The sequence below is a fragment of the Ktedonobacter racemifer DSM 44963 genome (assembly GCF_000178855.1).
GTDB lineage: Bacteria > Chloroflexota > Ktedonobacteria > Ktedonobacterales > Ktedonobacteraceae > Ktedonobacter > Ktedonobacter racemifer.
The window spans coordinates 1,672,474-1,903,159 of the sequence record NZ_ADVG01000001.1 but is presented as its reverse complement, the minus strand read 5'-3'; the positions used below and the strand labels follow the sequence as shown (position 1 = coordinate 1,903,159).

Annotated in this window: 201 protein-coding genes, 1 other RNA gene, 9 pseudogenes and 1 riboswitch (2 of these 212 running past the window's edge); of the genes and pseudogenes, 108 read left to right on the top strand and 103 right to left on the bottom strand. The window is 54.2% G+C overall.

All coding sequences use genetic code 11. The features are described from left to right. Both thrC and KRAC_RS08370 read left to right on the top strand, forming a co-directional pair. Nucleotides 1-1,140 carry the 3' portion of a threonine synthase gene (gene thrC / locus KRAC_RS08375; protein WP_211221258.1) on the top strand. 360 nt of this gene lie to the left of the window's left edge, so only the last 1,140 of its 1,500 coding nucleotides appear in the window; its start codon lies off the left edge, out of view; its stop codon occupies nucleotides 1,138-1,140. 209 nt (nucleotides 1,141-1,349) lie between these two features. Beyond that, complete coding sequence (locus tag KRAC_RS08370) at nucleotides 1,350-1,823, top strand: hypothetical protein (RefSeq protein WP_007906039.1); 474 nt, start codon at nucleotides 1,350-1,352, stop codon at nucleotides 1,821-1,823. A 131-nt stretch (nucleotides 1,824-1,954) separates the two neighbouring features. Here KRAC_RS08370 and KRAC_RS08365 read toward each other — a convergent pair whose 3' ends face one another. The 4 genes from KRAC_RS08365 to KRAC_RS61090 form a co-directional block, all read right to left on the bottom strand. After that, nucleotides 1,955-3,001, bottom strand: coding sequence for a type I phosphomannose isomerase catalytic subunit (locus KRAC_RS08365; RefSeq protein WP_007906037.1), 1,047 nt, complete (start codon nucleotides 2,999-3,001; stop codon nucleotides 1,955-1,957). A gap of 83 nt (nucleotides 3,002-3,084) precedes the next feature. After that, nucleotides 3,085-3,426 carry a thioredoxin family protein gene (locus tag KRAC_RS08360; RefSeq protein WP_007906035.1) on the bottom strand — a complete coding sequence of 114 codons (342 nt, stop codon included), beginning with the start codon at nucleotides 3,424-3,426 and terminating at the stop codon, nucleotides 3,085-3,087. A 109-nt stretch (nucleotides 3,427-3,535) separates the two neighbouring features. Beyond that, nucleotides 3,536-5,251 carry a DNA repair helicase XPB gene (locus tag KRAC_RS08355; RefSeq protein WP_007906034.1) on the bottom strand — a complete coding sequence of 572 codons (1,716 nt, stop codon included), beginning with the start codon at nucleotides 5,249-5,251 and terminating at the stop codon, nucleotides 3,536-3,538. A gap of 3 nt (nucleotides 5,252-5,254) precedes the next feature. Then, nucleotides 5,255-5,929 carry an alpha/beta hydrolase gene (locus KRAC_RS61090; protein ID WP_007906033.1) on the bottom strand — a complete coding sequence of 225 codons (675 nt, stop codon included), beginning with the start codon at nucleotides 5,927-5,929 and terminating at the stop codon, nucleotides 5,255-5,257. 934 nt (nucleotides 5,930-6,863) lie between these two features. Between KRAC_RS61090 and KRAC_RS08340 the strand changes: the two genes are divergently transcribed. From KRAC_RS08340 to KRAC_RS08330, 4 genes and pseudogenes are all read left to right on the top strand, one after another. Continuing rightward, entirely contained in the window at nucleotides 6,864-7,883 is a 1,020-nt protein-coding gene (locus KRAC_RS08340; RefSeq protein ID WP_007906032.1) for a GGDEF domain-containing response regulator, read from the top strand. 326 nt (nucleotides 7,884-8,209) lie between these two features. Continuing rightward, a pseudogene (gene iscB / locus KRAC_RS79365) lies at nucleotides 8,210-9,535 on the top strand (RNA-guided endonuclease IscB). A 171-nt stretch (nucleotides 9,536-9,706) separates the two neighbouring features. Then, nucleotides 9,707-9,820: a transposase gene (locus KRAC_RS79360; RefSeq protein WP_157506355.1), complete on the top strand. Its 114-nt coding sequence runs from the start codon at nucleotides 9,707-9,709 to the stop codon at nucleotides 9,818-9,820. A 188-nt stretch (nucleotides 9,821-10,008) separates the two neighbouring features. Further along, a complete protein-coding gene (locus tag KRAC_RS08330) occupies nucleotides 10,009-10,413 on the top strand; it encodes a hypothetical protein (RefSeq protein ID WP_007906031.1) in 405 nt (134 codons plus the stop codon). 12 nt (nucleotides 10,414-10,425) lie between these two features. Here the strand turns inward: KRAC_RS08330 and KRAC_RS08325 are convergent, their stop codons facing one another. Continuing rightward, nucleotides 10,426-11,067 (bottom strand): hypothetical protein, encoded by a 642-nt coding sequence (locus KRAC_RS08325; RefSeq protein WP_007906030.1) that lies wholly within the window; start codon nucleotides 11,065-11,067, stop codon nucleotides 10,426-10,428. A gap of 29 nt (nucleotides 11,068-11,096) precedes the next feature. Next, the gene (gene iscB, locus KRAC_RS08320) at nucleotides 11,097-12,398 is read right to left on the bottom strand and encodes an RNA-guided endonuclease IscB (protein WP_007906029.1); all 1,302 of its coding nucleotides are present in this window, start codon (nucleotides 12,396-12,398) and stop codon (nucleotides 11,097-11,099) included. Between the two features lie 183 nt (nucleotides 12,399-12,581). Between iscB (KRAC_RS08320) and KRAC_RS70955 the strand changes: the two genes are divergently transcribed. Next, complete coding sequence (locus KRAC_RS70955) at nucleotides 12,582-12,743, top strand: hypothetical protein (RefSeq protein WP_157506354.1); 162 nt, start codon at nucleotides 12,582-12,584, stop codon at nucleotides 12,741-12,743. A 197-nt stretch (nucleotides 12,744-12,940) separates the two neighbouring features. On the opposite strand, the gene KRAC_RS08315 is transcribed toward KRAC_RS70955, so the two are convergent. Continuing rightward, nucleotides 12,941-13,744: a helix-turn-helix domain-containing protein gene (locus KRAC_RS08315; protein WP_007906028.1), complete on the bottom strand. Its 804-nt coding sequence runs from the start codon at nucleotides 13,742-13,744 to the stop codon at nucleotides 12,941-12,943. 303 nt (nucleotides 13,745-14,047) lie between these two features. On the opposite strand from KRAC_RS08315, the gene KRAC_RS08310 reads away from it, so the two are divergent. Then, nucleotides 14,048-14,542, top strand: coding sequence for a hypothetical protein (locus KRAC_RS08310; RefSeq protein ID WP_040442152.1), 495 nt, complete (start codon nucleotides 14,048-14,050; stop codon nucleotides 14,540-14,542). Between the two features lie 61 nt (nucleotides 14,543-14,603). Then, nucleotides 14,604-15,203 carry a hypothetical protein gene (locus KRAC_RS08305; RefSeq protein WP_007906025.1) on the top strand — a complete coding sequence of 200 codons (600 nt, stop codon included), beginning with the start codon at nucleotides 14,604-14,606 and terminating at the stop codon, nucleotides 15,201-15,203. Here KRAC_RS08305 and KRAC_RS79355 read toward each other — a convergent pair. Further along, nucleotides 15,173-16,296 (bottom strand): IS630 family transposase gene (locus KRAC_RS79355; protein ID WP_420795783.1). Its coding sequence is split into 2 segments (ribosomal slippage): nucleotides 15,173-15,882 and nucleotides 15,882-16,296, totalling 1,125 coding nucleotides; the frame shifts between segments, so codons are not numbered across the junction. The two genes, KRAC_RS08305 and KRAC_RS79355, sit on opposite strands and share 31 nt — an antisense overlap. A gap of 66 nt (nucleotides 16,297-16,362) precedes the next feature. Between KRAC_RS79355 and KRAC_RS65550 the strand changes: the two genes are divergently transcribed. Then, nucleotides 16,363-16,803, top strand: coding sequence for a hypothetical protein (locus tag KRAC_RS65550; protein ID WP_244421982.1), 441 nt, complete (start codon nucleotides 16,363-16,365; stop codon nucleotides 16,801-16,803). On the opposite strand, the gene KRAC_RS08290 is transcribed toward KRAC_RS65550, so the two are convergent. Together KRAC_RS08290 and KRAC_RS08285 are read right to left on the bottom strand one after the other, a co-directional pair. Continuing rightward, nucleotides 16,764-17,378 carry a transposase gene (locus KRAC_RS08290; protein WP_007906021.1) on the bottom strand — a complete coding sequence of 205 codons (615 nt, stop codon included), beginning with the start codon at nucleotides 17,376-17,378 and terminating at the stop codon, nucleotides 16,764-16,766. The genes KRAC_RS65550 and KRAC_RS08290 overlap by 40 nt on opposite strands. Beyond that, nucleotides 17,378-17,791 carry a helix-turn-helix domain-containing protein gene (locus KRAC_RS08285; RefSeq protein ID WP_244421981.1) on the bottom strand — a complete coding sequence of 138 codons (414 nt, stop codon included), beginning with the start codon at nucleotides 17,789-17,791 and terminating at the stop codon, nucleotides 17,378-17,380. Before KRAC_RS08285 ends, KRAC_RS08290 begins: the two co-directional genes overlap by 1 nt. 3 nt (nucleotides 17,792-17,794) lie before the next feature. Between KRAC_RS08285 and KRAC_RS75665 the strand changes: the two genes are divergently transcribed. From KRAC_RS75665 to KRAC_RS08245, 8 genes are all read left to right on the top strand, one after another. Beyond that, complete coding sequence (locus tag KRAC_RS75665; protein ID WP_244421980.1) at nucleotides 17,795-18,142, top strand: hypothetical protein; 348 nt, start codon at nucleotides 17,795-17,797, stop codon at nucleotides 18,140-18,142. Further along, nucleotides 18,142-18,570 (top strand): hypothetical protein, encoded by a 429-nt coding sequence (locus KRAC_RS08275; protein WP_007906019.1) that lies wholly within the window; start codon nucleotides 18,142-18,144, stop codon nucleotides 18,568-18,570. Before KRAC_RS75665 ends, KRAC_RS08275 begins: the two co-directional genes overlap by 1 nt. A 305-nt stretch (nucleotides 18,571-18,875) precedes the next feature. Next, nucleotides 18,876-20,015 carry a baseplate J/gp47 family protein gene (locus KRAC_RS08270; protein WP_007906017.1) on the top strand — a complete coding sequence of 380 codons (1,140 nt, stop codon included), beginning with the start codon at nucleotides 18,876-18,878 and terminating at the stop codon, nucleotides 20,013-20,015. 46 nt (nucleotides 20,016-20,061) lie between these two features. Continuing rightward, entirely contained in the window at nucleotides 20,062-20,577 is a 516-nt protein-coding gene (locus KRAC_RS70175) for a hypothetical protein (protein ID WP_040442144.1), read from the top strand. Nucleotides 20,578-20,592: 15 nt separating this feature from the next. After that, nucleotides 20,593-21,201 (top strand): IS607 family transposase, encoded by a 609-nt coding sequence (locus tag KRAC_RS08260; protein WP_007904553.1) that lies wholly within the window; start codon nucleotides 20,593-20,595, stop codon nucleotides 21,199-21,201. Next, on the top strand, nucleotides 21,170-22,621 hold the full coding sequence (locus KRAC_RS08255; RefSeq protein ID WP_040441717.1) for an RNA-guided endonuclease TnpB family protein: 1,452 nt from the start codon (nucleotides 21,170-21,172) through the stop codon (nucleotides 22,619-22,621). Before KRAC_RS08260 ends, KRAC_RS08255 begins: the two co-directional genes overlap by 32 nt. A gap of 133 nt (nucleotides 22,622-22,754) precedes the next feature. After that, the gene (locus KRAC_RS08250; protein WP_083814558.1) at nucleotides 22,755-23,573 is read left to right on the top strand and encodes an RNA-guided endonuclease TnpB family protein; all 819 of its coding nucleotides are present in this window, start codon (nucleotides 22,755-22,757) and stop codon (nucleotides 23,571-23,573) included. A gap of 139 nt (nucleotides 23,574-23,712) precedes the next feature. After that, complete coding sequence (locus KRAC_RS08245; RefSeq protein ID WP_007906016.1) at nucleotides 23,713-24,654, top strand: GNAT family N-acetyltransferase; 942 nt, start codon at nucleotides 23,713-23,715, stop codon at nucleotides 24,652-24,654. A 101-nt stretch (nucleotides 24,655-24,755) separates the two neighbouring features. Here the strand turns inward: KRAC_RS08245 and ruvA are convergent, their stop codons facing one another. From ruvA to KRAC_RS08225, 4 genes are all read right to left on the bottom strand, one after another. Further along, entirely contained in the window at nucleotides 24,756-25,346 is a 591-nt protein-coding gene (gene ruvA, locus KRAC_RS08240) for a Holliday junction branch migration protein RuvA (RefSeq protein WP_007906015.1), read from the bottom strand. Nucleotides 25,347-25,384: 38 nt separating this feature from the next. Continuing rightward, nucleotides 25,385-25,933 (bottom strand): crossover junction endodeoxyribonuclease RuvC, encoded by a 549-nt coding sequence (gene ruvC, locus KRAC_RS08235; protein ID WP_007906014.1) that lies wholly within the window; start codon nucleotides 25,931-25,933, stop codon nucleotides 25,385-25,387. Between the two features lie 29 nt (nucleotides 25,934-25,962). Beyond that, nucleotides 25,963-26,724, bottom strand: a complete 762-nt coding sequence (locus tag KRAC_RS08230; RefSeq protein ID WP_007906012.1) for a YebC/PmpR family DNA-binding transcriptional regulator — start codon at nucleotides 26,722-26,724, stop codon at nucleotides 25,963-25,965. 173 nt (nucleotides 26,725-26,897) lie between these two features. Then, nucleotides 26,898-27,638 carry an alpha/beta fold hydrolase gene (locus KRAC_RS08225; RefSeq protein WP_007906009.1) on the bottom strand — a complete coding sequence of 247 codons (741 nt, stop codon included), beginning with the start codon at nucleotides 27,636-27,638 and terminating at the stop codon, nucleotides 26,898-26,900. A 167-nt stretch (nucleotides 27,639-27,805) separates the two neighbouring features. On the opposite strand from KRAC_RS08225, the gene KRAC_RS08220 reads away from it, so the two are divergent. The 8 genes from KRAC_RS08220 to KRAC_RS08185 all read left to right on the top strand — a co-directional run bounded on the left by KRAC_RS08220 (nucleotide 27,806) and on the right by KRAC_RS08185 (nucleotide 34,211). Next, the gene (locus KRAC_RS08220; protein WP_007906008.1) at nucleotides 27,806-28,186 is read left to right on the top strand and encodes a YraN family protein; all 381 of its coding nucleotides are present in this window, start codon (nucleotides 27,806-27,808) and stop codon (nucleotides 28,184-28,186) included. A gap of 93 nt (nucleotides 28,187-28,279) precedes the next feature. After that, nucleotides 28,280-28,813, top strand: coding sequence for a zinc ribbon domain-containing protein (locus KRAC_RS08215; protein ID WP_007906006.1), 534 nt, complete (start codon nucleotides 28,280-28,282; stop codon nucleotides 28,811-28,813). A 248-nt stretch (nucleotides 28,814-29,061) separates the two neighbouring features. Continuing rightward, nucleotides 29,062-29,625 carry a tRNA (adenosine(37)-N6)-threonylcarbamoyltransferase complex ATPase subunit type 1 TsaE gene (tsaE, locus tag KRAC_RS08210; RefSeq protein WP_211221257.1) on the top strand — a complete coding sequence of 188 codons (564 nt, stop codon included), beginning with the start codon at nucleotides 29,062-29,064 and terminating at the stop codon, nucleotides 29,623-29,625. After that, nucleotides 29,606-30,409, top strand: a complete 804-nt coding sequence (gene tsaB / locus KRAC_RS08205; RefSeq protein ID WP_007906003.1) for a tRNA (adenosine(37)-N6)-threonylcarbamoyltransferase complex dimerization subunit type 1 TsaB — start codon at nucleotides 29,606-29,608, stop codon at nucleotides 30,407-30,409. Before tsaE ends, tsaB begins: the two co-directional genes overlap by 20 nt. Before the next feature lie 92 nt (nucleotides 30,410-30,501). Continuing rightward, a complete protein-coding gene (gene rimI, locus KRAC_RS08200) occupies nucleotides 30,502-31,146 on the top strand; it encodes a ribosomal protein S18-alanine N-acetyltransferase (RefSeq protein WP_007906001.1) in 645 nt (214 codons plus the stop codon). 147 nt (nucleotides 31,147-31,293) lie between these two features. After that, a complete protein-coding gene (gene tsaD / locus KRAC_RS08195) occupies nucleotides 31,294-32,460 on the top strand; it encodes a tRNA (adenosine(37)-N6)-threonylcarbamoyltransferase complex transferase subunit TsaD (protein ID WP_007905999.1) in 1,167 nt (388 codons plus the stop codon). Between the two features lie 8 nt (nucleotides 32,461-32,468). Further along, on the top strand, nucleotides 32,469-33,503 hold the full coding sequence (locus KRAC_RS08190) for an ROK family protein (RefSeq protein ID WP_007905998.1): 1,035 nt from the start codon (nucleotides 32,469-32,471) through the stop codon (nucleotides 33,501-33,503). A gap of 93 nt (nucleotides 33,504-33,596) precedes the next feature. Next, a complete protein-coding gene (locus KRAC_RS08185) occupies nucleotides 33,597-34,211 on the top strand; it encodes a GNAT family N-acetyltransferase (RefSeq protein WP_007905996.1) in 615 nt (204 codons plus the stop codon). A 55-nt stretch (nucleotides 34,212-34,266) separates the two neighbouring features. On the opposite strand, the gene metG is transcribed toward KRAC_RS08185, so the two are convergent. From metG to KRAC_RS08170, 3 genes are all read right to left on the bottom strand, one after another. Next, a complete protein-coding gene (metG, locus tag KRAC_RS08180) occupies nucleotides 34,267-35,943 on the bottom strand; it encodes a methionine--tRNA ligase (RefSeq protein ID WP_007905991.1) in 1,677 nt (558 codons plus the stop codon). Nucleotides 35,944-36,040: 97 nt separating this feature from the next. Next, on the bottom strand, nucleotides 36,041-37,300 hold the full coding sequence (gene iscB, locus KRAC_RS08175; RefSeq protein ID WP_007905989.1) for an RNA-guided endonuclease IscB: 1,260 nt from the start codon (nucleotides 37,298-37,300) through the stop codon (nucleotides 36,041-36,043). 460 nt (nucleotides 37,301-37,760) lie between these two features. Further along, complete coding sequence (locus tag KRAC_RS08170; RefSeq protein WP_040442137.1) at nucleotides 37,761-38,783, bottom strand: ThiF family adenylyltransferase; 1,023 nt, start codon at nucleotides 38,781-38,783, stop codon at nucleotides 37,761-37,763. Nucleotides 38,784-39,171: 388 nt separating this feature from the next. Here KRAC_RS08170 and KRAC_RS08165 point away from each other — a divergent pair, with 388 nt between their 5' ends. Both KRAC_RS08165 and KRAC_RS08160 read left to right on the top strand, forming a co-directional pair. Further along, the gene (locus KRAC_RS08165; RefSeq protein ID WP_157506351.1) at nucleotides 39,172-39,600 is read left to right on the top strand and encodes a response regulator transcription factor; all 429 of its coding nucleotides are present in this window, start codon (nucleotides 39,172-39,174) and stop codon (nucleotides 39,598-39,600) included. Nucleotides 39,601-39,767: 167 nt separating this feature from the next. Then, a complete protein-coding gene (locus KRAC_RS08160) occupies nucleotides 39,768-40,145 on the top strand; it encodes a response regulator transcription factor (protein ID WP_157506350.1) in 378 nt (125 codons plus the stop codon). Nucleotides 40,146-40,361: 216 nt separating this feature from the next. Here KRAC_RS08160 and KRAC_RS08155 read toward each other — a convergent pair whose 3' ends face one another. From KRAC_RS08155 to KRAC_RS75660, 8 genes are all read right to left on the bottom strand, one after another. Continuing rightward, the gene (locus KRAC_RS08155; protein WP_007905982.1) at nucleotides 40,362-41,369 is read right to left on the bottom strand and encodes an ABC transporter ATP-binding protein; all 1,008 of its coding nucleotides are present in this window, start codon (nucleotides 41,367-41,369) and stop codon (nucleotides 40,362-40,364) included. Between the two features lie 15 nt (nucleotides 41,370-41,384). Further along, nucleotides 41,385-42,362, bottom strand: coding sequence for an ABC transporter ATP-binding protein (locus tag KRAC_RS08150; protein WP_007905980.1), 978 nt, complete (start codon nucleotides 42,360-42,362; stop codon nucleotides 41,385-41,387). Between the two features lie 90 nt (nucleotides 42,363-42,452). Continuing rightward, entirely contained in the window at nucleotides 42,453-43,541 is a 1,089-nt protein-coding gene (locus KRAC_RS08145) for an ABC transporter permease (protein WP_007905978.1), read from the bottom strand. A 20-nt stretch (nucleotides 43,542-43,561) separates the two neighbouring features. Beyond that, nucleotides 43,562-44,521, bottom strand: a complete 960-nt coding sequence (locus KRAC_RS08140) for an ABC transporter permease (protein ID WP_007905977.1) — start codon at nucleotides 44,519-44,521, stop codon at nucleotides 43,562-43,564. A 970-nt stretch (nucleotides 44,522-45,491) separates the two neighbouring features. Continuing rightward, nucleotides 45,492-47,249 carry a peptide ABC transporter substrate-binding protein gene (locus KRAC_RS08130; protein WP_007905975.1) on the bottom strand — a complete coding sequence of 586 codons (1,758 nt, stop codon included), beginning with the start codon at nucleotides 47,247-47,249 and terminating at the stop codon, nucleotides 45,492-45,494. A gap of 448 nt (nucleotides 47,250-47,697) precedes the next feature. Further along, nucleotides 47,698-47,868 carry a hypothetical protein gene (locus tag KRAC_RS70945; RefSeq protein ID WP_007905971.1) on the bottom strand — a complete coding sequence of 57 codons (171 nt, stop codon included), beginning with the start codon at nucleotides 47,866-47,868 and terminating at the stop codon, nucleotides 47,698-47,700. 92 nt (nucleotides 47,869-47,960) lie between these two features. Continuing rightward, complete coding sequence (locus KRAC_RS08125) at nucleotides 47,961-49,718, bottom strand: peptide ABC transporter substrate-binding protein (protein WP_007905970.1); 1,758 nt, start codon at nucleotides 49,716-49,718, stop codon at nucleotides 47,961-47,963. 578 nt (nucleotides 49,719-50,296) lie between these two features. Beyond that, nucleotides 50,297-50,581: a hypothetical protein gene (locus KRAC_RS75660; RefSeq protein ID WP_052568085.1), complete on the bottom strand. Its 285-nt coding sequence runs from the start codon at nucleotides 50,579-50,581 to the stop codon at nucleotides 50,297-50,299. A 16-nt stretch (nucleotides 50,582-50,597) separates the two neighbouring features. On the opposite strand from KRAC_RS75660, the gene KRAC_RS75655 reads away from it, so the two are divergent. From KRAC_RS75655 to KRAC_RS08110, 3 genes are all read left to right on the top strand, one after another. Further along, nucleotides 50,598-51,044 (top strand): hypothetical protein, encoded by a 447-nt coding sequence (locus tag KRAC_RS75655; RefSeq protein WP_244421979.1) that lies wholly within the window; start codon nucleotides 50,598-50,600, stop codon nucleotides 51,042-51,044. A gap of 582 nt (nucleotides 51,045-51,626) precedes the next feature. Beyond that, nucleotides 51,627-53,423, top strand: coding sequence for a group II intron reverse transcriptase/maturase (gene ltrA / locus KRAC_RS08115; protein WP_007905969.1), 1,797 nt, complete (start codon nucleotides 51,627-51,629; stop codon nucleotides 53,421-53,423). After that, the gene (locus tag KRAC_RS08110; RefSeq protein WP_040442133.1) at nucleotides 53,416-53,958 is read left to right on the top strand and encodes an IS200/IS605 family accessory protein TnpB-related protein; all 543 of its coding nucleotides are present in this window, start codon (nucleotides 53,416-53,418) and stop codon (nucleotides 53,956-53,958) included. The genes ltrA and KRAC_RS08110 overlap by 8 nt, the downstream gene beginning before the upstream one ends. Nucleotides 53,959-54,135: 177 nt before the next feature. Here KRAC_RS08110 and KRAC_RS08105 read toward each other — a convergent pair whose 3' ends face one another. The 4 genes from KRAC_RS08105 to KRAC_RS08090 form a co-directional block, all read right to left on the bottom strand. Then, nucleotides 54,136-55,863, bottom strand: a complete 1,728-nt coding sequence (locus KRAC_RS08105) for a peptide ABC transporter substrate-binding protein (protein ID WP_007905967.1) — start codon at nucleotides 55,861-55,863, stop codon at nucleotides 54,136-54,138. Between the two features lie 266 nt (nucleotides 55,864-56,129). Next, nucleotides 56,130-57,566: a hypothetical protein gene (locus KRAC_RS08100; RefSeq protein ID WP_007905965.1), complete on the bottom strand. Its 1,437-nt coding sequence runs from the start codon at nucleotides 57,564-57,566 to the stop codon at nucleotides 56,130-56,132. A gap of 128 nt (nucleotides 57,567-57,694) precedes the next feature. Beyond that, on the bottom strand, nucleotides 57,695-58,462 hold the full coding sequence (locus tag KRAC_RS08095; protein WP_007905964.1) for a hypothetical protein: 768 nt from the start codon (nucleotides 58,460-58,462) through the stop codon (nucleotides 57,695-57,697). 151 nt (nucleotides 58,463-58,613) lie between these two features. Continuing rightward, nucleotides 58,614-60,857: a tetratricopeptide repeat protein gene (locus KRAC_RS08090; protein WP_007905961.1), complete on the bottom strand. Its 2,244-nt coding sequence runs from the start codon at nucleotides 60,855-60,857 to the stop codon at nucleotides 58,614-58,616. A gap of 238 nt (nucleotides 60,858-61,095) precedes the next feature. On the opposite strand from KRAC_RS08090, the gene KRAC_RS08085 reads away from it, so the two are divergent. After that, nucleotides 61,096-61,524, top strand: coding sequence for a Crp/Fnr family transcriptional regulator (locus KRAC_RS08085; RefSeq protein ID WP_007905959.1), 429 nt, complete (start codon nucleotides 61,096-61,098; stop codon nucleotides 61,522-61,524). Between the two features lie 97 nt (nucleotides 61,525-61,621). Here the strand turns inward: KRAC_RS08085 and nrdR are convergent, their stop codons facing one another. After that, nucleotides 61,622-62,113 (bottom strand): transcriptional regulator NrdR, encoded by a 492-nt coding sequence (gene nrdR, locus KRAC_RS08080; protein WP_007905955.1) that lies wholly within the window; start codon nucleotides 62,111-62,113, stop codon nucleotides 61,622-61,624. An 86-nt stretch (nucleotides 62,114-62,199) separates the two neighbouring features. Continuing rightward, entirely contained in the window at nucleotides 62,200-62,466 is a 267-nt protein-coding gene (locus KRAC_RS08075) for a DUF6788 family protein (RefSeq protein ID WP_007905953.1), read from the bottom strand. Nucleotides 62,467-63,044: 578 nt separating this feature from the next. On the opposite strand from KRAC_RS08075, the gene hpf reads away from it, so the two are divergent. Then, nucleotides 63,045-63,680, top strand: coding sequence for a ribosome hibernation-promoting factor, HPF/YfiA family (hpf, locus tag KRAC_RS08070; protein WP_007905950.1), 636 nt, complete (start codon nucleotides 63,045-63,047; stop codon nucleotides 63,678-63,680). Between the two features lie 164 nt (nucleotides 63,681-63,844). Here hpf and KRAC_RS08065 read toward each other — a convergent pair whose 3' ends face one another. Genes KRAC_RS08065 through KRAC_RS61075 form a run of 3 tightly spaced genes read right to left on the bottom strand, consistent with a single transcriptional unit; the run spans nucleotide 63,845 to nucleotide 67,266 of the window. Continuing rightward, nucleotides 63,845-64,492, bottom strand: a complete 648-nt coding sequence (locus KRAC_RS08065; protein WP_007905948.1) for a ClpX C4-type zinc finger protein — start codon at nucleotides 64,490-64,492, stop codon at nucleotides 63,845-63,847. Between the two features lie 30 nt (nucleotides 64,493-64,522). Next, nucleotides 64,523-65,458 carry a type 1 glutamine amidotransferase gene (locus KRAC_RS08060; protein WP_007905945.1) on the bottom strand — a complete coding sequence of 312 codons (936 nt, stop codon included), beginning with the start codon at nucleotides 65,456-65,458 and terminating at the stop codon, nucleotides 64,523-64,525. Next, complete coding sequence (locus tag KRAC_RS61075; RefSeq protein ID WP_007905943.1) at nucleotides 65,455-67,266, bottom strand: Mur ligase family protein; 1,812 nt, start codon at nucleotides 67,264-67,266, stop codon at nucleotides 65,455-65,457. Before KRAC_RS61075 ends, KRAC_RS08060 begins: the two co-directional genes overlap by 4 nt. 303 nt (nucleotides 67,267-67,569) lie before the next feature. Here KRAC_RS61075 and topA point away from each other — a divergent pair, with 303 nt between their 5' ends. Continuing rightward, the gene (gene topA / locus KRAC_RS08050) at nucleotides 67,570-70,005 is read left to right on the top strand and encodes a type I DNA topoisomerase (RefSeq protein WP_007905942.1); all 2,436 of its coding nucleotides are present in this window, start codon (nucleotides 67,570-67,572) and stop codon (nucleotides 70,003-70,005) included. A 256-nt stretch (nucleotides 70,006-70,261) separates the two neighbouring features. Beyond that, nucleotides 70,262-71,347, top strand: a complete 1,086-nt coding sequence (locus KRAC_RS08045) for an isocitrate/isopropylmalate dehydrogenase family protein (RefSeq protein ID WP_040443077.1) — start codon at nucleotides 70,262-70,264, stop codon at nucleotides 71,345-71,347. Nucleotides 71,348-71,413: 66 nt separating this feature from the next. Here KRAC_RS08045 and glpX read toward each other — a convergent pair whose 3' ends face one another. Further along, nucleotides 71,414-72,409, bottom strand: a complete 996-nt coding sequence (gene glpX / locus KRAC_RS08040) for a class II fructose-bisphosphatase (protein ID WP_007905936.1) — start codon at nucleotides 72,407-72,409, stop codon at nucleotides 71,414-71,416. Nucleotides 72,410-72,435: 26 nt separating this feature from the next. Then, the gene (gene gmk, locus KRAC_RS08035) at nucleotides 72,436-73,092 is read right to left on the bottom strand and encodes a guanylate kinase (RefSeq protein WP_007905935.1); all 657 of its coding nucleotides are present in this window, start codon (nucleotides 73,090-73,092) and stop codon (nucleotides 72,436-72,438) included. 346 nt (nucleotides 73,093-73,438) lie between these two features. On the opposite strand from gmk, the gene KRAC_RS08030 reads away from it, so the two are divergent. Then, complete coding sequence (locus KRAC_RS08030; RefSeq protein ID WP_007905934.1) at nucleotides 73,439-75,418, top strand: Rqc2 family fibronectin-binding protein; 1,980 nt, start codon at nucleotides 73,439-73,441, stop codon at nucleotides 75,416-75,418. A 39-nt stretch (nucleotides 75,419-75,457) separates the two neighbouring features. Here the strand turns inward: KRAC_RS08030 and rpoN are convergent, their stop codons facing one another. Both rpoN and rnc read right to left on the bottom strand, forming a co-directional pair. Continuing rightward, on the bottom strand, nucleotides 75,458-76,942 hold the full coding sequence (rpoN, locus tag KRAC_RS08025; RefSeq protein WP_007905932.1) for an RNA polymerase factor sigma-54: 1,485 nt from the start codon (nucleotides 76,940-76,942) through the stop codon (nucleotides 75,458-75,460). A 104-nt stretch (nucleotides 76,943-77,046) separates the two neighbouring features. Then, nucleotides 77,047-77,730 carry a ribonuclease III gene (gene rnc, locus KRAC_RS08020; RefSeq protein WP_007905931.1) on the bottom strand — a complete coding sequence of 228 codons (684 nt, stop codon included), beginning with the start codon at nucleotides 77,728-77,730 and terminating at the stop codon, nucleotides 77,047-77,049. A gap of 355 nt (nucleotides 77,731-78,085) precedes the next feature. Between rnc and KRAC_RS08015 the strand changes: the two are divergent. Together KRAC_RS08015 and KRAC_RS65525 are read left to right on the top strand one after the other, a co-directional pair. Beyond that, nucleotides 78,086-78,460: pseudogene (locus KRAC_RS08015) on the top strand (RNA-guided endonuclease InsQ/TnpB family protein); the annotation flags it as partial. Between the two features lie 1,312 nt (nucleotides 78,461-79,772). Further along, nucleotides 79,773-80,563 (top strand): annotated as a pseudogene (locus KRAC_RS65525) (RNA-guided endonuclease InsQ/TnpB family protein); the annotation flags it as partial. A 167-nt stretch (nucleotides 80,564-80,730) separates the two neighbouring features. Here the strand turns inward: KRAC_RS65525 and KRAC_RS78170 are convergent. Beyond that, entirely contained in the window at nucleotides 80,731-81,276 is a 546-nt protein-coding gene (locus tag KRAC_RS78170; protein ID WP_052568076.1) for an ISAs1 family transposase, read from the bottom strand. Then, nucleotides 81,215-81,931: an ISAs1 family transposase gene (locus tag KRAC_RS78165; RefSeq protein ID WP_040442128.1), complete on the bottom strand. Its 717-nt coding sequence runs from the start codon at nucleotides 81,929-81,931 to the stop codon at nucleotides 81,215-81,217. The genes KRAC_RS78170 and KRAC_RS78165 overlap by 62 nt, the downstream gene beginning before the upstream one ends. 160 nt (nucleotides 81,932-82,091) lie before the next feature. Between KRAC_RS78165 and rnpB the strand changes: the two genes are divergently transcribed. The 4 genes from rnpB to KRAC_RS07970 all read left to right on the top strand — a co-directional run bounded on the left by rnpB (nucleotide 82,092) and on the right by KRAC_RS07970 (nucleotide 85,262). Then, nucleotides 82,092-82,501, top strand: an RNA gene (gene rnpB / locus KRAC_RS61710) — RNase P RNA component class A. A gap of 634 nt (nucleotides 82,502-83,135) precedes the next feature. Further along, nucleotides 83,136-83,420 carry a hypothetical protein gene (locus KRAC_RS07980; protein ID WP_007905926.1) on the top strand — a complete coding sequence of 95 codons (285 nt, stop codon included), beginning with the start codon at nucleotides 83,136-83,138 and terminating at the stop codon, nucleotides 83,418-83,420. A gap of 299 nt (nucleotides 83,421-83,719) precedes the next feature. Beyond that, a complete protein-coding gene (locus tag KRAC_RS07975; RefSeq protein ID WP_169460871.1) occupies nucleotides 83,720-84,523 on the top strand; it encodes a hypothetical protein in 804 nt (267 codons plus the stop codon). A gap of 142 nt (nucleotides 84,524-84,665) precedes the next feature. Further along, complete coding sequence (locus KRAC_RS07970) at nucleotides 84,666-85,262, top strand: Uma2 family endonuclease (RefSeq protein ID WP_007905919.1); 597 nt, start codon at nucleotides 84,666-84,668, stop codon at nucleotides 85,260-85,262. Between the two features lie 67 nt (nucleotides 85,263-85,329). On the opposite strand, the gene KRAC_RS07965 is transcribed toward KRAC_RS07970, so the two are convergent. Next, nucleotides 85,330-86,139: a hypothetical protein gene (locus KRAC_RS07965; RefSeq protein ID WP_007905918.1), complete on the bottom strand. Its 810-nt coding sequence runs from the start codon at nucleotides 86,137-86,139 to the stop codon at nucleotides 85,330-85,332. A gap of 275 nt (nucleotides 86,140-86,414) precedes the next feature. Between KRAC_RS07965 and KRAC_RS78160 the strand changes: the two genes are divergently transcribed. From KRAC_RS78160 to KRAC_RS07930, 9 genes are all read left to right on the top strand, one after another. After that, the gene (locus KRAC_RS78160) at nucleotides 86,415-86,543 is read left to right on the top strand and encodes a hypothetical protein (protein WP_274532086.1); all 129 of its coding nucleotides are present in this window, start codon (nucleotides 86,415-86,417) and stop codon (nucleotides 86,541-86,543) included. Between the two features lie 387 nt (nucleotides 86,544-86,930). Further along, on the top strand, nucleotides 86,931-87,137 hold the full coding sequence (locus KRAC_RS07960; protein WP_007905917.1) for a hypothetical protein: 207 nt from the start codon (nucleotides 86,931-86,933) through the stop codon (nucleotides 87,135-87,137). Nucleotides 87,138-87,380: 243 nt separating this feature from the next. Then, nucleotides 87,381-87,545 carry a hypothetical protein gene (locus KRAC_RS73650; protein ID WP_007905912.1) on the top strand — a complete coding sequence of 55 codons (165 nt, stop codon included), beginning with the start codon at nucleotides 87,381-87,383 and terminating at the stop codon, nucleotides 87,543-87,545. 293 nt (nucleotides 87,546-87,838) lie between these two features. After that, nucleotides 87,839-88,162: a hypothetical protein gene (locus KRAC_RS07955; RefSeq protein WP_007905909.1), complete on the top strand. Its 324-nt coding sequence runs from the start codon at nucleotides 87,839-87,841 to the stop codon at nucleotides 88,160-88,162. Between the two features lie 20 nt (nucleotides 88,163-88,182). Further along, nucleotides 88,183-88,872 (top strand): hypothetical protein, encoded by a 690-nt coding sequence (locus tag KRAC_RS07950; RefSeq protein ID WP_007905907.1) that lies wholly within the window; start codon nucleotides 88,183-88,185, stop codon nucleotides 88,870-88,872. Between the two features lie 129 nt (nucleotides 88,873-89,001). Then, nucleotides 89,002-89,190 (top strand): hypothetical protein, encoded by a 189-nt coding sequence (locus KRAC_RS07945; RefSeq protein ID WP_007905905.1) that lies wholly within the window; start codon nucleotides 89,002-89,004, stop codon nucleotides 89,188-89,190. A 3-nt stretch (nucleotides 89,191-89,193) separates the two neighbouring features. Then, complete coding sequence (locus KRAC_RS07940; RefSeq protein WP_040442124.1) at nucleotides 89,194-89,796, top strand: hypothetical protein; 603 nt, start codon at nucleotides 89,194-89,196, stop codon at nucleotides 89,794-89,796. A 12-nt stretch (nucleotides 89,797-89,808) separates the two neighbouring features. Further along, nucleotides 89,809-90,147 carry a hypothetical protein gene (locus KRAC_RS07935; protein ID WP_007905899.1) on the top strand — a complete coding sequence of 113 codons (339 nt, stop codon included), beginning with the start codon at nucleotides 89,809-89,811 and terminating at the stop codon, nucleotides 90,145-90,147. After that, complete coding sequence (locus tag KRAC_RS07930) at nucleotides 90,131-90,448, top strand: hypothetical protein (protein ID WP_157506349.1); 318 nt, start codon at nucleotides 90,131-90,133, stop codon at nucleotides 90,446-90,448. Before KRAC_RS07935 ends, KRAC_RS07930 begins: the two co-directional genes overlap by 17 nt. 232 nt (nucleotides 90,449-90,680) lie before the next feature. Here the strand turns inward: KRAC_RS07930 and KRAC_RS07925 are convergent, their stop codons facing one another. Further along, nucleotides 90,681-90,992 (bottom strand): hypothetical protein, encoded by a 312-nt coding sequence (locus KRAC_RS07925; protein ID WP_007905895.1) that lies wholly within the window; start codon nucleotides 90,990-90,992, stop codon nucleotides 90,681-90,683. Nucleotides 90,993-91,493: 501 nt separating this feature from the next. On the opposite strand from KRAC_RS07925, the gene KRAC_RS07920 reads away from it, so the two are divergent. Beyond that, nucleotides 91,494-91,868, top strand: a complete 375-nt coding sequence (locus KRAC_RS07920) for a DUF488 domain-containing protein (protein ID WP_007905892.1) — start codon at nucleotides 91,494-91,496, stop codon at nucleotides 91,866-91,868. Between the two features lie 362 nt (nucleotides 91,869-92,230). Here the strand turns inward: KRAC_RS07920 and KRAC_RS07915 are convergent, their stop codons facing one another. Then, nucleotides 92,231-92,854: a hypothetical protein gene (locus KRAC_RS07915; RefSeq protein WP_007905887.1), complete on the bottom strand. Its 624-nt coding sequence runs from the start codon at nucleotides 92,852-92,854 to the stop codon at nucleotides 92,231-92,233. A 422-nt stretch (nucleotides 92,855-93,276) separates the two neighbouring features. Between KRAC_RS07915 and KRAC_RS07910 the strand changes: the two genes are divergently transcribed. From KRAC_RS07910 to KRAC_RS07885, 8 genes are all read left to right on the top strand, one after another. Next, the gene (locus KRAC_RS07910) at nucleotides 93,277-94,359 is read left to right on the top strand and encodes a rolling circle replication-associated protein (RefSeq protein WP_007905886.1); all 1,083 of its coding nucleotides are present in this window, start codon (nucleotides 93,277-93,279) and stop codon (nucleotides 94,357-94,359) included. 380 nt (nucleotides 94,360-94,739) lie between these two features. Next, nucleotides 94,740-95,066, top strand: coding sequence for a hypothetical protein (locus KRAC_RS70935; protein WP_007905885.1), 327 nt, complete (start codon nucleotides 94,740-94,742; stop codon nucleotides 95,064-95,066). A 155-nt stretch (nucleotides 95,067-95,221) separates the two neighbouring features. Then, complete coding sequence (locus KRAC_RS65510) at nucleotides 95,222-95,434, top strand: hypothetical protein (protein WP_007905878.1); 213 nt, start codon at nucleotides 95,222-95,224, stop codon at nucleotides 95,432-95,434. A gap of 20 nt (nucleotides 95,435-95,454) precedes the next feature. Beyond that, complete coding sequence (locus KRAC_RS07900; RefSeq protein WP_007905877.1) at nucleotides 95,455-95,742, top strand: hypothetical protein; 288 nt, start codon at nucleotides 95,455-95,457, stop codon at nucleotides 95,740-95,742. A 75-nt stretch (nucleotides 95,743-95,817) separates the two neighbouring features. Continuing rightward, complete coding sequence (locus KRAC_RS70930) at nucleotides 95,818-96,051, top strand: hypothetical protein (protein ID WP_007905874.1); 234 nt, start codon at nucleotides 95,818-95,820, stop codon at nucleotides 96,049-96,051. A 29-nt stretch (nucleotides 96,052-96,080) separates the two neighbouring features. Beyond that, nucleotides 96,081-96,284, top strand: a complete 204-nt coding sequence (locus KRAC_RS65505; RefSeq protein ID WP_007905873.1) for a helix-turn-helix domain-containing protein — start codon at nucleotides 96,081-96,083, stop codon at nucleotides 96,282-96,284. 299 nt (nucleotides 96,285-96,583) lie between these two features. Next, the gene (locus tag KRAC_RS07890; protein ID WP_007905872.1) at nucleotides 96,584-97,918 is read left to right on the top strand and encodes an IS4 family transposase; all 1,335 of its coding nucleotides are present in this window, start codon (nucleotides 96,584-96,586) and stop codon (nucleotides 97,916-97,918) included. Nucleotides 97,919-97,934: 16 nt separating this feature from the next. Beyond that, on the top strand, nucleotides 97,935-98,915 hold the full coding sequence (locus KRAC_RS07885; protein ID WP_274532113.1) for a tyrosine-type recombinase/integrase: 981 nt from the start codon (nucleotides 97,935-97,937) through the stop codon (nucleotides 98,913-98,915). A 282-nt stretch (nucleotides 98,916-99,197) separates the two neighbouring features. On the opposite strand, the gene KRAC_RS70925 is transcribed toward KRAC_RS07885, so the two are convergent. Then, complete coding sequence (locus KRAC_RS70925; RefSeq protein WP_007905871.1) at nucleotides 99,198-99,398, bottom strand: hypothetical protein; 201 nt, start codon at nucleotides 99,396-99,398, stop codon at nucleotides 99,198-99,200. 275 nt (nucleotides 99,399-99,673) lie between these two features. Beyond that, entirely contained in the window at nucleotides 99,674-100,822 is a 1,149-nt protein-coding gene (locus tag KRAC_RS07875) for a glycerate kinase (RefSeq protein WP_007905869.1), read from the bottom strand. A gap of 158 nt (nucleotides 100,823-100,980) precedes the next feature. Between KRAC_RS07875 and KRAC_RS07870 the strand changes: the two genes are divergently transcribed. The 3 genes from KRAC_RS07870 to KRAC_RS07860 all read left to right on the top strand — a co-directional run bounded on the left by KRAC_RS07870 (nucleotide 100,981) and on the right by KRAC_RS07860 (nucleotide 104,629). After that, nucleotides 100,981-101,883, top strand: a complete 903-nt coding sequence (locus KRAC_RS07870; protein WP_007905868.1) for a cytochrome c oxidase assembly protein — start codon at nucleotides 100,981-100,983, stop codon at nucleotides 101,881-101,883. A gap of 322 nt (nucleotides 101,884-102,205) precedes the next feature. Then, nucleotides 102,206-103,519: an RNA-guided endonuclease InsQ/TnpB family protein gene (locus KRAC_RS07865; protein ID WP_007905866.1), complete on the top strand. Its 1,314-nt coding sequence runs from the start codon at nucleotides 102,206-102,208 to the stop codon at nucleotides 103,517-103,519. 90 nt (nucleotides 103,520-103,609) lie between these two features. Beyond that, entirely contained in the window at nucleotides 103,610-104,629 is a 1,020-nt protein-coding gene (locus KRAC_RS07860) for a hypothetical protein (RefSeq protein WP_007905865.1), read from the top strand. A 64-nt stretch (nucleotides 104,630-104,693) separates the two neighbouring features. Here the strand turns inward: KRAC_RS07860 and KRAC_RS07855 are convergent, their stop codons facing one another. From KRAC_RS07855 to KRAC_RS07845, 3 genes are all read right to left on the bottom strand, one after another. Then, on the bottom strand, nucleotides 104,694-106,448 hold the full coding sequence (locus KRAC_RS07855) for an oligosaccharide flippase family protein (protein WP_040442114.1): 1,755 nt from the start codon (nucleotides 106,446-106,448) through the stop codon (nucleotides 104,694-104,696). An 83-nt stretch (nucleotides 106,449-106,531) separates the two neighbouring features. Further along, complete coding sequence (locus KRAC_RS07850; protein ID WP_007905863.1) at nucleotides 106,532-106,996, bottom strand: hypothetical protein; 465 nt, start codon at nucleotides 106,994-106,996, stop codon at nucleotides 106,532-106,534. A 168-nt stretch (nucleotides 106,997-107,164) separates the two neighbouring features. Beyond that, entirely contained in the window at nucleotides 107,165-108,733 is a 1,569-nt protein-coding gene (locus KRAC_RS07845) for a glycoside hydrolase family 3 protein (RefSeq protein ID WP_083814551.1), read from the bottom strand. A gap of 492 nt (nucleotides 108,734-109,225) precedes the next feature. Here KRAC_RS07845 and KRAC_RS07840 point away from each other — a divergent pair, with 492 nt between their 5' ends. The 4 genes from KRAC_RS07840 (at nucleotide 109,226) to KRAC_RS07825 (ending at nucleotide 119,348) form a co-directional block, all read left to right on the top strand. Further along, on the top strand, nucleotides 109,226-114,484 hold the full coding sequence (locus KRAC_RS07840; protein ID WP_007905860.1) for a HEAT repeat domain-containing protein: 5,259 nt from the start codon (nucleotides 109,226-109,228) through the stop codon (nucleotides 114,482-114,484). Nucleotides 114,485-114,565: 81 nt separating this feature from the next. After that, nucleotides 114,566-116,581 (top strand): WD40 repeat domain-containing serine/threonine protein kinase, encoded by a 2,016-nt coding sequence (locus KRAC_RS07835; protein ID WP_007905859.1) that lies wholly within the window; start codon nucleotides 114,566-114,568, stop codon nucleotides 116,579-116,581. A 124-nt stretch (nucleotides 116,582-116,705) separates the two neighbouring features. After that, nucleotides 116,706-117,203 carry a pyridoxamine 5'-phosphate oxidase family protein gene (locus tag KRAC_RS07830; protein WP_007905858.1) on the top strand — a complete coding sequence of 166 codons (498 nt, stop codon included), beginning with the start codon at nucleotides 116,706-116,708 and terminating at the stop codon, nucleotides 117,201-117,203. Between the two features lie 432 nt (nucleotides 117,204-117,635). Next, nucleotides 117,636-119,348: a sensor histidine kinase gene (locus KRAC_RS07825; RefSeq protein ID WP_211221255.1), complete on the top strand. Its 1,713-nt coding sequence runs from the start codon at nucleotides 117,636-117,638 to the stop codon at nucleotides 119,346-119,348. Between the two features lie 21 nt (nucleotides 119,349-119,369). On the opposite strand, the gene KRAC_RS61060 is transcribed toward KRAC_RS07825, so the two are convergent. Further along, the gene (locus KRAC_RS61060) at nucleotides 119,370-120,320 is read right to left on the bottom strand and encodes a heme NO-binding domain-containing protein (protein WP_007905856.1); all 951 of its coding nucleotides are present in this window, start codon (nucleotides 120,318-120,320) and stop codon (nucleotides 119,370-119,372) included. Nucleotides 120,321-121,118: 798 nt separating this feature from the next. Here KRAC_RS61060 and KRAC_RS07815 point away from each other — a divergent pair. From KRAC_RS07815 to KRAC_RS07805, 3 genes are read left to right on the top strand one after another with little or no spacing between them, the layout of a single operon-like run. After that, nucleotides 121,119-122,480 carry a PAS domain-containing protein gene (locus tag KRAC_RS07815; RefSeq protein WP_007905855.1) on the top strand — a complete coding sequence of 454 codons (1,362 nt, stop codon included), beginning with the start codon at nucleotides 121,119-121,121 and terminating at the stop codon, nucleotides 122,478-122,480. Beyond that, a complete protein-coding gene (locus tag KRAC_RS61055) occupies nucleotides 122,471-123,673 on the top strand; it encodes an ATP-binding protein (RefSeq protein WP_007905854.1) in 1,203 nt (400 codons plus the stop codon). The genes KRAC_RS07815 and KRAC_RS61055 overlap by 10 nt, the downstream gene beginning before the upstream one ends. A 4-nt stretch (nucleotides 123,674-123,677) precedes the next feature. Further along, the gene (locus tag KRAC_RS07805) at nucleotides 123,678-124,898 is read left to right on the top strand and encodes a hybrid sensor histidine kinase/response regulator (protein ID WP_007905853.1); all 1,221 of its coding nucleotides are present in this window, start codon (nucleotides 123,678-123,680) and stop codon (nucleotides 124,896-124,898) included. 18 nt (nucleotides 124,899-124,916) lie between these two features. On the opposite strand, the gene abc-f is transcribed toward KRAC_RS07805, so the two are convergent. Beyond that, nucleotides 124,917-126,587: a ribosomal protection-like ABC-F family protein gene (gene abc-f, locus KRAC_RS07800; protein WP_007905850.1), complete on the bottom strand. Its 1,671-nt coding sequence runs from the start codon at nucleotides 126,585-126,587 to the stop codon at nucleotides 124,917-124,919. An 845-nt stretch (nucleotides 126,588-127,432) separates the two neighbouring features. Between abc-f and iscB (KRAC_RS07795) the strand changes: the two genes are divergently transcribed. After that, nucleotides 127,433-128,722, top strand: coding sequence for an RNA-guided endonuclease IscB (iscB, locus tag KRAC_RS07795; RefSeq protein ID WP_007905848.1), 1,290 nt, complete (start codon nucleotides 127,433-127,435; stop codon nucleotides 128,720-128,722). Nucleotides 128,723-129,044: 322 nt separating this feature from the next. On the opposite strand, the gene KRAC_RS07790 is transcribed toward iscB (KRAC_RS07795), so the two are convergent. From KRAC_RS07790 to KRAC_RS07770, 7 genes and pseudogenes are all read right to left on the bottom strand, one after another. Continuing rightward, on the bottom strand, nucleotides 129,045-130,229 hold the full coding sequence (locus KRAC_RS07790) for a VWA domain-containing protein (protein WP_007905846.1): 1,185 nt from the start codon (nucleotides 130,227-130,229) through the stop codon (nucleotides 129,045-129,047). After that, nucleotides 130,216-132,543, bottom strand: a complete 2,328-nt coding sequence (locus KRAC_RS07785) for a DUF5682 family protein (RefSeq protein WP_007905844.1) — start codon at nucleotides 132,541-132,543, stop codon at nucleotides 130,216-130,218. The genes KRAC_RS07790 and KRAC_RS07785 overlap by 14 nt, the downstream gene beginning before the upstream one ends. Continuing rightward, nucleotides 132,540-133,355: pseudogene (locus KRAC_RS79350) on the bottom strand (ATP-binding protein); the annotation flags it as partial. The gene KRAC_RS07785 and the pseudogene KRAC_RS79350, both read right to left, overlap by 4 nt. A 3-nt stretch (nucleotides 133,356-133,358) precedes the next feature. Continuing rightward, nucleotides 133,359-134,567, bottom strand: a pseudogene (locus KRAC_RS79345) (LAGLIDADG family homing endonuclease); the annotation flags it as partial. A gap of 48 nt (nucleotides 134,568-134,615) precedes the next feature. Continuing rightward, nucleotides 134,616-134,930, bottom strand: a pseudogene (locus tag KRAC_RS79340) (ATPase); the annotation flags it as partial. A gap of 2 nt (nucleotides 134,931-134,932) precedes the next feature. Beyond that, nucleotides 134,933-136,486 carry a DUF5691 domain-containing protein gene (locus KRAC_RS07775; protein ID WP_007905840.1) on the bottom strand — a complete coding sequence of 518 codons (1,554 nt, stop codon included), beginning with the start codon at nucleotides 136,484-136,486 and terminating at the stop codon, nucleotides 134,933-134,935. 2 nt (nucleotides 136,487-136,488) lie between these two features. Then, a complete protein-coding gene (locus tag KRAC_RS07770) occupies nucleotides 136,489-137,805 on the bottom strand; it encodes an SWIM zinc finger family protein (RefSeq protein WP_007905838.1) in 1,317 nt (438 codons plus the stop codon). Between the two features lie 280 nt (nucleotides 137,806-138,085). On the opposite strand from KRAC_RS07770, the gene KRAC_RS07765 reads away from it, so the two are divergent. Beyond that, nucleotides 138,086-138,481 carry an Hsp20/alpha crystallin family protein gene (locus tag KRAC_RS07765; protein WP_007905836.1) on the top strand — a complete coding sequence of 132 codons (396 nt, stop codon included), beginning with the start codon at nucleotides 138,086-138,088 and terminating at the stop codon, nucleotides 138,479-138,481. A 113-nt stretch (nucleotides 138,482-138,594) separates the two neighbouring features. On the opposite strand, the gene KRAC_RS07760 is transcribed toward KRAC_RS07765, so the two are convergent. Together KRAC_RS07760 and crcB are read right to left on the bottom strand one after the other, a co-directional pair. Continuing rightward, a complete protein-coding gene (locus tag KRAC_RS07760; protein WP_007905834.1) occupies nucleotides 138,595-139,083 on the bottom strand; it encodes a fluoride efflux transporter FluC in 489 nt (162 codons plus the stop codon). Next, nucleotides 139,080-139,469 carry a fluoride efflux transporter CrcB gene (crcB, locus tag KRAC_RS07755; protein ID WP_007905832.1) on the bottom strand — a complete coding sequence of 130 codons (390 nt, stop codon included), beginning with the start codon at nucleotides 139,467-139,469 and terminating at the stop codon, nucleotides 139,080-139,082. The genes KRAC_RS07760 and crcB overlap by 4 nt, the downstream gene beginning before the upstream one ends. Nucleotides 139,470-140,099: 630 nt before the next feature. Between crcB and KRAC_RS74455 the strand changes: the two genes are divergently transcribed. Then, nucleotides 140,100-141,167 carry a hypothetical protein gene (locus KRAC_RS74455; RefSeq protein WP_211221254.1) on the top strand — a complete coding sequence of 356 codons (1,068 nt, stop codon included), beginning with the start codon at nucleotides 140,100-140,102 and terminating at the stop codon, nucleotides 141,165-141,167. A 235-nt stretch (nucleotides 141,168-141,402) separates the two neighbouring features. After that, entirely contained in the window at nucleotides 141,403-142,941 is a 1,539-nt protein-coding gene (gene xylB / locus KRAC_RS07745) for a xylulokinase (RefSeq protein WP_007905827.1), read from the top strand. 67 nt (nucleotides 142,942-143,008) lie between these two features. On the opposite strand, the gene KRAC_RS69005 is transcribed toward xylB, so the two are convergent. Beyond that, nucleotides 143,009-143,536: a DUF4190 domain-containing protein gene (locus KRAC_RS69005; protein WP_007905826.1), complete on the bottom strand. Its 528-nt coding sequence runs from the start codon at nucleotides 143,534-143,536 to the stop codon at nucleotides 143,009-143,011. A 309-nt stretch (nucleotides 143,537-143,845) separates the two neighbouring features. Here KRAC_RS69005 and KRAC_RS07730 point away from each other — a divergent pair, with 309 nt between their 5' ends. Continuing rightward, on the top strand, nucleotides 143,846-144,505 hold the full coding sequence (locus KRAC_RS07730) for an iron-containing redox enzyme family protein (RefSeq protein WP_007905824.1): 660 nt from the start codon (nucleotides 143,846-143,848) through the stop codon (nucleotides 144,503-144,505). 577 nt (nucleotides 144,506-145,082) lie between these two features. Next, the gene (locus KRAC_RS07720) at nucleotides 145,083-146,333 is read left to right on the top strand and encodes an MFS transporter (RefSeq protein WP_007905821.1); all 1,251 of its coding nucleotides are present in this window, start codon (nucleotides 145,083-145,085) and stop codon (nucleotides 146,331-146,333) included. Nucleotides 146,334-146,551: 218 nt separating this feature from the next. On the opposite strand, the gene KRAC_RS07715 is transcribed toward KRAC_RS07720, so the two are convergent. Further along, on the bottom strand, nucleotides 146,552-147,034 hold the full coding sequence (locus KRAC_RS07715) for a phosphotransferase (RefSeq protein WP_040442107.1): 483 nt from the start codon (nucleotides 147,032-147,034) through the stop codon (nucleotides 146,552-146,554). Nucleotides 147,035-147,226: 192 nt separating this feature from the next. On the opposite strand from KRAC_RS07715, the gene KRAC_RS07710 reads away from it, so the two are divergent. The 3 genes from KRAC_RS07710 (at nucleotide 147,227) to KRAC_RS07700 (ending at nucleotide 149,006) form a co-directional block, all read left to right on the top strand. After that, nucleotides 147,227-147,964, top strand: coding sequence for an endonuclease III domain-containing protein (locus tag KRAC_RS07710; RefSeq protein ID WP_007905820.1), 738 nt, complete (start codon nucleotides 147,227-147,229; stop codon nucleotides 147,962-147,964). A 419-nt stretch (nucleotides 147,965-148,383) separates the two neighbouring features. Continuing rightward, nucleotides 148,384-148,665: a hypothetical protein gene (locus tag KRAC_RS07705; RefSeq protein WP_007905818.1), complete on the top strand. Its 282-nt coding sequence runs from the start codon at nucleotides 148,384-148,386 to the stop codon at nucleotides 148,663-148,665. After that, on the top strand, nucleotides 148,662-149,006 hold the full coding sequence (locus KRAC_RS07700; RefSeq protein WP_040442105.1) for an ATP-binding protein: 345 nt from the start codon (nucleotides 148,662-148,664) through the stop codon (nucleotides 149,004-149,006). The genes KRAC_RS07705 and KRAC_RS07700 overlap by 4 nt, the downstream gene beginning before the upstream one ends. Before the next feature lie 444 nt (nucleotides 149,007-149,450). Here KRAC_RS07700 and KRAC_RS07695 read toward each other — a convergent pair whose 3' ends face one another. The 3 genes from KRAC_RS07695 to KRAC_RS70915 are packed head-to-tail and all read right to left on the bottom strand — an operon-like array spanning nucleotide 149,451 to nucleotide 152,433. Then, the gene (locus tag KRAC_RS07695) at nucleotides 149,451-150,638 is read right to left on the bottom strand and encodes an FAD-dependent oxidoreductase (RefSeq protein ID WP_007905816.1); all 1,188 of its coding nucleotides are present in this window, start codon (nucleotides 150,636-150,638) and stop codon (nucleotides 149,451-149,453) included. A 41-nt stretch (nucleotides 150,639-150,679) separates the two neighbouring features. After that, on the bottom strand, nucleotides 150,680-151,525 hold the full coding sequence (locus KRAC_RS70165) for a sensor histidine kinase (protein WP_040442104.1): 846 nt from the start codon (nucleotides 151,523-151,525) through the stop codon (nucleotides 150,680-150,682). Next, nucleotides 151,522-152,433: a nitrogen regulation protein NR(II) gene (locus tag KRAC_RS70915; RefSeq protein WP_157506343.1), complete on the bottom strand. Its 912-nt coding sequence runs from the start codon at nucleotides 152,431-152,433 to the stop codon at nucleotides 151,522-151,524. The genes KRAC_RS70165 and KRAC_RS70915 overlap by 4 nt, the downstream gene beginning before the upstream one ends. A gap of 792 nt (nucleotides 152,434-153,225) precedes the next feature. On the opposite strand from KRAC_RS70915, the gene KRAC_RS78155 reads away from it, so the two are divergent. From KRAC_RS78155 to KRAC_RS07660, 4 genes are all read left to right on the top strand, one after another. Beyond that, nucleotides 153,226-153,648: an SH3-like domain-containing protein gene (locus KRAC_RS78155; protein WP_007905809.1), complete on the top strand. Its 423-nt coding sequence runs from the start codon at nucleotides 153,226-153,228 to the stop codon at nucleotides 153,646-153,648. Further along, entirely contained in the window at nucleotides 153,645-153,941 is a 297-nt protein-coding gene (locus KRAC_RS78150) for an SH3-like domain-containing protein (RefSeq protein ID WP_007905806.1), read from the top strand. Before KRAC_RS78155 ends, KRAC_RS78150 begins: the two co-directional genes overlap by 4 nt. Then, nucleotides 153,938-154,615 (top strand): thiocyanate hydrolase subunit gamma, encoded by a 678-nt coding sequence (gene scnC, locus KRAC_RS07665; protein ID WP_007905804.1) that lies wholly within the window; start codon nucleotides 153,938-153,940, stop codon nucleotides 154,613-154,615. The genes KRAC_RS78150 and scnC overlap by 4 nt, the downstream gene beginning before the upstream one ends. A gap of 147 nt (nucleotides 154,616-154,762) precedes the next feature. Further along, nucleotides 154,763-155,098, top strand: coding sequence for an SH3-like domain-containing protein (locus KRAC_RS07660; RefSeq protein ID WP_007905802.1), 336 nt, complete (start codon nucleotides 154,763-154,765; stop codon nucleotides 155,096-155,098). A 415-nt stretch (nucleotides 155,099-155,513) separates the two neighbouring features. Here KRAC_RS07660 and KRAC_RS07650 read toward each other — a convergent pair whose 3' ends face one another. Continuing rightward, entirely contained in the window at nucleotides 155,514-156,614 is a 1,101-nt protein-coding gene (locus tag KRAC_RS07650) for a HoxN/HupN/NixA family nickel/cobalt transporter (RefSeq protein ID WP_007905800.1), read from the bottom strand. Between the two features lie 307 nt (nucleotides 156,615-156,921). Here KRAC_RS07650 and KRAC_RS07645 point away from each other — a divergent pair, with 307 nt between their 5' ends. Beyond that, complete coding sequence (locus KRAC_RS07645) at nucleotides 156,922-157,299, top strand: ArsR/SmtB family transcription factor (RefSeq protein ID WP_007905799.1); 378 nt, start codon at nucleotides 156,922-156,924, stop codon at nucleotides 157,297-157,299. Nucleotides 157,300-157,462: 163 nt separating this feature from the next. Here KRAC_RS07645 and KRAC_RS07640 read toward each other — a convergent pair whose 3' ends face one another. From KRAC_RS07640 to KRAC_RS70910, 3 genes are all read right to left on the bottom strand, one after another. Continuing rightward, nucleotides 157,463-158,551: a molybdopterin-dependent oxidoreductase gene (locus KRAC_RS07640; protein WP_007905797.1), complete on the bottom strand. Its 1,089-nt coding sequence runs from the start codon at nucleotides 158,549-158,551 to the stop codon at nucleotides 157,463-157,465. 159 nt (nucleotides 158,552-158,710) lie between these two features. Next, on the bottom strand, nucleotides 158,711-160,045 hold the full coding sequence (locus KRAC_RS65475; RefSeq protein WP_007905796.1) for a TSUP family transporter: 1,335 nt from the start codon (nucleotides 160,043-160,045) through the stop codon (nucleotides 158,711-158,713). A gap of 180 nt (nucleotides 160,046-160,225) precedes the next feature. After that, entirely contained in the window at nucleotides 160,226-160,693 is a 468-nt protein-coding gene (locus KRAC_RS70910; protein ID WP_007905792.1) for a tetratricopeptide repeat protein, read from the bottom strand. A gap of 132 nt (nucleotides 160,694-160,825) precedes the next feature. On the opposite strand from KRAC_RS70910, the gene KRAC_RS61045 reads away from it, so the two are divergent. The 3 genes from KRAC_RS61045 to KRAC_RS07615 all read left to right on the top strand — a co-directional run bounded on the left by KRAC_RS61045 (nucleotide 160,826) and on the right by KRAC_RS07615 (nucleotide 165,976). After that, the gene (locus KRAC_RS61045; RefSeq protein ID WP_007905790.1) at nucleotides 160,826-161,602 is read left to right on the top strand and encodes a DJ-1/PfpI family protein; all 777 of its coding nucleotides are present in this window, start codon (nucleotides 160,826-160,828) and stop codon (nucleotides 161,600-161,602) included. Nucleotides 161,603-161,898: 296 nt separating this feature from the next. Beyond that, on the top strand, nucleotides 161,899-162,984 hold the full coding sequence (locus KRAC_RS07620; RefSeq protein ID WP_007905788.1) for an enolase C-terminal domain-like protein: 1,086 nt from the start codon (nucleotides 161,899-161,901) through the stop codon (nucleotides 162,982-162,984). A gap of 733 nt (nucleotides 162,985-163,717) precedes the next feature. Then, nucleotides 163,718-165,976 carry an FUSC family protein gene (locus KRAC_RS07615; protein ID WP_007905786.1) on the top strand — a complete coding sequence of 753 codons (2,259 nt, stop codon included), beginning with the start codon at nucleotides 163,718-163,720 and terminating at the stop codon, nucleotides 165,974-165,976. A gap of 178 nt (nucleotides 165,977-166,154) precedes the next feature. Here KRAC_RS07615 and KRAC_RS07610 read toward each other — a convergent pair whose 3' ends face one another. Continuing rightward, on the bottom strand, nucleotides 166,155-166,343 hold the full coding sequence (locus KRAC_RS07610; protein ID WP_007905785.1) for a hypothetical protein: 189 nt from the start codon (nucleotides 166,341-166,343) through the stop codon (nucleotides 166,155-166,157). A gap of 33 nt (nucleotides 166,344-166,376) precedes the next feature. On the opposite strand from KRAC_RS07610, the pseudogene KRAC_RS79335 reads away from it, so the two are divergent. After that, nucleotides 166,377-166,739, top strand: a pseudogene (locus KRAC_RS79335) (DUF5946 family protein); the annotation flags it as partial. A 5-nt stretch (nucleotides 166,740-166,744) separates the two neighbouring features. On the opposite strand, the gene KRAC_RS70155 reads toward KRAC_RS79335, so the two are convergent. From KRAC_RS70155 to KRAC_RS07590, 4 genes are all read right to left on the bottom strand, one after another. Beyond that, on the bottom strand, nucleotides 166,745-167,245 hold the full coding sequence (locus KRAC_RS70155; protein ID WP_211221253.1) for an endonuclease III domain-containing protein: 501 nt from the start codon (nucleotides 167,243-167,245) through the stop codon (nucleotides 166,745-166,747). An 89-nt stretch (nucleotides 167,246-167,334) separates the two neighbouring features. After that, nucleotides 167,335-167,925, bottom strand: coding sequence for a hypothetical protein (locus tag KRAC_RS07600; protein ID WP_244421978.1), 591 nt, complete (start codon nucleotides 167,923-167,925; stop codon nucleotides 167,335-167,337). Next, the gene (locus KRAC_RS07595) at nucleotides 167,886-168,386 is read right to left on the bottom strand and encodes an IS1/IS1595 family N-terminal zinc-binding domain-containing protein (RefSeq protein WP_007905782.1); all 501 of its coding nucleotides are present in this window, start codon (nucleotides 168,384-168,386) and stop codon (nucleotides 167,886-167,888) included. The genes KRAC_RS07600 and KRAC_RS07595 overlap by 40 nt, the downstream gene beginning before the upstream one ends. Nucleotides 168,387-168,486: 100 nt before the next feature. Further along, on the bottom strand, nucleotides 168,487-168,957 hold the full coding sequence (locus KRAC_RS07590; RefSeq protein ID WP_007905781.1) for a methyltransferase family protein: 471 nt from the start codon (nucleotides 168,955-168,957) through the stop codon (nucleotides 168,487-168,489). 290 nt (nucleotides 168,958-169,247) lie between these two features. Between KRAC_RS07590 and KRAC_RS65470 the strand changes: the two are divergent. The 4 genes and pseudogenes from KRAC_RS65470 to KRAC_RS07565 all read left to right on the top strand — a co-directional run bounded on the left by KRAC_RS65470 (nucleotide 169,248) and on the right by KRAC_RS07565 (nucleotide 173,491). Beyond that, nucleotides 169,248-170,784, top strand: a pseudogene (locus KRAC_RS65470) (zinc ribbon domain-containing protein). Between the two features lie 195 nt (nucleotides 170,785-170,979). Then, nucleotides 170,980-171,786 carry a hypothetical protein gene (locus KRAC_RS07575; RefSeq protein WP_007905779.1) on the top strand — a complete coding sequence of 269 codons (807 nt, stop codon included), beginning with the start codon at nucleotides 170,980-170,982 and terminating at the stop codon, nucleotides 171,784-171,786. A gap of 117 nt (nucleotides 171,787-171,903) precedes the next feature. Next, a complete protein-coding gene (locus tag KRAC_RS07570; RefSeq protein WP_007905777.1) occupies nucleotides 171,904-173,289 on the top strand; it encodes an IS701 family transposase in 1,386 nt (461 codons plus the stop codon). Continuing rightward, complete coding sequence (locus KRAC_RS07565; protein WP_040442092.1) at nucleotides 173,273-173,491, top strand: hypothetical protein; 219 nt, start codon at nucleotides 173,273-173,275, stop codon at nucleotides 173,489-173,491. The genes KRAC_RS07570 and KRAC_RS07565 overlap by 17 nt, the downstream gene beginning before the upstream one ends. 46 nt (nucleotides 173,492-173,537) lie before the next feature. Here KRAC_RS07565 and KRAC_RS07560 read toward each other — a convergent pair whose 3' ends face one another. Beyond that, nucleotides 173,538-174,344, bottom strand: coding sequence for an ABC transporter ATP-binding protein (locus tag KRAC_RS07560; protein ID WP_007905769.1), 807 nt, complete (start codon nucleotides 174,342-174,344; stop codon nucleotides 173,538-173,540). A gap of 21 nt (nucleotides 174,345-174,365) precedes the next feature. Then, nucleotides 174,366-175,823, bottom strand: a complete 1,458-nt coding sequence (locus KRAC_RS07555; protein ID WP_007905765.1) for an ABC transporter permease — start codon at nucleotides 175,821-175,823, stop codon at nucleotides 174,366-174,368. 359 nt (nucleotides 175,824-176,182) lie between these two features. Here KRAC_RS07555 and KRAC_RS07550 point away from each other — a divergent pair, with 359 nt between their 5' ends. Then, nucleotides 176,183-176,935: a 2-phosphosulfolactate phosphatase gene (locus KRAC_RS07550; RefSeq protein WP_007905762.1), complete on the top strand. Its 753-nt coding sequence runs from the start codon at nucleotides 176,183-176,185 to the stop codon at nucleotides 176,933-176,935. Nucleotides 176,936-176,942: 7 nt separating this feature from the next. On the opposite strand, the gene KRAC_RS07545 is transcribed toward KRAC_RS07550, so the two are convergent. Continuing rightward, nucleotides 176,943-178,247, bottom strand: a complete 1,305-nt coding sequence (locus KRAC_RS07545) for a WD40 domain-containing protein (protein WP_007905761.1) — start codon at nucleotides 178,245-178,247, stop codon at nucleotides 176,943-176,945. Nucleotides 178,248-178,423: 176 nt separating this feature from the next. Here KRAC_RS07545 and KRAC_RS07540 point away from each other — a divergent pair, with 176 nt between their 5' ends. The 4 genes from KRAC_RS07540 (at nucleotide 178,424) to nadA (ending at nucleotide 182,968) form a co-directional block, all read left to right on the top strand. After that, a complete protein-coding gene (locus KRAC_RS07540) occupies nucleotides 178,424-178,837 on the top strand; it encodes a secondary thiamine-phosphate synthase enzyme YjbQ (protein WP_007905760.1) in 414 nt (137 codons plus the stop codon). Nucleotides 178,838-179,191: 354 nt separating this feature from the next. Then, on the top strand, nucleotides 179,192-180,886 hold the full coding sequence (nadB, locus tag KRAC_RS07535) for an L-aspartate oxidase (protein WP_007905759.1): 1,695 nt from the start codon (nucleotides 179,192-179,194) through the stop codon (nucleotides 180,884-180,886). Then, nucleotides 180,879-181,721 (top strand): carboxylating nicotinate-nucleotide diphosphorylase, encoded by an 843-nt coding sequence (nadC, locus tag KRAC_RS07530; protein ID WP_007905757.1) that lies wholly within the window; start codon nucleotides 180,879-180,881, stop codon nucleotides 181,719-181,721. The genes nadB and nadC overlap by 8 nt, the downstream gene beginning before the upstream one ends. A gap of 59 nt (nucleotides 181,722-181,780) precedes the next feature. Further along, the gene (gene nadA / locus KRAC_RS07525) at nucleotides 181,781-182,968 is read left to right on the top strand and encodes a quinolinate synthase NadA (protein WP_007905750.1); all 1,188 of its coding nucleotides are present in this window, start codon (nucleotides 181,781-181,783) and stop codon (nucleotides 182,966-182,968) included. 82 nt (nucleotides 182,969-183,050) lie between these two features. Here the strand turns inward: nadA and KRAC_RS07520 are convergent, their stop codons facing one another. Further along, the gene (locus KRAC_RS07520; protein WP_007905749.1) at nucleotides 183,051-183,344 is read right to left on the bottom strand and encodes a hypothetical protein; all 294 of its coding nucleotides are present in this window, start codon (nucleotides 183,342-183,344) and stop codon (nucleotides 183,051-183,053) included. A 150-nt stretch (nucleotides 183,345-183,494) separates the two neighbouring features. After that, nucleotides 183,495-184,763, bottom strand: coding sequence for a GAF domain-containing protein (locus tag KRAC_RS07515; protein ID WP_169460869.1), 1,269 nt, complete (start codon nucleotides 184,761-184,763; stop codon nucleotides 183,495-183,497). A 347-nt stretch (nucleotides 184,764-185,110) separates the two neighbouring features. Between KRAC_RS07515 and KRAC_RS61040 the strand changes: the two are divergent. After that, a pseudogene (locus tag KRAC_RS61040) lies at nucleotides 185,111-185,281 on the top strand (IS607 family transposase); the annotation flags it as partial. A 77-nt stretch (nucleotides 185,282-185,358) separates the two neighbouring features. Next, the gene (locus tag KRAC_RS07510) at nucleotides 185,359-186,654 is read left to right on the top strand and encodes an RNA-guided endonuclease InsQ/TnpB family protein (protein WP_007905747.1); all 1,296 of its coding nucleotides are present in this window, start codon (nucleotides 185,359-185,361) and stop codon (nucleotides 186,652-186,654) included. 179 nt (nucleotides 186,655-186,833) lie between these two features. Here the strand turns inward: KRAC_RS07510 and KRAC_RS07505 are convergent, their stop codons facing one another. Genes KRAC_RS07505 through KRAC_RS07495 form a run of 3 tightly spaced genes read right to left on the bottom strand, consistent with a single transcriptional unit; the run spans nucleotide 186,834 to nucleotide 190,428 of the window. After that, nucleotides 186,834-188,930 carry a xanthine dehydrogenase family protein molybdopterin-binding subunit gene (locus tag KRAC_RS07505; RefSeq protein ID WP_007905745.1) on the bottom strand — a complete coding sequence of 699 codons (2,097 nt, stop codon included), beginning with the start codon at nucleotides 188,928-188,930 and terminating at the stop codon, nucleotides 186,834-186,836. Then, complete coding sequence (locus tag KRAC_RS07500) at nucleotides 188,927-189,925, bottom strand: FAD binding domain-containing protein (RefSeq protein WP_007905739.1); 999 nt, start codon at nucleotides 189,923-189,925, stop codon at nucleotides 188,927-188,929. The genes KRAC_RS07505 and KRAC_RS07500 overlap by 4 nt, the downstream gene beginning before the upstream one ends. After that, the gene (locus KRAC_RS07495; RefSeq protein ID WP_007905737.1) at nucleotides 189,922-190,428 is read right to left on the bottom strand and encodes a 2Fe-2S iron-sulfur cluster-binding protein; all 507 of its coding nucleotides are present in this window, start codon (nucleotides 190,426-190,428) and stop codon (nucleotides 189,922-189,924) included. The genes KRAC_RS07500 and KRAC_RS07495 overlap by 4 nt, the downstream gene beginning before the upstream one ends. A 389-nt stretch (nucleotides 190,429-190,817) precedes the next feature. On the opposite strand from KRAC_RS07495, the gene bcp reads away from it, so the two are divergent. The 6 genes from bcp to KRAC_RS07465 all read left to right on the top strand — a co-directional run bounded on the left by bcp (nucleotide 190,818) and on the right by KRAC_RS07465 (nucleotide 196,612). Continuing rightward, nucleotides 190,818-191,315: a thioredoxin-dependent thiol peroxidase gene (bcp, locus tag KRAC_RS07490; RefSeq protein ID WP_007905733.1), complete on the top strand. Its 498-nt coding sequence runs from the start codon at nucleotides 190,818-190,820 to the stop codon at nucleotides 191,313-191,315. A gap of 197 nt (nucleotides 191,316-191,512) precedes the next feature. Further along, nucleotides 191,513-191,773 carry a glutaredoxin family protein gene (locus KRAC_RS07485; RefSeq protein ID WP_007905731.1) on the top strand — a complete coding sequence of 87 codons (261 nt, stop codon included), beginning with the start codon at nucleotides 191,513-191,515 and terminating at the stop codon, nucleotides 191,771-191,773. Nucleotides 191,774-191,809: 36 nt separating this feature from the next. Next, complete coding sequence (locus KRAC_RS61035; protein WP_007905727.1) at nucleotides 191,810-192,466, top strand: DUF2085 domain-containing protein; 657 nt, start codon at nucleotides 191,810-191,812, stop codon at nucleotides 192,464-192,466. Nucleotides 192,467-192,748: 282 nt separating this feature from the next. After that, nucleotides 192,749-194,236 carry a tRNA (N(6)-L-threonylcarbamoyladenosine(37)-C(2))-methylthiotransferase MtaB gene (mtaB, locus tag KRAC_RS61030; protein ID WP_007905725.1) on the top strand — a complete coding sequence of 496 codons (1,488 nt, stop codon included), beginning with the start codon at nucleotides 192,749-192,751 and terminating at the stop codon, nucleotides 194,234-194,236. Next, nucleotides 194,214-195,374 (top strand): Vgb family protein, encoded by a 1,161-nt coding sequence (locus tag KRAC_RS07470; protein ID WP_040442091.1) that lies wholly within the window; start codon nucleotides 194,214-194,216, stop codon nucleotides 195,372-195,374. Before mtaB ends, KRAC_RS07470 begins: the two co-directional genes overlap by 23 nt. 44 nt (nucleotides 195,375-195,418) lie before the next feature. Further along, nucleotides 195,419-196,612, top strand: a complete 1,194-nt coding sequence (locus tag KRAC_RS07465; protein ID WP_007905723.1) for an MFS transporter — start codon at nucleotides 195,419-195,421, stop codon at nucleotides 196,610-196,612. Nucleotides 196,613-196,689: 77 nt separating this feature from the next. On the opposite strand, the gene KRAC_RS07460 is transcribed toward KRAC_RS07465, so the two are convergent. The 4 genes from KRAC_RS07460 to KRAC_RS07445 form a co-directional block, all read right to left on the bottom strand. Then, a complete protein-coding gene (locus KRAC_RS07460) occupies nucleotides 196,690-198,738 on the bottom strand; it encodes a S9 family peptidase (protein WP_007905722.1) in 2,049 nt (682 codons plus the stop codon). A 100-nt stretch (nucleotides 198,739-198,838) separates the two neighbouring features. Further along, complete coding sequence (locus tag KRAC_RS07455) at nucleotides 198,839-200,554, bottom strand: M14 family metallopeptidase (RefSeq protein ID WP_007905721.1); 1,716 nt, start codon at nucleotides 200,552-200,554, stop codon at nucleotides 198,839-198,841. 159 nt (nucleotides 200,555-200,713) lie between these two features. Beyond that, nucleotides 200,714-201,541, bottom strand: a complete 828-nt coding sequence (locus tag KRAC_RS07450; RefSeq protein ID WP_007905720.1) for a hypothetical protein — start codon at nucleotides 201,539-201,541, stop codon at nucleotides 200,714-200,716. 624 nt (nucleotides 201,542-202,165) lie between these two features. Beyond that, nucleotides 202,166-207,283 (bottom strand): hypothetical protein, encoded by a 5,118-nt coding sequence (locus KRAC_RS07445; RefSeq protein WP_007905719.1) that lies wholly within the window; start codon nucleotides 207,281-207,283, stop codon nucleotides 202,166-202,168. A 305-nt stretch (nucleotides 207,284-207,588) separates the two neighbouring features. On the opposite strand from KRAC_RS07445, the gene KRAC_RS07440 reads away from it, so the two are divergent. Continuing rightward, a complete protein-coding gene (locus KRAC_RS07440; protein ID WP_007905715.1) occupies nucleotides 207,589-208,089 on the top strand; it encodes an HIT family protein in 501 nt (166 codons plus the stop codon). Between the two features lie 124 nt (nucleotides 208,090-208,213). On the opposite strand, the gene KRAC_RS07435 is transcribed toward KRAC_RS07440, so the two are convergent. The 5 genes from KRAC_RS07435 to KRAC_RS07415 form a co-directional block, all read right to left on the bottom strand. Then, a complete protein-coding gene (locus KRAC_RS07435; RefSeq protein ID WP_007905713.1) occupies nucleotides 208,214-209,446 on the bottom strand; it encodes an RNA-guided endonuclease InsQ/TnpB family protein in 1,233 nt (410 codons plus the stop codon). 324 nt (nucleotides 209,447-209,770) lie between these two features. Then, a complete protein-coding gene (locus KRAC_RS07430; protein WP_007905712.1) occupies nucleotides 209,771-210,316 on the bottom strand; it encodes an acyl-CoA thioesterase in 546 nt (181 codons plus the stop codon). 167 nt (nucleotides 210,317-210,483) lie between these two features. Continuing rightward, the gene (gene typA, locus KRAC_RS07425) at nucleotides 210,484-212,331 is read right to left on the bottom strand and encodes a translational GTPase TypA (protein ID WP_052568281.1); all 1,848 of its coding nucleotides are present in this window, start codon (nucleotides 212,329-212,331) and stop codon (nucleotides 210,484-210,486) included. A gap of 277 nt (nucleotides 212,332-212,608) precedes the next feature. Continuing rightward, nucleotides 212,609-214,495 (bottom strand): glycoside hydrolase family 15 protein, encoded by a 1,887-nt coding sequence (locus KRAC_RS07420; RefSeq protein WP_007905710.1) that lies wholly within the window; start codon nucleotides 214,493-214,495, stop codon nucleotides 212,609-212,611. 186 nt (nucleotides 214,496-214,681) lie between these two features. Continuing rightward, nucleotides 214,682-215,107, bottom strand: a complete 426-nt coding sequence (locus KRAC_RS07415) for a hypothetical protein (protein ID WP_040442088.1) — start codon at nucleotides 215,105-215,107, stop codon at nucleotides 214,682-214,684. A gap of 403 nt (nucleotides 215,108-215,510) precedes the next feature. Here KRAC_RS07415 and KRAC_RS07410 point away from each other — a divergent pair, with 403 nt between their 5' ends. Continuing rightward, the gene (locus KRAC_RS07410) at nucleotides 215,511-216,683 is read left to right on the top strand and encodes a DUF1786 domain-containing protein (protein ID WP_007905707.1); all 1,173 of its coding nucleotides are present in this window, start codon (nucleotides 215,511-215,513) and stop codon (nucleotides 216,681-216,683) included. A 160-nt stretch (nucleotides 216,684-216,843) separates the two neighbouring features. Here the strand turns inward: KRAC_RS07410 and KRAC_RS70905 are convergent, their stop codons facing one another. After that, entirely contained in the window at nucleotides 216,844-217,320 is a 477-nt protein-coding gene (locus KRAC_RS70905; RefSeq protein WP_007905702.1) for a helix-turn-helix domain-containing protein, read from the bottom strand. 285 nt (nucleotides 217,321-217,605) lie between these two features. Continuing rightward, nucleotides 217,606-217,929: an SCP2 sterol-binding domain-containing protein gene (locus KRAC_RS07400; protein WP_007905700.1), complete on the bottom strand. Its 324-nt coding sequence runs from the start codon at nucleotides 217,927-217,929 to the stop codon at nucleotides 217,606-217,608. Between the two features lie 279 nt (nucleotides 217,930-218,208). Between KRAC_RS07400 and KRAC_RS07395 the strand changes: the two genes are divergently transcribed. After that, nucleotides 218,209-218,709 carry a 6-pyruvoyl trahydropterin synthase family protein gene (locus KRAC_RS07395; RefSeq protein WP_007905699.1) on the top strand — a complete coding sequence of 167 codons (501 nt, stop codon included), beginning with the start codon at nucleotides 218,209-218,211 and terminating at the stop codon, nucleotides 218,707-218,709. Between the two features lie 63 nt (nucleotides 218,710-218,772). On the opposite strand, the gene KRAC_RS07390 is transcribed toward KRAC_RS07395, so the two are convergent. From KRAC_RS07390 to trpS, 11 genes are all read right to left on the bottom strand, one after another. Beyond that, nucleotides 218,773-219,957: a pyridoxal-phosphate-dependent aminotransferase family protein gene (locus KRAC_RS07390; RefSeq protein ID WP_007905697.1), complete on the bottom strand. Its 1,185-nt coding sequence runs from the start codon at nucleotides 219,955-219,957 to the stop codon at nucleotides 218,773-218,775. Nucleotides 219,958-220,005: 48 nt separating this feature from the next. Further along, nucleotides 220,006-220,099: riboswitch (ZMP/ZTP riboswitch) on the bottom strand. A gap of 120 nt (nucleotides 220,100-220,219) precedes the next feature. Then, nucleotides 220,220-221,299, bottom strand: a complete 1,080-nt coding sequence (gene aroF, locus KRAC_RS07385) for a 3-deoxy-7-phosphoheptulonate synthase (RefSeq protein ID WP_007905695.1) — start codon at nucleotides 221,297-221,299, stop codon at nucleotides 220,220-220,222. Between the two features lie 250 nt (nucleotides 221,300-221,549). Then, a complete protein-coding gene (gene aroH / locus KRAC_RS07380) occupies nucleotides 221,550-221,921 on the bottom strand; it encodes a chorismate mutase (RefSeq protein WP_007905693.1) in 372 nt (123 codons plus the stop codon). A gap of 321 nt (nucleotides 221,922-222,242) precedes the next feature. After that, nucleotides 222,243-223,097, bottom strand: coding sequence for a tryptophan synthase subunit alpha (trpA, locus tag KRAC_RS07375; protein ID WP_007905691.1), 855 nt, complete (start codon nucleotides 223,095-223,097; stop codon nucleotides 222,243-222,245). Nucleotides 223,098-223,110: 13 nt separating this feature from the next. Then, nucleotides 223,111-223,842: a B3/B4 domain-containing protein gene (locus KRAC_RS07370; protein WP_007905687.1), complete on the bottom strand. Its 732-nt coding sequence runs from the start codon at nucleotides 223,840-223,842 to the stop codon at nucleotides 223,111-223,113. A gap of 22 nt (nucleotides 223,843-223,864) precedes the next feature. Then, nucleotides 223,865-225,103 (bottom strand): tryptophan synthase subunit beta, encoded by a 1,239-nt coding sequence (gene trpB, locus KRAC_RS07365; protein ID WP_007905685.1) that lies wholly within the window; start codon nucleotides 225,101-225,103, stop codon nucleotides 223,865-223,867. Nucleotides 225,104-225,141: 38 nt separating this feature from the next. Continuing rightward, the gene (gene trpCF / locus KRAC_RS07360; protein ID WP_007905684.1) at nucleotides 225,142-226,593 is read right to left on the bottom strand and encodes a bifunctional indole-3-glycerol-phosphate synthase TrpC/phosphoribosylanthranilate isomerase TrpF; all 1,452 of its coding nucleotides are present in this window, start codon (nucleotides 226,591-226,593) and stop codon (nucleotides 225,142-225,144) included. Nucleotides 226,594-226,631: 38 nt separating this feature from the next. Further along, nucleotides 226,632-227,696, bottom strand: a complete 1,065-nt coding sequence (gene trpD, locus KRAC_RS07355) for an anthranilate phosphoribosyltransferase (protein ID WP_007905683.1) — start codon at nucleotides 227,694-227,696, stop codon at nucleotides 226,632-226,634. A gap of 51 nt (nucleotides 227,697-227,747) precedes the next feature. Then, nucleotides 227,748-228,311: an anthranilate synthase component II gene (locus KRAC_RS07350; protein ID WP_007905682.1), complete on the bottom strand. Its 564-nt coding sequence runs from the start codon at nucleotides 228,309-228,311 to the stop codon at nucleotides 227,748-227,750. 1 nt (nucleotide 228,312) lies between these two features. Next, on the bottom strand, nucleotides 228,313-229,923 hold the full coding sequence (gene trpE / locus KRAC_RS07345) for an anthranilate synthase component I (RefSeq protein WP_007905681.1): 1,611 nt from the start codon (nucleotides 229,921-229,923) through the stop codon (nucleotides 228,313-228,315). Nucleotides 229,924-229,995: 72 nt separating this feature from the next. After that, on the bottom strand, nucleotides 229,996-230,686 hold the 3' portion of the coding sequence (gene trpS / locus KRAC_RS07340) for a tryptophan--tRNA ligase (RefSeq protein WP_007905679.1). The gene runs 347 nt beyond the window's last position; 691 of the gene's 1,038 nt are visible here — the last part of the coding sequence; its start codon lies off the right edge, out of view — the gene reads right to left on this strand; it ends in the stop codon at nucleotides 229,996-229,998.

The window sequence follows — 230,686 nt, the reverse complement described above, 5'->3', positions numbered from 1 at the left end:
CCTATCTGGTCGATCAGTACAGATAAATTATTGCTTGACTATAGCGGTGTCTGGCGCTATCGCGAATTGATCTTGCCCGCGCCCGAACGCTATGTCATTACGCGCCCAGAGGGGAATACGAACCTCTATCCTGTGGGCATGGAGAACTGTCCCGTAGGGCGTATCGGCCATCGCCAGATCGGTACATATGCAGGTTTGGAACTGTTTTTCCTCAAGCACGAGGGTGAAAATCCAAGCGGCAGTTTTAAAGACCGCGGCATGACCGCCGGGATAACCATGGCCAATATGCTGGGGGCCAGCGCTGTGGCCTGTGCCTCTACCGGCAATACCTCGGCCTCGCTGGCGGCATACGCCGCGCAGGCTGGCATGCGTAGCATCGTGTTTCTGCCCGCGGGCAACGTGGCGGCTGGCAAACTTGCGCAAACGATGGCTTATGGCGCGACAACGGTCCAGATCGAGGGCGATTTTGATGCCGCGATGCAGCTGGTGGAGCAAGTCTGTAACGAGTTGGGGATCTACCTCTTAAACTCGCTGAATCCCTTCCGCGTTGAGGGGCAGAAGGCCATCGGCTTCGAACTCTTACAGCAGCTCGACTGGCAAGCCCCCGATTGGCTGATTCTGCCCGCAGGAAACCTCGGCAATATTTCAGCGATTGGGAAGGCCTTCCGCCAGGCATATGACCTCTCCCTCATTACGCAAATCCCACGCATCGCCGCGATTCAGGCCGCGGGTGCCAATCCCTTTTATCAGAGCTATCAACAGCAATTCCAGAAGCGGGTCAGTGTGAAGGCCGATACTGTGGCCTCAGCCATCAAGATTGGCAATCCCGTGAGCTATGCACGCGCCCGCGCCGTCATTGAGGCCTGCGATGGCATTGTCGCCCAGGTCACAGACGAGGAGATTCTGGCTGCTAAAGAGATTATTGATCGCTCGGGGATTGGCTGCGAGCCTGCCTCCGCCGCTACCCTGGCCGGCGCGCATAAACTGGTGGCCGAAGGCGTCATCAAGCGCGATGAGCGTGTCGTTGGTATTCTTACGGGCAACCTGCTCAAAGATAACGTGACTGGCATTCCTCAGCAGCGCAATAGCGCAGTTGTGAAGCCTAACCTTGATGCTGTGCGAGCTATGCTCGCGCAGTAACGCATACCCCTTACACTCCCTACTGCTCCACCGGTAGAGCCGTGCCGGCGAGAGTGGTTGCGAGAGGTCGCGCGGTGACGAGGTCCGCGCGGCCTCTTTTTATTATTCGTGTCCCTGGCAAAACGAGAGCGGTACTGCTACAATAGAACGAAAGAATGTACATCTCATCGTGTCTCTCGTGAGGGAGTGCTGTGCCAAAGAGGGCTACCGTGAACACGTCAAAACGTTTTAAGCTCAAATCCGTGCGCGACCTTGTCCCACCCTGGAACATGCCTTCAGATCCGGTCAAAGCCGTTTTGTGGTTTTTGCACTGGTTTCTGCGTGTGCTCGTCCATTTCTTCTGGCTGCCCATTGGAGTGATGTGTGTCTATGAGCTGGTGGCGAACTGGATGGCAGGGGGAGCCTGGAATGGTATTGTGAGCGCCTTTGTAACCCTGTTTGTAGGAATGCTTGTCTGGGGAATTTTGTACGCCATTACCCTGGCTGTCAACTTCGCCACGCGTGTCTCGCAAGTCATAGCCAATGTCTCGCGCTTGCAGGATCAGATGCCTGGCATGTCTGGCTTTAGCCCGTTTGATACTCCCTTTGGTCAGACTCAGCAAGATCCGCCCAGAACGCGCATTGTCGAAGGGACAATTACAGATTTAGAAGAGGAGCGACGCAGGCGCCGCTCTGAATCATGACGTTGCATTGGCCGACGCGTGCTTATGCTCTTTTAAGAAAATAAGAAAAAACTCGGGAATGTCTGTGGCGCCGCGCGTGCTTTAGCAGCGTGGCGCCACCGCAGCGTCAATCCCACTACTACATAGCTCAATTAGAGGCTGCTCTCTGGGTTTTCCTGGTTCCAGAGGCGCCACGCCGCATCCTCTGCGGAGGGGACATATGAGCGCAGCAGGAGGCCTTGGCCTTGTAGGCGATACTCGCCCAGGGAGGCGGGCAAAATCATGGTCTCACCACGTTTGAGCGTTTCATGCTCCACGAAATCAGCTCCGTAGGCAATCGCCAGTGTGGCGCCTAGCGAGGTGAGAATGACGCAGCTGTCAGTAGTGCGATCTTCTACAACGCCCTGAGCCTGCAATTTAAGCTCGCGCGAGACAAAGTATTTGCAAGCGACCAGGCAGCGTTCCTCGTATTGCTCGCTACTATGGAGGACGACCGGGCGCATCTTGATTTGCGGGGAGACTGTATAGTGTGAGACATCGAGCGAGCGGTCAATATGCAGCTCACGTGGCTTCCCCGCGGCTGTCAGACGTCCATAATCATACATGCGATAGGTAACGTCTGAGTATTCCTGTAATTCATAGAGCAAAATGCCTGCGCCAATCGCATGGACGGTTCCCGCTGGCACGAAGACGACATCTCCGGTTTGTACGGTTTCAGCGTGCATAAGCGATTCAAGGGTAACGTCCTGAATGGCCTGGCGCACCTCTTCGCTCGTGGTCTCAGCCTCAAAACCATGCACGATGCTGGCCCCTGGCTCGGCGGCCAGAATATACCAGTACTCCGTTTTGCCTAGCTTGCCATGCTCATGCCGTGCGGCATAGCCATCCTTGGGGTGAACCTGGACCGAGAGTTGGGCGTTGGCGTCAATAAATTTGGCAAGGAGAGGGAAGCGCTCACCGAATATTGCGACGGCCTGTGCTCCTAGCAAGGGCGTTCCCTGTTCGGCAACAAGGGCGCCCAGGGTCTTGCCCGCGTGGGGACCATTGAGTATGCGATTGCTGATCTCAGTCTCCCAGGACTCGCCGATGGCTGTATCGTCTTCTGGGAGTTGCTTCCAACTGTCGCGTTCCAGGCGGCGTCCACCCCAGATGGTTTCGTGTAGCGAAGACTCTAATCGAAGTGGGTATAGTAAACTCACAAAAAATCTCCCCCACATCCATACATTGTGTTCTGTATGGAGCGTGTTTGTTTGTGGTAATGGGTTGCAGCGTGCGGCGCTATTTACTCGCTCGCTACGAGTAGGACTCCTTCGAGCTGGCGACGAAGCTTATCACGCATCATAATGCCTTTGATGCGATAGATCTCGTTCCCCCCTTTGAAGAAGACGAGGGTCGGAATGCCATCGATTGTGTACTGGTTGGTCAGACCTTCCTCGTTTTCGACATTTACCTTCGCAAAGGTGACGCGATCCTGGTACGCTTTGCTGACCGCGACAAACTCGGGTTCCTGTATCTGGCAGGAATTACTCTTATCAGCAGCAAAGTAGACGACTACGAGCTGCGGAGCCTGGAGTACCTGCTCAGGAAAGTTTTCATTTGTAACAGAGATATACGTATCTGCCATACCATCCTCTTGGAAAATAGTAAAGAAGCGTTGTTCGTCTCTCAAGGTACCACTCCATTGATGGTACTGTCAAGAAGAGGTTTTTCCATGTACCTCCTCATACGTCCTATTACGCTTCTGGCAAGGATGAGAGGAGCACCTCTGCATCCTCGATGCTATAGCGATATCCCTGTTCGGTCAGGAAGAGCTGACGGTTGGTGGAGAAATCCTGGTCGCATGTATCGCGTGTCACGATGGTATAAAAGTGCGCGATCCCGCCATTACTTTTGGGGCGCAAGATGCGTCCAAGTCGCTGAGCCTCCTCCTGGCGTGAGCCAAAGGTGCCAGAGACCTGAATCGCCACATTCGCGTCGGGCAGGTCAATGGCAAAGTTCGCGACCTTGCTGACGACCAGGCGTTTGATTTGTCCCTGGCGAAACTGTTCATAGAGCTTTTCACGCTGGCTTGTCGAGGTGCGCCCGGTGAGGAGAGGCGCCTGTAGCTCCTGGGCAAGCGCTTTGAGCTGGTCGAGGTATTGGCCAATGATAAGCACCTGGTCGTCTCTATGCTGCTCGGACAGGAGGCGTGTCACCGTAAACTTGGCGGGATTTTCAGCGGCCAGGCGATATTTCTCCCGTGTCTGCGCCATGGCATAGGTCAGCTGACCCTCATCTGGAAGGCTGACGCGAATTTCATGACACTCGGCAGTGGCGATCCAGCCCTGGCGTTCAAGCTCGCGCCAGGGAACATCATACTTCTTGGGGCCGATCAGGCTGAAGACATCGGCCTCACGCCCATCTTCGCGCACCAGAGTGGCGGTCAGCCCCAGGCGCCGACGGGCCTGGATTTCGGCGGTGACACGAAAGACCGGGGCAGGCAGTAGGTGGACTTCATCATAGATAATCAGTCCCCAGTCATAGCTCGTCAAGAGCGAGATGTGTGGGTAGTCTGCTAGCGACTCTGCGCCTTCCTCCTCACCATTGGCGCGGCGGTAGGTCAACATCTGATAGGTGCTGACAGTCACTGGCGCGATATCCTTGCGTTCACCCGTATATTCTCCAATCATTTCAGGGGGAAGCGAGGTTTTCGCGCGAAGCTCGTGAATCCACTGGCGTACCGCGACGGTATTGGGCGTGAGAATCAAGGTTGCGCGCTGAATGTCGGCCATCGTGACCAGGCCAACGATGGTCTTGCCTGCGCCACAGGGAAGTACAACCACGCCGCTGCCCCCACCTGGTGCTCCACCTGCATAGAAGGCCGCGGACGCGGCCTGCTGATAGGTCCGAGGCATGAATGGCTCCCCTACCTCATCGTGCTCACGAAGTTTAAAGGGCAGGGGCGAGCCATCGGCGTAGCCTGCGAGATCCTCAGCCGGAAAACCGATATGGATCAGCGCTTGCTTGATATGCCCTCTTCGGCTGCCGTCTACCAGCAGGGTCGAGGCATCGCGTGGACGTAGCAGGTAGGGTTGTATAAGCCGGTGATGAAGAATTTCGGTGATAAGGCGGGAATCTTCGGAGGTGAGCAGCAACTGGTCGCCATCGCGTATGAGCTTAAGACGACCATAGCGGCTGATGTAGTCGTGGATATCGGTCAGAATATTTGGCGGAAGGGGGTATTTGCTATAGCGTTCAAGCAGGTCGACAATGGCTGGTGCCTGCATGCCCCCGGAGGCCGCGTTCCAGAGCGAAAGGGGCGAGAGACGATAGGTATGAATGTGCTCCGGTGATTTCTCAAGCTCTGCAAAGCGTGAGAGCGCGTCACGAGCCTCGGCATGGAGTGAGTGATCGACCTCAAGTAAGACAGTACGATCACTCTGGACGATCATTGGATTCTTGGGATTCATGGACTACACTCCAGGCATGCTCGCCCATTTATTAATATAATTCAGGATTGCGAGCACGGCAGGCTCTTCAAAGCCACGCATCAGGTGACGTGCGCCAGTAATAACTTTGATACCCTTGGGGCCGCTCTGTTGCTCCACAAAGGGTTCCAGCTTGTAGAGAGGACAGATCTCGTCGAACTCGCCCGTCACAAAGAGCTTGGGGCGTTCGAAGGGACGTGGAAAGCCACTTGTCGCGCGAAAGAGAGGGAGGCTCACAGAGACAAGCGTGCGTACCCGTTGATCAAATGGGGCATAGAGGAGTCCAATGTAAGCACCGAAGCCATGCCCCACAACGCAGAGCTTGGCTGGATTGGCTCCTGGGAGTGAGAGTGCCATGTCGATAGCGCCCGCCAGATCCAATGGTTCCAGGCGCCCATCGGTTTGTTGCCCCTGGCTGCGACCAACGCCACGGAAGTTGAAGCGCACAGCGTACATCCCTGCCAGTGCCAGGGCACGTGCCAGGACAACGAGCAAACTGTCGTTCATATTACTACTGGCAGGCTGTGGATGGCATAAAATAACGACAGGCGCGAGCTGCATCTTCTGGAGCGGTTCATGGACGACCCCCTCCAGGATAAATGCGGGTTGTCCCTTGCTATAGAAGGAGATTGCTCGCTCCGCAGGTGTTGATAAGGTCATGTTGTGCCTCTCTCCCCTGATCAAGAAGATATTTCTGGAACGTATCTTATCTCAGCCTGGGACTAGCGTCAACTTTTCACGAAAAATACCGGGGGCCAGTTCTCTTTTGTTATCTGCCTCGGCTCGCAAACTCGCCTTACCCCTGAGCGCCGCAGGCGCGAAGAGAGAAGGTGGCGCATTTGTACCGTTCCTGGCGCAATTATAAACGCAAGAAAATACAAAAGTGTGGATTATTATTAATTGCCCATCATTGTGTAGTACAAAAGTCACTGTGTTGTGAGATCCGCGAAATTTTCGACGAAATGGGCAAAATTGAGTGGCAAATACTTTGCATGGACCACGAAGGATGTTATACTGATTAAAGACATATGTATGCATATTTATAATTATGTTTGTTCGTATGTCAACTAGATGCATGATCTCGTTCCGCTACATGTTCTTTATTTTACGAGCCTTTCTGGTAATCCGTCACTGTGCTATGAGCGGCAAGAGGCAAGCGTACAGCGAGCATGTAAGTTCTATTTTGTGGGTCTATGGTGCAGTATTGCCTCTTGTGTATGAAGCCTTCCACCCCACATATATGTGCATTGGATGGTAAGTTCTTTAAGCTTGCAGGTTTTTTTGCCCTCGAGCACATTTTTGTTGAGCATAGAGGCGGTGGTGGTTGTCAGGGGGTTGGTAGAGGAAAGCGCATAGTACGCTTTACTAATGAGGACATGAGTACCTATACTATGCGGCATATTTCATGAGAACGAGTATGTGGAGAGTGGTGATAGCGGATGATGCTTACTGATGAGAGTGATATGTGATAGCGGGAGAGAGATTGCAATCTCACGGACAAAAAGCTTCCACAAATTGTTAGTGTTTCATGACAAGAGTGGTATACGTGAGGTATACACAATGTGTAAAATGAAACGTAGAGGCAGGAGTGCATATGTCCAGCATTTTAGTCATCGAGGATGAGGAATTGATCACTAAGCTGCTACGAGAGAAGCTAGCGTTCAAAGGTTATCAAACTGCGATGCACCTCAATGGCGATGCTGCGCTACAGTTTGCTTTACGTGACATTCCCCATGTGATTGTCATTGATTTTGCGACCAGTGGTCTCGATGGATATGCTTTGCTGCAGAGGTTGCGTGCTCATCCCAAGAGTATGCACATTCCTATTATCGTCGTCAGTTCTTCACAAGAAATAGATGACCGGGTGCGTGCCCTGGATATGGGGGCAGACGCCTACATCGCTACACCTGTCAACAATGATGAGCTTCTGGCCCATGTGCATAGACAACTCCGTCGTATCCAGCAATACTCCCTCTCCCCCTTGACCCTGCTTCCTGGTGGCTTGCAACTTGAATGGGCACTGGATAATAAGCTCAAGAGCGCAGAACCCTGGAGCATTCTCTATCTTGACCTCGATAACTTTAAGGCCTTTAACGATGTGTATGGCTTTCTGGCTGGCAATGACATGATCCTGCTCGTAAGCCATATCTGCCAGAGCGTCGTCTATGATTATGGGAACGCGGATGACTTTGTTGGCCATATCGGGGGCGATGATTTTATTATTTTAACGACCCCTGAGCGCGCTACCGTCCTCTATCAGCATATCCTCAATCGCTATAAACGCGAGAGCCTGCAACTGTATCGGCCAGACGATGTCGAGCGCGGCTCCATTAGTGGGGTAGACCGCAAAGGCCGCCCCTATCAATTCCCACTCGTTTCCCTCTCGATTGGGATTGTCAGCGATCAACGTCGTTATCTTCACGACGAGATAGGCACCCTAACCGCGACGGCCAAACGGCGCGCAAAGCAGTCTTCCGGGAATGTCTGCCATATCGACAAAATGCCTGCACACGACTGCGCCTATCCCTTCTCTCCCCCCTCGGGCAAGCGTATAAGCCTGGTTACCAGGCCGATAGCCTGCCTGAAGGAAGACGCTTTCGCGGAAAGTAAGTGATGTGAACTCCCGCTGAGCTGAAGACGCAGCGGCTTCTTCGGAAGTCGTCGGGTCTGAGGTTTGGTCGCTTTTACGGAAGCTCAAGTTCACCAGACTCAGCCCCAGAAATGGGAGCTCCGTTCGCTAGGTCATGACACCTGCGGTTGACGCATCAGACCGCTGCTCTGTCGCCTGGGTTTAAGTAGGATTGAGGGAAGGTCCGGTGATCCAGGCCCAACAAGCCTTTTGAACGTTGTCGAGATGAAGTCGGATTCCTCTGGTGGTCACAGCCAGAGGATACGCACCACCTCCCTTCGGGGAGAGCATTTTTCCGAAAGGAACACTGTATGGTTCTTGTTTCTGTTCTCAACTCGGATGGCCGGCCCTTGATGCCATGCCTCCCGCCCATCGCCCGGCTGCTGCTCAAAGCGGGCAAAGCCAAAGTGGTGCGGCGCACCCCCTTTACCATCAAACTGCTTGCGCCTCTAACGCACGATCATACCCAGCCCCTGACCCTGGGTATCGATACCGGGAGCACGGTGGTAGGCGCAGCCGTCGCCGATGAGCAGGGAAAGGTGGTCTACCTTTCTGAAGTGGAACTGCGCAACGATGTTGCTGCCACCATGAAAGAACGGGCAGCCAAACGGCGCAACCGACGCCAGCGGAAGACGCGCTATCGGAGAGAGAGCACGTTTCAACAATCGTCGCAACTCGACGAAGCAGGGAAGATTCTCCCCGACGATGCGCTGCAAAATCGAGGGACACCTGCGGGAAATTCGCTTTGTGCAAGCAATCTTCCCGATCACGCATATTGTGTTAGAAACGGGCACCTTTGACCCGCATGCCCTCAAACACCCGGAGGTCTTGCGCAAGAAGTGGTTGTATCAACAGGGGATCAACTATGGTTTTGCCAATACCAAAGCATTTGTGCTCACACGAGATGATTACACCTGCCAGCAGTGCAAAGGGAAATCAAAAGACCAACGACTGGAAGTTCATCACATCGTCTTCCGTAGCCAGGACGGAAGCGATGAGCCAGAGAACTTGCTCACGCTCTGCAAAACCTGTCATGATGGCCTGCATGCAGGAACGGTTACACTGAAACGCATTGGCAAGAAGAAGGGAACATTGCGACATGCCACGCAGATGAATAGCATCCGGGTGCAACTGCTCAAGCGTCTGAACGCGAAGAAACGTGGGGATTTGTCACTAAAGAGCATCGGATGCTGGTAGGTCTACCCAAAACCCATGCCCATGACGCCACCATCATTGCCACACGAGGAATCGCGCCGATCTTCTGCACTAAGCAGGTGCTCCAGAAGAAATGTATCTCGGATGGGGATTACCAGCAGACGAAAGGGGTGCGAAGTGAGCAGCCCATCACCACAGGCAAAATCCAGGGCTTTCGCAAGTTCGACAACGTTCGTTACCAGGGCCAGGAATACTTTATCAAGGGACGCATGTCGACCGGCTATGCGATCCTGATGGGACTGGACGGCAAGAAGGTCGATCTGAAGCCCATTCCCAAATTTGAGAGGATGAAGCGCGTAAGTGCACGATCCACATGGATGATCAGCCAAAAACCATACCACGTTTCTGATCCTCTCTTACCTCATATTCGTGTGGAAGGAGCGCAAAAAGCGGAGGGGTTCTCCGGAGATGAGGTGAAGTAGGCGCTTGAAGAAATGGCAACTCGCTCACATATTGCTTTTGAAGCGGTTGAAGTGGACCAAGACCATCTTCACGGTTTAGTGAAAAGCGACCATCGAATGTCACCGCTGGCTCTTGTCCCTCGATGAAAACGGAAATCGACCGTTCAGGGATGGCAAAGGCATGAAAAAGCGTTGAAAACGCAGTTCTGGAAAGAGCAAACATTTTGGAGTGATGGATACGTCTGCCGTACTCTTGGAAACATCAGTCAGGAGACTATCCGTCAGGATATCGGAAGTCAACGGTGAAGTGCGGCGTTCATCCACGAGGCTGAAGACCTCGTGGTTTTCTCGCCGCGCCTCTATGCCGCGCCTCTATAAAGTAAGTAACATCAGGTCTTGCCTTGGGTATGAAGCCTGTTCGTAGATAGGGATATCTGCTACAATCTGAGGGAGCCGCCGGCTCATAAACTCAAACATAGAGAGAGAATGGCTGTATGAATCAGGAACCCGAGACACTACCGAACGCCTCACCTCTGGAGGAACATAATCAGCAGCAGCGCGAGAACGCCAAGCGTATCTTTCGTGTCAGTGGCTTGCCAGAAATGCTTCAGTCAATCAACACGACCGAGTTGAAGGGGCGTGGTCACTTTGAAGAGTACGATACCATGGTGTTGTTTCGTTGGGGAACTGGCTACACGCGACGGCATATGTGGATTGAAGTCGTCGAGGAGAATATCCGTTTTCGCTTGCTTCCTCATCTTAAGCATAAGCATGAGGTCCCCATCTGTGATGGCGAGTATCATATCTTCACGCCACAGATGTGGCAGCAGCGTGATTTTCTCCTGGCGGAACTCAAAAAATATTATGACCGCCCGGTCCATGAGACGAGCGTCGATTAGGTAAAGGGCGCGCTAAAGAATTTCAAACGATAGCGTGTGTAGCTTCCCTAGCGACTGAAGGATATTCCCCAGAGCCTGGGTATGAGGGTGTTGAAAGAAGGCCTCGCTTTCCTCCGGACTACTCCAGCTAAAGAGGCCAAAGAGTGTGGTTTGTGGCTCATTGCTTGTGGAAGTGGGCTGGGTGAATTGAGAGGGACCATCAGAGACGCCATAGGCCAGGAAGGCGAAGGTCAGCGGGGCCTGGAGCGTTAATTGATGGAGGTAGCGCAGGCATTCCTGGTTGGCGCGCTTGAGTTGCTGTGGTGGGAGGGTGAGCAAGTGAACTGTCGCGAAGCCCGGTTGTCTCGTGGCACGGCTATATCCCCAGAGATAGTGCATATACCATTGCTGTGGAGGCCCTGCAAGCAGATCGGCCATACTACTACGCAGGAGGAACTGTGGATTATGACGTTCGCCCGCGCTTTTCCAACTAGTTTCATCGTCCCAGGTGGTCAGGAGCAGGTAATAGGGCTGCTTGCCTCGACCTTGATACAGGTTGGAGGAGATGACTCCTGGAGCATTGCGTGCCGTATCAAAGACCAGGCGTATGCGTGCTATGCTATCAATATCTTTCCCTGCCTGAAGCGAGGTCAGGGTGGCGACAAGTAATTCCATACTTCCGTCGACGCGGGTACCCCCATGTTTCAACTGGGGGAGGAAGCGCCGTCCTCCTTTTCAAGATTCTCAACGACGGGTTTTCGCGTGATCATCCACCCCTGCGTTGGACGCGCGACTCGTTCTAATTTGCTTGGCACGACTTCGAGCAGTTTCTTGCCACTGCTCACCTCTTTGATGATGAACGCTCCCTTCTCGCGTCGCCCCCCAATGTAGCCTACCACGCCTTTGGCCTTGACCACTTCATAGAGCTTGTAGCCTCGCACTTTGCGTGGTGCCCAACACTTGTGCTCACTGTGGCGCCCGTTGAAGCGCTGATATTGCCCCCGTGGCAGGCAGCGGATCTGATAAACCTCTTCCCGTGGCTTGACTCGCTCCCCCATCTCACAGGCAATAGCGACAGCATCGTTGGTGTGAGATTTAGGCAGGCCAAGCACCTGGATGCGCTTGTATTTCGTTTCGTAGCCATAGGTCACGCTCACCTGAGCGGTCCCAAAGAGACTCCGAAGCTGCTGGAGCACGCTGGTTTTTATCGCGGAGACATGGGCCGCATCTTTCAAGGGGACACGAGCCTGGGCCTGGATCTGGGGGAAACCAAACTCGGCGGCGGTTTGCTGCCCCTTGCGCTCGTTACACGGACGACAGGCCAGCGTCAAATTGCTCTCACGGCTGCCTCCTCCTCGGGAGCGCGGGACAATATGCTCCAATTCCAAAGGGACCCCACGTGCCTGGCAATAGGCGCAGGTTCGCTTCCACTTCTCCAGGACGTATTCGCGCACCAGGTAGCCCTGCAACGTTCCCTGCTGATAGTCGAGGCCGCTAATCTGTGGGTGTTGCATCCTTTGGGTGTCAAAGTTGCCCACCTCAACGTTCACCGTGCCCACTGGCAGCAAGGACGCGATCAAGCGCACCGCCTTGACGGTGGCCTCGGCTTTGGAGCGCAAGGAAGGAGGAAGCCACCCCGCCTGGCGACGACGATTGGCAAAGCGAGCAGCGCGGTAGCGCGTCTTACGAGCGCGACGATTGCGCCGGTACGTGCGGCGTTGGGTCATCTTCCCGCTGATATCGGTGCGCAGATGCACCTCAGCCTGGTAGACCACTTCGCCATTGGTGGTGGCAGCCACCCCGACGGTTTTCGAGCCGGTATCGACGCCCACGGCAACTGGCTGGGTATGGGTCGAGGTTTCAAAACACAATTGGATGGTGAATGGCTCTCGCCGCACCACCTTGGCCAGTCCCCGTCTCAGCCAGTACCAGACTTTATTGTGTCGTTTAGTGGGCATCAAGGGCTGGCCTGAGACACTCAGGACATAGATCATGGATGGCTCCATAAAACTTCCTTTCGGAGTATTCTCTTCCCCTCGACCATGATGCCTCTCGGTACTTTCGGCTTCTCACTGGGACTGACCTCATCACCTGTTTTAAAGAAGCCGTTGTAGGGTGGCAGGCTGGGGCAGCACCCGCCAGTACGATCTTGAACACTTGGAAGCATCGACGTTCTCTCAGCGGGAGCGGTGACGCAGAGAAGCTCGGCAACGCTCTCTCAAGAACCTGGTCTGGTCAATCGGCTTGCAAGAGCCAGGCTCTCCCAAGCCTCCGGTCTCCGACCGGCGGTCATTGACACAGTCAGCATCTATCTCTATCAACTAACGCTACGAACAACGTATTTCGAGTAGGAAGTTTTGTGTCTCTTTCCTGTTATCTTCTCGAAATCTAGATGTCTACTAGCTTCTTACCTTCAGACGTTGCAGCTACAACATATCACTTTTTGATGTCGTACTTGCCTATTTAATTAGATTGAGAAATTCATAACCTTGATACTCAACAATTCAATTGTTGGCTATTGTAGCATATCAAATTTCAAATGTCATTGTCATGCATTTTGTTTTTCTGGATTGGCTGATTTGTTTCCTTTGAGTAGAAGGCTAAAGAGCTTTACTGGTGTCTTCACATCCTCTAGGTAATATCCCTTTCGTTCGCCATTGTACAAAGAGCGTATTTCGGTAAAACCTAGACTCTCAAAAAGATGTTGCCCATCATTTGTTGCCCCTATGCCATACCAGTTTTTTATATCTGCTTGGCGATTTAAGGATAAGGCCCATTTCACAGTATGCCGGATAAGTAGCCCTCCTTTCTCTTTATCTCTCGCAAGATTTCCAGATGGCTTTACGGTGATGCTTGATACATAAACAGACAGTTGTGGATCTGTCCATTGTTTAATAGCCTCAAGAGGTATATCTTTTTCTCGAATTTTATCTTCGATAAGAGCAATGAGAACACTCTCTTCAAGAGGCATAAGCGAAGAGTAGCCGACTACCTTGCCACTATCCTTTAGGCTCATAAATATTTCATCATTCACTTCTCGCCATTCAAGAAGGCGCTTATAAGGTACAATATCGTCCTCTCCGTATAAGTTTCTGCCTATGGTTACCTCTGACCATAAATCATTGGGAGTTGAAGGTGAAAAAATAAGACGAGGTATTTGTTTGGCTTTGTCCTTCTTTTTTTGTATTTCCACTAGCGCATCTATTGCATCTTTAGGGTAAAGTCTACCTTTAGTTTTACCTTCTTCAAGTTCAGATGGAATTAATCCAGATTTTGCCTCTCTTAGAACCGTTGAACGAGATTTTTTGAGAAGTTTTTGAACTTCACCCAATGTATAATACTGATCACTCATTGAATCCCCCTACAAGTTTGTTTGCTCATTATAACACACATGATTGACACTTGACATTTGAAACATTTATCTGCTATGCTTAATGTGTCAAGTTTCAAGTGTCAATTATGATATTTTATGTGTCGAAAAAAGATTTCGGTCTCACTGTAAAGAAAGCAGGTGATCACGCACAAGAAAAACTGACTCCCGTATGTCAGACGAGAGCCAGTGAGTGAGAACACAAAAACCTTTGCTAAGTCCCGGAGTTCTCTCTGCTCAGCATAGCGCATCGAGGCTCCGCAGTCAAGAAAGAGATGATGTCATATGTCACAACGAGCCTCAATGGATTTACGCTCAGGCCACCCGATGGATGCGCCAGTCACCGTTTCGAATATTGCTTTCTTTCGTGGTGTGCAGGCAGGCTATCAGGCCTATCAAGATGCGCACGCCCCGTTGAACGAATATGACCTGTATGAACACATGGTCCACCGCCTGCTCGCCTTTCCCGATTCCACCAGCGAGAGTACTGGCTGGGTCATCGGATGGGTGAAGGCCTTGCTGGAAACCGCTTCTCCTCAACCTCCTCGCTCTGTCTCTCCTGGCAGACGTTGCGAAGAGCCCGCTACTTATGGGGAGAATTTCCTTCCGGTGATCTCCAATGACACCCAACGTCATAGAGTGACCAGCCCGTTTTGTTTTGTTCCATCGTGTCCCTGTCACGAGGATCAGGAGAACATCGCTGAAGTTACTCGCTACATCAACGACGGTCTTCTGACTCCACAAGAAGCAACTGATCACGTCGCAGGGAAGCATCTCTAGCTGGAAAAACGTTTCCTCTTGTTGCTCGTACGTAACAAGAGGAAGCCAGAGGAGCAAACGCATGAAGCAGAAGAGAACGGGCAACATCTCTCACCTCTCTGGAGAAACACCGCAGCAAAGTGCGTCACGCCAGCGCGTTGGTACCTCGTATGGTATCCACCCAGAAGACACTCCCAGGCTGACAGGCGAGACGAAACCAGCAGGCATTGATACCATCCTGATCTGTGCTGATCCCACCTTCCATCATGGCGTGCAATCAGGACGGTGCGAATTTATCGCCCTCTCGTTTGAAAAGCGCGAGATTGTCGCCCAGGATGTCGAGAAGATGTTGCAATGGGCGATGTACGATACTTGGCACTCGGCTCTCTGGCGCTATGGCTATGTGTGGCTGGAACGAGGAGTTGTATCAGTACGTCATGCGCAAGCGAGACGAGCAAGCCAACACCACCAAACTCGCACGCAACGAAAGGGAGGAACGCTAATGCCCCCTTCTCGCTATCGTCCAACTCTGGACACAGAGCACACACCCACACGTATCAAGCGTGTGACCAGGGTACCGACAGAGACAAGAGACACCCAGGACCAATTCGACGAAGACACCTTGGATGAGGCACGCACTCATACTAGTAGTCAGTCCAGTTTGTTATTGATGGCAGGATAGAGATCATGGAGCGTGTCCCGAGCATCGTTGCAGGTAAACCGCCACGAAATGGTACAACGCAGAGCATTGCGCTCTGCCTGCAATGTCGCGATGCGCTGGCGCAACTCCGTCAGACTTCGCACTCGACGCGAGAGGCAGCCACGAGCAAAGATACCGATCTCAATTTCTGCCATGTTGAGCCAACTTCCATGTTTGGGCGTGTAATGAAACTCCACCCGCTGCAAAATGCGCCTGGCCTCTGCGGGCTCAAAGGCTTCGTAGAGAGCCGCTGCGGTATGGGTATTAAGATTATCCTGCACGAGGCGAATGTACTCGGCGTGCGGATAGACCTCATCGACCAACCATCGGATGCAGTGCGCATAATCAATCTTCGTCCGCCGCTGGGTCATCTCGACGTGACGCCAGCCCGCAAGCGGCTCGACAAAGAAAAACAAATTGGCGGTGCCCAAACGCTCATACTCATAATCGATGCGTTCAACGTGCCCTGGTTCCATCGGCAGAGGAGGCCGCACGTCGGCCTCTGGGGCCACCAGTTTCTCGTCAAAACAAACGGTTGGATAGCGTGGATCGTAGTCTTCCTCGTACAGATCGAGGACGTCTTCCATGGCCGCGACAAACTCGGCTCCTACCGTTGGAATGCACCAGTGCTCGTGTTGCCAGGGTTTGAGTTCGTTTTTTTCAGGAGCTGGCGAATGGTTTCTGGCGAGATCGATTCGACAAAGCCCAGTTCAACGACTTTGCCTGCCAGCAAGCGCAGCGTCCAATGGTCATGTCCATCAGGAACTGGACTGCACGCAATGGCAATCAAATGGGCGGCTTGTCCTCCCGTGAGTGCCTGCCGATGGCGCTGCTGCCGCTTGTCGTGCAGAACCGCTTCGAGTCCTCCTTGTAGGTACAACTGTCGAACACGAATGGAGGTATTGCGGCTGATATCGAAGGCGTCACAGATCTGTTGGTCGGTCCAGCCTTCAGCAGCTTTGAGCAAGACGCGTGCCCGGGTAAACGTGCGAGCATTGGCTTTGCCTGCATGGATGAAGGTTTGCAGCGAGGCGCGATCGGATTCGGACAACGCGACGGGAATGGGATGCTTCATGGCGGGCTCCTTGCTTTTCCATCAGTATCTCACTCCTGTCAATTCCAATTTGGACTAATCACTAGTGTGGTACGCCAAAATAGCTATCAGCCAGACAGGACAGACGCGCAGGCACCGCGCCGGGTCCGTGTGCATGTTCATGACCAACCCAGGCAACAGCGCCCGCTCCATCAACCGTCGCCCTTGCCTGTTGGCACGTCTTGGCGGTTTGCCCTTCCCCGCTGGCCTGCCTATGTCGGACTGGCAGGCGTATTGATGGTTGGGGGATGGCTTGGCATTGGAGCCTTGAGTCAGGGCTGGCAGACCTGGCAAGATGATGTGCATTATGGCCGTCCCCGAACGTACCAAACTGACGCCGTAGTCGGCCACAACCACGATACGAGCGCGACCCCATCGCACTTCATCGTGCTCAATCTGCATGGTCAGATTACCGTCATTGAACTGCCAGCAGGTGACCTAGTGCATAATTACGAAACCTTTTCGGAAAGAACAAGATGTGGCTCATAGGAACATCCAAAGTAGGCACAGACTCGTGCGGCAAGCTGTTTGGCGGTAAGCAGCCCATCATGTTCGACTACATTGCGTTTGGCATGGACCCATTTGGGCTCAATGGGATTGAGCCAAGGGCTTTTCGTGGGCAGAAACAAAGGCAGAATACGCACGCCCTTGCCCTCGGCTTTGACCAGGCTGTTGTGCTCTCTGATCCAGGTCCGCACCATCTTGCTCACGTGAAAGGAGGCATTATCCCAGATCAGCAGCCAAGAAGTCTTGTTTTGAGCTTGCAGTCGAGTGCAACACCACTCCAGAAATTGGGTGGTGATGGCGCTGACGGGGCGTCCGGTCACGAAGCGCAGCGACATCTGTTTGCGAATCGGATCATCGATCGGTCCCTGTTGCCACAATACTCCATAACAGGCGAGAGCTTTGGGATCAGGATCACCTTTTTGCCACGTCTGTTCCACCAAGCGCACGGGTTGATCTTTCCCTTGCCAGGCGGACAGACGAGGAAGAGCGAACCTGCTCCACCACACCTCGTCCACAAACCCGATGACCCAGCCTGGTTGGGTGCTCGCCCAGGCCATCAGCCGATCGCGTGCGTTTTTTTTTGCTGGTACTGGGGGTCGGGGCTGGTAATCCAGTGTTTGGCACGCTTCCAATTGGTCCCTAAGCTTTGGAGCGCTCGGCGCACGCTCGCCACCGACGTTTTGTGGGGAATAATGCCCTGCTCGAAACTGATCTTGGCCGCCAGTTCCAAGGTCCACAGGCCACGGTCGAGTCCAAAGTCGTGGGGGCTGCGGTGCAAGAGCGCTTTCAACCGCTCGGCCGCTTCGATGGTGAAGGTCGTTCGGAGTCGATGGGGACGCGAAGACCCCTCTTTGAGCACGGTGAGTCCAGCTATATTGAAGCCTTTGATCGCATTGCGAACGGTCTGGTCGTCGCAGCCCAGATACTTGGCGATAGCGGGGGCGCGCTCCCCACGGGCAGACGCGAGCAATATTTGGCTGCGTCGCAACACGAAGGCATTGGACGAACGCAACCCCGCCTGGATCTGGCTGTGTTCGTCTTTGGTCAGTGGTCGAATAAAAATGGGGGCTTTCATGCCCTCTATGATACCACATTTCCTATGACCTTTCGTCAGAATGCACTAGGCAAGACCCATGTGTACAAGACCGGGATCGCGTTGGTGGGACAGGGGCAAGACCTAACCCCGGCACAAGTCACCTTCCAAGACCTGGATGGAGACGGCAAGCCCGACATGATCGTCACGCTCGGTGAGCAGAGCATCGCCTACAAGAACGACAACGATGTGTTTCGCCCCACCCCCATGAAAGAGGTGAAGCCGTGATGGTTCCATCAGCATACCCTCCCCAAGCCATGCAGCCACAGCGTCCGCAGGAGAGCGACCCCAGAGGACCATGCCGCACCCTGCGGATGCTCACCCAACGCGTCAACGACTTGCTGGGTGTCACCTTCAGCGGAGAGGATGAATACGTGGTGATCTGCTGCATCGAGATCATCACCGCTACTCTTGCTCTCAACTTTCAAACGAGGTTTCAAGCAGAACGCCCGATCCCAGCAGTGCTGGTTTCCTACGGCAAGATGAACACCTCCGGAGACGGCTATCTCGTCATCCGTTGGCGTGGCACCACCCCTGAAAGCTTCTTTGACCAGCTTGACCAACTCAACAAAGAGGTCCTGTTCTACGTCGCCTTTTGCGCTGGTCCCCTCGATACCTGTCGAGCGCCGTGGGAAAGCAGCACCAACGATGCGTAATGTTTTTGGGAAGAGTCCCATCATAGTCGACTCTTCCCGTTCCTGCCTGTTGGAGGGAATCCCTATGCAAGACGAACAGATGCACCACGACCTGGAACAGCTTCTCCGCGAGCTTGACCAGGAACAGCAGCAACAGACGCGCACAACGGACGACATCCCACCTATCGAAACCAACCAGCAGTATGATCACGAATGCCGTATGTATGACGTTGAGATCCACATATACCCCAAGGAGGAGCCAGAGGCAGAGCAGCCAGCCAACACTGTTGACAGTCTTCCATCCATCCATCGATCAGGAGGAACCAGTGCCACGAGAGACGTCACTGCGAGCGTGGGCAAGACAGCACATGCGCCCGCTCGCGTTTGTCAGCTTCGTGATCTGCGCGTGTGCGATGCTTGTTGGCATCCTGCTGTATGTGTTGCCACTTTGGACGGCGACCACGACGGTCACACTGGTTCCCGTCACACGCACAATAGAAACCCGCTTGATAGTAAACATAGGGAGCACGGACCAGAACCACCAGGTCCCAGGAAGGCTGCTTCCCACCGTGACCATGAGTCAGGCGCGCACTATTGCCACGACCGGGAAAGCCCATCAGGATGCCCAGGCAGCTCACGGATACGTCACGTTTTACAATAGCGCGACCTTTGCGCAGACCATCCCAGCAGGAACCCTTGTCAACGCTGCTAATGGAGTCCAGGTAGTCACAGACCAGGATGTGACCGTAAGCGCGGTCAAATATCCCACACTCGGACAGGCCAGCATCAGCGCGCACGCGACGATAGCAGGTCCAGCAGGCAACCTCAAGGCAGGCGCGATCTATGGCCCCTGTTGCCGTGTCAATATCTCCGCTGTGAATGGCGTCTTTGCTGGAGGACAGGATGCACGCGACTATCAGAGCGTGACCCAACACGATATAGATGCAGCAGGCGCAAGCCTGAAAGCTAGCCTTGAGCAGAGCACCACCGCAGCCTTACAAACGCAAGTCCAGAGCACCGAAACACTGATTACACCGTTGTACTGCCAACAGAAGACGAGCGCTGATCATAAGTCAGGAGAGGAAGCCGCAAGCGTGCAGATCACGCTTGACGAGACCTGTACAGGCATGGTCTATCAGACGCAAGCCATGCAAATTCTGCTCAAGTATGCACTTACCACCCAGGCGAGGCAGCAATTAGGAACTAGATACACACCGAGCGGAGAGGTCCACATCACCACCATTGCACAGGGGACGACAACCATCCAGGCGACTGGGACAAGTAGGTGGGTCTGTCAGTTCTCCCAGGCTGAGCAAGAGCACATGAAGGCCAACATTGCAGACAAAAGCCAGGCCCAGGCTAAGAGTCTCCTATTAGCACATGCAGGCGTGCAATCGGTGTCCTTCTCCAACATCGCTGCGCTTCCAGATGTTGAGCATATCCGTTTGTTGTTCATTGCTTATTGAGGGAAGAAACAAGTAGCAGAGAAACAAGGACAGCAGGGAGGTGAAAATGATGCGGCTTGTTGAGCAACATGTGATTGACAAGCGTGATCCACGGTATGCTATCATTGATGAAGCGGCGTTCAAGTCGAAGAACCTGTACAACGCGGCCTTGTACGAGATACGTCAATCCTTCATTCACGGAGGGGTGTACCTCCATTACGAAGAGGTGCAACGGAGAATGCAATCACATGAGGCGTACAAAGCCTTACCGGCAAAGGTCAGCCAACAAATCCTGATGGCGCTGGCTCGTAACTGGAAAAGCTTCTTTGAGGGTCTGGAAGCCTACAAGGAAGATTCTTCCAAGTTCTTGGGGCGTCCAAAGCTCCCGAAGTACAAACACAAGACGGAGGGTCGTAACATCCTGGTGTACACCATCCAGGCCATAAACAAAGGAGGCTTGCAACGTGGACTCGTGCAACCCTCCATGCTTCCCATCGAGGTGCAAACGAAACAAAAAGGTATCCATTTTGTACAAGCAACCATCACAAAGTATCATCATCTCTTGCATATCTCAAGCAGATAGAGTAAACTTGGATGTATGAAGTTATCGAGTTATGCCAAGAAGATTGGGATCAGTTATAACAGCGCCTGGCGTATGTGGAAACGCGGCCAGATTCCCGGCTATCAATTGCCCACCGGCACCGTGATCATTGATCCGCCAGAGCTTCGCTCGGTTCCGGTCCACGCCGTCGCTGTGTATGCTCGTGTTTCAAGCAGCGAAAACAAAGACAACCTGGAAAGGCAAGCCGAGCGGCTGGTGACCTGGTGCAATGCCCAAGGCTGGTCGGTCAGCAAAGTCGTCAAAGAGTGCGGCAGTGGCATCAACGATCAGCGGCCCAAGTTTCTGGCGCTGCTGGCAGATCCCAAAATCGGGCAGATCGTGGTTGAACACAAAGATCGCGCTTCTCGCTTTGGCGTGGCCTATATTCAGACCTTGTTGGCTATGCAAGGACGGAAACTGGTCATCGTCAACACCGCTGATACCGCCGAAGATGATCTCATGGGCGATTTTATCAGCATCATTCCCTCGTTTTGCGCTCGTCTTTATGGTCGCAGACAAGCCAAACGCAAGACGGAACAAGTGCTAGCGGCTTTGCAGCAGAATGGACCCGCCCGTGAGCAAGAAGCCCCAAAAAGCCTCGCTTGATGAGAAAAAAAAGCGCAAGCGCAAAAAGAAGACGAAGCAGACCATCACTCGAGCGGTGACCCATATCCGTCTCATTGAGGCCAATCCTGGCAAACTTGAGGCGCTCGATCAGCTTGTGGCGGTTTACTTGCCGCTGTGCCAACAGTACACCACCCTGTTTTGCGAGGCCGAGACAAGCCCGGACAAGTACCAAGAAACCGTCTTCAAAACCGATCTTTCCGACCGCTTGCATCGAGTGGCAATACAGCAAGCCGCAGGCATTGCCAAAAGCGTTCGCACGAATCGAGCGAACGCCTATCAGGCATACCTGGAAGATGTGGCTGATTACGCTCAGGCCAAGGCTCAGGCGGAAGGCCGGATGTCCGCCTTCAAACGCCGCGAACCGACCTGGACCGAATGGGATCTCCCTGTGCTGCGTGTGCCAGTCATCCAAGCCAATGTCAACGTGGTGGTGCTCGAGAAGTCGGAGGACTCCACGTTCGACTACTGGCTGCGCGTGTCCACCTTAGATGTCGGGAATCCGCTTCGAGTCCCAGTCAAACTCGCCTCCTATCACAAACGAGCACTCGAAGGCCGCACGCTCAATGCATCCACAACACTTCACAAGCGCAATGGAGTCTGGTGGCTGACGCTCTCCTTTGACGAGGACGTTCCTCTTCAAACCAAGCCTGACGCCCCTACAGTAGGCGTCGATGTGGGCATTGCCCATTTCCTCACGACCTCCACCAATAAAGCGTATGGCAGTTTTCATGGCAAGATGGCCCGACAGCACAAGCACGATCGGGAAAAGCGTCGCCGCAAGGCGAAACTGCGAGCCTGTCTGGAAAAGAAAGGCGTCCCAAAGGGCAAGCTTCCTTCGACAAGTTCTGAAACGTCGCAACGCTTGAGCCGTCACGTCAAGCAAGAGATCAACCGGGCGGTCAATGCGTTGGTCAAAGATCATCGAGATGCCAGACTCATTTATGAGGACCTCAATGTGGCCTCGATGCGCTTCAAAGCAAGGGTGATGAACAGTTATCTGTATGCTTCTCACCTGGGGCATATCCCAGAGCAGCTGGCCTGGGCCGCCGCCAAACAGGGCATGGCAGCCCACACGGTCCGAGCCGCCTATTCCTCTCAGGAATGCCCCCGCTGCCATTATGTCGATCGCGCTAATCGGCCGAACCAGAAAACCTTCAAGTGCCTGGTCTGTGGTTACGCAGACCAGGCCGACCGCAAAGCCGCACAGACGCTCGCGGGACGCTGGGGGGATCGGAAACTGGCGGCATGTCGCTCGACCTCGGAGGTCAAGGCGCTCCTCATGACGCGGCATGAAGCGTGGAAACAGCAGAATCAGCAGAGGATCCAGGATGCCGGGCCTCCCGTCCAGTTGAGCTTCTGGGATCCCCCAGAGATGTTCCTGGAATCATCTCACGAGTGAGCATCTCTCAGTAGAGAGAGGTGCATAGGATGCTCGTAGTGCATCCTCCCGCCTAGTCCGCTGTTTGGTAAACAGGCGTAGGTTAAAGTGAGAAGGATAATCAATGTAATAGATGGTTATGCTTTGATCAACTATCAATCAAGTCCGTATTGTTCCTCGCAACGGCTTTTATGTCGTTGAGGTCGTGTACAAGAAGGAAGTCAAGCAGGCTGATGTGAACCCTGCCTACTATGCTGGCATAGATATTGGCATCAATAATCTGGGAGCGCTAACTTCAAACAAACCTGGCTTTCGACCAGTCCTTGTTAACGGGCGTCCAGTGAAAAGCGTGAACCAATTCTATAACAAGCGCAAGGCAGACCTTCAGAGCAAGCTCGGTCATACAGGTACAACCAGGCGTATGGAGCGGATAGCGAACAAAAGGAACCGGCGTATCGACCACTACATACACACCACCAGTAAACGGATTATTGACCTACTCGTGAAAGAACAGATCGGGGTGTTGTGCATCGGCAAGAATGATGGCTGGAAGCAAGAGGCGAATATGGGCAAGCGGAACAATCAACACTTTGTTCAGATTCCGCATGCTCGCTTTATCGACATGTTGATCTACAAAGCGCGCCTGGTCGGTATTAGTGTTATAATCACGGAAGAATCTTACACGTCGAAAGCCAGTCTGCTTGACCTGGACCCGTTACCAGTTCATGATCCGAATAATAACAATGAAGAGCACACTTTTAGCGGCAAGCGTGTCAAGCGTGGACTCTATCGTGCGTCTGATGGACGTAGACTTAATGCTGACGTGAACGGCGCTGGCAATATCATACGAAAAGTAGCCCCTGACGCCTTCGGGTCAAAGGGGGTAGAGGATGGTAAAGGGATGTTTGCATCCCTGGTAGTCCATCCAGTGAGGATTGTCGTTCCCCTCACGAAGCCAAAGAGCAGAGGTTGAGTGACGAAAGTAAGCAGTCAATGGGACGCTCTCTTTTGATACAAAACGCTCTGTTATTTGGAACTATAACCTAAGCTTTTCAGATTGGCAAGAAAGGGGACCTGCTCTCCTATAGTTCCTCGCTGTTGGAGGTCTACCGATGCTTGATTCTGACGTGATGCGTAACTCTGTCGAATGGCGCCAGGCACTGCCACAAGATGCCGAGACCTGGGTGTCGGTTACCCGGCAGAGCGCGGACCAGCTGCACTTTGAAATGGAGGAGGCGCAAATCGAGCGGTATCGCAGTGAGCCGCCGAAAAAGCAGGCTCAGCGCTATCTCCTCTGGCAGGGCGAGAGGCCCATTGGTCGCTTACGCTTCTATGTGGCTGAAGACGAGGAGGAGAAGACCGCCGTTCTAGATGGTTTTGTCTTGCTCTTTGACGCGGGTGGGAGTGTTGCGGCCCAGGTGGTGGCTGAGGCGCAGGTGCGCGCGGCTGCCCTGGGCGTACGCTATATTAAGGCTACCTATCCCGCGGCTTATACCGCCTCCTTTGCCGCCGCCAATTTTCGTGAACTACGCCGGCGCACCGTGATGGTGGCCTCGACCCAGCTTACAATGCCCCTATTTCCCTTGCCTGCCTCCTTGCGTGTCCGTGAAATTACTCCGGGTGATGTGGAGCAGCTAGGCATCTTGTTGCAGCGTGCGTATGCGGGTGGCCCCGACAATGTCCATGCCGATCTGGGAGAGTGGCGCGCGGAGGCGCGAGCCCTACAAGAAGGCGCCTTTGGCCCATTTATGCCTGAGTGTTGTTTTGTCGTTGAGCATAGCCTGGACCGTTTTCACCTGGCGGGCGCCGTTCTGGTGCATCTAGAGCGGGGTGTGCCCCGCATCCGGCATATGGTGGTGGCTCCCGCCTTTCGGCACATCGGCCTGGGGCAGTACCTGGGCGTGCGATGTATTCGCCGCCTGCGCGAGATGGACTATGCAACGGTGCTGCTCAATATTACCCTCAACATTCCAGCGGTCAACCTCTACCATCGCCTGGGGTTTATCGAGGCAGGTCCAACCTATATCGAAGCTGAACGCATCTTAACGCGGTAAAAGTCCCTGGATGAATGCTGATTCACGGCGACCGTCTCTTTGCAAAGCGAATTGTGGAACCGATTGCGCGCCTGACGCGAGGCCTGTCAGGCGCTTTTGCCTCATGAGCGAGAGAAGGTGCGTAGGGCGTAGGTCACCTGCTGTTCGAGGGTCATGGCCTGCTCCTGAGGGATTTTCGCAATGGCTGCCTGGGCTTCCGCGCTTGAGAAGCCAAGTCCCATCAAGGCCTCCAGCACCTCGGTCTGAAGCTTGCCCGAAGGGACACCGCTGATCGTGCCAGCGGGGACAATAGATGGTAGCTTGCCCTTGAGCGCGAGTATGAGCTGCGCGGCGAGGCGTTTGCCAACGCCCTTGGCGAGTCCCAGGCGCTGCTGATCCTCATCGGCGATGGCTTTATAGAGAGCGGGCGCATCCATCACCGAGAGCAGCGAGAGGGCTACGCGTGGGCCAACCCCGTTGACGGCGATGAGTTGCTCAAAAGCGTCGCGATCCATCTCGGTCGCGAAGCCGTAGAGCGCGATCCCATCCTCGCGCATATGAAAATGCGTATGTAGCTCTACCTCGGTGCCAGTTTCACCCAGGCCACTAATGGTGGTGGCTGGCGCGAAGACCTGGATGCCAAAACCACCCACACGTACAGTGACGTGATCGGGGTGGCAAGTTTGCAATATTCCATGAATACTTGTAATCATTATTTTACTATTCCGTCTCACAAGCTAGAAAGCGGTTACTAGCGCTGGTAGCTCGTGTAGCTCGCAAAGTTTCTGGCCAGGGGCAGGGTATGCAGATGGCAAATAGCGATGGCGGCGGCGTCAGCGGCGTCATCGGGCTTGGGAACTGCGGTCAGCTTGAGTAAAATGCGCACCATTTCGCCTACCTGGTCCTTGTTGGCGTCCCCATAGCCGGTAACAGCCTGTTTGACTTGTTTGGGCTTATATTCAGCGACAGTGAGCCCACCATTCGCCAGAGCCAGCATGGCGACGCCGCGTGCATGCCCTACCGTCATCGCGGTCCGGGCATTTTTGGCGAAGAAGAGCTCTTCAATGGCGGCTTCCTGAGGCTTAAAGGTGGCAATAATGTTGCTGAGTTCGGCATAGATCGTCTGAAGGCGCTGTGCGAGCGGTGTTTTGGCCGGGGTAGTGATGACATCACAGGCCAGTAAGCTCAAGTTACTTCCCTGAGCCATCACTACCGCATACCCTACAATGGCGGTGCCCGGGTCGATACCCAGCGCGATGCGCGGACGAATTGCTGATGCTTGATCGCGTACGGTATCCATGAGGCTGCTTCCTTTTTCTTTTTGTGCGCCTACTGATACGAGGCCGCGAACTCCTCAGGGAAGTCAGCGTTCGTATGGACACCCTGGACATCGTCCAGGTCCTCGAGCTTATCAATCAGGCGCATTAACTGGTGAGCCTGTTTCTCGTCTGTGATCTCGGCCTTGGTCTTCGGCACCATCGAGGTCTCGGCCTTGACGATGGTGTAGCCCTTCTCCTCCAGCGCCTTCCGCATGCTCTCCAACTCAGAGGGGTCGGTATAGATGGTGAGTGTCTCACTATCGGCCGCGACCGGCTCTACATCATCGGCGCCCAGGTCGAGCGCTTCGAGCGAGAGTTCATCGGGGTCTTTGCCCGCCAGCTCAATCTCAATAATGCCTTTGAGCTCAAAGAGCCAGTCAACGCACCCATTTTCACCCATGTTGCCGGCGTTACGGTTAAAGGCGTTACGGACCTCGGCAACGGTGCGGTTGCGATTTTCGGTCATGGTCTGAACCAGGATGGCGGTGCCGCCAGGACCATACCCTTCGTAGGTGATCTCTTCCAGGCTGGGTCCCTCGGCGCCACCCAGCGCGCGCTTAATCGTGCGCTCAATATTATCGAGTGGCATATTGGCGTCGCGAGCACGCTGAACTGCCATGCGCAGGCGGAAGTTTGCTGCTGTATCACCGCTTCCACCCTCACGTACGGCAACAACGATTTCGCGTCCCAGGCGGGTGAAGAGTTGACCACGGCGTGCATCGTTGACGCCTTTTGAGCGGCGAATCTGCGCCCATTTAGAATGACCTGACATATCGTTGCTCCCTAATTTGATCTTATTATACGAGTGACATTGTTGTAAATATGCCTCAAGCATATGGTCACGCTCGTGTTTTAAGTGCTGCTCGATTATTGTAACACGAACAGCCGTAGAGCGTCGAGGGGGTGAGATGAGCTAGCGTATCTCCCTTGGGAGACAGCGCGTAGCTAGGCAGTACCTTCGATTTCTTGTAGCCACAATGAGAGCACCTGGTAGGTTGCCTCCGGTTGCTCACACATGACGTAGTGTCCTGCGGCGGGCAGAACCTGCAAAGATGCGTGCGCAAGTTGCTGCTGGAGATAACGACTATACTTAGGAGGCGTGAGCTGATCATCCTCGCCGCAGAGTAGGCAGGTTGGCAGCGTGATCTCGGGGATGTGTTCCATGACATCAAAGCTATTGCAGGCGACCAGGTCGCGGTAGAGCATCTGCATATCATTGGCGCCTTTCTGTTGTAAAAGGCGAGGGACCATACTGGCGCTACTGCTGGGTGCCAGGGCCAGCGCCGTTAGTCGCTCTGCGGCCCTGTCTGGCTGGTGTTGGGCCTCCTCTAACAAGGTAGGATGGACGCGTAGGCGCGCTCCACTGCCGATCAAGACCAGCCCTGAGAGCATCTGTGGATACTCTAACGCAAGCGTGAGCGCGATGGCCCCACCCAGGGAGTGCCCAATGATAATCGCCGAGGAGAGATGTCGCTCATTGCTCAGGATATGGGCGACCTCCCTGGCGTAGTCGGCAACGCTTGCCGTCGCGGTCAGTGTATCTGTCCGCTTGCCATGCCCGGGGAGATCGAGCGCGTAGGCGGGGTGTTGCCCCTGCTGCTGAAAATAGGGCAGTAGCGTATCCCATATCTGGGCGTTATCGCCTGAGCCATGGATGAAAACCAGGGGCCTGGGTACTGTCTGCATGTGGGTGAGTCCTCCTTGCCTTAATAGACGTCCTAATATCTCTATCATATCCTATGAGAGTGGGTTTATGGTGGCGTCAACCAGCACGCCACCATAAACCCGACACAACATTTCACTTGGTGCTTCGTACTAGCTTTGTAGAGCCATAAAGAGGATTGGGAGGAGTTGTGCCAGAGAAAAAGAGTGTGCAGCGAAGTCTGGGTATGCTTGGTGAAGACCTGGCCGTAGCCAGGTTACAGGAATGTGGCTATCGTATAGTGGCACGCAATTTTCGTTGTGTCTTTGGCGAGATTGATATTATCGCGGAAGAGGGGGAAGACCTCGTATTTGTAGAGGTTAAGGCGCGCCGGGGACGGAGCTATGGCTTGCCAGAAGAGGCTGTGCATAAGCGCAAACAGCACAAACTCATTCAGGTCGCGCAATACTACCTGGCTCATCACGGGCTTACTGAGCGTTCATGGCGCATAGACGTCGTCGCGATTGATCTGAATGAGCGGGGGGCGTCCAGAGAGATTCGGCTCTATCAGCACGCGGTAATAGAAGAGTAGGCGTGCAAAAATAGACAGATATCAAGAAAATACTATACAATGTAGCAGTTGTGCAGGCCAAAAGAACACCTGACACAGATTTTGGAGGCAGAGATGAGTGACTTTATTGAATCGGCAAAAAATTTCTTGAATACCGCTGTCAGTCGCACAGGTTGGGAAGCGCAGAAACAAATGCGTGTCCGTGGCAAGCAAGGCGAGATTGATAAACTGCTGGAGCAGCGCCAGCAGCTTTTGAACGACCTGACCGTTACAGCCATGAACTTGTATCAGCAGGGGGCTTTGACGGATTCCCAGCTCTCGCGTCTCTGCGCGAGCATTATCGAGCTTGATCATGATGTGAAGCGGCGCGAAGAGCAGTTAGATGAGGTAAAAAGAGAGCTCTACCCGGCCGATCAGTATGCCCCGGGTCAGACCACCAACTACACTCCCCCCTCTCCAAACCAGGGGAATCCAAACACCAATCCACAGCCTGGCACGCCTCCCCCAGCTTCAAGTGTTGCGCCAAACTATCAGCCAGTGACCGGCAATACTCCGACGGCGCAGGGGCAAACGATTTGTCCCAATTGTAAGAGCGTCGTGCGTCCCAATGCGCTCTATTGCCGCGCCTGTGGGGCCAAACTACGCTAAGTGTGGCGCTTACTTGTCCATCGATTGCTGCATTGCATCATTAACGCGTGAGCAGTTGCTGGCTGGTGAGGTCGCATAGTCGTCACGAAGGTATGCTATAATAAGTTCACCATTCTGCCCTATGCATGCGAGGAACGTATTTTCTGGCACGTAGCTGGCAATGGTCAAATGAAATTTTCCACGAGATAGAAGAGCAGCGCCTCTGTTCGTTGCTGGGGGCGTTGCGTTGTGGTGAAGGTTGTCTGGTTGTGACTGAACATTTGCCAAGAGAGACACTCGAACTTGTCAGCCGGAGCGCGCAGCAGACGCAGCAGATTGGTCGTACCCTGGGTACCTTATTGCGAGGTGGGGAGCTGCTCTTGTTTGAGGGGCAGCTAGGTGCCGGGAAAACGACCTTTACGCAGGGGCTGGCGAAGGGGCTGGGGATTACCACTACTATTAGTAGCCCCACATTTACGATTTTGAAAGAGTATCCGGGACAGCCACGTGCGCAGTCTGAGCGGATTGGTGGCTCGTGGTCTACGGCTTCCTCGCAGAGAGGACCGGCCCTCTATCACTTTGATCTGTACCGGCTGGAAGACCCCGATGAGATACTCGACCTGGGCTTTGAAGACTATTTTTCAGGCTCGGGCGTTTGTGTTATTGAATGGGCTGAGAATGCCGATATCTCCTGGTTACCAGAGCGCCTTGCAATCCACCTATCGGTTATCAATGAAACGGAGCGTCGCCTGCGGTTCATCGCAACTGGAACAGTCTATTGCGAGCTATTGCGACATTTACAGAAACAAATTTATGCTTCTACTGGCTTTTGATACTTCTACACGACAATCTAGCATCGCCCTTTGTACAGAAGAAGCGCTGCTTGGAGAATATACCTGGAACGCTGGCACTAATCACAGCGTGGAACTACTGGAAAATATGCAGCGCTTGCTTGCAGATTGTCAGTCCACGTTGGCACAGGTCGATGCGCTGATCGTCGCAGCCGGACCGGGTTCTTTTAATGGCGTACGCGTTGCTGTCTCGACAGCGAAGGCGCTGGCTTTTTCTCTGCAAAAGCCCCTGTTGGCCATTCCCACCCTTGATAGTGTCGCCGCGCAGCAATCTGCCTGGCAAGGGCCTCTCTGTGCCGTTCTAGAGGCTGGGCGCGGTGAATTGTATGCCGCGTGCTATCGCCCTCAGGAGGATCTTACGCCCGAGGGCGAGGTGCAGAGGCGCCTGGAGCGTGAGGGCGATTACCTCGTGTTGGAGCCTGCTGCTCTGGTAGCACACCTGCGCGAGAGCTTGCCAGGTGGGGCAGAGGCCACCGCAGAGACGCCACCATGGCTCTTCTGTGGCGAACTGAAACAGCCATCACGTGTCGCGCTTCAGGCGTTGCTGGGATCGCAGGGGCGTTTCGCCACAGCGCATGAGTCAGCGCGCCGGGCCTCTACACTGGCTATGCTGGGGCTACAGCGTTTACGCATGGGCCAGAGCGACGATCCATTCACGCTTGAACCATTGTATTTGCGGCGTCCATCTATCACGAAGAGCACACGCAAACAACCGTTGCTCGCAGGCGTGACGCCACCGGAGAGTGAAGCCACACAAGCTGGCTGACTTCTTATTCCGAAACCCAACGTCACTCTTGTGACTAGCGCTTCGCGCTCAGGGTTTCGGAGAAGTAGTAGCGAGAACAGAAAGGGAGAAGGGTGCGTTACGTCATTGACCGAATGACGATGGCAGACGTGCCGCGCGTCATTGAAATAGAGCGCCTGGCTTATCCATCGACCTGGCCACCAAGTGCCTATCGCAAAGAGCTTCAGGACAATCGTTGGGCGCATTATATTGTGTTGCGTGACAAACAATTACTAGATGGAGAGCCTACAACAACGGTTGTAGCCGCGGATCAGGAGAAACCACGCCGGAATCGCCTCTTCCCGCTCTCATTGTTGCCCAATCGCCCGGCGATATCTATGCCAGTGCCAGAGTTGGCGTCCATCCTGGGCTTCGCGGGTCTCTGGCTCATGGTTGATGAAGCACATGTGACAACCATCGCTATGCATCCCGATTTTCGCCGCCGGGGCCTGGGCGAACTGCTGCTGGCGAGCCTGATCGATATCGCCTACGAGATTGGTGCGAAGTGGGTGACCCTTGAGGTTCGTGTCTCAAATTATTCCGCGCAGAACCTCTATCGTAAATATGGCTTCCGAGAAGCAGGCGTACGCCATCGCTATTACAGTGATAATCAAGAAGATGCACTTATCATGTGGACAGATGAGATTCATTCAGACGCCTATCGTCAGCAGTTCCTGGCCTTAAAAGCAGATTTGTATCATAAGCTAGAGATGCAATAGTATTCGTGGAGGTGTTGTGGTATCTCCTGGCAGCTGAAGGTTGCCAGGAGATACCACACAAACACCTCCACTGACGAACACCGCAGGTGCGAGACGTCACGCCAACACATTGCACATCGGGTTATTTCATTTATTAGGACTGTATCTATGCTTGTACTGGGTATCGAAAGCTCCTGTGATGAGACAGGGGCTGCAATTGTTCAAGATGGGCGCTATCTGCTCTCAAATATCGTGGCCTCACAGATTGAGGTGCATAATCGCTATGGGGGAGTCGTGCCGGAAGTTGCCTCGCGTCAGCAACTCACGGCCATTATCCCCGTACTGGAGGCTGCGTTAGAGCAGGCACACTGTGGCTGGGATGATGTGGACGCGATTGCGGCTACCTATGGGCCGGGACTGGCAGGCTCGCTGCTGGTAGGCCTGACCGTAGGGAAATCACTGGCCCTGGCACGTACTAAACCCTTTGTGGGGGTGAACCACCTGGAGGCGCATATTTACGCGAACTGGTTGCGCCAGGGTGAGCAACCGCAGGCAGGAGTTGGGGCCATCAACGAGGGCGATCCAGAGTTTCCCTTGATCTGCCTGGTGGTTTCTGGCGCTCACAGCGAACTCGTGCTGGTACGCGAACATGGACACTATGAATTGCTGGGTCAGACGCGTGACGATGCGGCGGGCGAGGCCTTTGACAAGGTCGCGCGTATTCTAGGCCTGGGGTATCCAGGAGGGCCAGCTATCCAGCAGGCGGCACAGCGGGTCGAAGAGGAACTGCGCCAACAGAAGAAATCACTGAAGCAGGCTCGTAAAGCCTATCTCTTGCCACGGGCCTGGCTACGTGGTACCTATGACTTCAGCTTTAGCGGTTTGAAGACCGCCATGCTGCACCTGGCCGAGGGGGCAACTGGGGTCGCGCCTGAGCTACGCAGCACTGGCCAGGCCAAGCAGGGAAGCCGCTATGCTCGTATGGGCGAGCAGGCCGCGCAGGCGGGAGCGCCCGATGTGGCTCTGCTGGCCTCAAGCTTTCAAGAAGCCATTGTGGATGTACTGGCTGTCAAGACGCGCCAGGCCGCTCAAGAGTACAATGTTAAGCAAGTGGTGCTGGCAGGTGGAGTGGCCGCCAACGCGAGCCTTCGTGAGCGCCTACAGCGCGAATTGACGCCGCTCCATGTGCGACTGAGCTACCCGCCGATTGAGTTTTGTACAGACAATGCTGCGATGATTGCAAGCGCGGCCTTTTTCCACCTGAGCCGGGGAGAGCGGCATGGGCTTGATCTTGATGTGCAGCCAGGTCTTAGTTTGCCATTTGTTCAAAGGTGACGTGGAAAATGCCAAAACAAAAAACCTATGCTCTCGGTATTGACCTGGGAGGAACCAAAACACTTGCCGCTGTCGTGGATGTACAGACGGGCGAGGTCCTGGCCTCCGCGCGTAAGCGTACACGTGCTGAGCGTGGCGCCGATTTTGTCAGCCAGCGGACCATTGAGCTGGCCACGGCTGCCATTCAGAGCGCAAACCTGGACGCGAGTGATAACCTGGTGGCGATTGGGGTGGGGGCCGCGGGCATGATTGACCGCCAGAATGGAGTGATCATCGATGCCCCTAACCTGGGCGTACGCAATATGCAGCTGGGACAAATTCTACAGAAACAATTCAACGTACCAGTCGCGGTAGGCAACGATGTCGAGGTGGCGGCGCGTGGTGAGTTCCTCTATGGCTCCGGTCGTGGTTACAGCAACTTTATCTGCGTCTTTGTTGGGACAGGCATTGGCTCGGGTATCGTGCAGGAGGGGCATCTCTATACGGGGAGCACCGGGACCGCTGGCGAGATTGGGCACATGGTGATTCAGGCTGGTGGACGTATCTGTGGTTGCGGTGCTCGTGGCTGTCTGGAGGCCTATGCCTCGCGTACAGCGATCACCCGCGCCATTATGGCTGAAATCCATCATGGTCGCCAATCAGTTCTGGCGAGCGATGCACAGCGCCAGCTGAAACAGGGCGAGACGATTATCCGCTCGGGTATCCTTGCCGACGCCATTCGCCAGAAGGATGAACTGACAATTGAGGTGGTGGAGGAAGCGGCGAACTACCTCGGTATTGCTCTGGGCAGTATTATGAACGTCTACAATCCCGAGAGCATTATTCTGGGTGGCGGCGTGATTGAAGCCATCGACCTGCTCTTCGATACGGCTGAGCATCGGGCGCGTACCGCGGCTCTGGCAACACCGGCGCGTCGTACACCTATCCATAAGGCCAAGCTCGGCGACTTCTCCGGCGTGGTGGGAGCGGCCTGCATGGGAGCCATGGCCGCGGGCATTCAATTAGATGGCGAGGCCCAGGATAACGACAAGCAGAAAAAGTAGGCAGGCTGCTATGTAATGAACGTGGCGTCATCGCTCAAGGGCGGTGGCGCCGCCTATGGCCTCTAGGCCAGAAAGACTCTGGTGGCTGTTGTCATGGACGAAGAGACACCCCACATCGAAGTGCGCGCTGTGCAGGTCAATGACGCCCCGGACCTCTATAAATTAGAGCATGATTTCGAAACGGATCGTGTGTACACGTTGCATGTGCGCGATCACCTTCTCCCGCAGGCCGCGCCTGAAGAGCTGAGTCGCCTGGCGTTTGCCTTTGACTTGCTGGAGACCCAGGTCGATCCTCCTATTTACAAAGATTTCTTCGCGGGACGGACGCTGGAAGATGTCGCGCAACAACTACAAGCGATTGAAGGCGGTTATGTTGCCGTAGCGGAGGGGCATATTGCTGGCGCGATCCTGCTCAGTATCGATCCCCAGTATGCCGTGATGCGTATTCAAGATGTAATCGTCGGGCGACAGTACCGGCGCTACGGCGTCGGTTCGCTGTTACTGCGTTGCGCGGCGGATTGGGCACGAAAACGCGACTGCTGGGCAATGGTGCTGGAGACACAAAACATTGACTATCCCGCCATCCAGTTCTACCTGCACAATGGCCTGGAAATCTGGGGCATTCAGCAGCATTCCTATCCCCCTGGCTCCTCCGAGCACGAGATCGCGATCCTGATGGGCAAGCGTCTCGCCTCAAATGCTACATAGCCAGAAAGAGACAGAGAGAAGGGCGGTCACCGCCCTTCTCTCTGTCTCTTTCTGGCTAACTGACCGCGACCTCGGCCTGGTCGCTCTCTAGCTTGGGGAAGAGCGGCGCGGGCTTGGGTAGCGTCGCGTTGGCCGCCACGCCCTCCTGGCGCCATGCCTGCTTGCTTACATCGCCCGTAAAGCCCAGGTACTCATGCAGCTTCTGCGAGGAGAAGGGCAGGTAGGGGCAGAAGAGGATGCGCAGCGCGCTCAGCACCTGGAGCATCACATAGATGGTGGTGCCAGCGGCTTCACGGTCCACTTTAATCTGCTTCCAGGGGGCCTGTTCGTCCAGGTAGCGGTTCGCGGCGCGGGCGACCACCATGGCGGCCTGGAGACCATCTTTGAGGTGGCACTGCTCGATGCTATGCGCCACCTGCTTATAGCCGCGCTCAACTTCGGCCAGGATGGCGCGGTCAGCCTCATTGAGTTCGCGTGGCTCAGGCACGACGCCGCCGAATTTGCTCTGCAAGAAGGTGAGCGTACGATGGACAGCGTTGCCATAGGTGGCGACCAGCTCGTCGTTGTTACGGCGCAGCATTTCATCGAAGGTGAAGTCGGTATCGCGTCCCTCGGGCGCGGTCGCCGAGAGGTAGTAGCGCAAGGTATCCGCGCTGTAACGCTCAAGCACGTCACGCGTCCAGATGACGTTGCCGCGACTGCTGGAGGCCTTGGCTCCACTCATGGTCATAAACTCATTAGCTGGCACATCGTAGGGAAGGTTACGATTGCCATAGCCGAGCAGCATGGCGGGCCAGATAATGGTGTGGAAGGGAATATTATCCTTGCCAATGAAGTAGTAGGCCTTGACGGCTGGATCGGTCTGGCCTGGTACCCACCAGGTCTTCCAGGCCTCGGGCTTGCCCTGTTTCTCGGCCCATTCCACACTGGCGGAGAAGTAACCGATGACGGCATCGAACCAGACATAGATGCGTTTATCTTCGTAGCCCTCAATGGGAATGGGGACGCCCCAATCCAGGTCGCGTGTGATGGCGCGTGCGCGCAGGCCCTCTTTGATCCAGTTGAGCGCGAAGGCCAGGGTATTGGGTCGCCAGTGCTCCTTGCCCTGGTTGAGCCATTCTGCAAGTGGCTCCTGGAGTTTGGGGAGATCCAGGAAGAAGTGCTCGGTCTGGCGCATTTCGAGCGTGCTGGTCTTACTTCCGCAGAGGCGACAGCGTGGGCGAATCAGGTCCACTGGATCAAGCGTCTTGCCACAGTTGTCGCATTGGTCGCCACGCGCGGAATCGTAGCCACAGTGGGGGCAGGTCCCTTCAATATAGCGGTCGGGGAGGAAACGCCGGTCTGTGGGGCAGTATGGCGATTGCATGGTGTCTTTGAAGATGTAGCCTTTGTCATACAGGGTCAGGAAAAAATCTTGCGTAATCCGGTAGTGATTCTCTGTGCCGGTCTCGGTATAGAGATCCCAGGATATGCCCAGGCGTTCCCAGACCTCGCAAATTTGCTGATGATAGCGTGCGACAAACTCCCGGGGCGAAATGCCCTGGCGCTCGGCATCAACGAGAATGGGGGTGCCATGCTCATCGCTGCCCGATACCATCAGTACCTGGTTGCCTGCCATGCGGTGATAGCGTGCGAACGTGTCCGCAGGAAGATAGGCGCCAACAACCTGGCCTACATGGGTTGATGTCTTGGCATAGGGCCAGGCGACGCAAACGAGAATATGTTCATTCATGAGTTCCTTTAAAATCTCCCTTACATGATTCCGGTGGCGTGGTTACCCCCATGTTTCAACTGGGGGAGGAAGCGCCACCCTCCTTTTCAAGATGCTCTCAAGTAGGTTTTCGCATGATCATCCACCCCTGCGTCGGGCGCGCCACGCGTTCCAATTTGCTGGGTACGACCTGGATCAGTTTCTTGCCACTGCTCACCTCTTTGATGAGAAATGCTCCCTTCTCGCGTCGTCCCCTAATGTAGCCCACCATGCCTTTGGCCTTGACCACTTCAGAGAGCTTGAAGCCTCGCACCTTGCGTGGTGCCCAACACTTGTGCTCACTGTGGTGCCCATTGAAGCGCTGGTATTGCCCCCGTGGTAGGCAGCGGATCTGATAGACCTCCTCCCGTGGCGTGACCCGCTCCCCTATCTCACAGGCAATGGCGACAGCATCATTGGTGTGGGATTTAGGCAGACCAAGCACCTGGATGCGCTTGTATTTGGTTTCGTACCCATAGGTCACGCTCACCTGAGTGGCCCCAAAGAAACTTCGAAGTTGCTGGAGCACGCTGGTTTTTATCGCGGAGACATGGGCCGCATCTTTCAATGGGACCCGAGCCTGGGCCTGGATCTGGGGGAAACCAAACTCAGCTGCGGTTTTCTGCCCCTTGCGCTCGTTGCACGGGCGACAGGCCAGCGTCAGATTGCTGACACGATTACTGCCCCATCGGGATTTGGGAACGATATGCTCTAGTTCCAGAGGAACGCCTCGTACACCGCAGTATGCACAGGTGCGCTGCCACTTCTCCAGAACATACTCGCGCAGCAAATAGCCCTGTAACTCGCCCTGCTGATATTGCAGGTTGGTGATCTCGGGGTTTTGGAGTTTCTGCGTGTCGAAACTGCCCACCTCGACGTTTACTTTGCCCACTGGCAGCAAGGATGCGACCAGGCGCACCGCCTTGACGGTGGCCTCGGCTTTGGAGCGCAAGGACGGGGCAAGCCACCCCGCCTGGCGACGACGATTGGCAAAACGGGCAGCGCGGTAGCGCGTCTTGCGAGCGCGACGATTCCGTCGGTATATGCGGCGTTGGGTCATCTTCTCGCTGATATCGGTACGCAGATGTACCTCAGCCTGATAGACCACCTCGCCATTCGTGGTGGCTGCCACCCCCACGGTTTTCGAGCCGGTATCAACGCCCACACTCACGGGCTGGGTATGGATGGAGGTCTCAAAACACAATTGGATAGTAAATGGCTCTCGCCGTACCACCCTGGCCAGTCCCCGTCTGAGCCAGTACCAGACTTTGTTGTGTCGTGTGGTTGGCATCAAAGGTTGGCCTGAGATACTCAAGACATAGATGATGGATGATTCCATAAGACTTCCTTTCGGAGTTTTCTCTTCCCCTCGACCATGATGCCTCTCGGTACTTTCGGCTTCTCACGGGGACTGACCTCATCCCTGGTTAAAGAAGCCGTTGTAGGGTGGTAGGCTGGGGCAGCACCCGCCAGTACGATCTTGAACACTTGGAAGCATCGGGGTTCTCTCAGCGGGAGCGGTGACGCAGAGAAGCTCGGCACCGCTCTCTCAAGAACCGGGTCTGGTCAATCGGCTTGCAAAAGCTAGGCTCTCACAAGCCTCCGGTCTCTGACCGGAGGTCATTGACAGTGGTAAAAGTCGTGTGTGATGTTATGGTGACCCCACGTGCAAGTTATTTCGGGTAGTAGCCGCGTACGCAAGTAGCGGGCCCGCTACTTGCGTACGCGGCTACCCAGGCGAGCGCCGTAGGCGCGAGAAGTTACGCAAAAAAGTTGCACATCAGGTGAGTAGTTGAAGGTCACATGCCGATGAAACGCGCGTAGAGAGAGCGTGCGACCTGTTCATCATCTGTCCCTTTGATAATGGACCGCGCATCCGGAAAGATGGTGAGTTCATAGCCATCAATGACGCAGCGCAGCAGGAAATCGTTGTACTGCACCTCTCCTACTGAAGCGAGACGCTCCGCGAGCGCGGCAAAATCCAATCTTCCTCCACTCTTCCCAAAAGTACTGCGTACCTGTACCGCGTTTCGCCCGCACAGGGTCGTGGTGACGGACCCGACTTCCGCGTCAAGAAATTCATAGTGGTGTTCTCCACAGGCGGGGCAGTCGGGTTGCCGTGGGAGCGCGATGCGCTCAGCCGTGTTTTCCCACAGGTCCATCCAGACCAGGTCACGGCTGATTTTCTCACTCTGCAAAAGTATTTTGAGCGCCTCGGTTGAGGCGATTCCTGAGATTGCACCAACAATACCATTGAGCACGCCTGCCGTATCGCAGGTAGGCGTGGTACCGGGCAGGGGCATCTCGGGAAAGACACAGCGCAGACAGGGGGTCTCACCCGGGAGAATATTCATGGTGACGCCATACGATGCAATGACCCCGCTATAGATCCAGGGACGCTGGTGCTTGATACAGGCATCGTTGAGCAGATACCGTGTCTCAAAGTTATCGGTGGCATCGATGACCAGGTCGCTCTGGCGTACCAGTTCCTCGATGCTCTCGGCCTGGATATCCTCGACTCGAGCCTCAATAGTAATCTCGCTATTCACTTTGTGCAGTTTCTCAACGGCGGCGATGGCCTTGGGCAGGTGCCTGGCGACATCCTCTTCGTCGAAGAGAATCTGGCGTTGCAGGTTATTGAGCTCGATGTAGTCCCGGTCGGCAATAGTCAGGTGCCCAATGCCACTACGACACAGATTCGTTGCCAGAACGGTGCCCAGAGCACCACAGCCAATGATGGCGATTGTGGAGGCATGCAGTCGTTCCTGCCCCTCCTTGCCAATGGGTCCGAAGAGTGTCTGGCGTGAATAGCGTTCGAGCATTACAATGTTTCCCTTCGCTGTGCCTGCTGAAATTTCTTGTTTGCGAAAATGGTACGCATGTCCAGTGTATTCTAACATACATAGGCACATCTGGCATACTGGCTCTCCCCGGAGCTTTAAGGACTCATCCCAGCAGCCTGCATCAAAGGCATACTGTTTCAAGTTGCTCCTACTGGATATATGATGTACCATACTGATATAGCAGTGTCGTTGCCCATTCGTAAGGATGCATATAGTCGCCGGTGAGGCGTGCGCAAATCGGAAGAATGCAGGTTGGCAGTAGAAGAGAACTGTGTTACAATGCAAAAGAGTGATAACTCTGCGGAACCTGTAACCAGTACGATTGTGCTTTGTGATGGGGAACCTTTTTATGAATAGCGGGAATGCTATGAAAAAAGTATTGGTTATCGATGACAATCCGACCATCGTAGAACTCATCAAATATGCGGTGAACTTGCAGGGTGTCTATCAGGTTGCGGTTGCCTATGATGGTGTGCAAGGGCTGGAGCAGGTCTATGCCGAGCATCCAGATTGCGTGATTATAGATGTGAAGATGCCCCGTATGGGTGGCTATCAACTCGTGCGTTGTCTGCGTGGTGATGCTCGTACGGCTGATATTCCGCTGATTATTTTAAGCGCGATGACGCGTGAAGAAGATCAGATGACGGGTTTACTTTCAGGAGCCGATGAATACCTGACCAAACCGTTTAAGCCAACCGCCTTAAATGAGGCCATTGAGCGGGTCCTGCGCCTGACACCTCAGGAGCGCCAGAATCGTACTGATCACCTGGTGCGCACGCAGACGGATTGCGAATAGATTGTTCCTGTGCTGCTCGCGCACATATCGAAAGGCGGCAATAAATAGCCCTTCTCTCTTACTCTCATCTTGAGTAACAAATTTGTAGCTCGGCCTCCGGCGGCCATACCCTGGCCACGGCGTAATACAAAGCATGTAGGTTACAGGTATTGCGTAGGTTAAGTATTTTGCTCGTCGACAGTGAAGTGCTTGCATACGAGAAGCTACAACGCGTGGTTGGCGACCAGTTCACTGTTCAATCTGTAGCCTCTCTACGAGAGGCCAGGCAGGCGCTTGAAGCAGCCCCTCCCGATATCCTGGTGCTAGAAGTTCACCTGAGATCGGAAGATGGGCTAGAACTCTGTCGCTATGTGCGCGCCAGGTCCTCCCTCTCGTATCTTCCCATCTTGCTTCTCTCTTCTTTTTCAACGCTCCAGGACAAGGTCGCTGGCTTTGACGCGGGCGCGGATGACTATGTCGTCAAGCCATTTGATGGGCTACACCTGCTGGCCCGTATCCGTCTCCTCTTACGTATCAAGCGCCTCGAGCGCCGTACCCACGTTTAAGCCTTGCGGGGCGTTCTTTTTTTGTTCTTGTTGATTATCTCCCCTGTCATAAGCTATTCTCAGCGCCTGCGACGCTTCGCGGGGAGTTATATGTGCTTGGTGATATAGAGGTTTGAGTGAAACACAACAGGAGAGGGGCTCTCAATTTGAGAACCCCTCCCCTGTTGTGTTTCTGTCTCTGTGTGCTCGAGTTGAAAGGGAACGAGCAGGCAGTAGCTAGCCGGGGAAGTGGCAGGCCGCAAAGTGATTGGGCTGCTTCTCCTCCAACTGGGGGATCTGCTCGCGACAGATGGCCTGGGCTTTCCAGCAGCGGGGGTGGAAGTTACAGCCGCTGGGTGGATTGACCGGGCTGGGTACGTCACCCTCAAGGATGATACGCTTGCGGCGTGACTCAATGGTCGGATCAGGCACAGGGACCGCTGAGAGAAGCGCCTGGGTATAGGGGTGAAGTGGCGTTTCATAGAGCGCCTCGCTCTTAGCCAGCTCTACTACGCGCCCCAGGTACATCACGGCCACGCGGTCGCTGATATGCTTCACGACCGAGAGGTTGTGGGCGACGAAGAGGTAGGTCAGACCAAACTGTCCCTGCAGCTCCTGCAACAGGTTCAATACCTGCGCCTGAATCGAGACGTCAAGTGCCGAGACCGGCTCGTCGGCCACGATAAAGGATGGACGCAGTGCCAGGGCGCGAGCGATACCGATACGCTGACGCTGACCACCGCTAAACTCGTGCGCGAAGCGGTTGACGTAAGAGGGGTTGATACCTACTGTCTTGAGCAGACTGGCGACCTCTTCCTGGACCTGCTTGGCGTTGCCGCGATTGAAGTTCTCCAGAGGCTCAGACACGATCTGGCCAATGGTGAAGCGCGGGTCCAGCGAGGCATAGGGATCCTGGAAGACCATCTGCATCTGCGCACGCCTGCGTCGAACCTCAGCCGCTGGGAGCGTTGTGAGTTCGGCACCATCGACTTTGACGCTACCAGCGGTCGGTTTGATGAGCTGAAGGATCGCGCGACCCGTCGTACTCTTCCCGCAGCCGCTCTCTCCTACCAGGCCGAGCGTCTCACCACGGCGGATGTGCAGGTCGACACCATCTACGGCTTTGACCGAACCAACCTGGCGACCAAGGAGACCGCCCTTGATGGGGAAGTGAACCTTCAAGCCTTTTACATCGACGAGAGTGGTTCCAGTCTGCTTTGGAGTTTCTACTTGCTGTTGTACCATCGTCTTTTCTTCCCCTTAGTTTGGATAGAAACAGGCTGCTGCTTGTTCGCCGCGTCCGACTGGCTGCAATACCGGAAGTTCCTTCAAACAGCGGCTCTGCGCCCGAGGGCAGCGTGGAGCATATGGACACCCGACGGGCGGGTTCGAGAGGTCGGGTGGCTGACCGGCGATAGGTGTGAGTCGGGAGCCACGCCCCTCGTCGAGGCGGGGAATCGATCTGAGTAGGCCGATGGTATAGGGATGGGCAGGGCTTTCAAAGATCTGCTTGACCGGGGCTGACTCTACGACATGGCCCGCGTACATTACGTTCACATACTGGCAGGTGCCTGCGACCACACCCAGGTCATGGGTAATAAGCATGACGGCCGTGCCAAACTCCTGCGAGAGACCCTTCATCAGTTCCAGGACCTGGGCCTGAATGGTCACGTCAAGAGCGGTTGTCGGCTCGTCTGCGATGAGCAACTGGGGATTACAGGCGAGGGCGATAGCGATCATGACGCGTTGGCGCATGCCACCACTAAACTCGTGGGGATAGTTCTTCGCGCGGCGCTTCGCGTCAGGAATACGCACCAGGTCAAGCATCTCAACCGAACGCTTCCAGGCCTGGTCATTGGTGACATCTTTTCTATGGCGTTTGACCGTCTCAGCGATCTGGTAACCCACGGTGAAAACCGGGTTGAGAGAGGTCATGGGGTCCTGGAAGATCATGGAGATTTTGCTGCCGCGCAGGTCGGTCAACTCGCCCATGTCTTTGTCCAGAATATTTTCGCCATTAAAGTTGATCTCGCCACCCACGATCTTGCCAGGAGGGTTGGCGATCAGGCGCATGATAGAGAGCGCGGTGACACTCTTACCGCAGCCACTCTCGCCCACGACGCCGAGTGTCTGGCCTGGTTTGATAGAGAAGGACACATCGTCTACGGCCTTCACCACTCCACTGCGCGTAAAAAAGTAGGTTTTGAGGTTTTTTACATCCAACAAATTGGCTGTCATCGTTATGTTACTCCGCTAAGATCTTATTCCGAAACCCAACGTCGCTCTCGCGACTAGCGCTCCGCGCTCAGGTTTTCGGAGAAGTGGTAACTAGTCTTTAGATCGTGGATCGAAGGCGTCACGCAGGCCATCACCCAGGAACGAGAAGCTCAAGACGATAATCGTAAGCACAATTGAAGGCAACAGGACCTCCCAAGGATGAGTATCGACCAGGTTGGAGGCATCATTAATCATCAGACCAATGCTGGAGCCAGGAGGCTGTACACCCAGGCCCAGGTAGCTCAGACCGGCCTCGTTGATGATGATTGAACCCAGGTCGAGGGTGACCTGCACAATAACGATGCTAAACAGGTTGGGAACGATGTGCCGGACGATGATGTTCCAGTCAGTGGTACCCATGGTGCGCGCGGCTTCCACAAACTGCTGTTCGCGCAACTGGAGGGTCAGGCCACGAACCTGGCGGGCCATGAAGGGCCAGCCAACCAGGGCCAGGGCCATCGAGACCAGCACGAGGCGTGCATTGCCGTTTGCGCCCACGAGTGGGATATGGCTGAAGGTTGCATCTGCCGAAGAGCCGAAAATACCGGCGAGCAGGATGGTGAAGAGCAGGCCTGGGAAGGCGAACATAATATCGGTAAAGCGGGCCAAGAGCTGGTCAATCCACCCGCCATAGAAGCCAGCGAGGATACCTACGGTCAGGCCAAGCACGACCGTAATGATCTCAACGACGACAGCGACAGTGATGGAGATCAACATACCTGCCATCAAGCGTGCGAAGAGGTCGCGACCCACGCTATCGGTACCGAGCAAGTATTGCCCTGAAGGATTTTCATCCTGGCGATCCAATTCCTGGTGGAAGGGATCATGATACTGCTGGGGGCTGATATTGCCATAGGTGGTGCTGTTATAGGTACCCCCAACATGTTGGTAGATAACTGGACCAATAATGGGCAAGATAATAAAGAAGATGAGGAACGCCAGGCTGATCATGGCGCGCTTGTCACGGCGCAGGCGGCGCATGGAATCCTGTAAAGGAGTCGGCGACTTTTTTTGTTGCCGCATGTCGGGCTGGATTCCATCCTTGCCCGTTGTTTCGACCGCGTACTCGCTCTCCATTGGCATGGCTGTGTCAGGCGCTATCATACCAGGGGAGGCATTGTTCTTGTCTCTTGTTTCCATATTCTAGTGTCTCCTGTCTCCTACTCGGCTTTGATGCGGGGATCAACAAATGTATAGAAAATATCCGACAAAAGGTTGCCGGACACAACACAGGTCGCGAATAGGACGGTAGTAGCTTGAATGACCGGGTAATCACGGTCCGTCACCGCCTGCAAACCGGCAGAGCCGATTCCAGGAATGTTGAAGATCTGCTCAATGAAGAAGGCACCCGCCACAATGGTACCAATTGCCAGGCCAAGCACGGTCATGATTGGGATCAGTGTGTTGCGGAAGGCATGGCGGTACACAACCGCGCTCTCATGCAGGCCCTTGGCACGCGCAGTACGCACATAGTCCTGGCGTAGAACCTCTAGCATGGTGGTGCGAGTCAGGCGGGCATAGAAAGCAAAGCCAAGAGCTGAAAAGATGATCACAGGCACGATTTTGTACTGGATATCATTCCAACTGTAACTCCACACTGTTCCCCAGTTGGCCACGGGCCAGGGGTAGCCCGTTACCTTGTCGAGCCACACGATGAGAACCTGCGCAAAGATGGCAAGAATAAAGGCTGGAAGGGCCCAGAAAATCAATGACGTTCCCATGAGCAGGGTGTCGAGCCAGGAATTGGCTTTGAGAGCCGCGACAATTCCTGTCGGAATACCCAGGAGCAACGTCAGCGTCAATGCCCATATCCCCAGTTCGGTTGAGGCGGGGATTCCCTGGAGGATGATCTCCGAGACAGGGCGTCCTTGTGTATGGAATGAATAGCCAAAATCGAGATGGAACAGACCACTGAGGAAGTTCCAATACTGTTGATACCAGGGTAGATCAAGGCCATACTGATGCTTTAGCTGGGCATACAGCACAGGATCTTGGTGCTGGCCTAAAAGTGCTCTGATGGGATCGCCTGGAGCCAAATAGCCGAAAATGAATGTGATGAAAGTCACGGCGAGAATCACAAAAACGAGCCCTATTAGCCGCTTTACGAGGAATTGAACCATGTTGTACCCCTTACTCCCTACTCGAGGTTTGGTGTGCTAGGTTGACCACGATGGTCTTATGCGCAAATGCTAGATTTCTTGCTCATCGTACGATATCTATGAAACGGCACCTCTCCATAGACGATCTCCGATTATAACTACCCGTGCATGATCGTGGATAGATGCTGTCTATTGTAAGTTAGCCTGATGCGTATGTCAAGCGAGCCGTTTGAGATATGAGTGTAAGAAATGAGTAAGAGTGTAACCAGGGTGAGCGCGCTCGTACTGTAGTTGTAGCCCTCCTGCTCTATATGCAGTGCGTGCTACATTCCAGTGAAGAGGGATACCTCACTCTTTTTCTAGTCGATTTGCCTCAACTGCTCATTCGTTCCGCATTCAGTCCCGGATCCCGCGTCTTACCTCTGTCGCTTTTTTAGTGGCAACAAGGGCTTTTAGCGTATTGATAAAGTGCTTTATCATATTCTGAATGCAATTTATCAGGGTCCTGGTACTGTTCTTATTGTAAAAGACGCGTTAAAATGATCAGTTTCTATTGGTTTGAGTCGAGAGAAAAACTACTACCTACGGATGAGCCTCTCTTCTTGTGCTTTCACTTTACATTACGCCGGAAGATGTCGAATTCTCTCACAGAAGAAGATTATACAAGAGACAATCGGTAGAAAGACTTACAAGAACAGAACGCAGATGGCGGTCTACCAGCGTCTATTCTTGAGCTATTATATGTTATTGTATGCCATAGGAACGGCGTTTCCATGGGGAGAGAAGGTCATAATGAACGTTCGGATGGCCCTTATCGCGCCTCCCTTCCTAATAGGACGTTTGTCTTATGTTACAGGCATGGATGCTAGCTGAGAAATCCTCGTCATTTCAGTCATTATCCCATATCATTATCCCATAAAGAGGGAAACAGGCCAGTGAGTAGTATCTACCCACTGGCCTGTTTAAAGCGCTGCTTACTGTGTAGAGAAGACTACTTGTAAGCGTTGGTGTTGCCACAAGGAGAATCGCCGGTCTTGTAGATCTTAGACCAGTCCGCTGGTGGTACCAGACCCTGAGCGTTGTCGATAATACCCTTGACGCAGGGTTTGAGGACATAGGAGCTCTGGCGCTGCAACCTGGGGATCCAGGCGGCATCGTCGACGAGCTGCTGCTCAATCCTGTTGTACTGCGAGATGCGCTCAGTGCTGTTCTGGTTGGCATCCGCGGTCGTCATCAGGTCCTGGATTTGCTGCTCGGCGGTAGCGTTCTGCGACTGGTTCTGGCCAAAGTTGGTCTCATTGTAGGAGGAACCCTTACCAAAGAGGAGGGTGGTCCAGTCCTGAGGATCGGGATAGTCCGCGATCCAGGCAATGGCCCACATCTGAATACCCTTGGCATTACCAGTGGCCGCAGAGGTATCGTCCAGGAGTTTATTGAAGTCTTCGTCGTTAATGGTGACGCTGACGCCCAGAGTATCCTTCCACTGCTGCTGCACAAACTGGAATTCGTTCTTGGCTGTTTGCGAACCACCAGTGGCGACGGTCAGCGTAACCTGTGGGAAGTTAGCCGTGGTATAGTGCTCTTCCTGCATGCCTTGCTGGAAGAGCTGCTTGGCGAGAGTCTTGTCGCCCTTGGTGCTGGTCACACCACCAGGTCCCTTCAAATCAGGATTGTAACCGGGCATGCCCTGGGGAACAATATGGTTAGTCGGCAGGCGCGAACCCTTATAGATGTTCTGCGAAATGGTGTCTTTGTCGATGGCAAGGGCAAAGGCCTGGCGAATCTTGATGTTGTTAAAGGGCTTCACCAGGAAGTTCAAGGCGTAGTAGTCGATAGCCAACTCAGGCGCCTGGCGGAACTGCTTATTAGGCAGCGCACGTGCCTGGTCCAGGTTCGCAGTAGGAACACCAGCGGTATCGACCTGGTTGGACTGATAAGCCTTGTAAGCCGTCTGAGGATCTTTGTAGAAGGGGAAGACGACCTTTTTCAGTTGTGGCTTGAGACCCCAGTAGTTTTTATTAGGCGTGAAACTGACCTGCTGACCACTGACGTGCTTATCCAGGATGAAGGGACCCGAGCAGCCGCCCTCACCGAGGTGCTTCAGGAAATCGGTATCGCCATACTTCTGGACAAAGCTCTTCTCCACCACATAGGAGGTGGAGTAGGTCAGGGCATCGAGGAAGTACTGGGCTTTCTGCGTGGTAACGATCTTGACGGTTGAGGGATCAGGGGCGAAGAGGCTGTCATTGATCAGTGTCGGAACTTTACCAGCGAAGCGCTTGTCCGAGTCCTTGACCAGGGCCAGGTAGGCGGGAGCGACGGTGGATTTGAGCTCGGGCTTGAGGGCGCGGTCGATGCTGAAGATCACATCGTCAGCGGTGATGGGGTTGCCATCACTAAACTTCAGCCCCTGGCGCAGGGTGAAGGTCCAGGTCAGGCCATCGCTGGAGGTATTCCAGGTCTGCGCGAGTTCGCCGTATACCTTGAGGTTGTCGTCGAGCTGGACCAATCCCACAAACATCATATCCAATGCCGAGATAGATGCTGAGTCTGTAGAGAGGGCCGGGTCAAGTGTGGCGACATCGGAGATGCCGCTGTTGGGGGAGACATAGATCTGCTTGTCATCGGAAAGCTTGCTGCTCGTCGTGGTGCTGTTGCCAGAGCTGCCGCCACAAGCGACGATCAGCATAGCTAGTAGCATCAGGATTGCTGGTAAAAATTTACCAGCATGTTTCTTGCCAGGTTGCATGTAAATACTCCTTGTCCTAAGGATAGTACATACGAGCATTTCTATGAACTGAGAACAGCTTCTTCGAAATGCTTTTTATATAGGTAATGCCGGCTTGCTCCTGAAAGGGGTAAGAGAGCATATTACCTGCCTGGTGACGGGTATTCTGTTGAGATGACTGCTTTGGCACCCGAATTCCTGGATAAAGAACCCCTCTTCTGTTGTTGGCTGTGAGCTATGTTTGCGCGCAGCGCAGATAATTTTTTACTGTAAATAGAAATACGTGTGAAGCAATCGACTTATCTCTCTCTCTACTCGCTTTATCTTTAAAGAAAGGTGAACTCTCTAAGTCGTTTGCTTTTGGATGTGGCTTTTGTCTTCACAAACATAGCTCTTGTGTGTAATTACGTAAGCATAGTAGTTAAATCTCTCACGGATTTACCACAATTTTGAGTTTTTCCCTTAGTATCTACATTTCGATAAATATTGATGCTGGAGGAAAGACATAGATTTGCTGGTCGTCAGACGCTTTACTGCCATTGGCGCCACTTCCTGAGCTGCCACAGGCGACAACGAGCATGGCAAGCAGTACCATGACAGCAGGCAGGAACCAGCTAGCAAAAAGAGGGGAGTAAGCCATATATGGCCCGCTCCCCTCTTTTTGTGGGAAGAAGTGGTATGAGCGCCGCTCTTCCTCCCTTCGCTTACCAATTCTAACTTACAAGTCAGGACTTACTTGTAGGCGTTGGTGCTGGCACAAGGAGAGTCACTTGTCTTGTAGATGTTGGTCCAGTCCCTTGGCGGAGTCAGCAGTTGCGCATTGTCCACCACGCCCTTGACGCAGGGTTTAAGGACATAGGAGCTCTGGCGCTGAACGATGGGAATCCAGGCGACATCATCGACGAGCTGCTGCTCGATCTTGTTGTACTGCGAGAGGCGTTCCGCGCTGTTCTGGTTGGCGTCTGCGACTGGCATGAGGGCCTGGGTCTGCTGCTGGGTTGCGATATCAGAGGATTTACCCAGACCATAGTTGAAGTTGTTGTTCGAAGATCCCTTGCCGAAGAGCAAGCTGGTCCAGTCCTGGGCATCGGGATAGTCGGCGATCCAGTCGAGCGCCCACATTTGCAGGCCCTTGGGATTATTCACAGTATTGGAGGAATCGTCGAGAATCTTATTGAAGTCCTCGTCGTTGATGGTGACGTTGACGCCCAGGGTATCCTTCCACTGCTGCTGCACGAACTGGAACTCATTCTTAACGGTTTGTGAGCCGCTGGTCGCAACGGTGAAGGAGATCTGCGGGAAGGTAGAAGCCGTATAGCCCTCCTCCTGCATACCTTCCTGGAAGAGCTTCTTGGCCAGATCCTTGTCGCCCTTGGTGCTGTTTACACCGGCTGTTCCCTTTAGATCGGGATTGTAGCCAGGCATGCCCTGAGGGATGATATGGTTCGTAGCGAAACGTGCTCCCTTCCAGATGTTCTGCCCGATAGTGTCCTTGTCGATGGAGAGGGCGAAGGCCTGGCGGATCTTGATGTTGTCGAAGGGTTTTGCCATGTAATTCATCGTAATGTAGTCGATGGCAAGCTCAGGCGCCTGGCGGAACTGCTTATTGGGGAAGGCGCGTGCCTCGTCCAGGTTGGCAGTGGGGACACCAGCCTGGTCGACCTGGTTGGTCTTGTAGGCCTTGTAGGTCGTCTGGGGATCTTTGTAGAAGGCGATGACGAACTTCTTGAGCTGGGGTTTAGGACCATAGTAGTTGTCATTAGGTACGAAGCTAATGTACTGGCCCGGAAGGTGCTTATCCAGCTTAAAGGGACCTGAGCAACCACCCTCGCTCAGATGCTTGAAGTAGTCAGTATCGCCATACTTCTGCATCAGGCTCTTCTCGACCACATAAGAGGTCGAGTAGGTCAGAGCATCGAGGAAGTAGGCCGCTTTCTGGTTGGTGACAATCTTGACAGTGTTAGGATCGGGAGCGAAGAGGCTATCGTTGATCAGGGTCGGAACTTTACCGGCGAAGCGTTTATCCGAGTCCTTGACCAGGGCCAGGTAAGAGGGGGCGACGGTGGATTTGAGCGCGGGCTTGAGGGCGCGGTCAATGCTGAAGATCACATCGTCGGCGGTGATGGGGTTGCCATCGCTGAACTTCATTCCCGGGCGCAGGGTAAAGGTCCAGGTCAGGCCATCGCTGGAGGTACTCCATTTCTCAGCCAGTTCGCCATACACCTTGAGGTTGTCGTCGAGCTGGACCAGGCCGGTGAACATTGTGTCAATGGCGCTGATAGATTCCAGGTCGGTGGAAAGGGCCGGATCGAGTGTGGCGACATCGGAGATGCCACTGTAAGGGGTAACATAGATCTGCTTGTCGTCGGAAAGTTTGCTGCCTGTGCTACTGGTACCAGAGTTGCCGCCGCCACAGGCGACGATCAACATGGCGAGCATGATAAACATGCCGGGTAAAAATTTACCTAAAAGCTTTTTGTTCGGCTTCATGTACGAAATCTCCTTGAACTGAAAAGAGGAAAGAAGATACGCCACAGCGCTACATAATAGCATAACAAGCAAAATATTCAGCATTGAATATTTTGCACGCTACGCTATTTGCTCTTGAAAGATAGATTGCTAGTATACCTGCTTACAAGGTTAAAGCTAGAAAATATATCCTCTTCTACAAAAAGAGCGCAAAGAGGAGTTTAGCCCAGAAAACAAATCTTATAGAAAGAGTCATTTTCTGTGCAGGTTACTTCTACTTAAGAGCAGATTGTGATTATTGAATACATGTATATATACGCCGATGTTTTGCACAATCTCTCAGATTTCTTTAAGAAATTTCAAGCCCAAAAAGTTTGGCCTGATTTTTCCCTTTGATAAAGCGTTCAGAGCCGGAAAAGCGTAGAGGAGAGCAGTCCAGGCTCGCTCTTCTTTCTGAGTGTTGCTCGCGTTTTATGGCCGAGACGAGGTGTGGTAAACGTTTCCAAGGAATCATGCCAGCCAGATATTGACAAATGGAGACATCTCTGGTAGAGTTTTGCTAGAAAGAATGTTCTTGTATGAAACGCCAGGAGAGAGGTTCACCGACACGAAGGACGTGTTGTTGGAAAGGGAGAAGGCACCAGGTGCAGTTGGTCGAACGACATCTCATTCGTCATCAGGATGCACGCTTTGCCATCATTGATCGGGCAGCTTTTGCCTCCAAAAACCTCTATAACCAGGCCAATTACCACGTCCGGCAAGCCTTCATTCACGAGGGTACCTATCTCCCCTACGCTGCCATCTTTCATCGCTTGAAACATCACGAGGCCTATCAAGCCCTGCCTCGCAAAGTCAGTAATGCCATCCTGATTCAGCTCCACCACAATTGGAGCAGCTTTTTTGCGCGTGATGGAGGCCTATCGCGAAGACCCCTCTGCCTTCACGGGACGCCCCAAGATCCCTGGCTATCAAGACAAAACCAAAGGCCGTTTCCTGCTCATCTACGAGAAAAAAGCCCTGGGCAAGAGGGTATTCAAGCGCACGGGCAAGCTGGTCCCATCAGGATTGCCCATCGAGATCGCGACCCAGATCACCTGGGAAGCCATCAGGCAGGTTCGCATCGTTCCACGCGCTGATGGCTACATGCTGGAGGTCGTCTATGAGCAGGAGATCCAACCGGCTGCGGTCAACCCACAGCTTCGGGCAGCCGTGGATGTGGGTGTCAATGTGCTCGCAGCCATCACCAGCGACAAACCTGGTTTTGTGCCTCGCCTGGTGAGTGGCAAACCCCTTAAAAGCCTCAATCAGTGCTACGTGCGATCCGTTCAGCCGAAACTTGCTGGATAAGTAAGGGGAAGGCTGGCAAGACATTGATCAATGTCTTGATAACTGATTATCTGACGTGAGGTGCAATTCCTCACCTGTGAAGTGAGCACGGAAAGACGATGCCCTACGGTAGCGACTGGTCCTCAATCCGTAAAGCGGGTATCCAGGAGAGGAAACTGCTAGTCTGAAGCAGACCCATCTCCGAGTCAGGCGGCTATGGTTAGCAGTTCATTCAACAGAATGAATAACGCGAATGTGCAACGGAACCATCGTTAGGTTGAACAAGTCAAACAGGCTGATAGACTTGACCAAAAGGTAAGGTACCAATCTGCGAAACAATGGAGAAAGTGAAAGGGTAGTGTCGTGATACCCTGCCTCACTCACTAGCGTACCCGGTGGATAGCACAAACCTACGGCAGCGCAAAACAGATAATCGGAACGGAGTAACTCGAAGGTACGCTCTCATTGGAGGTCGATACGATGAGCAGGAAACCATCCGCAAGCTGCCTCCGAGAAGGATTGCCTAAAAAGCCAATGCCTGGGGTAATGCCCAGGATATGCTGACGTAGGCACGGTAACATGGAATGAAGAGAAACGAGTAGTATGGTGAAAACGAAGGCACCCAAGATCAAGCTACCACCTGACCCTGAGAGTGAAAGTTGGAACAAGCTGCCCTGGCGCAAGCTTGAGCAGCATGTTTACCGCCTACAAAAGCGCATCTTCAAAGCCGAGAGCCGTGGCAACACAAGAGCAGTCCACAAACTACAGAAACTTCTGATGAAATCCAGAGCGACAAGGCTTTTAGCGGTTCGACGAGTGACCCAAGACAACCAGGGAAAACGCACAGCAGGCATTGACGGAGTAAAATCAGTCAAACCGGCCCAGCGTTTCACTCTGGCTGAACAAATCCACCCCAAGCAATGGTCTCAATACAAACCCCAACCAGTGCGAAGGATCTATATTCCCAAGCCTGGAAAGGATGAGAAAAGACCCTTGGGGATTCCCATCATGCGAGATCGCTCGCACCAGTGCCTCGTAAAGTTCGCTTTAGAGCCACAATGGGAAGCCAAATTTGAACCCAATAGCTTTGGTTTCCGCCCTGGACGTTCCTGTCATGATGCAATTCAAACCATTCACACCAATATCTGCACACAGGCAAAGTATGTCCTGGATGCCGATATTAAAGGAGCATTTGATCATATTGATCATCAGGCACTTCTCGCCAAACTCGACACCTATCCCGCAGTAAGGCTGCTTGTGAAAGCTTGGCTCAAAGCGGGAATCATTGATAATGGCATATTTGACGAGACCCGGAAAGGAACCCCGCAGGGGGGAGTCATCTCACCATTACTTATGAATATCGCGCTTCATGGTATGGAAACGGACTTGATAGCGGCCTACCGGTGGAAGGAGGGACGACCCAAATTTGTCCGCTACGCCGATGATCTGGTGGTTTTCCATCCCAAGCTCGAAGGCGTCGAAAAAGCAAAAGAAATCCTTTCGGAATGGTTACAGCGCATTGGACTAGAACTCAAGCCGAGCAAGACACGGATCACGCACACCTTGATGGAATATCAGGGAAAAACGGGATTTGATTTCCTTGGTTTCACCATACGCCAGTATCCGATGGGGAAAACACACACCGGAAAGCGGCCTAATGGTCAACCACTTGGCTTCAAGACACTCATCAGACCCAGTAAGGAAGCGATTGCGCACCATGTGAAAGAAACGCATCGTCTGGTAGCAGAGCACCGGAGCATGAAACAGGAAAAGCTCATTAAAGAGTTGAACCCGGTCATTTACGGATGGGCAAACTACTACCGAAGCATCTGTGCAAGAAGGGCATTCAAGCACTGCGACATGGTACTTTTTCGACAATTGGAAAGATGGGCGAATCGCAGGCACCCAAACAAAAATCGACACTGGATTATGCAAAAGTATTGGAAAGTGGATGAAGGAAAGGGATGGATCTTCCGAACCCCCGACCTACAACTACGAAACCACCAACAAACATACATCCGGCGTCATGTAAAAGTGAAAGGAACTGCCAGCCCATATGACGGAAATCTTCTTTACTGGAGCCAGCGACTCAAGAAACACCCGCTTCTTAACGGAGTTAAAGCAAAACTTTTACAGAAGCAAGAGGGAAAATGCCGTTGGTGTGGACTGTACTTCAAAGATGAAGACCTCATAGAGATCGATCACATTACCCCGAAAAGTGAAGGAGGCGGAGAGGAATTGAGCAACAAGTTCGCTCTCCATCGTCATTGCCACGACGAGCGCCACTCGAAAAAGGCCAACGGTACCTACGACAAAGGCCATGTTACTGAGGAGCCGTGTGACGGGAAACTGTCAAGCACGGTTTTGAAGACGAGTAGGAGTGGTGACACTCATGCTTAGTTTTAACAACAAACAGCGCGCCAGGCAGCAGCAACGCCTCGCGCATGAGAACCGATACACCTCGCGCCAGCTGGATCGCGTGACGACGAAGCGCAATCGCCGTGTGGATGCGTATCTGCACACGGCCAGCCGTCGGATCATTGACCTGCTGGTCAGCGAGGGCATCGGAACGCTGGTGATTGGCAAGAATCCCTTCTGGAAACAAGGGGTGACCATGGGACGCAGGAACAACCAGCAGTTTGTGCAGCTTCCCCATGGCCGTTTCATTGAGCAGTTGACCTACAAAGCGCACCTGGTTGGGATCAGGGTTATCCTTCAAGAAGAAAGCTACACCAGCAAGGCCAGTTTTCTGGACGGCGACCCATCCCAACCTATGAAGCCAACACGGCTGAGAAGCCGGTGTTTTCAGGCAAGCGTGTTGCGCGCAGTTGGTATCGTGCCGGGGATGGACGCCTCCTTCATGCCGATATCAACGGATCGTACAACATCTTACGCAAAAGTAGCTCCGACCCTTTGCAAGTGGGGCGAGGAGTAGCGGGAGCCGCAGTTCTCCCCAGACGGCTGGCCGTCTGAACGGATGACGTATAGGCATATTTGTCATCATTTTAAGATACTGTGTACATAGAGGGAGAGACGCGGGGTCCAAAGCTAGAGGAGTCGGAACCATGGCCCCGACTCCTCTGAGGTATAATGTTTGCCTTGTAGGCTAAGATTAGCCTGCCTGTACGCGGTAAATCTTGGCCCAATCATCAGGCGGGGTGGTATTCTGCCCGTTATCAACGAGGCCGACGATATCGGTGGTACGCAGGAAGATGGCTGTTTCCTGCTCCATTGGTAGCCAGGCAACATCGTTCACAAGCTGTTGCTCGGCTTGCTGGTATGCCTGGAGTCGGCCACCTGCATTGGTGAGGCCATCGGCCCTGGTAAGCTGGTCCTGTAATGCCTGCTGTTTGGCGGCCGTCGGACCAAAGTTCTGGCCATAGTTCATATTGTTGTTGACTGTGCCCTTCCCAAACTGATAAGAGAGCCAGTCCTGTGGATCAGGATATTCACCAATCCAGGAGAGCGCCCAGAACTGTAGCTCCTGGTTATTCATGGATGAGGCCGTTATCTTGTCCAGGAGGGTATTGTAATCCATGGGGTTTGGTTTCACGGAAATATTGAGGACTTTCTGCCATTGCTGAATGGCTGCCTGGATCTCCTGTGTGATGGTAGGAACACCGGTTGCGTAGCTTAGCTCGATATCTGGTAGATCGGAGACGCTGGCAATATTCTCGTCTTTGAGTCCCTCTTTGAGCAAGGTTTGGGCCAGTTTGGGGTTGCCGATAAGGGCTTTCGTCTGGTCTGGGCCAGTGAGTTTCTCATTATATCCGGGCATACCCTGAGGGAGAATATGATTTGTCGGGAGTGCGGTCCCTTTCCAAACATTTTGCACAATGGCCTGTTTATCAATGGCCAGGGCAAAGGCCTGGCGAATTTTCACATTATCGAAGGGCTTGGCCAGGTAGTTCATGGTGTAGTAGTTGATCCAGAGCTGTGGAACCTGGTGAAAGTCCTTCTGTTTACGCACGTTCTGGTAGTTGGCCAGGGGCACGCTGGCGGTATCGACCTGGCGATTGGTATAGGCTTTATAGGCCTCTTGAGCGGTCTGGTAGAAGCGATAAGTAACTTTTTGTAGCTGGGGCCTGGCATTATAGTAGTGTGTATTGGGAGAGAAGGTAATGGATTGCCCATGTTTATAGTCTGCGACGCGAAATGGGCCAGAGGCCCCTCCCTGGCTTAAATGGTCAGTAAATTGGGCACCATACTTTGTGACCATACTTTTTTCAACCACATAGGCGCAATTCATGCTCAGGCGCGCAAGCAAATACGTGGCGGGCTGCTCTGTCGTAATCATGACGGTACTGGCATCTGGCGTCGTAACGCCTGTGCCGATGATGGATGCACTGCGGCCTGCGATGACCTGGCTTGCACCCTTGATAATATTGAGATATAACGGTGCGACCGTCGATTGGGTTGTGGGGAGCAGCGCTCGGTCGAGGCTGTAGGCGACGTCAGCAGAGGTGAGTGGTGTACCATCGCTAAACGTCAGGTGTGGCTTGAGTTTAAAGGTCCAGGTGAGTCCATCACTATCGGTTTGCCAGCTCTGGGCGAGCTGAGGGACAACTTCGAGTTTATCGTTGAGCTGTACCAGGCCCGTATAGAGCATCTGGACAGCATGAATTGAGGTATCATCATGCGCCAATGCCGGATCAAGGGTATCAAGATTGGTAATCCCAACCTGGGGAATGATATAGGTCTGCTTGTTCGCGGGAGCCTTGACCATGTGCGGTGAAGCATCCCCAAAGAGACTACACGCGCTGAGAAGAACGAGTAGTAGACAGAGCCCTGGTAGATAGAGGTATTGCCTGGTGAGATCGGTTTTCCTGGTAGGAAACATAAAGCGTGTCTCCTTTAACGCTTGTGATTGTGTGAAAGAGGCTGGACAGCGAAAATAAAGGCATGTGGTGCTGGATTGCACATAATGTGCACACAATACGAGAGGGGCACGGGTATTTAACGCGCGTGCCCCTTATACTCTAATAACGTCGCAGGCATGTCACTTCTCACATACCTGGTCGTAAATTGCTATTCGCTGCGAGAGAGGCTTGCCTCCTCTCCTCTATACAGGAGCTTCTTGGATGCAAGCTCTATGCCTCTACCCGGCTAGAAGCGCACGCTTATCTCGTCGAGATGTCCACCAACGATGGCGCGCAAGGCGACATGGAGGAAGGCATCGGCACTGGTTGTCGCCAGCGCTTTAGGCCAGGCCATATAGGATTCCGCCGCCGCCTGAACGATTTGCAGGGTGTGGCCCTGATCCCTGGTTGCGTCAATGTGCCCAGCGGCGATTGCAATAGCTCCAAAGAGTGCGCGAGGATCATGACCAACTTTCAGGTAGCGCTGGGAGGTCGCCAGGGCGCCAGCGAAGTCTTTATTTTTGAGCTGCTCCTGAAGGGTCTCAAGCTGAGAGCTGGCGATAAAACCGCCGCCAGGAATGGTGCTGGCCGCTGTCGGCTCGGTTTGCTTGAGTGGAGAGCTGGCGATCTCCTGGCGCAACGCGCTGACATAGGCTGCGGAGGTATAGAGCAAGGGCAGAGCCTCTACATCCTGCACGCGGCGCATAACCTGCTGGACGGCGGAGGCGAAGAGTAGGCCGTGGGCTACCTTGATATACTGCTCATGTTCGGCATTGTCGAGGGTACGCAGTAGCTCAGTGGCTGAGAGCGCGATGACCGCAGCTGTGGCGACAGGTGAGGCCTCGCTCTTGATTACTGTGTTGTAGACACCCTGGCACACCTGGATTGTATCCGAGGTGCTATTGACGAGCTTGTAAAGCTCCAGCGCATTCTCATCTTTGGGCGTGGAGAGGCGCGTGCGTACACTCTTCATGCTATTTTCGGGCTTGGAGGCAAAATCGCGTACGGTGCGAGCCCAGGCTGGCTCATCGCTGCCTGATTGGAGGGGCAGATGGGGCGCGAGCCAGTGCAAGATGTTGGGAACGCGGTCGCCCCACTCAACGGCATCAAGCAACTGAAAACCACGCACGGCGAAGATGAGTGGGTGACCACCGTGTTGGAAGGTGTCGGCGACGGCCTCAAATGCCCGGACCTCCATCGTGCGGTAATCCGCGCCAGTGCCGTAGAGCCCAAAGAGCAGGCGTTCTACGGCCAGGACATCGTTACTGTGTACTGCTTTGCGCAGGGCCTCGCCAACAGTCGTATTTTCGCCAAGATCGCTGGGGAAGAGTGGCTCAGGATAGTTAGGCTCAACGCCAGTGCCCACGCGCAAGGCGGTTCTGGCTAGCCTGGCTGCCTGGAAAAAGAGCGGCAAGGCACGCTCTTTGACGGGAACAGTCGAGTCCACTGGCTCTGGAAGAAAGGGAATCAGGCGGCTCAACATGGCCGCGGCAGCCAGCACGGTGGCGGGATGCCCATCGCTGTCCCCGTGAACGGCAATCATGCCCAGGCGTCCCAGGAGAACGTCGGGTGAGTTGGTGTCATGTAAAATGTCACGCACAGAGGCGATTAATTGTTCTGTATTGCCCTCAATCGCTGCGCTAAGCACGTTTGAGAGGTCTACCCTCATTTCAACTTGTGCCATGGATAAGCTCCTACAAGAAAATATATTTTGATAGGTATGATACCTTAGGTATGATACCTGCATCATAGCATAGCCCATGAGCAATGCTATGGGTATGAGTAGTGTGGCAGGAGGCGAGCTGCCAGAAGCTAGCCCGCGTCCTTTAATTCACGAATGTCTCGCTCAATGCCGGGAATATCTGCGTATTCCTCGTCGAGGAGTTTATATGCTCGACTGAGGTAGAGACCAGAGAGCCTGGCGCCACGCTCGTTTGGCGAGATAGCCGCAGTAACTAGCTCAGAGCCACGATACTTCTCGGCCAGGGTGCCCGCAATGCGTTGCATCTGTTGCTCTGTCTCGCGTAAGAGTTGCTGATCATGCCCCTCGATGGCGTACCGGGCTGTCCCAATGAGCTTGCCCAGCTCAGCCAACTTCTGCCTTTCAGGCATGGCATGAAAGACGAGGGAATCGGCATCCAGTTTCTCTACTGAAAACCGTTGCGCCTCGCGTTTCCTGGTCTGGATAGTGGCAATGTACGAGGTGTACATCTGCCCATATTCCTGACATGCCTCGGCCGCCAGGTTCATGCGCGCCATGTCATCCCTGGAGCTGACGCTACCAATGTCGCAGAGATCATCATCGCGGTGCTCCGCCAGGAGCTGCATATATTCCAGGGTCTGGCCCTCTTCCGGAATGGGAGGAATCGGCATGCCAGAAATTGTGTCACTGTCTTGCAACTCCTCAGTAGGGAGATGGGCCGCTAGCAACGGTGGAATATATTTCGCAATGGACATAGGGATAGGGGGTACGATGCAATAGGTGCAAAAGACATTGTTGGCATCGTTGCGATTGCGAACAACAAAGATGGCATGCCCCTTGGGTGCTTGTGAATTACCGCGTAGGAATTGGATTGCCATAACGATGATTTCCTCCAATACAGGGCAATCCGTCATGTCGATGCATGTTTCTTGCCCCCCTCTATATCAACTGTTCAACTTCCAGCGTCTGTTCTGTCGTGACAGGATGCCTCTCTATTTTCGCATGATCAGCCCTCTTTGTACAAACTTTTTATTTCTGGCCCTTATAAAGTTGCCCAATACGTCGTACCAGGTCTTTATTGGCCTGTATCTCCTCGTTGGTGAGATCCTCACCGCTGGTAGGAATAGCGCTTTCAAAGCCCTGGAGATGCTCGATGATCCCTTGACTGCCCGCGATACGCGCGAAGTTTTCGACGAGAATACGCGCCTGTTCGTCGTGATCCTGGCGCACATCAGTCAGCGCGGTCAGCGCGTACAGATCGACATATTGTCGCAGGAAGAGGCTCCAATGCTCTGGCTTGCTCAACGTATTCATGACTCGCTCAACCTGGGTGATCGCTTTACTCTCTTCATCGCGAGCACGGTCGAACTCGTTACGTCTAAAGTAGATGCTTGCGCGAGCCGAACGCGTGTCGACCACGCCTAGTGGCTGGCGTGTCTGGTGGTACAGGCGCAGGGCCTCTTCAAAGTCGCTGAGTGCTTCGTCTAGCTCGTCTTTTCCGCGCCTGGCGAGGCCGCGACTCAGGAGCGCATCGGCATGGCCTGGCGTGTGTCCCGCCTGCTTGAAGCGCGTGATCGCGGCCTCGCTATTTTCGCTGGCCTCATCCCAGGCGGATTTGGCGATGCTGACCTGGGCCAGGCCAAGGACCGCTGAGCCATCACCGACGAGGCTCTCCAGGAGCTGGAACTGATGACCAGCCGCGAGCAACGTCTCGGTCGCGGCATCCAGCTCAGCCTCTGCCAACTGTTTTTGCCCTAGACCAAGCAGGGACCGGGCTGCTACCAGCGGCTCCTGCACATGCTGAGCCTGAGTTTTGGTCTGCTCGAAAAGCACGCTGGCCTGGGCAAAGTCGCCGCTCGTCAGCGCATATTTCCCCTGAATCAATGTGACCTGAGGCTGAATACGCTGTGCCAGGAGATTTTGTTGTATGGCCTCCTGCGCCCTTTGCAGGCTACGCTCGACCTCGTGTAGATCACCACCATAGATCGCTATCTGGGCCTCTCCAACTGCGATCTGGGCACGCAGTGTTGCGCTGGCGACCGGATCGATCTCTTCGCAACGATTAGAGGCATCGGCATAGGCGCTCTGAGCCTGTTGAAGCTTCCCCATGTGCAGGTAGGTATTGGCGATACCAACAATGGCACGCCCCTCGACCAGCACATTCTGCAACTTATGGGCCTGCGCCCGTGCATCGTCGAAGGTGGTAAGCGCGCTTTCCGCGAAGCCACGACGATATTGCACCTCACCCAGGCTGGTGGTTGTTTCGGCCTGTCCCACACGGTACGCAATGGCTTTGTAGGTGCGGGCAGCGCGTTCGAGCAGGGAATTGGCGAATGTGAGCTGACCACGGCGGGTATTTACCTCGCCCAGTACACGATTGGCATTGGCGTTGCCCAGGGCGTTGTGCTGTTTGGTGTAGAGATCGAGCGCGGTCTGTGCGCCTGTTAAGGCCTGGTCAACCTCGTTGCGCAGGAGCATCGTCTCGGCCAGACCCAGGTCGGCGTCGGCCTCGCCCAGCTCATACTCAAGCGCGCTTGATGTTTTGTAGGCCTCAGCAAACAGGTTGGCGGCTGTCTCAAGCTCTTCGCGTTCCAGGTAGATGCGTGCCAGCCCGAGTTGAGCATCAATGGTACCAAAGATGTCATTGGTGCTCTGGTAGATGTTCAGCGCCTCTTGATAGCCCTTCAGTGCCTCATCAAATTTGCGCTGCATACGCTGGACATCCGCCAGGCTACGACTGGCATCTGCAAGATTGATGCGGTCGTTAGACTCTTTGTAATAGTGGACGGCATCCTGGTAGTGTTCAGCGGCATAGGCGCTATTGCCGCGCTGGAGCTCGATGTGTCCAAGGGCTAGCTCGGTGTTGCCCAGCCCCTGAGGGTATGTATGAGCGTGATAGATTTGTTGTGCCTTATGATAGGTGTCCTGAGCGCGATCCAGGTGTGCAAGCTGGCGTTCGAGGTGCCCGATAGCAAGTAGACCGCCAGCCTCGCTGAGCGGATGGCCTGAGTCGCGATAAAATTTGATTGCGCGCTGATAGCTGGTAATGGCCTGCTCCAGGGCATTGTTTTCGCGCTGTACCTCGGCGATGAGCATGCGGCTATCGCCTGCGCGTTTAAACTCTCCAAGGAGGCGAAAGCGTATCTCTGCGTCGCCAAAGGCGTCAGAGGCCTGGTCAAGTTTGCCTTCGTTATATGCTTCCAGCCCTGCTTGCAGACGTTTTTCTGCCTGTTGGCGATCCTTGAGTTGTTTCTCTGTATCCTGTGTAGACATTGTATATCTATTCCTCAGACGGTGAGTCAGTGGATGTAGTAAATTGAATAGGCTTATTTTTCTAGATTCATTGTAGTGCCTGAGGTCCAGAAAGTCAAAAAGTCAAAAAGCTATGAAGCAGGTGACCAGCGCGCGGGAATGTGATAGAATAGCGGCTACGATAGTAAAAGAATCAGGCAAGCATTGAGCCGTCTTTTATGTACCGGGTCAAATACGTTGCCGAAGGAGCCGTAAAACCATGAAAGAAGACATCCTCTCGCGTGTAGACCTTTTTTCCACTTTAAATAAGAAAGAGTTGCAAGAGATTGCAAAGAACTGCCAGGAGCGCACATTTAGCGCGGGTTCCACATTATTTTCGCAAGGTGATCCTGGGGTTGCCCTGTATGTACTGACGCAAGGCAATGTGCACATCAGCCAGGCAAACAATCCTGACCGCGCCGAAGAAGTTATTGGCAACGCAGGTGTCGGCGAAGTTCTGGGCGAGATGGCGCTTCTCGATGAATTGCCACGCTCGGCAACAGTTGTCGCGGCAGAGGATGTGACGGTGCTTGTATTGCCTGTGTGGGAGTTCCGAGGTATCTTACGCTCACATCCCGATATTGCCTTGAAGATGTTGGCTGTCCTCAGTCGGCGTCTGCGCAAGGCAGAGGCGCGCCAGCACGATTAAGTGACGCCATTGTGCCAAACTATTTCTTAGTAGGTGAAGTGATGCATCCAGGCAGCCTGTGGTTGCCTGGATGCATCACTTCACCTTACTCTATAACTTATTTTTGTCGAGATTGATCCTGCGTATCAGTCTGTGGGGTTGTGTCGCGATACAACAGCTTTTGCATCTCTTCAAACATTGTTTCCACATCGGTAAATGAGCGATAGACGCTGGCAAAGCGGATATATGCGATTTTATCGAGATGTTGCAGGTGCTCCATAACCAGTTCGCCGATAACGCTACTGGCAACCTCTTGTTTGCCGGAGCGATCAAGTTCCTGTTCAATTTCTTCGACCGCTTTCTCTATTTCGCTAGCTGGTAGCGGTCGTTTTTCACAGGCTTTGCGCAGACCTGCATAAAGTTTTTGCCGGTCGAATGCCTCACGTCGCTGATCGCGTTTGATGACCATCAAAGGTACTTTTTCAACCCGCTCATAGGTGCTGAAACGCCCTTTGCAGTGCTCGCATTCGCGGCGTCGATGAATTGCGTCACCGATGTCACGAGAGTCTTTTACGCGAGATTCACCACATCCGCAATAAGGACATTTCATGGTATGTCCTCCAATACTATTTTGTGTGTAATAGGCATATTTTATCACAACCTGGCGCATTGGAGGGTATTCTTAGGAGACATTCCTTAGCGAGAGCGGGCCGTAGCCAGTTTTTGCCGACGTGCGTCCGCATTTGGCACGCTTGACTCAGTCTGTTGAGCAGGCGACTGCTGTTGTAATTGAGGATGGACCTTCCCCACATAGCCTGAACGTAAGCGCGAGCCCTCACGCCAGTAGGCATACCAGTAGGGACCATGACCAGGGCCATTACGACAGGTGCTGCACGAAGCTTTGCCACATTTACGATACTGCAACTGATAGGTAATATGCTGATTGCTTGGTATATCTTTCATTGATCAACGCGGCGCTTCATCTCCTGCCACCGGCGCTCCCTCACACGTAAACGAGAGGCACCTCCTCTTGATTGTTGTCTATCAATCTGGCTGGGACGAGCGCCGCCTCTCCTTTCATGACACATAGACCATCGCTATGATGGCACACCTTTTGCCACGTTTCCGGAAAAAATCGCCAAATGTGTATGTAAGTCTTTAATATAATAACATTGTGCCCTGAACATTGTATGAATTCGTGCCGTGCAAATATGAAACATCGTTCATCAAATGTTCTGTGATGAAAACAAATTATAGCATGAGAAAAGTGAAAACATATTAAAAACCTATAGGTATTCGTTACATTTTTTTTAGCATTGCTCCAGGGGAGGGCGTGAGCGGAAGTTCTCGTGCTTGTGGGGCGCTCGGAATTGAGAAAAGCTACGTTTGGCTTTTTAAAAGGCTTCTTGGTGATTTTGCTGCAACATATTTCTTTTCTCTTTGGGAAATGATGTATAATATGTCTGTACATCTACCTTCGGCGAGAATCTTCTGTTCCGTTTGTTGTGTTGTGTTGTAGGATCGGAAAGAGGAAGGACACTATGCAGATCATCATCAAAGGCCGACAGATGCACGTCTCCTCACAGTTGCGCCAGCGTATTGAGCGCAAAATTCAGCGCCTCTCCCGCTTAATTGATGAGGACGTACTTGTGCAAGTTACGGTTGCGGAAGAGCAGACCAAAAGCGCACAGGATCGCTTCTCAGTACAAATCTCCCTTCCCGCACATGGACATGTGCATGCCGCACGTAGCGAGGAACGCGCCCCCAACCCAAATGCAGCGCTCGATATTGTTATAGATAAAATAGAGTATCAACTTGGTCGTGAAAAAGATCGCTTGACGCGACGTCGTCAGCACCAGACGCCGGGCATCAAGACGCTTGAACTTTCACGTACCGGGCAGCTCTCTTCGCTTGAAGAGGAGCTACACTCTCCTACAGAGGAACCTGCTATTGACCAGCGCATGATGGAGGAGCAAGAGAACGAGCAGATCTGGTCAAAAATTGTTGAGATCAAGAGCCTACCAACCAGGTCGATGACCGACAAAGAAGTAATTGCGCTGATGGAGAAGGATGGCGCTTCGTACTACCCGTTTTATAATGAGGAGACCAGTAGCGTTAATGTGATGTATCGCCTGGAGCAGGGCGGCTATGGCTTGTTAATCCCAGCTATGGAATAAGTGCTGGTCAGTGCCATATACAAGGGCTTTACAAAATCTACTTTCAACGTACGTTTTCGCGCCTATGGCGCTTACAAGAGCAAAGGATGTGGGTGTGGTGAGGGGCAATTGCCCCCTTACCACACCCACATCCTGTATTTAGCAGCGCATGACGTTTCGGGCCTCTAGGGAATGTGGACTTCAAATTCCCAGGGAGGCAGGATTGGCGTCTCGAATTGACCAAGGGGATCGGCTGCTCGCACAAGTAACTGCTTTACCTCTGGCTCTGGGAGCGGGCGGAAGCGCGCACTTCCCTGGTACACGGTATGCTCTGGATCATTGCCCAGGTCTGTGCGGGCCACGATCATGCCCCCACGATCTCCGGCCCACTGCGCGCCAGTGTCGGCATGCAGCGAGAAGATGATGCGTGGCACAAAGGCGAAGCCAGCAGGGAATGGAGGGCGAATCCAGAGATAATGGATTTCAAAGTGTTGCGCATAATAGCAGAGCTGCTGGAGGAGCAGCGTTATCCCCCGCTGCTTTTGCTCAACTTCGAGCGTGATGACGCGATGTGGCTTATGCTGGGGGGCAGGTGGAGCGCTCTCCTTATCAGGAGTGGGCATGGTTTGCGGGGCAGCAACGACTACTGGAGGGCGCGAGGCCAGTTCCAGGGCTTGAGGCGAGAATGGAGCAGGGTCTTTCAATATTTCATTACACAATTGTAGGCATTCATCGCAGATGTAGGCTGCTCCAGGTCCTGCGACAAGATGCTTTACCTCTGAGGCATGGCGTCCGCAAAATGAGCAACGCGCCAGAGATCGATCTGTGCTCATAACTCCATCCTTAGTGACGAGGAGAAGCACCTACTCCTGTATATGAGCGCGTATGGTGGCTGCGGCGGCATGATGCAGGCCAAGGCGCTCAAGAATATAGGCGTGGGCTTCCCACTCCAGTCTATCATCCAATGGTGCGAGTTGGAAGGAGGGAGGCGTGAGCGGTTCCTCCTCCATAACTGCCGTCACCATTATTGATTCTCCAGATGTTTCTCCAGACTTTTCAGGGAGAGTTGCCGACGAATAGCCATTGCTCGCGGGAGGAGCCTCGGCCAGAACGCGGTAATATTCGCCACCATATTTACGTTTGAGTGCCAGTGAGAGTAAATGGTCCGCGAAGTGCGGATTTTTGGGCAGGAGTGAGCCATGCAGATAGGTGCCATAAGCGTTGCGGTAAATGGCTCCCTCGGTATGATCCTCGGCGTTATTGCCGGAGCCTTTGAGTACTTTTCCCAGGGGTTTGGCCGTACCCAGGTAGGTGCGACCACCATGATTCTCAAAGCCCACCAGTGTGGAACCATTCCAGTTGAGAGCGATATCGCCAATACAGCGAGGGACGCGTTTCCCCTTGTGCAGGGTCCAGGCATCAAAAACGCCCAGCCCACGCATGTCTGGTCCCTCCGCGGGTCGATAGTAGTGCGCCAGCAGCTGAAAGCCGCCACATACCGCAAGAACAGGCATATCATCTTCTACGGCCGCCCATAAGCCGATGCCTTTGAGATCATAGAGATCCTGGGCAACGGGCGCCTGTTCTTTATCCTGCCCGCCCCCGATAAAGAGCATATCATACTCATCGGGAGCCAGGGCATCTCCAATGCCCAGGCCAACAACACGAAGTTCAATGCCGCGAGCCTGGCACCGGCGTTGAAGCGTCATAATATTGCCACGGTCACCATACAGATTCAATTGATCTGGATAGAGGTGCCCGAGGGTCAACGTGAGAGGCTTGACGGAAGCGTGCGTCATGCGTCTCTTCCTTCCCAGTAGCGGGGTGCGAGGCCCTGCTCTTCTAAAAGACGATGAATTTCTAATAACCCAGTATACGTTGGAACTACAAACAATGTCTCCCTCTCGGGTGTTTGCTCCAGGGCAATGCGTATCGCTTGTTGAACACCATAGACACGTGTGGAGGGGCCAGCAGGGTAACTCTCGCTCCCTTCTGCTTGTCCTTTCGCACGTGAGCGCCTGCGCCTGGACATATGTTTCTCCCGCTCCGCGCGTAGTGGCGTGGAGGGAATAAGCCGCATCTGCGTTTCGGCGATGCCAGCGTACTTGAGACGGAGCATCAGATCGCGTGCGCGCGTCCCTGAAATGGTGACTGAGGCAACATTGCCCACAGCCCTCTCAAAATCTACGTCCCAGATCCAGGAAATATCTCGCCCGTCCGCGGTGTTATCATTGAGCACAAAGAACACATGTCGCTTATCTGAAGTTGGTAAAGAAGTCACTTCGGTTGGCTTCTCTGGCTGGCTGGACTCAACAGTGATGCCCGTTGTTGTTTCGCCTGCGTGTGTGGCGTGGGTTATGCTTACCTCAGTAGTAAGTGCCGTATGCTCCTCTTCTCTTGTAGGACTAAAGAGGGTTCTCAGCACCTCATTGAAGCCAGTTGGATTTTTGGCAAGCAGCAAGCGAATGGTGCGTCCTTCGACATCAATGCTTTCACCCCGTCCAAAGACCGGCTTGAAGCGTTCAATACCCGTTTGCACAGGTATCCAGGGTAAGTTGATGGCCTCGGCAACTGCGATGGCGCCTAGCGTGTTATAGATATTGTAAATCCCAGGCAAGGGCACGACAAGTTCATGTTCTGTGTCGCCAATGGCGATATGTAAACGCTGGCGGTCGAAGCTTTCGGGCTGGATTTTTGTGACCCGTACCTGGGGCTGCGGACGCGACCAGTCCCCATTAGGGCAATGGTAGTGCCCAATATGGCTATAGAAACGCGCGTCATAGATATATTCCTTGCCACACAGGGGGCAGGTACGGCTATCAATGACCTGGTGTTGTTCATCCTCCTGCTTGTGGCTCAGGTCCAGAGAGCGATCATCAACGCCATAGTACACGACCTGTCCCGCGAAATCTCTTCCCAACTGCGCCGTGGTTGGGTCGTCGGCATTTAAGACCAGGATGGTACTTGTGGGCAGGTTTTGCAGCGTCTTCTGCCACTGACTGGAGATGCTGTCAACCTCGCCATAGCGGTCCAGTTGGTCGCGAAAGAGGTTGTTAAAGAGGAGTACACGCGGGGTGATGGACTGCGTGACCCGGGGGAGCGTGGCCTCATCGACCTCCAGGATGGAGATGGCCTTGCCAGAGCGTTTGAGCTTTCCGCTCGGGAGGGCGCGGATGACCAGGGAACTGGCGATGCCGCGCATCAGGTTGGAGCCTTCTTTATTATGCCAGACGCGCAGGCCCGCATCGCGGATGATGTTCGCGATGAAGCCACTCGTCGTTGTCTTACCATTAGTACCAGTGACGATGATACTGCCGTGTTCAAGCTGGGTTGCCAGGTGTTCTACAATACCTGGATACATGCGCTGAGCCACGATGCCAACAATGCTCGTGCCTCCACCAACATGGAGACGGCGACTGAGGGCGCCCGCGGTGCGGCCCGCGACCACGGCCAGTCCTGCGCGTAACTGCTTACCCTGAGACCTGGTTGATAGCTGACTCTGTAGGTTACGCCGGGTCCGGGTAAGCGATGTGTGACTCGCGGTCTCTTCTCTTTCCGATGTGTTCCGCTCCTGTTCCACTGGCTGAGACGATTTATTCTTTCGCATATTCTCCCTCCGAGTCAGCGCTGTGTATTGTATCTTATTTATAGTATGGCTGAATGCAGAATAGCATGTAAGTTCCGTGGGGGTCAAGAGATGGCCCTCTTGCCAGAGTGTGGTATGCTTCTTAAGAAAATTTTTGCGGTTACCCGACGATTTTGCTAGTATAGGGTAGCGACTTGTCAGACTATGCTATTCTATGCTTTGGAAATATTCATCAGGTATTTGCGTGTTTCGACTGAAGGAAGATTGTTGTGCATGGTTTATGGTAGTCAAGCTGAGAAATAACGAAGGTCGGGGATAAGGTCGATGGCAAAGAAATTAGTGATTGTAGAGTCGCCAGCCAAGGCAAAGACTATTGAAAAATTCTTGGGGCGAGACTTCGAGGTCCGGGCCTCAATGGGCCATATTGTTGATTTGCCGAAAAAGGGGTTGGGAGTTAATACGCGCAAAGACTTTACGCCCAAGTATGAGGTGATCGAGAAAAAAGACCGCCTGATCGATGAGCTTAAGGCGGCCTCCAAGCGCGCGGATGAAGTGTTCCTTGCGCCCGACCCGGATCGTGAAGGCGAGTTTATTGCCTGGTCACTCCAAAATGTATTGGGCTTGAAAAATCCTCATCGTGCGGTCTTCCATGAAATTACCAAGCGTGCTGTGCAAGAAGCTATCAAGCAGCCACGCCGCATTAATGAAGATCTGTTTAATGCCCAGCAGGCGCGACGCGTGCTGGATCGCCTGGTCGGGTATAAAATTAGTCCCCTGCTCTGGCGGCGTGTCCAGTCTGGTACCAGTGCTGGCCGTGTCCAGTCAGTCGCCCTGCGCTTGATCTGTGATCGCGAGGCCGAGATTCAGGCTTTCGTGCCTGACGAGTATTGGAGCATTATTGCGACGCTCAGTAAGCAGCAGCGTTCCGAGCGTTTCGAAGCGTCATTGATCGCGCGCTTAAATGACCTGGAGGCCTTGAATGCCTCTGAGTCGTCGGCTGAGGGCGAGGAGAGTCCCGCCGCTGCCAGTGGCAGCAAGGCCGGGAAGAAAGGCCGCATCAAGGTCTCTTCTAAAGAGGAGGCCGATACGATTCTCTCCGATCTCAAGGGTGCGACCTATAGTGTCCTGAAATATGAGGAGCGCGAGCAGCGTCGCCAGCCACCTTTCCCCTATACGACCAGTACCATGCAGCAGGATGCCTCTTCGCGCCTCTACTTTAAGCCGAAGCGGACTATGAGCCTGGCACAGCAGTTGTATGAGGGTATTGAACTGGGCGAGCGTGGGCACCAGGGTCTGATTACCTACATGCGTACCGACTCGACACGTATCTCTGACGAGGCTCAGAAGATGGTGAAGGGCTTTATCTCGCAGGAATACGGTCAGGAGTATATAGGTGGAGGGCGCACCAGCAAGGCCAAGGCCACAACGCAGGACGCGCACGAAGCTATTCGCCCAACCGATGTCTCGCTGACACCAAAGAGCGTGAAGTCCTACCTCTCGCCCGAGCAGTATAAGCTCTATACGCTGATCTGGAACCGCTTTGTCGCGAGCTTTATGGCTCCCGCCATCTTTGATACCGTGCGTGCGGATATTGGTGCCAGGCAGTACGTCTTCCGCGCGACGGGTTCGAACTTGAAATTCCCGGGCTTCTACGCCGTCTGGCCGCGCGAGGAGGACGAGAGACTCCTGCCAACTATGAAGGTTGGCGAGGACCTGGATTTTCATGGGCTCAAGCCGGAGCAGCACTTTACACAGCCCCCGCCCCGCTTTACCGAAGCTAGCCTGATTAAAGAGCTTGAGGAGCAAGGTATTGGGCGTCCAAGTACCTATGTCCCGATCATTAGTACGCTTCAGGATCGTGGCTATGCGGAACAAGAGCAGCGACGCTTCATGCCGACCTGGTTAGGTGCGACGGTCAATGAGGTGATGAATAAACACTTCCCCGACATTGTCGATACCAACTTTACCGCAGATATGGAGCGTAAACTCGACGATGTAGAGGAGGGACGCCGTTCCTGGATCGAGTTCCTGCGCAACTTCTATGGCGACTTCAAGGTCACTATGGAAAAGGCCGAAGCGGAGATGGACAGGGTGCAGGCCCCGGTTGAGGAGATGGACGAACTCTGTCCCGACTGTGGACGTCACCTCGTCATCCGGAATGGGCGCTTCGGGCGCTTCATCTCTTGCTCTGGTTTCCCTGAATGTCGCTATCGTCGCTCGTTTGTCAATAAGACGGGGGCGCTCTGTCCCCAGTGTGGTGGCGACATCGTGGAGCGCAAGACGAAGCAGCGCAAGCGGCTCTTCTACGGATGCAACAATTACCCAACCTGTAATTTTGCCATCTGGGAGAAGCCCGCGCCTAATCCCTGTCCCAACTGCGGTGGCCTGATGGTAATACCGAAGGTTGGCCAGGACCCTGTCTGCTATAACGAGGTCATCCTGCCCCAGCGGAAGACGGAGGAGCAGCCCACACCCGATGGCTCAGCCGCCAAAAAGACGACTGCGACGCGGAGTAAAAAATCGGCTGCCAGTGCGGCCTCGACTGAGGATGAGGCGCAGGCGAGCGCTAATGGCAAGACCGCCACGCGCAAAAAGACCTCGGCGACAACCACCAGGAAAGCCACCAGCACAAGCAAAAAGACGAGTACCACCAAAGCACCGGCTAAGAAAGCCACGACCAGGAAAACCGCTGCCAAGAGTGCTACGACCAAGCGTGCCACGGCGGCCAGCAAAAAAACAGCGACCCTCCCCACGGAGTAGCCAATGTATACCACGCCCCCAGGAGCAGGTGTCCGCCTGCTCCTGGGGGCGCTTTCTTTTTTATGGGTGTGTGGATGGCACTCGTCAGCCTTCCCCCGAGCAGGGTATGCATGACTTTTGTGGGGCCTTGATGGCCATTTTGCCTTTCATACCAGAGATCGCGTAAAAGTGATATAATCACAGAAAGTTGACATATTTTGTGGGATAAGATTCCACCTTTCAGGAATGGCATTTTTGTGGAGGACTATTCATGCCCATGCCGCACACCGTAACCTTGATACCGGGGGATGGCACTGGTCCGGAAATTACAACAGCTACAAGGCGCGTGCTCGAAGCCACCGGGATCGAATTTGAGTGGGATGTGCGTCAGGCTGGAAGCGAGATGCTGGAGAAGCAGGGGACGGTTCTGCCTGATGATGTGCTGGAATCGATTAAGCGGACGAAGGTGGGATTAAAGGGGCCAATCACTACCCCTGTAGGGCGCGGTCAACGCAGCGCGAATGTGACGTTGCGCAAGAAGCTAGATCTCTACGCGAACTTGCGACCCGCCAAAACCTATCCTGGCCTGCGCTCGCGCTATGAGAATATCGATCTCGTCATTGTACGCGAGAATACGGAGGACCTCTACGCGGGTATTGAGTTTCAGCGTGGGACATCGCACCAGGAAGAACTATTAGAGCTTATTGAGCGCACCACAGGTCAGAAACTCGATCCCCATTCCGCGTTGAGCATCAAGTATATCTCTGTGCTGGCGACGCGACGCATTGTGCGCTTCGCCTTCGACTATGCGCGTGCCAATGACCGGCGTAAGGTCACCATTGTGCATAAGGCGAACATTATGCGCCTCTCTGATGGCCTCTTTCTCGCGACGGCTCACGAGGTCGCGAAGGAGTATCCCGATATCCAGCACGAGGATCGCATCGTGGATAATATGTGCATGCAGTTGGTACAGAAGCCAGAGATGTACGATGTGCTTGTATTGCCTAACCTGTATGGTGATATTATTTCAGATCTCTCTGCGGGCTTGATTGGTGGCCTGGGAGTGGCTCCTGGGGCGAATATTGGGAGCCAGTACGCGGTGTTTGAGCCGGTACATGGGAGTGCGCCTAAGTACGCGGGTCAGAACAAGGTCAACCCGATGGCGATGATGTTTTCCGGGGTCATGATGTTGCGGCACCTGGGCGAGAAAGAAGCCGCTGTGCGCCTGGAAAAGGCCTTAATGCAGGTGATCGCGGAAGGGAAATATGTGACCTATGATCTCAAGCCGCGCCCAGACGATCCCACGGCGGTGGGGACATCACAGGTCGCCGACGCAGTCATTGAGCGTTTGCGCCGTTTATAGGGACTGTGGGTGTGATGCGGGTTGGCGGCCGAAGGCCGCCAACCCGCATCACACCCACAAACAACCCTACTGAGCCTGGCTGGATTTGCGCCACTTGTGGCGGGCCTGGATATAGCGAACCGTGCCAGAGCGGGAACGCATCATCACAGAGGAGGTACGTGCGCCCCAGCCGAAATACTGGACGCCATCGAGCAGTTCACCAGTGGTAATGCCAGTGGCCGCGAAGGCCACGTCGTTGCCCTTGACCAGGTCATCAGTGCGGTAGACCTGGCTGAGATCAATACCATCGGCCTTGAGCTTCTCGCGCTCCTGGTCGTTGCGTGGCCAGATCTTACACTGAATCTCGCCCCCGATACATTTAATAGCAGCCGCGGCGAGAACCGCTTCAGGCGCGCCACCAATACCCAGCAAGACATCGATACCGCGGTAATCTTCCATCGCGGCCTGGATGGCGGCGGCGACATCACCATCACCAATAAGGCGAATGCGTGCCCCCACTTCACGTACCTGGCGAATAATCTCAGAGTGACGTGGGCGGTCCAGGATGGCCACTGTCAGGTCGTCGATGCGTGCCTCTCTCGCGCGCGCGATCCTGTCCAGGTTGACCGCGACGGGTGCATTGATGTCGATAGCGTTGCGCATGGCGGGTCCGACCGCGATCTTCTCCATGTAGAAGACTCCAGGAGGGGCAGAGTACATCGTGCCACGTTCCGCTGTCGCGACCACGGCCAGGGCGCCAGGCAAACCGAGCGCCAGTAGGCGCGTGCCATCGACGGGATCAACGGCGACATCTACTTCAGGCTTATGTCCATTGCCGACGTGCTCGCCGATGTAGAGCATGGGGGCCTCGTCTTTTTCGCCCTCGCCAATGACGACGACGCCGTCCATATCGACGCCGTCGACGGCATGGCGCATGGCATCGACGGCCGCCTGGTCTACCATCTCTTTATTGCCTTTACCCATCCAGCGACCAGCGCTCAGGGCAGCGGCTTCAGTGACACGTATCAATTCCATGCCCAGGTTGCGTTCGCGTGTCCCGGACTGTTCAAAACGTTCTTCCAATGCAATCCTCCTTCTATTGTCAGGTGTTAAAGTGTGACATATCTGGGTTGTGTGCGACAGTGCTCAGCAAGTATAATAGCGCGTACTTGTTCGACAGCTTTGTCTAGATATCCCTGGCGGTTCTCTACGACATAGTCATAGTGATCGCGTTGTGCCAGTTCTGTTTGAGCATCAAGAAGACGACGTTGTCTCTCATCCTCTGTCTCTGTCTGCCGCCTGGTCAGGCGGTAGGCAAGCTCTTCAAATGAGCCGGGAACCAGAAATAGAAAGATTGCCTCAGAAAGCTTGTGGCGAATGGTTGCCGCTCCCTGAACATCTATCTTGAGCAGGACATCACGCCCTTGACTCAGATGGTCGCGAATCTGTTGCTTGGGTTGTCCGTACCAGTTACCATGTACGTTAGCATACTCAAGTAATTCATCATTGGCTACCAGTTGATCAAATGTGTCTTGGTTCACAAAGTGATAAGGGTTGCCCTCACTCTCCCCGACGCGGGGGGCACGTGTGGTAACGGACGCCACCACGTGAAAGTCCATCCCTTGCGCTTTGAGCGCTTGAATAACCGTATCTTTTCCTGTCCCTGAGGGGGCTGAAAGCACAAACAGAAGACCACGTTTATGAGAGGTATCGAGATGTGATTTATCAGATGGTTGAGGTACGGTAGAACCTGTCTCAATATGCATGTTTCTCTTCCCGGCAGATCTGGATGTTTTGAGGGTTGATGTACGAACAGCCAACACTTTGTTATACTGTGGTGCATCAGCGAGCGTATTTTGACAGTGGTGTCTCTACCCCTCTACAATAGCTATTCGGCAAGAGGCGATCACCACTAAAGTGCAACGCTCAATACTACTGATCCGAGACCCTGAGCGCAAAGCGCTAGTCACGTGAGTGACGTTGGGTATCGGAATAAGAGCTTAGTGATATTGTACAACACGAAGCAGGCTGCACCAAAGCAAAAATGTGCTTGCCTGCCCATTGCTGCTTGCTTGTTTTTACGCGCAGCAAAAGTCTAGATTGGAACGTCGTATGCATGTAGATGCCATGACCCTGGCGGCCGTCGCGGATGAGTGGCGTATGCTGCTGATGGGGGCGCGTATCGATACTATTATTCAGCCTACTGAGTATGCGTTGGCGTTGCAGTGCTATGCCCCCCGTCCCCAGGGGGAGGAGCAGGGAGGTGGACGCAACTATTGGGTCTATTTCTCTGCCCATCCCCAGCTGGCGCGTGCGCATATCACGGCGCGTAAACCCCCTCGTATCGCCAGCGAGCCGCCTGCGTTTGTGATGTTGCTACGCAAATACCTGGAAGGCGCACGTATTGAAGCGATCAAGCAGCCACGTGGCGAGCGCGTGATTGAGATTATTGCGGGCTATCGCAGCTCGCCTGAGAGCGAGGAGCGTACACGTTTCCGCCTGATCATTGAGATTATGGGGCGTATCAGTAACATTGTCTTCTGTGACGAGGGGGGGATGATCCTGGGTAGCCTCAAGCGTGTAAGCGCGGAGGTGAACCGCTATCGCGTGATCACGCCGAATGTCCCCTACGTCGCCCCACCACCCCAGCAGCGCACCCTGGCGGGCCAGACGTTGCCGCGCCTCGATCCTCTGACCGTGACGGCGGCCCAACTGGCGATCTGTGCCGCTGAACAGCCAGAAGAGGCGAGTACAGAGTCGCAGAAGAAGCGTAAGAAGGGGCCGGCGAAGGCTACACTCTGGCAATTGCTGACGCGCCACCTGGAGGGATGTAGCCCGCTGCTAGCCCGCGAAATGGTCTACCGGGCGACAGAGAACGCCGAGCTGCCGGTCGAAGAGGCCAGTGAGGCAACCTGGGAGGAACTGGCCTGGGTCATTCGTGATCTCTTCTCGCTCTATGAAAGCCATCAGTGGCAGCCGCAACTGGTGGTGCGTGAGAAGGCAGGCGAGGGGCTGGAGGCCCGCGAAGAGGTCCTGGCTTTTGCCGCCTATCAACTGGAGCAATACGCAGCCCGTGACGATGTCACCTTCCGCTCGTCGCCCTCGATCAATGTCGTACTGGACGACTATTTCGCGCGCGCCGAGTGGCGGGATGCCATGGACGGGGTTCGCTCACCGGTGCGCAAGATACTCCAGACGCAGCGTGATCGCTGTGTGCGTAAGGCCGAACTCCTACGCCAGGAGATGGCCTCCTCCGAAGAGGCGGCGCGCTATCGCCTCCAGGGTGAATTGTTGCTGGCGCACCAGCACGAGGTGGTGCAGGGCCAGGTGAATGTCGAGCTGGAGAACTATTTTGAAGAGGATGAGAGCGGGATTGTACCCAGGGTGAGTATGACCCTGGACCCCCGTTTTGATGCTGTAGGTAACGCCAACCGCCTCTTCAACAAGTATCACAAACTCCGACGCGCCCTGGAACTCCTGCCGGATCAGATCGAGCAGAACAACGCTGAGTTGGCGACCATCGAACAGCTTTTGCTGGATCTCTCGCTGGCTGAAACGCCCGCCGAGGTGGCCCTGGTGAAGGCAGTGGTCCAGGCGGCGGGCTACATCCGTGGAAAAGCTGCCCTGGACAAGAAGGCCTTGAAGGCGGCGAAGAAGGGCAAGACTGCCAAGGGAGGCAAAGGTGCCAAAGGAAAGGCGGCCGCGCCCGGTGGTGGTGTGCCGCTCTCCTTTCAGAGTCACGAAGGCTTTACGCTCCTGGTTGGGAAGAACAGCCGCCAGAACGAGGAGGTCACCTTCCACCAGGCGAGCGGCAATGATGTCTGGCTGCACGCGCGTGGTGTGCCGGGGGCGCACGTCATTGTCAAAGCGGCCGGGCGTGAGATTCCACGCAGCACGATTGACCAGGCCGCGAGCCTGGCGGCGTATTATAGCCAGGCGCGTGGTATTACCAATGCCCCGGTCGACTACACTTTGCAGCGCCACGTGCGCCATATGAAGGGTGGTGGCCCCGGCATGGTTGTCTATGAGCGTGAGCGAACGCTCTACGTCGATCCTGAAAGCGCTCAGGGATTGCTTGAACGCGCGAAGTAACGAGAGCGCCACATGCAAACGCCTTCAGGAACCCGGCATTCATAGGTTCTTCACGGGAGCACGATTGCGCTCTCGTGAGGAGCCTATACCCATCTCCTCGCGATACTTGGTTACGGTACGCCGGGCCATGGGAACACCCTGGGCGGTCATCAAGCGGGCTAGTTCATCGTCGCTATAGCGGTGGCGCGCCTCCTCAGAGAGAATCAGTTCGCGTAACATGTCCTTGACTCCAAGCGAGCCATCGAAAAAGTCTGCCATGGGGAGCAGACGCCCATTAGGGAGCAGGGCGTATTTATTAGCTGTCGCGCGGCTGACGGTGCCCTCATCAAGGCTTAAGCGCGTCGCGACCTCTGCGCGTGTGAGTGGCCGGAGGTAGCGCACCCCTTTCTCGATAAATTCGCGCTGGTAGTTGACGACCAGCTCGGAGACGCGACGCAACGTTTGCCAGCGGCGTTGGACGCAGTCAATAAAGAACTTTGCGCGGTCGTTATGGTAGTGTATGTAGCGTTGCACATCGCGTTGCACATCGTTGCTGGGGGCCTCGCTGGTTGGGAGGGGATAGCGTGAGCCAATCGAGAAGTGGTAGCGTCTCTCTTCCACCAGCTCTATTTCAAGACCGTTCTCTCCCTGGCGAATGATGATGTCGGGACGAATATAACTTGTGCCATGACCTGAGCGTCCATAGCTTTGGGTCACGCTATAGGTCTGTGCTGGATAGGGGTGGAGTGTGGTGCGGATATAGTGATAGGCCTCTTTGATACTCTCCTCGGGAACCTTGAGCTGACGCGCAATCTCGTGAAACTGGTTATGGGCCAGTTGGTCAAGATAGTGGGTGATCAGCGTCTGGGTCAGGGCGGGTGCATCATCGACCTCTGCCAGGGCCTCCAGTTGTAGGAGAAGGCATTCGCGTAGATCGCGGGCCCCAATTCCCAGCGGTTCAAGCATCTGGAGTTGTTTGAGGACATAACTCACGCGCGCTACAGGCACTTCGAGATAGGTCGCGATCTCCTCAATGGAGACCTCCAGGTAGCCTCGCTCATTCAGATTGCCAACAAGTTGCTCGGCGATTAAGGCATCCTCGGGCGCGATCAGCGCCTCTAGCTGTTGCAGGAGGGTCTCGCTCAGGGATTCATTGGTCGCGATCCTTGCCATGGGATCAAAGGCGTCCTCGTCATCAATGGCCACGAAGCCGTAGTTATCAATATCAAAGAAGGTATGTTGTTGATAATTCCAGTGGGCTCCCTCGGGCGAAAGGAGAGGTCCCTCGGTCGTGGTGGAGGGTTGCTCCTGTTGTATGAAGTTGCCACACGCTGCGCATACCTGCCCATACTGGCTATACAGGGGGGTGCCACAGGAGAGGCAGATGCGTTGTTCTTTCACCGAGAGTGCGGGATTCTCTGCCTGTTCCTGACTGACTGCATGTTCAAGCTCTTCAGAAGAGAAATGTAAAATTGTGCTGGATGTGATGAGCTTTGCGTTGACGCGGACGACCTGTTCTGGCCTGGGTGTCGGCTCTAGTCGCATACTCTGCCCTACTTCCCCTCTTGGTCCGGCGACGGACGGGACATAGCACGTACCTCTGCGCTTCATTGCGTCCTGGATGGGTAACGGACTGACTGGTTATTTCGCTATGAGATCCATCCCCGGCTGAGTAAAGCCTGGCGTGCGGCCTCTTGTTCCGCAGATTGCTTATTGCGCCCCTGGCCTCGTCCCGCGACCTGTTCACCAAGGAGTACCTCGATGGTAAACTCGCGGTTGTGGGAAGGGCCTTCCTGATTGACAAGGCGGTAGGATGGGGTAATACCGTCGTGAGCCTGCGCGAGTTCTTGAAAGAGCGACTTATTATCCTTAAAGAGGCGATTCCTGACGATAGTGTGAGCCAGAGGTTCAAGGCGTTTGAGGAGGAATGTCTGCACTGCATCCAATCCCTGATCGAGATAGATCGCGCCTAGTAGGGCCTCGAACGCTGAGGCAAGGACGCGTTGACCTCCACCGCTATGTTGCTCCCCTTTGCCCATAAGCAGGAAATTGCTCAGGTTAATATCGCGCGCAAAGTTCGCCAGCGTCTCGGTGCGCACCAGGACTGCACGGGCATCGGTCAATTCGCCCTCCGCCAGGTCGGGAAATGTGCGGTAGAGAAAGTCCGCACTAATGAGAGCGAGAATGGAGTCTCCCAGAAACTCCAGGCGTTCATTTGAGCTTCTCCCTTCGCCCGCTGCCTCATAAATATAGGAGCGGTGGGTGAGGGCAAGGGTGAGCAGATTGGGATTATGAAATTGTATATCGAGAATAGCTTCCAACTCTTCGTGCATTCATATACCTCTAGCAACACTTGAGCCTCATCATGCACTTTTGTATCAGTATCGCGACGATGTGCCAGAATGAAACTTTGGGGACCAGGGACAACGATATCCGGGCCCCTATATATAATAAGTTATTCACCGCTGACATTTTAGCGCGTTTTGTGCCAGTTCGCAATGCTGTTCAAGGCACGCTATCCCCATGGTCGTCATCTTAACTATACTTGTCGTAAGGCTTCTTTGCCTTCTGAAAAAAGGTTTCAACAGTATTGAAAAAGCGAGGAAAATAGGTTAAGATGTAGTTATGGAACATATGTTTTAAACAACAACCTTCTTCGAGCAGCGGTTCTGTGAAAGGATGTGAGGGATGATCAAGGCGCATAAGATCAGACTCCATCCCACAGCGGAACAGGCGGTGTACTTTGCCAAAGCCGCCGGGACCGCACGCTTTGTCTGGAACTGGGCATTGGCTGAGTGGAACCGCCAATATGAGGCCGGGGGAACCCCCACCGCCTTCAAGCTCAAGAAGCAGTTTAACGAGATCAGGCGGGAGCAATTCCCCTGGACCTGGGAGGTCACCAAGAACGCCTCTGATCAGCCCTTTCTCGATTTGGGCAAGGCGTTTACCGCGTTCTTTGAGGGCCGTGCACGCCGCCCGAAGTTCAAAAGCAAGAAGCGCAGTACGCCGAGTTTCTACCTCGCCAACGATCAATTCGAGTTGGGAGATCACCGCATGTGGATCGTGCGCCGTGTCGGTGCAGAGAGTAATACCTGTCACAGACAGGAGAGGTCGAGAGTGAAAACCTCTAGGACAAGAGCTAACCCGGAGGGGAAACCCAAAGGCAACTGTAGCATGCTCATAAAGCGAGAAATATCAGAAGGCATGTATGATAGAGTCTCGCAAGTCCTGTGTGCATGAAGCCCCACTAGGGGGAGAGGTGAAACTGGCCAATTGTTGAACCTACGTTTCCGTGTGATGAAATGCGCATCCATCCCACCATGCCCAAAGGGATGACACTGAGAATACATCATAGGGGATCCAGATGATGGAAACACTCTCTCCAGTGAGCAGCGGGTAATGAACCCGATAGGAAACAAACGGGCACCTAAACACACTCAACGTTCTCTTTGCGCAAAAGCGGGATCGCCTAAAAGACGCGAGTCTCATGGCGACGGAGTTGCCATAGTAGTGCGCCTTTGTGTCACAAATGTCTCTCTTACCCGTCGGGGTAAGCTCACTAGAGCAAGGTGAGTAACACAGCGACTTACTCGCTCTCTTACGAGAGCGGGGACACCTTCACCCGAAAGGCGTGAGGGGAAAATAGCATGTCGTGCAAAATGCTGGTGAAGCTCCAGTCCCAGGAGCCAGAGGGAAGTCAAGTGAAGCTGTATATGGTGAAGTCTTGATTGGCTGAATCCAAGTCACGGCGGAAATGCGGCAGCCCACAGGAACGGGATAATCGCCTGTGTCCAACGTGCAGGGGAACGGTACTATTTTCTCTGCAAGCTCTCGTTGGAGCCAGCCCTCACGGAGAGGGAAATGACGAAATGGGCACCTACGTACAGACTGAGACATTTGATGGAACTGAGGGATTGCCTAAACTCCGTAAGGAGCAGGGTAACGGAGCGGCCATAGGAGTTTCCCCATGTGGGAGACAAAGGGTCGCAGGAGGCCAGACTCAAAAGTGGCGGTTGACATGGATGTGTCATAAGACCGCTATGGGAGCGGTGTTGAAAAGACACGGGCCTCTGGAGAGCTTAATGCATCGAAAGGGTGCACGTTAAGTTCGGAGGGGAGGGGTTGATGCTCCCGAGTAATCGGGACTTGGCCTCTTACCCTACCTCAAAGGCTTGGAGTAATGTCCGAGACATGGGGAAGGGCAACAGGTTATATGGGAGCGGAAAGGCAAGGGACGCGAAATGCGAAGAGCCAAACCTGAAAACTCCCAGAAGCTGGAGAGCCGGATGCTACGGAAACGGGCATGTCCGGTTCGGTGGGGGGCCGAGGGAAAAGGGCTGCCACAAGGCAATACCTCGCCCGCGGCCTACCCAACCCCAAGCTCGGCTGGGTGAATATGGCCGAGAAGCTCCGGTTTGCGGGCCGCGTGAAGGGGGCACGCATCACCAAAACAGCCGAGTGGTGGTTTGTGTCCATCCAGGTCGAGATCCCTGATAGCATCGCGGTGAAGAAACCAGCCGCCGTGGGTATCGATGTGGGGCTGAACCGCCTAGCCACCTTGAGTACAGGAGAGGAAGTCGAAAACCAAGCCTTCCTCAAAACCACCCTCAAGAAATTGCGTCAGGCCAACAAACGGCTGCACCGCCGAAAACTGGGATCCCGCGAATCGGGAGAAAGCGCGCCGACAGGTCGCACGTCTGCATTATCGCATCACCTGCCTGTGCCAGGATGTCCTTCAGAAGCTCACAACCAAACTAGCCGACAGTTACGGGATCATCGGGGTGGAAGATCTCCACCTCAAGGGACTCCTCAAGAATCGCCGTCTCGCTCGCTCGTTCGCCGATGCCTCGCTCGGCACCCTCAGACGTCTGCTCGAGGCAAAAGTGGCGCAACGTGGGGGAGAGGTGATCAAGGTGGACCGTTTCTTTCCTGGAAGTCAAGACCTGTCATTGCTGCGGTTGGACGTGGGAAGCGATGACGCTCAAGGATCGCATCTTTGTGTGTCAGAATCCTGCTTGCCCGTATGATCAGTTTCCGCAGGATCGAGATCACAACGCAGGTCAGAATGTGTTACGGGAAGCCCTTCGCTTGATCGGGCTGATGGATCAAGCCGTCTCCGGTACTGGCTCGGACGAAGACGCAAACTTGCCTGCGGACGCGGGGTAAGACCAAAAGGCTTCGGCCCGGAGGCACCTACGGATGAAACAGGAACAACGAAATTCGGTGTGAATGTGTGCTTGCATACGTTTGCATATGAAAATCGGAGCAGCTTTGTATCCACCTGTCCATGTGACTGATATTCCCATGGCAAGCAAGTCGTGCTCCAGGGTTTCTCAAAAGTCCTGAAGCAACCAAGCAAGAGCCTCCTCTGGATGAGAGGCAAAACGACGAAGCTGGCGAGCGACGGTGGAAACCCGGTGCAGGTGCATGAGAGAAAGAACCACGTTATTGAGCACGGCCAGCATTTCCATCACCGGAATGAAGCGGACTCGGCAACGGTCCTCCCCAAGGGTGGCATCTCGATGCCAGTGGAGATGATTCTCCACCTTCCAGTGTGCTCGAAGGTAGTGCAGAAGACGTTCTGGAGGACAATGCCTCAGAGAAAGCGTTGTTAACCCGTAGCGAACCTCGCAACTGTGCTTCCCTTTGATCGTTCGTTCGCGCTGTAAGCGAAAGACCTGTCCAATCTCGCCCCAATCCTTGAAGAACAAGCCATTGAGATCGGGACTGCTCATAATCGAGCGACGTTCCAGACGACCATGGCCCTTGTCAAGCTGAGTATACGATTGCCAGGTGCTCTGATCTGCTTGCGGGTCTTCAAAAAACAGTTCGAGGTCCGCGCGAGCAACAGGTGTATTGTCCTTGATGATGAGAATCACCTCCCCTCCAGCTCGTGCGCACCAGCCGAGTCATCTCGTGATAGCTTTGCGCCGCATCAACGGTGATCACTCGCCCCTTACATGTCACCTCGGTCAGAAACGGTTTGAGCGCGCCAACCTCATTCGTCTTAGAGCCAATGGGGATCTGCTGGAGGACCACACCCGTTTCTGCTTCATAAATATGCAGAAGATGTTGTTGGGGATGCTCTCCTCCATATGCCTGCTCCCCAGTGCTTTTGAGCGCTTTGCCATCAATGGCCAGATGGACGTGCTGGTCGTCTGGCTCTCCTTCTCGCTGGTGGCTCATCTGGCGCACAAACCACGCGGCCAGATGAGCATTGACCTGTTGACTGTCTAAGCGTGCCAGGACGTAGCTGTAGGTATTGGCACAAGGCATCCGTTTCCAGGAAAGGTTCACATTCGCGCGGATGACCTTTTCCTGATCCTTTGCCCATTCACTTGCTGCTAGCAGGCTGCTCATCCCCGCCAATTTTGCCAGGACGACCACCAGCAGCACCCCCGCGAGGTCATATTGCCTTCCTCGTGCTTTTCTTCCGTCTCTCGGATGGTGACAAACCTGATACAGGGATTGCATCTGTCTCGACGAGCAGACGGGCTCCCCCTTGTTTTCTTCCAGCAATGTTGTATAGTCCATGCTGAGTCACTCCTTGAATGCTGTGTTTTTTGATGTCATGCATTCTACTGGATTGACTCTTCTTTTTCACCCCTCACCAGACTTTTGAGAAACCCTGAGTCGTGCTCCCTTACCCCTGGACGATCCAGGGCAGGTATGATACTCTGTATGGCAGTGGATTTGAGGAAGCCTGGCAATCGCGTGTAGCATACAGCTATGCGAGGAAAGTCCGAACTCCACAGAGCGGGATGCTGGCTAACGGCCAGTGGGGGTGACCTTAAGGAAAGTGCAACAGAAACATACCGCCTGTGCTCAGCGCATATGTGAGGGCACAGGTAAGGGCGAAATGGTGAGGTAAGAGCTCACCAGCAGCCGGGTGATCGGCTGGCTGGGCAAACCCCATCCGGAGCAAGACCGAGCAGAGGGGATAGTTTTCTCGCACGTCGAGGAGGCTAGCAGGCGGCTCGTCTGTCAACCCTCGGGTTGGTTGCTTGAGATGCTGAGTAATCAGTGTCCCAGATAGATGATTGCCACCCGTGTAGTCGAGAGGCTGCGCGGGAACAGAATTCGGCTTATGGCTTCTCTCAACTCCACACGCACAAAACAAGAAGGCAGCGGAGATCATGTCTCCGCTGCCTTTCTTTTCTTGCTGGCTCTATATTTACCTAGACAGTCTTTACAGGCTGCTTTATGCGATTTTGTTTGTTGAAGTTTGTCGAATAAAATTGTATGCTATTGATCGTCTTTGGTGTCTCAATTGGTGTCAGTTTCCGGCCAGTTTCTCAACCATTAGCGAGCCCCTCGCCGAGAAATTTATGCCCCAAGCCCTTATCCTCAATTGGCCTGTCTTCGCACTGATTTTTTTCTCCATTCCCAGTAGTAGACTCTAGTCATGCTGGTAAGTACTAATGATATATCTAAAAACGCTATTGTCTGAACTATCACATTCTTCGTTTTGCAATAGTGGTGAGAATCCATGCATCCACAGGTTGAGTACTACTTGATAATCCCGATAATCTCGTGTGTATTATAGGATCATGCATATAAGTTTAATGTATTGTTTATAGCTTTTTAATAGCTGTTCTTCTCTGGGATAAATTGATGGTTTGGCATAAATGGGGCATTTGCACCACTATGGCGGAGCTGAATATTGTTTATCCTTTGATCATTAGTTGTTGTCTTCCGCTGTCGCATAAACTTTGAGATGTGCAGAAAGGAATTGAACATGGAGCATCAACAAGATGTAAAGAAAGAGCTTTTACAAATAGGGGGCAAGGCAGTGGGTATAGGTGCCCTAGTAGGTTTGTGCGCTTTATTGCTTATCGGTATTCTCAATAACGGTATTCTCAATAACTGGACAGGAGGTGATACTGACTTAGCCTGGATCATAGGTTTTGGCGCACTTGCTCTAATAGGTCTTTTAGGTCTTTCTGTAATTACTCTTCTATATGGTGTGCTGGTGTTGCTTGCTGGTCTAGCGTATGTTGATGACAGTAAAAGAAGGAAGTAATATGAAGGTTAATTTGCTCTCAGTTGTTGTTCCGACAACTCGTGTAGCAAAACAAAACCGCTTGTGAAGATGGTTCACAAGCGGTTTTGTTGGTGGAGATGGGGGAGAGTTGAACTCCGCCTCGGCTTATTTCTCACTGGCTCTATTGCTGCTTTGAGAAGCCTGCAAAGCTGCCTTATGTAGTTAGGCTTGTCGAAGTTTGTCTAACACTATCGCATGTTATAAGTTGTCTTTGGTGTCTCAATTGGTGTCACGGTTGGAAGCGATTATTGAGGCTGGCAGTATGATACTTTGTCTTTATGGCTAAAGACGCTTTTATTATGATACTATCTGTGTATTCCATAGAAATGGAGCATGTGATGGTTCAAGCAAATCAACAAGACGATGATCGTTATAAACGCCTTTGTGAGCGTATTGTAGAGCGATGTCGCCAACAGAACTGGTATGGTCCGGATTATCATAGTTACACTAGTCATAGAGGTTACTTCTATATCGATGGAGAACTACAATCTCGTGAGCCAAGTCATGATCTGGAAACACACTTTGAGTTCCCATTGGCTACAGAAGAACAGCTCCGTCTGAGTGAAGCCGTGATGGGCTTTGAACATCCTCCTTTTCTGCGAGCGCTCTATCTTCAGGTTGCCAATGGTGGGTTTGGGCCAGGGAGCGGGCTGACTGGAGCATTGGGAGGCTTCTGCTATTGGATTCACCGAGATCCTCGCTACACTGCGATGCAGAAGGAGAAATTAGTCAAGAAATATGGAGAAGCATCTTGTCTGGATTGGTTTTCTGACTTCTTTGACCCTATACTATTTGATTTAGAGCAACATGAAGAGAGATATGATCACCCCAGAGATATCAGCCTTTCTCGACGGGAGTGGCCAACCTACTTTTTACACCTCTGTAAAGACGAGGGACAGGATGATGTTTATCTCCATGCAAAAAGCGGCCATCTGTATGCAGCCGTGAGGGGCTATGGTGGAGAAGCAACGTTGAGAGGGGATGAAATGTCTACCCGTCTCTTTCGTATCGATGGATCATTAGAAGATTGGTTTGAGCGCTGGCTTGATGGTATTCCGCCAGTTCAATGGTACCAGAAATAAGCCAATAGAGATCTATCACATTCGTTTGATGATGGGTGTCGAAAGGGAGGAAATGCCGGAGTAACAAAGAGCGTTCTGTTATGCAAGCGATGTGTTATGCTTATCTCTGAAACAGGTTTTTGACGAGAGAGGCAGGATCTATATGACGACAAGAGCAAAACTGTTTTCAGTAACACCTGCTGATTGGGTTCCAGGTCCAGGCCAGGGGCGGTGGACATATAAAGAATATGCAGCGATACCAGAGGACGGGCATCGTTATGAAGTGGTGAATGGAGTCTTATATATGTCACCTTCTCCTAATCCAAGGCATCAGCGTATTGTTCTTATGATCTCAAACCATTTGTTGGGTTTTGTTGAGGGCCAAGGATTAGGTATGGTCTTTGTCTCGCCTTTGGATGTTGAGCTGAACTATGGCAATATTGTTCAGCCCGATGTGTTTGTGTTGTTGAATGAGCATTTAGATCGCATTGCTTCTTCTCGTATCATTGGTGCTCCTGATCTGGCGATTGAAATAGCCTCTCCAAGCACAGCACGTCACGATTTGAATGAAAAACTTGATGCGTATGCTGCAGCTGGTGTTCCTGAATATTGGGTAGTAACTCCTGATGCTCATGTGGTGGAGGTATGGGTTCTGGATCGTGGGGTATATCGCTCTTTGGGGCTTTTCATTGCTGATGATGTACTCCCTTCTCAGGTGCTGCCTGGGTTGCCTGTGACTGCAGAGCAGTTCTTTATGTAGCAAGTAACAGTTGGATCGTTTGTGAGTAGCATAAGACATTTGGGAAAGTGTTATGCTACTCGCTTTTTTATTGGTGCTTTTCTTTCCAATCGCTGTAAGCTTTTTTGTATTGCAGTATGAATGGTATACCAGACTCTTTAACATCAATGATAAAAGTTCTACGCTCAGGTGTAAGAGGCTCGATTTCTGTGAAGCCTGCATGTTTCATGAGACGTATACCATCTGGCATATTGCTCCTGGCGGCGATGGCGCCAACTTCAATTCCTTTGCTTCCCATCTCTACGATGACACTCATGAGGCCGCTTACTAATTTTGCACCATAGGTGTGTTTTTCTGTTAAGCTGAAGCCGGGTTTAACTCCTATAGCATGGAGGTATAGGTCTATTGTTGTGGGCTGGTTGAAGCTCTCAATATCAGCAGGATCTATTTTAACTGGTATCGTTTGCTTTAACACTTTTTCTAATTTACCTGCTTTGAGAGGCATCATAGCTACATAGCCAATTATCTGATCTTCGTCCCTGATGAGGTGATACGCATCAGGATTTCGCTCTACTATTTTCATGCGCTCTTTTACGGTTTCTCTGCCTACGCCAAATAGAGCTTGGCTAATTTCCATGCATTCTTTCATTTCCTCTTCGGTGGTGACGCGCATGAATTTGGTGGCTTTGTTTTTTCTGTGAATGATGAATGCCTGTAGCTCTCGTGCGAGCTGGTCTACTTCGTTCTTGCGATAGACTCCTTGTTTTTTGCCAGGTGGAATGATGCGTTCTAATGTTCCATTGTTTACATAGTTATAGAGCATTCCATCTGTGATACCTAGTATTTCCTTCGTTCGAGCGGCTGTATAAAAATCTGTTAATTCCCTCTTTTTTGCCATTTATCCCTCTCCTTTGGCTTTTAAAGGCTTCTTGTAGCAATTATAAGCTAAGTTTGATAACTTTGCAAACTTCTGGGTTGACAAAGAGCTTTTTGGCCGTGTATAATCTTATTAAAGTTATCGAAGTTATCAAACTTATTGAGCTTAAGAGCGTCGATAACAAGAATTTTAACAACAGAATACCTTGTAGCTTCTGCTCTGATGTTGACTACGGGCTAGACAGCGGTTGGACAGTGCAACGATGCACTAGGACAGTCTAGAGGAGAATGCAAAGTGTGCAGGCTTTGGCTGAGGGACGGCGTGAGCTGTCAGTAGGTCAGGCTACGGGTCGTCTTGAGCGGCCTGGGCGTGGCTCGAACTGTGGAGAGCAGTTTGGGGGCGGTCTGGACTTCACATCATGTTGACGTGTCCGTGATGTGCGAGAAATGAGGAGTCGAGCTATGAGGGCCTGGTGAGACGGTGAAGAGCTTCTTGGATGACTTGTATTCTCTGAGAAGCTGCTAACGCTCTGCCAGGAACCTTTATTTTGAGTGCAGATCGCTGCGGCGGTTGGGAGTGTGGTTTGGGGCGTGGTCGTGGTTAGTGTGGGTGCGGTCTGCATGGTGGAATGGTGGAAAGTGGGCGTTTAAACGCGGGGCTTGTGTGGTAGTTGGCGTGCGGCTGTGGAAGGGTCTATGAAAAGTACGTGGCGAGGGTGGCGCTGGCGGTCTTGGGTGGATATGTGGTAAGGGTCTAGGTTCTCTTCTTGGATGTGTGGTTGTTTTGTTGAGGCATTGAGGAGGGATTCTTGGATGTGGCGGTATACCGTGTATGTGTGGATTGCCGTTGAGTCGGGTGAGGCGGATGTGGTGGAGCAGGTGCGAGCATGGAACCATCACGAGGCGATGTGGAAGGTGATGCGGCGGTATGGCTTAACCTTTGCCCATACGGCGTGGGTGGTGCCTGCCAACGACAAAAAGCCTGATGGGACGTATGCCGGGGTGCGTTACTGCTTCTAGGGGAGGTGCTGGTGGAAGAGCAGAAGAAGTACTCAACGTGGCGGCGTCCGTTTCGTTTGCAATTGTCGACTCAGGCGGCTGAGGGGTTTGATGCTCCTGCATCTCGTGGGTGGTGTCAATTTGAGGGTGGTTGTGATCGCTTTGAGTGGTGTAACGGAGCACGTTTTTGTAGGAGGCATTGGGCTCCTGACGTATGGGAAGACAGAGCTTCCTGAGCGTCCCTATGGGGTCTAGGAGGTGGATATGGCGGTACAACTGGCGGTGGTGGGTGCGCTGGCGGGTGGATTGGTGTTGATGCGGCGGCGTGGCGTTCAGAGGAGTGTAGGGCTGGTGCTGGTGGGTGTGGCCTGTGTGTGTGTGCTTGGGTTGTTTGCCTGGGCGTCGATGGCGGGTCAGGTGGTCGTGTAGTGCGGTTCCTGTAGGTGTGGCTGTGGAAAGTGACTGTTTAAACGACGTGTTGCTGTGTGGATGGAAAGGATTTCCGATGGGAAAGAAAGAATTATTGTGGTTGCTCGGACTCCTGGTGATGGTCATTCTTGTTGGGAGTACGGCGGGTTTTGGTTTCGTGGGCGATTTCCTGTATCGCGTTTTCTAGCTGGTAGGGGCGTACTACTTTGGCTCTTCTTAGTAGTATGCCCTCTTGTCCTGTTGACAGTTTAAACAAGTAGCAGTGATGATGGTTCTGAGGAGGAACAAGACAGATGCAACTGATGGGAAAAGTACAAACCGCGAAAATGAGTGATTTTTTCAATGGCATGGAACTGGTCGTGGTGGATCGTGAAGTGGTCAAGCCTGCTGGTGGGCGTCCACAATATAGTGTGCGTGTGGTGCGTGGCTGGCCGGGACTCAACGAACTGAAGGAACTGCGCAAGAAGAATGCTACTGAGCAGGATCTCGCGAACTTCGCGCAAGGTATTCCGCTTCCCCAGGAAGATCAAGTGATTCCGCTCATCGTGCTCGATATCACCGGCAAACAGGGCTTTAAGACGTTGATCTGCGAGGTCGCGCAACAAGCTGGCGCGTAGTGGATGAAAGGGTGTGATGCATGCAACTACAACAGATGCATGGACAGTCGCGAGCAGGGTGGTTAGATCGGACGATACAGAGCGCCGGGCATACCGTTTTTCGTATCGTCTCGATCATCTTCTCGCTGGCAAGTGCGCATGCCATTTATTGGTTCTTTAGTGCGCTCAATGGCGTGGATGCGCTGCAACAGTATGTCACGGTCACGATTTCACTGGGCTTTGTAGCGCTCGGCTACTTCGTGACGCGAGGGTTAGCACATCGGATGATGCAGAAGCAGAGCATCTGGTCGTACCTGCTGATTGGTATCCTGTATGTGTTCGTCGAAGTGGTCTGCAACTTCGGAGAGGCGGCGGCGCGTGGGCCTGATATCCAATGGGTGCATGCGTTGACGGGATGGCAATTCTCTGCCTTCGTCATCCTGCTGCCTTTGGTCCTCTCGATCATTCCGCTCTTCAATCTGGCTCTCGCTTGTATTGATGTGGATTTGATGCGCGAAAGGCTGGGGATGGCTCCAACCGTAGCAGTCAAGAATGCGACGATGGCGGGGGTGCCAACGGTCCAGATGCCACAGACGGCCTATCCTCCTATGCCCAAACCCACTCAGGGCAATGGTGGTGGGAACAATCTGGGGAACTTTTGGAACAAGGCGAGGGGTGGAAAGCCTCCGGTGGTGGCGATGAATGGCAATGGGTCACAGTCCAAGCCGTAGCGTGGGGTAGGTGATGGGATGATGGGCGGTGTGCTGCGCAGGTCATGTGTGGTATGCCGCCTTTTTTGTTGCTCGGTTGTGATGGGTGAAAGTGCCTGTTTAAACGGTGGAAAGTGAGGATGCGAAGGCATGAAGTGGTATGTGTGGACCATTCGTGAGATCAATGATGTGCTTCGCGCTGGCAAGGCGGTGTATGCGGATCTGGAAGGTGGGAATGTAGTGCGTATTCATCGTGCGAAAACCGTCAAGGGTGTGCTCCTGGTTCGCTGCCTGTCGAGCGGTGAATGGGTCCAGCCTGCGGCGGTCTGGTGGGGGTGAGTGATGTCAGTTGAGATGAGCGAGACAGAGCCGGAGGTCAGGCAGCTCCGTGAGTGGTGGCTGTTTGAGGCGACAAAGTTCCTGCTGGCGCTGATGGTCGAGCAGGAGCTTGAGACGGTGCCAGTGCGTGTGTCGTGTGGCTGGCCGTCGCGTGGTGGTATGGGCCAGGGCAAGCATGTGATTGGTCAGTGTTTTCCTCAAGAGATGTGTGCTGATGGTGTCCCACAGGTTTTCGTGTCTCCTCGGATTCATGAGAGTATTGAGGTACTTGGCACGCTCCTGCATGAATTGCTTCATGCTTCATTGGGCTGGCGAGTTGGGCATAAAAAGCCGTTTTCGCAAGCGGCGCGGAAAGTTGGCCTGATCGGTCCTCCTACTGCAACGTTGGTCGGGCCTGAGTTGCAGGTGGTGTTACAGTCCTATGTGGATCAGGTGGGGCCATATCCTCACGCGCCTATTCGCGTTGTGGCAAAGCAGAAACCGGGGAGTCGGCTGCGCTTGTTTGAGTGCCAGTGTGACCCACCGGTGAAGCTGCGAGCTGGCCGGGATGATCTGCGCGTGGTGTGCCTGGACTGTGAAGAGCCGTTCACATTAGTCGAGGGGTAAAGGGGGTTGGTGATGCTGGAAGCATTTGGTTTGTGGCCTGGGGTGGTGGCGATTGCTGCGGATGCGGAGATGTATTGTGTCCCGTGTGCAAAGATGTTGTATGGAGAGGAACCGATAGAGGCAGTCGTTGCTGGTGAGCCTGGATATGAGCAGTATACCGACCATGAGGGGAACCCGTTTACGGTGGTGCTGCGAGGCTCAGAAAGCTTGCATACGATGCATTGTGGTGCTGTCGCCTGTCGGATACCTCTCTGTGATGAGTGGTGTCCGTGTTACCTCGATCCCGAGCAATGGAACCAGTACGGAAGGCTGCCTGATGGGAGAAAGGGGGAATATGATGGGGTATCTTGAGCGGTTGCGACAACAACAAGAGCGAGAGATGGAAGAGCGTCGGGCCTGGGTGGAGCTGGCGCGTACACAGTGGCTCGGATGTACCGTGATGATTCATGCTCCTAGCCTTGGCATGTTGGCTGCGATGGAAGGAGCATGTGTGCAGATGCGTAGTGATGATTCCTCCTGGGTGTATGGCGAAGTGGTCGAGGTAAGCGATTATGGGGAGGTGCGTGTGGCGTATGCGGTGGGCCAACGTGGGGAGGTGTACTATAAGTCGTTGCGTCTGGAAGACTTGGGAACGACCTGTCTGGTTGCGTAGCGCTGGAGGTGATGTGAGACAGTAAAAAGTCAGCGTTTAAACGTGCTGTCGTCAGTACGTCGATACATAAGTAAAAGTATTGTATGGTAAATCGTGTAGAGCGGCTCTGTAGGCTGTTTGAGAGTGCATTTTTGAGACGGTCAAAAGGGGTTTTGGCGTGAAGTGGCTGAGTGATAGTCTCAGAAGGTGGAAGGGCCTTTCTATGACCGTCTCATACCAATCCCGTTCTAAACTATTCTTGTTTCTGCTGCGATAACATTCCTTTGATTGATAGAGGAACTATCCTGGCTATCACCCAAACGAACGTTATCACACATCCCCCCTCGGCTACCCAATAAAACAGTTTCAATGATATTATCATTGCTACAATGGCCGGAACTGCTGTGAAAGCAACAAACAGGATCAGGCCTATAGCCCACGCCTTAACGAAGGCATGATTCTTTTTATTCTTCTCTGCAACCCATACTTTAAGATCGGCATCTGCCTCTTTGCTGATCAGAGGCATGGCGAAGATTCTGATGATAATGTAGATGAAAATGTTCATGAGCGAACTTCCCTTCTCAATCTTGTAGTTGGCTCAACTTTTCACGTTATTGTTTGAGCCTGGTGCAGGCTTCTTGCCCATGTTTGTCAGGATCTTAGCCACACCTCAAAATCACGCGTCCCTAAATTCTACCATAGACCACGGATTGGTACAGTGCGTTCTCGAGCCTATTTTCTTCTCTGGCGTCAAAAATGGCTATTTGGCGGGTTGTAGTGTGTGCTTGGATGATGGATCGATCTGGATTGTGATGGATCGTGAAAGGATGTGTGATGCTGCAAGAGGCTGCTGTGTTTCGCTGTACATCGTGTCGAACTCCCTTGCGGTGGGAGAATTTGATGGCGTGTCAGGCATGTGGGGCCTATGTATGTGAGGGGTGCCTGCATCGGGTATCAGGGGTGTGGGTACAGGTGGGAAGCCGATGGTTCCTGGTGCGAGTGGTGGTGTGTGCGCTATGTTTAGGGTCAGAGGTTTGGGAGAAGATATGTCGAGAGGAGGTGTGATGTGAGCGGTCGTGTGTACCTACTTGGGTATGCGGCTCCTGGTGCTGCTGGGCAATTAGAGCAATGGATGGCTGATACCTCGGTGGTGCTGGTGGATATTCGCTTGGCGGCGCGTTCTCGTTGGATGCGGGAGTGGAATAAGGGCTGGTTGGTCAAGCGGTGGGGGGATCGGTATGTGCATGAGTCCAGGCTTGGCAATGTTAACTATCAGGATCGGCGTCAACCGATTGCGATATGCGATCTGCCGGGTGGGCTTGCGGTGGTGACAGACTTGCTGAGCCAGGATCGAAGTGTGGTGCTGTTGTGTGCGTGCGCTGATGAGTCACTCTGTCACCGTCGCGTGGTCGCCGAGGCGCTGGCGTCCCTGGAAACCTAACAGCCGTCGAAACGCACTGTTTAAACGCTCGGATGCTGCGGTACTCCCCCCTCTTTTTCCTTTCGGGCGCAAAACGGAATCCCCGGATGTGACGCGGTTGTCAAGGCGGGTTCCCTTTAGGGTGCCTTGACAAGCAAGAGGGGTGGTGTGCGGGTGGGGTGGGTCACATCCGATACACTCGACTACGCCCGAAAGGGAAGAGAGGGGGGGCTGGCTCCTGTGCGCGGGATGCAGCGGGAGCGTGCGGCGTGCTGCGGCGTAGCCGCGTCGCCGACAGCCCGCGCACCAGGGTCTTCACTTGACCCTAATAAGGATAATTCACACAACTAAAAGTTGGATGTGTTCGGGTATTTCTTCTTTGTTCAGGAACCGCGAGCTAACTTGCGCCAAAAGATATAGGCACTGGGTAGAATTACAAAGCCAATTACCAGCAAGCCTCCCCCAGTAAAACTTACAAAGGTGTTTCTATAGTAGTCTTTGGGGTGCTCTCTATACTCATTTGCTGAAAATACTACGAGTGATTGCGGATTCTCATTGAGCAGTTTTTTCTGTGTATCATATCCGATTGTTACCTGAACAATGCGATATCCAACACCTTTAATAGGAGAAGCAGGGCCCCCATAAGTAGGTTGTTCGGAATCTTTGGTTGTATCAATGTCTCTTGGTTTGCCAGAATCATACACAAGAGATATTGTGTCACCTTCATGTATCACTGGTGGCTTTTGCTCTGGTGAGAAATCATCTGGTTGTAGAAAGTAGATTGAGCCGTCAGCCATCTGTAGGTAATAAATGGGAGGACCACTACTTCCAAATGTAGATACTTCCCGTTCCTCAAGCGAAGTACGAACAACTTGTTTGTTCTCCTGCTTATAAGTCACATACCCTGACTGAGATGTAACGGTGCTCCCCACAATAAGCGAAACGAAACCTCCCAATATTAGGAATACCATGAGTATCAGTAAGAACATACGTAGATTTGAGCTCATAAATACGCCTCCAGGATTTCAGTAACTCTAAGAAGACAATTTGCTGGTAAGAAAAGGTGGTAAAGGCTTGATGTAAGATGTCTGAACACTCAAGAGGTGTTGTTTGAAGGGGGGCTTTTTAAGATTATCATCTGTTAACTCTCAGTCAGAAAATTCTTTATGTGCCGCTATAGCTGCTTTCGATAGTTCTGTGATTCTGGTCCTTCTCTACGCGTGAGATATGAGAATAGCATAACACAGAAGAGACGAACCATGTGTCTGATACATACTTCTAAAATCGATAAAAGTGTGGTGTTTCTATTTCTTAAAATGCCTATCACCAGTGATTTATAACGTGCATATAGCGTTATTTAACAGCTTGTTGCACATAAATAGAGAGCATGTTTTCCTGATAGCTGTGGTTGTGAGAGGAGTAGGGAACGATGAAACGATTGGATCGCGTATACACTCCCACGGTGGAGGAACGGGTGGACTGGCATTTGGAAGATGGAACCGATACGCTCTATGTGTGCCCTGACGCCTGGGCACTACGGCATCGTTTCATCAATCGAGAAACGGGCGAGGTGAGGCGTGCGCGGTGTGATCGCTGGACGTGCCTCTATTGTGGGCCAAGAAAGGTGGATATGTGGCGACAAGTGATAGCTGAAGCTGAACCGACTTTGCATATTGTCTTGACGAAGGCGGGTAACACGATGGAAGAGGCGGCGCGTGCGCTCACAACCTGGGTACAGGCGTTGCGTCGAGGGTCAAAGGGTCGTGGGCGTGGGCATGTGGGTGCTCGGCCTGCCTTCCATATTGAGTACCTGGGCGTCTCGGAGGAACATAAGAACTTTGAGGAAAACGGCTTCCACTGGCATCTGCTGGTCAAGGGAGCCGATTTTATTCCTCATGAGCATCTGGTAGCCTGTTGGAAGTCTGCGACAAAAGGGCGTGCCTCGGTGGTCTGGGTGAGTGCGATTAACAACACGCGTGCCATTGGTTATGTCACCAAGTATCTGACCAAGGATGTCACGCGAGAACGGAAGGGACAGAAGACGGTCGTGCGCGAGGGCCTTATCCTGCGCGTGGGTGAAGATGGGCAACTCGTCGAGGATCGTGAGCAGGTAGAGGCGCTGGTGGAAAGTAAGGCGCGTCGTATTCGCTACTCGCGTGGCTTCTTTCCTGAGACGACAAAGGCCATACGGGCGCGGTTGTTCACTCGGTCGGAGGAGAATGGGGATGCTGCGGTGGAAGAGCAGGCAGAAGGTGGAATGCTCTGGCCTGAGTTAGAGGGGAATGGCGTGGGCGGTGATGAGAATGGAGGTGTACCAGGAGAGATACAGGTGTCTGAGTGGAAGTTGGAAGAAGTTGGAGAGTTCACGAGGGAACTAGAGGTGTATCGTCAGCGTCGGCGTCGAGCCTTAGCAGAGGCGATACGTGAGCGTGATGGGAATGGGCGGTATGTGTCGAGGCGGGTACTGACGCTGTGGGAGTATCAACGCTCTCAACTGCGCTTGGCTGGTTAATCTTGTAGCGCATGCTCGTAACATATGGGTTCTAGATGGAAAAGTCACTGTTTAAACGGTGGCTTTTCTTTTGTGCTCTTTGTGAGGTTTGTGAATATGGATGTGTTAGCTGAGTTGGTAGAAAAGACGGGGCATCCTGGCACGGGTTTGGTGAAGCAGAGACCTATAGTTCCACCACCCCAGCGGTCGGGAGGGAGAGAGAGGAGAACCCGACCGCTGAATGAGGACGATACGGAGGAGTAGATGGGGATTGGGAGAGCATTTAGAATCTTTGTTCTACAAGCGGTATACTACCATAGCCTCGTTCCTCTGTCAAGCCCTTTCTTGAACACTTTTTCTTATTCCACCAGAACCTGAGTATGACCCTTGGTGAGGTACTGATGCGGTGGTTTGAAGTGGCATTGTGGCGTCGTTGGCCTTCGCTCTTTCCTGATTGCACAGCGAGAGTGTGGGCCTGGGATGCCTTCTCAGCGGTGGAATATACCATGCGTCGATATCGTTTGGCGCTGGTGGATTATGCATCGGTGTATGCAGAGGATCATGCATTGATCTATCGGGCGCATAAGATAGCGGTTCCTTTAGAAGAGGAGCTGCTTCTCACTGCCGCTGAGGAGATGGTATGTGTTGATGGCTTTGTGGTTGGCAATGTAGCGAGGTTGATGAAACGAGATGAGCGAATGGAGGAGGTCGAATGGGTGTCGGATTAACGGTCGTGATTTTCCTAGGATTGTGTGTTGCTGTGTGGTCAATGCGGCTGCGTGGGTGTGCGTATGGCTGTGCCTGGATGACGTTGGGGGCGCTGATGGTCGTGGCTGCATACCTCTTTAGCACTGGTGTCTTGCGCGTCTAGGGAGGTGGTTCTATGCGGAGAGGAACACGCGATGTCTACAAAAAGGAGAAGCCCTGCAAGGCGGGTCACGTCTTTACAGCGACGATGGTTCCTGGGTGGTTCCAGTGTACTCGTAGTGAGTGTAGTGCGGTCGCCGTGTGTCCTGGGTGTCTCGGTCATGCTTCACAGGGAAACGCGATCTACTGGTGCCAGGCGCATCGGGGTCATGCTGTGGCGTCGTCGTGAGAAGAGAGTGAGGTGAAGGTGTGGTTGGTGATGTTGTTTTCGAGGTAGGTCGTGAGGGCTTGGGAACAGGTTGGTATTGTGTGCTTTGTGCTCGTCATCTGCTTGGGGATGAGATTGTGGACGCCTATCTCATTGGCCCCTGTCGAGTGGGAAGTGTGTTTGTGCCTGAGCTGAGGAGCTGGCTGGATGTCACTGTTGTTGATGGATCTGCAAGTACGGATCTAAGCGGTCGGGGGTGCTGCCAGTGTCTCTATACGCAAGGCTGGCGGGTTGTGGATCGTGACGGCGCTCAGGTCGTTTTCTTCTAGGTCGTGTGTGTAGGTGTGAGTGAGAAAGTCACTGTTTCAACGGTGGCTTTCTCTTTTTCATAGGGAGGTGAAAACATGCTGAGAATCGTGGATTGTCGATGTCGTTGCCAGTGTCATGCATGTGATCGGCGGGAGGTGCGCTTGTTCACCTGTATCGGGTATGAGCATCGCTTCTGTTTTACCTGTGTGCATCGTCTTGATGAGCACTGGCTCTGCGTTGGATGCATGGCAAAGTGGTTAGGGGTCATGTGCAAGCTGGCGATTCCTCCCGAGGTGGAACGCTGGTTTAATGAGGTCACACGGCTGTAGTTGCTGAGCTAGTGGATGGGAGGTTCGTTGTGTCCAAACTGAAGCGAAAAGTCGCAGTTGTTGAGTCGGTGTTTTTGACAGTGAAGGATGTTGCCGACCTCTTTCAAGTGGATCGTTCGACGGTCTATAACTGGATGTATTATGCTGGGCTACCTTCAATGCGGGTTGGCCGTCGTTCTCGTCGTTTTGAGCGAAGCCAGATAGAAGCCTGGGCGAAGAGCCGGGAGGGATGAAGTAGGATATGGGAAAGCCGAAAGCTCGTGGCCATGGTGAAGGGACGATTTTTCAGCGGAGTGATGGGCGTTGGGTCGGTGCTGTCTCTCTTGGTCCTGGGCGAAAGAAAAAACAGTTTTATGGAAAGACAAAAAGAGAGGTTCAAGAGAAGGTCAAGCAGGCGTTTCGAGAATTGGAGCAAGGGGTTGCTATTGAGAAACCCCATAGGCATTAAGTTAAGAAAAGATGACAACAAAAAGCTCCTTGAAAGATGATGAAGATTGATCAAAACATCATACATCAAGCAAGGAGCTATCAGATGACCAGTGTATCACAACTTGAGCGCATATTGAAACACGTCTTGGAAGAGCGAGCCAATGCATTGGCAAAAGAAACTGGCTTCGTGAAACGAGAGCGCAAGCTCACAGGGGCCGATTTTGCCCAAATTTTGCTCTTTGGGCACTTGCACACCCCACAAGCAAGCCTGGATCAGTTGACCCAGGCAGCTCAGCTTCGTCAGGTGCAGATCAGCAGTTCGGGTCTGCATCAGCGTTGCACACAAGAGGCGGCAAGATTTTTGCAAGCGGTGCTTTCGGAATTGGTGGAACAGGTCGTGAGCGTGCAAGCGGCTCCCATTGCGCTCTTCAAGTCGTTCAAGCAGGTGATCGTTGAGGACAGTTCAACCATCATTCTGCCAGCCGCTCTCAAAGAGCTGTGGCCTGGATGTGGTGGAGGGGGTCAAGAAAGCAGTGAACGCACTCAGGCAGCGCTCAAACTACATGTGCGTTGGGATATCAAACACGGGCAACTCATGGGACCACGCTTGTCGGCAGGACGAGTACATGAATTACATGGTCCTTTGAGTCAAGAGCCGGTTCGCCCTGGCAGTTTGTACGTGGCAGACCGTGGCTACTGGAGCCTGGCTCACTTGCGTCAACTTCACGAGCAGAAGGTGCGCTTCTGCCAGCATCCAAAGGCCAACACGGTCTTTTGGGATCGAGAGGGCAAGCGGATTGAACTGGAGAGCATCTTGCCTCGCATGATTGGGCAGATCAAGGTGAAGCATGTCTACTTAGGAGCACAGAACCCCTTGCCCGTTCGCCTGCTGATGGTACGCGTTCCAGAAGAGGTGGTAGCACAACGACGCGAGCGCTTGGCGCAAGAGGCGACTGATAAAGGCCAGGCAGTGAGTCCTAAGCAATGGGAATTGGCTGCGTGGACACTCATTGTAACCAACGCTGCAGCCAAACATGTGGGACCAGCACAAGCCTTGGTGATCATGCGTGAACGCTGGGTGATCGAGCTGCTCTTCAAGCTTTGGAAAAGTCAGGGGCACATTGATGAGTGGCGATCGCAACATCCCTGGCGAGCGTTGTGTGAGCTGTATGCCAAACTGATGGCAGTTGTGGTCCAACATTGGCTCCTCTTGTTTGGGTGTTGGCAGGATCCTTGGCGCAGTTTGGTGAAAGCCTCCGCGGTGGTGCGATCTCTGGCCTTACAGGGATTGGAAGTGCTCGGTGGCTTCTGCCGTTTGCGCCTGCTGGTCGACCAACTCTCTCGAATGATGCAGTCGGGCTGTCGGGTCAATCCTCGCTCGACTGAACCCTGCTTGGCTCAGTTGCTTCTCGATGGTCTCGATTGGCTCTTAACTTAATGCCTATGGGGTTGCTATTGAGAAACCCGATCAAACGCTTGAAGCTTTTATGCGTAGTTGGTTTGAACATAAGCGTGATCTTCGTGTGAGTTCTCGTGCAAAGTACGAACAATTGATGAGAGTACATATTATTCCTGTCTTGGGTCGTCTTACATTAAAGAGCATGACACCTCAAGTCGTTCATGATTTCCTGAATGAAAAGTTAGACGATGGTCTTTCTACAAAGTCAGTGAATATGCTTCACGGGCTTCTTCATCAGGTTTTAGAGGAGGCATTAAATCTTGATCTTGTTGTGAGGAATGTGTGTGATCGGGTGAAGCCTCCGAAAATTGTCTCTAAGAAGTCGGTTGCTTTGAATGAAGAGCAATTATTGAGACTGTTGAGAACTGCTGAAGGCGAGCGTTTAGAGAAGTTTGTGATGCTGGCTATGGCAACTGGGATGCGTCGTGGTGAATTGTTGGCGCTGAAGTGGGATGATTTAAACTTAGAGAGTTGTGTGCTTCGTGTCCGTCGTACAGGGGGTTATGTCTATGGGTATGGGTATGTGGAGAACGGGCCGAAGACGGATCATGGTATTCGTGAGATTCTGCTCCCTGTTTTTATTGTGGAGATGTTGCTAGATCATCAAGAAGATCAGCGACAAGCCAGGGAAAAATATGGTCGTCGTTGGAATGAGATGGGGTATGTCTTCACAGGTATGAAAGGCGGTCGTTTAAACGCTGTACATGCTCTGAGGATGTATGATAGGCTGCTGCAAAAGGCTGGCCTCCCACATATCAGAATTCATGATCTTCGTCATAGCTATTCAACGTTGATGGCTGCAATGAAGGTAAATGCGAAAGTGGTGCAGGAGATACTTGGGCATAGTGATTATCGTTTGACGATGAACGTCTATACTCACGTTGATCTTGCGATGCAAGAGGAACCTGTACAGTTATTGGATGCGTTCTTTAGGAAAAATGACAATCCTCGTGTTGAGGATGACGGAAAAGGCTAATTGGTGTCTGGATTGGTGTTAATTCAGACGTGATAGCTAAGGGTGGTTAAATAAGGTCGCCTGCAAAGAGATTTTACAGGCGACTGTATTGGTTGAGGCTTAGGAGATCATGTCTCCGCTGCCTTTCTTTGCGTTCTAGGAACTACGTATCCGAAACCCAACCCCCGAATGGGGGGGCGCTAGTCACTCTCGTGACGCGCGCCCCCATTCGGGGGTTGGGTTTCGGAATAAGAAGGAAGCAAATTTATGATAAAAAGCCTTATCCTGATCATAACCAGGTCTTTAGCGGCTCATACGGTTGTGTTCGAGCAACCAGCGAATAAAATTAAGGCGCCGACTCTCTTCAAGCATCTCGCGGTACTCAATCTGCTCATCAACATGGTCACGCATGAAGAGGAGCTTACGGGCCTCGGCTTCACTGAAACCGGCAGACAATAGGCGCTGAATATCCGAAGCACGTGTGGTGTAGGACTGTTCTGGCATAACATGCTCCCTCAATTAATAAGAACAATGGGACAAACTACGATGGCGAACATTCCTGGATGGCATTGGCCTCTCTGTTCATATTACATTTCGTCGATCCCATCAAGAGATAGGTGGAACTTAGTGACGCTAATGGTAATAAAAAGAACGGTACAACTAGAAAATGTGTACGTATACGAGGGATACTTCATTGTACCACGATTTTGCTTTCTCGATAATAAGACGTCCACAGACCAGTATTTTAGTAATGGCAATTTTGAGATCCGGCTCTGGTATTATTTGTTCGTGGATTCTTGAGCGATTCGGAAGAGGCGGAGGGCACGTTCAGTTGCCTCCCGTGCCAACTTATAGGCATGCTGCATCGCATATTCAAGTGTCATGGGACCATCAGGGATGAGTATAAGGCCATCTATGCCAAGTTGATAAACCTCTTGATAATTTTCGCCCAGCCCCCCTGCCAGGACCAGCACTGGGAGGTGATAGCGTTTCGCCAGTTGGGCGACCGCACCTACGCTTTTTCCGTATGCTGTTTGTCCATCAAGGCGCCCTTCGGCGGAGATGACAAGGCTCGCCGAGGGAAGATGCTGCTCCAACGCTACTGCCTCCAGGACAATCTGTGCCCCCGGACGCAAGCGCGCACTTAGGAAGGCAACCAGTCCTGCGCCCATGCCGCCCGCCGCTCCTGCGCCGGGCAGATACTTCACTCCTATGCCCAGGTCGCGCTCGATGATCTCCGCGTAGTGAGCCAGGGCCTGGTCAAGCTCTTCAACCATAGCAGGACTGGCACCCTTCTGTGGGCCATAGATCGCTGAGGCCCCTTCTGGCCCACAGAGGGGATTGGTGACATCACAGGCCACATCAAAGGTACATTCCTGTAGGCGCGCATCCAGGTTCTCAATACTAATACGATGTAGCCGCCGAAGTGCAGCCCCTCCATAAGGAAGCTCTTGTCCTTGCCTATCCAGCAAGTGCACGCCCAGGGCCTGAAGCATGCCCGCACCTCCATCGTTGGTGGCGCTTCCCCCCAGACCAATAATAAAATGGCGGCAACCTGCATCGAGGGCCGCACGAACCAGCTCTCCCACGCCATAGGTCGTCGTGATGCGTGGATCGCGTGCCTCCGCCGCAACCAGGGGCAGGCCCGCGCTGGCAGCCATCTCTATTACCGCGGTCTCCCCATCGCCCAGTAACGCGTAAAAGGCCTTGACCGGAGCACCCAGCGGGCCAGTCACAGTGTGCTCTATGATGCGACCACCTGTTGCATCGACTAGCGCCTGGGTTGTGCCCTCGCCACCGTCCGCGATGGGAATAATCTCGATCCTGGCCTGGGGATAGATGGCTCTCGCGCCTTCTGCAATGGCTTGCCCGGCCTCAATAGCGCTCAGGCTCCCTTTAAGGGACTGTGGTGCGATTACAATATACATTATTTTCTTCCTCCTCTGGCGCCTATCTCGGCTCGTTGCGTGAGGCCTGGGGAATGTGTTCCCAGAATTTGCATGCACTATGTCTCTGCACTATACTACGAGGTGGTGCAGATACGTCGTTCTGTTGCCAGATGTTAGCTTTCTGGAGATTTCTCACAATGGTGCAAGCATGGTCCTGGAACATTCCTGCTCTCTGTATTCTGTTTCTTCTCACGGTATTCTATGTTGTAGGCGTGGTACGTCTACGACGTATACATACATCTGAAGCGCACGCATTTCCGGTGAAGGCGCGCCATATCATCTTTTTTGTGCTGGCGCTGGCCTGTTCAATCGGAGCGTTCTTTTCGCCCATAGATGCTATCGCACGCACGCAGCTCTTCTCGGTGCATATGACCCAGGTGGTGATTTTGATCACGCTCTGCGCGCCGCTTTTTATGGCGGCCTGCCCCGATGAGATGTTGCGTCTCCTGTTCGCATTGCCTCCTATGCGCGTGCTGGGGCGGGTTCTCTTGCGCCCGCTAACGGCTTCGATTCTCTTCAATCTGATCTTCTTATTATGGCATACGCCGCTCTTATATAGCAGGAGCGTGACCAGTGCTGGGGTTTATCATGGCTGGTTGACCCTGGTTTTTGTGGCCTCGTTCTTAAACTGGTGGCCCCTCATTGGTCCCATGGTGGGCCAGCGTGCTTTAAGCCTGCCTATGCAGATGTTGTACGTCTTCCTGGATGGGCAGCCAGTAGATATCCTGGCCTTTCTCCTGGTGGTGACCGAGGTCCCAATCTACTCTCACTATATCATTCCCTATCAGCTTGGACTCTCGCCCTTTTCGGACCAGGCCGTAGGCGGTTCAATCCTGCTCATTCCAGGCATTGTCGACTTAATTGTGATGTCGCCACTCTTTATCCGCTGGCTCAAGACGATCGAGCAGCGAACGCGCGAACGGGATCTGCAACGCCAGGCCGAAGAAGAAGAGTATGAATACGTGGAGGAGTGGGAGGAGGAGGACGAGGATGAAGCTGGAGACGTGGCGCATAGCCCATCACCACGCCTGGCAGAGTAAGCAGACTGGCTCAACGATTGTGCTTGCAACATGTCTATCCCTATCCGCGTATGTATGGAGGACACGGGAGATTCCTTTGAGGGCATGCGTGTGTCCCCATATTTCCACGGAGGGTTTACATGTACCAGGACCCAGCCGGCCAGTCATCGGCGCAAGACATAAACATTCACCGAAACCGCCGCAGGATGCCCCTGCCCTTTCAGGCATGGGGAGGAATGCGGCGTTCCTTTGTCGGTGGCTTGGGTGAGAGACACCGTAGACATTCTTTCATCTGCTCCTTTTCTATTGACAGGTAGATGAAAACCATGATATACTCCAAAGTATGAAAACGGTGTTAACAGCGAAACTCAAATTGAATACAACACCCGAGCAATTCAAGGCATTACGTGAGACACAACTGGCATATCGTGATGCTCTCAATTATGTCAGTACATATGCCTTTGAGAATGGCAAGATGAGTAATGCTGTTCGTCTGCAAGATGGCACGTATGATGAGATTCGCCTCCGTTTTCACCTTCCCTCACAAATGGCCTGTTCTGTTCCTCGCCAAGTTGGTGCCTCGTATAAAGCCCTCTGGACAAAGGTCAAGAACAATGCTGCTCATCGTAAGGCAAAGACGACCAAAAAGCGGTACAAAGGGCTTGATAAGGCTCCTACGTTTCTCTCTCCCACGCTGACCTACCAGTATAAGAAGGACTACACGTTCAAGAAAGAACAGCAGGTGAGTCTCCTCACGCTTGAGGGACGGGTCAAGGTTCCCTATACTGGCTATGATAAGCACGTGGCATTGATCCAGCGTGGTACGGAGATTGGTGCATCGAAACTTTGGTATGACAAGCCCAAGAAGCAGTTTTACCTGCTCGTCACCCTGGAAGTGGAGACGGCTGATCCTACCCCAGAAACGCACAAGCAGGTCGTTGGCGTGGATGTGGGGATGCGATACCTTGCCGTCACGGCGACGATGCAAGGCGATTGCACCTTCCATGCTGACATCTCTACTATTACCAAGTCTCACCACTACGCACGACTGAGAAAGCGTCTGCAAAAGAAAGGCACTCGTTCCGCGACGAGAAGGCTCGTCGCCATCAGTGGACGAGAGAGACGGTTGAAAGCAAACGCCAATCATGTCGTGAGTAAACGGATTGTTACCCAATATTCTCAAAGCTTGATTGGACTGGAGCATCTGACAGACATTCGAGAGCGGACCAAACGACGGAAAGGCAAAAAAGCCAGTGCAAAACAGCGAAAAGCCAATCGTACCTTCTCCAAATGGGCTTTTGGTGAGTTGCACAGTATGATCGCTTATAAAGCGCTCTTGCATCAAAGTATGGCAATCAAGGTCGATGCCAACTATACCTCGCAGTCTTGCCCCAAATGTGGGCACACCTGCAAAGAGAATCGCCCTCACAAGGGCTTGCTCTTTGTCTGTCAGAATTGTCAGTACACGCTCCATGCCGATCTGGTTGGCGCGAGGAATATTGCGATGCGAACGCTTCTTATCCGGCAAGACTGGAGAGGAACGGGCCTCTTGTCAGTACGCCCTGATGTGTCGGACGATGAAGCCAAAGCAGCACGCCTGAAAAGGTATGCTGAGTTGCGGTGGAGTTCAGACACAACTCCAAGCCCTCGGCTTTAGCCGTAGGGTACTGACTATAGCTTCTGTTATGAGACAGAAGGTAAAGAGTGGACGCATTCTCACGGCACTGTAGACGCTGCTGGTTTAGACATGATTGTTTTGGAGATGTTACGGGAACATCTGCGCAGTCCGGAGGCTGAAAAAGCCCATCAAGGCTTTATAAAGAGTAAGCCTGAGACTTTTGAGAAAGCCAGAGAAGAATTGAGGCTGGTTGAGCAGGATATAGAGACCGCAAAGGCCAATATGGGAAGGATTAAGGTACAAGTTGTATCGGGGAAATTAACTGATCCTGATTTGGTTCTGGCCGCTAACGAGAGCTACGAAGCAGTCAAAGAAGAATTGAAACGGCTTGAAAGCCAAAGAAAAGCCCTGGAGCAAGTGAATCAGGCGAGTGAGATACGTGAAGTCATCAAGGATATTGAGCGAGATATAGAGGCTACAAAGGCGAATATGGTGAGGATTAAAGCGCAGGTTGAATCAGGGAAATTAACTGATCCAGATTTAGCTCAGGCTGCAAATGAGAGATATAGAGCAGCCAAAGAGGAATTGAGACGGCTTGAAGAACGGAAGGTGGTAACTGAGCAAATAGTCCAGGAAGACAATGAGCGGCAAACATATAGAAAACTGATGCGCCGATCAGGCGCTGACCTGGACAAAGTCATTTCCCCCAAAGAACATTCCCGGCTTGTTTACCTGTTTATCGAATCCGTCATTTTGAACAGGATTTCTCCTAGTTTCTGTACTGTCAGGGTTGAATGGAAAGACCCAACGTGGGAAGCCTACGAAGAGATATTCTTCAAAGGTTCTTCAGCCTGGATGAAATGGCAAGATGAGGAGGTTGCCATTTTGGAAGAGCATTACCCTACAGCAAACTGGGAAAAGCTAGCGGAACTATTGCCTCTAAGAAGTCGCCGTGCAATGTATGGATACTATGACAATCAGGGAAAAGAAAACCCAAGACACGCTAATGGTCTTGCTAGTGGTCTATCTGACTTGAAAGGGCAGATACCTCACGACATTTGTCTGGCTGATTGGGAAATTGTGCAGGCAAATGGTATCTCAGCAGAGGTGTTTAGACAGTTTAATCACGCTAAATTAATATCTCGTTGAAGACCTCAAACGAGAGACCCTCAGAGAAGAAATACTCTGAGGGTCTCTCGTTTATATATATCATTTAGCGCGCAAAATGGCGTAGGTATTTGACCAGTCCCGGCTTGATGCTCTTGAGGAGCGTGATGTCTTGCTGATTGAGCGGCTTGAGGAGCCGTAGGATACCGATACAGCAGGCGAGGAAGAGCACACCCGAGATTCCCAGCGAGCCGAGCAGGACCAGGCGGTTACCGGGCTGCCAGAAGAGGGTGAGCCAGAGCGTGCTGGGAATGGCAGCCAGGACCAGCGAGGCCAGGAAGCGTAGCGTGAAGGCCAGGGGATACTTGCGTGGCAGTTCTTTGCGCAGAAAGAAGAGCATCAATAGACCTGTGGCGAGGCGTCCCACGCCATCGGCGATCAGCGCGCCAGCGGCTCCCATATGCAGGAGTCCGATAAGAACCGTGCCCACCACAATGACGATGCCTAGCCCTATCCACTGGCTGAGAACGGCCAGGGGGGCCTTTCCGACGACGTAGAGTGTGGGCTGGTGAATATACGTGCCCAGGACACGCATGAGCAGGTTGAAGAAGACAAAGATGCCGAGGAGCAGCCCCACATCACTATAGCGATGGGAGTAGAGCGCGGTGGCCAGGTTATTGGCGCTAAAGAGACAGAAGATGAGTCCTGGAGCGGCCAGGAGAGTCTCAATTTTAATCAAGGCCTGCCAGGAGAGGGAGAGGCGTTCGTGGTTCTTGCCGATGAAGGCCGCCGCCAGGGCTGAGCCTGCGACACCACCAAAACCGGCCACCAGCAAGAGGTTTGCGGCATCCGCAAGCTGGAAGGCCAGGTTAAAGTAGCCAATTTCGATTAACCCAACCGCGAAAATTTTCAGCAGATTGATGGAGACCTGCTTGAGAAGCGCGCCCGAAACCAGGTTAGTCAGCCAGGCATTCATCCCAAGGGTGAACAGGGGGCGCAGCGGTTGTTTATAAATGCTTTTAATGCTGTCAGTAGCGCCTCGCTGGAAGAGGAAGGGCGTCAACCAGATAAGATAGCCTACCATCTGGAGCAGCGAGACGATGCCCAGCATCCATAACACGCCATTGACTCCCCAGCCTAGTTGGAGCAGGATATAGCCAAAAATCAGCAGTGCGACCTGGACCAGGCTGCCAAGGATAAAGACAATACGCATGCGCATCAGGCCAGTACAGAGCGCCGTTAACAGGCTGGCGACGCTGCTACCAAAAATATAGATGGTCAAAGGAGCCAGGTTGGTGCGCAAATAGGGGTCGCGCAGGGCCGTGACTGTCCCCTGGCTGCCTGGAATGTGCAATTGATCGATGAACGCTGCCAGAACGGGCAGGCTGTAGAGCAAGAGCGCGCTCACCACAACCAGCACCAGGATACGCAGACCCACAAGACTGCGAATAAGCCAGCCAGCCGAAGCACGTCCATGCTCAGCAAAGACGCGAGGGATATAGGTATAGGTCGCATCCTCAAAGCCAAAAGCCACTATATACAAAATCGTGTTATAGGCCGTGGTAACATCCGCATAAATACCATACTGCTCTTTGGGAAGTTTACTCGTCAAAATAATAGTCAAGAGGAACCACGAAATATAGACCCATAAGCCATAAGCCTGGTTTAAGAGATAACTATTGGGTGTGCGTTGTAGCAAGCCCCTGGCCTCTGCCTCAGTTTGCGCCTGGTGGACGGATGCCAATGGCTGCTCATGTATGGGCGCCTGATCTATCTGAAGTTCTGCTTGTTCCTCCCGCTGATGAAATTCCTTTTTCGCTTCCTGTTCAGAGTGTGTTGCTATGTAGTTTTTTTCTTCCATTGATGCCAATAGCTCATGCTGCGATAAGGCGTTTAGACGTATGAGTCGTAAACGTTTGAACGTCGTCTTGTGCATGATCTATTTTATCTCAATTTAAAGATTTGTCTTGCTAACCAGCCCATACTTCCCAGTGCCGCAAAGAGTTCCAGCACGCTGACATTCTCAGTTACATGGTCGGTTGAGACAAGATAGAAGATTCCTACTTTTGAGGTCGCGGCAATCAGAAAAAGCCCCAGGCCGATCCAGGCGGGCAGGGTCGCGAAAAGCAAGGCCTTTTGCCAGTTGCGGCAGAGAAAACCAATGATCGCGGGAAGGAGATACAGGAGGGCTGTAATCAGAGGCGCGATGGAGGCAGGAAATGGACCATTGAGTGCCGCCCCACTCGATTGGGGGAGCAGGCGTGTCCATAACTGCGCCGGAATAAGCGCCAGCGTCACAATAATAGTTTCAAGGAGCACACAGGCAATAATGGCTGTGTCTATATATTTTTCTTTACTGATCTTTTGCGCTGCCCTTTTCTCTGGCGCCCTGGTACTGGTGCTAAGCATAAAAGGATCCCTTTCACAGGTGTATTCTGTAATCCGATGTGTGCATCTTTGGCATGGCTTCTCGCGCCTGTGGCGCTCGCCTGGGTAGTGGGTGTGGGGCGTGCTGGTGGCCTGCTGCCACCAGCACGCCCCACACCCACTACCCAAATAAATTACATAAGAGGTCAGTTAGTTTTTGGGTAAGGCAAGAAGCCCCATATGATATTTCATGAGCAAAATACGGCGCACAGAGTCATCGATGTGCTGCTGGGTAATGGTGCCATCATGGAGGGCTTGCTTGATACCTTCAATCATGGAGGCGACCTGGCTGGCACTGGAGGCACCCATCAGCAGGTCGCAGCCTGCTGCGATGGCCAGAGCGGCCGCCTGAGACTGAGAGACGTAGTTCGTGATGCCTTTCATTGTCAGGCTATCTGTCATAATAACGCCCTTGAAGCCGAATTCATCACGGAGAATATTCTTGATGACCTTGGGTGAGAGCGTCGAAGGCTGGGTTGGATCGATAGCGTCGAGAATCTCATGGGTGACCATGATGGACTGGACCTTGTTTTGCTTGATCAAGGCGCGGTAGGGTGCCCAATCGACCTGTTCGAGCTCACTCTTCGAGGCAGTAATTTGCGGGATAGCAAAATGAGGATCAGTTGCCGAGCGGCCCAAGCCGGGGAAATGCTTGAGGGTGCCGACGACCTTTCCCCCTGCCTGCAAACCGTCTAAATAAGCGCCAGCCATCTGCGTCACCTGTTCTGGCGTGGTGCCAAAGGTTCGCTGGTCAATGTGCATTTCAGAATAGGGCAGTGTATCAACGTCGACGACTGGAGCTAGATTCATATTGATGCCATAGGAGAGCAGATCCTGGGCGTCCTGCTGGCCCGCTGCTTTGGCCTTGGCTGGATCATTGGAGGCCCCAATGGTGGCGGCGGAGGGTCGCATCCCATCAAGTTGGGCTAAGCGGTCGACATAGCCACCTTCCTGATCGATGGAGACGGCCATGGGGATGGTACTATTGCTCTGCATCTGCTGAATGAGCCCCTTGAGTTGGCCTTTATCGATGATGTTGCCATTGGCGTAGAAGATCAGTACCGCTCCTACTCCATACTGGCTTACCATCGTGCTAATGTCTGATGAGTAGGTCGCACCCGTAAATTGCACCAGCATCATTTGACCAATTTTTTGCTCAATCGTCATGTTATGTAGAATTGTGTCAATATACTGCTGAGGCGTAATGCTTACATGCTGCTGGTTTTTCTGATTGGCCTGTAATTGCTTATTAATAGTGTGGAGTAGGTCAGGGTTATTGGCGCTGACGGGACCTCCGAGCAGTGAGGCCCAGCCCTGGGGACCCGCAAACTGTGCTCCACCCAGGGAGAACGCATGAAAAAGCACGATCAGTAGCAAAGGGAGGAGGATGGCCACTTTGCGCCAGGAGAGTGTCCCGCCAGATGGAGAGGAGGGAAGGGACGATGTTTTGATGGTTTCCCGGGTCGCGAGTTGCGCTTTATGTTGTGCAGCGGCTACTTTGTCTTTAAAGCGCGAAAGCGCACCGGGGCTTGCTGGGCGAGGAACAACAGGGTAGACATGCGTGTCAATTTCATCTGGACCCGGTGTTTGGTGTGCACTAGCCTGAAAAGTAGGCTGCATCTGTGAATAGCCTTTGTTTCTTGTTGGTAATGCCATCCCAGGGGGGGCATGCTTGCGTGACGGCTGTCCCTCTAATGGCCGGGAGTTTATATGAGGCATAAACGGGCGAGCCCTTTCGCTAAAATCTTTTTCTTCGTAAATAGTGGTATATAATACTATAAATATGAGAAGCCCGAAAAAGGTTGCTCTATTATCTCTAACGCGCCTATGCGTCTGATGGTCTCAGCAACATAGAGGACTTGCCCTGTAGACGTCGATGTCCAGCATGCGAGTTTAGTGCCATCCCTGAGATGCGCGAGAGATTGCGAAAAGGTAGCTCTTTGTCCCCTATTATAAAGATCGCTTCAGGCGGATATTTGTAACACTCTTTTCATGATAACGCTGGTGACAACGTGTACGTTTGACAAACTCAGGAAGTGCGACCGGGAGATGCTCGCACTGATGATGATACCACATGGCTGAGCCTCCCCGGCGTGTTTTACCGTAATGGTCTACATGCGTGCTTGTTCAGAATCAAAAACTAGGCTATACTGTTTTTACCATATTGCTACGAAAGGTTTCTGGGTCACTATGCTACAGGAGCAACCATTCGTGCAGCCTCCTTTGCCACGTGGGAGTCGCGAAGCACGTAAGCTCTCCAAGACACGCACGCTACCACAGCGGATATTGAGGAGCCTGCTCTTCGCTTTTGGAGTGTTGCTGGGGGCGGGGCTGGTCATGGTCCTGGCCCTCTTGCTGCTCAATACCCAGCATCGTCCGGGGGGAGCCAGCATCTCCTCTGCGCTAACATTGCTTCTGCACGCGCCTATCTTGCTGATCTTGTTGTGCCTCCTGTTTATAGCGACCTTTGGTAGCACGCTCTTTGGAACGCGTTTATATGCGCTCTGGCGCTATGCCCGCGCCGTAGAGCAGGTCCAGAAACGCTTTCAACTCCTTTACACGCCTCTGGAGGCTATGGCCAACATCCGCCCAACGGCCGAGCAGAACCATCATGAAGTGACGGCCCCAACGATTGCGGTGCAGAGTGAACACGTCTCCATTCTCGACCTCTTAGAGCAGAGCTATGCCCATCAATTGATTCTTGGGGTTCCGGGGGCTGGAAAAACGATGGCGCTGCGCGTCTATCAATATCGCGCGCTGACTCACCCCTGGCGCCTCATCTTTCGCCGAGGCTATATTCCCGTATTTGTACCTATGAAGAACTATAGCCTCTATCTCAAGCGCTATAGCGAGGTTCCGCAAGAAACCTGGGTCAATAGCAATATTGGCCTGCTCAGCTTTTTACAGGAGAGCGATCTACCGGGCATGGAGCACCTGGCTCCGTACTTACGCCAGCTCGCGCAGCAGGGACGCCTCCTGCTGCTGTGTGATGGACTTAATGAGGTGGATAGTAATTACCTGACCTACGTGAGCCACGAAATGGCTGAGCTGATGCTGCACTCAAACAACCGCCTGGTGATGACGTGTCGCGAGATTGATTATCGTGAGCAGCCTGAGTTTATGCGCCTGGTCGCGCGCGGTCAGGCGGCCTGTGCCACTATTTATCCTTTGCAACCGGAGCAGATCCAGCAATTTATTGAGCGCTATATCGTCGTTCAGGATCAACCCTGGCGCCATACTGCGGGGCAGATCATGCAGGTGATTGATCGTAGCCGCTTGCGCTACCACTGCACCAATCCAATGATGCTCTTTACCCTTATGGAGATCATTGATCAGATAGGCGTCGAGCGTGGGAAGCAGATTGACACGCGTGGTCGTCTCCTGCGCGAATCGGTTGTGCAGCTTGTCGCGCGTGAGCGGCGTCAGGGGCGTTGGCAAGGGAGCGAACTGCGCGAACAACTGGTGATCCGCTTTTTGAGTGTGGTGGCCTGCGCGGCGCGCTGGGCCAATGATCGCAACGCGATTCAGCTCTCGGTTTCGAGCGCCAGTGGGCGCTGGCGCGAGGCTGAACTGGAGGCCTTCGCTGACGAGCTTATTATCTGGCTCAACGAAAATCCTGCTCAGGGTCCCTATCCAGATATCGAGGAGCCTGATGCGCTGGAGGAGATGCGCGACGACTTGCCGCAGCTCTTACAATTCGCGATGACCGCGGACCTGATAGATATCAGCCCCAACGGCGTGTTGAGCTTTCGGCATGAACTGATCGCTGAGTATTTTGTCGCCGAATACTTCCAGGCGGCTGAGCAGCAGACTACAAAGCCAGAGATCCGCGAGGAACTCCTGGAAAACGTTGGGCGCTGGAGCGAGCCAGTCGCGATCTGGGCGGGCTTGCTAGATGATCCCCTGGTGCTGGCCGAGCAGCTTGGCTCGCGTGGCCTAGAGAATCGTGTCCACCTACTCCAGGCTTTGTCCCTGGCTCTGGTGTGTGTTGGCGTACTCTGGACGCCACCCCAGGCCGATGCCAAGCGCCTGGTGATGCTCCCGCCAAGCGTTGAGGAGGCGCTCTCCATCGCGGTACGCAATCGGGCCGCGCGCGAAGAGTTGGCCCGTATCTTCACGCGTTGCGCTGAGGAGGGAGGGCAGGAGGTCTATCGCTCGCTCCTACCACTGATTATGGTGGCGGGTGTTGATGACCTGTTGCTGCTGCTCGATAAGGCTGTGGTCCCAGCCTTGCTGTTTTCTTTCCTGGAAGATGTGGTGGATGATGTGGCCTACGAGGCGCAGGTGAAGCATTTGACCCAGGTGCTGGGTCGCTTTGGAGCCGTTGTGGTCGATCACACGGTTGAACTCAGTCGCCCCCATGCTGAGCGGAGTACGCGTATGCGCGCCTCCGCGGTCAATATTCTGGGTGGCACCTATCATCCACGCGCTGTTGAGCCGCTGATTGAGCGGCTTCAGGATACTGATATCTTTGTGATGCGGCGTGCGACCAATGCTCTCTATCGCCTTGGGCCAGAGTTGACGCTTAAACGTTTGCTCCAGGTGGTGGAGCAACGCGATGCAACCGTCGCAACGGTCTACATGCATTTAGCGGCCCTGGCCATTTTAGAACGCTTTATGAGCGGCCAGGATATGCAACGGCGTGTGACGCATATGCAGTACCTGCGCATCGTGGAAGCGATTGTGCCGATGCTGACCTCCAATTATCAGCAGGAGCCACAGACGCAGCAGCGGGCACGCGATATACTCGTCCGGCAGGCTCTCCAGGAGGAGGGGGCCAGTTCACGCGATGATCGTGGCGAAAAGGTGATTGATGCTTTGCTCCTGTACCTTCCCTCGCAAAATGAGGTGGCGGTGGGGAATGTGGTCCAGGCCTTGCGCGCGATAGGCCCGCTGACAACACCGAAACTGCTGCCGTTCTTGCGCCAGCCCTCTGAGGAGGTGCGCTTGCGTGTGTTGGACGTCTTGAAGGAGACACGCGACCTGGAGGCGCTACCTGATGTGCTGCAACTGCTCGCGGAAGCGGGACCAACTATGGTCCGGCGTGTCTCAGAGACACTCTATGCCTATGCTCCTGACAGCATTCCAGGTTTATTGGAAAGTATTCTGCACGCTACGCGTGAGGATAGCGCCGAGCGTGCGGCAAGTATTTTGAAGCGGATCGGTGAACCCGCCCTCGCGCCGATGATTGAGGCCCTCTCTCCCATCGTTCCAGGACGGACACGTATCCTGGTGCAGGTCCTGGCTGATATGCATGCGACACAGGCTGTCACGCGCTTTATTGAACTGGTGCAAACTCCCCCTGATGAGCCGTTGCTGACCATTGCGCTGGTACGAGCCCTGGGCCAATTTCGCGAGCCGCGTGTCGTTGCTCCCCTTTTGCAGATGCTGACGAGTACGCATCCGCAAATTCTGGAAGAGGTGATTGAAGCCTTGAGCCAGCTAGGCGAGGTGGCGTTGCCCGCGCTGATCGACGCGCTTGATACGTCTCATTCATCTCAGCAGGTGCAGCGTGTACAGCGGGCGATCCTGGGTATGAACCCCTTCCCTGGTGAAGAGCTTATCGAGGCCCTTGCGCTCAGCAGCGATAGCCAGGCAAGTGCCTTGCTCACGATCTTTCGTATGCGCGCAGACAAATCGGCGGATGTGCTGGTGCAACACCTGCTCTATCCCGATCAACGCGTTCAGTCCTATCTCTATCAGGCACTGGAGGAGCTACCAGGCGTGGCGGTCGTACCTGCACTAATCAATGGCCTGGCCCAGCCAGTATTGCGTGAGCCTCTCTCTCCCCTGCTGCTCAAACACCCCGATGTCGCCATTGCGCGCCTGGTCGAATTGCTAGGAGCGGAAGAGCTGGGGGAGGTGGCGGCAGAGCTTTTACCGCGCTTTGGTCCCGGAATTTTGCGGCCCTTAGTGGAAGGTCTGGACGATAGGCGCCAGGTGACGTGTACACGGGCACAGAAGGTGATCGTGGCTCTTGTGCATCAACATGGCGATACACAGACAATGCTGACCGCGCTGGTCAAGCTCTTTGCCCTTATTCTTCCTGATCGTGTACGCGAGGTGCTTTTTTATGTATTGACCAATGAGCTTGCTGATATCAGCCTGCCTGCTTTATTGGAGGGGCTGGAAACTGCCCAGTTGCTCGAAGGGGTCGCGGAAGCTCTCAAACGCCTGGTCTACCTTCAGGAATACCGCGAGCATGTACTTGATAGCCTGGTTGAAGCACTCAAGGATAACGAGCGCCGGCGAGGGGCTATGCTTACTCTTGTGCAGATTGGCGCACCGGCCGTTCCCAAAATGGGCGAGCTGATTATCTCGCATGACGCGATGCTGGTGCGCGCCTCAAAGGAGGTCTTGCGTGACCTGGGCGTTATCGCTTTGCCTTTTATCATGAGTGCCTTGAGTGATTATACCTCGCTGGAGCGGCGTGAGGCGGCGCTTGAGGTCTTCAATACCATGTCTCCTCAGAATATCAAGGAGCAACTGGTGACGCAGCTTTCGCATGATGATCCCTCTGACATGGGAATGGCTGTCACCCTCTTGTTACAGCGCATCATGGGAGAGTCCGGCACTTTCGGTGATCGGGCCATGGTCGCTGATCTGGTTGCGCATATCCAGACCCATACGGAGGAGACAACGAACCTGCGTCTACTGGCTCTGCTCCTGTTGCTGGGTGAGCCATTGATCGTTACGCCACTGCTCCAGGCGCTGGATAGCGACCCACGCCAGAGCAAGCTTCTGACGACCCTCTTTTTATTGCTAGGGAGGTCCGCCCAGGATGAAGCACTCCAGGTGTTTAAGCGAGGAGAGACGGCGCTGGAGCTGCGCGAGGAACTGGCAGCGGTGCTTGGGATGAGTACGATGTCGGGTGTTATTCAGGAATATGCCCAGAGCACACATCTCTATGGCCCTGGCGCTTCTCGTCCTGGGATGCAGCAAATGGAGCGGCTCTCAGTGGCTTTACGCGCCCTGGGCGGTTTGCTCGCGGGTGGCCAGTGGGATGTGCCGCGTTTACGAGAGTTGCGCGAGCGCATACCCGAGGGCGCGCCAGAGCATGAACTCTTCAGCATACTCCTGGGAGTACGCTATGGTCCCCAGATTCAGCAGCTCAAGCGCGCTTTGCGGGATGAGCAAGAGACGCACGAAAAGCAATTGGTTCTGGTTATTCAACAGGCACAAGCCGAAAAGGAGCGTGCTGATAAGCTTGATAGTCAACTGGAGGAGTTAAAACAGGAGCATACTGAGCGTGAGGGTGATCTGGAACGTGGCAAACGCGAGCGACAGAAAATGCAGGGAAATATTACGCAGTTGACGCGTGAGAATGACTCACTGTCCGCGCGCCTGGAGCAGATGACACGCGAGCGCGATAACTTGCAGCGTGAGCGCGATTCGTTGAGTGGGCAACTGCGAGCATTTACGGGTGAACCCTCCTCATCTGCGGATACCAGGCGCTCAAAGAGGCGTTAACATGTTCTTGACCAAAACGAACAACCGTAGGCGAGCTGGCATACGCCGTTTTTCGACACTAGAAGGTACGAGTGGATATCGATGCTAATGGCTGGCGAGCGCTATGAGCGCATAGATCTCCTCTATCCGGGGAATATGAGCGAGGTCTGGCTTGCACGCGATATGCGTACGCACCAGGAGGTCGCGCTAAAAATCCTCAAGCCGGTCGTTGAGGATGATCAGCTCAATCACAAGGCCCAGGAGCGTTTTCAGCGCGAAATTAAGATCGCCAGGAGCCTGAAACATCAACATATTCTGCCCTTGCTCGATTCGGGATGGACGCACTATAATCAGCGTAAAGTACCCTTCCTCATCTCTCCCTATATGCCTGAGCGCTCATTGGCGTCTATGGCGAAGAAGCAAGCGCCATGGCAATACTGGACACTAGTGCAGACGGGAGACGCGATTCTGCAGGCAGCCCAGAGCCTCTGGTATTTGCATGCACGTCAGCCTGCGATTATTCATGGTGACGTCAAACCCGGGAATTTTCTTGTGCGTGCGGTGAGGGATGCCCAACCGACGCAGCGCTGCGTCGAACTCTTCCTCTTCGACTTTGGGATCGCGCATCTCAAAGATGTGTCCGTGGAGTATATTGAAGTAAGCGATGTGATTGGTACCTATCAGTATATGGCGCCTGAGCAGGTGAATCAGCGAGCGTATTGCGCTTCAGACCAATATTCGCTGGCGATCATGGCTTGCTGGATGCTGACAGGACGCTTTCCCATCAATGTGGGTACTAATCCCCTGGCACATGTCGTAGATCCTCCCCTGGCGCCCAGTCAGTTGAATGCTGAACGTATCTTCTCATCCGCGATTGACGCCGTCATCCTTCGCGCGCTCGCGAAGGATCCCGAGCAGCGCTTCCCCACAGTGCTGGCATTTGCCCAATCCTTACAACAGGCGATTGAGCAGCAGGCAAGCGAGGAGAAGACGGCGCGAACGATCAGCGTTGACCTGGCACTAGATGTGCTCCCCGAGGAGCGCTCGCGAGCGCCAGAAGCCGCTATGCATCCACGCTATACCCTTCCTCCCGAGCAGATGCAGTTCTCACTTGATCCCATCGATATCAGGGAAGGGCTGGTGCTTGACGAGCCAATCGCACCTGCGCCTGTCAAGGCCGCCACCACTTCTGGACGGCGCGAGATCTCTGGTCGCTTATATACCCCACTGGCGCTTCAGACCCTGGCGCATTTTGATCTTCCGGCACGCCTGCGTATGTTGAGCTGGCAACCTCAGGGGGAGATACTGGCCTGCGCACTCTATGGCGAGCCACCATGTATCTTGAGTCGTAATGGGCTGGTAGAGCATCTGCCACGTGTCTCGCAGGTGGAAGATACGCATGAACTCTGCTGGTCACCAGATGGACGCATCCTGGCGTTAAGCAAAGGGGGAGAGGTACGCTTCTGGGATCGTGTCGAGCAACGTCTGCTACCCCTGGTGATGCGTTTTCAGGCGCGTTCGATTGTGGCCTTCTCCTGGTCATCGACCTGGAATATGGCCCTCTGGATAGGTGAGCGGGTGGTCTTGTATGCTTTGCCCCTGCACCAGTTACATATCCCCCAACCACCACTGCCCGTTACCCTCTCACGCGAGGAAATGAGTGGGAGTGGAGTGCTTTGCTGGTCTCCCGACGGCAAACGCCTTGTAGCCGGGACACGCAGCGGACGCCTCATGTGCTGGCGAATCGGGCAACGCATTGAATCTCTCTATGACCATGAGGATGGAGAAATTGTACGAGGCATAAGCTGGGCGCCTGATAGCTCGTTCTACGCCGTGGCCTTTCGTGATAACCGTGTGGAGGGCTGGGAGCGTTCAGGGCAGCAACGGATTTTCCAGTGGAGCAACCTTCCAAGTCTGCCACGTATGGTGAGCATTGCCCCTGATGGGCGCGTTGCTGTCGTATTGAACTCACAGCGAACGCTTTTTGGTTTCCCCGGTGAACTGGCGCCTCTCTATACCCTGCCCGTGTCCTTTCAGGCCACCTGGTCGCCGACGCGTATCGAGCTTGCCGCTCTGGATGAGGGGAATGATACACGATTGACCATCTGGGGCGGATAGGCTAAGCAAGGGCATCGCTTTTTGTAACACGCCTCGTGAACTACGCGTGTCACTAACGTGAAGTGAATACGTTATGAACTTCTATTGCCTGGTAAGGTGCGATACGAGAAAGGAAGACCCTCATATGGCTAGCCACGAGAAAAAGAGCGATGTGAAGCTTCTAGCTGAGAAGATTAAAGATATACGTATTGCTATGATGACCACGCAGGAAGCGGATGGCACGTTGCGTAGTCGCCCTATGGCGACCCAGGATGTCGAGTTTGATGGTGATCTCTGGTTTTTCACGTCGTCGGATGCCCCCAAGGTAAGCGAGGTGTCGCAGCATCACCAGGTCAATATCAGCTACTCCAAGCCAGATGATAACCTCTTTGTCTCTGTCTCGGGTGTCGCGGGGCTAGTGCGCGATCATGACACAATCAAGCACTACTGGCGACCTTTCTACAAGGCCTGGTTTCCCCAGGGCCTGGATGATCCTACTCTCGCGCTGCTCAAGGTACATGTTGAGAGTGCGGAATACTGGGATGTGCCCTCAGGGAAGATGACTCTGCTCTATAGGTTAACGAAAAAGGCGGCAGGCGCATGGGAAGATATCGGAGAGGATGTAAAGCTCGATATGCGCTAGCATGAGGCAAGGCGTATACAATGAGCCTTCGCGTGGAGGGGTGTGCGTGGAACATGGGCCAGATCCCATGTTCCACGCACACCCCTTAATGGTATTCTCTGCGCAGAAAGTGGTAGAAATGAGAAGAGGGCGTGGGTGTAGAGATGATGAGTTAAATAACGAAGGAGAATTTGCGAAAATCGCGGAATAAGTATATACTAGATGTATAGAATACTCTATAATGGGCATGCGTGCAGAAAATTGCCTTGCAAGAAATATGCAACATGAGCCTTTGAGTATAAGATTACTCTTTAGCAAGAGCAGATACGGCTCTTTCGTTTTTATTTGGGTCGTTTGTTGGCAGGGCGGGAGTCGGTGCCGGGCTATTTTTACTGGTCTCTGGCAACGACGACTCCACTGAGATCAGGACGTGGCGTTCTTTGACAGGTGGTTGTGGTGTTTATAACTCTCTTCTTGAAGACACTCTTTACGGCCTCGCCTTCCCTCCTGTTTGGTGGGTTAGTGCTTGTGCAGTATGGGATTGTGATTGCGGTAATATGCCTGTTTGTGCTCTATGTTCGCCGAATGCGCCTGCACGCGGACCAGGTACAGCGGCGCCTGGATGCTCTCCTGGAAGTGTCTCCTGAGGCAATTTCTGTCTATGATAGCACGGGGAGACTGGTACAGTGTAATCGTGCCACGCGTGCTCTATTGCGCTCAAGTCAGTTTGAGCATACTCCAGACGAAGCGTGTGATGAGTCAGATCCGCAGGTGACCGATTTTTCCCAGACCTACCATCCTCTGAGTCGTGCTTTAAGCGGTGAGGCCGTGGCTGACTACGAGGTACGTCTCCTGGATGGGCGCCGGCGCGGACAGGTGCTTTCAGTGGCTGGTATACCTATCTCTCAATGTGATGGGAAGATTGAAGGCGCTGTACTGATCGCACAGGATATCTCGGCCTTTCAGGCACTGCGGCGCGAGGCTGTGGCACAGGCGAAAAAGTGCCAGGCCTTGCTCAATGCTGTCACAGATGCTGCCTATGTATTGGATTGCGAAGGGCATATTATTCAGACGAATATGAGTGCACGCCTGGCTCTCCTGAAAATGGAGGGAGGAGCGTTGAGTAGCGCCTCGCTGGTAATGCCGAGCCTTGAGTGCCAGATCTTAGATCCTCAAGGTGGGTCTCTCTGGCCCGACGCCTTGCCTTTAAAACGGGTACTGCGGGGCGAGGAACTGGTGGATGAGCAAAAAGTTGAGATCCAGGTGCATGCGCATGGCGTGCCAGATCTCTGGCTCAGTGTGAGTGGTGTGCCCATTATTGGCGATGAAGGGTATACCTGTGGCGCGATTCTCATCGTGCGCGATATTACGCAAGAACGCTCGCCAGGGTTGCAGGTTGAGTCGTCTTCGCAAATGATCCAGCCAGGTCAGCCACCTCTGGACCAGTTCCTGAGTATTGTGAGCCATGAGTTGCGTACTCCCCTGACAACGATCAGTATGAGTCTGCAATATTCACGCTTACTGTTAAGCAACACGACGCAAACATTATTAGCCGATGATCCCTTGCGTGAGAAGCTCCAGGAAATTCACCACTTGTTGGGGAGGGCCGAGCGGCAAGTTGGAGTCCAGAACCGCATCATTAACGACTTGTTCGAGCTTTCTTCTATCCAATCTAGCCGCTTTCTTTTACAGCCAGTGGCATGTGAACTACAATCAACACTCTCTCTGCTGGTGAGCGACTATCAATCCTCTCATCCCGAGCGTGTCATCACGTTTGTTCCGCCGGTTTCTGCTCAGCCGATACCGACAGAGATTGATGTGGAACGGATCACGCAGGTGCTCAATAACTACATGAACAACGCGTGTAAGTATACGCCTCCAGTGACACCAATCGAGGTCTCTGTGGAGGTTGTACAGGAGGAGGCGCGTGTCCTGGTACGAGACGAGGGGCCGGGGCTAACCGCTGAGGAGCAAGAGCAGGTATGGAAATTGTTTTATCGCGTCCCAGGTGTTGAGGCCAACGAGGGGGCAAGCAAGGGGGCAGGGCTGGGCCTGTATATTTGCCAGGTGATCGTTGAGCAACATCAGGGGCGGGTTGGTGTTGAGAGTACCCCTGGTGTTGGCTCAATTTTCTGGTTTACCTTGCCGCTGAAGCGAGAGGCGTGACCTTTTCTGAAAACGTTTGCCCTACCTGCTCTGAGTTGTTGAGGAGTGGCCTCCGGCGCGTGTCCTGGAGATCCGGGGTTGTGGACCGGTGGCGGAGTGATACCCCTTGGAGTGCGCAGGGGTTGCCTGTGTCGAGGTGGGAGCGCGCCAGTAGCGTCGATGCATGGGGATCTCGCCAGGCTGATTTGCTGTACTTGCCACCAGGCCCACAAACTGCAGATGATTGATGGCCTCTTGCAGGGCGCTCAGGCGGGGCGCGCTCAACCCAAGGAGGGGGAGCTGGCGTTGCAGGTGCTGCTGAAGCTCGCCTAGCTCGATTCCATCGTGATCGGGGAGCACTTTGAGCACGACTTCGGCCAGCTGCTGTTTTTCGCGCCTCCTGGTAATTTGTTCTGGTGTCTCCTGCGTGTTTGCCTGGTACCTCGGGCGGAAACGAAGCTCAAAGCGACAGACGGGCGCCCCCTGTTTCATACACGTGGTTTCAATAATGCTGACATGTTCGTGAAAGCGCTCGGCTGCGCCCTCGATGGCTCCATGTAGCAATGGACAGAGCTGACGTGGACTATCATAGATGAGCGCAAACTCATTAGGGTGCGCGCCGGCCTCATAGCCAAAGAGCGGAGGTGTTAGCCCTTCGGGGATGCGTCGCATCTGTGCGTGTGCGGTGCGCATGACCAGGAGCAGGTCCTTTCCGCTATGGACACGCGTGAGGAGATAGGCACAGAGATGGTTGGTGAGACCATTCAAAATGAAGTAGCGGCCGTATTCGCGCAAGATGACCTGGGCAGAGAGTCCGGTCAATTCGCAGGCGGCAGCCACGCCCGCTAAGAGATGGGTATCTTCATAGACCTTACTGGCGAGGGGCGCATTAGCACTTGTTTCGCCAATCGCTTCTCTATAAGCTTTGAGGAGTGAGTTGCCAAAGCGGTCCACCAGATACTTCTCCCACGTAACAAAAACCAATCCATGCATGAGTACACCCTTCCAATAGTACAAAGCTAATGCTCTTTAAAAATGAGCTGGCTAACTATGAGCATGCTCGTTTTCAGATGTAATCTTTAAAAAGCATCAACTATCCAGAACGCCTACTCTCTTTGCTTATATCCATGCTTCCTGCATGCGAAATGCGAAATGTGAAATGCTATATAGTCAGCAGGTTGAGTACACAACCTACCTATTTTCTGCCTGTCCTGAGATCCGTCTGATACAGATTGCTGCTGATGACGTCATATGTTGCCTTCCTCCTGGCTGTGTATGCCAATATGCCGATTTAGAATCGTCTCCAGCCTGTGCTTACGCCCTACCTGATAAAGCCTGCTTGCCCAGAATGTTTTTCTTCGCCTCTGTCGTAAATTTCTTCATCAGTATAACATGTCTGTAATTGAAATAGATATATTGCCGTGATTAGGTGAATAACTTGTAATAAATTAATGTAGTCTTTATATATATATTTACATATTTTTAATTATCTTGTATAAGAAGAAGAGAAAAAGAAGAATTAACCTGGTAAAAGCCACTTCTGTCTAGGAGTTTTGTCTTATACCGATGCCTGGGAGGTGAACCAGGGGAAGTCGCGAGAAGTGCAGGCGCGAAAGTTTTTGTTGCATGCTACATGTGTCCATCCTTTGTTCAAAGGATCTAGTTGCTTGCCCTAAATAAAAAAGGTCTGTTATACTTTTAGAGAATTGCTAAACAACCTATGCTTTTGCCTTTTTTGTTCTGCGATTCGTGACAAAAATACTATAGTCTCTGGCCGGAGGTTGCTATTTTATGTTAGAGAATGTGGTTCCTAAAACTACCGCTGATGGTCATGTCAACACCATCGGAACCAAATCACACGGCTCATTGGATGCCGATATCATCATTAAAAATGCGCCAGACCCGGTCTTTGTCGCGGATCTGGATGGCAAGATTCTGCTGGCGAACGACGCCATCTACGAACTATTAGGCTTTCGCACCGATGAGGTCTTGGAGCAGTCGCTCTCGCGTTTTATCAACCAGGAGGAGACGCGCGAGTTCACCGCTGCATTGCGCGAAGTCATTGAGCGTGGTGTCACGCGTAATGTACGCCTCAATCCTCTGAGTGCCTCGGGCGAGATCATCTCGACCAGCTTGAATGCCTCGGCCTTGCGCGACGCAGATGGGAAAGTCATCGGTGCGATTGGTATCCTGCGCGATATGCGCGAACTGGAGCAGGCGCGTGTATATGCCGACAACCTGATCAAGAATGCGCCAGACCCGGTCTTTGTCTCGGATCTGGAGGGCAAAATTTTAACCGCTAATGACGCGGTATATGAGCTATTGGGGTTCCGCACCGACGAGGTGCTGGAGCAGTCGCTCTCACGTTTTATAAGTGCGGAGGAGACGCGTGAATTTACCGCTGCATTGCGCGAAGTTATTGAGCGTGGTGTGATACGTAACACGCGCCTCAATCCCCTGAGTGCCTCAGGCGAGGTTATCCCGACCAGCTTGAATGCCTCGGCCTTACGCGATGCAGATGGGAAAGTCATCGGCGCGATTGGTATCCTGCGTGATATGCGCGAACTGGATAAGGCCCTGGCCTATTCTGACAGCTTGATTAAGAACGCTCCGGACCCGATCTTTGTCTCGGATCCGGAAGGTAAGATTCAAAAGGCCAACGATGCTGTGTATGAGCTACTGGGTTTCCGCCCGGATGAGGTGCTGGAGCAGTCGCTCTCACGCTTTATAAGTGCGGAGGAGACGCGCGAATTTACCGCCGCCTTACGCGAAGTCATTGAGCGCGGCGTGACGCGTAATGCGCGCTTAAATCCCCGCAGTGCCTCCAATGAAGTCATCCCAACGACTCTAAATGCCTCTGCTCTGCGTGATACAGATGGGAATGTTATCGGCGCAATTGGTATCCTGCGCGATATGCGTGCCTATGAAAAGGTCTTGTTTGACTTACAGGAGTCTAAAGCCGAACTGCAAGAGAAAATCCTGGACCTGGAGAAGTTTGAGGAAGTGGTCGTTGGTCGCGAACTGAAGATGATCGCACTGGAGAAAGAGATAGAGAACTTGAAGCGCGAAGTAGAGGATCTGCGTCGGGGGCAGGTCGTCAAGCGCGAGCATGATAGCAGAGATAGTCGTAGTCAGGGGGGACGATGGACCTAGCACGGCGGCATGCTATGGACTATACCAACAAAACCGCAAGTTACCGAGAGCAAGAGGCTGAAGTTGAACAACTCAGAGCCGAACTCGCGCAACTTCGTAAAGAGCATGAGTGTGTGCTTCAGGAAAAGCAGATGCTGGAGATGCGGGTGCAGAGAAGCGAGGAGCGCCGCCGTGCTTTTGTGCATATTCTCAGTGATGTCAACACCCTCAATCGCAAGCTTGTGGATCAACGCAAGGCCATGATTCATATCCTTGCCGACTATGAGCAGGACCGTCGCCGCATGGTCAAGCAGACCGAGCGACTGGATAACTCACGTCGGGCGCTCCTGCATATTCTTCAGGATTCGCATCAATCAAACTTGCGCCTGGAGAATAGCCGCAAAGCCATGATTCACATCATGAACGACTTGAAAGTAACGACGGAAGCCGTCCAGCATAGTGAGCAGGAGCTACGCGCGAAGCAAGAGCAACTGGTGCAGGCTGGAAAACTGGCAACGCTGGGTGAGCTGACGACCGGGGTCGCGCATGAACTGAATAACCCTTTGAATAATATTGGCCTCTTCGTCGGCAATGCGATTGATCTCATCGAACTGGGCATGGCCGATACCGAGCCTGGACGCATTTTGCAAGAGCTATCGAATGCGATGCAGCAGGTGCGTAAGGCCACTGAGATTATCTCGCACCTGCGTACCTTTGGCCGGGCCGCTTCTGTAAGTCGCGAGACGATCAATGTGACTCAGGTCATCCAGCGCTCCATCTCGCTTATGGGCGAGCAGCTACGTCTGCGCCTGATCGAGGTAAAGATGCAATTCCCCGAGGAAGATATATTTGTGATGGGGAATGCTATTCAGATGGAGCAGGTCTTCATCAATCTCCTGACAAATGCTCGTGATGCCCTGACCAGCGCTCCAACGAAGATTATCTCTATTGAATGCATCAGGCGCGATGAGATGATCGAGATCAGCGTGGCTGATACAGGTCCTGGTATTCCCATTGAACTGGAGCAGCGTATCTTTGATCCTTTCTTTACCACCAAGGAAGTTGGCGCTGGAACGGGTTTAGGTTTGTCGATCACGTATGGTATTATAAAAGAACATAACGGAGCGATTACCGTACAGAGCCGTCTCGGAGAGGGGGCACGTTTTCTGATCCAGCTTCCACTTAAGCCTGATGACAATCCTGAAGAGGTGTAGTTCCTTGAAGCAATCTTGCATTCTTTTAGTCGATGATGACACTGCCCTGCTGCAGGCCTTGCCCCAGGCAATCTACCTGCGTATGAAGGATGTCACAGTCGATACCTGTGACTCGGCCCTCGATGCGATTGAGCGAATCTGCTCATGCGAATATGACGCGATTGTGAGTGATATTAAGATGCCGGGTATGGATGGCCTGGCCCTGCTGGGAAAGGTGCAGCAAGTCTCTCCCAATACGCCGGTCCTCTTGATTACGGGCCATGGTGATCATAACCTGGCGATTCAGGCCTTGCGCGGCGGAGCCTACGATTTTATTCAGAAGCCAATTGATCGTGATTATTTTGTCGCCGCGCTCGCACGGGCGATTCAAACACATCAGCTTCGTTACCAGGTGGAGGAACAACAACGCGCGCTAGAATTGCATGCTCGCTCGCTTGAGCAGGCGGTAGAGGAGCGCACTCGTGAACTCACGGTTGCAAACTCCGCCAAAGATGAATTCCTGAGCATGGCTTCGCATGAACTAAAGACCCCGCTCTCGAGCCTGAAGGGCATGACGCAGTTGCTGCGTCGTAAACTGGAGCGTACTGGCTCAAATGATGTCCCGAACTTGATTAGCATGGAGAACTCCATCCGGCGAATGGAGGTGCTGGTGAATGACCTGCTCAACATTTCCTTTATTGAGATGGGTGTCTTTGAGCTGCATACCATGCCGTGCAACCTGAATGCGTTGTGTCAGCGCCTGGTAGATGAGTATGTTATCGGTACCAATCCCCAACCTGTCGTAGAGCTCCATCTGCCATCTGAGCAGATTGAGGCCAATGTGGATGTGGAACGCCTGGGCCAGGTCGTGATTAACCTGCTTTCTAATGCGCGTAAATACTCGAGTGCATCTATTTATATGGCGCTTAGCTATGATGAGACCGAGTGCGCGATCACGGTGCGCGATACCGGGATTGGTATCTCGCCTGAACTCTTGCCCCATATCTTTGATCGCTTCTATCGCGTTCCAGGCGTGGAGGTACAGCGTGGCTCTAGTATTGGCCTGGGCCTAGGCCTCTACATCTCCAATCAGATTGTCGAGAGCCATGGTGGTCGGATTACGGTCGAGAGTATTCCCGATAGCGGGAGTCTATTCTCGGTCCATCTGCCATACCTTTCTGTACAGCCAACTGAAGCCAGCGCCGCCGCCGATGACGCATCGTTACCCTCTCAGCCCCATCCATAGCGACAGCGCTCTGCCATTTTAAGCCGAGGTAACTATTTCATGGTCCTCTTTCTTGACCAACTGGCCCTCTTGCAGCTCCCAGACTTCGCCACCGAATCGCTGGATAAACCAGCGGTCATGCGAGATAGCGATGACCGGACCCGGAAAATGCAGGACTGCTTGTTCAAAGGCTTCCAGTACATCGAGACTGATGTAGTTGGTTGGCTCGTCGAGTAGGAGCACATTAGGGTTCCTGGCCATCAAGCTGGCAATCTCCAATTTACGTCTCTGCCCGATACTTAATTGCCTGACCCTTTTCTGCATATCCTCCAGGCGGAAGAGTCCATACCCGATCAAGCGACCCATAAACTCCCCCTCGTAACCTATCTGCCCATAGCGATAGGTCTCGATGACCGTCTTCTCCAGGTCGGGAAGCGCCGGGTCCTGGGGGAGATAGCCTACACGTGCGCCAGGTGCAAGGGAGATCGTGCCACCATCAGGCTGCTCCTCTCCAAGTAGCAACCTGAGCAGCGTCGTTTTTCCCGCTCCATTGGGGCCAGTCAGCATGATGCGCGACTGAGGGGCCAGGTTGAGATGAACATGCTCAAAGACCTGGCGTTCGCCAAAGCCTTTGCGCACATCACTCATCTGTACCACGATTTGCGACTGAATGGACTCTGTGCGGAAGTAGGAGGTGACGCTGAGTAGTTCGGGTGGCTTGGGAATCGGATCCGCCTCAATGCGCTTCAGGCGCTCTTCCGTTTCATGAATGTCGCGTGCCACGGCGCTGTCAACGCGCTGTCCAAAGAAGTGCTTCGCGAACTTGTCGTTATCGCGTGGCGCACGATTGCTATGCCCAATATGTCTTCCTTTCTCCTTGATGCGTTTGCGCAGCTCTTTGATCTCTTCTTGCTGGCGCAGGTAATCCTCCTCCCATTGCTTGCGCTCCACCTCGCGTGCCGCGACATAGGCGTCATAATTGCCGGTATAAGCTTTGAGGTGATGAGAATTGTCATCGATCTCAAAGATGGCATTGACGGCGCGATTGAGAAACTGGCGATCATGCGAGACGATGAGCGCGGCCCCGTGATAGCTGGAGAGGTAGTTCTCCAGCCACTCCATGCTGGCGAAGTCGAGATGGTTAGTCGGTTCATCTAACAAGATGATATCTGGAGAACGTAGCAACAAGGTCGCCAGGCCGACACGAGCCTTCTCCCCTCCGGAGAGCGTCTCGACCTCCTGGGTGCGTGGCAGGTAGCTCAGACGCAGGCCCTCCAGGATGCTCTCTATCTTATAGTCAATTTCGTAGCCACCGCTATCTTGAAAGCGCGTTGAGACAAGGGCATATTCTTCCAGGAGCGAGGTGAGTTGCTCCTGGATGGCCGTGCTCATAACCTCTTCAAGCTCGTGCATACGTGCCTCGAGCTGGCGCAGATTTCCTACGGCCTCAAGAATTAAATCCTGTATGCTACGTCCATAGAAGGGGGGCGTGGTCTGGGGCAGATAGCCCACTTCAACGGAGGGAGCATAGGCAAAGCTGCCCTCGTCGGCCTCTTCGCTCCCGGTGAGGATACGTAAGAGTGTCGATTTGCCTGCGCCATTGGCACCAACGATGCCCACCCGGTCTCCAGCATTGACTACGCATGAGATTTCGCTGAGCACGGTAATCGCGCCATAGGTTTTAGTTAGATTGCGTATAGTTAATAACATAAAGATGCACCTCGTAATTCTGGTAGCGGTCGTTTCCAGACGAATGTGAGTATTGAAGTTGTATGCGAGGTGCCTGGTCGCGCTCAAGGGTACAAAGCTATTAGCTGGTTGCGGTTCACATCGTTGGCGGCTTCCAGGGAGGTGACGTTATCGCGTGTGTTGCATCAATGGGATGCGGATCTGGGAAGTGGTGGAGCACCTTGCGATGTACCATGAGCACGGCATCAGGCCAGAAGTAACCAGCAACGAGCGCGAGTAGATATGTGAATGCTATTAAGCATATTCTAAAAGCGTACGTGGGGTTACTGGTGGTAGATGTTGCTCATGTCTACAAGTGCGTCTCCTTTGAGAGAGGTTTTATTATGGTATAGACCTATCATACAGAATCCCACCAAAGAAGTCAAGCAGGTATTTAGGCATTTAGGCATCATCTGCTTGACAGTGATCCCTTTCTCTGGCACACTCGTTCCAACTTGCCAGAAGGCATGGCGCTCTCGTCGGTGGCTGTCATTCCCACCAGCGTCCGGATGCGGGCGTGAGTCGGACGAGAGAACATTCCCCATATGGGAACGCGATAGTCAGGTACCCCCTGCCTAAAGGCAGGGGCTTGTGAAAGCAAGCTCGGACCTGTCCAGACTTAGCCATGGGCCTTCTGCGCGAGGCAGGAGGTTATCAGACTACGATAGAGGAGAAGTGTTCAAGTTCCTACCTACAGGTGCGTGCCAGCCGGTAGCTCTAGAATCTCTGGGTTAAACAGCAAAGCGGGGTCTATGCAGTGCTCAGGGAAAAGTACCGCTCTCTATCATTGTCGAGGCAAACATTACCCTGGAAACAGGAGGCTCAACTTGAGCAATGTTTTTGTGATTGATAGTGACTATAAACCTTTAAATCCGGTGCATCCAGGACACGCGAGGCGCTTGCTCAGGCAAGGGAAAGCAGCCGTGTTTAGACGGTATCCGTTTACCATTGTGCTCAAACGGGTGGTAGAACAGCCAGAGATACAACCCTTGCACCTCAAGCTCGATCCAGGCAGTAAAACGACGGGAATTGCCCTGGTGAACGACACCAACGGTCACATTGTGTTCGCGGCTGAACTCTCACATCGAGGGCATGCAATTAAAGACAGTCTTGATAGTCGTCGTGCAAGTCGCCAGGGGCGTAGGCAGCGTAAAACACGCTACCGCAAGCCGCGATTTGACAATCGACGGAGGAAGAAGGGATGGTTGCCACCATCGTTAGAAAGTCGCCTTGCCAACATTCTGACGTGGGTAGCTCGCCTGTGTCGATATGCTCCCATTGCCACTCTCAGTCAGGAGCTTGTGAAGTTTGATATGCAATTGATGGAGAATCCCGACATTGCAGGCGTGCAATATCAACAAGGAACCTTGCAAGGCTATGAGGTCAGGGAATACTTGCTGGAAAAATGGGAACGCACGTGTGCCTATTGTGGCAAACAAGATGTCCCGCTTCAGGTAGAGCATATCCATCCACGTGCCCGTAGTGGTACGAACAGGATGAGCAATCTTACCTTGGCGTGCGAAGCATGCAATACTGCCAAAGGCACTCAGGAGATCGAAGTCTTCTTGAAAAAGAAACCTGACGTGCTCAAGCGTCTTCTCGCTCAGGTCAAAAAGCCACTCAAGGATGCCAGCGCTGTCAATAGCACACGATGTGCTTTGCTCGAACGGCTGAAAGCGATCGGCTTGCCTGTCGAGTGTGGGAGCGGTGGATTGACGAAGTTTAATCGTGCCACGCGAGGACTCCCCAAAACCCACTGGCTCGATGCAGCTTGCGTAGGCAAGAGCACGCCTGATGTGCTTTTGCAGAAGGGAGTCATCCCACTGCGCATCAAAGCGACAGGGCATGGGAGGAGGCAAATGTGTGTGCCTGACAAGTATGGATTCCCGAAGCAGCACAAAGAGCGCAAAAAGACATTTCTTGGGTATCAAACGGGTGATCTGGTCAAAGCCATCACGCCCAAAGGAACATTTGAAGGACGGATAGCCATTCGTCATCGGCCTTCATTCCGACTGGAGAAGGTCGATATTCACCCCAAATATATGCGTTGTGTGCAACGATCCGATGGCTATGAGTATACACAGAAAGGAGTGCGCCATGCTCCTCCCCATGGCTAAAGCCAGGGGTCCCCGCATGGCGCAATTTTTAGATGGACGAAAGAAGAGGCGTTTGCCTCCGAAGCCCACATGTGGATGAGGGCCAGAGTCCATCGGCACGCACGTCTGGTGGATCTTCCACGAGGCTCCATCGAAGGATGGTGAGAGTGGAAGCCAAGCCAGAACCTCCGCGCTTTTCATGCCGGGGAGCATCAGTAGCGGTAGATGTTGCTTATGTCTACAAGCGCAACTCCTTTGGGAGAAGTTTTTACAGGTTATAGCCCCTGGAGTGCTGGCCGCGCATCTGCGCGGCCAGCACTCCAGGGGCTATAACTTCTATTACTCAGCGGGTGCGCGTGGCGACGATGTCGTTGCGCGCGGCCCACATGTTGAGATCTTGCTGCTGAATGGCGGCGGCCATGAGATCCGGGAAGAGGTCAGGTGTACAGGCGAACGAGGGAATACCCATACCCGCCAGGTGTGTGGCATTCGTTTTATCGTAGCCTGGGGCGCCATCGTCACTGAGGGCCAGCAGGCAGATGACCTGGACTCCGCTGGCAACCAGTTCTGCGGCGCGGCGGAGCATCTCGCGCTGGTTTCCGCCCTCATAGAGATCGGTAATCAGGACGAGGATGGTCTGGCTGGGACGACTGATGATTTGCTGGCAATAGGCCAGGGCGCGATTGATATCGGTGCCGCCGCCCAGTTGTGTGCCAAAGAGCAGGTCGACCGGGTCTTGCAGGTCTTCGCTGAGATCGACAACGGCGGTGTCGAAGACGACCATGCGTGTGCTGACCGCGCGAATGGTTGCCAGGACAGCGCCAAAGATGCCTGAGTAAACGACGGAGGTTGCCATAGAGCCGCTCTGATCTACGCAGAGGACGATATCGCGCAGGGAAGAGCGCTTATGCCCATGCCCGATCAACTGTTCGGCGATGATGGTCTTCTTCTCCGGCAGGTAATTTTTCAGGTTGGCGCGAATGGTGCGATGCCAATTGATCTCATTGGCACGTGGTCGTCGGGTATAGGTGGAGCGATTGAGGCTACCCCGTACCGCCTGTTGCAAAGGATTGGCGAGTTTACGCTCCAGTTCTTCGACGACCTTGCGTACCACCTGTCGTGCCGTATCCTTGGTCTTCTCGGGAATGACGCGACTCAACGAGAGCAGGGAGGCTACGAGATGGACATCCGGCTCGACCTGCTCAAGCATCTCTGGTTCGAGCAGCATGCGTGTAAGGTTGAGGCGTTGAAGTGCGTCCTGCTGCATCACGCGTACGGTCGAGGAGGGGAAGTAGGTACGAATATCACCCAGCCAGCGGGCTACGTTGGGCGCGGACCCCCCCAGCCCGCCCGAACGCTGGGCGTCGTAGAGGGCTTCGAGCGTTTTATCCATGCCCAGGTCGCGGCCACTCAACATGCCCTGTCCATCTCCTGGCGCGCCTGCACCAGTACCCGCCATCCCTTTCTCAGCCTGCTTGCCTAAAACGAGGCGCCAGCGACGCAGGCGCTCCTGCTCAGTTATGGTCATTGAATCTTACCCCCATCAGTTGTGCCAGCACGGGCAGAACGCCCTCTGCTCGTTGCTGGTCGAAGCCCACGCCAGTAGGTGATGTCGTCATACCTGGTACCGCGCCGTTCTGGCCCGGCATTGTGCGCAGATATTTGACCTTTTCGCCCATGGCACGGCGCTCAGGTGGCTCAAACTCGCTGAAGGCGCGGCGTAGGATTGGCAGGAGAGCCTCGAAGGTCTCGCCCGAGAGATCGCTGAGCCAGCTATCCAGGGCGCTCCACAGCTCCTCCTGGTGGAGGACAATAAGCCCGCTGCCCATGAGGACGCCCTCGATCCAGCGCGCGGCTTGAGCCGCTGGTAACGCGGGCGTGAGGGCCAGGCGTGTCTGGCGTTGTAGCTCAGCTCCATCGATGACGTGCTGCTCTAGCAGTAAGCGACAGCTTCGCCCTCGCAGCAGGCCATGCAGATCCTCCTGTTCCATCAAGCGGCGCAGGAGCTTCTGCCAGTCTTGACGCTCCTCTTCCTGGTTGAGCAGGCTGAGGGCCTCCTGAACATGGTTGATGCTTGTGAGCATGCCCCGGGCGGCGTCATCGTCAAGCGAGGAGCAGGCACTGGGTAGACCAACCAGCACGCGCTCGAAGAGACGTGTGAGAATGGGCTGGACCAACTCGGCCTGGGCGCCGCGAACATTGCCGTAGCGTGCGATGCGCGCCAGGGGCGGCATGGCATCCATCAAATGGCGTATATCTGCCGATACCGCCGCGCGCTGCTGGATGACTGTAAGCAGGTGCGCAATCGCCTGGGGCAAGGCTGCCAGCATGGCCTGGTCGAGCAGGCTGGTGAGTTGCGGTAGCTCTTGAAGATCTTCGGCCTGGTGCGCGACGACGGCGCTTGCGGCCTCGAAGACGGTGTTCCCCCAGGCACTGGCTTCAATGAGCGTTACCACAAAATCGACCTGCCATTGTACCTGCCAGTATTCCCAGAAGGTTCCCTGCTTCTGGTTGCCGGTATGCAGAGTTTTGCCCCAGGGAATTTTGAGCAGGGCGAGGCGGTGTAGCAACTGGCTGCGCGCCAGAGCGCTCTCTTTGCGTAGGTCCAGCTCCAGGCGTGTGCTCTCGGGCGAGGGCGCCATGCGCAACTGGCGCTGTTGCTGCTCCAGGTCGCGCTGGAGCGGGATGGCTGGTGTCTCCTCCGGGACGTGCCCCAGGCGCTCGCCAATTTCGAGCTTTTCGCGAATCAACTGCATGGGTTCAGTATTGCCATGACAGAGAACTGTCTGGATGGCCTCGTGCAGTTCGGTGAGGCCAGGCATGGGAAGCTCGCGCAGGGCCGCCAGGGTCTCGCTCAGGCGTACCGCCTCAATGACGCTAGCCGAGGAGGCATCCAGGTCTTCCTTGCGTAGCAAGCGTGCGGCGCGCGTCACCCAGCGCACCACGGCCTGGTCTGGTGTCTTCCAGAGATGCTCGTACCAGCCAGGAGAGGTGATGCCAGCTCCATAGCCGCTGCGATAGGAGAGGCGTGAATTGGTCCAGGGAATCCAGGTGGCCTCAATCTTCAGTTTTTTTAGACCCTTCAGGCGTTTCTGATCCTCGCCAGGTGCGCCGGGATCGACCAGGACGGGGGCATGCCAGGCCCCACATACGACGGCGATGCGCTGAAAGCCCTCGCGCTGGGCCGTGCGGATGCATTGACGCATATAGGCCTCGCGAAGCGCGTCCTCTTCCCTGGTTTCTCGTCCCTCTCTGAGGGCCGACATGGCTTCAAGAATGGCTGCGAAAATGTCGCGGCTATCGACGCGCTGCTCAATCTGCTGCTCCCACCAGCTTTCATGATCGCTATAGCCTGCGGCCTCGGCAAGCATCCCGAGTGGGTCTTCACGCTCCTCCGTTTGAGGCGCAGGTGCGAGGGTCGCATTGCGTGTCTCCTGACCAGGCTCTGCCTCAGCTCCAGGATGATCAAGCGCTTGCGGTTCCTGCTGCTCCGTTTGTTCAGCCTGTTCCTCGTGTTCGAGGCGCAGCGCCATCTGCATGGCCTGGGGCAGGTCCATAAAGCGCGTTTCTATCCCCTGTTCAAAGCTATAACGCAGTGCCTGCCATTCTGGCGAGAAGGTGGTAAAGGGATAGAAGACGGCGCGCTTTGGATGCTCGGGTGCGTAGATGAGGATTGCGACGGGAGGCCGCATCTCCTGGTGCATACATAGCGGAAGTACTTGCTGGGCGTCGGGTGGCCCTTCGACCAGGACGATATCTGGCTGGTACTCTGTGAGCGCCTGGCGCAGGCTGCGTGCGCAGCCTGGCCCATGGTGGCGTATCCCAAAGACTGAAATGCTCATAGCACCTCGCGACAGGCACGATAGAGATCCTTCCAACCCTCACGCTCTTTGGCGACCGTTTGCAGGTATTCGAGCCAGACGACGCGATCCTGTACCGGGTCTTTGACAATGGCGCCCGTCAGGCCCGCGGCCAGGTCGGCGGCTTTTAGCTCGCCATCGCCGAAATAGCCTGCCATGGCGAGTCCGTTGTTGATGACGGAGATTGCCTCCGCGGTTGAGAGTGTGCCGCCCGGTGACTTCAGCTTGGTCTGCCCGTCTTCTGTGACGCCATTGCGCAGCTCGCGGAAGATGGTGACGACGCGGCGAATCTCCTCCAGCGCGGGCTTCTCGGCTGGCAGCTCCAGGGCGCGACCCAGGCTGGCGACGCGCCGTTCCACGATATTGATCTCGTCGTCCATGCTATCTGGCACGGGGAGGATCACGGTATTGAAGCGGCGCATGAGTGCGCTGGAGAGCTCGTTGACGCCCTTGTCGCGATTATTAGCGGTCGCGATGACGTTAAAGCCTTTGTGCGCCTGGACCTCGGTATTCAGCTCTGGCACGGGCAGCGTCTTCTCCGAGAGGATGGTAATCAGGGCATCCTGGACCTCGCTAGGGATGCGTGTGAGCTCTTCAATACGTGCGAGCTTGCCATCTTGCATGGCCTGCATCATGGGGCTGACGACCAGGGCCGCGGGCGAGGGGCCTTCGACCAGCAGGCGCGCGTAGTTCCAACCATAGCGAATGGCGTTCTCATCCGTGCCAGCCGTGCCTTGAATCAGGAGAGCCGAGTCGCCCATGATGGCGGCGCTTAGATGCTCGCTAACCCAGCTATTATGAATGATAAAGTCATTGGCAACAAAGTTATGGGTTTTGGCCATGCTTAAATCATATACTTCATGTTCTCCAACTGGCTCAATAGATGTAATTGTATCCCAATAGATGTCGCTTTGAGCTAAATTTTGCAATTCAGTATCGCCAACTAGCAATGCTAAGCGGGATAGGCGTTCCCTTGATATATTCTGGCCACGAAGTATCGATGCTCTCGACATTTTATAGGTGGCCGTCAAACGATCAGATTTTACTAGCGTTGTTATACTTGATCCTATCGTGATGGCAGTACTTTCGAGACGATCCCACACTTGATATGGAATAGTGTCAACATTTGGATTCGCTTTTATATCTGGGTTAGAAAGGTATTCGCGTGCTTCTTCGACATACTTGCGTCCTAAAAGTCCTATTTCTTCTAAAAAAGTGCGGCAAGGACCTGTACCATGAATGAATAATCTGTAGTGACCTGTGTTCAATTGGCGGAAACGCGCATTAATTCCGAAGCGAAGAAGAAGATGCTGTACATCTTTTATAAGTTGTTTTGACTTACTTGCGTAATCAATCGTAACCTGTTTTTTGGTTGTACGTAAATGAAGAAAGCCATCTCCGCTAAAAAGCCGATTGAGGAAAAGAGCGATCTGGGGTTTAGGCAACGAGAAGACAATATTTGGTACAAATTTGTTGTCGGATTTTGTCCCCATTAGGCCTATATCTTTTAACCAGTCCGTGCAAGGATTGCGGAATTTATTTCCACGCCGGCCGCCAGAAACACTGCACATTCTGCCATCCGGATACCAGTGAGCTTGAAGTTCTGGAAACGCTTCTTGTACTGCTTCGCTAAAATCGTGTTGCATATCAGGATGTACATTTGTATAGTATGGAACATCCTGAGAAAGACAACCCTCAGCGATTAGGTGAGCAAGAATCTTGACGTGAGCATCGCTAAGCATTGCATTACCAAAGAACGGCATAATGCGTGGCATTGCGATACTGTCTCCGATGTGCAAATTCTCTAATGGCTGCCATCCATCAATAGTAAGAAATGGGTGATTTATTGTAACTTCTATTTCGCGCCCCAGTTTGGTCGTAACTCTGTAGCAAGCTTTGATACCACTATTAATGTAATCTGTTGGCTCTTGTTGATGTAAACGATAGTTCGATTGTAATGATGCCAGTTCAATGCCGTGCTTGCGACAAGCCTCTGCAATTGTTACTCTTTGACCGGTTCTGGTATCAAGTACTAACGTATCGTGTTTGACGCATTTTGCTGTACCAGGAACACCATAGAGCAACAGGGCGCGGTCAGTGGCGAGTGTAGAGATGGCGATCTCCATCAGGCGGGGGTTGCCAATATACTTTGGCGAGATCTCAAAGCCATTGTCGAGCTTGCCGCCCATGAGGTAGGTGCGCACAGCCCAGGGAGAGAGCTGCCAGTTAGGTGGCCGCTGGCGCGTATCCACTTTAACCAGTTCAGCCAGTTCCTCCGCGTATTGCTGCTCGGCGTGCTGGCGTAAAACGCTATTGACCTCGGCGCCTGTGATATGTCCATTTTGTGCAGTATTTTGCGTGCTCGTCATAATTAGCCAATCTCCTCTACTATCGTTTTGCGCAGATGCAGTATTTCCAGAAATTGATTTATGCTATTTTTTGTTTGCTGATGTTCGTAGTAGGTGCTGTATTCATATTTTTCGGGTAGCTCGGGTAAGTCCCAATCCTGCAAGGCCAGTTGAAAGCAAGAGGGAGGAAGAGCCAGGGCCGCCCGAGCCAGAGAAGGGCGTAAGCGCTCGCTCCCTCCCCCCGCTTCTGTGGGAAAGTTGTGGGCTGCTTCTCTAGCCCAGTCCAGGTAGAACATGCCGATGTCGTGGCTCCAGGGGCAGGGCAGGATATGCAGACCCAGGGTGTAGGATGCGAAGTTCCGCTGAAACATCTCCCTGGCGATATCTTCTGCTTGTGGCTGGGGCAGACAGGAAATAAGCCGTGCGGCCTCTACACTTCGCTCCTCGCGTCGTTTGTCTGGCTCAGCCTCGCGCCAGAAGGTCAGAAGGCTGCTTATCCCGGTTATGTGTCGCTCTCGTGCTGCTTGCCTGCAAAGGACCGTAAAGAGTACATGTTGCCAGGTCTTATTCTCAATGGCCATTAGTAGCTGATCTGGTGAGAGCGAGAAGCGCTCCTCCCAATAGGCAAAAGGTAGGTGCTCCAGGGCGCGCTGGCAGGCATCGTTAATACCGGAGGCGTTTTCTACTTTATTGATCAGGCCATCACGCACCCAACTTTTATCAAGTGCATCAGGTCTGCGAATGGAGATTTTTCCGTTCTGATAGCGGAGCAAGGCATCGGCATGAGCATGCATGCGTTGCATAAAGGCCGAGCCTGGGAGCATAGCAAGCAGCCGTACCGCGACCATACGCACCTGTTCGCTGCGATCATCGAGCGCCTTCTCCAGAAAATCTTCATCTTCAGGCGAGAGCTTGAGCGCCAGGGCTTCGAGTAGTGGCGCGCGGGTATCGGCGCGCTCCTTCTTCCACCCTTGCTGGAGCCATTGTCGCGCACTAGCCGGGTCGAGGAGGCGCTGCTGGCGCAGGGCTTCTACGCGCTGCTTGAGTGTTCCCTCTTGCCATGTGGCTTCGAGCTGTTCAGGGGCGATCGCGCTAGCCTCAGTGGACAACTCGTTCACCCAGTTCCACTTTGGGTTGTACTGGCTCAGCCAGCGCCCGCGTTCACCCAGCAGGGGGAGCACTTGCTCTCGTAGCTCTTTCCCCTTGGTGACGGTCTCCAGAAACGCTGGCAGGAGATCATATGGCACCCGGCAGCGCCGCTCTTGCATATAGCCTAGCGCCTCCTGAAGGAGTGTAGTTTCTTTATGAGCCAGGAGCGTCTCAAGAATCTGCGGTCGCTGAAGTGGATGCCAGTTCTGGGGCTCAGGTTGCGCGGGAGAAGGCAATTCAGGCGCGGATTCAGCGAGGTGTCCCGCGTTTTGATAGGCACCCCAGGCAGCGGCTGTCAGCAGGAGCTGGCGTTCTTTTCCACCCTCACTGAGTTGACTACTCAGTTCATCAATTCTGGTACCGGTGGTGAGTGCTGTATCGCCGCTCTGCTCTGTGCCAACGATGGCGGCGGTGATAAAACGTTCCATGTCTACCTCCCCTCCGACAAACTGTAGTAGCGGCCCTCAACCAGGATACCAAGCGGGGTCAGCACCTCGCCGTTCCAGATTCCGGCGAAGTGGCTAGCATGCCCTCCTGAAAGTGCGAGCAGGCGCCAGTGCTCTCCTTTCGCCAGGGGCAAGGCCTGCCCGGCGCTGTCACACAGTAGCCAGCGATGCTGATCGAGAACAGGTACGACCCCTCGAAGAACACACAGGAAGGCGTCCTGCCAGGGATGGCGCGCGAGTGTCAGAGCGACTTGATTGAGAAAGGCATCTATCGTCTCTTCTCCCGGCAGCGTGCGCTCAAAGGGACGAAGTTCTCCCTGTTGCTCGACGATAAGCGCGCGCGAGGGTGCGGCACCTGGCCAGTACGCTAGCTCGGCCGCCCGGCGCATGCCAAAGGGATACACGCGAGCAAAAGAAGGATTCACTCGTGGCGCGAACTGCATCAGCATGGCTGTACGTTTGCTTTGTTCGCCATAGAGCCAGTTACGCTGTGTTGTGCCCTTATCGGTCTCCTCAAGCGTAGAGCCGAGGAAGAGCCAGGTATCGCGTACGTGTTCGCCGCGCGCGAGCACCTCGTCTTCGGTTAGCGCCCATCCCAGTTGCGTACGTACCTCATCTTGAAGATTGGGTTGAAGTGTATCGATATTGCGATATGCCTGGCTGAGCAGGGCCAATTGCCCGGATTGTACGAGCAATTTCTCGGTCCAGTCTGGCGAGGCATGAATGCTCTCGCCCAGGTGCCGGATGCGCGTCGCGACGCCTGGAAGCTGGTTATCGACCATCTGCTTCGCCATATCGCTCCAGTAGGCATCTGGGCGTGTCTCGGCGCTGGCCAGGCCGGTGCGTACCAGGTCGCTTAACCAGAGATCGAGACGCGCCAGACCCTGCTCGACCAGTTTCTGCCGTCGCGCAACGGTTTTCTCGGATGGGGCTGTATGTTCTTTAGTTTGCTTGCTTTCTTTGCGTTGTAACGACGCGGCCCGCTTCTCTAGCCAGGCGGTGACCCAATCTGGTGGATCGCCGCTTGTGATCTCTTCACCCATGGTGCTTACAAGCAGTAGTAGGCCCAGACAATGTTTACAGGGTTGTTTCCGACTGGGGCAACTGCATTGTGCTGTGAGGGTAGAGAGTTCAACCTTGACCTGGTAGAGCGCGCTCCCCTGGCATTCTCCCCAGAGGGCAAGCTCGTTATGACCAAGATTCGCCCAGTGCTTGCGATTACTGAGCTTTCTAGCGTTGGCGAGCGAGGCCGTGTCGGGAGCTATGGCTTTAACCTGTTCGGTGGTGAAATCAAATCCCACGTATTCTGCTCCCCCATCTAGTGGTTTTTTGTTCTCTGCCTAAGTATATATTCTGGCTGAGCCTGGAGAAAGCGGAAACGCCGCCTATGAGAATATATTCCTGTTTAGAAGGGGTGTTCTCAGCGTCTACGCAGCAGACGCTGAGGCTCATGACCTGTTGAGTTGAAACTTCATCCCATAGGAAGACGTGGCACTGGTGTAGCCACGCATCAGTGCGGCTTGTAAGGTATGATCTTGTGGTGTGCCTGTGAGTCGTCTGAGTTATTAAAAAGGAGTCGTGATGATGTCCGAGAAAGCTAAAATCCAACATATTCCGGTCAAAGTCTATCGCACACATGATCGCTTAATGGTAGCCGCGCCTATGCCTGGCTTACAGCCGGAGGATCTTGGCATCGAGGTCACGGAGGATAATCACTTGATATTGCAGGGTGAGATTCGTGGTTTGCTCAAGGACGTCAAAGAACTGGTCGTCGATGAGTGGAGCGTAGGTGCCTATCATCGCGAGATACAGCTTCCCGTGCCCGTTGACGCGGAGCGGGCCAACGTCTCATATGGAAATGGCGTGATCGTGGTGGCCTTTATAATCAGCTCGCAAACCGTGCCTGCGCGCCTGACTGTCCAACGTGTCGCGCCCGATCACGGACAGCGCGCAGGCTATACCGGGCATGCCACCTAAATCAAGTAGGGTCCATGCTGGCATGGACTCCGAGCGCAGCGACCTCCCGCCATCTGGGTGTCGGCCTGCGGGCCTCGGAGTCCATGCCAGCATGGACCCTACAAGCAGGACGCCTATACCCGATGCTCTTCTTCAAGCACCTGCTCGTCCGAGTGGGTGGTGTTATAAAGCCCCAGGCTACGCATGCGTTGGCGCTTTTTGAGCCAGTAGACTCCTCCTTGCCCCAGGCGTACGCCTAGCACAATGGCGAAAAGCCCACCAAGTAGGCTGGCCAGTAGATAGAGAAACGCGGGCAGTGTCGCGCCTCCATTGAGGAGATTGAGTGTGCCCAGTGCTAGGCTGCTAAAGGTGGTATACGCCCCCAGGAAGCCCGTAACGAGGAAGAGGCGTCGTGTGGGGCCAATCAGCATGGTGGTCTCGGCCAGGGTGCTAATCAAGGCGATCAGCAGGGCGCCAGTAATATTTATCAGGAGAATATCATAGGGCCAGCCTTTTCCCAGCGCCTGCTGGATCGCCAGGCTGAAAAGATAGCGTGTCATGGTCCCCAGGAAGCCACCTGTGAGTACGGCTACAAGCTGACGCAAAGTCACACGGTTTTTCATGCCAGCCAGCCCCCTATCCCTAATCCAAGGGCCGCCATCCCGAGGCCTAGAAGATAGGTACCTCCCAGGTAGCAGAGTGCGCGGATGCTCTCGCCGCGGCGTAGTAGCAGAAGCGTCTCCCAGTTGAGTGTACTAAAGGTCGTATAGCCACCCAAAAAACCGGTGGCGAGCATGGCTTGCAGTGACGTCGAAAGCGCTTTGTGACTTACGAGCGCGAAAATAAAACTGATCAAAAAAGCTCCACTCAGATTAATACAGAACGTCCCTAGGGGAAAACGCGTGGGGAGCCATGTGGTTACCAGATTACCAAGCAAATAACGCGTAACTGCGCCCAGAGCACCAGCCAGGCTGATGCCCCCGAGCAGGGCCAGCGCGGTCCATGTCATAATGCATTCCTATCTTTCTAATATATTTTTTGATACGCTCATCAACTCTTTGGGCATACACTCACCAGCTGCCTGGTTAGTAGTGTGATGTGGGTTGGCAGCCGCAGGCTGCCAACCCACATCACACTACTAACCAGGCGAGCGCCGTAGGTGCGAGAAGTCCAGTATTAAGCCCCCAGAAAGCACAAAAAAGACTCCTGATAACGCATACTCAACTGGTATGCGTTATCAGGAGTTATTAGCTTCTTTGCGGTTTCGTCAGGTATAGCCAATTCTTCTTAAGATAAAAAATCGGTCAGTGAACGTTTCTCTTGAAGAGGCATTATATGACGTGGTGAACCCCATCACCAGTTATTCTATTGCTCTGACTATAGCATAACCACGTGGACCAAACCAGTTTCTTAGGAGTTGTTGGTAGGAGGAAAAGCTGTGACCTGGTTCATTCACAAAATGTGAAATAGCCTCTAGCATATTCCCCTGCTTTGCGTTATAGTTGCTACAGTTGATTGCTAGCTACCGCGCCCGCCTCTCTGCTTTGACACAGTGGAATGGTGGACGGTTTGTTGGAGGACTTCGAGGACTTCATGGAAGGAGTTTACTTATATGTACTGTGGAAATTGTAGAGCTATCTTGCCGGCCGGAGCTGCAGTGTGCCCTTCTTGCGGTACGCCGGTTCCCTACAATGTGTCTGGAAACGTTGCGCCAACGGTACAGGCGCAGCCATCATATCCGCAAGAGACCGCGAATCCCCAGGTCGCGCCAACTGTCTTTGCTCAGCCACCTGCACAGGGTCCTGGTGGTCCTTCTGGGTCGTATTATAACCAGGGGAACTCAAATCCCAATAACGTGGCCCCACCACCACCTTATTACAATCCAGGGGCGGCGTCACAGCCTGGAATTTCGGGTGCTCAATATAACCAGGTGCCCGCGACTCCCAATGTATCGGGAGCTAATTACAATCCCTATGCTAATAGTGCCCCACCGCCACCAACGCCTTATCCAGCTGGTCCGCAGCCTGGTGCTTATCCACAGCCCGGCGCTTACCCACAGCCCGGTGGCTATGGGATGCCCCCACAACCGCCTAAAAAGAAGAGCAACCTTGGCCTAATTCTCGGTATTATTGGAGCCATCGTCCTGTTCGCCTGTATTGGTAGCGCTGTTCTGATTGGTTTGGCCGCCAATAAAGGCGTTAGCGATGTGAAAGCCACGGCGACCGCGATCTCAAAGGACACGACTCCTACTGACAACGCGACACCTACTACCGATGGTGCCACGCCAACAACCAGCACGGGTGATAATTCTCAATCGCCATCGGGGCGACCGTTCTCACCGCTTGCTCAACAGATTATCACTGATCCAGCGACCTCGAGCGCGGTCGATAGTAATAGCGCCAAACCAACGAATCCTACCAAGTCATTTAAGGCTGGTTCGTATGTCTATGTGACCTTCAATCTTAATCTGGCTTCATCTGGTTTGAACTTTAACAATGGCGACAAAGGTTATGTCGAAGGTCGTTTCTATGTAGATAACCAATTTGGGAAGAATACCATCCTTCCGATAGACCGGGATGCTCCTGGAGCGTATGTAGGTATTCAATACTTGGTAGCTACCCAGGGCGCGGCTGAACTCTACTGGTGCCGTCAGGCCGATTGTAGCGATCGCCAGCTCGCCCAGGTCGTCACGTTTACGGTCTCCTAACGCGTTCTCATCTGACTCGCCTGGCGAACCTTTAACCAAAGAGTGAGTGTGTAACAAATGTGGTGAGAGTGAGCGCACAACAAATAGGGTGAGAGTGAGTGCGTGGGAAACGGGCAAAGCCCGTTTCCCACGCACTCACTCTTTTTTCCCTGAGCGCCGCAGGCACGAAGGTTCTTCTGAGAAGGGAAACAGTGGTAAAATAGGGATACATATTTTTGTCAGCAAAGGAGCCTAAATGCAAGCCCTGCTTGGTATTGATCTTGGAACTACAGGCGTGAAAGCCGCTCTGTTCGCGGCTGAAGATGGCCGCGTTCTGACCGACGCCTTCATCGATTACCCTCTCTATCATCCTCAGCCCGGCTGGGCCGAACAGCAGCCCTCTGAGTGGTGGCAGGCGACGCTCACAGCCATTCAAGGATGTTTGGAGCGTGCGAGTAGCCTTGGGGTTCGCCCATCCGATATTCGTGGTGTTGGCCTCTCGGGCCAGATGCATGGAGTCGTCCTGCTAGATGAGCAGCAGCAGGTATTGCGCCCCTGCATCATCTGGGCGGATCAGCGCAGTGATGCTCAGTGTCGCTGGATGACCGAGCGTGTGGGCGCTGCCCAGTTGATCTCTTATGTCAGCAATCCCGCGCTCACAGGCTTTACCGCCCCCAAACTCCTCTGGGTACGCGACAACGAGCCAGAAATTTTCGCTCGTGCGCGTACACTGCTGCTGCCCAAGGATTATATCCGCTACCGCCTGACAGGCGTGCTGGCAATGGAGATCTCGGATGCCGCCGGGACATGTCTGCTGGATGTCAAACAGGGCACATGGTCGCGAGAGGTGTTGAGCGCCATCGAGCTTGATCCCTCTCTCCTGCCGCCTGTTGTCCCGGCTGATGCCGCCAGTGGCTCCATCACCGACGAGGTGCAAGCTCTGACGGGCCTGCCAGCGGGAATACCCGTGGCGGGTGGTGGCGCGGATAACGCCTGTGGTGCAGTCGGCAATGGTATTGTGGAACCCGGCCTGGCCCTGCTCTCAGTTGGAACCAGTGGCATCGTCCTGGCTCACGCGACCTCGCCCCGGGTAGATATCTCGGGTCCAGTGCCCCGTGTGCATACCTTTAACCATGCCGTTCCCGGCGCGTGGTACCTTATGGGGGTCACGCAGGGCGCGGGCCTCTCGCTGCGCTGGGTGCGTGACAACATCGGTCTGCCCGAGCGTGCGCTGGAGCGCTGGACGGGCGTAGATGCCTATGAGACACTGGCACGTGAAGCTGAATCTGTTCCCGCTGGAAGTGAGGGCCTGATCTTCCTTCCCTATCTGCAAGGTGAGCGTACGCCGCATCTGGATGCCTATGCGCGTGGTGGCTGGATTGGCCTGACCGCCAGCCATGATCGTCGCCATCTCGTGCGCTCAGTACTGGAGGGCGTCGCCTTTAGCCTGAAGGATTGCATGACGATCATCCGTGAGCAGGGTCTTCCCCTGGAACAGGTGCGCGCGACCGGTGGTGGTGCGAAGAGTCCGCTCTGGCGTCAGATTATCGCTGATATTCTCGAGACGGAATTAGTCACGACCAACGCAAGCGAGGGACCCGCGTTTGGTGCTGCCCTGTTGGCTGGCGTTGCCGGGGGTGTCTACGCCTCTGTTCCTGAGGCCTGTGCGCGGACCGTGCGCATCGTAGAGCGCACCGCGCCTAACGCAGCCCTGGCCCCAGCCTACAGGCAGGCCTATGAGACCTATCGCGCCCTCTATCCCGCGCTCAAGCCCGTGATCAGCAAGCCACTCTAGACGAAGCTTCTAATCACAAAAAGGCAGCCACGTGAAGAAAGCGGCTGCCTTTTTGTGATTCTTGGAGTTAGTGATAAAGGCTATATCTCAAGACAACACCAAGGACAGCATTACCTATGGAGAGCACAATACTAATAATTGAAAGTACAAGCCCCCAGGTTGCCATTGTTTTGCGCTGGGTGGACTTCATTCCGAGAGCCGAAAAGATAATACCAGGGATCGCGACAAGGAAGCCAATACACGGAATCAGCCATGCGAGCATGCTAATAATACCTAATACCAATCCAGCAATCGCCATGCCTCCACGTGAATCCGATGCCTGCTGGGGTGGATAGTAGCCCTGTACCGGTGGCTGCATATTGGGGTAGGCCCCTGGATATTGTGGCTGTGGATACTGAGGCTGGTAGTTAGCGCCCACTGGTTGCTGCGGATACTGAGGCGAATAGTTCTCCACAGGCTGCTGTGGGTACTGAGGCTGGTAACCAGGTTGGTAGTTCTCCGCAGGCGGCTGGTATTGGGTAGGCGGATACTGATTGGGATCACCAGCTGGATTGTTTTGCGATGGATATGGATTGTACGGATTTTGATCGCTCATAAGAATGAGATCCTCTCCCTGATTCAATGAGTGGCGGCAAAAGAGACCTGCTTGTAAACAACCTATGCAGTTTTACATTTCCCTTTAGCGCCAAATGATAAAGAGGTAAATAAAAATGCATTGATGTCTATGAATGTAGCAGAGATTCCTTGCAATGTAAAGTTTCTTTCTGCTATTCAATAAGACGGAAAAACTATCCCATAATACAAGCAAGCCAGAAATGAAGCGAGGGGGTGAGGAATATGGGCTACAATAAAGGCGCAAACAATAAAAAGAAAAAGTAGTCTTTGAGAAAGAAAAGAGGACGCTATGAGTTTCGCCGATAGTATCGTTTCCGCGGATATTCAGCAGTTGCGCGCGCATATTCTAGGGCATTCACTCTGGCGGCGTATCGAGGAGGGGACGCTGGAGCCTGAGCGTTTGCGTCTCTTCGCTTTGCAGGACTGGTGGCTGGTGCGCGAGGCCTATCGCCTCGATGCCTTGGCGATTGCCGCTCTCCCTGACCTGGAGATCCAGGATCTCTTGATTCGTAAGTTGACGCCCAAAGTGGGCGGCTACAAACTTTTGCTGCGCTTCGGAGAGGCTCTGGGTCTCTCACGCGCCGATTTTGATGCTGTAGAGCCGCTGGCAGGCTGTATGGCGCTGACCAACTTCTTCTACTGGATGCTGGCCTATGGCGCGCCCGCCGAGAAACTGGCCTCGGTAAGTGCCAGCGAGGATATCTTTGTGCAGATCTGCGCTCGCATCGCCCCCACCTTAATTCGTCACTATAACCTGACCGCCGAGCAGGTGGAGTTCTTTTCCGCTCATGACGCGATTGGCGAGCAGGTCACCCCCGTAGACGAAACCCTCCTGGCGCGCTATAACTCGCCCGAAGATCAGCAGCGTATCACCCGCGCTATTCGCCTCAGCCATGAGTACGAGATCATGTTTTATGACACTATTCTGACGGCGAAGATCGGTTCATAGCGAGTACTCGCGCTTCTTGGCGTACGTGCGCTGAGCGAGCGGCCTGCGTATATTGACGTTGAAGCCGCTCGCATGCTACTATGCTAGTGTGAAATTACCTTATATCAGACTGAAAAATCATCCACACGTCAAACGCGGGTGGATGATACATCGCAACCGTAACCGCGCTACAAGCACCCTCGCTGCGTAAGCCCGGCACGCGCTTACGTGGCTATTGAGGTTGTGCCGCCCGTTGTTATCACACAGTAGTCTTTGTTGGCTACCGTGATGGTATCATGTTTTCTGCGGGCGTCACCTTTCTTCTCTACTCACCTGCACATCTCCCCAGTTGCCGGGTATAACGCCCTTTCTCGCGTGGCGTTCTCGGCGCTATTCCTATAGCATGCTCTGTTTATGGCGTTTTTCTGCCTGGAAGCTGCCGCGAAGGGGCACTTTTCCTCCTTGCCCTTTATGGTATAGCTTTGCTCATTTTTGGAGTCCTTCTCTTGCTGACAACCAATGCTACTTCCATTGCCAGCGCTTCTACACTCATGTTTCTGGGTAGCAGTCAGCATGCTTTGATGAATGGAGTCATCGTATGACAATCTCTTCTAAGAATGCCAGGCAGCAATCTTCAATCCCACTCTGGAGAAATCGAGATTATGTTTTGCTTTGGAGTGGACAGACGATCTCAACTATTGGAGGGAGTGTTTCGCTATTGGCGTTTCCTCTGTTAGTACTGGCGGTGACTGGCTCAGCGTTACAATCGTCTATCGCTCTGGCCTTGCGCACACTTCCACGAACACTGAGCATGTTTTTTGCTGGAGCGTTAGTGGATCGCTGGGATCGCAAACGTGTTATGATCGCCTGCGATATCGGGCGCGCACTGAGCATTGCAAGTATTCCCCTGGCACTCGGCCTGGGCCACCTGACCTTCGCACAGCTTTGTTTTAACGCTTTTCTTGAAGGGACGCTACAGAGCTTTTTTGAAGTTGCCTATTCCTCTAGCCTGGGCCAGGTCGTGAGTGGCGAGCAGTTATCCGCAGCCATGGGCCAGGAGGAGGTTGTTGAAGGTATTACAGGCCTACTTGGCCCCTCGCTTGCAGGCCTGCTTTACGGCGTGGCGAGTTTGCTGCCCTTTCTCGCTGATGCCATTTCATATACCGCTTCATTTGTGACGCTGTTCTTGATTCGCACACCGTTTCAGCAAGTACGTACGGACGTACGACGCCACCTGATTCTTGAGATTCGGGAGGGCTTTGCCTGGATGTGGCGCCAACCGGTATTGCGTACCATGAATCTGGTGAATAGTGTCGGTGCTCTCATTATACCAGGCAGCACGCTGGTCTTAATCGTGCTGGCGAAGCAGCAGCACGCTTCTGACACTCTGCTTGGCGTTGTGGTGGCGTGTGGTGGTATTGGAGCGCTGATTAGCTCGCTGCTGTCGCCGCTTATCCAGCGAACTCTCCATGTAGGGCGCGCGATCCTCATCACACGTTGGGCCTTTGCCTTGCTCTGGCTTCTCTATATGCTCTTGCCGCATTTCTGGTTGCTGGGAGTTGTAGAGTTTCTGATTGGCTTTGCGGATCCGATAGAGGATGTCCCCTACTTTAGCTATCGCCTGGCGATTATCCCTGATCACTTGCGTGGTCGCGTGATTAGTGCCTGTCGCCTCTTCACTAGCGTAAGCAATCCCCTTGGCCTGCTCTTGACGGGCTGGTCTTTGGAGCACTGGGGGACAGCCCCCACCATCATTATTTCCAGTGTGGTGTTAGGGGCTACCGCCCTGGCCCTCTCTTGCTCCCGAGCAATCCGACAAGCCAGGCATCCACAACCTGGAACCGCGTAAAGCGCCGATATAAGAACGGTTTTTCAGCTCACCTGGTTCTTGAGTGATGGTCCTGGCAGCCGGACCATCACTCAAGAACCAGGTGCGAGCGCCGTAGGCGCGAGAGGTCAAGCAGGTAACGAGTGAGACGTGCGCGATCTTTTTGCCATCTCCTCTCATGAACATCTGCTAGTAGCATTTGTCATTTAGCATGAAATTGCATTGAACGAGGTATGTTTCTAGAGATAGCGATCCATTGCTTTCTCCAATTCACGTCCGCAGCGTAGTACCCATTCTCGGCACGCCACTCGCACCCGCACGTAATAGAAGAGCCACTTCCAAACCTGATAGAACCAGTAGCGGAGAGGAAAGCAAGCCCCAAGATCCATTGCTTCGCGATATCTGTTCAGCAACTCGAAGTGTAGCACCTGTCCATTGATGAGATTGACGAGATCCAGATCACGCTCACCCCATTCCGCATCCAGTGGGTCAATGAGACCAGAAATGCGCCAGGTGTGCGGATCAAACAAGAGATTACCGAAACAAAAGTCGCCATGAAGCAGGACTGGTCGGCCCTGACTGGTGCCAAGAATCTGCTTACCATGTTTGAGGGTACGATCCATCAAAGCAAGCACTTCTTGACCCAGATACAAGCGGGCCTCCTCAGAGCTTTTGGTTGAGTAATGGATCACAAAGAGGCAGGAGTGAGACAGCACTTTCATCTCTTCCTCGCCTCCGTTATTAGTGGACTCAGAGCCAGAGAGTAATTTCCGTTAGATCAAGGTGGCCTCATCCGTAAAAGCGAGATACTCGCGACGACGCGCTCGGCTTGTGACTTGCACGAGTTTGGAGCGGTTCGCGAAAACGATTCGTGTATACTACATATATCTGCTACAAGAGAAGGGGAAAGAGTCGTGAAACAATCGCCCCAGCGCGTTCGGAATCCTGCGGACTACGGGTACCCGTCTACCGATGTGATTGCCCTTTCAGCAAAAGCTCTCGAAGTGACGGCAAAACTGACCGAGCAGTTCGGGGAAGAGCCTTTTTCCAAAAAAGACCCAATGAGTATGTTGGTTGATATTCTCCTTTCACATCGGACGCGTGATGAGCAGACAGCGGCAGGCTACGCCAACCTCATAAAGCGCTTTGGCTCGTGGGAAGGGGTACGAGACGCACCAACCAAAGAGGTAGAAGAAACAATTGCCAACGTCAACTTTCCTGAAGTCAAAGCGCCGCGCATACAGGCGATTATGCGCCAGATCACCGAGGAGCGGGGTAACCTCAACCTTGACTTCCTCTGTTCGCTACCTGTTGAAGAAGCGGCAGCCTGGCTCAACCGTTTTCAAGGAATCGGGCCTAAAACCACTGCGTGTGTTCTACTGTTTAGCTGTAAAATGCCCATACTTCCTGTTGATATTCACGTCCACCGCACTTCGATTCGCATTGGACTGATTGGCAATAAAGTCACAGCAGATAATGCGCATACGCTATTGCAAGCCTTGTTGCCTAACGATGCAAGGACCATCTACAATTTCCATAAAGGACTGCTCCGGCTCGGTCAACGTATTTGCGTCTATGAACGTCCTCGCTGCAACCAATGCCCGCTCACTAAACTGTGCGATTACTATCGCACGGTGGTGAAACCAAATTAGAATTTGCGTTACCCTGCTTGATGTGCTAGGAAGTAGCACTTATTCAGGCTCTTTTAGTTTAAGTAAAGTAGCACGAGATACCCACGACGACGCGCCCGGCTTGTGACTTGCACAAGTTTGGACACTAGGACACATGTCAGAACCAGGGAGTATAAGCATTGCTCTCTGGTTCTGACATGTGTAAATGTTAATTTTGCACTGGACTAGATGCGGTGATGTTTTGGACTGACTGATCCTTATTCAGTTCTCAAGCCACTCTGCGATGAACTGTGGACTCGCGTGGATATCAATCTGCCGGAGCAGACTGGCCGTGACGAGCGCGGCGGAAGTGTATCTCGAAACAATGCAGCGAGAAATCACCGAGAAGCTTGCTGTCCTGGAGGAAAGTATTGGGAAGGTCGAAGGGAGTCTCTGTCTGGATGAAAAGGGCTGCCACCACTGGAAAAGAGATTCCAGCCGAGGTGGAACGTCTGTGTCCTCAGGTCTATAGCATGCTTCCCCAGATCACGCTTCCCGATCTGCTCTTAGAGTTGGACAATTGGGCGGCCTTTTTACGCCCTTTTACCCATCTCATAAGTGGTGATGCCCCGGTTGGCAACGACAGTCAACACCGACACGCACCATCGCGCTCAATCTCGTACCAGGAGAGCAAGCAATCCCAATTCTTGCCGATCCCGGGCGAATCAAACAGGTGCTTGTGAAATACCTGGAGATGGTTCTGGGGGCTTCGCCTCCGGATCAGCCGGTGACGGTCCACCTGACCGTCGAGGATGGGATAGCGCGTGTCTCGGTCCATGACGAGGGGGCACGCATCTCAATGGAAGAGCAAAAGCATCTCTGGGACCGCTTCTATCGAGCCAAGGGAAGCGCTGTCCAGCAGGAGTTAGACCTGAGCCTGGGCCTGGGCTTCTATCTGTGCAAGGTCTTCATTGAGCAGCATCAGGGCAGCGTTGGAGTGGTCAGTCTTCCGGGCCAGGGGGCCACCTTCTGGTTGACCTTACCAACAGATGCAGGGTCCGAAGAACGGCACATACGCGCATAGAAGAAGGCAGGTTTTAACAAAGTGGCTCTCGTGCCAATAGGAGGTAGGGCTAACTATTTTACCATACGCCGACTTTCACATGTGTAGCTCTCGCGTGGCCCATATTCTGTCCAAATGACGCATATCTTAGCCTATCAGTCCGCCTGGGACGAAAAGGAGATGTTGAAGGAACGCACCACAAAGGAGCGTGGAACTCACGGCTAGGATATGCGTCTCAATGGAACGGAGATCCAAGGCGCTGATCCAGTCTAGAAGCCGTTTCAAGCGTCTGCGCGGTCAGTATATTGGTCAGTGATATGGCCAAATATTACTTCGAGGTACATGCATTTATACGCATCAATACAGCTTATACCTGTGTCTCTCCACCCATAATGTGTGCCTCTCAGTCCATGCTAGCATGGGACCCTATACAGGTGTGCCCAATATGCCACTCACAACAGGTAATCAGGCGCCGGCATGGTGCGTGCTGAGGTGCTCGCGGATCGCGATGGCCGCCGCCGCGCCCTCACCCGCCGCGCTTACCAGTTGCTTGGTGCTCCCAGCGCGCACGTCGCCCGCGGCAAAAATGCCCTCGATATTCGTCTGAAAATCTGATCCCGTACATATAAAGCCCTGGGCGTTGGTGGCAACTGTTTCGCGGAATGGCTCGCTATTGGGCTGGAGACCAATAAAGATAAAGGCTGCGGCAGGATGGAGCACCTCTGGCTTCCCACTCTGCGTGTCCTTGACCACCAGCGTCGTAAAACGATTGTTCTCGCCCTTAAACTCTATAATCTCGGTGTTATACCGTATCTTGATCTCGGGTGTAGAGAGCGCTTTATCAACCGCGAGCTTGCTGGCGGAGAGTCGCGCTCCTCGCACAAGAATTGTCACCTGGGGGCTAAAACGCGTCAGGAAGACGGCCTCCTCTACGGCGCTACTGCCACTTCCAACCACCACGACATCACGCCCCTTATAGAAAGGTCCATCACAGGTGGCGCAGAAATGAATACCTGCGCCAATATACTCACCTTCGCCGGGCACATCCAGGCGCTTATAGCTTGAACCTGTAGCAAGCAACACAGCATTACAGCGATAGTGTGTTCCATCCTCGGTCTCAACGAAATGCGCATCGAGATCGTTGCCTACACGCACCACATTCTGTGCCGAAATCATCTCGACGTCGAAGCGCTTCGCCTGCTCAACCACGCGCTCGGCGAACTCACCGCCCCTCACCCCCTGGGGAAAGCCGGGATAGTTGTCCAGGCACTCTGTAATGCCCGCCTGCCCACCCAGGCTCGAACGCTCAATGACCAGCACATCATAACCATCGCGAGCAATGTAAATCGCGGCGGTAAGGGCTGTAGGGCCACCACCTATAACAATCAAATCATAGAAGGTACAACGAGCTTTGATATCCAGGCCCAGTTTCTCGGCAAGTTCCGCGTTCGACGGCTCTATGAGCACACTCTGGTTATCAAACACAATCGTTGGGATCGACATCCCACCCTTTTGCAGCTCACGCACATACGCTTGCGCTTGCTCATCCTCCTCGATGTCGATGTAGTCATAGCGCACACGCTGTTCTCCCAAAAACTTCTTGCTGCGCTTGCAATCACTACACCAGTTGGTGCCATATAGCTTAATGGTCATGCTTCGCCTTCTTCTCTCTGTTGTTATATCCTTCTTTATATTTACGCCGCAGATCTCGCTATCGGCAAGGTAAACCAGAACGTTGCGCCATGACCGGGCTCGCTCTCTACCCCAACGCTGCCATGATGACGCTCGATGAGCGCCTGGCTGAGATAGAAACTGAGTCCCAGGCTGAGATCCAATTCGTGCTGGACCGCGCTCCCTTTCCCACGGTAGAAGCGATCCCAAAGGCGCCCCTGCTCTTCCAGGGGGATGCCGGCTCCTTCGTCGTGCACAGAGACACGTACGAGGTCGTCCGAGCTTCTCACCTGGACAGTCACGGGCCGCTCGGCGGGGGAATAGTTGAGGGCATTCGCCAGGTAGAGAGTGAGCACCTGGGTGATGCGCCCGGCATCGGCGAGAACAGGCATCGTATGTTCGGTTGTCAGGTTTTCCAGTTCGATTGTGTGTTCGGGCACAGACGCTTGCTGCTTCATCACTGCTACGTTGATCAGGGCGAGCAGGTCGCAGGACTTGAGAGACAGACCGAGTTGATTGGCCTGGATGCGCGCATCATCGATCAGATCCCGCACCATGCGCTCCTGCAGCCGGGCGCTCTGCGCTGCCTGCGCCAGGGACTGCTGGGCGTGTTCAAGATGCGCACTTGCACGCTCGGGCTGCTCGGCAAGGTGGCGTTTCAAGGTCTCCAGGCGGCGCTGCGACAGTTGCAAATTGCCTTTGATCCCCGTCAGCGGGGTGCGCAGTTCATGGCTGGCCAGCGTCAGGAAGTCCCTGTTCAGGCGATCCACCTCGTGCAATACGAGTTCTCTCGCCTGTCTCCCAGTCTGCTTCTGCAAGTTGCCAAGACATTCAATAATTAGCCGGGCCTGTGCGGCGACGGCTTTCACGAGCTCGATCTCTTCCTGGCTGTAGCCACTGTCTCCCCTCTGTTTGGCAATGAGCAAGGACCCGGCCAGATGCTGATCCAGGAACAGGGGATGATCAGAAGGTTTGCCGCCCCAAAATCGGCAGGGTATCCTACCGGGAAGTGCAGGCGATCCGCCCTGAGAATGACCTCCTGGTTGGCATGCAAGAGAGCGCGCACCGTTACGTCAACAATCTCGGTGAACAAGAAGCGCCCGCGTATCTCCCGGAGCTGCTGTTCTTGCTCAGCGGTGAAGCCGCTTCCCACAGCATAAGAGAAGCGCTGAGTCTGAGATCCGAAAGCGATCAGGCTCACACGCCAGTACGCAAGAACCTGGCGGATTACATCCACCAGTTGTTGAGCCACAAAAAGCATAGGAGACGATAAGAGAGGCATATCATCAGAGAAGGCAAAGGCGAGATGCTCGGGGATCAGCGCGATGGCCTCGTTCAGTGCCGAGATTGCTTCAAAGACGCGCTGGAGATGCAGAGCCTTTTGATAACGGGGCGTCACCTCGTGGAAGAGCGAGACCATGCCGCTCATCTGCAGCTCGGCATCCAGCAGGGATGAACAGCGTAGTTCAAGCAGGGTCTTGCGTCCCGAAGGGAGGCTGAGCATCAAGGTCTGTTCATAGGTATGGGACGCTTCTGCTGCATTACTGTCCGGCTTCAACAGCCAGGGGGCAGGGAAAGTAGGGTGATGCAGCTCATTATACCACTCATAGCGCTGGAGAAACTCTCGATAAGGAGTCCCCAACCAGGGACGTGTAGAGGAGACCTCAAAGAGCTTGAGGGCGGCGCCATTCATGCAGGGCAGCTTGCCGTCTCGGTCGCAGGCAAGAGCCGCGTCAGGCAATGATGCAAAGACCGCTTCCAGTTGTGGTGATGGCACCCCCTCTTTTGGCGTTGTGTGAGATTGCGATCTGGGAGCGAGTCGTTTCGCAGGCGGGATGCTTGATTGTTGGTTTACTTTTTTTGTGTGATTGTGCGAAACAGATCGCTGGTTCTCCTCCATCTCGTTCATCCTTCAAGAAGCGCTCAAACACTCCCTGCATGAGGACACGGGCAATGTTCCTCTTCACAGAGAAAATGACAGTTTGCCTCTCTCAATGGGCTCTCCCGGCCATATTCATTATAGCATCAGGATAAAAGACGCCTTCGCCCTGCCTGCAGTGGTAAGAGAAAAGAGCAAGCCAATGGTGATGTCAAGCAGGGCTATTTAATTCTCTTCTGCTTCTTGCCTCGGTTCGCTACGCTCACCTCGGGGTAAGGGTATCTGGGTTGAAAAAGGCAGGGCCTTTTTCAACCCAGATACCCTTACCCCCTGAGCGCCGCAGGCGCGAAGGGTCTCCAAAGGGGAAGCCTGCCTCCCTTTATGAGAATTAAATAGCCCTGGATGTCAAGGCCGGTGAGATCGCCAAGACGTTTTCTTTCCTTATTGTATGCATAACAATACCGAACAATTTGTTGAAGGCTCTTATACTTACCTTAGTACCATCCTGTTGGTATGTGGCCTATCGTGAATGCACTCAATCAAATCATTTATGAAGTGGTCGGCTTGAAGTCCGTACCTTATTCATACTTCTGATAGAGATGCGTTCCTGGCAACTAACTCTACCCTTTGTGGCTGCTTGTAAGGAAACTGTCTACCTGAAATCGCATTTCTTGTATAGAGGAGGTTTCAATGAGTTCATCTAGTTTCGAAAAACGGCAGACCATAACTACAGCTATTGCTCCTACTGTGCACTATCCATTGGATTCACCACCCACCATTTCCAATGAGTTCCTTGATAACTTAACGCATGTTATACATGATGTAGGAGGACAACCGGATGTACCGGTGATATATCAAGATATACCAGAGGAAGAATGGGAAATGCGCACTTACATTACCTGTGAGTGCCTGGGGTGGCGTGGCGTGTGGAACTCCGAGGAGCGTCGTCGATGTGAGAATGACCTCGGTGAGACCATCTACTTCGGATTTCCCTATTATGGGAGATGGATCATGACCGCAGCCAGAACACTGATCAGTAAGGGGTATATCACCCCCGATGAATTGAATGCAAAGATTGATGAGGTGAGTAAACGCCTGGGGGTGAAGGAATGAGAAGGTTCCAGATCGGAGATCGCGTCACTGTTAAGGAAGGGACGTCTCTCTTCTATACCCGCGTTCAAACTTATACACGAGGCAAAATAGGAGTTATCGCGGAGTATCGGCCAGCGTGGGTTATCCCCGAAGATGAAGCCTGGGGGCGCGACGAGGGGCGGGCAGAGCCGTTTTATGTGGTCCGTTTTAACCAGCGTGACCTGTGGCCAGGATATCAAGGATATCCAAACGATACTCTGGAAACAGAGATCTATGAGCGCTGGCTTGAGCCGGCCAAAGAGGAGGCGAAATGAGTACGACACACGAACATTCACTCGCCCTGGAGCAGGGTGAGATTAGCAAATTTGAGGCCCTGGAGATCGCGGTGCGCGAATTGGCGATCTCCCACGGGCTATTCTCAGCCGAGGATCACCGTCGTTTCACAGAATGGTCCGAACAGGTCGGGCCTGCTGGGGGATCACGCCTGGTGGCCAAGGCCTGGGTTGATCCGGAATTTAAAGCGCGTCTGCTTGCCAACGGGATAGAGGCTTGCAAAGAGGTAGGAATTGATTGGGCTCAGCCAACCGGTCATGGCACACCGAGCGATTATACCTGGTTTTACGTGCTTGAAAACACTCCCCAGGTTCACAATGTGATTGTTTGTACATTGTGTTCCTGTTATCCCAGGCCCGTTCTCGGCATGTCTCCCAGCTGGTATCGGTCTGTAAACTACCGTCGCCGCATCGTTCGCTGGCCTCGCGAAGTCCTTTCTGAGTTCGGTCTGTACCTTCCTCCAGAGGTGGAGATTCGCGTCCATGACTCGAACGCGAAATCGCGCTTTATGGTTATGCCCATGCGCCCGAAGGGGACTGAAGGTTGGAGCGAGGAGCAGCTTGCTGCTATTGTCACGAGAGATACGATGATTGGTGTGGCTCTTCCCTCTGTTGATTGGACTGCAACCCAGCCGCCGTCGCGTGGAGCGTCCTAAGCGCACTTGTGAGGAAATAGAAAATGATCAAACCTGCGCGGGAAAGGCGAGTACCACGAACGCGTGGGGTAGGGAGATAGATGTGTCACGACGTGGGGAGTAATGATTTCAACAAAAATCTGCTCCCTCCATGCGAAGGAGATTTTGATGATTTCAACGAAACGCTATGATCTGCTGATGCACTTGCTTGATGACAACAGCATACAGAGAGAGACCACACTCCCAGAGATGGATCACAAGCCATTGCCCTGGGAAACGTATATGCAGGCTACCTGCGAATGCCTGGACTGGCGGGGCTCGTGGTGTAATAAGGATAGACGCGCTGCCGAGGATGAGCTAGGTGAAACCCTCTACTCTAAATTTCCCCATTACGCGCATCAAGCACTGGTTGCCGCTCACGTGCTTCTCGACAAAGGTCTCATTACCGTCGATGAGCTGAACAACAAAATGCAAGAGATACAGGCGCGGTTGGAGAGAGTATAAAGGAGAGATAATCTTTGTGTACAGTTAAAAATCAAAACCAGATCATGGTATGCGACGTTTCGAGGGACAACGTGACACAACTCGTCAGTGGTCAACTGGGCACTACCGTCACCTTTGAAACGATCCATGGTGAAGGTACGCTGGTATCTTGCCTGGAACCCTCGTGTACGTCCAAATTCCAGCAGTTGGTGAGCGAGGCCTTGGACTGGACAGAGGAAAGATGGCCTGCTTCTCCTGCAGGATAACAATGGCCATGACAAACACCTGTCAGGCTGTGCGTGTGCCTGACAAAAAGTTTGCCAGCAGCCAAAAGTGATGGGATTTCTATTTGATATGCCAGGGGGTTAGCGTAAGACAAACCTTACGCTAACCCCCTGGCGTATGATGCTGAACGAGCATAACGCAGAATTGCATTCTATTGGCTGTCGCCCCTGGCTGGTGCTGTTGTGATTACGAAATCATCATAGCGCTTGATCTTGTAAATTATGGTTGAGGCAACCCAACTTACGATAAACAGGCAAACAATGAGAATCCCAAGGAGGTTGAAGTTCTCATTCAGATCACTGACCTGATCCCAGAAAGGGCCGCTCAGATTCAATTCAGTTGCGATCACGTTAAATGCCTCAAGACTGCCAATAGCCAGGGCTATGATGGCCGAGATACAGGTGATACTCAGATTGTAGTAGAGCTTGCGCATCGGCTTCACGAAGGCCCAGCCATATGCGCCCAGCATCAAGATGCCATCGGTTGTGTCCAGCAAGGACATGCCAGCGGTAAACAAGAGTGGGAAGATCAGAATAGCTACAATTGGCACCCCCTGTGTGGCGGTCGTTGCTGCTATTGCGAGTAGTCCAACCTCAGTAGCCGTATCGAATCCCAGGCCAAAGAGAAAGCCGATAGGATACATCTTCCAACTTCGGTCAGTTACTTTGAGCACAGGACGAAAGATGCGTGCCATAAGCCCACGGTTGTTCAGCGACTCGTTTAAGGCGTGGTCATCGTAGTGTTGACCACGCCTCACTGCTTGAAACGTCTTGAATATATCCACCAGGATGACAATATTAATGGCAGCGATCAGCAGCAGGAAGAGAGCTGAGACTGAGGAGCTGATCAGTTCACCCATCGCTTTGAAGGTATTTATTTTGTCAAGGGCGAGAGCTGTAGCAGTAATAAACAGGGTCAAGAGGGTCACAACGGAGGAATGACCAAGCGAGAAGAAGAACCCGACACCTACAGGCTGTTGCTTCTCTTGCATCAACTTACGGGTGACATTGTCAATGGCTGAAATGTGATCTGCATCGAAGGCGTGACGCAGACCAAACGTATAAGCTGTAAGAGCAAGCAGGAGTAGCTTGGGATTGGTTCCGAACGCGATGAAGGCCAGTACCCAGGCCAGAATATTCAAACCTACGAGTAAGACATACATTCGGATGATCTTGCCGCGCACTTCGGATGAGCTTTGTTTGAAGACCCGGGAAAGCGCGGAGAGACTAAAACTACCCCTGTCCTTACTCAATGCTTGATCCTTTCCGCATAAGCTTATCTCGATGCCGTGAAAAAACTGCTTGAACACGCCATATCAAAACGAGTTTCTTGCAGAAGAGCAAGTTTAAACAGTTTTAGAGAATTATGTGGACAATTAAGTGTATTTGACATTGCAGATAAGAATAAGCTATATTTCTAAATGGTGGTTAATAAAATTATACCTGGGAAGAAACGATGTGTATAGGGGAAAACGCCTGGAATTCGATGTAAGATGTAAAATTGTAGTTCTTTTGCACATACTCTCGCGTATATGAACAGATACTCAGAGAGGAAAAAATATGCAAGAACCGAGAACTCCAGATGTCGAAACGACTATATCTGTGGAGGAGGAAGTCAGCAAACCATCGGAGCGCGTCATTGAAATAGTAACTGAGACATTCCAGGCGCTGGGAGATGTTACGAGAGTCAAAATACTTTACGCTTTGCAGCAGCGTACCATGTGTGTGCGCGAAATCGCCTACCAGGTGGGAATTTCGGAATCGGCAGTTTCTCATCAACTTCGCCTACTCCGCGATCGTCGTCTGGTACGTCGCAAGCGCCAGAGTAACAAGGTCTATTACTCTCTTGACGACCATCATCTCCCGGTGATGTTTCGCGAGGCAGAGTATCACGCGGATCATATTCTCAACGACCGGCCCAACCACCCATATCCTTGAGAGTATACCTTTTTATCGGATGCACTAAGCTAGACTTTATCCATATCAGGCTGCAAAGGAGAGCGCTTGGGTGAGGCGCTCGAAAAGATCCCGCGGAATTTCGACCATATCGTGTTTGGTAGGCGAGAAGGAAAGCCAACAGATCCTGCTCCCAAAACACGCCTCAGACCAGATGCAGCTGGACCTGATACCAGGCGTTATTGGCATACCCTTTGAAATTCCAGAGGGAGCGCGCATCCTCCGGCTGGGTCTTGCCTGTGGCATCCCAGGCGCGGACGATGATCTGGCATTCCCCGGCAGGCAGGTCCAGGGTGGCCTCCCAGAAACACCAGGCCCAACGATCGGTCTTTTCCCGGATCGTCGCGGGTATCCAGGTGGCCCCTCGATCGGTGGAAAGCTCGACGCGCTCGACTGGCGCCTCTTCTCCGGTGAGTGCGTACCCTTGCACCAGGACGGGGCCCGCCTGGTGCGTCTCTCCTGACTTCGGGGTACAGATGACCGCGTTCAAGGCAATCTCTTCCAGGGTCTTCCCCTGCTCCCAATCAGCGGTTTGCGCGGTCACGGTCGGAGGAAAGGTCTTGTAATCGCGAGCCTGGAAATAGTTGGTCGACGGCTGGCTCTGGAGTGTGATTTCCTGCAGCCACTTGACGCTTCTGACCCCGACATAGCCTGGAACGAGCACGCGTAAGGGAAAACCATGTTCACGAGGCAGAGGAGCATCGTTCATTTCGTGGGCCAGCAAGACTTCGGGCGTCAGAGCCTTTTCCAGGCGGATCGAACTGCCAAAATGGACCAGTTCGCCCGCGACCCGGGCCTGGTCGAGTCCGCGAAAGGCCACATAGTGGGCCTCTTCCTCGACTCCTGCCGCTCGCAGAACATCGCTGAGACGCACACCTCGCCACCTGGCGGTGCTGATCGGATCAGCCCCCCAAGGGATTTCGCCCGGCAGAGGATGAATGGCCGCTAGTTCGTCACGCCTGCTGCCGGCACAGATGAGCGTCGCTGTCAGGGTGTGCTGTGGAAATCGGGTGAGCAGATCCTCCAGAGAGAGCTCAAGGGGATGCTGAACCATCCCCTTGACCATGAGACGATAGGTCTCTGGCACAACCTGGGGGATCGTGCCGTGCCCACGGATGAAAAACAGGTCGGACGGAGTGACAAAAGCCTCCGGCAAGCATTCGAGTGGCATTCCTGCGTTCAACGGGTTTTCTTGATAGACCTTTAAGCGTGAAGTGGGCTTCGTAGTTGGCATCTTTCTTCTCCTTCTTCTCTTCTCACAACGTGGCATCCGTGAGATCGCAACACCTGATCTCTCCCGGCCACGGGCACGACTGGCCTGAGAAGAGGGTTTTGCCATGCGGGAAGCATGGGAAGGCCAGCCGGTTTTGCGGGGCACGTGTGGCCCGATTTTTTAGAAAGCTCCCCATCCTACTCCATGCAGAATCATCTCGATGGCGCTGACAAGCAACACCAGCAAGAAGATCAGACGTAACAGTTTGTTGCTGATACTCGCGAGCAGACGTGCTCCGACCAGCGCGCCGACGAGAATGCCCAGCGCGACCGGAGCCGCGACCAGCGGGGGAATGTCCCCACGCAAGAAATAGATGCCCGCGCTGGCCGCCGCCGTGACCCCAATCATAAAATTGGAGGTCGTCGTACTGACCTTGATCGGCAGCCGCATCAAGGTGTCCAGCGCGATGACCTTAAAGGTTCCGCTCCCGATGCCCAGGAGGCCGGAGATCAGGCCAGCAACGTACATCATGGCCAGTCCCCAGGGCGTGCGCGTTACCTGATACGCCACATCCTTCCCCAGTTTGTGGTCCGGGTAGGTACTGGAAAGATGCAACCAGGTTGCCAGGCGGTCGTTTTTCACCCCCTGAGGAGTGTCTTCGCCGATTTCGACTACCAACGGCGCGGCAGAAAGTAAGAGAATAACCCCAAAGATGATATTGAGCAGATGCGGAGCCAGCACCCCGGCGAGAAACGCCCCACTGATCGCTCCGATGGTGGTGGCAATCTCCAGAAACATGCCAATGCGCAGATTGGTGAGGCGATCGCGCACATAGGCTGCTGCCGCGCCGCTGGAGGTCGCGATGACCGAGATGATGCTCGCGCCAATGGCAAACGTGACGGGCAGTTTAAAGACCAGGGTGAGCAGCGGCACGATCAGCACGCCCCCACCGAGACCCACCAGCGAGCCGAGTAAACCCGCAGCGATCGACGCCAGGAAAATCAGCACGGCAACCAGCGCGGAGAACTGAATCCCTCTGGTCATCGCGGCGTGTTGCCCGGAACTCCAGGTGCCCACGCCAAAGATACTGAACAGCAAAATAGCCAGCACTAGGCAGGTAATGGCCACATAGGTGCGATCACGTTCTACCGCAAACGTCACGATCGAGACCGCTACGCGCAAAACAGGAGTGGCGATCAACAACAGTAAACCCAGCGTGATGATCCCCTGGGGATGCCCTTGAGCCAGGCTGGCTACCAGCGCGGACCAGGTGAACGGAAAGACCAGTAAGCGCTCTGGAGAAAGCCCTCCTGGTCGAGTGGGAAGCAGGATGATCCCGATCAGTATCACCGCAGCACTGAGCAATACGCCGCCTTGCAGAACCCAGCCAATCAGAGCAGTCGCCCAGGCATATGGGTAGGGTGCTGGCTCCTGCTGGTGTTCAGATGGGTCTGAACCTTTGTGAGGCCCACCAGAAACGTGGTGCGCAGAGAAAAAGGAACGCAGTCGTTGCATCCATCAAACCTCCTCAAAACCTTTCCGATCCTTCCACTCTTGACCAGGGGTGTTCTTGAAACACATTTACACATGACCTAGATAATCCTGTCCTTCTTTAGGATAGCACACCACCATGCATCATGAAAATTCATCATTTTCATGAGAAATCATAACCTGAGAGCTCCCCGCGCTAAAGCACTATAACTTACACACAATTTTATCGCAGCTTACGTAGCACTGGGCCTTCTCCGGCTGGGCCAGTTTCAGCGCATGCAGGAGGGGAGATCGGGCCGGTGGAAGCGAGCGAGCCGTAAAGTGGGCCAGGGCTTGTAGGATTAGCATTTCCAGCACGACATGCAGGTGTCCCTGAGCCTGCGCCTGCTCTTTCCAGGAGGCCAGTTCCTGGAGTGCTTCCTCCACCTTCTGTTGCGCGAGGTGCAGGCGCACCACCAGCAGCGCCTCCTCTTCCTGGAAAACAGAGGGAAGCTCCCTCTCCGATTCGCGAACTGGTAGACCGAAAAGTGCTCTCCTGTACAGGACCAGTGCTCGACCGCGTGGCTGAGAGTAATTCCTACCACTCTCAGCACGGCAATCACCTGAATCGTATGGAAGTGACCCTAGAAGAGCCAGGACCGACCTCGTATCCTGATGGAGATTGTCCTGCATCGCTGTCCTGCTTGCACTTGAGTGATGGACAGATTACACTTGGTGGTGTCGCGACCTGTCTGCAGAAGAATCACCACACGTATGCTGTTCTCGTAGTCATCTGTCCTTTTCAATTGCATGGAGGATGAGGAAATGGTTGCGAAGACATCTCGATCTGGCTGCATGGATGACCTGTCTATTGCCCTGCCCATCTTTGAGGGCGCAGAGGAGCAAGACGTCGTAGGTCCCTATGAAATGTTCTTTTGGATGTCCCTATTTGAGGCTCTTCCGCCTGATCGGCGGCCCATCGGGGAAACTGATTTCGCAGTTGACTTCATTCGGGAATCTGAATTCGCAGATTACTTCTATCCTAAAGTTGCCCCGAAGGCGAAAGTCTTCACTGTGGCTCCAACCATCAATACCTATGTTATGTCGTCTGGCATGCAATGGACTCCAGATTTCAGTTATGACAATGCCCCGGCTGCGAACATGATCGTTGCGCCTGGGGGGCGTGGCGCTCACGATATTCCTGCGCGCCACAAGGATGGAACCATTGATTACATCAAAAGGGTAGCAAATGCGCCAGGGAGCAAGTATGTGATGTCTGTGTGCACTGGAGCCTTCTTGCTGGGCGCAGCAGGACTCTTAGATGGAAGACACTGTCAGGTCAGTTCACATAACTATGACAGATTTGAACGAGAGGTACCAAAGGCCAAGCTGGTAAAGGATCCTTCACTCAGCTTCGTCCAAGAAGGCAATCTCTTCACTAGTAATGGCCCATGTTCAGGCCATGCTACTGCTTTACGCCTCGTGGAGGTTCATTGCGGAACGGGGTACAAAAACAACCTGCGGGAACTTATTGAGTATATCGTTCCTCCAGTGAAAGGCGCTCTGGTAGAGAACGGCAAAGTCACGACCATAGTGGTGTAGTTCCGTTTTCGACGCCGGACTTGCCCGAACTCGTCCGGTTAGCCGACGAACCAGGCATCTTGGATTCCTTCCGGTTTGCCCATCATCCGGAAGCTTGGGAGATTTCGGGCAGGGCCGGTTCTGAAAAGATCGGCATGATAAGTCACGATTAAGGACGGTTCGAATCGCCTCGACTCCTTGCGAGGCAGTCCGACGGTGACGTCAGACCACCGCACAGCGAGCGACGATGGTCTGCCCCTGATGCCTCAAGCGGCAGCGGCGAATTCAACTGGACCTGCGTACCTGGAGGTCGATCCATGCTTCACAGTCTCACCATCAACTCCATTGCGGCGCGCGCGGTGCTGGCGCCAATGCCAAGGCCGGTCCGCACCGCGTCCGGTGACATTCTCGCTGCGCCGCTTGTCCTCGTTGACATTCAGACAAACGAGGGGATTATCGGCCGCAGTTATGCCTTCGCCTACAACCCTCTCATGCTGCGTTCGCTCGTGCAGTTCCTCCGCGACGTTGCACCCGATCTCGTCGGCAAGGCGGTTTCACCGCGCGAGCGCATGCGACAGCTCGAGAAGCGGTTGACGCTTGTGGGGTGGCAGGGAGTAGCAGGCATGGCTGTCGGTACGCTCGACATGGCGCTCTGGGACGCGCTCGGGCGCGCGGCCAATCTCCCTGTAGCGGTGCTGCTCGGCGGAGAGGTGAAGCCGCTAGATGCCTATGACAGCTACGGCATTCTGGACATCAAGACCGACCTTGCCTGGATCGAGGCGTCGGTAGCAAGCGGTTTCGAGGCGATCAAGATTAAGCTCGGCGCCGGCGAGGTAGCCAATGACATCGCAGTTGTCGCTGCCGTACGGAAGCTGATCGGACCGAAGGTCAGGTTGATGATCGACTTCAATCAGTCGCAGACGACAGCCAGCGCTATCGAGCGAATCTTGCGCCTGCAAGAGTTTGATCTGACCTGGGTTGAAGAACCGGTCGCTGCCGATGATCTGCAAGGCCACCGTGCCGTTCGTGAGGCCGTTCACCCGGTTCTTATCCAAACCGGCGAGAACTGGTGGTTCCCCCGTGGTATGGCAAATGCCATTGCTGCCAGAGCGAGTGATCTCGCGATGATCGACATCATGAAGATAGGTGGGGTCACCGGTTGGATCTCCGCTGCAGGGCAGGCCGAGGCGGCGTCTCTGCCGTTGTCGAGTCATACCTTCATCGAGGCAAGCGCGCACACGATGGCGGCGTCACCAACCGCATCCTGGTTCGAGTATCTCGACCTCGCCGGGGCCGTCCTAACCGAGCGCTTGTTGCCGAACAAAGGCAAAGTCGTTCCTCGAGGACCTGGCCTTGGTCTCGAATGGGACGAGAAGGCGGTTCACAAACTCGCATTTGAGTGACGTCTCTGAGCAGTTTGCAGATTATCGAGACCAGCTTCTCTCCTAGGAAGAGTGCGAACCCAAACTGGCTGAGGAGTGTCAGCAGCTCGGTTTTCCTCTGGGCCTGTCGGTGCGAACTTGACGCGCAAGATCAGTCGTACCAGAGAACGACGGATCGTATGCTCGTACCACTGAGTTCTGGATAGATGAGCCTGTTTTTGAAAGTGCCTCGCGTTTTCGAGCACAAAGAATTGCTTCTCCTTGTTCTATTTATGTGCTTATCACCGAGAATGATACCACTGGCGAACCTTGGAGAGAGCCATACGACAGGCATGTGAGAAACGCATTGTGGATGTTCTCGAAGCGGCTAGCATTCATGAACCAAACAGATGCCCAATAAAAGATGTAATTGCTGACCTATGCTGCATCAAGTTGAAGACTCATAGGCCTTCAACTTGATTAAGATCCGGAGCCGCTCTTTACAATGCGATCCTGATGCTCCTGAGGAGGGTTCGCCAGCGGTATCGAGAATGTGTAAGAACCAAGAATTATGACAAACAACAATGAACCATTTCATAGCAGTTACAGATGAGCTTTTGAGCCATATTGTGGCACTGTTACCCATATTTGGCAGCGAAAGCGCAGGTAGAGAAAAAAAACGGACTTTATCTTTGGAGGTTTGGACGATTGACGACTCACTGCCACGATATGGTTTACCGTTCCCAAATGGGACAAACGATGAGGAAGCAGCGCAATGAGCAAGTCCTCGACGGAGGGAAGCGAAAGCAAGTGGAAGGAAAAGAGACCATCATCGCGAAATGTAGAGAGGGAGCCCGGATCGTGGCTTGCATCCCTTGGAACTTCCTGGCGAGCCGTCTGGCAGTTCGACCGCTCGCAGTTCACATCGTTCCAGGCCATTCGTTGTACGCTAGGCTTCATGCTCCCGCTGGCTCTTGGCGTGGCAACGGGCCAGGTCACTGCAAGCCTTGTCATCGCTGTCGGTGGCCTCTTGCTTGGCTTAGTTGGTCTGCGGGACCCCTCCCGGACGCGAGCGCGAGGCATGTTGTTAGACAGCCTGTTTATGGCGCTCTCAGCGCTGGTTGGAGGCATCACAGGGAGCGTTGGCTGGCTGCTCGTCCTGGTCACGGGCATGTGGGGTGTTGTCGCGGGCGTGTTTGCTTCAGTCAGTCCGATGGGTCTGATAGTTGGCCTGCACGCGTGCAGCGCGCTGGTCGTCTTTGCCCATTTCGCACTCACTCCAGTGCAGGCACTCCAGATCGCGGCACTGGTAGGTATTGGCGCCTTGTTCCAGACGCTGCTCACGATCATCCCTTCGCCATGGACCAACACGGCACCTGAGCGATCCGCGCTGGTGGCGATTTATCAGAAGCTAGCCGCGTATGCAGCCAACGTGTTCAGCGGACAGGATGTATTGCAACTCGCCGATGTCTTGATACAAGGGCAGACAACGCTCTTCCAGAGCGATACCAGAACAGAGCAAGGGAAACTGTTTGCCCGGCTCCTCGAGAAAGCAGAGCGTGTGCGCCTGACGCTCACCATCCTGGCAAGCAGCGCTCGGCAGTTGACCAGAGAGCAGCAGCGAGAGGGAGGCGCCAGCGATCATCTGTGCCGCATCATGCAGGCCAGTGCAGGTGAACTGCGAACCATCGCGCAGGCGTTACACCCGTCTCGTCACTTCATCGAAACGAGTGGCTCCGAGCCAGAAGAAGCCATTCAACAATCCCTGACTGAGCTGAGCATGTTGGCTCAAACGTCCGGCGGAAAGCCTGAGATAGAGCGGATCCTCCCCTATTGCACAGCCCTGCTCAGCGAACTGTATCTGGCCAGGAGACTGGCCGTCTCCTGGAGAGATGCACGGCAAGGTTGGTCTCTTCGCACCCATTTCCTCTATCCTCGACCGCCACGCCTGCATCTTGCAGATCCCTGGTCCAATCTTCGCGCCAATCTGACCTTGCAGTCAAGCGCATTCCGCCACGCACTGCGCTTGGGGATAGCGCTCTCCCTGGCAACCGCCCTCTACCTGGTGTTTCACTTGTCGGCAGACCGCGGCTACTGGATCCCCCTGACGGTGATGCTGGTCCTGAGATCCGACTTCATCACGACCTTCACGCGCGGCATCGCGCGCCTGCTTGGAACGATGCTCGGTGCTGTCCTGACAACTTTGCTGGTCGTCTTCCTTCAGCCATCGCAGCCGATGTTAGTGGCGATCATTACCATCGCGGCCTATTTGATGTATTCCACCTTGCCGGCCAATTACGCCATTTTTTCAGCTGCCGTTGCTATGGCTGTCGTTTTCCTGGACTCCTTCACAACCTCCCAGACGGTGATGACCGCAGCATATCGGGCGATCGATACGGCCATCGGAGGAGCACTCGCGCTGCTGATCTATGCCCTCTGGCCGACCTGGGAGCAATCCCAGGTGCCGGCTACGATCTCCAGGCGCATTGAGACGCTTGGGCACTATCTCGACGCCATCTTGCACCTCTACGCCGATCCCGGTGAGCTGCAAACAGTCACGCTTGACCAGCGGCACCTTGAAGAGCGCCTGGCACGTTCAAACGCCAGAGGCTCAGTCCGTCGGATGCTGCAGGAGCCGAAGGCTCACCGCGTTCCTGCTGAACTGGCAGAGGGACTGCTGGAAGCAGCTGATCCTCTTACGCGCCGTGGCCTGACACTGGAAGCATACCTGCGCGACCATGCGCAGCGCTCTGCCCTCCCCGCAATGGCCACATTCGGCCAGCAAGTCGATGAAGCCATGAGCAGGCTAGCAGCTGCGCTGCGTGAAGGAAGGCAGCCACCACCGTTGCCAGACCTGCCAGAAGCGCTCCGAGCCCTTCAAGCGGCTGCTAGAGCAGACAAACAGGCGCAGGATGAGGCGCGGGCGCAGTGGAATTTTCTCATAGCAGAAGCGAAACGGATCGTCAGGAATATTGAGGCCATCCGACAATTGCTTTTGCAGGATTCCGCGCCAGTCGATCATCTGCGCATCTAGAATGAGGCTGGGGAAGCCGGTTTCTGCTCATCAGTCTCATTCTAGATGCGCAGGTTCTTCTGTGGGCAGACTCCCTGCTCATGCTTTCCAGCCTCGTCAACAAAAGTGCGTTTGAGCCTTCAAACGGGGCTCACCCGCACTTTTGTTGACGGGCTCACCCGCACTTTTGTTGACGGGCTCACCCGCACTTTTGTTGATCAAGTGCGAGATGCATGGTCGGACCAAGTTTGATGTGCTCCACTTGGAAGTGATCCATGTCGCGTAAGTGCATCTGCCCACTGCCCACCTTTTCGCCTCTGGGGTTGCACCAACGTGCCAGAGCACCTATACTGCTTTTCAGGAACACTCTGGGAAGGATTTCCATCATCGGGGAACCTCCTGCTCAACCGAAGGTCATGAGATGTCAAAACCCTGTCTCCAATGTGGTGCTGTACTTCTCGAAGAGAGCACCTGTCAAACAATCCACGAGGAACTCTTGAGCTTTGAAGCGCTCAACGCTGTGGCTCATTCGATTCACTTTCTCCACGTCACTTGCTTCCTGATCCAACATGAACGCTACAGCGATGAGGCTCTGGTCTGGGCACAGTCAATGCTGCAGGTCCATCTAGATGCAAACCTGACAGAACAACAACTGCTTCGTTCTCTGCGCTCAGATAGGAAACAGCAGGCTTCTCATCCACGCACTTGGAAGTTCAATCGCTCGGCAGACGCGCGACCTCTCCCCAAGATCGCATGGCCTTTGACGATTGTCGACGTTGCTCAATACCTTCACAATGCGCAGATGTATAGCGAGCGAGTGAAGCAGTGGGCGCAGGCCGTCGTTTTCGGTCCCACTCCTTCAAAACGATTGAGCCATGCTGCGCTCTCTTCAAGAGGTAACTCGCATAAAAAGTCAAGGTTAAGGCTTCCTCTCTCCTGTGTAATTTGGCGGAGTACTGCTTGAATACGAGGCGCTTTCACTTCAGGAAAGTTGACATTCGCAATTGTCTCTTGGATTTCTGGTGTTGGTGCGTCTCGTACTGCTTCCCACGAGCCAAAGTGATTCAACAGATTCTCATATGCCACATCTGTTTGTGCGTCATAAGTACGGTGCGAAAGGAGGATTTCGACCAGCATACTCATCGGGTCTTTGCTGGAAAAAGGTAGCTCCCCGTAAAGCTGCGTTAACCGCCTTGTGACTTCGACAGCTTTCGCAGAAAGGACTGCAATGTCAGCAATCGGATAGCCATAATCTCTGGGATCGCGTGTAGATTGGCTGGTTCGTTTCACACATGTCTCCCCTCTTACTTGAGCACAACATACACTGTATATCACGAACCCCCATAAAGAAGGGTTCCAAATTGTGGGTAGTGACTCCTCTAAGAGGTGATAGGGAGTCGAGTAGTCAACAAGTCTTGGAAGGACCAGAGATGATCAGTCACGCCCAGAGCCATTGCTGGAGATCGATGGTGATAGCGATGAACGCCATCGACAATCTGAAGCGGCAGGCGTAGAGCGTAATGAGCCCGATGGAAATTGTGATCGAAGATCTGCAAGCCGACCAGCGCATCCCAGGTCGCGTCTCGTTTGGCAAAAGCATGCGTCTTGCGGGTCAGCGCATTCAACCGATCACGCAACGCACCATGAAGTCGCTCCACGTGCACGGTCCCGGCGGGTCCCTGGCTTGCTCCCATCGCCATGCGGATTGCTACTGACAGGAGGCGTCCATGCTCATCACGGTGTTTGACTGTTTGCGTCAACGACACGGTGTCAGGCACCACCAACTTGCGCCGTCCGGTTTTGCCCTGACGCGACTGGGGTTGGCGATAGGCACGATGGAGAATGGCCGCATAGCCATGCCAGCCATCACTAAACCAGCAGAGCGGGCGGCGATGGGTTCGCAGGACCGTCCTGCTGACGGCCCGCGTCATCAGGTTCTCGCCCAGCGGTCCGGTGGCACTGGCAACCACGAAGCGGCTCTCCCGATCTTGGACGAGGCAAGCCCAGCGTGCTCCTTCGTCGGACGCCCCTTCAGTCCCCTTTTTTTCTGGACAAACGACCAGAACTCATCGATTTCCACCTGGCTCACGTGCAGATCGCAAGCCATCACCTGCGTCAGGGCCTCGGCATGCTCTGCTGCTCGCTTGAGCCAGACACTGATCGTTTCGTATTTGTGCCCGGTGATCTCCTCGGCAGCCCGCAAGCTGCCGCGCCGCATCACCACCAAGAGCGCTTGCGCTACCTCGGGGGCAGGCGTCTTCAACCCATACATCGGCGTGCCTTGCGTTGCTCCAAAGTACGTCTTACAGGTGCGGCACAGATACCGTTGCCGTCCCCGGTGGCTGCCATTGCGCACAACGCGCGGCCCTGAGCATGCGGGATTGGGACACGTTGGCAGACTGCTCTGCTCCTCTGCTTCTCGCTTGTTCATCGTTCACCTCCTCCTCTCTATTCTATCACCCCCTTCCGGAGTCACTACCAAATTGTGAGGCAGGAGGCGAAAGATACAAGTAGAACTGAGTCGCTTTCCTTTAGAGCCAGCGAGGCACGCGCTCTTTGTAGCTGGTATATTCAGGGCCAAACTTGTCTTCCAGGTACTTTTCTTCCCGTTCAATCACACCGATACGTATAACACGTAGTAGGACTGGCAGCAGCAGCAATGGCCAGACGCGATTCATGATGAGCGCGAGTCCAGCATAGAGTAAGGTGAAGGCGCTATAGATAGGGTTGCGTGTGAGCCGATAGGGCCCATGTTGAACGATGGTTGTGGTGGGTCTGGTAGGCGGCAGCGCCGTACCCGCCTGGCGCATCTCACGTATGGCCATGATGCCTGTGGTCAGGCCAATACCAAGGAGGGCTCCGCCAACAAAGGAGCGTGCCGCGCGTGGAATCAGGCGCAGTGGAAGCCATGAATCCAGGTAAAGACCAAAAAGAAATGTTCCGGCGTAGAGCAGTGGTGGCGGGGCTATGACGTTGGCCTGGTCCTCGTTGTTGCGTTTCATATCCTCCATCTCCTTCTCCGATCACAAATTGTCCCGTTCTTGTGCACGGGGGTCAGTATCTCGCGAGATGTATCTCTTCTCGAGTATGGCACGTATCAAACCTCTACAACGTGACAGGATAGGGCTTTAGCCCGCCGCAAGCCACGGTTCTTTAGACCGTGGTGAGGCGTGTTCTTGGGCTTGAGCCCTTATCAAACCTAGTACGAATAGAACACATGTTTGATAATTTCAAATCAGCAGAGTATTCTCTAAGAGAAATACCATATATTTTGTGAGAGGAGGTACTGAACATGGCAAAAGCCACGAAAACCATCAGGCAGGCGTTGCACTATCCGCCGCAGTATGCTGCCTACTTCGCGGCAAACCAGGTCCTCTTCAATCGCGTCGTAGCCTTTTATTTCGACTGTATCCAGGCACACGAAGGTCTTCTTGCCCTCAAAAATAAGGAGGCCCTCACGGCCCTGGAGAAACTCACCCATGGAACGGGTGCGAACCCCCATCCGATCATGCCACTCACCGATCTCGCGCCAGATATCCCGGCGATGTTCAGACGTGCCGCCATCAATGCGGCCCTTGGTTCGGCCCGCGCATTTTCCTCCTCCCTCAAAACATGGCGAGCACGGAAGCAGAAACACGAAGCCAAACAGACGAGATCGGGAGGGAAGAAGAAGCCATTCAAGGAGCGACCACCAGTCCCGCCCCGATCATGGAACAAGTCAATTCCCTTCTATGCGGGAATCTTTCGTGAGCGCCATCATCACTCTCTCGTGCTCAAGGTCTGGACCGGTTCCTGCTGGTCCTGGCTCAAGGTTCACACGCTCTCACGCGATCTGCCCGAAGGATTCGAGATGGGGAGCCCTTCCCTGGTGCGCATCAGGGATCGCTGGTGGCTGCATACTCCCATCGAAAAGACCTTCGAGACTCCCGCCAAAGTCGTAGAGCAACTCACCACCGCCCAGACACGTATCTGTGCGGTGGACCTCAATCTCGATCATCACTTAGCTGTGTGCAGCGTCCAGGCAGGTGACGGCACCATCCTGGCTACTTCCTTCATCGGAAATGGCGCAGCGGTATCGGGCACAAGGCGCGCAACTACTTGGACGCATTGCACGCAACCGATCACAGACTGGCATCATTGCCGAGAACGAACAGGACAATGCCGACCTCTGGGCCAAAATCAGGCACGTGGACGAACAGATCGCGCATCTGGTGAGCGCTCGCATTGTCCAGTTCGCGAGCGAGCACAAGGCGAGCATCCTGGTTTTTGAACATCTGGGCAACCTGCAACCGGAGAAGGGCACGTATTCGCGCCGGAGCAATACCAAACGCGCCTACTGGATGAAAGGGCGCATGTTCCGCTACGCAACGTACAAAGCCTGGCAGGCGGGCGGCATCATCACCAGCCGTGTGAATCCGCGCAATACGAGCAGAGAATGCCATCGCTGTCACGCCGCTGTCATTCGCTATAACCAGGGACACCCTGTGGAAGGCTACACTCCCGGTGCCGCGCTCTGTCTCTGCCCACAATGCCAGATGCGCGATCATGCCGACAGAAATGCCAGTTTGAGAATCGGACAACGCTTGATCGAGCGTACGCAAGCACCTTTGAAGGAAAAGCCTCATGCTCGTTCGCAACGTGCGAAGAGGGAGTCGAAAGACTCAGGTGTTGGGATCTCCCAGGATGCCAAACGCCAGATGGGACCATCTCTCCCTGCGGCCAGGCGTGGAGATCATGCCAACGGGGATGGCACCTCCCAGGGGAGAAGGCGCCGGATGGGCGCGCCTCTCCCAGATATTGCGTCCCAACTACGGGTTCACTTTGAGTAGTGGCTACGCCACCTGTCTCACGAACCCGACTACGGCACAGTGTCAGAAGCTGCTCGGCTTTAGCCGATGCGGAGTGTCACAGGATAAATAGTTTTATGCGTGAGGGATCTTCGTAACGCTTCTTGTGGCTCATTCGTGATGAAGATGGTAGGTTCCGCATAAGAAGGATAGAGGTGTTTGCTAAAGGAGGCTGGTATGACTGATATGGCTTTGGGACAGGAGGTTGTGCGCCAGAAGTTGGCGGCATTTGAAGAGCTGCGGCCAGAGTTTGAGCAGTGTTTTCGCTTTGTGCAGGAGGCCCATGGCCAGAAACGCTTTGTCTCCTGCTCTGTCGGAGATATAGTGTACTATTTGCATGCACGCTGGATCTGTGATTGTAAGGGCTATCTTTTGAGTGTGCCTCATTCGCATAAAATATATGAGGGCCGACGTGGCCTGGAACTGTTGCGCGAGTGGCAAACCGATAGCAATAGCGCGAATGTGATCGCTTTCTTGCAGCGTAAGCTTGACACTCTCCCTTATGCCGCTCTGACGCGCCAGATTGAGCAAGGGCGTTTGCGGCATCAGAATGATGGCCTGGAGAGACGTCTATTGCATGGGCGCACGATTTTACTGAATCGTGGTTTCAATTTGTTGCTTGCACTGGATACGCTGTTCTCCCTCTCGCGTGAGGAGCTAGCTGCAGAGGTTCACGCAGCTTGCGAGCGGTATGGACATCTCCTGGAACAGATTGAGCTGCAACTGGCGCTTCTGGATACTCCCCTGTATAGTTATGTTCCTCATCAAGTGCTGGCTTGCTTGAACATGACGCTCATGAATAGGTTTGGAAGTGATGTGCTGGCTCAGGAGGGGAATGCTCCCGGTGAGCGCTCCTGGCGTGTGTTACCCGCGAAGGAGCCGTTGGCGCCGCCCGCTGAACATCTCTTTCCCGCCTACCAGGACCTGACCCAGACCGGGCATAACAACATCATGCACCACCGTTTTAATAGCCCAACATCCTAGCGAGTATGACTAGAGCCATGCTGGAAGGAATGAACTCTTTCCAGCATGGCTCTAGTATTACAACGAGACTTTTTGGGGGTATACTGAAAGGAGATCTGTACCTGGAGGTGAAATCCAATGTCTCTCATGGTCGATATCACCGCCGAGCAGCCGCCTCTTCCAGGTCAAATGACAGTACAGGACTTGACCTCAGAAGAGGTAGCTTCCCTGGCCGAAGAACTGCTGGCTTATCATCAGCACTTCGCCCCGTTGTTCTATCGGCGCGAACAGCGGGAATGGGCGGAGATCTATGTGCGCGGGCTGCTCACGGCTGATGTTCCCCGCAAAAATGTCGAAGCCATGGCTCTACGCCTGTTGGGGGTGGGACCACATGCAGAACGAGAGGTGCGTGCCCTCCAGCAGTTCATTGGGGAGGGCAAGTGGGACGATAACGCGCTGTTGGCCGAGCATCAGCGCTTGGTGAACGAGACGCTCGGCGAAGAGGATGGGGTGTTGATCGTAGATGGCTCCGATTTTCCCAAACATGGGGATCACTCGGCAGGCGTGGCGCCTCAATGGTGCGGCCACACGGGCAAAAAGGACAACTGTCAGGCTGGCGTCTTTGTGGGCTATGCCAGTCGCAAGGGGGCCACGTTACTTGACCGGCGGCTCTACCTGCCTGAGTCCTGGTTTGCTGAGGATCATCGGACGCTGTGGCAGGACTGCCAGATTCCCGACGAGACCCGCTTTCAGACCAAGCATGAACTGGCAGCCGAGTTGGTTGAGAAGATCATGGCTTCCGGTCGTCTCCAAGCCCGGTGGGTCGCCTGCGATGAAGGATTTGGTGACTCTCCTGCCTTCCTGCAACGGCTGGATGCGACAGGCTTGTGGTACTTAGCCGAGGTGCCGCGCGATACCAAGGTTTGGCCACTGCTAGAAGTCGATGGACAAACGCCACGGGATCGTCCAAGCAGTTGGATTCACCCGCAAGTTTCCTCACGCAAGGGGCCAGTTCCTCGACGAGAGCGTCTGCATCCCAGCAGTCCGGCGAAAGTGCCGCTGGAGGATCTCGCCAAGCAGTGGCCAGCTTCCGCCTGGCACCGCTTTCGCCTGCTGGAGGGACACAAAGGCCCCCTGGTGGCCGATTTTCTCGTGCTCCGTGCCATCTTGCCGCTTGATCGTTTGCCAGGCCCAGAGGTCTGGGTGGTGATCCGGCGCAAAGTCAGCGGTTCGCCAGAGGAGCCGGAGTGGAAATTTTACCTGAGTAATGCGCCCCTGGGGACACCGCTTGCCACCTTTGTGCGGGTGAGCGGGATGCGCTGGCCCATCGAGACGTGTTTTGCCGAGTGCAAAGGGGAACTCGGGATGGACCACTACGAGCTGCGTTTTTGGCGCGGCTGGCACCATCACATGACACTCGTCATTCTCGCCCATCACTTCTTGGTTCGATGGCAACAGCGCCTGAACCAGAGAGAGGGGGGTCCTACGACCAACAACCACACGCTCTTTGCCCACACCGGCTGAGGTGCCCAACCTGGACTCGCATCCCTCTCTGCCGCTCAGCATCGCTCAGGTGCGCTTGCTCTTGCAGGTTGCCTTGCCTCAGCCCGTGCTGGATCTGCCTGCAGCCCTGGCGTTGATCGCTTACCAGCAGCGCCACAACTACGCTGCCTATTGCTCTCATCGCAAGCGCCTACTTGCTCAGTTGCAAGGGCTACGTTGGTAAAAAGTCTCGTTGTAATACTAGATGCATATGACCAGAAGTGAAGCCGCTATCTTCTACGCTTCTTCTTGAGGGTTGGCTGAGGCGCAGGTACGACGACGCCACTGATCTCCTCGATCTTGCCATCTTCAATCTCGATGCGCACATCCGCCACCTTCGCTACGCTGCGATCATGACTGACTACGATGACCGTGCGCCCTTGATTCGCCAGACGCTTTAACAGGTCTATAATGCGCTTGCCATTCTGTGAGTCCAGGTTTCCAGTCGGCTCATCCGCCAGGATGACTTTGGGATCGTTGGCGAGTGCCCGCGCGATGGCGACGCGCTGCTTTTGTCCACCTGAGAGCCTGCCGGGGCGATGCCGGTGGCGATTCTCATCGATACCGACCTGGAGCAGAAGTGTCCGCGCTCGCTCGCGCATGTCGGCTCGCGACTTTCCTCCTGCCAGCTCCATTGGAAGCATGACATTCTCTAGCGCCGTCAGATTGGGAATCAGGTGAAACGATTGGAAAACGAAGCCCACGTTTTGACGCCTGAACGTGTGCTCCTTTGGTCCGGTCAGGCTCATCACATTAATACCATCGACGACCAGTTCGCCTCCAGACGGCTTATCCAGGCTTCCAAGAATATAGAGCAGGGTCGATTTGCCGCTGCCGCTGGGACCCATGATGGTGACAAATTGTCCCTCTGTAAAGACAAAGCTTGCGTCATCTACGGCCTTGATGACCTCACCATACAGCTTAAAGTGCTTGCTGAGATGCTCGGCGACAATCGTAACAACCGGCTCTTTCTGAACAGTTGAATCTTTCTCTAGAACTTCGGGCGTGGCCGCGTCGACAATAGTCTCTTCTCCCATGATTTTTCCTCGCTTCTCAGGCTAGTTGTTGCCTTTTCTCAACACGACCGCAGGTCGGATGCGCGCGACATAGAGCGCGGGAATGACGCTTGTTAAGATTGCCAAACCGATTCCCAACCCCATGATGATGAGCAATGTTTGCCCGTTAAGGGTCACTGTTGATAGGTGAATATCGCCAAGCTGCTGCGTTAATCCCTGGCGAAAGCCCTGGAAGCCACCCTGAAAGCCCTGGAACGATGGACCTCCCTGTGTGCCTTGTGTCGTTGGAGTTCCTCTCGTCATAAATGAGCCTCTGCCAGCTACAGAACCAATATCACTGGATGCAGTGGAGACATCAAACTTCTGTGAGATGATGGGGCCAAGTGTCACGAGAAGCACGGTCGCGACCGCCGATGCCAGGACACTGAGGGCCAAGACTTCCGTCCAGAACTGCCCTATTACCTGCCAGTGTGAGGCACCTATTGCCTTGAGCGTGCCGATTTCCGCGGTGCGTTCGCGAACGATAACGAAGACCGAGAAGATGATAATCGCGGCCGAGGTGGCTATGGCGACGATGAGCGCTAGCTTGATGCTGTTTTGTGCGGTACTGAGCGCACTAATCGCGCTTGAGTACATCCTGTTCTCAGTGACGACGTTGTATTTACTGCCCAGTGCTGTGCGGATAGTGGTTGCAACGGTGTCTACCTGGTCATAGGTCGTGGCATAGGCCGTAATACTGTCGACGCCACTGACAGCGTAGAGCTTTTGCATGGTTGCTAGAGGCAACGTAAGTGTATTATTGGCTATTGCTGCGTCTGAGGTGTAGAGTCCAATAACTGTGAGCTTGGTACCCTTGAGCGTAAAGGTTGAACCAACTTTAAGATTATTTGTGTCGGCCAGTGTCTTGCTCATGAGCGCGACGTTTGCCGTAGCATCGCTCGTCTGGAGGCCGCGTCCAGAGGTAATTGTAGGTGTGCCACCCTGGATAGTGAAATGCGTGGAGCCGCTTGAAATACCATAAATCGAGGCTGGAATAGTCCTGCTTTGTCCATTAGGCATCTGGACACTGGCGGTCTTCAATTCCTGATTGGTGTCATAGCGCCTCAGGCTCTCCTCGACACTGGTAACGCCAGAAACTTTTTTGACTTTATCGATAGCGTCAGATGGTATCGGCGTACTCGCGTTTTGTGATTGGAACAGATTGAAGCCGCCATTATTGCCATTCCCACCACTACCACCATTGCCACCAGGGAAACCTTTATCATTTCCGTTGTTGTTATTCCCATTATTCTGTGTTTGACTCTGGTTGTCGGTCACATAACTGATGGTAACGCCCGTTCCTACCTCTGAGCGCACTTTGGTAAGTTGCTGCTGCGCGCTACTGTTGAGGCTGACCATGGCCGCAACAAACATCAAGCTTGCTCCCAGTAGCAAGACGATGAGCAGCAGCCGTAGTGGATTCCGCACCACATTTCGCATGCCGCGTAAGACTATGCCCATGCAACTAGTACTCCTTCGTTTGGTTCGTCAGCCTGGTGACTGGTTTCATTTTTTTATCAACGATGCCTGCTGGCTTCTTAGCTACGAAGGATAGCGGAAATTTATCAGAGAGTCTTCAGAAAAGTGTAAAAGTAGTGTAGGAAATTGTAAAAGAAATTTAAAGCAATCGATGTGTAATCATTATAAATGCATATTTAGGGGAGAAGAGTAATCAATGTAATGTGTAGATTTGTGCGCTGTGATGTATCAAGGTGTTTTGTTTAACTGCTAAGAGCCAGGCAGAAAAGGTGGACACTGCTTTCTAGGATGTATATAATGTTCTGTACGAAAAGAGCCAGAAACTGAAAAGAGGAGCATGCATGTATTTCTTGCAGGAAGCCTATCGCTGCCGCCTGGAGTGGGGGCGGCGTGGTGTCGCTGAGGCGGCGGCGCGCGGCGATATACTGGTGATTATTGATGTTCTTAGTTTCTCTAGCGCGACCGTGACCGCCGTCGCTCGCGGAGGTCGTATCTACCCCTGTCCTCTTGAGGCCGATACCGCTGAACTGGCGCGGCGCGTGCAGGGGGTGGCAGCGGTTTGGCGTCGCAAGGTTCCGCAAGAGGGGCGCTTTTCGCTATCGCCAGCGACCATGCTCTCGCTTGAACCGGGAATGTGTGTCGTGCTGGCCTCTCCCAATGGCGCGACTTGTAGCCACTATGGTCGTTCCGTGTCGCATCTACTGGTTGGCTCATTGCTCAATGCGCAGGCGGTCGCGAACGCGGTGGCCTCGTTGTTGGCAGAGAATGAGCAACGCGCGGTGAGCGTTATCGCCTGTGGCGAGCGCTGGCACGAACCCTCGGAGGATGGCACGCTTCGTTTCGCCCTGGAAGATTACCTGGGGGCAGGGGCGATCCTCTCTTCCCTGGATACCTTCTCTCAGTCGCCCGAGGCCCAGGTGTGCGTGGGAGCCTTTCGCCAGGCCAGGGAGCGACTCCCCGAACTCCTCCAGGGATCGTACTCGGGCCAGGAATTGATCCAGGCGGGGTTCCCTCAAGATGTCGAGCATGCAGCCAGGCTGGATCTCTATAGCTGTGTCCCGGTCATGCGTGAGGGCTTTCTCGAACAACTCTAATAGTGCGTCAACGGGCCTGCCATACCTGGACGTGTCCGTCGAGCAGGCCCGTCGCAACGAACTTACTATCGGGTGACCAGGCCAGGGTCCAGGGGGTCAGACCTTCGGGCAGGTAGGTATAGATGCTGGTGCTCCTGGTGGGATCCCAGAGCTTAACGGTATTGTCGGCGCTACTGGAGACAATCTGCCTGCCATCGGGTGACCAGGCTACCGCTTGAATGACCCCATTGTGCTCCCGGTAGACCTGGCGCGTCTGGCCTGTTGCCGCGTTCCAGACCTGAACCGTTGTGTCGCTACTGCCCGAGACGATGAAGGCGCTATCGTTTGACCAGGCAATGGCTGTTACTTTATTATCATGCTCGGTATAGATGCTGGCGGCGTGGTCTGCGTTGAGGTCCCAGATATGCACCGTGTGATCCCAGGAGCCAGAGGCTATCTTCCCTCCATCGGGTGACCAGGCGACGCTGTAAACGACATCCTGGTGTCCCCGGTAGGTGTAGGCGCTGCGCCCACTCTGGGTGTTCCAGACGTTGACGGTGCCATCGTTGATGGCGGCTGCCAGAAAATCACTGCCAGGTGACCAGCTCACCTCCCAGATGGTATCGCTGGCATGCCATACCTGGAGTGTGCGCAGGCTATGCGCATCCCAGATACGCACTGTGTTGTCAGAGCCTGCTGAGGCCAGGAATTTTCCATCAGGCGACCAGGCGACGGTCTGAACATTTTTTGTATGTCGGGCATAGACCTGGTCGTTTTGGCCTGTAAAGGCATCCCAGACATGAATATGTCCCCCCTTTAAGTCCTGGGGACCCGCGGCTGAGGCGATGCGCGAGCTAGTTGGGGACCAGCTCACACTGCCCACCGATCCTTCTCCACCCGGATAACGATAGCGGAGCGTACCTATGCCTGTATGGGCTTGTGTGGTTGTAGGATGTAGCCAGGTTTGAGCGCGTCGCAAGAGCGTGTCTCGCTGGAAATAGGCTACTGAGCCACTGGCACCGAGGAACAGGGCCGTGGCACTGCACCAGGCCAGGGCGCTTCGTCTGCTGCGACGGCGCGGCTGCCTCTGGGGCAAGGGTGTATGGGGAGCAGCGCTTGAATCAACGGGAAAGGTGGTCGCGCCAGCTATGTGCTGTCGTGGACTCGATATGGAGGGCCTGTTTTGTGTGCCTGTTGGCTGCGCAAGAATGATAAGGGATTGTTCCGTGGTTCCTTCCCTATTTGGGTCACGCACAAGTAGGCCACATTTGCCACAGAATGTGGCATTGCTATCTACTGCCTCTCCGCATTTTTTGCACGTTCTACGCTCCATAGCCACCCCTCCAAAATCACACACCGCTTAAAAAAACATTTGCTGCTATTGTACTAAAAAAAAGAAGTTTTTGAAAGTAGCACGTGCAAGGTAAAATATTTGGAAGAAGTGCCGGAAATTTGTTATTCTGTGGGTGTTCTATTGTATTCCAGCCAAAATAATAAGGAGTGGTTTCTATGAAGACGCATACTGCGTACATTTCTTTGCATACGAAGAAGCGCCGGGAGTTTGTACCCCTAACGCAGCAGGTTGAACAGATTATCCGTGAGAGTGGTATTCAAGATGGCCTGGCGCTGGTCACCTCGATGCATATTACCGCGGCGGTCATTATTAATGACTATGAAAGCGGTCTATGGCAGGATATTATGCAGTGGCTAGAGGAGATCGCGCCTGCGAAGCCCGATTATCTGCATCATCGCACCGGCGAGGACAACGCGGATGCTCACTTAAAACAACTGCTTCTGCATAACCAGGTCGTGGTCCCCATTACCAATGGCGAGTTTGACTCTGGCCCCTGGGAACAGATCTTCTATGTCGAGTTTGATGGGATGCGCGATAAACGCGTCCTGGTAAAAGTAATCGGGGAATAGAGGAAATACAATGCTGGCGTGGCGCTCCCGACGTACACCAGGAGCACCACGCCAGCATTGTATTTCCTCTCTACTAGGCCTTTGGTACTAGCTTTAAGGATAGGCAAGGTACGACTTTTTGGCCCTTGTGTTTCTACTCCCTTGTCTGGTATACTTTCTCCTACAAAGGTTAGTGTATTTACAACACCTTTTCTTTTTTGTCCGGCTTGTAAGTGTACAAAATACACTTACAAGAAATGAGACTACTTCCTCTCTGAAACCCTGAGCGCGCGTGCCCCCGAATGGGGAAAGCGCTAGTCACGCGAGTGACGTTGGATTTCGGAATAAGAGCTTATTCAAAGGAGAATAAGGGGTATGCCTATCCTGGATGGCCAGCCCTTTGCTGTCGCAATTATAGGTGGAGGAATCGCGGGTTTATCACTTGCCCTGCGTCTTCCCGAGACGATGCCTGTGGCCTTGCTTACTAAGGGACAGCTTGGCGAGAGTAACACCCGCTATGCGCAGGGTGGGCTTGCGGTTGCCTTGGGGCAGGACGACAGTTCAGAACTACATTTTCAAGATACTATGGCTGCTGGTGCTGGCCTGTGTGATGCGGAGGCGGTACGTATTCTGGTCGAGCAAGGACCAGGGGCGGTGCGCTGGCTCATGCAACAGGGCGTGGAATTTGATCGTGCGCAACCTGGAAGTGATGCCTATACAACCCCTGATGGGTTCTTGCTGGGCCGCGAGGGGGCGCATTGCCGCTGGCGTGTCCTGCATGCCGGTGGCGATGCTACCGGCGCGGAGATCGAGCGCGCTTTAATGAAAGCTGTCCGCCAGCGACCTTCCGTGACCGTGTTTGAAGAGACGTTTGTCGAAGAACTCTTAGTAGAAGATGAGCGCTGTGTGGGTCTGCGGGCCAGCAAACGTGATGGCACGTCCCTGGCTATCTTCGCACAAGCAACCGTGCTTGCCAGCGGAGGTGCGGGTGGCCTCTGGCTCCATACCTCTAATCCCTCGGGGGCGACAGCTGATGGCCTCTCTCTGGCCTGGCGCGTGGGTGCCGCCCTGGTCGATCTTGAGTTTATGCAGTTTCACCCTACCGTCCTGGTGGTGAATGGCACTTCGCACCTGATCACGGAGGCGGTCCGTGGAGAAGGTGCCTACTTACGCAATCACGCGGGCGAACGCTTTATGCCGCGTTATAGCGCGCAGGAGGAGCTTGCTCCACGCGATGTCGTGGCGCGCGCCATTCTTAAAGAGATGCTGTTGGAGGAGACGGATTGCCAGTTCCTTGATCTCCGTCACCTGCCTGCCGAGAAGATGCATGCACGTTTCCCCACGATCTCGGCGTTCTGCCGTGAGCATGGGCTGGACCTTGCTCGCGATCTGCTTCCCATCGCTCCCGCGGCGCACTATTGTATGGGGGGCGTGATGGTAGATACATGGGGACGAACCTCTGTGCCTGCGCTCTACGCGGTTGGCGAGGTCTCCTGTACTGGCGTCCATGGCGCGAATCGGCTTGCCAGCAACTCGTTGCTAGAGGGATTGGTCTATGGCCTGCGCATCGCTGACGTGCTTGCCTCGGGTCAGCAATCACATGCACAGCCAGACCCTCAATCGACGCTGCGTGCCTCCTCATCGCTGAATGTCTATGTTGAAACTTCACCTATTGACATACAGTCATTGGGTCTTGCGCATGATATATCGGCCACACAGGTACGTAGTGAACTGAGGCAGCTCATGTGGCAATATGCCTCACTCTCGCGCAGCCACGACGGCCTGGAGCTGGCCAAAGGACGTATTCGCGTCTTGCGCTTGCTGGTGGCAAGCAAGCTGGAGACAGAGGGTCCATCTCCGTGGCGCGAAGTGCATAATATGTTGCAGGTCGCTGAACTTGTGATGGTGGCTGCGCAAGCGCGTTGTGAGAGCCGTGGTAGCCATTGGCGTCTTGATTATCAGGCGACCGAGGAACGGTTACAGCAGCGCCACTTTGCCTGGCAGCGGCAAGCGGTAGGTGTAGAGTCGATCACTCAGGTCGTCCAGGAAGGAAGTTGCCCTCATGCATAAAGCTATTCTTGACTTAATTACAGCGGCGTTCGAAGAGGATGGAGCTTATGACGATATTACAACTCTGAGCACCGTCTCGCCCGAGGCGCAGGCGCGTGCCCAGATTGTGACGCGTCACGAAGGCGTGGTTGCCGGACTCTCTTTGGTCCCTGAGGCCTTCCGTCTGTTCGATAGCCGGATCTTTGTCGAATTGGTAGTCAATGATGGCGCTCATGTGCAGGAGGGCGATGTGCTGGCGCGTATTCAAGGTCCGGCGCGCTCGGTCTTGAGTGCTGAGCGTGTGGCACTGAACTTCCTGGGACGCCTCTCGGGCATTGCCTCGCTGACTGCGCATTGTGCTCGTGCGCTTGAGGGAACACAGACACGTATTCTGGATACGCGTAAGACTACTCCTGGCCTGCGTCGCCTGGAGAAGGAGGCCGTACGCCTGGGTGGGGGCCAGAACCATCGCTTCGGTTTGAGCGATGGGGTGTTGATTAAAGACAATCATATTAAAGCCGCTGGAGGTGTTGCGCAGGCTGTTACTGCCGCGAGATCTCTTGCTCCTCATTTACTGAAAGTCGAAGTTGAGTGTGAGACGTTGGACGAAGTGCGAGAAGCCTTACAGGCCGATGCCGATGTTATTCTGCTAGATAATATGGATGCCACGCTTATGCGCCAGGCCGTTACCATTATTCGTGAGCAGAGCCCGCGCGTCCTGATTGAGGCCTCGGGCAATATCGGTACCAACACAGAGCGCCTGGTTGAGGTGGCTCAAACGGGAGTCGATTTTATCTCGCTTGGCGCCTTGACACACTCTGCACCCAACTTCGATGTCTCTTTGGAATTTGCATAGTGATGTAGCTGCCGGATGAAGGCGCACATATGACTACCTATTCATGGAGGAGAAGATATATGGCAATCGATACAGCTTGCGCGGAGAGCCAGGAGTCGCGTATCCTGCCGCTGCTCAATCCAAAGACACGTGCCAGGCATGACTTGTCGAAGCGTTCTGACGTCATTCCGACCTTCTACGCCGAGATGGACGGCGACGAACTCGACCGTCGTATTGCCGCGGCCCGTGCCGCTCTGGGCGAGCGCCTGGTCATCCTTGGCCACCATTACCAGCGCGATGAGATCATTAAATACGCTGATTACCGTGGTGACTCATTCAAACTGGCGCAGCTTGCCGCCGAGCGTCCCGAGGCCGATTATATCGTCTTCTGTGGCGTTCACTTTATGGCTGAGAGCGCCGATGTGCTCAGTGGCCCGCACCAGAAGGTAATTCTGCCCAATCCCGCCGCTGGCTGCTCCATGGCCGATATGGCCAATATCACCGAGGTCGAGGAGTGTTGGGAGACCCTGACCGACGTTCTGGGCGAGGATGCCGGTATCATCCCCGTGACCTACATGAACTCTGCAGCCAATCTGAAGGCTTTCTGTGGGCGCCATGGTGGCATTGTCTGCACCTCTTCGAATGCCCCCGCCGTCATGAAGTGGGCCTTTGAGCAGGGCAAGCGCGTCCTCTTCTTCCCTGACGAGCATCTGGGACGCAATACGGGCCTGAAATTTGGCATTCCCGATGATGCGATGACGATCTGGAATCCGAAGAATCCCATGGCCGAGAACGATGCCGAGGACCGCATTGAGCGCGCGAAGATCATTCTCTGGAAGGGCTACTGCACCACGCATATGCGCTTCAATGTGCAGCAGATCGAGAAGGCTCGCGTCGACTATCCAGATATTAAGATTATTGTCCATCCCGAGTGCCGCCGCGAGGTCGTCGAGGCTGCGGACCTCTATGGCTCGACAGAGTACATCATTCAGCAGATTGAGAAGGCGCCCGCTGGCACGAAGTGGGGCGTCGCGACAGAGATCAACCTGGTACACCGCCTGGCGCAGGAGCATCCCGACCAGTTCATCTTCTGCCTCGACCCCATCGTCTGCCCCTGCTCGACGATGTACCGCATCCATCCAGCCTACCTGGCCTGGGTCCTGGAGGGCCTGCTGGATGGCGAGGTTATCAACCAGATAAGCGTTGATCCCGACACAGTTCACTGGGCACGCGTAGCCCTGGAGCGCATGCTCGCCCTCAAAGGCTAATATCGGCATCTTATAAGATTGTCACCGAAAAAAGGAGTGGGACGTTGGCGGACATACATGAGCCAACGCCTACTCCTTTTGGCTATACATTCGGGCTGGTTGGATCAACGTAGTCCGGACCAGTATCCAGGCTTGTGAGCATAACCAGGGAGTTGGCCGGTACCTGGGTAACCAGCTCTCCATTTTTTCCTTGCTTACTTGCCGCCACAGGTAGATTGAAGGCTTCCCAATCCTGAAATGAGGGCAATTTGCTATCGGGTTCGTTGACCCCGTTGGTATAGCGAATATTGCTATATCCGCGTTCGTGGATCAGGTGGTGAAGCAGGTCGCTCAGTGCAGTGGCATACTGGTTGGTGTGGTAATCCCAGGGCTTCATAAGTTTCGGCATCCCATTCAATACCAAAGCCCAGCCAGGGCGTGCGTGTCGCGTCAGTACATACATTCCGCAGTTAATTGACAGGAATCCGGGAATTGGGAAGCGTAGGGTCTACGGAGGAGGAGGACGCACTGAAGGGCAGTCACGAGTCTACTTGTTCCGACGAGGTGTCATCGAGCGTTTCCTGAGCGAGCAGCAAACGAGCAGCAACCACTGGATCCGCAACAGGATAAACCGTTTCATAAGGTACCTGTGGCGATTCAGAGCCGTTAGCCGACGCTGGGCCAACTGCAAATTGCCCAGGATTCCCGCCAGAGGAGTACGCAGTTCGTGATTGGCCAGGATCAAGAAGTCATTGCTGAGGCGATGTACTTCTTGCAGCATACTCTCTTTGATGCGGGCCTCAGTCTTCTCGTGCAAGCCACGGAGACATTCCATGACGAGCACTGCCTGGGTTGCGGCAGCTTTCACCAGTTCGATCTCTTCGGGAGTGTATCCACTCTCTCGACCTGTCTTAAAGACGCAGAGTAAGCCGGCCAGTCGCTGCTTGAGAACGAGAGGGAGGAACAGAACCTTTTCTGAACTCAGGTCGCCGAGACTAGCTGGAAAAGAGACGCGATCACCAGGGAGAATGATTTCCTGGTGTGCGTGAAAACGAGCAACCGGTTCAGCGTCAAAAGCCTCTGAGAGCATGCAGAGTGCGCCTTTCGCTCGTTCGGATCGTTCTTGTTCGGCGGTGAAACCACTGCCCGCAACGTAATGCAGGTATTCTGCTGGCCCTTCCACAGCCTTCAGCATTACCTGGTGGCAATTCAAGACATGGCGGATAACATCTGCCAGTTGTTGAGCAATGAAGACCTGTGGAGGCGAGAAGAGTGGAGAGACATGGCGCAACATGACCAGATCTTGCTCAGGAAAATGCTCAGGAAGATGGGCAATGGCTTCGGTCAGATTGAGCACTGCCTCGTGAACGCGTTGGAGGTGGAGGGCTTGCTGATCTCGCTGCGAGAGTTTATGGAAGAGAAAAATCTTCCCTCTGACTTGCTTCTGAGAATCGAGTACTGGTGAACAGGACTGCTTCACTGCGATCTTCCGCCCAGAAGGGACCCGGAGCAAAAACATGGCTTCTAATGGATGGAATATGGCCTCTTCTTCGCTGCCGGGCTTTTCTGACCAGCGTTCTAGGGCAACTGGTCGCTGCTGCTCGCTTTGGAGCACATAGCGCTCAACGAATGTGTGGCAATCTCTTCCTCGACACTGGTCTTCAGAAGAGACTTCAAAGAGCTTCAGGGCTGCAGCATTGAGCCGGAGAATCTTTCCATTCTGATCGCAGGCAATGACACCGTCTGGAAGGCACGCAAAAATGGTTTCCATTTGCTGGAGCTGCGCGGTCTCGTTGTGCGCAGCAAACGGTCTCATTGTTGCTTTCAACAGCGTAGATCGGCGAACATGCTTTTTGGCAGGCGCCCTATCCAGCCGCTGTTTCCTCTGCAGGGCGCGCTGCTGGCTTTTACCCACTATTTTCTCTTTCTCAAAGAATGCTCAACACTTCTCGATAGGACTTGTCGACGAAGGAGAGGCAAGACCGCACGATTATACATCATCTGCTTGAGCGGCCTTCTCCCTTTTGTTGGAGGAGGTGACCTCGCGTCTTGCATCCCTCGTGCGCGTTCCGCTCGTATCTCCCTTGTCCCTCGCGTCCTACGAGAACAGGAGATACATACTAGGTATTGACAACGTGTGCGAAAGTAAGTGAGAATAAGTAGATATACGCAGTCGTACCGTTTGCCAAGCAGGTGGATGTCAGCGTGAAAACAGTGCAGCGCTGGGACCGAGAAAGCAGGCTCAAAGCCAAAGGAACGCTTTCTGGGCGTCGCTCCTCTCATGAGGTCGATCTGACCACGGCGCTCAACCTTCCGAAGCTGCCAGCCGCTCGCTGAACGAGAGCCACTTGCCGGGTGTCGAGTCCTGCTCAACTGGAATTCCCGCAAAGCGGGAGAAAAGGCGCTCAAGGATGAAAACCGCACACAAGATTCGGATGAACCCCACCCCTGAACAGGTGGAGTATCTCAAACGAGCCTGTGGCACGAGGCGGTTTATCTACAACTGGGGACGGGAGCAGTGGGAGAAGCAGTATCAGGCGTACAAAGCCGAGCAGGAAACCGTTCCCGAAGAGCAGCGCGTGCTCAAACCGCCATATGCCCTCGCACTCAAGAAGCAATTCAACCAGATCCGGGAGCAGGAGTATCCGTGGACCTATCAGGTGACGAAGTGTGTGGTGGAGGGTGCGTTCGATGACCTCAAAAACGCCTATGACAACTTCTTTGCGGGCCGAGCGAACTACCCGCAGTACAAGAAAAAGGGGAAGTCGCACGAGTCGTTCTATCTCTCCAACGATAAATTCACCTTGGGAAGCCATTGGATCTCGATTCCCGGACTTGGCCGCTTCATCCTCGATCAGCGCCAAACGAAGAAGGACCGAGGCAAGCTCTTACGCAGACTGGGAACGGTGAACCTCGCCGAAAAACTGCGCTTCGTCGAAAAGGGGAAAGCCACCACTCCCACGAAGAAGCGCAACCAGCGCAAGCACGTCGTGTGCGAACGCGTCAAGATCCTGGGGGCGACGGTCTGCTGTGAAGCGGGGCACTGGTACGTCTCCATCCAAGGAGACATCACACGGGAGCGCCCCACAACGCCCGAAGCCGTGGTGGGGGTAGATGTGGGCGTAAAGCACGCTGCTGTGGTGAGCGATGGGCGCAGGCTTGAGAACCAAAGGCCATTAGCGCTCCATCTCAAGAAACTCGGCAAGCTGCAACGCCAACTCAGTAAGAAAGAGAAGACGAAAGACCCGCAAACCAGGCGAACCGTGTTCAGTAAGAATTACGAGAAGCAACGACTCAAGGTCGCACGCAAGCATCAGCAGATCGCCAACATTCGGCGGGATGTGCAGCACAAGTTCACGACCGAACTGGCGCGCACCTGTGGGGCCATCGGCATCGAAGACCTCAACATCCTGGGGATGATGGCCAACCGGAAGCTCTCGCGTGCCGTGGCCGATGCCGCGATGGGGCAACTGTTGCAGTTCCTCAAGACCAAAGTGGCCAACGCCGGGGGAGAGCTCTTCATCGCCTCGCGCTGGTTCCCTTCGACCAAACGCTGTTCGTGCTGTGGGCAGGTCAAAAAGCGCATGCCGCTCAAACACCGCACCTATGAGTGCGTGGCCTGTGGGCTGGTGATCGACCGGGATCTCAATGCCGCCTTGAATTTGCTGTGGTTCGCAACAGAAGAGCTTCGCCAGCTTCACGCGTAAAGCTGGCCGTCCTGGAGAGTGGCTACCGCCGGACGTAAAATGCCTGGGGAGTTGATGTGAGACCAAAACGGGAGGGCCGATCCAAAGGTTCCCGTGCGCTGGCTATCGACGATGAAGCAGGAAGAACTGACCGCTCGAGGGTGTTTACACACGTTCGAGTATGAGAAAGGTAGCAGTTGTCACGACAAGAACTTATCCAGTGTGATAGGCAGGTCGCGCACACGAATACCTGTCGCGTGATAGGCGGCGTTGGCGATTGCGGCAGCTGTGCCAACGATCCCGATTTCGCCTATGCCTTTTGTGCCCAGCGGGTTCACATGCGGATCATCCTCTTCGAGCCATACCACGTCAATTGTGCCGACATCCGCGTTGGTCGCGATATGGTATCCCGCGAAATCGTGGTTCACATAATTCCCAAAGCGCGGATCCAGTACGCTCGCTTCGTGTAGCGCCATTGACAGGCCCCATGTCATTCCTCCCATAAATTGGGAATGGGCCGTCTTCGGGTTGACGATGTTCCCGGCGGCAAAGACTCCCAGGAGCCGTGGCACGCGGATTTCGCCGGTATCTCTATTGATATGCACCTCGGCGAATTGTGCGCCAAAGGAATGCATGGCGAACTGTTGCAACTCGGGATTGGCGTCAAATGTGCCACTTGCCGAGAGCCCTTCCGCTGGTATGACTCCTCCACATTCGTCTCGCAGCTTTGTGTGGAGCGCGTTCGCCGCGTTAAAGATAGCCCATCCCCACGAGTCGGTACCCGATGAACCTCCGGCATAGCCCGCCGCTGGCTGGTCGCTATTGCCTATCATGAGCTGAACCTGCTCTAACGGTGCTTCGAGCACATCCGCCGCGATCTGAGTGAGCGCCGTGCGCGCTCCAGTTCCGATGTCTGTGGCGTCGATATGAACCTGGTAATTTCCCTTGTGGTCAACCTGCGCGGACGCCGACGCAGGGGAGTAGTAGACCGGGTACGTTGAGGAAGCGACGCCAGTTCCGATGAGCCAGCGTCCTTCTTGCCGCGCCCGGGGAGTCGGATCACGCTGTTGCCAGCCGAAGCGACGCGCCCCTTCCCGCAGGCAGGCGACGAGCCCGCGACTGCTAAAGGGATGTCCCGTTTCAGGGTCAATCGTGGGTTCGTTGCGAATACGCAACTCAATCGGATCAATCCCACAGGCAATGGCCAACTCGTCCATTGCAGACTCAAGAGCGAACATACCCGAGCACTCGCCTGGAGCGCGCATATATGTTGGCACAGGCATGTCTAGTCGTGCCACCCGGTGTGTGGTGCGGCGGTTGGGAGCTGCGTACATGCGCCGCGCCACAACAGCGACATGTTCGGCGAATTCATAAGAGGTCGAGGTTTGTTCGATCACATCGTGCGCAATCGCCGTTAAATGGCCATTGTTATCTGCACCAAGGCGGATGCGCTGTATTGTTGGAGTACGATAGCCAGTCAGCGAGAACATCTGTTGCCGTGTGAGAGCAAGCTTCACCGGTCGTTTCGTCACCTGCGCTGCCATGACGGCGAGGATGATGGGTGGGTGCGCAGATAATTTGGAACCGAAGCCGCCGCCAACATACTGTGTGATGATGTGAATACGCTCGGGGGGCTGCCTGAACGCCGTTGCAATGGTGTCCCGGATGGCATGGGGTCCCTGGTTTGAATCGTAGATGGTGATGCCAGCGTTGTCCCAGATCGCAATGCTCGCATGCGTTTCGAGTGGATTGTTATGCTCAGCTGGGGTGGTATAGGTCTGGTCGAGCAAGACAGCCGCAGAGTTCAGCGCGCCCTCAACATCCCCATCGAATCTGTCGGTCACATCTTGCCCTTCATGGACTGTCGGTGGCTTGTAGAGAGCCTTGTCATCAGCGCGCAGTTCGACGTGATGGGGCAACTCCTCGTAGTGCACGACCACGAGTTCCGCTGCCTGCCGCGCGATCTCAGATGTCTCGGCAACAACAGCCGCGACAAATTGACCATGATAAGCCACGGCATCTGTCTGGAACACCTCCAATTCCGTGTTGGCAAGGTGCGCAAGCCGTGGCGCGTTCTCGTGCGAGAGCACCGTGATGACGCCGGGCCGCGCTCGCGCCGCGCTCGCATCGATTGCTGAGACTCGCCCTCTGGCGATGGTGCTCTGGACCGGGAAGGCATAGGCTGCACCCTCGACCGGGTACTCGTAGGCATATTTCGCCTTGCCAGTGGCCTTTTGAATGCCGTCGATTCGATTGATTGGCGCACCAATTGAGCGCGTAATAAGTTGCATCTTCATGGCTGGTTTTTCTCCTCTACAAGGTCAAGCAGCATACGCGCCAGGGTATTGCGGGTAAGAGGGATTTTGAAGGCGTTACCAGGCAATGGTTGCGCGTCAGCCAGCTCGGCATCGGCTGCCTGGCGGAAGAGTTCCTCGCTCGCGGGTTTGCCGCGTAGCGCTGCTTCGGCCTTCTTCGCCCGCCAGGGCATGGGTGCGATGCCGCCAAAGGCAATACGTACGTCGCGGATAACGCCATCGGCGAAATCAAGCGCTGCGGCAACCGAGACAAGCGCGAAGGCGTAGGAGGCCCGGTCGCGTACCTTGCGATAGCGCGAGTGTGTTGCTGCGTATGGCAACGGCGGCAGGTCAATGGCTGTAATCAACTCTCCATGCGTAATTACCGTATCGTGCTGCGGTTCGTTGCCCGGGAGACGATACAAGTCCATGAGTGGAATGGTGCGTTCCCCGTGTGGTCCCTGTGTGCGCACAAGCGCGTCAAGGGCGACCAGAGCGACGGCCATATCTGAGGGATGTGTGGCAATACAGTTCTGCGAGGTACCGAGGATGGCGAGGTCGCGGTGATATCCATCGCGCGCAGCACAGCCACTGCCAGGCTCGCGCTTGTTACATGGTTTCGAGATATCTTGAAAGTAGATACAGCGTGTGCGCTGTAACAAGTTGCCACCCGTTGTGGCAAGGTTGCGCAGTTGCCCGGAAGCGCCTGCGAGCAACGCCTGCGAGACCAGCGGATAGCGTGCGCGGATCGTGCGATCCGCCGCCAAGTCGCTGTTGCGCACCATCGCGCCAATGCGCACACCCCCATCAGCCAGCACTTCGATATGATCATAGGGCAGGCGAGTAATATCGACGAGCAGATCAGGGTGCCGCAACCCCAGTTTCATATGATCGATGAGATTTGTTCCTCCACCGAGATAGGCCCCATTTGGCGCCTGGGCAAGGAGCGCAATGGCACTGGAAGCATCGCTGGCGCGCTCGTAGCGGAAAGGATTCATGGTAGTACCTCTTTAATCGCAGGAACGATGTTGGCATACGCGGCGCACCGGCAGAGATTGCCACTCATGCGTTCACGAATCTCCTGATCATCGAGCGTGATATGTTCAGCGTTCACGTCAGGGCTAACCACACTGGGCCAGCCAGCCTCGGCCTCGCGTAACATGCCGACCGCCGAGCAAATTTGCCCGGGAGTGCAATAGCCACACTGGAGAGCATCGTGATCAACGAACGCGCGCTGGAGCGGATGGAGATTCTCGCCATCGGCCAGCCCTTCGATGGTGACGATCTGAGTGTTCTCAAAGGCGACGGCCAGGCTGAGGCAGCACGTGATTCGTCGGCCATCTACCAGGATAGTACACGCGCCACACTGGCCATGGTCGCAGCCCTTCTTGGGGCCCGTAATCCCAAGGCGCTCGCGCAGTGCGTCCAGGAGGGTCGTACGGGTATCAACGGATAGCCGATGCATCGTTCCGTTTACCTGTAAAGTAATCTCAAGGTCCATTATTTCTCTCCTGTGAAACGGAACTCGCAGTTTGCGCCGAAAATGCATGACAATGCGTAGCGGCTAACTCTGGTCACGTCAAACCAAATCGACATATACTATTATAAATTGAATAAAAAAACACAACAAAAATGCATCTCGGGCATTGATGTTTTCTCTTTGACACATCAATAATATCAATGGGCGAATGAAGCGGCCTTATGAGGAGATTTTGGAATGGTCTCCATGTGAGAGGAACTAGAAAAGCACCGGGTCGCAAGCTTAGCGGAAATATCCGGTTTCACTCTTGCCCATCAGACCCTTACCGGAATTTTGAGGTTTTTTTACGTTGGGACCCCATTGTGGTACACTGAAGGTCAATGAAAACCATTTTGAAGTGAGGTCGTTTTATGAGTGAGATACAAGTCGAGGAGCAACAGCTTGCTCCTGATTTCACCTTGCCTGCGATTGGCAGCGACGACGTGGTAAAAAACGGCCAGGTGCAGTTAAGCGCACTCCGCGATCACGTTGTTGTATTATACTTCTATCCAAAAGACGATACGCCAGGCTGTACTCTGGAAGCTTGCTCGTTCCGCGATGCCAATCACCTGATGCAGCAGCGCGGAGTTGTGGTGCTGGGCATCAGCAAGGATAGCGTGAAATCGCATCAGAAGTTTGCTGAGAAGTTCGGCCTGCCCTTCCCGCTGCTCTCCGACACCGAGGCACAGGTAGCCCAAAGCTATGATGTGTATAAAGAGAAGAGCATGTACGGCAAGAAATACATGGGCGTTGAGCGCGCCACCTTCTTGATCGATAAAGAAGGCGTCATTCGCAAAATCTGGCCCAAGGTAAAGCCCGACGATCACGCCAACGAAGTGCTTGAGGCAGTCGAGGCTCTTCAACTCTAAGTCTGCTGCCAGCCTTGGCTCGTGTAACGAGCCTTCTGAGTAAGGTGTGTGCGCGTGGGAAGCAGGGCATGCCCTGCTTCCCACGCGCACACACCTTACTCCCTATGAGACAACGGACTTATAGCATTGCCTTCTTGCAGAGGGCGTAGTATGATTAAAAGCGAAGCTAGCAGATGTGCGGGAAAGGAAGCGGATTTTTGAGCGAAGCGTCACCCCAGGCCTTGCCGAAGGTCATATTCTATACAAAAGCAGGCTGCCATCTCTGTGATGAGGCCCGCGACATATTAGATGAGATCGCGTCCGTGGTCGAGTTCCTATTAGACGAGGTCGATATTCGCAGCGATATGGCGCTCTTTGAGACGTATCGCTACCGTATCCCCGTTGTAGTACGTGATGAAACTATTCTCGCCGAGGGGCGTATAGAGTATGAGACACTGGCGAGCGCCTTTGGCGTATAGCGTTATAGAAGAAGGGCAAGCGAAGGTTAAAGCATCATGGCAACATCTTCTCTGCATACAACTGGGCGTGGTAAACAGCAGCTACCATTGAGGCCGGGTCAACTTTCCCGACCAGCTCGCAAGCAGCCCCGTATCATTCAATCCCTGTCGGACTTCTCTAATAAGATGGGAGATTTTCTCACCGAGCACTGGGCGACGATTGTTACCGTCGGTCTGGGAATACTCGTTTTTGCCGCCATCTCTGTCCCCTTCCTCTCCTACCTGGGACTGGACGTCCTCTCTAAGCCCATTTTCTACACGCTGCACCTAGTCTGCGCGCAGATTCCCTCGCACTCCTTCTACATCTTTGGTCACCAGCTCGGCATGTGCGCACGCAACTTTTCAATCTATACCTCGATGTTCATTGGCAGCCTGATCTTTACCCTCTCCAAGAAGCGCATACCCGGCATTCCCTGGTGGTTCTGGGTGATCCTGATGCTTCCCATCGCCTGGGATGGGCTAACGCAGATGTTCGGTCTACGCGAAAGCACCTGGCAGCTCCGCCTGTTGACAGGTACGCTCTTCGGCCTCGGCAATGTCTGGTTCGCCCTCCCCATGATGCAAAAGAGCCTTTTACTTCCCGTAGCCTCTCCCTATCCTACGAGGATACCGGGCCAACAGAACATCGTTGCAGCCTCTTCTCAGACTGAATAAGCAAGCAACGACTCAACTCTTCGCGCCTGCGGCGCTCAGAGGGTAAAAGGATGTGTGCGTGGCAAACGGCAAAGCCGTTTGCCACGCACACATCCTTTTACCCTCCGGCGAGCTTGCGAGCCGGAGCGTGGAGCTATGGCTGGTATCCCTACAGCCACAAAAAGGCTGGAAACACTATCCAATCAAAGCATAATGCGCTATAATCATGCACAGATACCAACCAACTCTTAAGACAAACCCTCCTGGATAACGTAAAGAGCGCGTGGAAGAATAGTAGTAAAGATGCCTGAGCACACAACACAAGAAACCACATTCGCCGTTACGACGCTTGGCTGTAAGGTAAATCAGGCCGATAGCGAGGCTATTGGTGAGCAGATGAGCACTGCTGGCTTTATTCAGCGTGGCTTTGACGAGGCCGCCGATATCTATATTGTCAACACCTGCACCGTGACGCATCTGGGCGACCGCAGCTCGCGCCAGCTTATCGCACAGGCCCAGCGCCGCCATCCAGACGCCTTTCTCGTGGTAACCGGCTGTTATGCCGAGCTGAATCCGCAGGGCGTGGCCGCGCTCCCCGGCGTCGATATGGTGATTGGCAACACTGGCAAAGACTCGCTGGTCGAGACCATTAAGCAGCGCTATGAGTCGATGGCAGGCCAGGTCGCTTCTGTAGAGCCAGAGGCGCCCACTCCTCCTATAGATGAGATGCTTGCGCGCCGCGCTCTGCCCGTCTTGCCGCTGGATACGCAGCATATCGGGAGCGATAATGCCCTGGATCTCCTACCGGCAGAGCCTGAGCCTGCGCCTGAAAATCCCTCCAGCCTCTCGCCCTTTACCGATAATACGCAAACCACTGAGCAGGCTAATGCGCGCATCTTCTCGCGTACCCGTGTGCAGATGAAGGTTCAGGACGGCTGTAATAATCGCTGTACCTACTGCATCGTTCCCTACGTGCGCGGCAACTCGCGCAGCCGGACCATCGACTCTGTCGTGGAGCATGTGCAGCGCAAGGCGCGCGCGGGCTACCAGGAGATCGTGCTGACTGGTATTCACCTGGGCGACTACCATCCGGCAGGGGATGAACAGAAGGACCTGGGTGACCTGATCGCGACCCTCCTGCGTGAGACCGATATGCCCCGCATCCGCGTCTCCTCGCTGGAGCCTGAGGATTTCCGCCTGGAATGGCTGGACCTCTGGCAGGACCCGCGTATGTGTCGCCACTTCCACCTGCCCATGCAGAGCGGCTCCGACAACATCCTGCGTCGCATGGCTCGCCGCTATAATAGTGCCCGCTATCGCGAGATTATTCTGACTGCCAAGCAGCGCATCCCGGGTGTGGCCATCAGTACCGATATCATCACTGGTTTCCCTGGCGAGACCGATGAAGATTTTGAGCTGACCTATCAGCTTGCGCAAGAGCTGGAGTTCGCCAAGACGCATGTCTTCCGCTTCTCCGCCCGCCAGGGAACCGCAGCCGCACGCATGCGTGGACAGATTAAGGACGTGGTCAAGAAGGAGCGCAGTGCTCGCCTGCTTACCCTGAATGAGGAACATAGTCGCCAGTTTCGCCAGCAGTTCCTGGGCCAGACCGTGGATGTGCTGATCGAGCAGTCCAAGCACGGTTACTGGGAGGGCCTGACAGATAACTACCTGCGCGTTGAACTGCATGATCTCCCCAATCCTGAGGGCGCCTGGCAGCATAAGTTGGTCACTGCACGTCTCTCGCATCTGGTTGATGATGGCATCCATGGCGAATATGTGGCGTACTAAAGGCCTGCCCTATACTCAACAAAATCGACGGCTGACGTGGCTGCTACCCTTGCTCTGCCTGTTCCTCTGGCTGCTGCCTGCCTGTAGCAATTTTACCCAGGATAACCAGGCGGGTAGCAGTAACGGCACTCAGGATGCTCCGCCCCTGACCCTCTCTACCTCGGGACGTTTTCGTGAATATACACTGCCACAAGCCCATAGTGGCCTGATGCGGCCCGCTGTCGACTCACAGGGCCGTATCTGGTTCTCCGAGATGTCGCGTGGCTACCTGGCGGTCCTTGATCCCCGAACGCGCGCGCTACAACAAATGACGCCTCCCGAGAGCGCGGGTGGCTTGATGGGGGTCACGGTTGCACCCGACGATACGATCTGGTTTGCCGAGGAGTATGGCAACTTTATTGGACACTACGATCCACGTTCGGGACAGTTTAAAAATTACCACCTGCCGACCTTGAGCATTCCCGATCCTCAGGATGCGCAGAAGACACTGAAGCTCTCTTCGGCCCCCAACGAGATCGTCTTCGATCCCCATGGCAACGCCTGGTTTACCGAGCTGAATGCCGACTCCGTTGGCATGTTGAATACGAAAACGGGCAAGGTCCAGCAGTATCCGCTCTCCGCTCAGCCCAGCGTGCAGAAGCTCAATCCCTACGGCCTGGCGCTGGACCGCCAGGGTATGCTCTGGATAACATTATCGAGCTCCGCCCAGCTTGCGCGCCTTGATCCCGCCAGCGGCAATGTGCAACTCTATCCTCTGCCCGATCCTCAGCTCTACTTGATGCAGGTCACCAGCGACCGCCAGGGTACTATCTGGGCTACCGGCTTTAACAAACTCCAATTGCTGAAGTTTGAGCCGGCCAGTACGTGTTTTACCTCGTACCTGGTCTCCTCAAAGAAGAGTCAGGAGACAGGCGGGACAGTCTATGATGTCGTGGCGCTGAGCAACGGCGATATCTGGATGAGCGTACCTTCTGAGAACGCCCTGGCCCGTCTCGACGCGAAGTCGGATACACTTACCTTCACGCCGCTTCCAACGAGTGGTGCCTATCCGCTCGGTCTTGCCCTCTCCAGTGATGAAACGCAACTCTGGTTTACTGAGAGCGCTAGCGACAAAATAGGCTCCTATCAATTAGGATAGCGCACATAATTAATTATTCTGGTCGGATTAGAAAGACAAATGTAATGCTTTCACCTCTTGCTGACTTGAGAAAAACCATTCTGGGATTCCCTCAAGCGTTCTGGTTCTTATGGGGAGGAACGTTACTCAATCGTGTGGGGATGCTTGTTCTCCCTTTTCTTGCTATCTATCTTACATCTGAGCGCCATCTTCCTCCCCAGGTCGTCGGCCTGATCGTGGCCCTTCCAGGGCTAGGAGGTATTCTGGCCTCGCTTCTGATGAGCCTTCTCGCCGACCGTTTGTCGCGTAAATTTATCTTTGTCGCCAGTCTCTCCGTGTCTGCATGCTTTTTGCTGACTATTCCTTTTCTCTCCTCTCTTCTCTGGTTAGCAGGAATGGTTCTACTCTGGAGCATCGCTAGTGAAGCTCAGCGGCCTCTTGCTGGTATGTTAGTGATGGACCTGGTCTCACATAAGCAGCGGCGGCAGGCCATCTCTGTGTTACGTCTGGCAATAAATGTTGGGAGCATGGTGAGTGCGTCGATTGGTGGACTTATCGCCTCTCAGGCATTCCTTCCCCTCTTTGGCGCAGATGCAGGGACAACGTTGCTCTTTGCACTCTTTATGCTTCTCCTCTTTCCTCGTCCCGTGTCTCCTCTGCCAAAAGTTCAGGCATCGCGTCCATCTCTGGCTCTGTTCGCGCCTTTTAGAGACCGGGCATTTCGCCGCATCTGGCTTGTAGGTTTCTTCACTACTATGGTTTTGAGCCAGCAAACAACAACCTTTGCTGTGTATCTTACGAAGCTGGGTGGAAGTCCAGCGTTCTATGGTGGGTTGATGGCGGCAGGAAGCTTTTTAGTGATTCTCCTGGAAGTTCCTTTGACGGCTTTCTTTCAGCGTGTGCAATCTGGCCGCGTTATGGCGCTGGGAAGTCTTATCTTAGCTCTCGCGGCGGGAACATGTAGCCTGGTTGCTGGACCCTACTGGTTGGCACTCCCACTTCTTGCTTTTGTCTTTGGAAACATGCTTTTCTCGCCTCCTTACGATACGATTGGAGCTGATCTCGCACCAGTTGAGCAGCGAGGAACTTACATGAGCTTTCTATGGATTGCGACAGGCCTGGGGTTTGCTCTCGGACCAGTTCTTGGGGGAGTATTACTCTCCTATTCACCGCTGCTTTGCTGGAGTATTGTAGGTGGTATTGGTCTTTTAGCTGTTACTCTTGCTTGGAACATTGGATCCGTATCCCATGATGCATAAGATTTTGATAAACCCTCAGGAATAGAAGGAGCGCGTCCTGGCATGCCAGGACGCGCTCCTTCTATTCCTGAGGGCTGCTATTGTAGGTACTTCGCGAACCAGCTCTGGATGTGGCGCAGGCGCTCCTGGCGTGAGCGTGGATGCCCGCCACGTGAGAGACCATGGCTCTGCCCCTCAAAGCGTACCAGCCGTACCTCGCGTCCCATATACTTGAGCGCGGCGAAGAGCTGTTCCCCCTGCTCGATATTACAGCGCAGGTCCTGGTCGCTGTGGATGATGAGGAGCGGCGTACGAATATTCTGCACATACTTGATGGGCGACATATTCATATACTTCTCCAGGTCCTCCCAGGGCGTGGTATCCAGGTTATCATAGCCCAGGTCCCAGCCGATATCACTTACGCCAAACATGGTTGCCATGTTGCTGACACAGCGGTCGGTGATCGCGACCTTAAAGCGGTTGTTGTGGCTGATCAGCCAGTTGGTCATAAAGCCGCCATAGCTGCCCCCAGTAACGCCCATGCGCTGAGTGTCGATATAGCCACGCTGTACGACCTCGGCGACGCCGTTCATGATATCGATGGGATCCTTCTCGCCCCAGGCCCCGCGTACAGCATGCGCGAACTCAAAGCCATAGCCGCAGCTGCCGCGTGGATTGGTGTAGAGGACGACATACCCCTCGGCAACGAGAAGCTGCATCTCGTGGAAGAAACCATAGCCGTACTGTGTTTGCGGCCCTCCATGAATCTCCAGGACCAGTGGATACTTCTTGGAGGGATCAAAGTTGTGCGGCTTTAAAATCCAGCCATCCATGGGCCAGCCATCAGCCCCCTCATAGGTGAAGTGCTCTGGCGTTGCCAGCTGGAGCTCGTTGAGCAGGGCATCGTTGAAGCCAGTAATCTTGCGCAGTTCGCCATTGGTCTTGGCTGAGCGTACGAAGATCTCCTGTGGGTGCGTGGCGTCGGCAACGTTCATCGCAAAAATCTGCTTGCTGTGATCGAGGCTAAAGTCACGCACATGCACATTACCGGGGGTGACTGTTGGCGGCTCTTTGCCCGCGCCATTGGTGGTGGAGATGGCATAGATACGCGAGGCGCCCCGATGCGAGGAGAGGACATAGAGCGTCTTGCCATCGGCTGACCAGGCAGGCTGCGGCATCAAGTGCTCGTCGCCAAGGTCGCTATTGGTGAAGTCGAGGGCCGTTCCCTCAAACTCAGGCGTCAGGTTTTTCGGCTCGCCTTTCTCTGCGCTGGCGCCGATGGTGTAGAGATAGGCGTGTCCCGCCGAACCCACTTTCTTTGACGCGATAAAGGCGATCTGCTGTCCATCAGCTGACCAGGATGGCGAGGCACATCCCATGCTGCCATCGGTCAGGACGCGTGGCTCACCCACAACCTTGTTATCCTGAAGCGCGAGTACATAGATGTCGGCCCCTGGAATGCGCCAGCGCTCCTCGTTGCGGTCAGAGGTGAAGGTGATCTGCTTCCCATCAGGAGACCAGGCAGCATCGCCATCGTTCCAATCGCCATCTGTCAATTGCTGTGGCTCTCCGCCCTCGCGTGGGATCAGGAAGAGATGCGCGCGGCGCTCATAAATAAAGCCAACGCCATCCAGGCGATACCAGAGCTGGTCTATCACATGCACTTTGGGCAGCGCCTTGCCGTCTTCCGTCTCCTCATCAGCAGGCCCGACCTGTGCGCTGAAGAGCAAGTGCTTGCCATCGGGTGACCAGGCGGGAGATGAGGCGCCATGCTCCATGAAAGTAAGCTGGCGCGCCTCGCCACCATCGGTGGGCATGACCCAGATCTGGGGCTTATCCTTGCCCGGCTTCTTCTGCTCTTTCTTCTCCGTCGTGGAAGGCTGATCGCTGCTCTCTCGCTTGGCGACAAAGGCCAGCCAGCGTCCATCAGGCGACCAGGTTGGTGCGCTGGTCAGTTCGGTCTCCTGGGTAAAGCGGCGCGCCTCTCCACCCTCGGTAGGACTGATCCAGATGCTTGAACGATAGGCATGCTTCTTGTCGTCGATGCGTGTCACGACATAGGCGACTTGTTTGCCATCTGGGGAGATGCGTGGCCTATCGATAAACTGCATACGATAGAGGTCTTCAATGGTGATGTTCCGTGTCATGAATCCAACCTTTCTGGTAATGTGTAGGGGCAGAGCTTGCTCGGCCTTCTCTCGTGAGGGCAGGCTATGCAAGCAGGGTCCCTACACTTACACCTATATCTTAGCCATTTTCGAGGATAATGGTGTGTCGTAGAACACCAGCGCGCTGTGCCTGGACTGTTAGTTCTAGTGTAGCATGTGTTGGTCCCTTGATGGTCCATTCTACTTTACAGCGATGGTCAGTAATGCTGCGCCCATAGCTCCCTTGCAGCTTATTAGAGCGTCCCTCCAATTGGCCCACCTCTTGATACTGTTTCCCTTGCAGCAGTTCGACCTCCTCTGGCAGGCTCAGGGTTACTTGAATGGGACGCACCACTCTGCGCTCACGAGCCTGGGCGCTGGTGTCTGTGGGGAGAAAGCCATTGTTTTCGATAATGGCAGTGATACGGTAGATCTGCTCTGCTTGCTGTTCCACCTTGAGCGCGTAGAGACTGAGGTAGGGATTGAGCGAGGCATGCATCAGGGTGAATGCGCTATGTTTTTCGCACATCTCTGGCAGATAACGTAACGGTGCGTTCTGTCGGTAGAGCTTACTCTTCCAGCCGCCGATCTCAACCGGTCCCAGTTGCGGATGCTCAAAGGGACGCCAGTCCTCGAAGGCCTCGCCCTGCATGACCTCGTCGTTCCACTGCATCAGTTTAATGTCATCCTCCTCTGGGTGCCAGCGCATCCAGGGAATGAAGTCGCGTGGTCCGATGCCTGCTGTGGTGGGTAGGTCCCAGAGTTCAACTGTAAAGCCAAACCAGCCCAGGTGATCATAGGCATAGTCATCCATCGCGCCCTTTGTCAGATCTTTGGGACCGTAGCGGAAGCCATGATAGGTTGAGACGGCTGGATAATCCGTGATCTTCTGACTCCTCTCGCCAAGGAGCTTGAAGACCTCCAGGTCTGAGGGCAACATCTCATCGTCAGACTTGGTGCTGTATGGACGTAGCAGGACGCCGGAGGTGGTGTGGTAGGAGGCAAAGCCTGAAATATTTGTATGGGTGCGCCAGAACTCGGCCTCGGCTCGTGTCTCTGGCTCTGAGAAGGGATAGGCCCCAGCGCCAGACTGCTCATTCTCCGCTGCCCATTGATAGGGGTAGTTGCGGTTGATGTCCAGACCCTCTTTGCGTGGAGCAAGAGGAATAAGGTAGCCATCATAATTGCGGATGATGCCCTCGGTCATCAGGTGATAGTAGGTTTCGCCTTCTTCATCAATCTCGCGGCGGCGCATAATGCGTGCATCGCGCCTGGAGCTTTTCCAGACCCCATTGGGGTCTGGGACGCGCATCATAAGGATCTCGCCATCCCCATCAATGTCTTCGGGATAGAGTCCATCAGGATCATGGGTATCGTCATAGGGATAGGGCCGGGTACTGCTGCGCAGAGTATAGGGTGTAGTCAGGTAGCGTTCCGCTCCATCCACACTCAGGCGCGGCAAAATATAGAAGGTGGTGCGGTCAAGCAGGCGTGTGATTTTTTCGTCCTGCCCATAGTGTGTCAGGTATGACCAGATGGTATACAGGGCGACGGTTGAGCCAGTAACCTCACCCGCATGTGTATTGCCATCGATCCAGTAGGCTGGCTTTTCCAGGGCTGGCCCCGTTTCCTGATTAGTCAGAGTAATGAGCCAGATCTCACGTCCTTCCAGGCTTTTACCAATAGACTCGATGGTAGCAAGCTGGGGGTGCGCTTCGACAAGTTCAAAGAGGAGTTGGGTCAGCACCTCGTAGGTGTAGTATGAAAGCTTTCCTTGCTGAGGATCGAACTCCTGATGAACAATAGCATTGGGCATGGTGATATCCTGTCTCTATTCTAAAAAAGGCCCTCTATTAGCCTGGCGTTGCATTGATGAAGGGGAATGTTTGGGGCACTATAGGACGAGCATTCTGCCCTTAAGTGGGGTATCACCTGCTGTACGTTTGAGGGCGTACAGCAGGTGACCGAGGCTGTTTTACGCCTTGGGGCGGCGTCGGCCTCGGCGCTCACGCTCCATAGCGAAATCGAGCGTTTCGTGCAGGCGCTCAAAATCGTCTACATCGAGCTGAAGCTCTACTGCGGGCAGATCGTCAGGGCGCGCGCGCCCCTCTTCAAAGAGCTGAAGCACCATTACCAGCTCAACCTCGATGTCGATGACACCGCTGCTGGTATCGATTTCAAGCTCTCCCTCTTCGTCGTCGTCATCATCATTGTCTTCGCTGGTGTGAGGGCGAGGAATGAACTCAATGTTGGTGCGCGCGCACTTGAAGCGTCCCGTTAACTTGAGCGCGTCAGTAGAAATCTCTTCGGCCAGTTCGCGTACAACTTCCATCATCTGGCTAAAGGCGTCTTGCAGTTGTTCTAACGCGTCATCATCATCCCCGAGAGCGTCTATCTCTTGCGAGAGATCCCCGCTGGTCTGGTTGCCGGGGATGCCTGCTTCTGGTAAGCGCTGGCGTGCAAGCTCATTGAGTTGTTTGAGTGCCTGGGCGAAGGCGGGGGAGAATGTAGAACCATCTTTTTCGCTGGTCTTCGTCTCGCCTTCATGAGCTACGCCTACCTCCTGGCCCTCGCCTTCCTCATGCTCCGTCTCCTCCTCACTTTCCAGACCTACGGCTGCCTCGACCATGAGAATTTGTTGGTGCAGTTGTTCGGCCACCTCGCGAGGAAAGTAGGCTAAGATTCTTGCCTGTCTTGACGCTGCGAGTAACTCAAATTGGGGCCAGTCCCGATAACGTTCGCGGCCCCGCAAGTATCTCACTTCCACTAATCCCAAGGTGTCTAACCGCAACGATAGATCCATGTCTTCCTCCTCGATAGCAGAATGAACCCGGCTGCATCTTCCATATGTTCCGCCGTTCCTGGCTCTTTGCACGTATTGCTTCTGCTCGTGTATTTTTTAGGCAAGAGAGTACATACCCCTGTTCTCCGGGGTATATGTATTGGTAAGAAATAGGTATGTAAATAGCCGTCCTCGCCAACTCACCCTGGCGCTATCACCCTTACTTGGCACCAACAAACTCTCCAGGTTGTGATCCTTCTATTGCCCTGTTTCGTGCTGAGGGCGTGTCACCTCTCAGCAGGTTTCAAGCTATAAGCCGTAACGCTTCCCTGATTGTGCAGGAAAACAGGAAATTTGGCGCAGCCCTGGCGAACTGGTCCAGAGATGCGTATGTGTATGCTGTTGAGAACCAGTTGAGATGTCCCAGGTATACTGTCCCATCATATCACAACAGGCGCGAAATAATACAACTAGCAGTACATATTTTGCCCTTTTTTAGTACTGAATCGGATTATTGACAAATTCTAAAGCTATTTTCGCTTCTAAAGGATTCATAATTTACTCATGCCATGATAATTGGTGGATACATAGTGTGGAGAGGAAATACCAGAGGCATTCTCCCACCACACCATGTATACGTTTTGTTTACTGCCACTGGGTCCAGGCGGAGCGCAAGCGGTGGCGAGTCAGGCTTAAGGCCGTTGCCAGGACCAACAAGCTGAGTCCCATAATGGCCAGGGCGAGCGAGGATGGCAGGCCGAGCGAAGGCAGGAAGAGCGCGTGCATAGCCGCGATTACTACCAGGCCCGCCCCACTAAGCACAAACACGCGGATGTGGGTTCCGATACCTACCAGCAGCAGTATCAGGGCCTCTCCTCCCAGGAGCAGCGTGGGCGCCAGCTCAGACCCTTGGAAGCTGAGCCAGAGCGTGGGGAGGAGCAGGAGGGCCGTGCCAGCCAGTGCACACAATTGGGCACCCGCTCGCTGTTGTGGCAGTCCCTCATCCCGTTGCAGGAAGGCCGCAATCAGAATAAGAGCTGTCGCTGGCGGTAACGTGAGCACATCAAACTGCGTCTGCTGAAGCGCCAGCAGTTCCCATGATAGAGCCAGACTAGCAAGTAAACAGGCGCTATAGTAAGTCCAGCTCTGCCACCCTACTCTCTTTTGCGTATAGCCATAGACCGCGATGAGCATAGACAGGACCAGGAGCGTGAAGGCGCCGGTGTGGGCCAGGACCGGTATACTGCTGCTTAATCCTCCCTGCATAATCACGTTGCCAACCACCAGAACTTGCCCCATGAGACTGACGATTGTGGCAAGCCCTGATGTGGGGAGCCAGTGCGTGCGTGGGCGTAGCCTGTGCCAGAGCCATTGTGAGGCAAAGATGAGCATATTGAGAGCGCTATATGCCAGGGCAGCCTGCCAATTTGTGAAGGGCAGAGTGGAGATGGTCCACAGGGCCAGGGCACCGGAGAGAAGTACAAGCTCTGGCATGCGTTCCACCAGCATTACGACAAGACTCAAGGCGAGTAGTGCCACCAGCATGCCTGAGGGAAGACCCGCATAGTGATGTTGCGTAATCTGTACCTGCCAGCCAAACATAAGCAGCAACCCAAGTAGGCTGGCGAGGTACCAGGAGGCATTCCATGGTAAGACCAGAAACTGGGTCTCCCTCTCTTGCTTCTTGCCTCCTCTGGCAAAGAGCTTTACCAGGCGTCCCGTGAGCAATCCAACACATCCCAGGCCCAGGGTAAGAACGAATAAGTACGTGCTTTGCTGCTGCACCTGCTGTGCCGAGCATGCCTGTGTAACGGGATCGCATGTGAGTACCCTGGTTGCCAGGAGCAGGCCCCAGGCGGCAAAAGCCAACACCAGCGCCTGCCAGCGTGTCGGCACCTTGCGCTCATTAAGCAGGACACCATAGGCGACGAGCGCGTACACGATGAGGATATCTGGCACGGCGGTATAGAAAGGAAAGTTGACGTTTGAGAGCGAGCCATAGATTCCTGTCAACAGGGCTGAAGCCAGGGTGGTGGCATAGAGTGGCAAGCTATAGTTGTGCCACCAGCTACGCTTCTCGTCTCTTTCCCCACCGCGAAAGAAGGCTATATACTTGCTGACGCTTCCTAGCAGGGCAAAGGTTAGCGCGATCAGCACAGGACGATAGAGATCACCCAGCGCGCCCGCGTAATATACCGACCAGGTCGTGTACACAGGTGCCAGCCATGTAAAGAACGGATCTTCGCTTACCAGTCCACCTACGTAGAAGAGTTGCGCGCAGAGCAAGAGAACCCAACTTGCGCTTGCCATTTCACCATAGATGGCGCCCTGCACGCCAAGTGCGATAGTAGCAACATTCGCGCAAACTGTGAGCGCCAGCGCCTGGCGTGGCCCACGCCACAAGCGGATACCGAGCGCGAGGAGAATACTGGTGGGCGCAAGCGAGGTAAGAATGGCAAAGGTATTGATGGGCAGGCAGAAGGCCCAGATTGTGCATATGCCAGCGAGCCAGGTAACCTCATGCTCCTTGCTGAGCAGACCCGCAATATAGTAGAGTGCGGCACAGAGCAGGAGCAGCCAGAAGGTTGCGAGCAAGATGGTAGAATTCCCACTCATCGTTCCCATCAACCCTGCATCGAATGTTGCCAGGACAGCTATCACGAATATTGGCAGGGCCTGCGCTCTCCCCATGAGAAGACGTATTCCCAGCGCCAGTAGTATGCAGAGTGGCGCGATCCAGACGATCATATTAAAGGTATTGGCGGGAAGGAAGAGGCTCCACGCCGCGAAAAGCACGGCGATCCAGGTCTCTTCGAGTCCCTTGCTGAGCAGACCCACGCCATAGAAGAGGGTCGCGCAGAGCAGGAGTAGCCAGAAGGTCGCGTGTAATGTCGCCTGGTTGCCGCTGCTGGTTCCCAGTACACCTAGCGTGATGGTCGCTATCAGCGCGGTGACGCCCAGGGCAATACTATAAGTGCGCCCAAGCCAGAGGTGTGCGCCCAGCATGAGCAGGATGCTGATCGGGGCTATCCATGTCAGCAAGGAGAAGTTTGCAAACGAGCAAGCGATAAGCAGAAGCAATGTGGCCGGAGTGAGGCCAGTCACGGCAGGCTCCTGGCTGATAATGCCTGCTACATAGTAGAGTGAGGCACACAGGAGCAGAACCCAGGTGGCGAGCGTCGCTTCATGATGAACGCTTCCACTAATGCCAACCATCAGTGTCGCCAGAAGGGCGCTTGTTGCCAGAGGTGCGCTCCAGATTCTCCCAAAGCGCATGCGCGCAGCCAGTGCGACGAGAATGCTCGTTGGAGCAAGCCACGCCAGGAACAAGAAGCTATTGCTGGGCAGGCAGATGGCTACGCCCGCGAAGAGCGCGGAGACAATCAGCCACAAGGGCCTGCGTGCCAGGATTGCACCGATATACCAGGCCGCAGCCAGGAGTGCCAGTTCCAGGAGAATAGGTACCGCGATGGGCTGCAGGTTCTCGGCAAGCACGCCCGTTGTTGCCCCAGAGAGTGTCTGTAAGCTCTCCATGCTCGCATAGAGGAGGCCATACAGCAATCCCTGGAAGAGGGCAGGCCATTCCCAGGTGATTCGCTGGTATCTTGTCTCGACTCTACGAGGCCAGCGTTGCGCAAACTGGCGCGAGATCCCCGCTGCGAGTACAGGTAGGACCAGGCAGAGACTAAAGAAGAACGGAATATAGTCAAAGAGCGGTCCTATTGCCAGGACGCCTAACACCATTGACAGTGCTAGAAGGCCAGGACGCCGCTGCGCAATGGCAAGCCCGTAGCTGATTATTTCGAATCCCAGTAGCAGGCTGAGCTGAATGGCTGCTGTCTGCGAGAGGGCGAAAAACAACGTCAGGCCCATGCCAGTGAGGGCGACAAGTTCAATGGGGGTGCTCCAGGCCTGGCTATATTTCGCGTGTGCCTGAAAGCTCAGGGCGGTAAGCAACAGCGTGACGCCCAGGAATAGCCAGGTGGGATGAAGCGAGCTGAGCAGCAGAGCCTCTCCGCAGAGCCAGTAGAGTAAGAATCCGCAGAGAAGGAGGAGCCAACACCAGCGTGCCTGAGCAGGAGCCAGTTGACGCTGCAACTTGGTATGCAATTGGACGCTACTGAGCGTCAGGAGTAAACCAAGGATGCAAACCGCCAGGGTCGCGAAGCTATCTATCATAGCTGTGGGAGTGTGAAGGGGCGACCAGTCGTTATGAGTAAAGGTCTTAAGGAACACGTATAGGGGCATGCTTGCTTCACCGACCAGGGGAGCGAGCGCTATCAGTGTCAAGCCTATGCCTTCTAGTTGTTTCTCCAGGCCCTGCGTTCTGAACTGGCGCATGAGCGAAGGCGCGAAGCGCAGCAATATGTGATAGTAGGCGGCCACGCTAATAAGTACGACAGCGTAGCCAGCCGGACGTAGTGAGCAGGCAAAGGCGATGGTGAGTGCCAGGACGACAGGGAGGTAGCACGTTGCAGCGACCCAATATATATTACGTGTCCGCCAGGCCATACCAGCGCACCAACCTAAAAGCAACGCGATCTGTCCACAGAGCGCAATCTTCTCCTCCAGGTTGGAGACGCCGGGCAGAATGGTGTACTCAGATGAGAGCGCTATCGCTATAGTCAAAAGGGCTCCCAGCGCGCAGATGCCTACCCAGAGGTACATGCAGACACGTAGTGGATCGTGCAAGACCGCCAGCCTCCCATCAAAGATGCTTGCGCTATTCTTATCGGGGGGAAGACAGAGCATCGCACCAAGTGCCAGCAGCATTGGCCCACAAAAGAGCCAGGGCAGGGCCAGGTGAAAGGCGTTAATGGTCGCGACATCAGCGATGCTTAGCGCCGCCAGTGAGAGGTAGCTAAAGAGGCTAAAGCGCTGATAGATCGCGAGCGATCCGTACGCTATTGCCGCATATGCCGTGACCATGGCTACCAGTGCCGCGGGTGAAAATGTCACCAGGCTTCCAGACGCCAGGCGGTATGCAGAGAAGCTGACCAGGGGAATAAGCAAGGCAAAGATGGCGGTATAAATGATCGAGACGACCCGAAAACTATCGAACCTGCGCGTTATAATCCCGGTGGCGCCAAAGACCATATGCACCAGGAACATGACAATAAATGACTGCCACAGGTCCGTAGCCGTAGCGATAAAGCTAAGCGACCCTGTGAGCAGAAGAAACGCGCCCAGCGAGGCCACAATATTGATGGTCTGGTCCTCAAAAAAGGTACGCAACGAGAACATCTGGCGCGGAGGTCGTGCCACGGCCTGAGGCTCTGGATTGGGCGCAAAAGCCTCCTCAGACCGACTTGTGTTTGCTGTCACAGGTATGGCTGGACTTATTGGGCTTTGTGCTGGTCCAGGCTGGACGACTCGTGTTGGCTCTACTGATGGCATACCATTGTGTATATGCTCTACAGGTGCGCTGATAGGAAGTGTAGGCACCTGTTTCTCACTCATGACAGATGGCGCTTGAGCGCTCATAGCTGGCGCGGGCGGGGTTAGCGGCATTGGCGCTGGTATCTCCAGGCGTATCTGCTGAAGCGTATTAAGTCGAGCCTGGTGTTGCACGATCAGTTGCCCTACAGTGATGTTTCTATGCTGGTAGGTTGCGACCCGCACCAGGTCCTGAAGCGACCTTCTAAGAAAGCCCTTCTCTTTCTCTAGCTCGATTGGATACTGGCAGCGAGGGCATTCCTCCCCTGGAGGGCTGCCATAGATGGGTAGCTTGCAGCCAGCGCACCATTGTGCAATAGTAGGCATATATCCCTCTCTTTCGCTATGTCTCCCGCTTTACAGGAAAACTCATAGCCTTGATGCTTAAAAAACAGGATTAATGAGTGCATGTATACGTTACAAAGCATTGTACGTTCAATAAACGCTACTGCTGAGTGTCATTTGTCCCATTTTCCGTACCTGGGGCTGGATAGTATGCCTGAAGTTTAACGAGCTGTTGTATGGAAAACCCGCTCATCAGTAGGTTTTCTCTGAGATTGTTTTTCCCCTCCTCAGGTTGATATACTTGTCTCTCTACAGATCGGTTTCCAACAGGCGTGAGGAGAAACGTGATGTTCAATTCCCAATCATTTGATATGGATGCGTATGAAAAGCGCTCAAAAGGCCCTTGTTTTATCTGTGAAATGCTTGCTGGTAATCCTGACTACCAGCATCATCTGATTTATGAGGACCAAGCTGCTGTCACTTTCCTCAACAAATATCCGACAGTGTATGGCTATGCCCTGGTGGCTCCACGAGAGCACCGTGAGCAGGCCACAGGGGATTTTACGCTGGAAGACTATCTTGCACTCCAACGACTGATTTATCAGGTCGCCGAAGCCCTGAGAAAGGTATTGCCAACAGAACGGGTCTACATTTTGACGCTTGGCAGCCAACAAGGGAATCGGCATGTTCATTGGCATATTGCTCCTCTGCCTCCAGGAGTCCCTTATGAGCAACAGCAAACAGCGGTTCTGGATATTTCCAGAGGAATTCTTTCCATTTCGGATGAAGAAATGGCAGCGCTTGCTCAAGCTATTCGCCAAGAATTGGAGCGTTGTTACCTCTTCTAACCACCCCTCCCCAACTCGATTGCGCTAGTTGAAGTCAGTACCCTACGGCTAAAGCCGAGGGCTTGGAGTTGTGTCTGAACTCCACCGCAATTCAGCATACCGTTTCAGGCGTGCGGCTTTGGCTTCATCGTCCGACACAGAAGGCGCGTACTGACAAGAGGCCCGTTCCTCTCCAGTCTTGCCGGATAAGAAGCGTTCGCATCGCAATGTTTCTTGCACCAACCAGATCGGCATGGAGCGTGTACTGACAATTCTGACAGACAAAGAGCAATCCTTTGTTGGGTCTATTCTCTTTGCAGGTGTGCCCACATTTGGGGCACGCTTGCGAGGTAGAGTTGGCATCGACCTTGATTGCCATACTTCGATGTAAGAGCGCTTTATAGGCAATCATGCTATGCAACTCAGCGAAGGACCATTTGGAGAAGGTACGATTGGCTTTTCGCTGTTTTGCATTTTTGCCTTTACGTCGTTTGGTACGCTCTCGAATGTCTGTCAGATGCTCCAGTCCAATCAAGCTTTGAGGGTGCTGTAGGACAATCCGCTTACTCACGACATGATTGGTATTCTGCTTCAACCGTCTCTCTCGTCCACTGATGGCAACGAGCCTTCTTGTCGCTGAACGAGTGCCTTTCTTTTGCAGACGTTTTCTCAGTCGTGCGGAGTGGTTTGCCTTGGGGACAATCTGTTTGCCTGAATGGAAGGTGCAATCCCCTTGCATCGTCGCCGTGACGGCAAGGTATCGCATCCCCACATCCACTCCAACGACCTGCTTGTGTGTTTCAGGTGTAGGATCAGCCATCTCAATTGCAAGAGAGACAAGGAGGTAAAACTGTTTCTTGGGCTTGTCATACCAGAGTTTCGATGCACCAATCTCCGCTCCACGCTGGATCAATGCCACATGCTTATTGTAGCCAGTATAGGGCACGATAACACGTCCCTCAAGGGTCAGGATGCTCACCTGCTGCTCTTTCTTGAAGGTGTAGTCTTTCTTGTACTGATAGGTCAACGTGGGGGAGATGAACGTGGGAGCCTTATCAAGCCCTTTGTAGCGTTTCTTGGTCTTCCCTTCCTTACGATGAACAGCATTGTTCTTGACCTTTGTCCAGAGGGTTTTATACGAGGCACCAACTTGGCGAGGAACAGAACAGGCCATTTGCGAAGGCAGATGAAAACGGAGGCGGATCTCTTCGTAGGTGGCATCTTGCAAACGAACAGCATTGCTCATCTTGCCATGCGCAAAGGCGTACTGGCTCACATAGTTGAGTGAATCCCGATACGCCAGTTGCGTTGTACGTAATGCCTTGAATTGCTCGGGTGTTGTATTTAATTTGAGTTTCGCTGTTACTACCGTTTTCATACGCTAAATCATACCATAGTTTTCATCTGACTGTCAACAATACATGAGCAGATGAAAGCATGTTTACGGCGTATTCCACCCAAGCCACCGACAAAGGAACGCCGCATTCCTCCCCATGCCTGAAAGGGCAGGGGCATCCTGCGGCGTTTTGGGTGAATGATACCAGTTCACCGTGAGGAAAGTAAGCGAAGCCACCTGATCAAGGGGGGCTTCGCTTACTTTCCTCACGCTACTATTCGCTCAATTTGAGGTCTAGTTTCATTCTTTGCTCCCCATAATGGCTATTCCCCGCCCTCTTGCTCGCTTTTCTCTTAGCGCTACTTTTTAAGAGGGATTCTCTTTGAGAAGCTGCTCTAGTTTCTGGGTATGCTGGCGGCGTATGCTGGCGCGTTCGATAATGGCACGCTCCTCGTCGTCCGCTGGCTCGAGGGGCGGAATAGGCGTTGGCTTGCGATTCTCATCAAGGGCAACGTAGATGACGTTGCTGCTGGCGATCTTACGTACCTCGCGTGTGATAAGGTCCTCCGCTGTGACCTCGACGCCGACATCCATGCTGGTGCGGCCCGCGTAGTGGAGCTCGCAATGCACGGTGACCACATCGCCAATGAAGGCGGGGGCCAGGAAGTCGAAGCGCTCAACTCTGGCCGTCACGACATAGGGACGATGGCAGTGCTTGATGGCGACGACGGCCGCGGCTTCGTCTACCATTCTCATGATCACGCCGCCGTGGACGTTGCCCTGGCTGTTGGCGTCGATCAGTTCCATGTTGCGGCGTGTGGTGCTGCGTGAATAGGCGATGCTATGCCCCTGGGTCAGGTCAACCTCGGGCAGGTTCTTATATCTATTAGCAATTCTCTCGAATGGGTTCATTGGCTGTGATTCTCTCCGGCAAACGATATTTGTGTAACAATATACTTTATTATCTCATCACCAACAATGCTGTGCATATGTAGCTGGCTGCATATTTCTATCCAGGACAACAAAAAAACTTTCTGCGATCCCGCAGAAAGTTTTTTTGTTGTTTTACTACTTTTTAGCTAGTCTTCGCGGGCGCGTGAGCGCTCGTTCTGCGTCAGGTAGCGTTTGCGCAGGCGAATATTCTTCGGCGTAACTTCAACCAGTTCGTCGTTGTTGATGAAGTCCAGCGACTGCTCCAGGCTCATCAGAATTGGCGGTGTCAGGCGTACTGAGATGTCAGACGTGGAGGAGCGGATATTGGTCTTCTGCTTCTCTTTACACACGTTGACTACCATGTCCATGGGGCGTGTGTTCAGGCCAATGATCATTCCCTCGTACACGTGGGTTCCCGGCTCGATGAAGGTATCACCGCGCTGCTGGGCGTTGTTCAAACCATAGATGACGGCGGTTCCTAGCTCGGAGGCCATCAAGACACCCATGCGTGTGGTACCCATCTTACCCAGCCAGGGTTCGAAGCCGATCAGCATGCTGCTCATAGCGCCGTTACCCTTGGTCAGGGTCAGGAAACTATTGCGGAAGCCGATCAAGCCACGGGTTGGAACCTTGTACTCGATGCGTACATTGCCGTAGCCGTCGCTGGCCATGTTCGATAGCTGGGCTTTACGTGTGGCCAGGACCTCGGTTAGGGCGCCGATATACTCGTCCTTTGTATCAATGACCAGGTGCTCAAAAGGCTCAAATGTATGCCCATGCTCATCCTGGCGTGTGATGACCTCGGGACGCGAGACCTGAAACTCGTAGCCCTCACGGCGCATGGACTCGATTAAGACGGAGAGGTGCAGCTCGCCACGACCCGAGACGACGAACTCATCGGGAGAGTTACCGTCCTCGACGCGCAGGCTGACGTTGACCTCCAACTCGCGATAGAGGCGCGCACGCAACTGGCGCGATGTGGGGTACTTACCCTCGCGTCCAGCAAAGGGGCTGGTATTCACGCCAAAGGTCATCTTCAGGGTTGGCTCTGAGATGGCGATGGTCGGCAAGGCCTCTGGCTGCTCTGGATCGGCAAGCGTCTCGCCAATATTGGCATCCGAGATACCCGTAACGGCAATGATATCGCCTGCCTGGGCCTCGTCGATCTCGATGCGCTGTAGGCCGCGGTTGGTAAAGACCAGATTCACCTTCTGGCGGCTTATATCGCCATCGCGTGTAATGCGGGCCACACTACTGTTGGGAGTGATACGCCCACGCGTGATGCGGCCAATGGCGTACTTGCCCTTGTAATCGTCATAGTCCAGGGCCGTGACCAGCATCTGGAAAGGCGAATCCATGTCGACCTTTGGCGCTGGAATGGTATTGAGGATGGTCTCGAAGAGTGGCTCAAGACTGACGCGCTCATCATCAGGATTGCGCATGGCGACGCCTTCGCGCCCAATCGCAAAGAGCACGGGGAAGTCGAGCTGCTCATCGGACTTGGCTAGCTCCAGGAAGAGGTCCTGCGTCCATTCCACGACCTGGTCGATACGCGCGTCTTTGCGGTCGATTTTATTGATAACTACGATTGGTTTCAAGTTAAGCTCTAGCGCTCTTTGCAGCACGAAGCGTGTCTGGGGCATGGGGCCCTCAGCAGCGTCAACGAGTAGGATACAACCGTCGGCCATGTTCAGTACTCGCTCAACCTCACCACCGAAGTCGGCGTGTCCAGGTGTATCGATAATATTGATCTTGGTATCGTGATAGTTTACAGCGGTATTCTTCGCCAGGATGGTAATGCCACGCTCGCGTTCCTGGTCGTTTGAGTCCATAATCAGTTCGCCGACCTGCTGATTCTCGCGGAAAATGCGGCTCTGCTTGAGCAATCCATCGACAAGCGTTGTTTTACCGTGGTCGACGTGAGCGATGATCGCTACATTGCGGATGTCGGTTCGTTCTTTTAGCTGATTTGGGGTCTTTTCAGGGGTTGCCATAGTTGTCTCGGTATCAGTAGCGTCAGAAATTTGCATGGTAATAGCGTAAACTCCTCAGGGGGCATAAGAAAACCGGACGTCCACGGCGCCCGGTGGATAAAGCAAGCAAGTAAATGGACCGACAATTCCAAGCTACATTGTAACGACTCCGCTCACCTTCGTCAAGGCAAGCATGAATTAATAGGTAGTGTATTAGGTAGTGTATATGGTGGTGGTTGCGGGCGATGCCCGCAACCACCACTACTTCACTTCTTGAGCGCCGCAGGCGTGAATAGTCCTAGAAAAACGTGCGCGACTGCGCGGGATGCGTTCTATTTAACGCCTGGTCAACGTTGTAGCAGGCCGTAATTAGTGAAAGATGCGTAAAGGCCTGGGGGAAGTTTCCCAACGCCTCACCCGTAGGACCAATTTCTTCTGCGTAGAGTCCCACATGGTTCGCATAGCTCAACATCTTCTCTAGCATCAGGCGCGCTTCCTGGACACGACCTGCCCGTGCCAGTGTCTCCGCCATCCAGAAGCTACATGGGCTAAACGTTCCCTCGGTGCTGCCCAGGCCATCGGGCGCGGCCTTCTTCGGATGATAGCGGTGAACCAGGGAGTCGCTACTCAAATCACGCTGGATGCGCTGAATGGTGCTCAAGATGCGCGGATCGGTCGGACCTGCGAACTTTGTCAAGACCATAAGGAGCGAGCTTGCGTCTACTGCATCACTCCCATAGTATTGAACAAAGCTACCAATTTTTTCATTCCATCCCTTGCTCATGATCTCTTGATAGATCTGCGCGCTTGTGCGTGTCCATGTATCGACGGGTGCGGGTAGACCCCGATGGCGAGCCAAGCGCAGACCACGATCAAAGGCAACCCAACTCATCAGACGTGAATGCACAAAGGGCTTGGGACCACCACGTACCTCCCATATTCCTTCATCGGGCTTTTGCCAGTTATCCTTTAGCCAATTGAGCAAACGGCACAAATTTTCCCATAGATCGTAGGAGATTGAGGCGTACTGATTATAAATGTAGATGGCATCCATCAGCTCACCATAGATATCAAGCTGTACCTGCGAGTAGGCCCCATTCCCAATGCGTACCGGGCCGCTCTTCTTGTATCCTTCGAGATGATCCAGGGTGAACTCGGTCAGGTCGTGTTTGCCATCAATAGTATACATTGGTTGCAGCATCATCTCGTTATTTTTGAGTTCATGACAGCGCGTGTCAAGCCAGCCCATGAAGGCCTCGGCTTCCTGGGTGAAGCCCAGTGTGAGCAGGCTATAGAGGCTGAAGGCGGCATCGCGTAGCCAGGTATAGCGATAGTCCCAGTTGCGCGTGCCTCCCAGGGTCTCGGGAAGGCTGGTGGTTGGGGCCGCGACAATGGCTCCAGTCGGAGCATAAGTGAGTAGCTTCAGGACAAGGGCCGAGCGTTGCACCATTTCACGCCAGCGTCCCTGGTACTGACATTGGGCGAGCCAGCTCTGCCAGTAGGCCATGGTTTCGTTGAACTCGGCGCGATAGTGCGCCTCCGAATGATCTTGGGGCGCGATCTCATCGCAATTGGTGCTTTCAAGAATGAAGCGTGCGGATTGTCCCTGGTGCAGCGTAAAGTGAGCTTCTACGCCACCCTCGTCGTTTGCCTGCAAGGGAATGGAGGATACGAGCGCCAGGCACATGCTCTGGCTATGAAAAATGACTCCCTCCCTATCATCGGCGAAGGTCAATGTATGGACGTCGCGCGCATAATTGAAGGCTGGCTGACACACCATGTCAAATGAAAGCGAGCCGCGTACTACGGAGACCGAGCGCACGATATGATGCTGGCGATGCGAGCGTTTGCCGCGTTTAATGGGCATAAAATCCGTGATTTCGGCGACGCCATCTACCGTCAGGAAGCGTGTAATCAGGATGTTGGTCTCGGGCAGGTAGATCTGCTTATGCCCCATGTTAGGTGTCTCAATGGGGGCGATGCGGAAGCGACCGCCTTTCTGGGTATCAAGCAACGCGCCAAATACGCTGGGCGAGTCGAAGCGCGGGAGGCAGCACCAGTCAATCGAGCCATTCTTGCCGACCAGGGCCACGGTGTGCAGATCGCCAATGACGGCGTAGTCTTCAATGGGCTGGTAGCCATTCGCTGAGCGGTTGAGGATCGTGGGCTGCGAATCTATAGCCATAGGAATCCTTTCGTCGTAATCTATTCTATCTCTTATTAGAGATATACGAGTAGTAATTGATAAATAGACATATTGATATAGATGTATTGATCTCTAATAGGAGAAAAGGGTGTGGTGGTGGTTGCGATCTGCAACCACCACCACACCCTTTTCTCATTCGTAACTCATATATGATTACTTAATCTTCTACTTAATCTTCGCGAGCATTTGCTGCACCATGTCTTTGAGGTCCAGGTGTGTGCGGGTGTCCTGGCTGCCCAGGCAGGTGAGGTCGCTACTCGTCTTGCCCTGGTAGGTAATCGTGGTCGAAGTGCCGAAGGAGGCTGATTTCAGGCAGCCGCGTCGGGGAATCTTGCTCACATCGCCAACTGCCTGCAAGACAGTATGGAGCTGCTGGATCGCGAAGGTGCCAGCAGGAAAGGTCTTATCCTGGTAGGTGCCGAAGTGCGTTCTGCCTTTCTGCGTATAACTCAGGCTACCACTGCCATCGCTATGAATTATCAGCGTATAGCCGGGGGTATTGGTCGAGCCAGAATTGGTAATGGTGGCCAGGGAGCCACCAGTCGCGGCGCCTGAGCCGTGCCCCTTGGAGGTAGTATCAAAAGCCGACATCGCTGTTATTCTTCCTATACTCATGGATGCAACGATAATAACTAGAAGGAGCACTATGGTTGTGCCTCCTATCCATAATACGCGCCTCCCTGGTAAAAAGGAACGATGTCCAGGGGTATTGATGTGATGAACTGACATAAATTGTACCTCTCCAGGGTCAGATTATTGCAGGTAGACAAGGCTTGGTTAAGTCTGTTGTTCCTATCTTATGAACCCTTTGCGTTCTTCGTAATGACGTTATTGGCAGGAGAAAAGTTCCCCATGGATTGCTGTTATAGCGTTGGGGTAATGAAATTTTCTCCCTCTTCCCATAATAAGCATCTTAGGCTACAGAGGGGAGCCTCGCTCTGATGCTATACTTCCCTTGGTAGTAGACAAAGTTTACGCAAGGAGAATATACCCTATGCAGCCATCCACACGTATCCTGGCCATTGATATTGGGACCGGAACCCAGGATATCCTTTTGTTTGAGAGTGGCAAAGAGATGGAGAACTGCTTCAAGCTGGTCATGCCCTCGCCCACCGTCATTATCGCGGAACGCATCAAGCAGGCAACAACAGCAGGGAAACATCTGCTCTTAACGGGTGTTACGATGGGTGGTGGTCCCTGTCACTGGGCCGCCCGCGATCATGCGCTGGCGGGCTACGCCGTAGCTGTCACACCTGACGCGGCTCGCACCTTTGATGATGACCTGGCGGGCGTCGAGCGCATGGGTTTTGAGATCATTGATGATCAAGAGGCCGAGCGTCGCGCCGCGCAAAATGATACCGTCCATATCGAGATGCAGGATTTCAATGCCCAGGCTATTCTGACGGCTTTTACGGCCTTTGATGTCGATCCCACCGTCGATGCCATTGCCCTGGCGGCCTTTGACCATGGGGCCGCGCCTCCTGGATATAGCGACCGACGTTTCCGTTTTGACTTTATTACAGAGACTGTCCGGCGTCACCCCTCACCCAGCGCCTTTGCCTACTTGGCCCAGGATATTCCGTCCTCACTCACGCGTCTCCAGGCGGTGGCGCAGAGCGCCCGGCGCTATCTGAGCCTGAGCGGATCGCGCCCGGATGTGCCTCTGCTCTTGATGGATACCGGCTCGGCGGCGGCGCTGGGTTCGCTCGAGGATGCCAGGGTGCGTGAGCAGCGTGAGTCTATTCTCTGCAATATTGGCAATTTTCATACCCTGGCCTTTCATCTGCGCGATGGCGAAATCATGGGCATTTTTGAGCATCACACGGGGGAAATTGATCGCGTACGCCTGGAAGAGCTGCTCCGTAAACTGGCCCAGGGCACATTGACTAATGAAGAGGTCTTTGCGGATAGCGGCCATGGGGCCTTGATTATCAAACGCTTGTATGAGACGAGCACTCAGCCAGGTGGGAACTTACCCTTTCTCTCGGTGACGGGACCGCGCAGGGCGCTGCTGGATGGCTCTGAACTCAAGCCCTATGCCTGTACGCCTCACGGGGACATGATGATTACAGGCTGCTTCGGCCTCTTACGCGCGCTCGCGGACAATAATCCCACGCTCGCTCCAGCCATTGAGCCAGCGCTACTACCTGCCTTCAAGCTATCCTGAATACTATCCAGTTTGAGACGCTCCCCGGTCCTACTAACCTGGGATTGTGCGCCTCTCTTGCTTGTCCTGATCTATGTATTGTGCCTTTGTCCTGGACAAGCGTGTGCAGGTGAGGTGTTTTTCTATGTGGGTATGGAAGAAGCGTTTGGGTGTGCTTAATTCATAGGCTTGCCGTGAGGGGTGAGGAATGGGATCGGTTACGAGTTCGGCGTTGGGGTTTGAGAGGAACATCGGCAGCGGTTTGGACACGGGTGACTTTTTCGCGGATTAACGATATCTGTGAATGGACGGCCTGGCGGGACTGCTGGAGTTTTCGCGCTATCTCAGAGGGGCGTTCATTAGCAACGATGTACTGGCATATTATTGCTTGCTTCTCAGTCAGACCTATGGCCGGGTGATCAAGAGCCAGGCGAGCCATATCTTCCAATTGACCATAACGACTACGTCGATAATCATTCAGGTCGTCCGGAGAGAAAAGCCATCGGTCGACGACACGTACTCCTGGTATGCGTCCTGCCTCAACCAGGTGCATAAAGTGCCAATAGCTCAGATCGAGGTGTTTCGCCGCCTCGTGAGTTGTCATCATGCCATTGAGATGCTGTAGGTTACGATGTAGATCGCTACTCCTAAGGACCATTGTCGGACGCCTTTCTACGGGTACAGCCGTGAGTTAAAAAGTGCCTGGCAAAAGACATTCTTAGTTACAATGAGTATAACATAGGAGCTTATCGTAGTTCAAGCTTGGTAATTCCGCAAATAGTCAAAAATAGGGAACGCTAGAGAATGCGGAGAACTTAGCCTTTGGGATAGTATTTCGCTCATCTCCGCATCCCAGTAGAGAAGATAGCGCTTACTACTGATCCGAAACCCTGAGCGCGAAGCGCTAGTCGCGAGAGCGACGTTGGGTTTCGGAATAAAAATCTTAGCGACCCAGGTCAAATAGGCCCTGGAGGCGCATCGCCAGCATCATGTCGCCAGTCAGCTTGACTTTGCCTGCCATAAAGGCGTTCATTGCATCCAGTTTTCCTGCCGTGATGTCCAGCCAATCGGTATCCTTAATAGTGAAAACCACGTCTGGTTTCTCGACGCCGCCCTCAATCAACTGGCAGGTCTGGTTCTCAATTTTCGCCGCGTACGATCCAGCCTGCTCGCCAGTTATATTAAACTGAAAGGTCTTGTTGAGTCCCGCTGCCCCTTCCGGCTTGAAGCGCGATTGTAAGGCCTGGAATGTTTCTGCTACTGTCATTTCTTTTCTCCTTTGAATACGAGCAGGTAATTCCCTGCTGGCTATAGTATAGTCATAGAAATGCCAATGCCTTCAAGAACGCGCGCTTCTCGCCTGCGAAGCTCAGGGGTAAAGGGGTGTGGGTGGCGAGCCGAGGCAGATGGCAAGGAAGAATCCTCCAGGATAGAGCATGGCTCTTGTATACAAGGTCCTCTAATGATATGCTGAAAGCAACAAGACGTCGTTGATGTGAGCATACCATTACAACAGATGTCGTAGAAAGAAGTAGGGGGTCCTATCATGTCCGGTGAGCGGATTGCGCGCAAGGTAAAGATCGAGGGCGGCTATCTCAATTTCAGCTCGGCCCACTTTATCACCTATGGTGGCAAGTGTGAGCGCTTGCATGGCCATAATTATGGCGTTCTGGTCGAGGTTGAGGGGACGTTGGGTGAGGATATGCTGGTCTTTGATTTTACTGTACTTAAACGCCTGACCAAGGAGATCTGCAAGCGCCTCGATCACCATTTTCTGCTGCCCCTCCACAATCCGCACCTGCAATTGGCCTCCACTGAAAATGAGTGGGAGGTGCATTTTGTGGGCAAGCGCTATATCTTCCCGCGCGCCGATGTGGCGGAGCTACCCATCGATAATTCGACCGCCGAGCGCCTGGCCGAGTATATTTGCAACGAACTCTGCCATGAACTTCAGGCTTTTAACACCTCTAATCTCTCTTCTATCATGGTCGGCGTCGAAGAGGCCCCCACACAGATGGCTTACTATAAACTCTCGCTTAACGAGTAGTCGTGAGGCGAAAAACAGCGGCTGCACTCTCAAGTGCAGCCGCTGTTTTTATCCCTACTCTTCTTATCCCTGGCGTACAGCTTCGAGCCATACGGCCTGGGCGGCGGCAACCGCCTTGCCCGGCTGGATGTTATACCCCTGGATTTTATACCCAAGAATCGCCAGGCTGTTCTCAACGGCGCTCAGCGCGACCAGGACGTCATTGGGGGTCATATAGCCCATGTGCCCGATACGGAAGATGCGCTCTTTCAGGGTTTTGCCCTGCCCCGCGGCATAGATGACGCCGAAGGTGTCGCGCGCAACCTTGAGGAAGGCCGAAGCCTCGACGCTCTCTGGAACCATGACCGCGGTCAGGGTATCGGAGGCAAACTGCTCTTCTGTGCACAACAGGTCAAGTCCAGCGGCCTTGATGCCTGCGCGACACATCTCACCCATGAGGTGATGGCGCTCCTGCACCTGCTCCCAGCCCTCTTCAGCCAGCATGTTCAGCGCGGCTTGCAGGCCATAGTAGAGCGAGATGGGGGGCGTTTGTGGGGTCTGACCCTTGTCATAGCTCTTCCGGTATTCCTTCAGGCTGAAGTAGAACTTGGGTGTATGCGCCTCTTCCGCCTGAGCCCATGCTCGCTTGCTCGCGGCGATGATCATCATGCCGGGAGGACACATCAGGGTTTTCTGTGAGCCGGTGAAGGCGACGTCTACGCCCCACTCATCCATGTGCAGTGGAAGTGCGCCCACGCTGGAGACGCCATCGACGAGGACGAGCGCGCCATGTTTTGCGGCCTCGGCGGCGATCTCTTTCACGGGATTAGAGACGCCGGTGCTGGTCTCATTATGTTGCAGGCAGACGGCTTTGATGCTGCCCTGGTGCTTGCTGAGCACCTCGGCAACCTCGGCTGGCCTGGCGGCGGTTCCCGGCTCGTAGTCCAGGTGCTCGACGGCATAGCCCAGTTCCGCGTTGGCCTTGGACCAGCGCTCACCAAAATCGCCAATCACGACGTTGAGCACCTTGGCGCCTGCGGGCACAAAGTTGACCATCGCGGTCTCCCAGCCACTACTACCCGAGCTTGCCAGGACGTAGACCTGCTCCTGAGTGCGGAAAAGCGCCTGGAGCTTACTGGCAACGTCTTTTGCCAGCACGCTAAACTTCTCGCTGCGGTGATTGATCATGGGCATGATCATGGCGGCGGCAACCTGCGGGGGAACAGGCGTGGGACCTGCCAGGTGTAGGGCAACTTTCTCTTTGAGCATGTGTATCTCTCCCTCGTTTCAGCAAACAAAAAAGGCACCATCAATCTGGTGCCCAGCCCAGGCGAGCGGCTGATACATAAATTAAACTGTTCTCCAGGCTTCCCCGTGGTAATCCACGTACGCGCCAGTTACCGAGAGAACACGGAATGTGTCTACTTTCTTCTTCCAGTATACCAGATATTCTGCATTTTTCCAGGGGCTGTGTGAGTCAGGTCCTCAAGATGAGAACCCGTCTCATGCAGCCCTGGAGCTTTTGTCGCGCCTAGCGTGTAATGAAGTCGCGGCCGATGGCGTGTGCCACTGCTTGCGCCTGTGGCATCAGTTCGTTGAACTGCTGAATGGTCAACGACTGTGCGCCGTCCTTCAGCGCCTCGTCGGGATTGGGGTGTACCTCGATCAGGAGGGCGTCGGTTCCCGCGGCGATAGAGGCCAGCGTCATCGGTCCCACCAGGTGACGGTGACCTGTGCCCTGGCTGGGATCTGAGATGATCGGCAGGTGCGAGAGCGTCTTCGCGACGGGGATGGCGCTGATGTCCATTGTGTTGCGGGTCGCCTTCTCGAAGGTACGGATGCCGCGCTCACAGAGGATAACGTTTTTATTGCCCTGTGAGAGCACGTATTCAGCCGCCAGCAGCCACTCTTCGATGGTCGCCGACATGCCACGCTTCAGTACGACGGGCTTGTTGGTGCGCCCAATCTCGTCCAGGAGCATGTAGTTCTGCATGTTACGCGTGCCGATCTGGAGAATGTCAGCGTACTCGCAGACCATGGCTACATCGGATGGGGTCATGACCTCGGTAATTACGGCCATGCCAAACTCGTGGCGCGCCTTTGCCAGCAGTTGAAGGCCCTTCTCACCTAGGCCACGGAAGCCGTAGGGGGAGGTTGAGGGCTTGAAGGCACCACCACGCAGGATGACGGCTCCAGCCTTGCGCACGGCCTCGGCGGCGGTCATCAACTGCTTCTCCGTCTCGACTGTGCAGGGACCCGCCATCATGACGACGTCTTTGCCGCCAATTGTGACACTGCCATCGGCGACACAGGCCACGGGTACCTCGACCGTGGTATTCTCAGGGTGAAACTCGCGGCTGGCAAGCTTGTATGGCTTGGAGACGCGTAGAACGTTGTCTACGCCGGGCAGGCCCTCGAGAGAGTCTTCCAGGCCAGGGGTGATGCCACCGATGCCACTGGGCAGGCCCGCGTTGCCGGTTTGCCCCAGCACACCAATAACGGTGCGCTCGACGCCCTGTGAGAGGTGTCCCGAAAGTCCATGGTTCTGCAAAAATTTCAATACGTGCTGTATCTCTTCGTTATTACTATGCGCTTTCATAACGACAATCATGAGTCCTTCTCCTTCTTCTCGCAAACAATTGAGTACGAGCAAACAGCGCTCGCGCTCCGGCCACCGTGACCACCTTGTCATAATTGCCGGGTCGATACAACTTACTTCTTCTCCGAAATCCCTGAGCGTGCTTGCCCCCGAATGAGGGTTGGGTTTCGGAATAAGATCTTTGTCACCAACCTGCTTTTCTCTGTCGGTGATGAATAACAATAACTTGAGCCTGCCTGGACCTCTATCTGGCCTACACGCCCTATTTGTGTAGACCGTAGCTTGGGCGCAGGCGGATAGCTTCGTGCAAATACACGTGACGCATCTCGGCGTTGCTGCGCGTGCTGTTGACATGCAGCAGGACGCGGATGCACATTCCCAGGCTCTCAGGCACGGGAATCTCGCGTGCGCACATCAGCGGTACCTCGGTCCAACCGATCTCGCGTGCCGCTTTCGCGGGGAAGCAGGCATCAAGATCCTCGGTCAGCGTGAAGAGCGCGCTGGCGATGTCTTCAAGCTGAAGCTCATTCTCGCTGACGAGATGCTCCAACAGCTCTCTGGTTGCCCTACAGATCTCCTCCTCGGTGTTTTTCTTGACCGTTGTTGCGCCACGTATTCCTCGACAGTAGACCACTATGCTTTCACCCCTTTACCGGTTAAATACTCGCCCTTCTCGACCAGAAACACTGGTAAGCAAGAACGAAAGTGTCTCCATTGTAAGGGATGAAGGCAAGGTTCTTCCAGCCCGCGATGCTACTGTTGTGGGCGTGGTATATGCAAGTAGCCGCATACGCAAGTAGCGGGCCAGCATATATACCACGCCCACAACCACATTCCCTCCCTTTTTGTTTCCTATTTTGCCCAGTTCATCTAGGCAAATGTCCCTCTTCTTCTCCGAACACCCTGAGCGCGAAGCGCTAGACACGCCAGTGGCGTTGGGGTTCGGAATAAGATCTTATTGATTACTCCTGGTTCCCTGGTGCAGACTCTGGATATAGCTTTTGACTGCCCCAGGTTGCTCCTCTTCGCTAGAGCGGTCGATCAGGTTGACCAACGCGCTACCCACAACCGCTCCATCGGCTATGCGACTGATCTGCGCGATATGCTCAGGAGTCGAGAGCCCAAAGCCGACCGCGATAGGTACCTGTTTGGGTTCGGTATAGCGCCGGATGCGCGCGATAAAGCTCTGTAGATGCGCTGGAAGCTCTGTGCGTGCGCCAGTGACACCACTCAAAGAGACGCAGTAGACAAATCCGCCCGGTCCCTGCGCGACCAGTTCGACGACCCGCTCCATACGCTCATCCTTAATGGTTGGGGGGATGAGGAAGATAAGGGCGAGGCCATGGCGAGTGGCTGCCTCGCGCAACGGTTCTGCTTCGTCTGGGGGGAGGTCTGGTACGATGATACCACAAACCCCACGCTGGAGCGCCTCGGCGCAGAAGCGCTCCAGCCCATAGGCCAGAATCGGGTTGTAGTAGCCCATAAAGACAAGCGGCGTCTTGCTTTGAGCGGAGATGCGTTCCGCGATGCGCATGCAGCCGCGAATCGACATCCCGCGTTCGAGGGCGACGTGTCCTGCGTGCTGGATGGTCGCGCCATCGGCCAGAGGATCGCTGAAGGGCAATCCTAGCTCAATGATGTCTGCCCCCCCCTCTATGGCCGCCTGGATAACGCGCACGCTCTGCTCTTCGTTGGGATAACCACACATAAAGTAGGGGATCAGTGCGCCCCGTCTCTCTTCTTTGGCGCGCTCAAAGGCGTGTGTGATGCGTGCCGCTGGCGACGCGATGGTCTCCTGTTGTCTCTCCATAAATTACTCCAAATCACTCCTCGTTTGCTTCGTCCGTTATCCTGGGATGGCTGGCGTCCAGGATGGTTGCGGTGAGCCGTGTTTCGTCTCCTGCCGCGTAAGTGCGTAGTAGCTCCTGAAGCTCTGTCAGGGCCTGCTCAATGTCTGTTCGCCCCTCGGCATGATGCGCCTCAATAGTAATGATGGCGCTGGTCGTGCTCTCCTGCGCTGCGCTTGGCTCACTCTGGCGCCAACACCAGCGTCTCGCGATGACCAGGCCTTGCTCATCCGAGAATACGACCTCGCCTATCTCGGGATGCTCGACTTCGTCTGCGCCAAGCAGGATGTAGCGCTCGCTGCCATCCGCGAAGTGGACGGTGACCTTGCCGGTGATGGACTGAATATCAAAGACCGCGACTGGCAGGCCATAGCGGATGCTGACCAGGTTGCCAATATCCACCAGGGTATTGATGCAGGGAATATCTCCCTTCTTGGTCAGGCGGCGCAGCAGGGCCTCGGCGGCGCTGCGGTACTGCGTAGGCTCGACACCAAAGCCGCGAAAGGCAGCACGCCAGGCCGCCAGGGATGGTAACTGGCTGAGCGGCGTCTTGCCAATGCGTTGTATAACCGCTTGCTGCTCGTTGATGTAAGTATCACGCAGCTTTTCAGGTGTAGGGCCGTTGCGTAGCCCACGGGCCAGGATTACGCCCCCAACTACCTGGGGATAGCGTGCCAGCAGATCCGCGCTGTAGCCAAATGACATCATGTCGCCCTTTTCCCTTCTGTTTCTACAGGCTTACGTTCAGCGCCTTCGCGACGGTGATCATATCCTTATCACCACGTCCGGAGAGGTTGACGAGGATGAGTGAGCCTGGGACGATCTCGCCGCGCTCTCCCATCTCTAGCAGGTAGCCAAGCGCGTGCGATGACTCCAGGGCTGGAATGATACCTTCGGTCCGGCTCAGTTCTTGCAGGCCGCGCAGGGCGGTGGCATCGCTGGCGGCTCCATAGGTGGCACGCCCGCTGTCTTTCATATAGCTATGCTCTGGCCCGACGCCGGGATAGTCCAGGCCTGCCGAGATGCTGTGTGTGTCAAAGACCTGCCCATCCTCATTCTGGAGTAGGTAGCTCATGGCTCCATGTAGCACACCTGGCGTTCCCGCGACGAGCGTGGCCGCGTGTTCTCCCTGCTCCATGCTGCGCCCACCGGCCTCCACGCCGATTAACTTGACCTCGCTGGCATCGGCGAAGGGGTAGAAGATGCCTATGGCGTTGCTGCCGCCTCCCACGCAGGCCAGGATCATGTCGGGGAGTCGTCCCTCAAAATCTTGAATCTGCTCGCGCGCCTCGGTACCGATGACAGATTGGAAGTCGCGCACGATTAGAGGATAGGGATGGGGACCTGCGGCGGTGCCAAAGAGGTAGAAGGTGCTTTCGGCATTGGCGACCCAATCGCGGAAAGCTTCATTAATGGCGTCTTTAAGTGTGCGCGAGCCAGTATCGACTGAGCGTACCTCGGCCCCCAGGAGCTTCATGCGAAAGACGTTGAGCGATTGTCGCTCGATATCGACGGACCCCATGTAGATGATGCATTCTAGCCCCAACATGGCGCAGACCGTGGCCGTGGCGACGCCGTGCTGGCCCGCGCCCGTCTCCGCGATAATACGCTGCTTACCCATGCGCTTCGCCAGGAGCGCCTGCCCCAGGGCGTTGTTGATCTTATGTGCGCCCGTATGCGCCAGGTCCTCGCGCTTGAGATAGACCTTGACATCTGGTGCGACGAGCTTTGAGAAGCGAGGGACGTAGTAGAGTGGTGTGGGACGACCCACATAGTGCCGCAGGTACGCCTCTAGCTCGGCCTGGAAGGCTGGATCTTTGCGTGCCTTCTCATAGGCCGCTTCCAGCTCGGCAAAGGCCGTGGAGAGGCTCTCAGGGATAAACTGGCCGCCATACTCGCCAAAGCGTCCCCGCTGATCGGGATAGCGCTGGTGCTGATACTGTGGCGTCTTTTCCTCTTGTGCTTGCATGCGTAGTATCTCTTTCTAGTCGTTCCAGAATTATGTGCTTAGCGCTGGCTGGTGCGTACCTGGCTCAGGAAGCGCAGAATTTTCTCGGGATCTTTCTGTTTCTCGCTTTCAACGCCGCTGCTGACATCGACGCCCCAGGGCTGAACCTGTGTGATGGCCTCGCTGACGTTCTCAGGCGTCAAACCGCCCGCCAGGAAGATGCGTTGCCCCTGTGCTGCCTGGCGGGCCAGTTGCCAGTCCGAGACCTCGCCTGTTCCGCCCCACTGTGGCGTTGGCGTGTCCAGCAGGAGCCGCCACGAAACCTCGCGATAATCTCGCAACCTCGCCAGGTCATCCTCCGTACGCAGGCTCAAGGCTTTGATGACGGGCCGTTTGATACGCTGACAGAACTCGGCTGTCTCATTCCCATGAAGCTGTACATATTGCAAGCCAGCCTCCTCCACAACGTCGTTGATAAAGCTGGCCTCCTTGTTGACGAAGACCCCAACGAGGTCAGGCACGCGCTGCCCCTTCTCCAGGCGCTGAGCGTAGCTGCTGCTCGCTAAGATCTCGCGGACGTGGGCAGGCTCAATATAGCGGTGGCTTGGCTCATGAAAGATGAAGCCGAGCAGGTCCGCCCCCGCCTCAATGGCCGTGGTAATATGTTCCGCCTGGCGTAGGCCACAGATCTTGACCTGCGTGCTCGCGTTTGCCCCTCGCAGAAGACTCTGGATCTGCCCTGGCACATCTCTGGAGACGACCAGGGATTCGCCAACGAGCATACCCTGGACATCGTAGCGCGCCAGGCGCCGGGCGTCCCCCTCGTTATGAATGCCGCTCTCGGCGATAACAATGCGGTCGGCGGGAATCTGTTTGCGCATATCGCGAATGAGATCCGGGTGCATTTTAAAGGTCACCAGGTCGCGGCTATTGACGCCAATAACCATAGCCCCCGCCTCGACGGCGCGCCGCACCTCTTCCTCACTATGCGCCTCGACCAGGCACTCCATGTGCAGCGTGCGCGCCAGCTCCAGCAGGTGGCGTAGCTGAGTATCATCTAGCAGCGCGCAGATAAGCAGGATGGCGTCCGTACCCCAGGCGCGTGCCTCGTACACCTGGTAGTCATCGATGATAAAATCTTTGCGCAACACCGGGATCTTCACGGCCTGTTTGATGGCCTGTAAATACGCGGGCGAACCCAGGAAGAAATGCGGCTCGGTAAGGACTGAGATGACCGCTGCCCCATTGGCTTCATAGGTTCGGGCCAGCTCTACGGGAGTGGTATCCGTAAAATCATGGATGAGCATGCCCTTCGAGGGCGAGGCGCGCTTCACCTCCGCGATCAAGTGCACCTCTGAGCGTGGCTCGAAAGCCCTCACGAAGTCGCGTGGCGGCTCCTGCTCGCTGGCCTGCCTCTGTAGCTCCTCTAGTGGTACCTCTCGTTTACGCGCTTCGAGGTCGAGACGCGTTTGTGTGACGATGCGATCAAGAAACATATTTTTACCTGGCAATCGACTGACTCCCTATTAGGAAACCTGAGCGCGAAGCGCTAGTCACGAGAGTGACGTTGGTTTCCGCATAAGAACTGAGTATACTCTATAACATCGGCGAGGGTGCGCCTGGCTTTACCCTCGCGTAGTGTGGACTGGGCAAGTTTGATGCCTTCATGGATCGAAGGCGCAAGGTCATTGGCGTAGAGCGCCGCCCCCGCGTTCAGGCAGAGCATGTGCGTCTTCGGGTTGTCGCTATAGTCGCTGAGGAGCGTGCGTAGCATCTCGGCGCTCTCGGGTGCGTTTCCTCCCTTAAAGGCAGCGCGGTCGCTGATCAGGGGTAGGCCAAAGTCCTCCGGCGTGATGCTGTATTCGCGCGTTTCCGCGCCCTGGCGTATCTCGCAGACATAGGTTGGCGCGCTCAGAGAGCATTCATCCAGGCCATCGGCCCCATGCACGATGAGAGCATGCTGGCAACCCAGGCGCAGGAGCACCTCGCCCATCTTGCGCATCACACTGCGGTCGGGAACGCCCAGGACCTGGTAGCTGGTGTGCGCCGGGTTGGTGAGCGGGCCAAGAATGTTGAAGATGGTGCGAATGCCGACTTCGCGTCGGGTTGGACCAATATACTTCATGGCCGGGTGATAGGCCGGTGAGAATATAAAGCCGAAGCCAACCTCGTCGACGCAGCGTGCGATCTCTTGTGGCCCCAGGTCGATCTTCATGCCCATGGCCTCCAGTACGTCCGCGCTACCACAGTGGCTGGTGGCTGAGCGGTTGCCATGCTTGGCGACTTTTGCTCCGGCCGCCGCTGCGATAATGCCCGCGCCTGTGGAGACGTTGAAGGTTCCCGCCTGGTCACCACCCGTGCCGCAGGTGTCGAGTGCTCGCGCCCGGCTCTGCTCGCCGAGATGGACCTGGACGGCCTTCTCGCGCATGACATGTGCCATTCCGGCGATCTCTTCAATAGTCTCACCACCGGGGCGTATACGCAATACCGCCAGGAATGCGCCCATCTGGGAGGGCGTGGCGACTCCCGTCATCAGTTCTTCCATGACTTCGGCGGCTTCGCCTTCGTTCAGGGTACCGCCGCTGGCGATATGCCCGATTGCCTCTCGAATCATTGCTCGCTTTCTCCTCGTTTTCTGCCTGTCGGCCTTGCGCCCCAGGCGTCCTTACCGGGTTAAAAAATTGCGTAATAACTCTTTGCCTACGGTTGTGATGATGGACTCGGGGTGGAACTGTACGCCCTCCACGGGATATTCGCGGTGGCGCAGCCCCATGATCAGACCGTCCTCCGTCTGGGCCGTGATCTCCAGCGTCTCTGGCAGGGTTTCACGCTCGACGATGAGGCTATGGTAGCGCGTGGCCTCAAAGGGTTTTGGTAGTCCTTGAAAGACGCCCTGGTCATCGTGATACATGAGCGCGGTTTTGCCATGCACTGGCTCCGGGGCGCGGATGACGCGGCCGCCATACACCTGTCCAATGGCCTGGTGTCCCAGGCAGACCCCCAGTAGCGGCGTGCGCGCGCCAAAGCGCTCGATCACCTGGCACGAGATGCCTGCCTCATTTGGCGTGCAGGGTCCCGGCGAGATGACAATGTGCTCCGGATGGAGCTCCTCAATCTCGTCAAGCGTGATCTGGTCATTGCGTTTGACGAGGACTTCCGCGCCTAGCTCCGCCAGATACTGGTAGAGGTTGTAGGTAAAGCTGTCGTAGTTATCGATGAGCAGCAACATCTTATTGGTCCTTCCCACTGGGTAGCGCGACCGTGGCGGCATGTGCCTGGAGATATTCGCGCGTAATGGTCTCGGCCTCGTCTACGGCGCGCATCTGGGCGCGGGCCTTGTTGACGCTCTCCTGGTATTCCTTGGTTGGGTCCGAGTCAGCGACGACGCCACCACCGGCCTGCACATAGGCCACACTATCTTTGATTACCATGGTGCGCAGGGCAATGGCCGTCTCCTGGTTCCCATTATGACTAAAGTAGCCAACTGCGCCCGCGTAAAGTCCGCGCTGGTCACCCTCCAGCTCGCTGATGATCTCCATGGCGCGAATCTTGGGCGCGCCCGACACCGTTCCCGCCGGGAAGCCCGCGCGCAGGGCCTCAAATGGCGAGACATTCTCTCTCAGCTTGCCTGTGACGTTCGAGACCAGGTGCATGACATGCGAATAGCGCTCAATGGTCAGGAATTCATCGACCTTGACGCTGCCAGGCTCGCTCACGCGTCCCACATCGTTGCGCCCCAGGTCTACCAGCATGACGTGCTCCGCCTGCTCCTTGGGGTCCTGGCGTAGCTCGTCGGCCAGTTGCTGATCGCTGAGGTAGTCTCCGCCACGCGGTCGTGTGCCTGCGATAGGTCGAATCGTAACCTCCTCGTCTTCGTAGCGCACCAGTAGCTCTGGCGATGCCCCCACCACATAGAAGTCTTGCAGGTCGAGGTAGAACATATAGGGCGAGGGATTGATGGCGCGCAACGCCCGGTAGACCGTAAAGGGGTCAGCCGTGATGCGGCGGCTGAAGCGTTGCGAGGGTACGATCTGGAAGGCGTCGCCCGCTTTGATATATTCAATCGAGTGGCGCACCATCTCCTCGTACTCCTCCTGGGTGCGATTGGAGACCCAGGGCTCGGATTTCTGCTCCAACTGCTCCGGCGCTGGTAGGGGAACGCGTACAGGCTGGCGCAGGCGCTGCTGCACATCCTCAAGGATGGCACTGGCCCGCTGGTATTCGGCTTGCAGGTCTGGCGCGTCCAGGTGCAGGTGCGTGATCACGCGCACGCGCTGCTTGACATGGTCAAAGACCAGCACTGTCTCAGTAAAAATAATCACCGACAGGGGCAGATCGAGTGTGTTTTTGGCGGGAACGGGCACACGTTCAAAGCGCGAGACCGCTTCATAGGAGAGGTAGCCGACGCTGCCACCGAAGAACTTGGGCAGTTCGTTGGGCGCCATGTCTGGCGGCAAGACCAGTCGGTACTGGCCTAACTCCTGCTCAATCAGAGTCAGGGGATCGTGACAGGGAACCTCTTCTCTGCGTGTGTTGACCTCGCCCTGGCTACTCTTGCTCATCTTGAGCAGGGTCGCGGTTTCATCACGGTGGACCATGACCATGTAGGGGTCAATGCCGATGAATGAATAGCGTGCGACTTGCTCTCCCCCGGTGACGCTTTCAAGCAGAAAGCTATAGGGATTCTGGGCTGTTTTGCAGTAGGCGGAAACAGGTGTCTCCATGTCGGCCAGGATGTCACAATAGAGGGGCAGTATGGGTCTGCTCTTGCTGACATCCTGTCTACCCGTCTCTATATCATGCAGCCTTTGAATTTCGGCGAGCGATGGCGAGTATAGCATGCTCAAAATCCTTCTCTCTGTTCTGGCAAGGCTTCTGAAGTGAACCACTTCAGAAGCCCTTTTTACTCTGTGTTAACCCAGACCTACAACTGTTTTGACGTTGCAAACTGTCTCCTGCGCGATGGGGCGAACCGCGTCCGCTCCTTGCTTAAGGATGTTCTCCAGTTCAGCCATATCATTGATATATTCGTAGTAGCGCTTCTGAATAGGTTCCAGCGTGGCAACGAGCTGTTCGGTGAGCGCGGCCTTAAAGTCGCCATAGCCCTTGCCCTCGAATTCGGCCTCAATTACTGCCTGCTCTTTGCCCGTGATCGCCTGGTAGATGCTTAGCAGGCTGGTGATACCGGGGCGCTGGGGATCAAACTTCACCAGGCGCTCAGAATCTGTCTGCGCGCGCCCGATCTTCTTCTTAATGACCTTGGGATCATCCAGCAGGTTGATGCGCGACTGCGGATCGGGATCGCTCTTGCTCATCTTCTTGGTTGGCTCGCTCAGCGACATAATGCGCGCCGCGACGTCGCGGATCTGTGCCTGTGGCAGCGTAAAGACTGGCTGCTTATAAAGGCTGTTGAAGCGCTGGGCGATATCGCGTGTCAGCTCGACGTGTTGACGCTGGTCATCACCAACGGGGACATAGTGCGCGTGGTAGAGCAGAATATCGCTGGCCATCAGGACCGGGTAGCTATACAGGCCGTTGCTCACGCTATCCAGATCGTCCGCCGCCTTGGTTTTGAACTGCGTCATGCGGTTCAACCAGCCCATG

Bases quoted from the DNA above. Each gene is read 5' to 3' on its own strand.
- KRAC_RS07575 (WP_007905779.1), top strand. From the start codon at position 170,980: ATGACTGATATGGCTTTGGGACAGGAGGTTGTGCGCCAGAAGTTGGCG.
- KRAC_RS07720 (WP_007905821.1), top strand. From the start codon at position 145,083: ATGACAATCTCTTCTAAGAATGCCAGGCAGCAATCTTCAATCCCACTC.
- KRAC_RS69005 (WP_007905826.1), bottom strand. From the start codon at position 143,536: ATGAGCGATCAAAATCCGTACAATCCATATCCATCGCAAAACAATCCA.
- KRAC_RS08360 (WP_007906035.1), bottom strand. From the start codon at position 3,426: ATGGCAGATACGTATATCTCTGTTACAAATGAAAACTTTCCTGAGCAG.
- KRAC_RS08090 (WP_007905961.1), bottom strand. From the start codon at position 60,857: ATGTCTACACAGGATACAGAGAAACAACTCAAGGATCGCCAACAGGCA.
- topA (WP_007905942.1), top strand. From the start codon at position 67,570: ATGGCAAAGAAATTAGTGATTGTAGAGTCGCCAGCCAAGGCAAAGACT.
- KRAC_RS07815 (WP_007905855.1), top strand. From the start codon at position 121,119: ATGTTAGAGAATGTGGTTCCTAAAACTACCGCTGATGGTCATGTCAAC.
- KRAC_RS07450 (WP_007905720.1), bottom strand. From the start codon at position 201,541: ATGGATCTATCGTTGCGGTTAGACACCTTGGGATTAGTGGAAGTGAGA.
- KRAC_RS07540 (WP_007905760.1), top strand. From the start codon at position 178,424: ATGAAGACGCATACTGCGTACATTTCTTTGCATACGAAGAAGCGCCGG.
- KRAC_RS07785 (WP_007905844.1), bottom strand. From the start codon at position 132,543: ATGAGCATTTCAGTCTTTGGGATACGCCACCATGGGCCAGGCTGCGCA.
- KRAC_RS07455 (WP_007905721.1), bottom strand. From the start codon at position 200,554: ATGCCCAATGCTATTGTTCATCAGGAGTTCGATCCTCAGCAAGGAAAG.
- KRAC_RS61075 (WP_007905943.1), bottom strand. From the start codon at position 67,266: ATGCGAAAGAATAAATCGTCTCAGCCAGTGGAACAGGAGCGGAACACA.
- KRAC_RS08260 (WP_007904553.1), top strand. From the start codon at position 20,593: ATGAAGTTATCGAGTTATGCCAAGAAGATTGGGATCAGTTATAACAGC.
- KRAC_RS07615 (WP_007905786.1), top strand. From the start codon at position 163,718: ATGAGCAAGTCCTCGACGGAGGGAAGCGAAAGCAAGTGGAAGGAAAAG.
- KRAC_RS08190 (WP_007905998.1), top strand. From the start codon at position 32,469: ATGCCAAAACAAAAAACCTATGCTCTCGGTATTGACCTGGGAGGAACC.
- KRAC_RS07465 (WP_007905723.1), top strand. From the start codon at position 195,419: ATGCTTTCACCTCTTGCTGACTTGAGAAAAACCATTCTGGGATTCCCT.
- KRAC_RS70910 (WP_007905792.1), bottom strand. From the start codon at position 160,693: ATGCAGGACAATCTCCATCAGGATACGAGGTCGGTCCTGGCTCTTCTA.
- KRAC_RS07910 (WP_007905886.1), top strand. From the start codon at position 93,277: ATGAAACGATTGGATCGCGTATACACTCCCACGGTGGAGGAACGGGTG.
- trpB (WP_007905685.1), bottom strand. From the start codon at position 225,103: ATGCAAGCACAAGAGGAAAAGACGCCACAGTATCAGCACCAGCGCTAT.
- KRAC_RS08170 (WP_040442137.1), bottom strand. From the start codon at position 38,783: ATGCTCGAACGCTATTCACGCCAGACACTCTTCGGACCCATTGGCAAG.
- KRAC_RS08310 (WP_040442152.1), top strand. From the start codon at position 14,048: ATGTCACAACGAGCCTCAATGGATTTACGCTCAGGCCACCCGATGGAT.
- KRAC_RS08290 (WP_007906021.1), bottom strand. From the start codon at position 17,378: ATGGCCTGGGCGAGCACCCAACCAGGCTGGGTCATCGGGTTTGTGGAC.
- KRAC_RS07760 (WP_007905834.1), bottom strand. From the start codon at position 139,083: ATGAAAAACCGTGTGACTTTGCGTCAGCTTGTAGCCGTACTCACAGGT.
- KRAC_RS07860 (WP_007905865.1), top strand. From the start codon at position 103,610: ATGATTGTTTTGGAGATGTTACGGGAACATCTGCGCAGTCCGGAGGCT.
- nrdR (WP_007905955.1), bottom strand. From the start codon at position 62,113: ATGAAATGTCCTTATTGCGGATGTGGTGAATCTCGCGTAAAAGACTCT.
- KRAC_RS08075 (WP_007905953.1), bottom strand. From the start codon at position 62,466: ATGAAAGATATACCAAGCAATCAGCATATTACCTATCAGTTGCAGTAT.
- KRAC_RS78150 (WP_007905806.1), top strand. From the start codon at position 153,645: ATGAGAAGGTTCCAGATCGGAGATCGCGTCACTGTTAAGGAAGGGACG.
- KRAC_RS07950 (WP_007905907.1), top strand. From the start codon at position 88,183: ATGCAACTACAACAGATGCATGGACAGTCGCGAGCAGGGTGGTTAGAT.
- KRAC_RS07520 (WP_007905749.1), bottom strand. From the start codon at position 183,344: ATGAAGCCCTGGGATTACCACACCAACCAGTATGCCACTGCACTGAGC.
- trpD (WP_007905683.1), bottom strand. From the start codon at position 227,696: ATGATTCGAGAGGCAATCGGGCATATCGCCAGCGGCGGTACCCTGAAC.
- KRAC_RS07980 (WP_007905926.1), top strand. From the start codon at position 83,136: ATGGAGCATCAACAAGATGTAAAGAAAGAGCTTTTACAAATAGGGGGC.
- KRAC_RS07660 (WP_007905802.1), top strand. From the start codon at position 154,763: ATGATTTCAACGAAACGCTATGATCTGCTGATGCACTTGCTTGATGAC.
- KRAC_RS08355 (WP_007906034.1), bottom strand. From the start codon at position 5,251: ATGAATCCCAAGAATCCAATGATCGTCCAGAGTGATCGTACTGTCTTA.
- KRAC_RS07695 (WP_007905816.1), bottom strand. From the start codon at position 150,638: ATGACCATTAAGCTATATGGCACCAACTGGTGTAGTGATTGCAAGCGC.
- KRAC_RS70905 (WP_007905702.1), bottom strand. From the start codon at position 217,320: ATGGTCCTTAGGAGTAGCGATCTACATCGTAACCTACAGCATCTCAAT.
- KRAC_RS07610 (WP_007905785.1), bottom strand. From the start codon at position 166,343: ATGATGGAAATCCTTCCCAGAGTGTTCCTGAAAAGCAGTATAGGTGCT.
- KRAC_RS08065 (WP_007905948.1), bottom strand. From the start codon at position 64,492: ATGAGCACAGATCGATCTCTGGCGCGTTGCTCATTTTGCGGACGCCAT.
- KRAC_RS07845 (WP_083814551.1), bottom strand. From the start codon at position 108,733: ATGCCTCATATAAACTCCCGGCCATTAGAGGGACAGCCGTCACGCAAG.
- KRAC_RS61090 (WP_007906033.1), bottom strand. From the start codon at position 5,929: ATGACCTTATCAACACCTGCGGAGCGAGCAATCTCCTTCTATAGCAAG.
- KRAC_RS07830 (WP_007905858.1), top strand. From the start codon at position 116,706: ATGGCTAGCCACGAGAAAAAGAGCGATGTGAAGCTTCTAGCTGAGAAG.
- xylB (WP_007905827.1), top strand. From the start codon at position 141,403: ATGCAAGCCCTGCTTGGTATTGATCTTGGAACTACAGGCGTGAAAGCC.
- KRAC_RS08330 (WP_007906031.1), top strand. From the start codon at position 10,009: ATGAATCAGGAACCCGAGACACTACCGAACGCCTCACCTCTGGAGGAA.
- KRAC_RS08085 (WP_007905959.1), top strand. From the start codon at position 61,096: ATGAAAGAAGACATCCTCTCGCGTGTAGACCTTTTTTCCACTTTAAAT.
- KRAC_RS07965 (WP_007905918.1), bottom strand. From the start codon at position 86,139: ATGGCAAAAAAGAGGGAATTAACAGATTTTTATACAGCCGCTCGAACG.
- KRAC_RS07775 (WP_007905840.1), bottom strand. From the start codon at position 136,486: ATGGAACGTTTTATCACCGCCGCCATCGTTGGCACAGAGCAGAGCGGC.
- KRAC_RS07495 (WP_007905737.1), bottom strand. From the start codon at position 190,428: ATGGACCTTGAGATTACTTTACAGGTAAACGGAACGATGCATCGGCTA.
- KRAC_RS07440 (WP_007905715.1), top strand. From the start codon at position 207,589: ATGTTCAATTCCCAATCATTTGATATGGATGCGTATGAAAAGCGCTCA.
- iscB (WP_007906029.1), bottom strand. From the start codon at position 12,398: ATGGAGCCATCCATGATCTATGTCCTGAGTGTCTCAGGCCAGCCCTTG.
- KRAC_RS08110 (WP_040442133.1), top strand. From the start codon at position 53,416: ATGCTTAGTTTTAACAACAAACAGCGCGCCAGGCAGCAGCAACGCCTC.
- KRAC_RS07500 (WP_007905739.1), bottom strand. From the start codon at position 189,925: ATGAATCCTTTCCGCTACGAGCGCGCCAGCGATGCTTCCAGTGCCATT.
- KRAC_RS08245 (WP_007906016.1), top strand. From the start codon at position 23,713: ATGCTTGATTCTGACGTGATGCGTAACTCTGTCGAATGGCGCCAGGCA.
- KRAC_RS07915 (WP_007905887.1), bottom strand. From the start codon at position 92,854: ATGAGCTCAAATCTACGTATGTTCTTACTGATACTCATGGTATTCCTA.
- KRAC_RS07705 (WP_007905818.1), top strand. From the start codon at position 148,384: ATGAAAAGGGCTGCCACCACTGGAAAAGAGATTCCAGCCGAGGTGGAA.
- KRAC_RS70945 (WP_007905971.1), bottom strand. From the start codon at position 47,868: ATGGCTTACTCCCCTCTTTTTGCTAGCTGGTTCCTGCCTGCTGTCATG.
- KRAC_RS07640 (WP_007905797.1), bottom strand. From the start codon at position 158,551: ATGCCAACTACGAAGCCCACTTCACGCTTAAAGGTCTATCAAGAAAAC.
- KRAC_RS08140 (WP_007905977.1), bottom strand. From the start codon at position 44,521: ATGGTTCAATTCCTCGTAAAGCGGCTAATAGGGCTCGTTTTTGTGATT.
- KRAC_RS08185 (WP_007905996.1), top strand. From the start codon at position 33,597: ATGGACGAAGAGACACCCCACATCGAAGTGCGCGCTGTGCAGGTCAAT.
- KRAC_RS07435 (WP_007905713.1), bottom strand. From the start codon at position 209,446: ATGAAAACGGTAGTAACAGCGAAACTCAAATTAAATACAACACCCGAG.
- KRAC_RS08030 (WP_007905934.1), top strand. From the start codon at position 73,439: ATGCATGTAGATGCCATGACCCTGGCGGCCGTCGCGGATGAGTGGCGT.
- KRAC_RS07975 (WP_169460871.1), top strand. From the start codon at position 83,720: ATGGCTAAAGACGCTTTTATTATGATACTATCTGTGTATTCCATAGAA.
- metG (WP_007905991.1), bottom strand. From the start codon at position 35,943: ATGAATGAACATATTCTCGTTTGCGTCGCCTGGCCCTATGCCAAGACA.
- tsaB (WP_007906003.1), top strand. From the start codon at position 29,606: ATGCTTCTACTGGCTTTTGATACTTCTACACGACAATCTAGCATCGCC.
- KRAC_RS07350 (WP_007905682.1), bottom strand. From the start codon at position 228,311: ATGTTGCTGCTCATCGATAACTACGACAGCTTTACCTACAACCTCTAC.
- KRAC_RS07545 (WP_007905761.1), bottom strand. From the start codon at position 178,247: ATGGAGCGTAGAACGTGCAAAAAATGCGGAGAGGCAGTAGATAGCAAT.
- KRAC_RS08215 (WP_007906006.1), top strand. From the start codon at position 28,280: ATGAGTGACTTTATTGAATCGGCAAAAAATTTCTTGAATACCGCTGTC.
- nadA (WP_007905750.1), top strand. From the start codon at position 181,781: ATGGCAATCGATACAGCTTGCGCGGAGAGCCAGGAGTCGCGTATCCTG.
- scnC (WP_007905804.1), top strand. From the start codon at position 153,938: ATGAGTACGACACACGAACATTCACTCGCCCTGGAGCAGGGTGAGATT.
- KRAC_RS07875 (WP_007905869.1), bottom strand. From the start codon at position 100,822: ATGTATATTGTAATCGCACCACAGTCCCTTAAAGGGAGCCTGAGCGCT.
- KRAC_RS07595 (WP_007905782.1), bottom strand. From the start codon at position 168,386: ATGAACAAGCGAGAAGCAGAGGAGCAGAGCAGTCTGCCAACGTGTCCC.
- nadB (WP_007905759.1), top strand. From the start codon at position 179,192: ATGCCTATCCTGGATGGCCAGCCCTTTGCTGTCGCAATTATAGGTGGA.
- trpE (WP_007905681.1), bottom strand. From the start codon at position 229,923: ATGCTATACTCGCCATCGCTCGCCGAAATTCAAAGGCTGCATGATATA.
- KRAC_RS78155 (WP_007905809.1), top strand. From the start codon at position 153,226: ATGAGTTCATCTAGTTTCGAAAAACGGCAGACCATAACTACAGCTATT.
- KRAC_RS07970 (WP_007905919.1), top strand. From the start codon at position 84,666: ATGACGACAAGAGCAAAACTGTTTTCAGTAACACCTGCTGATTGGGTT.
- KRAC_RS07945 (WP_007905905.1), top strand. From the start codon at position 89,002: ATGAAGTGGTATGTGTGGACCATTCGTGAGATCAATGATGTGCTTCGC.
- KRAC_RS07550 (WP_007905762.1), top strand. From the start codon at position 176,183: ATGTATTTCTTGCAGGAAGCCTATCGCTGCCGCCTGGAGTGGGGGCGG.
- KRAC_RS07765 (WP_007905836.1), top strand. From the start codon at position 138,086: ATGATGTCCGAGAAAGCTAAAATCCAACATATTCCGGTCAAAGTCTAT.
- KRAC_RS78165 (WP_040442128.1), bottom strand. From the start codon at position 81,931: ATGGACTATACAACATTGCTGGAAGAAAACAAGGGGGAGCCCGTCTGC.
- KRAC_RS73650 (WP_007905912.1), top strand. From the start codon at position 87,381: ATGGCGGTACAACTGGCGGTGGTGGGTGCGCTGGCGGGTGGATTGGTG.
- ruvC (WP_007906014.1), bottom strand. From the start codon at position 25,933: ATGGATACCGTACGCGATCAAGCATCAGCAATTCGTCCGCGCATCGCG.
- abc-f (WP_007905850.1), bottom strand. From the start codon at position 126,587: ATGTTATTAACTATACGCAATCTAACTAAAACCTATGGCGCGATTACC.
- KRAC_RS70925 (WP_007905871.1), bottom strand. From the start codon at position 99,398: ATGCCAGAACAGTCCTACACCACACGTGCTTCGGATATTCAGCGCCTA.
- KRAC_RS08165 (WP_157506351.1), top strand. From the start codon at position 39,172: ATGAAAAAAGTATTGGTTATCGATGACAATCCGACCATCGTAGAACTC.
- KRAC_RS08100 (WP_007905965.1), bottom strand. From the start codon at position 57,566: ATGGCACAAGTTGAAATGAGGGTAGACCTCTCAAACGTGCTTAGCGCA.
- KRAC_RS08155 (WP_007905982.1), bottom strand. From the start codon at position 41,369: ATGGTACAACAGCAAGTAGAAACTCCAAAGCAGACTGGAACCACTCTC.
- KRAC_RS07505 (WP_007905745.1), bottom strand. From the start codon at position 188,930: ATGAAGATGCAACTTATTACGCGCTCAATTGGTGCGCCAATCAATCGA.
- KRAC_RS08105 (WP_007905967.1), bottom strand. From the start codon at position 55,863: ATGTTTCCTACCAGGAAAACCGATCTCACCAGGCAATACCTCTATCTA.
- KRAC_RS07835 (WP_007905859.1), top strand. From the start codon at position 114,566: ATGCTAATGGCTGGCGAGCGCTATGAGCGCATAGATCTCCTCTATCCG.
- KRAC_RS07395 (WP_007905699.1), top strand. From the start codon at position 218,209: ATGTCCGGTGAGCGGATTGCGCGCAAGGTAAAGATCGAGGGCGGCTAT.
- hpf (WP_007905950.1), top strand. From the start codon at position 63,045: ATGCAGATCATCATCAAAGGCCGACAGATGCACGTCTCCTCACAGTTG.
- KRAC_RS08150 (WP_007905980.1), bottom strand. From the start codon at position 42,362: ATGACAGCCAATTTGTTGGATGTAAAAAACCTCAAAACCTACTTTTTT.
- KRAC_RS07555 (WP_007905765.1), bottom strand. From the start codon at position 175,823: ATGGGCATAGTCTTACGCGGCATGCGAAATGTGGTGCGGAATCCACTA.
- KRAC_RS70930 (WP_007905874.1), top strand. From the start codon at position 95,818: ATGCTGAGAATCGTGGATTGTCGATGTCGTTGCCAGTGTCATGCATGT.
- KRAC_RS07865 (WP_007905866.1), top strand. From the start codon at position 102,206: ATGAAAACGGTGTTAACAGCGAAACTCAAATTGAATACAACACCCGAG.
- KRAC_RS08125 (WP_007905970.1), bottom strand. From the start codon at position 49,718: ATGAAGCCGAACAAAAAGCTTTTAGGTAAATTTTTACCCGGCATGTTT.
- KRAC_RS07390 (WP_007905697.1), bottom strand. From the start codon at position 219,957: ATGCTCAAAGAGAAAGTTGCCCTACACCTGGCAGGTCCCACGCCTGTT.
- KRAC_RS07730 (WP_007905824.1), top strand. From the start codon at position 143,846: ATGAGTTTCGCCGATAGTATCGTTTCCGCGGATATTCAGCAGTTGCGC.
- KRAC_RS07960 (WP_007905917.1), top strand. From the start codon at position 86,931: ATGTGGCGGTATACCGTGTATGTGTGGATTGCCGTTGAGTCGGGTGAG.
- KRAC_RS08145 (WP_007905978.1), bottom strand. From the start codon at position 43,541: ATGGAAACAAGAGACAAGAACAATGCCTCCCCTGGTATGATAGCGCCT.
- KRAC_RS08230 (WP_007906012.1), bottom strand. From the start codon at position 26,724: ATGTCAGGTCATTCTAAATGGGCGCAGATTCGCCGCTCAAAAGGCGTC.
- KRAC_RS07850 (WP_007905863.1), bottom strand. From the start codon at position 106,996: ATGCTTAGCACCAGTACCAGGGCGCCAGAGAAAAGGGCAGCGCAAAAG.
- KRAC_RS07925 (WP_007905895.1), bottom strand. From the start codon at position 90,992: ATGAACATTTTCATCTACATTATCATCAGAATCTTCGCCATGCCTCTG.
- KRAC_RS07940 (WP_040442124.1), top strand. From the start codon at position 89,194: ATGTCAGTTGAGATGAGCGAGACAGAGCCGGAGGTCAGGCAGCTCCGT.
- KRAC_RS07445 (WP_007905719.1), bottom strand. From the start codon at position 207,283: ATGCCTACTATTGCACAATGGTGCGCTGGCTGCAAGCTACCCATCTAT.
- KRAC_RS65510 (WP_007905878.1), top strand. From the start codon at position 95,222: ATGCGGAGAGGAACACGCGATGTCTACAAAAAGGAGAAGCCCTGCAAG.
- KRAC_RS08225 (WP_007906009.1), bottom strand. From the start codon at position 27,638: ATGCAGACAGTACCCAGGCCCCTGGTTTTCATCCATGGCTCAGGCGAT.
- iscB (WP_007905989.1), bottom strand. From the start codon at position 37,300: ATGGAATCATCCATCATCTATGTCTTGAGTATCTCAGGCCAACCTTTG.
- KRAC_RS08340 (WP_007906032.1), top strand. From the start codon at position 6,864: ATGTCCAGCATTTTAGTCATCGAGGATGAGGAATTGATCACTAAGCTG.
- KRAC_RS07590 (WP_007905781.1), bottom strand. From the start codon at position 168,957: ATGAAACGCAACAACGAGGACCAGGCCAACGTCATAGCCCCGCCACCA.
- KRAC_RS08325 (WP_007906030.1), bottom strand. From the start codon at position 11,067: ATGGAATTACTTGTCGCCACCCTGACCTCGCTTCAGGCAGGGAAAGAT.
- trpA (WP_007905691.1), bottom strand. From the start codon at position 223,097: ATGGAGAGACAACAGGAGACCATCGCGTCGCCAGCGGCACGCATCACA.
- KRAC_RS07715 (WP_040442107.1), bottom strand. From the start codon at position 147,034: ATGAAAGTGCTGTCTCACTCCTGCCTCTTTGTGATCCATTACTCAACC.
- KRAC_RS07400 (WP_007905700.1), bottom strand. From the start codon at position 217,929: ATGACAGTAGCAGAAACATTCCAGGCCTTACAATCGCGCTTCAAGCCG.
- KRAC_RS70175 (WP_040442144.1), top strand. From the start codon at position 20,062: ATGATGCGGCTTGTTGAGCAACATGTGATTGACAAGCGTGATCCACGG.
- KRAC_RS08045 (WP_040443077.1), top strand. From the start codon at position 70,262: ATGCCGCACACCGTAACCTTGATACCGGGGGATGGCACTGGTCCGGAA.
- KRAC_RS61060 (WP_007905856.1), bottom strand. From the start codon at position 120,320: ATGCATGGATTGGTTTTTGTTACGTGGGAGAAGTATCTGGTGGACCGC.
- nadC (WP_007905757.1), top strand. From the start codon at position 180,879: ATGCATAAAGCTATTCTTGACTTAATTACAGCGGCGTTCGAAGAGGAT.
- KRAC_RS61045 (WP_007905790.1), top strand. From the start codon at position 160,826: ATGGTTGCGAAGACATCTCGATCTGGCTGCATGGATGACCTGTCTATT.
- rpoN (WP_007905932.1), bottom strand. From the start codon at position 76,942: ATGCGACTAGAGCCGACACCCAGGCCAGAACAGGTCGTCCGCGTCAAC.
- KRAC_RS07790 (WP_007905846.1), bottom strand. From the start codon at position 130,229: ATGACCATAACTGAGCAGGAGCGCCTGCGTCGCTGGCGCCTCGTTTTA.
- KRAC_RS08275 (WP_007906019.1), top strand. From the start codon at position 18,142: ATGGTTCCATCAGCATACCCTCCCCAAGCCATGCAGCCACAGCGTCCG.
- KRAC_RS07935 (WP_007905899.1), top strand. From the start codon at position 89,809: ATGCTGGAAGCATTTGGTTTGTGGCCTGGGGTGGTGGCGATTGCTGCG.
- KRAC_RS07430 (WP_007905712.1), bottom strand. From the start codon at position 210,316: ATGAACCCATTCGAGAGAATTGCTAATAGATATAAGAACCTGCCCGAG.
- KRAC_RS07890 (WP_007905872.1), top strand. From the start codon at position 96,584: ATGACCAGTGTATCACAACTTGAGCGCATATTGAAACACGTCTTGGAA.
- KRAC_RS08130 (WP_007905975.1), bottom strand. From the start codon at position 47,249: ATGCAACCTGGCAAGAAACATGCTGGTAAATTTTTACCAGCAATCCTG.
- KRAC_RS07515 (WP_169460869.1), bottom strand. From the start codon at position 184,763: ATGAGACCGTTTGCTGCGCACAACGAGACCGCGCAGCTCCAGCAAATG.
- KRAC_RS08315 (WP_007906028.1), bottom strand. From the start codon at position 13,744: ATGAGTGATCAGTATTATACATTGGGTGAAGTTCAAAAACTTCTCAAA.
- typA (WP_052568281.1), bottom strand. From the start codon at position 212,331: ATGGCAACCCCTGAAAAGACCCCAAATCAGCTAAAAGAACGAACCGAC.
- KRAC_RS07930 (WP_157506349.1), top strand. From the start codon at position 90,131: ATGATGGGGTATCTTGAGCGGTTGCGACAACAACAAGAGCGAGAGATG.
- mtaB (WP_007905725.1), top strand. From the start codon at position 192,749: ATGCCTGAGCACACAACACAAGAAACCACATTCGCCGTTACGACGCTT.
- KRAC_RS70935 (WP_007905885.1), top strand. From the start codon at position 94,740: ATGCGGTGGTTTGAAGTGGCATTGTGGCGTCGTTGGCCTTCGCTCTTT.
- rnc (WP_007905931.1), bottom strand. From the start codon at position 77,730: ATGCACGAAGAGTTGGAAGCTATTCTCGATATACAATTTCATAATCCC.
- aroF (WP_007905695.1), bottom strand. From the start codon at position 221,299: ATGATTGTCGTTATGAAAGCGCATAGTAATAACGAAGAGATACAGCAC.
- KRAC_RS07570 (WP_007905777.1), top strand. From the start codon at position 171,904: ATGTCTCTCATGGTCGATATCACCGCCGAGCAGCCGCCTCTTCCAGGT.
- KRAC_RS07460 (WP_007905722.1), bottom strand. From the start codon at position 198,738: ATGACACGGAACATCACCATTGAAGACCTCTATCGTATGCAGTTTATC.
- KRAC_RS08060 (WP_007905945.1), bottom strand. From the start codon at position 65,458: ATGACGCACGCTTCCGTCAAGCCTCTCACGTTGACCCTCGGGCACCTC.
- KRAC_RS07470 (WP_040442091.1), top strand. From the start codon at position 194,214: ATGGCGAATATGTGGCGTACTAAAGGCCTGCCCTATACTCAACAAAAT.
- gmk (WP_007905935.1), bottom strand. From the start codon at position 73,092: ATGCATATTGAGACAGGTTCTACCGTACCTCAACCATCTGATAAATCA.
- bcp (WP_007905733.1), top strand. From the start codon at position 190,818: ATGAGTGAGATACAAGTCGAGGAGCAACAGCTTGCTCCTGATTTCACC.
- ruvA (WP_007906015.1), bottom strand. From the start codon at position 25,346: ATGATTACAAGTATTCATGGAATATTGCAAACTTGCCACCCCGATCAC.
- KRAC_RS61055 (WP_007905854.1), top strand. From the start codon at position 122,471: ATGGACCTAGCACGGCGGCATGCTATGGACTATACCAACAAAACCGCA.
- tsaD (WP_007905999.1), top strand. From the start codon at position 31,294: ATGCTTGTACTGGGTATCGAAAGCTCCTGTGATGAGACAGGGGCTGCA.
- KRAC_RS08095 (WP_007905964.1), bottom strand. From the start codon at position 58,462: ATGGCAATCCAATTCCTACGCGGTAATTCACAAGCACCCAAGGGGCAT.
- ltrA (WP_007905969.1), top strand. From the start codon at position 51,627: ATGGTGAAAACGAAGGCACCCAAGATCAAGCTACCACCTGACCCTGAG.
- KRAC_RS07420 (WP_007905710.1), bottom strand. From the start codon at position 214,495: ATGGCTATAGATTCGCAGCCCACGATCCTCAACCGCTCAGCGAATGGC.
- KRAC_RS07870 (WP_007905868.1), top strand. From the start codon at position 100,981: ATGGTGCAAGCATGGTCCTGGAACATTCCTGCTCTCTGTATTCTGTTT.
- KRAC_RS07620 (WP_007905788.1), top strand. From the start codon at position 161,899: ATGCTTCACAGTCTCACCATCAACTCCATTGCGGCGCGCGCGGTGCTG.
- KRAC_RS07410 (WP_007905707.1), top strand. From the start codon at position 215,511: ATGCAGCCATCCACACGTATCCTGGCCATTGATATTGGGACCGGAACC.
- KRAC_RS07510 (WP_007905747.1), top strand. From the start codon at position 185,359: ATGAAAACCGCACACAAGATTCGGATGAACCCCACCCCTGAACAGGTG.
- KRAC_RS07955 (WP_007905909.1), top strand. From the start codon at position 87,839: ATGCAACTGATGGGAAAAGTACAAACCGCGAAAATGAGTGATTTTTTC.
- KRAC_RS07415 (WP_040442088.1), bottom strand. From the start codon at position 215,107: ATGTCGGCTTTTGATACTACCTCCAAGGGGCACGGCTCAGGCGCCGCG.
- KRAC_RS65475 (WP_007905796.1), bottom strand. From the start codon at position 160,045: ATGCAACGACTGCGTTCCTTTTTCTCTGCGCACCACGTTTCTGGTGGG.
- KRAC_RS07560 (WP_007905769.1), bottom strand. From the start codon at position 174,344: ATGGGAGAAGAGACTATTGTCGACGCGGCCACGCCCGAAGTTCTAGAG.
- KRAC_RS07645 (WP_007905799.1), top strand. From the start codon at position 156,922: ATGCAAGAACCGAGAACTCCAGATGTCGAAACGACTATATCTGTGGAG.
- KRAC_RS61035 (WP_007905727.1), top strand. From the start codon at position 191,810: ATGGCAACATCTTCTCTGCATACAACTGGGCGTGGTAAACAGCAGCTA.
- KRAC_RS07370 (WP_007905687.1), bottom strand. From the start codon at position 223,842: ATGATGTCATTTGGCTACAGCGCGGATCTGCTGGCACGCTATCCCCAG.
- crcB (WP_007905832.1), bottom strand. From the start codon at position 139,469: ATGACATGGACCGCGCTGGCCCTGCTCGGGGGCATCAGCCTGGCTGGT.
- KRAC_RS08305 (WP_007906025.1), top strand. From the start codon at position 14,604: ATGAAGCAGAAGAGAACGGGCAACATCTCTCACCTCTCTGGAGAAACA.
- KRAC_RS07855 (WP_040442114.1), bottom strand. From the start codon at position 106,448: ATGGAAGAAAAAAACTACATAGCAACACACTCTGAACAGGAAGCGAAA.